Annotated in this window: 234 protein-coding genes, 2 pseudogenes and 2 other annotated features (2 of these 238 running past the window's edge); of the genes and pseudogenes, 43 read left to right on the plus strand and 193 right to left on the minus strand. The window is 46.6% G+C overall.

All coding sequences use genetic code 11. The features are described 5' to 3' along the window. Both BLV66_RS05900 and BLV66_RS05905 read right to left on the minus strand, forming a co-directional pair. A protein-coding gene (locus tag BLV66_RS05900) for a dipeptide epimerase (protein ID WP_218131804.1) crosses the window boundary here: on the minus strand, positions 1-411 show its 5' end (the start). 699 nt of this gene lie to the left of the window's left edge; only the first 411 of its 1110 coding nucleotides appear in the window; its start codon is at positions 409-411; its stop codon lies off the left edge, out of view. 464 nt (positions 412-875) lie between these two features. Beyond that, positions 876-1640 (minus strand): SDR family NAD(P)-dependent oxidoreductase, encoded by a 765-nt coding sequence (locus tag BLV66_RS05905; protein ID WP_086987365.1) that lies wholly within the window; start codon positions 1638-1640, stop codon positions 876-878. A gap of 167 nt (positions 1641-1807) precedes the next feature. Here BLV66_RS05905 and BLV66_RS05910 point away from each other — a divergent pair, with 167 nt between their 5' ends. Further along, positions 1808-2149, plus strand: a complete 342-nt coding sequence (locus BLV66_RS05910; protein WP_086987364.1) for a YjgN family protein — start codon at positions 1808-1810, stop codon at positions 2147-2149. Positions 2150-2249: 100 nt separating this feature from the next. On the opposite strand, the gene srtB is transcribed toward BLV66_RS05910, so the two are convergent. Next, complete coding sequence (srtB, locus tag BLV66_RS05915) at positions 2250-3020, minus strand: class B sortase (protein WP_176974154.1); 771 nt, start codon at positions 3018-3020, stop codon at positions 2250-2252. Positions 3021-3147: 127 nt separating this feature from the next. Here srtB and BLV66_RS05920 point away from each other — a divergent pair, with 127 nt between their 5' ends. Further along, a complete protein-coding gene (locus BLV66_RS05920) occupies positions 3148-3789 on the plus strand; it encodes a fasciclin domain-containing protein (RefSeq protein ID WP_086987362.1) in 642 nt (213 codons plus the stop codon). 146 nt (positions 3790-3935) lie between these two features. Here BLV66_RS05920 and BLV66_RS05925 read toward each other — a convergent pair whose 3' ends face one another. Genes BLV66_RS05925 through BLV66_RS05935 form a run of 3 tightly spaced genes read right to left on the minus strand, consistent with a single transcriptional unit; the run spans position 3936 to position 6949 of the window. After that, positions 3936-4601, minus strand: coding sequence for a DUF6320 domain-containing protein (locus BLV66_RS05925; protein ID WP_086987361.1), 666 nt, complete (start codon positions 4599-4601; stop codon positions 3936-3938). Further along, complete coding sequence (locus BLV66_RS05930; protein WP_245826740.1) at positions 4598-5983, minus strand: phthiocerol/phthiodiolone dimycocerosyl transferase family protein; 1386 nt, start codon at positions 5981-5983, stop codon at positions 4598-4600. The genes BLV66_RS05925 and BLV66_RS05930 overlap by 4 nt, the downstream gene beginning before the upstream one ends. A gap of 45 nt (positions 5984-6028) precedes the next feature. Then, the gene (locus BLV66_RS05935; protein ID WP_086987360.1) at positions 6029-6949 is read right to left on the minus strand and encodes an alpha/beta hydrolase; all 921 of its coding nucleotides are present in this window, start codon (positions 6947-6949) and stop codon (positions 6029-6031) included. A 267-nt stretch (positions 6950-7216) separates the two neighbouring features. On the opposite strand from BLV66_RS05935, the gene BLV66_RS05940 reads away from it, so the two are divergent. From BLV66_RS05940 to BLV66_RS05950, 3 genes are read left to right on the plus strand one after another with little or no spacing between them, the layout of a single operon-like run. Then, positions 7217-7420: a PLDc N-terminal domain-containing protein gene (locus tag BLV66_RS05940; protein WP_086987359.1), complete on the plus strand. Its 204-nt coding sequence runs from the start codon at positions 7217-7219 to the stop codon at positions 7418-7420. Beyond that, the gene (locus tag BLV66_RS05945; protein ID WP_086987358.1) at positions 7420-8337 is read left to right on the plus strand and encodes an ABC transporter ATP-binding protein; all 918 of its coding nucleotides are present in this window, start codon (positions 7420-7422) and stop codon (positions 8335-8337) included. The genes BLV66_RS05940 and BLV66_RS05945 overlap by 1 nt, the downstream gene beginning before the upstream one ends. Then, entirely contained in the window at positions 8334-9098 is a 765-nt protein-coding gene (locus tag BLV66_RS05950; RefSeq protein ID WP_086987357.1) for an ABC transporter permease, read from the plus strand. Before BLV66_RS05945 ends, BLV66_RS05950 begins: the two co-directional genes overlap by 4 nt. 129 nt (positions 9099-9227) lie before the next feature. Here the strand turns inward: BLV66_RS05950 and BLV66_RS05955 are convergent, their stop codons facing one another. Genes BLV66_RS05955 through BLV66_RS05970 form a run of 4 tightly spaced genes read right to left on the minus strand, consistent with a single transcriptional unit; the run spans position 9228 to position 12971 of the window. Next, the gene (locus tag BLV66_RS05955; protein WP_369596126.1) at positions 9228-10175 is read right to left on the minus strand and encodes a FecCD family ABC transporter permease; all 948 of its coding nucleotides are present in this window, start codon (positions 10173-10175) and stop codon (positions 9228-9230) included. Between the two features lie 49 nt (positions 10176-10224). Continuing rightward, a complete protein-coding gene (locus BLV66_RS05960) occupies positions 10225-11229 on the minus strand; it encodes a FecCD family ABC transporter permease (RefSeq protein ID WP_086987355.1) in 1005 nt (334 codons plus the stop codon). A 15-nt stretch (positions 11230-11244) separates the two neighbouring features. Then, the gene (locus BLV66_RS05965) at positions 11245-12174 is read right to left on the minus strand and encodes an iron-hydroxamate ABC transporter substrate-binding protein (RefSeq protein ID WP_218131805.1); all 930 of its coding nucleotides are present in this window, start codon (positions 12172-12174) and stop codon (positions 11245-11247) included. Between the two features lie 2 nt (positions 12175-12176). Next, on the minus strand, positions 12177-12971 hold the full coding sequence (locus BLV66_RS05970; RefSeq protein WP_086987354.1) for an ABC transporter ATP-binding protein: 795 nt from the start codon (positions 12969-12971) through the stop codon (positions 12177-12179). A gap of 167 nt (positions 12972-13138) precedes the next feature. On the opposite strand from BLV66_RS05970, the gene BLV66_RS05975 reads away from it, so the two are divergent. Then, positions 13139-14158: an NAD(P)/FAD-dependent oxidoreductase gene (locus BLV66_RS05975; protein WP_086987353.1), complete on the plus strand. Its 1020-nt coding sequence runs from the start codon at positions 13139-13141 to the stop codon at positions 14156-14158. Between the two features lie 177 nt (positions 14159-14335). On the opposite strand, the gene BLV66_RS05980 is transcribed toward BLV66_RS05975, so the two are convergent. Beyond that, complete coding sequence (locus tag BLV66_RS05980; RefSeq protein ID WP_086626957.1) at positions 14336-14548, minus strand: hypothetical protein; 213 nt, start codon at positions 14546-14548, stop codon at positions 14336-14338. A gap of 273 nt (positions 14549-14821) precedes the next feature. On the opposite strand from BLV66_RS05980, the gene BLV66_RS05985 reads away from it, so the two are divergent. Further along, a complete protein-coding gene (locus BLV66_RS05985; protein ID WP_086987352.1) occupies positions 14822-15709 on the plus strand; it encodes a fructose bisphosphate aldolase in 888 nt (295 codons plus the stop codon). Between the two features lie 61 nt (positions 15710-15770). On the opposite strand, the gene BLV66_RS05990 is transcribed toward BLV66_RS05985, so the two are convergent. From BLV66_RS05990 to BLV66_RS06005, 4 genes are read right to left on the minus strand one after another with little or no spacing between them, the layout of a single operon-like run. Further along, positions 15771-16430, minus strand: coding sequence for an amino acid ABC transporter permease (locus BLV66_RS05990; RefSeq protein WP_086987351.1), 660 nt, complete (start codon positions 16428-16430; stop codon positions 15771-15773). Beyond that, positions 16427-17149 (minus strand): amino acid ABC transporter permease, encoded by a 723-nt coding sequence (locus BLV66_RS05995; protein WP_086987350.1) that lies wholly within the window; start codon positions 17147-17149, stop codon positions 16427-16429. The genes BLV66_RS05990 and BLV66_RS05995 overlap by 4 nt, the downstream gene beginning before the upstream one ends. Continuing rightward, the gene (locus BLV66_RS06000; protein WP_086987349.1) at positions 17149-17982 is read right to left on the minus strand and encodes a transporter substrate-binding domain-containing protein; all 834 of its coding nucleotides are present in this window, start codon (positions 17980-17982) and stop codon (positions 17149-17151) included. Before BLV66_RS06000 ends, BLV66_RS05995 begins: the two co-directional genes overlap by 1 nt. Before the next feature lie 40 nt (positions 17983-18022). Next, the gene (locus BLV66_RS06005; RefSeq protein WP_086987670.1) at positions 18023-18745 is read right to left on the minus strand and encodes an amino acid ABC transporter ATP-binding protein; all 723 of its coding nucleotides are present in this window, start codon (positions 18743-18745) and stop codon (positions 18023-18025) included. A gap of 469 nt (positions 18746-19214) precedes the next feature. Between BLV66_RS06005 and BLV66_RS06010 the strand changes: the two genes are divergently transcribed. After that, positions 19215-20432, plus strand: a complete 1218-nt coding sequence (locus BLV66_RS06010) for an HAD family hydrolase (protein ID WP_086987348.1) — start codon at positions 19215-19217, stop codon at positions 20430-20432. A 249-nt stretch (positions 20433-20681) separates the two neighbouring features. On the opposite strand, the gene BLV66_RS06015 is transcribed toward BLV66_RS06010, so the two are convergent. The 7 genes from BLV66_RS06015 to BLV66_RS06040 all read right to left on the minus strand — a co-directional run bounded on the left by BLV66_RS06015 (position 20682) and on the right by BLV66_RS06040 (position 25715). Beyond that, entirely contained in the window at positions 20682-21092 is a 411-nt protein-coding gene (locus BLV66_RS06015; protein ID WP_086987347.1) for a zinc finger domain-containing protein, read from the minus strand. A gap of 350 nt (positions 21093-21442) precedes the next feature. Then, the gene (locus BLV66_RS06020) at positions 21443-22894 is read right to left on the minus strand and encodes an MFS transporter (protein WP_218131806.1); all 1452 of its coding nucleotides are present in this window, start codon (positions 22892-22894) and stop codon (positions 21443-21445) included. Between the two features lie 300 nt (positions 22895-23194). Continuing rightward, positions 23195-23443: a hypothetical protein gene (locus tag BLV66_RS15755; protein WP_245826739.1), complete on the minus strand. Its 249-nt coding sequence runs from the start codon at positions 23441-23443 to the stop codon at positions 23195-23197. 11 nt (positions 23444-23454) lie between these two features. Continuing rightward, the gene (locus BLV66_RS15760) at positions 23455-23733 is read right to left on the minus strand and encodes a hypothetical protein (RefSeq protein WP_245826738.1); all 279 of its coding nucleotides are present in this window, start codon (positions 23731-23733) and stop codon (positions 23455-23457) included. After that, a complete protein-coding gene (locus BLV66_RS06030; RefSeq protein ID WP_086987346.1) occupies positions 23705-24181 on the minus strand; it encodes a GH32 C-terminal domain-containing protein in 477 nt (158 codons plus the stop codon). Before BLV66_RS06030 ends, BLV66_RS15760 begins: the two co-directional genes overlap by 29 nt. A gap of 363 nt (positions 24182-24544) precedes the next feature. After that, on the minus strand, positions 24545-25390 hold the full coding sequence (locus tag BLV66_RS06035; protein WP_086987345.1) for a DUF1129 domain-containing protein: 846 nt from the start codon (positions 25388-25390) through the stop codon (positions 24545-24547). Continuing rightward, positions 25377-25715, minus strand: coding sequence for a PadR family transcriptional regulator (locus tag BLV66_RS06040; protein WP_086987344.1), 339 nt, complete (start codon positions 25713-25715; stop codon positions 25377-25379). Before BLV66_RS06040 ends, BLV66_RS06035 begins: the two co-directional genes overlap by 14 nt. A 245-nt stretch (positions 25716-25960) precedes the next feature. Here BLV66_RS06040 and BLV66_RS06045 point away from each other — a divergent pair, with 245 nt between their 5' ends. The 4 genes from BLV66_RS06045 to BLV66_RS06060 are packed head-to-tail and all read left to right on the plus strand — an operon-like array spanning position 25961 to position 29690. Next, positions 25961-26839, plus strand: a complete 879-nt coding sequence (locus BLV66_RS06045) for a helix-turn-helix domain-containing protein (protein ID WP_086987343.1) — start codon at positions 25961-25963, stop codon at positions 26837-26839. Between the two features lie 28 nt (positions 26840-26867). Next, the gene (locus tag BLV66_RS06050; RefSeq protein WP_086987342.1) at positions 26868-27812 is read left to right on the plus strand and encodes an FAD:protein FMN transferase; all 945 of its coding nucleotides are present in this window, start codon (positions 26868-26870) and stop codon (positions 27810-27812) included. 54 nt (positions 27813-27866) lie between these two features. Next, positions 27867-28475 (plus strand): NADPH-dependent FMN reductase, encoded by a 609-nt coding sequence (locus tag BLV66_RS06055; protein ID WP_086987341.1) that lies wholly within the window; start codon positions 27867-27869, stop codon positions 28473-28475. 18 nt (positions 28476-28493) lie between these two features. After that, positions 28494-29690, plus strand: a complete 1197-nt coding sequence (locus BLV66_RS06060) for an NAD(P)H-dependent oxidoreductase (RefSeq protein ID WP_086987340.1) — start codon at positions 28494-28496, stop codon at positions 29688-29690. A gap of 231 nt (positions 29691-29921) precedes the next feature. Here BLV66_RS06060 and BLV66_RS06065 read toward each other — a convergent pair whose 3' ends face one another. From BLV66_RS06065 to BLV66_RS06095, 8 genes are all read right to left on the minus strand, one after another. Continuing rightward, positions 29922-30209, minus strand: coding sequence for a putative quinol monooxygenase (locus BLV66_RS06065; protein ID WP_086987339.1), 288 nt, complete (start codon positions 30207-30209; stop codon positions 29922-29924). A gap of 8 nt (positions 30210-30217) precedes the next feature. Next, on the minus strand, positions 30218-30856 hold the full coding sequence (locus BLV66_RS06070; RefSeq protein ID WP_086987338.1) for a nitroreductase family protein: 639 nt from the start codon (positions 30854-30856) through the stop codon (positions 30218-30220). A gap of 19 nt (positions 30857-30875) precedes the next feature. Continuing rightward, the gene (locus BLV66_RS06075) at positions 30876-31289 is read right to left on the minus strand and encodes a MarR family winged helix-turn-helix transcriptional regulator (RefSeq protein ID WP_086987337.1); all 414 of its coding nucleotides are present in this window, start codon (positions 31287-31289) and stop codon (positions 30876-30878) included. Positions 31290-31653: 364 nt separating this feature from the next. Beyond that, the gene (gene bsh / locus BLV66_RS06080; protein WP_086987336.1) at positions 31654-32628 is read right to left on the minus strand and encodes a choloylglycine hydrolase; all 975 of its coding nucleotides are present in this window, start codon (positions 32626-32628) and stop codon (positions 31654-31656) included. A gap of 285 nt (positions 32629-32913) precedes the next feature. Continuing rightward, positions 32914-33042 (minus strand): hypothetical protein, encoded by a 129-nt coding sequence (locus BLV66_RS15765; RefSeq protein WP_256327668.1) that lies wholly within the window; start codon positions 33040-33042, stop codon positions 32914-32916. A gap of 176 nt (positions 33043-33218) precedes the next feature. Then, entirely contained in the window at positions 33219-33611 is a 393-nt protein-coding gene (gene rpsI, locus BLV66_RS06085) for a 30S ribosomal protein S9 (RefSeq protein WP_086626929.1), read from the minus strand. 13 nt (positions 33612-33624) lie between these two features. Beyond that, the gene (gene rplM, locus BLV66_RS06090) at positions 33625-34068 is read right to left on the minus strand and encodes a 50S ribosomal protein L13 (protein ID WP_086627527.1); all 444 of its coding nucleotides are present in this window, start codon (positions 34066-34068) and stop codon (positions 33625-33627) included. A 198-nt stretch (positions 34069-34266) separates the two neighbouring features. Then, a complete protein-coding gene (locus BLV66_RS06095) occupies positions 34267-34620 on the minus strand; it encodes a hypothetical protein (protein ID WP_086987335.1) in 354 nt (117 codons plus the stop codon). Between the two features lie 246 nt (positions 34621-34866). Here BLV66_RS06095 and BLV66_RS06100 point away from each other — a divergent pair, with 246 nt between their 5' ends. Then, positions 34867-35979 carry a PLP-dependent transferase gene (locus BLV66_RS06100; RefSeq protein ID WP_425445317.1) on the plus strand — a complete coding sequence of 371 codons (1113 nt, stop codon included), beginning with the start codon at positions 34867-34869 and terminating at the stop codon, positions 35977-35979. A 316-nt stretch (positions 35980-36295) separates the two neighbouring features. On the opposite strand, the gene BLV66_RS06105 is transcribed toward BLV66_RS06100, so the two are convergent. The 54 genes and pseudogenes from BLV66_RS06105 to pth all read right to left on the minus strand — a co-directional run bounded on the left by BLV66_RS06105 (position 36296) and on the right by pth (position 79356). Then, on the minus strand, positions 36296-36562 hold the full coding sequence (locus BLV66_RS06105) for a chorismate mutase (protein WP_086987333.1): 267 nt from the start codon (positions 36560-36562) through the stop codon (positions 36296-36298). 11 nt (positions 36563-36573) lie between these two features. After that, positions 36574-37347, minus strand: coding sequence for a tRNA pseudouridine(38-40) synthase TruA (gene truA, locus BLV66_RS06110; RefSeq protein WP_086987332.1), 774 nt, complete (start codon positions 37345-37347; stop codon positions 36574-36576). 124 nt (positions 37348-37471) lie between these two features. Next, complete coding sequence (locus tag BLV66_RS06115) at positions 37472-38269, minus strand: energy-coupling factor transporter transmembrane component T family protein (protein WP_086987331.1); 798 nt, start codon at positions 38267-38269, stop codon at positions 37472-37474. Beyond that, entirely contained in the window at positions 38259-39170 is a 912-nt protein-coding gene (locus BLV66_RS06120) for an energy-coupling factor ABC transporter ATP-binding protein (RefSeq protein WP_086987330.1), read from the minus strand. The genes BLV66_RS06115 and BLV66_RS06120 overlap by 11 nt, the downstream gene beginning before the upstream one ends. Continuing rightward, the gene (locus tag BLV66_RS06125; RefSeq protein WP_086987329.1) at positions 39146-39985 is read right to left on the minus strand and encodes an energy-coupling factor ABC transporter ATP-binding protein; all 840 of its coding nucleotides are present in this window, start codon (positions 39983-39985) and stop codon (positions 39146-39148) included. The genes BLV66_RS06120 and BLV66_RS06125 overlap by 25 nt, the downstream gene beginning before the upstream one ends. 394 nt (positions 39986-40379) lie before the next feature. After that, complete coding sequence (gene rplQ, locus BLV66_RS06130) at positions 40380-40760, minus strand: 50S ribosomal protein L17 (RefSeq protein WP_086987328.1); 381 nt, start codon at positions 40758-40760, stop codon at positions 40380-40382. A gap of 26 nt (positions 40761-40786) precedes the next feature. Beyond that, positions 40787-41731: a DNA-directed RNA polymerase subunit alpha gene (locus tag BLV66_RS06135; RefSeq protein ID WP_068558946.1), complete on the minus strand. Its 945-nt coding sequence runs from the start codon at positions 41729-41731 to the stop codon at positions 40787-40789. An 81-nt stretch (positions 41732-41812) separates the two neighbouring features. After that, positions 41813-42199: a 30S ribosomal protein S11 gene (gene rpsK, locus BLV66_RS06140; protein WP_068623076.1), complete on the minus strand. Its 387-nt coding sequence runs from the start codon at positions 42197-42199 to the stop codon at positions 41813-41815. A 27-nt stretch (positions 42200-42226) separates the two neighbouring features. Next, positions 42227-42592, minus strand: coding sequence for a 30S ribosomal protein S13 (rpsM, locus tag BLV66_RS06145; RefSeq protein ID WP_086626920.1), 366 nt, complete (start codon positions 42590-42592; stop codon positions 42227-42229). Positions 42593-42612: 20 nt separating this feature from the next. Continuing rightward, positions 42613-42726, minus strand: a complete 114-nt coding sequence (gene rpmJ, locus BLV66_RS06150) for a 50S ribosomal protein L36 (protein ID WP_062470716.1) — start codon at positions 42724-42726, stop codon at positions 42613-42615. 33 nt (positions 42727-42759) lie between these two features. After that, positions 42760-42978, minus strand: a complete 219-nt coding sequence (gene infA / locus BLV66_RS06155) for a translation initiation factor IF-1 (RefSeq protein ID WP_068558953.1) — start codon at positions 42976-42978, stop codon at positions 42760-42762. Between the two features lie 135 nt (positions 42979-43113). Continuing rightward, positions 43114-43758 carry an adenylate kinase gene (locus BLV66_RS06160; RefSeq protein ID WP_086987668.1) on the minus strand — a complete coding sequence of 215 codons (645 nt, stop codon included), beginning with the start codon at positions 43756-43758 and terminating at the stop codon, positions 43114-43116. Positions 43759-43825: 67 nt separating this feature from the next. Next, positions 43826-45118: a preprotein translocase subunit SecY gene (secY, locus tag BLV66_RS06165; RefSeq protein WP_086987327.1), complete on the minus strand. Its 1293-nt coding sequence runs from the start codon at positions 45116-45118 to the stop codon at positions 43826-43828. Continuing rightward, positions 45118-45558: a 50S ribosomal protein L15 gene (gene rplO / locus BLV66_RS06170; RefSeq protein WP_086626918.1), complete on the minus strand. Its 441-nt coding sequence runs from the start codon at positions 45556-45558 to the stop codon at positions 45118-45120. Before rplO ends, secY begins: the two co-directional genes overlap by 1 nt. A gap of 33 nt (positions 45559-45591) precedes the next feature. Continuing rightward, a complete protein-coding gene (rpmD, locus tag BLV66_RS06175) occupies positions 45592-45774 on the minus strand; it encodes a 50S ribosomal protein L30 (RefSeq protein ID WP_086987326.1) in 183 nt (60 codons plus the stop codon). Between the two features lie 13 nt (positions 45775-45787). Then, on the minus strand, positions 45788-46288 hold the full coding sequence (gene rpsE, locus BLV66_RS06180) for a 30S ribosomal protein S5 (RefSeq protein WP_086987325.1): 501 nt from the start codon (positions 46286-46288) through the stop codon (positions 45788-45790). Between the two features lie 20 nt (positions 46289-46308). Continuing rightward, the gene (gene rplR, locus BLV66_RS06185) at positions 46309-46665 is read right to left on the minus strand and encodes a 50S ribosomal protein L18 (protein WP_086987324.1); all 357 of its coding nucleotides are present in this window, start codon (positions 46663-46665) and stop codon (positions 46309-46311) included. Positions 46666-46729: 64 nt separating this feature from the next. After that, positions 46730-47266, minus strand: coding sequence for a 50S ribosomal protein L6 (gene rplF / locus BLV66_RS06190; protein ID WP_086987323.1), 537 nt, complete (start codon positions 47264-47266; stop codon positions 46730-46732). Between the two features lie 42 nt (positions 47267-47308). Continuing rightward, positions 47309-47707 (minus strand): 30S ribosomal protein S8, encoded by a 399-nt coding sequence (gene rpsH / locus BLV66_RS06195; RefSeq protein WP_086626913.1) that lies wholly within the window; start codon positions 47705-47707, stop codon positions 47309-47311. 34 nt (positions 47708-47741) lie between these two features. Further along, entirely contained in the window at positions 47742-47927 is a 186-nt protein-coding gene (locus BLV66_RS06200) for a type Z 30S ribosomal protein S14 (RefSeq protein ID WP_072763659.1), read from the minus strand. Positions 47928-47947: 20 nt separating this feature from the next. Next, the gene (gene rplE, locus BLV66_RS06205; protein WP_086987322.1) at positions 47948-48487 is read right to left on the minus strand and encodes a 50S ribosomal protein L5; all 540 of its coding nucleotides are present in this window, start codon (positions 48485-48487) and stop codon (positions 47948-47950) included. 26 nt (positions 48488-48513) lie between these two features. Beyond that, positions 48514-48822 carry a 50S ribosomal protein L24 gene (gene rplX / locus BLV66_RS06210; RefSeq protein WP_068558971.1) on the minus strand — a complete coding sequence of 103 codons (309 nt, stop codon included), beginning with the start codon at positions 48820-48822 and terminating at the stop codon, positions 48514-48516. A 34-nt stretch (positions 48823-48856) separates the two neighbouring features. Beyond that, a complete protein-coding gene (gene rplN, locus BLV66_RS06215; protein ID WP_068558973.1) occupies positions 48857-49225 on the minus strand; it encodes a 50S ribosomal protein L14 in 369 nt (122 codons plus the stop codon). Between the two features lie 43 nt (positions 49226-49268). Then, positions 49269-49535, minus strand: coding sequence for a 30S ribosomal protein S17 (rpsQ, locus tag BLV66_RS06220; RefSeq protein WP_086987321.1), 267 nt, complete (start codon positions 49533-49535; stop codon positions 49269-49271). A 27-nt stretch (positions 49536-49562) separates the two neighbouring features. After that, on the minus strand, positions 49563-49757 hold the full coding sequence (rpmC, locus tag BLV66_RS06225; protein WP_068558977.1) for a 50S ribosomal protein L29: 195 nt from the start codon (positions 49755-49757) through the stop codon (positions 49563-49565). Continuing rightward, on the minus strand, positions 49747-50181 hold the full coding sequence (rplP, locus tag BLV66_RS06230; RefSeq protein WP_068558979.1) for a 50S ribosomal protein L16: 435 nt from the start codon (positions 50179-50181) through the stop codon (positions 49747-49749). The genes rpmC and rplP overlap by 11 nt, the downstream gene beginning before the upstream one ends. Before the next feature lie 3 nt (positions 50182-50184). Next, positions 50185-50841: a 30S ribosomal protein S3 gene (gene rpsC / locus BLV66_RS06235; protein WP_086987320.1), complete on the minus strand. Its 657-nt coding sequence runs from the start codon at positions 50839-50841 to the stop codon at positions 50185-50187. Positions 50842-50844: 3 nt separating this feature from the next. Then, positions 50845-51201 (minus strand): 50S ribosomal protein L22, encoded by a 357-nt coding sequence (gene rplV / locus BLV66_RS06240; RefSeq protein ID WP_086987319.1) that lies wholly within the window; start codon positions 51199-51201, stop codon positions 50845-50847. Positions 51202-51221: 20 nt separating this feature from the next. Then, positions 51222-51503: a 30S ribosomal protein S19 gene (gene rpsS / locus BLV66_RS06245; protein WP_068558985.1), complete on the minus strand. Its 282-nt coding sequence runs from the start codon at positions 51501-51503 to the stop codon at positions 51222-51224. A 53-nt stretch (positions 51504-51556) separates the two neighbouring features. Beyond that, on the minus strand, positions 51557-52387 hold the full coding sequence (gene rplB, locus BLV66_RS06250) for a 50S ribosomal protein L2 (RefSeq protein WP_086626907.1): 831 nt from the start codon (positions 52385-52387) through the stop codon (positions 51557-51559). A 34-nt stretch (positions 52388-52421) separates the two neighbouring features. Beyond that, positions 52422-52706 carry a 50S ribosomal protein L23 gene (rplW, locus tag BLV66_RS06255; protein ID WP_068558989.1) on the minus strand — a complete coding sequence of 95 codons (285 nt, stop codon included), beginning with the start codon at positions 52704-52706 and terminating at the stop codon, positions 52422-52424. Further along, entirely contained in the window at positions 52706-53329 is a 624-nt protein-coding gene (gene rplD, locus BLV66_RS06260) for a 50S ribosomal protein L4 (RefSeq protein WP_068558991.1), read from the minus strand. Before rplD ends, rplW begins: the two co-directional genes overlap by 1 nt. Positions 53330-53355: 26 nt before the next feature. Then, a complete protein-coding gene (rplC, locus tag BLV66_RS06265; RefSeq protein ID WP_086626906.1) occupies positions 53356-53994 on the minus strand; it encodes a 50S ribosomal protein L3 in 639 nt (212 codons plus the stop codon). Positions 53995-54032: 38 nt separating this feature from the next. Continuing rightward, a complete protein-coding gene (gene rpsJ, locus BLV66_RS06270; RefSeq protein WP_068558995.1) occupies positions 54033-54341 on the minus strand; it encodes a 30S ribosomal protein S10 in 309 nt (102 codons plus the stop codon). Between the two features lie 404 nt (positions 54342-54745). Continuing rightward, positions 54746-55270, minus strand: a complete 525-nt coding sequence (locus BLV66_RS15770) for a P-II family nitrogen regulator (protein WP_256327835.1) — start codon at positions 55268-55270, stop codon at positions 54746-54748. Positions 55271-55327: 57 nt separating this feature from the next. Continuing rightward, positions 55328-56530 (minus strand): annotated as a pseudogene (locus BLV66_RS06275) (ammonium transporter); the annotation flags it as partial. A 549-nt stretch (positions 56531-57079) separates the two neighbouring features. After that, the gene (gene tuf, locus BLV66_RS06280; protein ID WP_086987318.1) at positions 57080-58267 is read right to left on the minus strand and encodes an elongation factor Tu; all 1188 of its coding nucleotides are present in this window, start codon (positions 58265-58267) and stop codon (positions 57080-57082) included. Positions 58268-58387: 120 nt separating this feature from the next. Beyond that, positions 58388-60478 carry an elongation factor G gene (gene fusA, locus BLV66_RS06285; RefSeq protein ID WP_086987667.1) on the minus strand — a complete coding sequence of 697 codons (2091 nt, stop codon included), beginning with the start codon at positions 60476-60478 and terminating at the stop codon, positions 58388-58390. A 117-nt stretch (positions 60479-60595) separates the two neighbouring features. Beyond that, on the minus strand, positions 60596-61066 hold the full coding sequence (gene rpsG / locus BLV66_RS06290) for a 30S ribosomal protein S7 (protein WP_086626904.1): 471 nt from the start codon (positions 61064-61066) through the stop codon (positions 60596-60598). 45 nt (positions 61067-61111) lie between these two features. Continuing rightward, a complete protein-coding gene (rpsL, locus tag BLV66_RS06295; protein ID WP_086987317.1) occupies positions 61112-61528 on the minus strand; it encodes a 30S ribosomal protein S12 in 417 nt (138 codons plus the stop codon). A 333-nt stretch (positions 61529-61861) separates the two neighbouring features. After that, on the minus strand, positions 61862-63340 hold the full coding sequence (gene lysS, locus BLV66_RS06300) for a lysine--tRNA ligase (RefSeq protein WP_086987666.1): 1479 nt from the start codon (positions 63338-63340) through the stop codon (positions 61862-61864). 107 nt (positions 63341-63447) lie between these two features. Then, positions 63448-64476 carry a tRNA dihydrouridine synthase DusB gene (gene dusB, locus BLV66_RS06305; protein WP_086987316.1) on the minus strand — a complete coding sequence of 343 codons (1029 nt, stop codon included), beginning with the start codon at positions 64474-64476 and terminating at the stop codon, positions 63448-63450. A 187-nt stretch (positions 64477-64663) separates the two neighbouring features. Further along, positions 64664-65590 (minus strand): cysteine synthase A, encoded by a 927-nt coding sequence (gene cysK, locus BLV66_RS06310; RefSeq protein WP_086987315.1) that lies wholly within the window; start codon positions 65588-65590, stop codon positions 64664-64666. A 109-nt stretch (positions 65591-65699) separates the two neighbouring features. Then, complete coding sequence (gene hslO, locus BLV66_RS06315) at positions 65700-66602, minus strand: Hsp33 family molecular chaperone HslO (protein WP_086987314.1); 903 nt, start codon at positions 66600-66602, stop codon at positions 65700-65702. A 160-nt stretch (positions 66603-66762) separates the two neighbouring features. Further along, the gene (ftsH, locus tag BLV66_RS06320; RefSeq protein ID WP_086987313.1) at positions 66763-68898 is read right to left on the minus strand and encodes an ATP-dependent zinc metalloprotease FtsH; all 2136 of its coding nucleotides are present in this window, start codon (positions 68896-68898) and stop codon (positions 66763-66765) included. 122 nt (positions 68899-69020) lie between these two features. Continuing rightward, positions 69021-69560 carry a hypoxanthine phosphoribosyltransferase gene (gene hpt / locus BLV66_RS06325; protein ID WP_086987312.1) on the minus strand — a complete coding sequence of 180 codons (540 nt, stop codon included), beginning with the start codon at positions 69558-69560 and terminating at the stop codon, positions 69021-69023. An 18-nt stretch (positions 69561-69578) separates the two neighbouring features. Then, positions 69579-70976 carry a tRNA lysidine(34) synthetase TilS gene (tilS, locus tag BLV66_RS06330; protein WP_176974155.1) on the minus strand — a complete coding sequence of 466 codons (1398 nt, stop codon included), beginning with the start codon at positions 70974-70976 and terminating at the stop codon, positions 69579-69581. Positions 70977-71065: 89 nt separating this feature from the next. Further along, positions 71066-71545, minus strand: a complete 480-nt coding sequence (locus BLV66_RS06335) for a S1 domain-containing RNA-binding protein (protein WP_086987310.1) — start codon at positions 71543-71545, stop codon at positions 71066-71068. Positions 71546-71632: 87 nt separating this feature from the next. Continuing rightward, positions 71633-72067, minus strand: a complete 435-nt coding sequence (locus BLV66_RS06340) for an FtsB family cell division protein (RefSeq protein ID WP_245826737.1) — start codon at positions 72065-72067, stop codon at positions 71633-71635. Between the two features lie 107 nt (positions 72068-72174). Beyond that, positions 72175-72453, minus strand: a complete 279-nt coding sequence (locus BLV66_RS06345) for an RNA-binding S4 domain-containing protein (protein WP_086987309.1) — start codon at positions 72451-72453, stop codon at positions 72175-72177. Then, positions 72440-73498 (minus strand): MazG nucleotide pyrophosphohydrolase domain-containing protein, encoded by a 1059-nt coding sequence (locus tag BLV66_RS06350; RefSeq protein WP_086987308.1) that lies wholly within the window; start codon positions 73496-73498, stop codon positions 72440-72442. Before BLV66_RS06350 ends, BLV66_RS06345 begins: the two co-directional genes overlap by 14 nt. Positions 73499-73523: 25 nt before the next feature. Then, positions 73524-75146, minus strand: a complete 1623-nt coding sequence (locus BLV66_RS06355) for a putative polysaccharide biosynthesis protein (protein ID WP_086987307.1) — start codon at positions 75144-75146, stop codon at positions 73524-73526. Next, the gene (gene mfd / locus BLV66_RS06360; protein ID WP_086987306.1) at positions 75136-78672 is read right to left on the minus strand and encodes a transcription-repair coupling factor; all 3537 of its coding nucleotides are present in this window, start codon (positions 78670-78672) and stop codon (positions 75136-75138) included. Before mfd ends, BLV66_RS06355 begins: the two co-directional genes overlap by 11 nt. A gap of 114 nt (positions 78673-78786) precedes the next feature. Then, positions 78787-79356 (minus strand): aminoacyl-tRNA hydrolase, encoded by a 570-nt coding sequence (gene pth, locus BLV66_RS06365; RefSeq protein ID WP_086987305.1) that lies wholly within the window; start codon positions 79354-79356, stop codon positions 78787-78789. Positions 79357-79738: 382 nt separating this feature from the next. Between pth and BLV66_RS06370 the strand changes: the two genes are divergently transcribed. Further along, entirely contained in the window at positions 79739-80716 is a 978-nt protein-coding gene (locus BLV66_RS06370) for an L-lactate dehydrogenase (RefSeq protein ID WP_086987304.1), read from the plus strand. Positions 80717-80957: 241 nt separating this feature from the next. Here the strand turns inward: BLV66_RS06370 and BLV66_RS06375 are convergent, their stop codons facing one another. Further along, complete coding sequence (locus tag BLV66_RS06375; RefSeq protein ID WP_086987303.1) at positions 80958-81938, minus strand: ribose-phosphate diphosphokinase; 981 nt, start codon at positions 81936-81938, stop codon at positions 80958-80960. Positions 81939-82034: 96 nt separating this feature from the next. Further along, a complete protein-coding gene (glmU, locus tag BLV66_RS06380) occupies positions 82035-83411 on the minus strand; it encodes a bifunctional UDP-N-acetylglucosamine diphosphorylase/glucosamine-1-phosphate N-acetyltransferase GlmU (protein ID WP_086987302.1) in 1377 nt (458 codons plus the stop codon). Between the two features lie 206 nt (positions 83412-83617). Here glmU and BLV66_RS06385 point away from each other — a divergent pair, with 206 nt between their 5' ends. Further along, positions 83618-84151, plus strand: a complete 534-nt coding sequence (locus BLV66_RS06385) for a cupin domain-containing protein (protein WP_086987301.1) — start codon at positions 83618-83620, stop codon at positions 84149-84151. Between the two features lie 105 nt (positions 84152-84256). On the opposite strand, the gene purR is transcribed toward BLV66_RS06385, so the two are convergent. From purR to BLV66_RS06445, 12 genes are all read right to left on the minus strand, one after another. Further along, the gene (gene purR, locus BLV66_RS06390) at positions 84257-85084 is read right to left on the minus strand and encodes a pur operon repressor (RefSeq protein ID WP_086987300.1); all 828 of its coding nucleotides are present in this window, start codon (positions 85082-85084) and stop codon (positions 84257-84259) included. Positions 85085-85242: 158 nt separating this feature from the next. Then, positions 85243-86052, minus strand: coding sequence for a metal ABC transporter permease (locus tag BLV66_RS06395; protein ID WP_086987299.1), 810 nt, complete (start codon positions 86050-86052; stop codon positions 85243-85245). Beyond that, a complete protein-coding gene (locus BLV66_RS06400) occupies positions 85998-86705 on the minus strand; it encodes a metal ABC transporter ATP-binding protein (RefSeq protein ID WP_086987298.1) in 708 nt (235 codons plus the stop codon). Before BLV66_RS06400 ends, BLV66_RS06395 begins: the two co-directional genes overlap by 55 nt. Before the next feature lie 18 nt (positions 86706-86723). After that, positions 86724-87671: a metal ABC transporter solute-binding protein, Zn/Mn family gene (locus BLV66_RS06405; RefSeq protein WP_086987297.1), complete on the minus strand. Its 948-nt coding sequence runs from the start codon at positions 87669-87671 to the stop codon at positions 86724-86726. A gap of 145 nt (positions 87672-87816) precedes the next feature. Then, a complete protein-coding gene (gene ispE / locus BLV66_RS06410) occupies positions 87817-88677 on the minus strand; it encodes a 4-(cytidine 5'-diphospho)-2-C-methyl-D-erythritol kinase (RefSeq protein ID WP_086987296.1) in 861 nt (286 codons plus the stop codon). Positions 88678-88917: 240 nt separating this feature from the next. After that, positions 88918-89175, minus strand: coding sequence for a Veg family protein (locus BLV66_RS06415; RefSeq protein ID WP_086987295.1), 258 nt, complete (start codon positions 89173-89175; stop codon positions 88918-88920). Positions 89176-89439: 264 nt separating this feature from the next. Further along, positions 89440-90339 (minus strand): 16S rRNA (adenine(1518)-N(6)/adenine(1519)-N(6))-dimethyltransferase RsmA, encoded by a 900-nt coding sequence (gene rsmA, locus BLV66_RS06420; protein WP_086987294.1) that lies wholly within the window; start codon positions 90337-90339, stop codon positions 89440-89442. Beyond that, entirely contained in the window at positions 90336-90935 is a 600-nt protein-coding gene (rnmV, locus tag BLV66_RS06425) for a ribonuclease M5 (RefSeq protein WP_086987293.1), read from the minus strand. The genes rsmA and rnmV overlap by 4 nt, the downstream gene beginning before the upstream one ends. Further along, complete coding sequence (locus BLV66_RS06430) at positions 90932-91714, minus strand: TatD family hydrolase (protein ID WP_086987292.1); 783 nt, start codon at positions 91712-91714, stop codon at positions 90932-90934. Before BLV66_RS06430 ends, rnmV begins: the two co-directional genes overlap by 4 nt. 114 nt (positions 91715-91828) lie before the next feature. Further along, positions 91829-93847: a methionine--tRNA ligase gene (gene metG / locus BLV66_RS06435; RefSeq protein ID WP_086987291.1), complete on the minus strand. Its 2019-nt coding sequence runs from the start codon at positions 93845-93847 to the stop codon at positions 91829-91831. Between the two features lie 188 nt (positions 93848-94035). Then, positions 94036-94803: a MerR family transcriptional regulator gene (locus tag BLV66_RS06440; RefSeq protein ID WP_086987664.1), complete on the minus strand. Its 768-nt coding sequence runs from the start codon at positions 94801-94803 to the stop codon at positions 94036-94038. 111 nt (positions 94804-94914) lie between these two features. Continuing rightward, entirely contained in the window at positions 94915-96240 is a 1326-nt protein-coding gene (locus tag BLV66_RS06445) for a C40 family peptidase (protein ID WP_086987290.1), read from the minus strand. A gap of 319 nt (positions 96241-96559) precedes the next feature. After that, positions 96560-96774 (plus strand) — a binding site (T-box leader). A 70-nt stretch (positions 96775-96844) separates the two neighbouring features. Here BLV66_RS06445 and tyrS point away from each other — a divergent pair. After that, positions 96845-98107 (plus strand): tyrosine--tRNA ligase, encoded by a 1263-nt coding sequence (tyrS, locus tag BLV66_RS06450; protein ID WP_086987289.1) that lies wholly within the window; start codon positions 96845-96847, stop codon positions 98105-98107. Between the two features lies 1 nt (position 98108). Continuing rightward, positions 98109-98648 (plus strand): GNAT family N-acetyltransferase, encoded by a 540-nt coding sequence (locus BLV66_RS06455; protein WP_086987288.1) that lies wholly within the window; start codon positions 98109-98111, stop codon positions 98646-98648. A 60-nt stretch (positions 98649-98708) separates the two neighbouring features. Here the strand turns inward: BLV66_RS06455 and BLV66_RS06460 are convergent, their stop codons facing one another. The 14 genes from BLV66_RS06460 to BLV66_RS06525 form a co-directional block, all read right to left on the minus strand. Then, positions 98709-98891, minus strand: coding sequence for a hypothetical protein (locus BLV66_RS06460; RefSeq protein WP_086987287.1), 183 nt, complete (start codon positions 98889-98891; stop codon positions 98709-98711). A gap of 20 nt (positions 98892-98911) precedes the next feature. Further along, positions 98912-99616 carry an NAD(P)H-dependent oxidoreductase gene (locus BLV66_RS06465; protein WP_086987286.1) on the minus strand — a complete coding sequence of 235 codons (705 nt, stop codon included), beginning with the start codon at positions 99614-99616 and terminating at the stop codon, positions 98912-98914. A 152-nt stretch (positions 99617-99768) separates the two neighbouring features. Continuing rightward, entirely contained in the window at positions 99769-100851 is a 1083-nt protein-coding gene (locus BLV66_RS06470; protein WP_086987285.1) for a Gfo/Idh/MocA family protein, read from the minus strand. Positions 100852-100923: 72 nt separating this feature from the next. Further along, positions 100924-101787 (minus strand): sugar phosphate isomerase/epimerase family protein, encoded by an 864-nt coding sequence (locus tag BLV66_RS06475; RefSeq protein ID WP_086987284.1) that lies wholly within the window; start codon positions 101785-101787, stop codon positions 100924-100926. Beyond that, positions 101774-102793 carry a Gfo/Idh/MocA family protein gene (locus tag BLV66_RS06480; RefSeq protein WP_086987283.1) on the minus strand — a complete coding sequence of 340 codons (1020 nt, stop codon included), beginning with the start codon at positions 102791-102793 and terminating at the stop codon, positions 101774-101776. Before BLV66_RS06480 ends, BLV66_RS06475 begins: the two co-directional genes overlap by 14 nt. Positions 102794-102812: 19 nt before the next feature. Continuing rightward, positions 102813-103988, minus strand: a complete 1176-nt coding sequence (locus BLV66_RS06485; RefSeq protein WP_086987282.1) for a Gfo/Idh/MocA family protein — start codon at positions 103986-103988, stop codon at positions 102813-102815. A 5-nt stretch (positions 103989-103993) separates the two neighbouring features. Beyond that, positions 103994-104857: an AraC family transcriptional regulator gene (locus tag BLV66_RS06490; protein ID WP_086987281.1), complete on the minus strand. Its 864-nt coding sequence runs from the start codon at positions 104855-104857 to the stop codon at positions 103994-103996. Between the two features lie 400 nt (positions 104858-105257). Further along, positions 105258-107000, minus strand: a complete 1743-nt coding sequence (locus tag BLV66_RS06495) for a glycoside hydrolase family 3 protein (RefSeq protein ID WP_086987280.1) — start codon at positions 106998-107000, stop codon at positions 105258-105260. Between the two features lie 52 nt (positions 107001-107052). Continuing rightward, complete coding sequence (locus BLV66_RS06500) at positions 107053-107901, minus strand: HAD family hydrolase (RefSeq protein WP_086987279.1); 849 nt, start codon at positions 107899-107901, stop codon at positions 107053-107055. A gap of 95 nt (positions 107902-107996) precedes the next feature. After that, entirely contained in the window at positions 107997-108842 is an 846-nt protein-coding gene (locus tag BLV66_RS06505) for an SDR family oxidoreductase (RefSeq protein WP_086987278.1), read from the minus strand. An 18-nt stretch (positions 108843-108860) separates the two neighbouring features. Then, positions 108861-109916 (minus strand): mannonate dehydratase, encoded by a 1056-nt coding sequence (uxuA, locus tag BLV66_RS06510; RefSeq protein ID WP_086987277.1) that lies wholly within the window; start codon positions 109914-109916, stop codon positions 108861-108863. 34 nt (positions 109917-109950) lie between these two features. After that, a complete protein-coding gene (gene uxaC, locus BLV66_RS06515) occupies positions 109951-111366 on the minus strand; it encodes a glucuronate isomerase (RefSeq protein WP_086987276.1) in 1416 nt (471 codons plus the stop codon). A 43-nt stretch (positions 111367-111409) separates the two neighbouring features. Further along, on the minus strand, positions 111410-112057 hold the full coding sequence (locus tag BLV66_RS06520) for a bifunctional 2-keto-4-hydroxyglutarate aldolase/2-keto-3-deoxy-6-phosphogluconate aldolase (RefSeq protein ID WP_086987275.1): 648 nt from the start codon (positions 112055-112057) through the stop codon (positions 111410-111412). Positions 112058-112313: 256 nt separating this feature from the next. Continuing rightward, on the minus strand, positions 112314-113087 hold the full coding sequence (locus BLV66_RS06525) for an IclR family transcriptional regulator (protein WP_086987274.1): 774 nt from the start codon (positions 113085-113087) through the stop codon (positions 112314-112316). 457 nt (positions 113088-113544) lie between these two features. Between BLV66_RS06525 and BLV66_RS06530 the strand changes: the two genes are divergently transcribed. Next, positions 113545-114966 carry an MFS transporter gene (locus BLV66_RS06530; protein WP_176974156.1) on the plus strand — a complete coding sequence of 474 codons (1422 nt, stop codon included), beginning with the start codon at positions 113545-113547 and terminating at the stop codon, positions 114964-114966. A gap of 54 nt (positions 114967-115020) precedes the next feature. Here BLV66_RS06530 and ilvD read toward each other — a convergent pair whose 3' ends face one another. Continuing rightward, complete coding sequence (ilvD, locus tag BLV66_RS06535) at positions 115021-116718, minus strand: dihydroxy-acid dehydratase (RefSeq protein WP_086987272.1); 1698 nt, start codon at positions 116716-116718, stop codon at positions 115021-115023. Positions 116719-117030: 312 nt separating this feature from the next. Continuing rightward, entirely contained in the window at positions 117031-117675 is a 645-nt protein-coding gene (locus BLV66_RS06540) for a hypothetical protein (protein ID WP_086987271.1), read from the minus strand. A gap of 298 nt (positions 117676-117973) precedes the next feature. Here BLV66_RS06540 and BLV66_RS06545 point away from each other — a divergent pair, with 298 nt between their 5' ends. Further along, on the plus strand, positions 117974-119143 hold the full coding sequence (locus BLV66_RS06545; protein ID WP_086987270.1) for a pyridoxal phosphate-dependent aminotransferase: 1170 nt from the start codon (positions 117974-117976) through the stop codon (positions 119141-119143). A 40-nt stretch (positions 119144-119183) separates the two neighbouring features. Here BLV66_RS06545 and BLV66_RS06550 read toward each other — a convergent pair whose 3' ends face one another. Both BLV66_RS06550 and BLV66_RS06555 read right to left on the minus strand, forming a co-directional pair. Further along, positions 119184-119729, minus strand: coding sequence for a CDP-alcohol phosphatidyltransferase family protein (locus tag BLV66_RS06550; protein ID WP_086987269.1), 546 nt, complete (start codon positions 119727-119729; stop codon positions 119184-119186). Between the two features lie 144 nt (positions 119730-119873). Then, the gene (locus BLV66_RS06555; protein WP_086987268.1) at positions 119874-120623 is read right to left on the minus strand and encodes a gamma-glutamyl-gamma-aminobutyrate hydrolase family protein; all 750 of its coding nucleotides are present in this window, start codon (positions 120621-120623) and stop codon (positions 119874-119876) included. A gap of 617 nt (positions 120624-121240) precedes the next feature. On the opposite strand from BLV66_RS06555, the gene argH reads away from it, so the two are divergent. Beyond that, entirely contained in the window at positions 121241-122632 is a 1392-nt protein-coding gene (argH, locus tag BLV66_RS06565) for an argininosuccinate lyase (RefSeq protein WP_086987266.1), read from the plus strand. Between the two features lie 162 nt (positions 122633-122794). Here argH and pyk read toward each other — a convergent pair. After that, a pseudogene (pyk, locus tag BLV66_RS06570) lies at positions 122795-124216 on the minus strand (pyruvate kinase); the annotation flags it as partial. A gap of 146 nt (positions 124217-124362) precedes the next feature. Continuing rightward, complete coding sequence (locus BLV66_RS06575) at positions 124363-125292, minus strand: EamA family transporter (protein ID WP_086987264.1); 930 nt, start codon at positions 125290-125292, stop codon at positions 124363-124365. Between the two features lie 144 nt (positions 125293-125436). On the opposite strand from BLV66_RS06575, the gene BLV66_RS06580 reads away from it, so the two are divergent. Continuing rightward, a complete protein-coding gene (locus BLV66_RS06580; RefSeq protein WP_086987263.1) occupies positions 125437-126438 on the plus strand; it encodes a nucleoid-associated protein in 1002 nt (333 codons plus the stop codon). A gap of 48 nt (positions 126439-126486) precedes the next feature. Here BLV66_RS06580 and BLV66_RS06585 read toward each other — a convergent pair whose 3' ends face one another. The 11 genes from BLV66_RS06585 to BLV66_RS06635 all read right to left on the minus strand — a co-directional run bounded on the left by BLV66_RS06585 (position 126487) and on the right by BLV66_RS06635 (position 137210). Beyond that, positions 126487-127341 (minus strand): ABC transporter permease, encoded by an 855-nt coding sequence (locus BLV66_RS06585; protein WP_086987262.1) that lies wholly within the window; start codon positions 127339-127341, stop codon positions 126487-126489. Further along, on the minus strand, positions 127338-128252 hold the full coding sequence (locus BLV66_RS06590; protein WP_086987261.1) for an ABC transporter ATP-binding protein: 915 nt from the start codon (positions 128250-128252) through the stop codon (positions 127338-127340). Before BLV66_RS06590 ends, BLV66_RS06585 begins: the two co-directional genes overlap by 4 nt. 429 nt (positions 128253-128681) lie before the next feature. Beyond that, entirely contained in the window at positions 128682-128945 is a 264-nt protein-coding gene (locus BLV66_RS06595) for a metal-sensitive transcriptional regulator (RefSeq protein WP_086987260.1), read from the minus strand. Then, on the minus strand, positions 128942-129238 hold the full coding sequence (locus BLV66_RS06600; RefSeq protein ID WP_086987259.1) for a rhodanese-like domain-containing protein: 297 nt from the start codon (positions 129236-129238) through the stop codon (positions 128942-128944). Before BLV66_RS06600 ends, BLV66_RS06595 begins: the two co-directional genes overlap by 4 nt. A 1-nt stretch (position 129239) precedes the next feature. Continuing rightward, on the minus strand, positions 129240-130892 hold the full coding sequence (locus tag BLV66_RS06605; RefSeq protein WP_086987662.1) for an FAD-dependent oxidoreductase: 1653 nt from the start codon (positions 130890-130892) through the stop codon (positions 129240-129242). Further along, positions 130892-131206, minus strand: a complete 315-nt coding sequence (locus BLV66_RS06610) for a rhodanese-like domain-containing protein (protein WP_086626845.1) — start codon at positions 131204-131206, stop codon at positions 130892-130894. The genes BLV66_RS06605 and BLV66_RS06610 overlap by 1 nt, the downstream gene beginning before the upstream one ends. A 250-nt stretch (positions 131207-131456) precedes the next feature. Next, positions 131457-132638 (minus strand): aminotransferase class I/II-fold pyridoxal phosphate-dependent enzyme, encoded by a 1182-nt coding sequence (locus BLV66_RS06615; protein WP_086987258.1) that lies wholly within the window; start codon positions 132636-132638, stop codon positions 131457-131459. Beyond that, positions 132635-133129, minus strand: a complete 495-nt coding sequence (locus BLV66_RS06620; protein ID WP_086987257.1) for an Lrp/AsnC family transcriptional regulator — start codon at positions 133127-133129, stop codon at positions 132635-132637. Before BLV66_RS06620 ends, BLV66_RS06615 begins: the two co-directional genes overlap by 4 nt. A gap of 219 nt (positions 133130-133348) precedes the next feature. Beyond that, positions 133349-135112, minus strand: a complete 1764-nt coding sequence (locus BLV66_RS06625) for a glycoside hydrolase family 3 protein (protein WP_086987256.1) — start codon at positions 135110-135112, stop codon at positions 133349-133351. Between the two features lie 371 nt (positions 135113-135483). Next, on the minus strand, positions 135484-135720 hold the full coding sequence (locus tag BLV66_RS06630) for a cytochrome b5 domain-containing protein (protein WP_086987661.1): 237 nt from the start codon (positions 135718-135720) through the stop codon (positions 135484-135486). A gap of 155 nt (positions 135721-135875) precedes the next feature. Next, positions 135876-137210 carry a ferredoxin reductase family protein gene (locus BLV66_RS06635; RefSeq protein WP_176974157.1) on the minus strand — a complete coding sequence of 445 codons (1335 nt, stop codon included), beginning with the start codon at positions 137208-137210 and terminating at the stop codon, positions 135876-135878. 217 nt (positions 137211-137427) lie between these two features. On the opposite strand from BLV66_RS06635, the gene BLV66_RS06640 reads away from it, so the two are divergent. Next, complete coding sequence (locus BLV66_RS06640; protein WP_176974158.1) at positions 137428-137955, plus strand: acyl-CoA thioesterase; 528 nt, start codon at positions 137428-137430, stop codon at positions 137953-137955. A 51-nt stretch (positions 137956-138006) separates the two neighbouring features. Here BLV66_RS06640 and BLV66_RS06645 read toward each other — a convergent pair whose 3' ends face one another. The 11 genes from BLV66_RS06645 to BLV66_RS06695 all read right to left on the minus strand — a co-directional run bounded on the left by BLV66_RS06645 (position 138007) and on the right by BLV66_RS06695 (position 146071). Continuing rightward, entirely contained in the window at positions 138007-138165 is a 159-nt protein-coding gene (locus BLV66_RS06645) for a hypothetical protein (RefSeq protein ID WP_176974159.1), read from the minus strand. 169 nt (positions 138166-138334) lie between these two features. After that, entirely contained in the window at positions 138335-139729 is a 1395-nt protein-coding gene (locus BLV66_RS06650) for an oxaloacetate decarboxylase subunit alpha (protein WP_086626839.1), read from the minus strand. Further along, entirely contained in the window at positions 139722-140279 is a 558-nt protein-coding gene (gene citX / locus BLV66_RS06655; protein ID WP_086987253.1) for a citrate lyase holo-[acyl-carrier protein] synthase, read from the minus strand. The genes BLV66_RS06650 and citX overlap by 8 nt, the downstream gene beginning before the upstream one ends. Continuing rightward, complete coding sequence (citF, locus tag BLV66_RS06660; protein WP_086626837.1) at positions 140272-141804, minus strand: citrate lyase subunit alpha; 1533 nt, start codon at positions 141802-141804, stop codon at positions 140272-140274. The genes citX and citF overlap by 8 nt, the downstream gene beginning before the upstream one ends. Before the next feature lie 2 nt (positions 141805-141806). Continuing rightward, positions 141807-142694 carry a citrate (pro-3S)-lyase subunit beta gene (citE, locus tag BLV66_RS06665; RefSeq protein ID WP_086987252.1) on the minus strand — a complete coding sequence of 296 codons (888 nt, stop codon included), beginning with the start codon at positions 142692-142694 and terminating at the stop codon, positions 141807-141809. Next, positions 142682-142990 (minus strand): citrate lyase acyl carrier protein, encoded by a 309-nt coding sequence (citD, locus tag BLV66_RS06670; protein WP_086987251.1) that lies wholly within the window; start codon positions 142988-142990, stop codon positions 142682-142684. Before citD ends, citE begins: the two co-directional genes overlap by 13 nt. Beyond that, a complete protein-coding gene (gene citC / locus BLV66_RS06675; protein WP_086987250.1) occupies positions 142980-144008 on the minus strand; it encodes a [citrate (pro-3S)-lyase] ligase in 1029 nt (342 codons plus the stop codon). Before citC ends, citD begins: the two co-directional genes overlap by 11 nt. Before the next feature lie 24 nt (positions 144009-144032). Continuing rightward, entirely contained in the window at positions 144033-144161 is a 129-nt protein-coding gene (locus BLV66_RS15775) for an OadG-related small transporter subunit (protein ID WP_086987249.1), read from the minus strand. A 26-nt stretch (positions 144162-144187) separates the two neighbouring features. Continuing rightward, positions 144188-145309, minus strand: a complete 1122-nt coding sequence (locus BLV66_RS06685; RefSeq protein WP_086987248.1) for a sodium ion-translocating decarboxylase subunit beta — start codon at positions 145307-145309, stop codon at positions 144188-144190. Between the two features lie 26 nt (positions 145310-145335). After that, on the minus strand, positions 145336-145728 hold the full coding sequence (locus BLV66_RS06690) for an acetyl-CoA carboxylase biotin carboxyl carrier protein subunit (RefSeq protein WP_086987247.1): 393 nt from the start codon (positions 145726-145728) through the stop codon (positions 145336-145338). Positions 145729-145744: 16 nt separating this feature from the next. Further along, on the minus strand, positions 145745-146071 hold the full coding sequence (locus BLV66_RS06695) for a hypothetical protein (protein WP_086987246.1): 327 nt from the start codon (positions 146069-146071) through the stop codon (positions 145745-145747). 399 nt (positions 146072-146470) lie between these two features. On the opposite strand from BLV66_RS06695, the gene BLV66_RS06700 reads away from it, so the two are divergent. From BLV66_RS06700 to citG, 3 genes are all read left to right on the plus strand, one after another. After that, complete coding sequence (locus tag BLV66_RS06700) at positions 146471-147814, plus strand: CitMHS family transporter (protein WP_086987245.1); 1344 nt, start codon at positions 146471-146473, stop codon at positions 147812-147814. A gap of 129 nt (positions 147815-147943) precedes the next feature. Continuing rightward, positions 147944-148654: a GntR family transcriptional regulator gene (locus tag BLV66_RS06705; protein WP_086987244.1), complete on the plus strand. Its 711-nt coding sequence runs from the start codon at positions 147944-147946 to the stop codon at positions 148652-148654. Beyond that, positions 148632-149504 carry a triphosphoribosyl-dephospho-CoA synthase CitG gene (gene citG, locus BLV66_RS06710; protein ID WP_342746291.1) on the plus strand — a complete coding sequence of 291 codons (873 nt, stop codon included), beginning with the start codon at positions 148632-148634 and terminating at the stop codon, positions 149502-149504. Before BLV66_RS06705 ends, citG begins: the two co-directional genes overlap by 23 nt. Positions 149505-149506: 2 nt before the next feature. Here citG and BLV66_RS06715 read toward each other — a convergent pair whose 3' ends face one another. Continuing rightward, positions 149507-150217 carry a response regulator transcription factor gene (locus BLV66_RS06715; protein WP_086987243.1) on the minus strand — a complete coding sequence of 237 codons (711 nt, stop codon included), beginning with the start codon at positions 150215-150217 and terminating at the stop codon, positions 149507-149509. Positions 150218-150312: 95 nt separating this feature from the next. Here BLV66_RS06715 and BLV66_RS06720 point away from each other — a divergent pair, with 95 nt between their 5' ends. Continuing rightward, positions 150313-152115, plus strand: a complete 1803-nt coding sequence (locus tag BLV66_RS06720) for a sensor histidine kinase (protein WP_086987242.1) — start codon at positions 150313-150315, stop codon at positions 152113-152115. Between the two features lie 87 nt (positions 152116-152202). Here BLV66_RS06720 and BLV66_RS06725 read toward each other — a convergent pair whose 3' ends face one another. Beyond that, the gene (locus BLV66_RS06725; protein WP_086987241.1) at positions 152203-153846 is read right to left on the minus strand and encodes a phosphoenolpyruvate carboxykinase (ATP); all 1644 of its coding nucleotides are present in this window, start codon (positions 153844-153846) and stop codon (positions 152203-152205) included. Between the two features lie 254 nt (positions 153847-154100). On the opposite strand from BLV66_RS06725, the gene BLV66_RS06730 reads away from it, so the two are divergent. Continuing rightward, a complete protein-coding gene (locus tag BLV66_RS06730; RefSeq protein WP_086987240.1) occupies positions 154101-154697 on the plus strand; it encodes a helix-turn-helix domain-containing protein in 597 nt (198 codons plus the stop codon). A 300-nt stretch (positions 154698-154997) separates the two neighbouring features. Here BLV66_RS06730 and BLV66_RS06735 read toward each other — a convergent pair whose 3' ends face one another. The 3 genes from BLV66_RS06735 to BLV66_RS06750 all read right to left on the minus strand — a co-directional run bounded on the left by BLV66_RS06735 (position 154998) and on the right by BLV66_RS06750 (position 160004). Further along, positions 154998-155555, minus strand: a complete 558-nt coding sequence (locus BLV66_RS06735; protein ID WP_143033108.1) for a hypothetical protein — start codon at positions 155553-155555, stop codon at positions 154998-155000. A 218-nt stretch (positions 155556-155773) separates the two neighbouring features. After that, on the minus strand, positions 155774-156937 hold the full coding sequence (locus BLV66_RS06745; protein ID WP_086987237.1) for a M20 family metallopeptidase: 1164 nt from the start codon (positions 156935-156937) through the stop codon (positions 155774-155776). Positions 156938-157142: 205 nt separating this feature from the next. After that, the gene (locus tag BLV66_RS06750) at positions 157143-160004 is read right to left on the minus strand and encodes a DEAD/DEAH box helicase (protein ID WP_086987236.1); all 2862 of its coding nucleotides are present in this window, start codon (positions 160002-160004) and stop codon (positions 157143-157145) included. Between the two features lie 198 nt (positions 160005-160202). On the opposite strand from BLV66_RS06750, the gene BLV66_RS06755 reads away from it, so the two are divergent. After that, positions 160203-161021 (plus strand): aldo/keto reductase, encoded by an 819-nt coding sequence (locus tag BLV66_RS06755; protein ID WP_086987235.1) that lies wholly within the window; start codon positions 160203-160205, stop codon positions 161019-161021. A 360-nt stretch (positions 161022-161381) separates the two neighbouring features. On the opposite strand, the gene BLV66_RS06760 is transcribed toward BLV66_RS06755, so the two are convergent. Further along, entirely contained in the window at positions 161382-162398 is a 1017-nt protein-coding gene (locus tag BLV66_RS06760) for a Gfo/Idh/MocA family oxidoreductase (RefSeq protein WP_086987234.1), read from the minus strand. A gap of 357 nt (positions 162399-162755) precedes the next feature. Here BLV66_RS06760 and BLV66_RS06765 point away from each other — a divergent pair, with 357 nt between their 5' ends. Beyond that, positions 162756-164096, plus strand: a complete 1341-nt coding sequence (locus BLV66_RS06765; protein WP_086987233.1) for a DUF1576 domain-containing protein — start codon at positions 162756-162758, stop codon at positions 164094-164096. A gap of 87 nt (positions 164097-164183) precedes the next feature. Here the strand turns inward: BLV66_RS06765 and BLV66_RS06770 are convergent, their stop codons facing one another. Continuing rightward, complete coding sequence (locus BLV66_RS06770) at positions 164184-164924, minus strand: sulfite exporter TauE/SafE family protein (RefSeq protein WP_086987232.1); 741 nt, start codon at positions 164922-164924, stop codon at positions 164184-164186. Between the two features lie 438 nt (positions 164925-165362). Here BLV66_RS06770 and BLV66_RS06775 point away from each other — a divergent pair, with 438 nt between their 5' ends. Further along, positions 165363-166520 (plus strand): ROK family transcriptional regulator, encoded by a 1158-nt coding sequence (locus tag BLV66_RS06775; RefSeq protein ID WP_086987231.1) that lies wholly within the window; start codon positions 165363-165365, stop codon positions 166518-166520. A 248-nt stretch (positions 166521-166768) separates the two neighbouring features. Beyond that, complete coding sequence (locus BLV66_RS06780) at positions 166769-168007, plus strand: MFS transporter (RefSeq protein ID WP_086987230.1); 1239 nt, start codon at positions 166769-166771, stop codon at positions 168005-168007. 50 nt (positions 168008-168057) lie between these two features. On the opposite strand, the gene BLV66_RS06785 is transcribed toward BLV66_RS06780, so the two are convergent. The 12 genes from BLV66_RS06785 to BLV66_RS06840 all read right to left on the minus strand — a co-directional run bounded on the left by BLV66_RS06785 (position 168058) and on the right by BLV66_RS06840 (position 178559). Then, positions 168058-169248, minus strand: a complete 1191-nt coding sequence (locus BLV66_RS06785; protein WP_086987229.1) for a YcjF family protein — start codon at positions 169246-169248, stop codon at positions 168058-168060. A gap of 49 nt (positions 169249-169297) precedes the next feature. Beyond that, positions 169298-169903 (minus strand): TetR/AcrR family transcriptional regulator, encoded by a 606-nt coding sequence (locus BLV66_RS06790; protein ID WP_086987228.1) that lies wholly within the window; start codon positions 169901-169903, stop codon positions 169298-169300. Between the two features lie 213 nt (positions 169904-170116). Further along, entirely contained in the window at positions 170117-170815 is a 699-nt protein-coding gene (locus BLV66_RS06795; protein ID WP_086987227.1) for a zinc metallopeptidase, read from the minus strand. Positions 170816-171190: 375 nt separating this feature from the next. Continuing rightward, entirely contained in the window at positions 171191-172381 is a 1191-nt protein-coding gene (locus tag BLV66_RS06800; RefSeq protein WP_086987226.1) for a MalY/PatB family protein, read from the minus strand. Positions 172382-172525: 144 nt separating this feature from the next. Continuing rightward, complete coding sequence (locus BLV66_RS06805) at positions 172526-174193, minus strand: FAD-dependent oxidoreductase (protein WP_086987225.1); 1668 nt, start codon at positions 174191-174193, stop codon at positions 172526-172528. Positions 174194-174222: 29 nt separating this feature from the next. Continuing rightward, positions 174223-175308: an ACR3 family arsenite efflux transporter gene (gene arsB / locus BLV66_RS06810; protein ID WP_086987224.1), complete on the minus strand. Its 1086-nt coding sequence runs from the start codon at positions 175306-175308 to the stop codon at positions 174223-174225. A 52-nt stretch (positions 175309-175360) separates the two neighbouring features. Continuing rightward, positions 175361-175705 (minus strand): ArsR/SmtB family transcription factor, encoded by a 345-nt coding sequence (locus BLV66_RS06815; RefSeq protein WP_086987223.1) that lies wholly within the window; start codon positions 175703-175705, stop codon positions 175361-175363. 120 nt (positions 175706-175825) lie between these two features. Beyond that, entirely contained in the window at positions 175826-176335 is a 510-nt protein-coding gene (locus tag BLV66_RS06820; RefSeq protein WP_086987222.1) for an arsenic metallochaperone ArsD family protein, read from the minus strand. 177 nt (positions 176336-176512) lie between these two features. Beyond that, entirely contained in the window at positions 176513-176746 is a 234-nt protein-coding gene (locus BLV66_RS06825) for a thioredoxin family protein (RefSeq protein ID WP_086987221.1), read from the minus strand. A 33-nt stretch (positions 176747-176779) separates the two neighbouring features. After that, on the minus strand, positions 176780-177784 hold the full coding sequence (locus BLV66_RS06830; RefSeq protein WP_086987220.1) for a permease: 1005 nt from the start codon (positions 177782-177784) through the stop codon (positions 176780-176782). Positions 177785-177985: 201 nt separating this feature from the next. Then, positions 177986-178219: a thioredoxin family protein gene (locus tag BLV66_RS06835; RefSeq protein WP_086987219.1), complete on the minus strand. Its 234-nt coding sequence runs from the start codon at positions 178217-178219 to the stop codon at positions 177986-177988. 22 nt (positions 178220-178241) lie between these two features. Further along, positions 178242-178559, minus strand: coding sequence for an ArsR/SmtB family transcription factor (locus tag BLV66_RS06840; RefSeq protein WP_245826736.1), 318 nt, complete (start codon positions 178557-178559; stop codon positions 178242-178244). A 536-nt stretch (positions 178560-179095) separates the two neighbouring features. On the opposite strand from BLV66_RS06840, the gene BLV66_RS06845 reads away from it, so the two are divergent. Beyond that, complete coding sequence (locus BLV66_RS06845) at positions 179096-180214, plus strand: 5-methyltetrahydropteroyltriglutamate--homocysteine S-methyltransferase (RefSeq protein WP_086987659.1); 1119 nt, start codon at positions 179096-179098, stop codon at positions 180212-180214. Between the two features lie 363 nt (positions 180215-180577). Here BLV66_RS06845 and BLV66_RS06850 read toward each other — a convergent pair whose 3' ends face one another. Beyond that, a complete protein-coding gene (locus BLV66_RS06850; protein WP_086987218.1) occupies positions 180578-181600 on the minus strand; it encodes a serine hydrolase domain-containing protein in 1023 nt (340 codons plus the stop codon). Between the two features lie 214 nt (positions 181601-181814). Between BLV66_RS06850 and BLV66_RS06855 the strand changes: the two genes are divergently transcribed. Beyond that, the gene (locus BLV66_RS06855; RefSeq protein WP_176974161.1) at positions 181815-183005 is read left to right on the plus strand and encodes an MFS transporter; all 1191 of its coding nucleotides are present in this window, start codon (positions 181815-181817) and stop codon (positions 183003-183005) included. A 71-nt stretch (positions 183006-183076) separates the two neighbouring features. Here the strand turns inward: BLV66_RS06855 and BLV66_RS06860 are convergent, their stop codons facing one another. From BLV66_RS06860 to BLV66_RS06870, 3 genes are all read right to left on the minus strand, one after another. Next, a complete protein-coding gene (locus tag BLV66_RS06860; RefSeq protein ID WP_086987216.1) occupies positions 183077-185800 on the minus strand; it encodes a cation-translocating P-type ATPase in 2724 nt (907 codons plus the stop codon). A 338-nt stretch (positions 185801-186138) separates the two neighbouring features. After that, positions 186139-187377, minus strand: a complete 1239-nt coding sequence (locus BLV66_RS06865; protein ID WP_086987215.1) for a peptidase U32 family protein — start codon at positions 187375-187377, stop codon at positions 186139-186141. A 36-nt stretch (positions 187378-187413) separates the two neighbouring features. Then, the gene (locus tag BLV66_RS06870) at positions 187414-188334 is read right to left on the minus strand and encodes a peptidase U32 family protein (RefSeq protein WP_086987214.1); all 921 of its coding nucleotides are present in this window, start codon (positions 188332-188334) and stop codon (positions 187414-187416) included. Between the two features lie 249 nt (positions 188335-188583). Here BLV66_RS06870 and BLV66_RS06875 point away from each other — a divergent pair, with 249 nt between their 5' ends. Further along, positions 188584-190131 (plus strand): NAD(P)H-hydrate dehydratase, encoded by a 1548-nt coding sequence (locus BLV66_RS06875; protein WP_176974162.1) that lies wholly within the window; start codon positions 188584-188586, stop codon positions 190129-190131. Between the two features lie 152 nt (positions 190132-190283). On the opposite strand, the gene BLV66_RS06880 is transcribed toward BLV66_RS06875, so the two are convergent. After that, positions 190284-190889 (minus strand): cob(I)yrinic acid a,c-diamide adenosyltransferase, encoded by a 606-nt coding sequence (locus BLV66_RS06880; protein ID WP_086987212.1) that lies wholly within the window; start codon positions 190887-190889, stop codon positions 190284-190286. A gap of 212 nt (positions 190890-191101) precedes the next feature. On the opposite strand from BLV66_RS06880, the gene BLV66_RS06885 reads away from it, so the two are divergent. Beyond that, entirely contained in the window at positions 191102-192382 is a 1281-nt protein-coding gene (locus BLV66_RS06885) for an AI-2E family transporter (protein WP_086987211.1), read from the plus strand. 43 nt (positions 192383-192425) lie between these two features. Here the strand turns inward: BLV66_RS06885 and BLV66_RS06890 are convergent, their stop codons facing one another. The 3 genes from BLV66_RS06890 to BLV66_RS06900 form a co-directional block, all read right to left on the minus strand. Then, positions 192426-192860, minus strand: coding sequence for a sodium:calcium antiporter (locus BLV66_RS06890; RefSeq protein WP_086987210.1), 435 nt, complete (start codon positions 192858-192860; stop codon positions 192426-192428). Positions 192861-192941: 81 nt separating this feature from the next. Continuing rightward, positions 192942-193424, minus strand: coding sequence for a sodium:calcium antiporter (locus tag BLV66_RS06895; RefSeq protein WP_086987209.1), 483 nt, complete (start codon positions 193422-193424; stop codon positions 192942-192944). A 41-nt stretch (positions 193425-193465) separates the two neighbouring features. Then, positions 193466-194188: a hypothetical protein gene (locus BLV66_RS06900; protein WP_086987208.1), complete on the minus strand. Its 723-nt coding sequence runs from the start codon at positions 194186-194188 to the stop codon at positions 193466-193468. A gap of 230 nt (positions 194189-194418) precedes the next feature. On the opposite strand from BLV66_RS06900, the gene BLV66_RS06905 reads away from it, so the two are divergent. Further along, positions 194419-195195 (plus strand): NRDE family protein, encoded by a 777-nt coding sequence (locus tag BLV66_RS06905; RefSeq protein ID WP_086987207.1) that lies wholly within the window; start codon positions 194419-194421, stop codon positions 195193-195195. A 50-nt stretch (positions 195196-195245) separates the two neighbouring features. Here the strand turns inward: BLV66_RS06905 and gpmA are convergent, their stop codons facing one another. From gpmA to trpD, 6 genes are all read right to left on the minus strand, one after another. Continuing rightward, positions 195246-195932, minus strand: a complete 687-nt coding sequence (gene gpmA / locus BLV66_RS06910) for a 2,3-diphosphoglycerate-dependent phosphoglycerate mutase (protein ID WP_086987658.1) — start codon at positions 195930-195932, stop codon at positions 195246-195248. 74 nt (positions 195933-196006) lie between these two features. Beyond that, positions 196007-196783 carry a tryptophan synthase subunit alpha gene (gene trpA, locus BLV66_RS06915; RefSeq protein WP_086987206.1) on the minus strand — a complete coding sequence of 259 codons (777 nt, stop codon included), beginning with the start codon at positions 196781-196783 and terminating at the stop codon, positions 196007-196009. Beyond that, complete coding sequence (gene trpB / locus BLV66_RS06920; RefSeq protein ID WP_086987205.1) at positions 196776-197957, minus strand: tryptophan synthase subunit beta; 1182 nt, start codon at positions 197955-197957, stop codon at positions 196776-196778. The genes trpA and trpB overlap by 8 nt, the downstream gene beginning before the upstream one ends. Then, positions 197954-198565 (minus strand): phosphoribosylanthranilate isomerase, encoded by a 612-nt coding sequence (locus BLV66_RS06925; protein ID WP_176974163.1) that lies wholly within the window; start codon positions 198563-198565, stop codon positions 197954-197956. Before BLV66_RS06925 ends, trpB begins: the two co-directional genes overlap by 4 nt. Next, the gene (trpC, locus tag BLV66_RS06930; RefSeq protein ID WP_086987203.1) at positions 198565-199347 is read right to left on the minus strand and encodes an indole-3-glycerol phosphate synthase TrpC; all 783 of its coding nucleotides are present in this window, start codon (positions 199345-199347) and stop codon (positions 198565-198567) included. Before trpC ends, BLV66_RS06925 begins: the two co-directional genes overlap by 1 nt. Next, positions 199344-200411, minus strand: a complete 1068-nt coding sequence (trpD, locus tag BLV66_RS06935; RefSeq protein ID WP_245826735.1) for an anthranilate phosphoribosyltransferase — start codon at positions 200409-200411, stop codon at positions 199344-199346. Before trpD ends, trpC begins: the two co-directional genes overlap by 4 nt. A gap of 51 nt (positions 200412-200462) precedes the next feature. Then, positions 200463-200705: a binding site (T-box leader), on the minus strand. 198 nt (positions 200706-200903) lie between these two features. Between trpD and BLV66_RS06940 the strand changes: the two genes are divergently transcribed. Next, on the plus strand, positions 200904-201386 hold the full coding sequence (locus BLV66_RS06940) for a DNA-deoxyinosine glycosylase (protein ID WP_086987202.1): 483 nt from the start codon (positions 200904-200906) through the stop codon (positions 201384-201386). A gap of 57 nt (positions 201387-201443) precedes the next feature. On the opposite strand, the gene BLV66_RS06945 is transcribed toward BLV66_RS06940, so the two are convergent. Both BLV66_RS06945 and BLV66_RS06950 read right to left on the minus strand, forming a co-directional pair. After that, on the minus strand, positions 201444-202661 hold the full coding sequence (locus BLV66_RS06945) for an MFS transporter (RefSeq protein WP_086987201.1): 1218 nt from the start codon (positions 202659-202661) through the stop codon (positions 201444-201446). Positions 202662-203229: 568 nt separating this feature from the next. Beyond that, on the minus strand, positions 203230-204510 hold the full coding sequence (locus tag BLV66_RS06950) for an O-acetylhomoserine aminocarboxypropyltransferase/cysteine synthase family protein (protein WP_086987200.1): 1281 nt from the start codon (positions 204508-204510) through the stop codon (positions 203230-203232). A gap of 514 nt (positions 204511-205024) precedes the next feature. Between BLV66_RS06950 and BLV66_RS06955 the strand changes: the two genes are divergently transcribed. Next, positions 205025-205357, plus strand: coding sequence for an iron-sulfur cluster biosynthesis family protein (locus tag BLV66_RS06955; protein ID WP_086987199.1), 333 nt, complete (start codon positions 205025-205027; stop codon positions 205355-205357). A 138-nt stretch (positions 205358-205495) separates the two neighbouring features. Here the strand turns inward: BLV66_RS06955 and BLV66_RS06960 are convergent, their stop codons facing one another. The 6 genes from BLV66_RS06960 to BLV66_RS06985 all read right to left on the minus strand — a co-directional run bounded on the left by BLV66_RS06960 (position 205496) and on the right by BLV66_RS06985 (position 214745). Then, positions 205496-206350: a creatininase family protein gene (locus BLV66_RS06960; RefSeq protein ID WP_086987198.1), complete on the minus strand. Its 855-nt coding sequence runs from the start codon at positions 206348-206350 to the stop codon at positions 205496-205498. 12 nt (positions 206351-206362) lie between these two features. Then, positions 206363-207838, minus strand: coding sequence for an MFS transporter (locus BLV66_RS06965; protein WP_086987197.1), 1476 nt, complete (start codon positions 207836-207838; stop codon positions 206363-206365). A 251-nt stretch (positions 207839-208089) separates the two neighbouring features. Beyond that, entirely contained in the window at positions 208090-209607 is a 1518-nt protein-coding gene (locus BLV66_RS06970; protein WP_086987196.1) for an MFS transporter, read from the minus strand. 554 nt (positions 209608-210161) lie between these two features. After that, complete coding sequence (locus BLV66_RS06975; protein WP_086987195.1) at positions 210162-212027, minus strand: ABC transporter ATP-binding protein; 1866 nt, start codon at positions 212025-212027, stop codon at positions 210162-210164. Then, a complete protein-coding gene (locus tag BLV66_RS06980) occupies positions 212024-214240 on the minus strand; it encodes an ABC transporter ATP-binding protein (RefSeq protein ID WP_218131807.1) in 2217 nt (738 codons plus the stop codon). Before BLV66_RS06980 ends, BLV66_RS06975 begins: the two co-directional genes overlap by 4 nt. A 37-nt stretch (positions 214241-214277) precedes the next feature. Continuing rightward, positions 214278-214745 (minus strand): MarR family winged helix-turn-helix transcriptional regulator, encoded by a 468-nt coding sequence (locus BLV66_RS06985; RefSeq protein ID WP_176974164.1) that lies wholly within the window; start codon positions 214743-214745, stop codon positions 214278-214280. Positions 214746-214900: 155 nt separating this feature from the next. Here BLV66_RS06985 and BLV66_RS06990 point away from each other — a divergent pair, with 155 nt between their 5' ends. Further along, positions 214901-215287 carry an MmcQ/YjbR family DNA-binding protein gene (locus BLV66_RS06990; RefSeq protein ID WP_086987192.1) on the plus strand — a complete coding sequence of 129 codons (387 nt, stop codon included), beginning with the start codon at positions 214901-214903 and terminating at the stop codon, positions 215285-215287. Positions 215288-215323: 36 nt separating this feature from the next. Here the strand turns inward: BLV66_RS06990 and BLV66_RS06995 are convergent, their stop codons facing one another. The 9 genes from BLV66_RS06995 to BLV66_RS07035 all read right to left on the minus strand — a co-directional run bounded on the left by BLV66_RS06995 (position 215324) and on the right by BLV66_RS07035 (position 222295). Next, positions 215324-216043 (minus strand): 16S rRNA pseudouridine(516) synthase, encoded by a 720-nt coding sequence (locus BLV66_RS06995; protein ID WP_086987191.1) that lies wholly within the window; start codon positions 216041-216043, stop codon positions 215324-215326. Positions 216044-216152: 109 nt separating this feature from the next. Further along, on the minus strand, positions 216153-216671 hold the full coding sequence (locus BLV66_RS07000) for a nucleoside-triphosphatase (RefSeq protein ID WP_086987190.1): 519 nt from the start codon (positions 216669-216671) through the stop codon (positions 216153-216155). Positions 216672-216681: 10 nt separating this feature from the next. After that, positions 216682-217296, minus strand: coding sequence for a hypothetical protein (locus tag BLV66_RS07005; RefSeq protein WP_086987189.1), 615 nt, complete (start codon positions 217294-217296; stop codon positions 216682-216684). Continuing rightward, entirely contained in the window at positions 217293-218141 is an 849-nt protein-coding gene (locus tag BLV66_RS07010) for an FAD binding domain-containing protein (RefSeq protein WP_086987188.1), read from the minus strand. Before BLV66_RS07010 ends, BLV66_RS07005 begins: the two co-directional genes overlap by 4 nt. Further along, positions 218135-218611 (minus strand): (2Fe-2S)-binding protein, encoded by a 477-nt coding sequence (locus BLV66_RS07015; protein WP_176974165.1) that lies wholly within the window; start codon positions 218609-218611, stop codon positions 218135-218137. Before BLV66_RS07015 ends, BLV66_RS07010 begins: the two co-directional genes overlap by 7 nt. Continuing rightward, entirely contained in the window at positions 218608-220734 is a 2127-nt protein-coding gene (locus BLV66_RS07020) for a xanthine dehydrogenase family protein molybdopterin-binding subunit (RefSeq protein ID WP_086987187.1), read from the minus strand. Before BLV66_RS07020 ends, BLV66_RS07015 begins: the two co-directional genes overlap by 4 nt. 4 nt (positions 220735-220738) lie before the next feature. After that, positions 220739-221323, minus strand: coding sequence for a nucleotidyltransferase family protein (locus BLV66_RS07025; protein WP_086987186.1), 585 nt, complete (start codon positions 221321-221323; stop codon positions 220739-220741). A gap of 210 nt (positions 221324-221533) precedes the next feature. Then, the gene (locus tag BLV66_RS07030; protein ID WP_086626767.1) at positions 221534-221869 is read right to left on the minus strand and encodes a DUF1622 domain-containing protein; all 336 of its coding nucleotides are present in this window, start codon (positions 221867-221869) and stop codon (positions 221534-221536) included. A gap of 48 nt (positions 221870-221917) precedes the next feature. Further along, on the minus strand, positions 221918-222295 hold the full coding sequence (locus BLV66_RS07035; protein WP_086987185.1) for an iron chaperone: 378 nt from the start codon (positions 222293-222295) through the stop codon (positions 221918-221920). A gap of 240 nt (positions 222296-222535) precedes the next feature. Between BLV66_RS07035 and BLV66_RS07040 the strand changes: the two genes are divergently transcribed. Together BLV66_RS07040 and rlmN are read left to right on the plus strand one after the other, a co-directional pair. Beyond that, positions 222536-223813, plus strand: coding sequence for an NRAMP family divalent metal transporter (locus BLV66_RS07040; protein WP_086987184.1), 1278 nt, complete (start codon positions 222536-222538; stop codon positions 223811-223813). A gap of 204 nt (positions 223814-224017) precedes the next feature. Next, positions 224018-225082: a dual-specificity RNA methyltransferase RlmN gene (rlmN, locus tag BLV66_RS07045; protein ID WP_086987183.1), complete on the plus strand. Its 1065-nt coding sequence runs from the start codon at positions 224018-224020 to the stop codon at positions 225080-225082. Positions 225083-225129: 47 nt separating this feature from the next. On the opposite strand, the gene BLV66_RS07050 is transcribed toward rlmN, so the two are convergent. Then, the gene (locus BLV66_RS07050; protein WP_086987182.1) at positions 225130-225468 is read right to left on the minus strand and encodes a hypothetical protein; all 339 of its coding nucleotides are present in this window, start codon (positions 225466-225468) and stop codon (positions 225130-225132) included. A gap of 135 nt (positions 225469-225603) precedes the next feature. Between BLV66_RS07050 and BLV66_RS07055 the strand changes: the two genes are divergently transcribed. After that, positions 225604-226467 (plus strand): DegV family protein, encoded by an 864-nt coding sequence (locus BLV66_RS07055; RefSeq protein WP_086987181.1) that lies wholly within the window; start codon positions 225604-225606, stop codon positions 226465-226467. A 56-nt stretch (positions 226468-226523) separates the two neighbouring features. Here BLV66_RS07055 and BLV66_RS07060 read toward each other — a convergent pair whose 3' ends face one another. Next, positions 226524-228914 carry an AAA family ATPase gene (locus BLV66_RS07060; protein WP_086987180.1) on the minus strand — a complete coding sequence of 797 codons (2391 nt, stop codon included), beginning with the start codon at positions 228912-228914 and terminating at the stop codon, positions 226524-226526. A 235-nt stretch (positions 228915-229149) separates the two neighbouring features. Between BLV66_RS07060 and pfkB the strand changes: the two genes are divergently transcribed. Then, positions 229150-230064 (plus strand): 1-phosphofructokinase, encoded by a 915-nt coding sequence (gene pfkB / locus BLV66_RS07065; protein ID WP_086987179.1) that lies wholly within the window; start codon positions 229150-229152, stop codon positions 230062-230064. A 106-nt stretch (positions 230065-230170) separates the two neighbouring features. Here the strand turns inward: pfkB and budA are convergent, their stop codons facing one another. Continuing rightward, a protein-coding gene (gene budA / locus BLV66_RS07070) for an acetolactate decarboxylase (protein WP_086987178.1) crosses the window boundary here: on the minus strand, positions 230171-230686 show its 3' portion. Its footprint extends 198 nt past the window's final position; only the last 516 of its 714 coding nucleotides appear in the window; the start codon falls outside the window, past its right edge — the gene reads right to left on this strand; the stop codon is at positions 230171-230173.

Here is a 230686-nt window from a genome sequence, read left to right on the forward strand (position 1 = left end):
GATGATGTGGGCAGTCTCGATTTTTCGTTTCGCCCCGCCCAACACTTTATACAAAGGTTGGCCGAGCTTTTTGGCATATAGGTCGTATAGCGCCATATCAACTGCGGCTTTCGCCGATGTGTTGTTGACGATGCTGGCATGCAGTCTTTGCATGATGGTATCGAGGTCGAAAATTTCCATTCCGATGATGCTCGGAGCGATGTATTGCATGATGGCCTCGCGGATGGAAGCCTTTGTTTCGCCGGTGATCAAGGCTGTCGGTGGCGCCTCACCATATCCGGCGGTCCCGTCATCAGTCACGATGCGGATCAGGATGTTATGCACGGCGTCAACCGTGCGTGATGCTGTTTGGAATGGCATCCGCAGTGGGATGGCCACTTCACCAATTTCTATTCTGTCGATTTTCATCATCAAAACCCCTCTCTTCACCGGCACGCTTTCCATCCGGGATAAGGCAGCGACTTTTTATGCTGTTTTGGTTCCACCACCCATTTGTATCTATTTTACCAAGAAAACGAGTTTGCACCAAATTGGAGAGCGTAGCCTGTCAGCTTCCGGATGCAGCACAATAAAAAACGCACGAGCTGCCAGTAGGATTCTGGTAGTTCGTGCGTTTTTTTCGGATTACAGGGGTCGGTCAGATATTCGGCTTCGATTTTCTGGTCGCGTTCTCCGGCTAAGAGGAGCTTCGCCGGAGCAGAGTGTCGGTTTCGGATGCCTCCTCCGGCCACGATCGCTTCGCAGGAGATCACGTGTTGAGTTGGTCGTCTGCTCCGGCCGCAATACCCTCACCGGAGAAGAACTCGGATTCAACGGATTCGGTTCCAGTTCCTCCGGCCAGCTTCGCTCGCGCTAGCTGGCTCCACCTGCATTCATCAGCCTTGTTTTTTCTTTTGCTGCCGGCTGGTCAAACGAACAACCAAGTTACGCGGTGCTAGCTTCGACGAGAAGAGCGCGCCCTTCAGCAACATCGTCGGAACAATGATTTTCTTGCGCTTGTACATTTTGTCCAATGCATAATTGACGCAGTATTCAGAAGTAATGCCCTTCAGATTGAATTTCACATCCGCCACTTTGTTGAACTCCGTATCTACCGGTCCCGGACATAGCGAACCGACATAAACGTTGCTCTTTTTCTCTTCCAACTCTTCAGCAATCGCGGAAGTAAAGCTCGTTACGTAGGCTTTTGTCGCATAATAGGTCGCCATGTAAGGCCCCGCCGGCATCAGACCAGCAACCGAAGCAACGTTCAGAATGTAGCCTTTATTTCTCGCAAGCATATCCGGCAGAAATTTCTTGGTCAGGATATGGACCGCCTTGATGTTGACGTCAATCATCTCCAGCTCCTTGTCGAGACTGGTCGCCGTGAACGCGCCGAAATCACCGAAACCGGCACAGTTGATCAGCATGGAAACATTTTGGTCCTTCGTTTCTTCATACAAGCGGAAGCATTCCTCTGTCTTCGCCAAATCCGCTGTGATGATTTGGCTTTTGGTTGGCAATTGTTTGCTGATCTCAACAAGCCGATCCTCACGTCTCGCAACCAGAATCAGATCGTATCCTTGTTGGCTGAGCTTTTTGGCGAACTCTTGGCCAATCCCCGCACTCGCGCCTGTGATGAGCGCTATTTTGTTTGTCATTATTTGTCCCTCGCGTTTCCTCAAAATGATTGATGCCTTTAGCGTATCGCATTTGTGCACCCAGGGCAATCTTAAGGCGCATTTCCCAAATGATATCATTATATTTATAGATAAGAAATCAAAAAATGTCGTATTATATTAGTAATCAAAAATAAAGGAGTGATATTTTGCGCCATCATAACGATTCTTATTTCACCGGAACGCTATTGGAATATTTCGGCATTCTTCTTATCTGCGGTCTCGCGGGCTTTTTCACGTTTGGGCTGGCTGCACCTTGGGCTTTCTGTTATCGGGAAAAATGGATCGCCAAGCATACTTACATAGAAGGACACCAGCTGCATTTTGTCGGGAAGGCTATTGATTTATGGCTTTCCTTGCTGAAATGGACTGTCTTTTCAATCCTGACTTTAGGCCTGTATAGTTTTGTAGTGCCTATTCGATTCCAACAGTGGCGCATTAAAAATACTTACTTGTATGGCTATTGGGATGAATATTACGCGACGGAATGAAAAATCTGTCCAAATCAAAAAAGCTCAAATATCTCGGCAATCTGCTGCCGGATATTTGAGCTTTTTCTGATTTTCACAATACGCCGAACAGTAGCTCTTGCTACTCTGTTACTTCCACAGCATGAATAAAGAGCCGGCCGTTTTCTGCGGAATCGTTACACGTCATCAGTGTGAGAATATGATCTTCCTCTGTCACCTCGACTTCTGATGGAAAGACGGAAAGGTCCTTGAGCATGGTCAGAAATTCGGTGTACTCGTTCCCCTCAAAATCAATATCCAGAAAAATAGTATCTGCTGGAGCTACATGGACGGAAAAAATCCTGTAACGTCTTTCCGCATAGGCATCACCGAATGTAAACTCCAAATGCTCCTGCAAGAAATCTTCGTTCAGGAATTTATCCAATTCCCCAAACATCTGGCCATTCTGGGTATAGTGGCCATAAATGATAGTATGCCTGTCTACTCCCATGCCGATATTCCGATAATCCATGAAGATGGCTCCGAAAATATCCGGATCCCGATAGAAATTCTGATTGAGATACGTTTCATTGTCCTGCCCCCGGACGACCGGGTAATCAATAACGGTGCCCTGAACAGAAAGCCAGCCTACATAATCCGGATTAATCTGATAATATTCTGTGGATGGATTTATAAAAAAAGTTAGTTCCTCCAAAGGAACAGTTGCATCCGCTGCAGAGATGGTTTCCGAACGGAAGTCCGTGGAAGAAGCTTTTTCTGGAGGAAATTCGGCCTGTTCCACCTTTACGGGTACCACCACGTCCTTTCTTTGCTCTATTTCTTGAACTCCATAGTGGATAATCTGCAGAAAGAGTACCCTGGAGAGGATCAGCACCCATATATTTTTTCGCATGACTTCATCCTCCCCTCTTTTCCCCACAAGAATCCCCATAATTGACAACGCTTACATTATAGTGCTATTATAAACCCTGTAGTAGAGTTTACAAAAGATTTTCCATTATTGAAAGGAGTAGGGTAAAATGAAAAAATTAATACGCCGCTTACTTTCACTTGCTACATTACTGTTTCTCTCGTTCACTATCGCCCCTCTGGCTTCCGCTGCTACCGGCGAACCTTCCGACGACATTGTAGGCATTGCACTTGGGAATGAGGATTTCAGTATCCTTGTTTCGGCACTCCAAAAAGCAGAACTTGTTGATGATCTCCAAGGGGATGGTCCTTTTACAGTGTTCGCACCTACCAATGCCGCTTTTGAAAAGTTGCTGGCCGAGTTGGACATTACGGCGGAAGAGCTCCTTGCACAGCCGGACTTGGCGAAAGTCCTTACTTACCATGTCGTTTCTGGGAAAGTGTTGGCAGCTGATCTCACGGATGGAATGAAAGCAGACACCCTCAACGGAGAAAATCTTACTTTCGATCTTTCAGATGCACCAATGGTCAATAAATCCAACATTACCACTACTGACATTGAAGCAACCAACGGTGTCATCCATGTCATCGACACAGTCATGGTACCTTCAAACTTCAAGTTGCAAGCAACAGACTTAGAGGCGGACCAAGTGGCTCAGACAGGCGTTGAAGGGAATAACCTTCTCCTTGTTTCCATTCTGGTTACAGGCGCACTGCTCCTTCTCGTGGTCTTCAAGAAGAACGCAGCTTAAGGTTTTGCTTCACATACTTTTAAATGATTAAACAAAAAAAGCTTTGAGAATTCAAATTTCTCAAAGCTTTTTATTTGTGCAGATACAGCAATATCTTGGATTTCTTCTTTTGGTGACTACCCTCAAAATTTTGGAAATATCACTGTTTAAACATGCATTCGTTTCTCCAGTTCGCGCCATATCTCTCCGCCGTGATAGAGCAGGATGATGACCAAGGTGACTGCGCTCATCATGACCGATAAGCTTGAAGGCAATGAGGTCGTGACCCAGCCCAATGTTAGGAACAGCGCCGGCAACAGCCCCAGCAAAGCGGCTGTCAAAAGGTAAAGCACGTAGTCCCTGACGCCCAATTTGACAAGGCGCACTGCGATGTACAAGGATACGATTGCAAAACTGCAGATGATCGGTACGGCATAAGTGGTCGACCACCCGCTCCATCCTGACAGATAATCCAAATAAATGCACAGGAGCGACAGCGAAACGATCAGATAAACGATGCCTTTTGCGATATTTCGTCGTTTCCGGATCAGGATCAAAACGGAAAGCCACATGCTCAATATCCCGAAGAGGGCGAGCTGCACATTCTCCATCCTTCCAATCCAGATCAGTTCGATCAGCAGAAAGGCGATGATCAACACAAAGGAAATCAAGGTCAAGTATTTCGTAACGATCTCCTTGTTGAACCGCAGTGGGATCTTAGGGTAGGGATCCGGCAGCACCGGATTGGTGCCTTCATCCAAGGTCGTTTGGCACAAGGGGCATTGTTCCCACTCTCCCTTGATGGTTGCGTTGCAATGTTGGCAATGTCTCATGATAACTCACCTTCTAAATCTTCGCTCGAAACCTTGTTCGCTGCGACGGTTACGGCCACTCCCGCGTCGGTCAAACTCCTGACAAAATGCTCCTCCACCGTTGATTCTACAAAGGGGGAAGTGAAACTAACCGTCAGATGTTCCCCGTGACTGATGGCGCAAAATTGCGGGCGGACGGCTGAAGTATGGAAATACATTTTCTCGATGTAGCCGTCAATCGGATCTGGAAATGTAACCTTGCCCAAATTGGAGATTGCTATCGTCAAATTCCGGTTGCTGACGTAATTGACCAGCTTCAGAACGAAATCTTTGATCGGCCGGAAAACCATCCGCGTGAAAGGGCTGTATTCGAAGGCGATCAACGTCCGCAACTTTTCCTCCAGACTTTCTGGCGTAATCTGTTGCTGGAACTGCTCTTTCAGCGTACGTCCGATTGCGGCAATGTCATCCTCTTTTCCATTCTCTGCAGTAGTATAGATCAGTCGTGTCGTGCTGAAAAAATTCCTGGCAGAATTGGAAGGAAAAAACTGCCGTAAGTTGACCGGAACAGAAACCGCCATAGCCGATCCTGGTTGAAAATCGGGACTGGCCTTTCGCACCGCCAGCATGTAGACAGCGGTCAGATACAAGGTCAAAGAAGTCTGTTGCTTCCGAGCCAGAGTAAGCACATCCTTGACTGGCATCTCCAATTCGATGACGTGCGGCCGATTGTCCGGCGTCTTTTTACCCCGGAACTGGTGCACGCGGCGTTTGCGCTTTTGTTTATCTTCCTCAGGCAAGGCGCTTTTTTGCGTATGGCTTTTCCCTGTCAATTGACTGACTTTCGCGACGGATCGGATGGCGGATTGCGCCGCATCCGTAAAGTTCTGTTTCTTGTCCTTGCGGAAATAATGCGCGAAACTGTCTTCCAGTTGGTGGTTCAAACGATCGTGCGCGGCGGCATCAAGGCCGTCAAAAGCTTCGGGATGACGTAGCATGATGTAAGCCTTCAGCAGATCCTCGAAAAACCACAACGCACCGGTGCCATCGGACAGAGCGTGGAAGAGTTCCAAGTGAACCCGGTTTTGGTTATAAAAGACCCGGAATAACAGTTCCCTCCGGTCAAAATGATAAATCTGCGCGCAAGGCGGCAACACGTCGGCCGTCACTTTCGGCTTCAGGTCGCTTTCTTCCAGATAATACCAAAAAAATCCGCGCCGCAGCACACTGTGATATAGCACATAATTCTCGTAGACTTCATCAAGCGCTTGCTGCAGCAAGTGCGGATCCACTGCATCCGTCAATTCCGCACTCATGCGGAAGACCTTCGTATCGCTGCTCGTCATAGCTGCCAAAAATATATTGGAGGCATTGTCCAAACGTACCCACTTTTTTCGGTTCACTGCTTTTCCCCCTTTCCGATTATTCTATAGAACAGTCCTTTCGGTTTATGCATTCAGAAACGCATTGATGACTTCGTAGGCTTCGACAACTGATTCAGCTGTCTTCGGATAGGTGATGAAGCCATGGACGATGCCATTCACGCGATGGACTTGTACCTTGTTGCCGGCATTGCGCAATGCTTCCGCGTAGGCTTCGCCTTCATCCCGCAACGGATCGAATTCGGCTGTGATCACCAACGTTTCCGGTTGATTCGACAGATCTTCCGCCATCAGCGGCGCAACGTAGCCATTCTTGCGCAGCTCGGGATCGGGTTGGTACAACGCCATGTATTCTTCCATTTTTTTCGCAGTCAGGCCGTAATCATGACCATTCGTGCGGATCGATTCGAACGGAGATGCTTCCGAATGATCCCAATAAGTTACTGGGTACAGCAAAATCTGTTTGATGGGAATCGCTTGACCTCTGTCGCGGAGCAGTAAAGACACGGCTGCAGCCAAGTTTCCGCCCGCCGAATCGCCGATCAGAATCAAATCTTTTTCATCCGATAAACCGCTCATTTCCAGATGTTTCAGCAATACTTCCGCCACCCGGTAACAATCATAGAGGCCTGCCGGATACGGATGCTCCGGCGCTAAACGATAATCGACGGAATAGACTGTTCTGCCGGTCAGATCCGCCATATTGATGCAGGCATTCGTATAGGTTTCGATGTCACCAATGACCCACCCACCGCCATGGAAAAACAGAAGCGGTTCTTTATACAGACGCTCTTTCGGATAGAAGACGCGCACAGGAATATCATGGGAACGGTCCTCCGAATAGATTTTGTGGTCCATGATGATATAGCCTTTTTTCGGCTTGGGAGCCAGTATGTGCTGCACTTTGCGGACACGGGCGTAGTCTTCCTGCATGTTGATTTTAGGTGACGACATCAACTTAAGCATCAATTTAAAAAATGGATTCATCCAATTGTCCTTCCTCTAACAGCATGGGCTGTTCTGGTATCTTTGCTTCATTATAGCACAGGACAGCACCAGTCCCATATAGCCGTGAACCGTTGCGAGGCCTTCTGGCGTGATAGCTTTCGCCACTCTTCCGACTTGCAAATCCCACCGCTAGTGTTATACTTGTTATATAACGAACAGGAGGGTTGGGATTGTGGAAAATCCTTCCGAGGCATAAAATGGAGATATAAAAAATGAGGCATTCAAACAGAAAGAAGGCAAACTTTTATGATGGCAGAACTGCAGCCCTACTTACCCATCCTGATCCCTTTGGTCGTGATCCAGATCATTTTGTTGATCACGGCTCTGCTCCACCTGAACAAGCATCCCAAAGTAAAAATAGGCAGCAAAAACCTTTGGATCTTCATCATCATATTTCTGAACATCGTCGGTCCGGTCCTATATTTTCTGATTGGAAGGGGCGATGAGTGATGGATATCCTCACAATCGTCGGATTGGAGAAATCCTTTGGGAACCAACGCGTGCTCGATGGCTTATCCTTCTCCGTACCTGAGGGCTCGATCTACGGTTTCATCGGTAAAAATGGATCGGGAAAGACGACGACAATGAAAGTCATTTTGGGTTTGTTACAAGCGGACGCTGGCGAAATCAGCGTCTGCGGCGAAAAAGTGCATTACGGCGACACCCGGACAAACCGCTTCATCGGCTATCTGCCGGATGTCCCCGAGTTCTACGGCTTCATGACCGCAAATGAATATCTCCGGCTGTGTGGTGAAATCACCGGTATGCCGTCAACGCTGATCCAAACCAAATCTGAAGAGCTGCTGGTACTGGTCGGGCTGGCGGATGTGAAAAAACGCATCGGGACGTTTTCCCGCGGCATGAAACAGCGGCTGGGCATCGCTCAGGCTTTGCTGAATGAACCGCGACTGCTGATCTGCGATGAACCGACTTCCGCTTTGGATCCGATCGGGCGCAAGGAAATCCTGGATATCCTTCTGAAAGTGAAGGAACGGACAACCGTGCTCTTTTCGACGCATGTCCTGACCGATGTAGAAGCCATCTGCGATCGGGTGGGCATCCTTGACGGAGGAAAAATCGTCCTGACTGGATCGGTTTCGGAACTGAAAAAAACACATTCCAGACATTCCTGTACGGTCACCTTCCGGACACCGGCAGATGCCGCTGTTTTCCAGACCGATCCGCGGATGAGTACAATGAAGACCTCATTGAGTGCAAAAGACTATTCGATCAGCATCCAAGCCACTGAACCCGAACAGACCATGGCATTGATCATCCGAATTTTGAGTGAAACTGGATTGGTACCGCTCCGATTGGAAACGGCCGAACCCAAACTGGAAGATATCTTCTTGGAGGTGGTCCAATGAGAGCGTATCTTGCCTTCACAAAAAAAGAACTGACCGAATACACCCGCAATTTCAAGTTGTTCCTGGCAATCGCCTTGTTTGCGCTGTTGGGCATCATGAATCCTTTGACGGCAAAATTTTTGCCGGATCTGTTAGGAAATTTCATGCCAAAAGGGATCACGATCCTGATTGCGGAACCGACGAACCTCGATTCCTGGATCCAATTCTTCAAGAACGGCACCCAGACCGGCCTGTTCATCATTGTCATCCTCATGAGCGGCATGATGGCGAAGGAATACGAAAATGGCACACTCATTAACATGGTCACGAAAGGCTTGCCGCGCCGGACCATCCTTTTTTCAAAATTCACAGGCGCTTTGTTTCTCTGGACCGTCAGCTATTGGCTCTGCTTTTTCATCACTTTGGGGTATACGCTTTATTACTTCCCTGAAGGCAGGACCGAAAACTTGGCCCTGTCCGTCAGCAGCCTTTACTTGTTCGGCGTGCTGTTGATTGCTATTCTGCTGCTCGGAGCTGTCTTGTTCAAAAATGCCTATGGGCCATTGTTGTTGACCGGTGGGTTCCTGATGATACTGTTCTTGTGGAATCTGTTCCCGGAAGCGGTCAAATGGAATCCATTGATATTGATTTCGCGCAATATGGATATGCTGCAAGGGACACTGCTGCTGGAGGAACTTCGGAATTCGCTGCTTATGACGGGGCTGATGATCAGTTCCGCTCTTGTTGCAGCGGTTCAATTTTTCAACAAAACTGCATTATGAGCAACAAAAAAACGCGTTATCAGTCCCGAAGGAGTTCTTCTTCGGCTGATGACGCGTTTTTTGAGGTTTTCGGTAATAATAATTTGCGCTGTTTTTCTTCTGCTCCGGCAACCCCAGCAGCACCTGGCTTCAGCGCATCCTCCCCAACAGCAAATACAAGAAATAAGGCGCCCCGATCAGGGACACGACGATACCGGTTGGAAAAGCGGTATCCATCACCGTGCGTCCGATTGCATCGGCGACCAGCAGGATGATGCTGCCGATCAACAACGCGATCCAACTGTAGCGTTCATGCCGTTTGCCGACCAATTTTTTGGCGATGTGCGGCGACATCAGACCGATGAAGCCGATGTTCCCTGTTAACGAGATCGCCGCGGAAGCGATGGCAACCGCGCAAAGCAACAGAATCAATTTTTCATTTCGGAGCTTCAATCCCAATGCAGCAGCGGTCTCCTCCCCTAAAGCGAGAATGTTCAGCGTCGGGGATTTCAGAAAAAGGATTCCCATCGCCAATAGCCAACCGGGCAGGATCGTGAACACGAACGGCCAGGTCGAACCCCAGATATTTCCCGACATCCAAGCCGTGATGAAACTGACGTCGGTCCGGTCGGAGGAGGACATCAGCAGGATGATTATCCCCGAAAAAGCAGAGGAAATCCCCGCTCCGATGACCACCAGCTGCATCGCATGTTGCTTGTGGCTACGGCTGTAACTGAGCAGATAAACCGTGGAGGCAGCCACCAGCGCGCTGAGGAATGCAACAAGCGGCAATGCCGCCGAAAACTGAAGCATCCCTTCGCCCGCCAACAGGTAGAAAATCGTCACGCCGAGACCGGCACCGGAATTGATACCCAGGAGACCCGAATCGGCCAGGTCGTTGTTGCTCAATGTCTGCAGGATGATGCCGGCACCTGCCAAGCAGGCGCCGGCCATCGTCAACACCAAAATCCGGGGCAAGCGGATCTGGTAAAAGATATAGTTTTCTTTAAAAGCCCCGTTCCCGGAGAGCACCTGTAGGATGCGGTCCAACGGAAGTGAGGAATAACCCATGGACAGGGCAGCTATGAAAGCCACCACGAACAAAAGGATGAATAACCACAATTTTTTCCGATAAGTCGAATTCCACTCATTGAACAGCTCGGATTCCCCCTTTTCTGGCGATCGTCACGTAGAAAGGCACACCGATCACGGAAACAATCGCCACTACAGGGATTTCGAAAGGACTGACAATCGTGCGGCCGATGTAATCAGCTAGGATCATGAAAGTCCCCCCGACCGTAATGCACAACGGGATGATTTTACGGTAATCCTGTCCTACCATCTTGCGTACGACATGTGGGATCATCAGACCGATCAGGGCCAGATTGCCGGCGATAGCGACCGCGCTGCCTGCAAGCAACGTAATCAGCAAAATCAGGATGGTCCGGATCAGACTGGTCCGTTGCCCCATGCTGATTGCGGTTTCCTCGCCCAAACTCAGAACAGTCAACTGCCCGCTGAATACCAAACTCAAAAGCAGCGCCAGTCCGATGACCGGCGTGATGCTCAAAATATTCCAGTCCACACTCATCAGGCCGCCGGATGTCCACATCGAAACGTCCTTCGAGATGCGGAACCAGATTGCGATTCCGTCCGCGATGGCCTGGAAAAAGAACGATACGGCCGCCCCAATCAGGATAAGGTTCAAGGGCGACTGTCCGCTTCTTGTCGCGTTGCTGAGGCCGTAAACGAACAGCATCGCCAGACCTGCACCCACGAAACAGGCAATGGAAACGAGTAGGTAAGAACTCTGCGGAGCCAAAGCATAAACCAAAGCCACCGCGATGTTGGCTCCGGAAGTCAGCCCCAACAGACCGGGATCGGCCAGCGGGTTCCGCGTCAACGCCTGCATGATCGCTCCGGCTACAGCCAAAGAACTGCCCACGAAGAAGGCACCCAGTATGCGTGGAAAACGGATGCCCCTAAGGACAAGGTAATAATCTCCCCCTCCTTTCCCGATTAGAGCTCCGATCAGGTCCGACCAATCGGTATCCGCCGCTCCTGTGTAAAGCGCCAGGACCGCTGCCGCGATCAATAGGGTGACCGTCACAGCCAGATAAATTCCGAAGGCGTTTCGTTTCCGTTTAATCACTGCAATCGTCCCCTCTTATTCCGCTAAAAAGGATTCCTCAAAGAAGTCCAGTTGGTAATCCAACGATAGCGAATCATTGAAATAAAATGTCTCAGCATCCGCCACAAACACTTGGTTGTTCTGCACAGCAGGAATGTTCTGGAACCACTCGGCATCCAAGAAGCTCGATTCCGGATCGGTTGCAGCCAAGCTCAGGATCAGGTAGTCGCCGATGTAATCACCGAGCACTTCTTCAGAAATGGCATAATAGCCTGCATCCAGGGCGTTTTCCTTGACCGTTTCAGGCATATTCAGGCCCATTTCCTGGTAAAGGATTTCCGTGCCGCGTGCCCAGTTGTCGCCGAAAATATACATCTGTTTGTCGAAGTTCTCAGCAACCGTGATTGTCGCTTCTTCGCCGATGGCTGCCTTGATTTCTTCTCCGACAGCCTGCGCTTCTGTCTGGAATTCCTCTACCCAGGCGACAGCTTCATCTTCCCTGTTGACTACTTTACCGATTTCCACGATCTGATCGAGATAAGAAAGCTCTCCGTAAGTGAACAATACCGTAGGAGCGATTTCCGACAATTGATCGGCATTTTCGATGTTGTCCAAACCAATGATCAGATCCGGTTCCAATTCGAGTATTTTTTCGACGTCGGCATTCGATACGACTGCGACGCCGCCAAGTGCTTTAGTGAAGTTTGGATTGCCGGCAGACCAAGCATCCACGCCGACGATGTTAACGTCGAAGTTGATGAGGTCCCCTGCGTAGGATGACAGCACCACTACCCGTTCCGGGCTTGCGGGAACCGCAATTTCTTCGCCGTCGACCGTTGTGTAAATCACCGTTTCGGCTGACGCATTTTCACTAGATTCATCGGCTGTATCCGTTGCGGAGCAGGCCCCCAAAATCAATCCGGCACCCAACAGCATTGTCAAAGATAGCTTATTCATTTTTTTCATGTTCATTCTCCTTTTTTTATCAATTCGTACCCGATGATGACGGGTTTTTTTGTCTTTTCGTCCGGCTGGATGGTCGGGCGGATATTGAAGATGGCCGCGATGTTCTCTGCGGTAACCACTTCCTCCGCCGCACCCTGGCAAACGACTTCCCCATCCGAAAGTGCAACGATGTGGTCGGAATAGAGCGAGGCCTGATTGATGTCATGCAGCACCATCACGATTGTATAGCCTTCCTCTTCGTTCAGTTTCTTCAGCAGTTCCAAAATCTCCAGCTGGTAGCTGATGTCCAGATAGGTCGTCGGTTCATCCAAAAAGATGATGTCGGTCTTTTGCGCCAACGCCATCGCCAACCAGACCCGTTGCCGCTGCCCGCCCGACAGTTCATCGATGTAGCGATGGCGCAGCTCATCGATTTGCGTCTTCTTGATGGCCCAATCGATGAGCTCCTTGTCCTCGCTGCCCAGTCCCCTCAAGCCTTTTCGGTGCGGGAACCTTCCGTACGAAACGATTTCTTCAACCGTGATGCCGGAAAGGTTTTCCTGACGCTGCAGCAGGATGGCGATCCGTTTCGCTAAGCGTTTCGTATCCATCGTAAAGATCGAAACACCGTCCAGCAGAATGTCCCCGCTCGAGCAATTCAAGATGCGCGACATCGCCTTCAACAAGGTCGACTTTCCGCATCCGTTCGGCCCGATGATCGTCGTTATTTTCTTCGGTGCGATGGTGACTGAGATGTCTTTCACAATGATCTGCTTGTCGTATTTAATTTGCACCTCCTCAACTTTCAGGCTGCACATGCCTTCATTCCCCTTTCTTTATCCTTGCAGAAGCGATCCAGTTCCGAATCGTTGTTGACATTTTCGAATAAAAATTATTTAATTGATAATGAGAATCATTCTCATTTATAATTTATTCTATTATCATTGATAACATACAATTAGTCAACAGAAAATGAGGTGGTCTTTTGAACGAAGTATTTGACGTAACGATAATCGGTGGCGGGCCTTCGGGTCTGTACAGTGCTTTCTACAGTGGTTTGCGCAATCTCAAGACAAAGGTGATCGAATCCCAGTCCGTCCTCGGCGGCAAAGTCAACCTGTACCCCGATAAAATATTATGGGATGTAGGCGGTCTGACGCCGATCACCGGCAAACAGTTCCTTTCCAATTGCATCACGCAAGGTCTGACTTTCCACCCGACCGTCTGTCTGAATACGGAAGTCAGCCAAATCACCAAAGTCGCAGGCATTTTCGATATCCGCGCCAGCAATGGTGCCCATCATCACACGAAAGCGGTGATTCTTGCATACGGCAGTGGCATCATCACGCCGAACAAGCTGGCGGTCGACGGTGCGGAGCAGTTCGAACGGACCAATCTGCATTACATCCCGAGCAGCCTGCATGCGTTCCGCAATAAACACGTTTTCCTTTCGGGAGGCGGGAACACAGCGATCGAGCAGGCGAACGAATTGCTGGCCATCGCAAATAGCGTGACGCTGGCTTGCCGCAGCAATGAACTGCGCGCACATGAACACAGCGTTGAGACTTTCCGCAACAACGGCGGCACGCTGCTTTTGGAAACGCAGATCCGCTCGTTCCGTTCCAACCACCAAGGCGAAATCGAAGCCATTTCCCTCTCGGTCGGCGGTGAGCATAGGACGGTGGCTGCCGATGCGGTCATCGTCAACCACGGCTTCGCCAGCAAACAGGACATCTCCTTTGGGGCTGCGCTAGGGATTCAATTCAACGACAATCACTTCATCGAAGGCAGTCCAGACAGCACGATCGGACATCCCGGCATCTTTGCGGCAGGCGATGCAATCGCCTATACCGGCAAAGTCAACCTGCTGGTAGGCACCTTCCAAGACGCCGTGAACGCCGTGAACAGCGTCAAACAATACCTGAACCCCACCGCTGAAAAGCACGCGATGGTGTCCTCGCACAACGAAGCATTCGTTGAGAAAAATAAACAATATAGTCTGTAGATTTGTAGATACGCAAAAGCAGCCGAGGGGGCGTCCCGTCGGCTGCTTTTTGCGCTTAGTGTACCTTTCGTGTGCTGTTCGTCATTCGTTCTTCCCACAACAGTCGACGGCAAAAAATAAAAAAGCAGGCCAAGTCTCATCCCAAGATGATCCCTGCCCTACGCAACTGTTTCAACATCAGATTTCGTACTCGACAGCCCGTCTGGCTTCGTCTTCGGTTGCTTCTTTGTACATTTTGCGGGTTTTCTTTTTGCCCACGCCTTCCACCCACCATTGCCAGAAATCGTCGTCCTTGTGATGAGAAATCCCGCCCATCAAGATGCCCCGTTTGTAGACATTTAGTTCCGTGTATTCTGCATTTGTTTTGTCCGATTTTAGCCAAAAAATCATCTGCACGCCTTCTCTCGTTCGATTTTGTTGCTATCCGTATGAATGATTGCATGAAAAATTCCTATACCGCAACTCTACTCCTATTTTAAAAAGGTTTCAACAAAAAAATAATTTCACTATCCATTTTGAAGCTAGCTGGCTCCTAAATCTACAGGGCATTTCACTCAGAAATGCATAGCATAAGTGCTATACTGACCTTAGAAATCCATATTTCACGAATAAGTAAGACCGAATCCGGATTTCGAAAATCTGAAAATCGAAGGGGTTTGAATCATGAACAAAGAGCAATTCGATATCATGAAAAATCGCAAAGGTTTCATTGCGGCGTTGGACCAAAGCGGCGGCAGCACGCCCAAGGCACTGGCATTGTACGGTATTTCGGAAGACAGCTACACCGGCGAAGAAGAAATGTTCACGCTTGTCCATGAGATGCGCTCACGCATCATCACTTCGCCTGCTTTCAGCTCGGAACACATCTTGGGGGCCATCCTGTTTGAGCAGACGATGGACCGCAAAGTCGAGGGCCTCTACACGGCCGACTATCTATGGGAGAAAAAAGGTGTCGTGCCTTTCCTGAAAGTCGATAAAGGGCTCGATGCGGAAGCGGATGGTGTACAGTTGATGAAACCGAATCCGGATTTGGACGCCCTGCTTGCGCGCGCAAACGAGCGCCACATCTTCGGCACCAAGATGCGTTCCGTGATCAAATCAGCCAATCGTGAAGGCATCAAAAAAGTTGTCGCCCAGCAATTCGAAGTCGGCAAGCAGATTATTGCTGCTGGTCTGATTCCGATCATCGAACCGGAAGTCGACATCCATAGTACGGACAAAGCTGAGTCGGAAGCTATTCTCAAAGAAGAATTGTTGTTGGCGCTGGATGCGTTGAACCCGGACCAATTTGTGATGCTGAAACTCTCGATTCCAAGCGTCGATAATTTTTATAAGGAACTGATTGCTCATCCGCAAGTCGTGCGGGTCGTGGCATTATCCGGCGGCTATTCGCGTGAAGAAGCTAACGAAAAATTGACCCACAACCCCGGATTGATCGCTAGCTTCTCTCGGGCGTTGTCCGAAGGTCTGAGCGCCGACATGACGGATGATGAATTTCAAACCACCTTGGCCGATTCAATCCAATCCATCTACGACGCATCCATCATTTGATGGACGCGCAAAAAGCCCCCGCCTACAGCGTTACGCTGTAAGACGGGGGCTTTTCATTTTTTTAGGCATTTTCTGCATTGCGTTTGTGCCAGCTTCTTACGACTGCCGAAAGCGTGAAGCAGATGATGAAATATACCAACGCAAGGAAGGCATAGACCATAAACACTTCTGATGTTTTCGTCACTTTTCCAAGGATGACTTGTCCACTTCTTGTGAATTCCATGATTCCCAGACCGGCCAAGAAAGAAGTATCCTTGATCGTAGTAATCACTTGCGACAACAGCGAAGGGATAATTTTCTTGAAGGCTTGAGGCAAAATGATGTACCACAAAGACTGCATGAATGAAAAACCTTGCGAGTGGGCAGCTTCAAATTGCCCTTTCGGTATAGAATTCAATCCACCACGCACAATTTCCGCTACAACAGCCGATGTATACAGAAATAGGGCGAAAGAACCTTTCAAAGTGATTGTGCTGCCCGGTATCAAGAATGAACACGAAAGCATCCACAATAATAACGGTGTATTCCGGAAGAGCTCGATGTAGGCACCGGCCAACTTTCCGAAAACTTTTTTATCATAATTACGCAACAAGCCTAATATCGTACCGAAGATGATCGAAAGGATGACGACACCAACCGAAATCAGCAATGCCAGTTTCAAACCGTCCATCATGAACGACACATTCGATGGTGTGAAGACTGTTCTGATCGATTCCATCATTCCATCACCTCCGGAATATCTACGCCAATGTTGACAACCACTGAATCATTGTCTTTGAGTTTTTGCTCGTATTTCCGTGCAAATGTTGCAAGCGGGAAGCAAAGCAAGAAGTAAAGCAAACCGGCTACTGCGTAAGCAGGACCGTAGTTCAGACTTGAGGAAGCATAAGAATCGGCTACATACATCAGGTCCGCTCCGGCAATGATCGCCAATACGGAAGTATTCTTGATCAAGTTGACGGCTTGATTGGTCAAAGGCGGCAAAATGATTTTGACCATCTGCGGCAAGATGATGTAACGCATAGTTTGGACATAGTTGAAGCCCTCTGAGTAAGCTGCCTCTTCTTGGCCTTTCGGAACAGCAAGGATACCTGCACGAACGACTTCAGCGATGTAGGCACCGTGATATATCCCTACACCGACCACCCCGATAGTAAACTCACTCAACACCAAGCCTGCCATAGCAAGCCCGTTATACATGAAGAAGATTTGGATGAGCAACGGGATATTCTGAAACATTTCTACGTATATTCTGGCAACAGCACGAGGCAATCGGCCTTTCGCCGTGGACATGGTCCCCACGACAACCCCGATGACCAAAGCCAGCAACAACGCCAACACAGCGACTAGGAGCGTCCGGATAAATCCGGCTCCAAAGTCGCTGCTGTTTTCAAGAAGGCTTTCCCAACGCCAGAGAGCGAATGGATTGGTACTTCTCATTATTCGCCCAATCCCCACTCTGTAGTCAGTGCATCAAGAGTGCCGTCTTCTCCCCATGCAGTGATTAAGTCATTAACAGCCGTTGCCAACTCTGTGTTTGATTTTTTGGTTGCAACACCATAATCTTGTGTAGCGAAACGATCTTTAAGAATTTCAGTAGAGTCATCCAAGTAACCAGCTAAGATAGATCTGTCTACACTGAAAGCATCCACACGGCCAGAATCCAAAGCAGCTTTGATTTCTGGGTAAGTCGCGAATTCTGAATAGCTCAAAGTGATGCCGTATTGTTCAGCTTCAGCAGCAATCGCATCGGCCGTTGTCGAGCTTTGGGCAACCCCTACTGTAGCGCCGTCCATGTCAGCTAATCCTTTGTAACCTTTGTCTTTCTTAACCAAAAGGCCGACTGCATCCACGTAATAAGCATCAGAGAAGTTATACGTTTCTTTACGTTCTTCTGTTACAGTGAAAGTTGCGATGATCATATCCACTTCACCGTTATCCAATAATGGACCACGCGTTTTGGCGGTTACTGGTATCAGTTCGATTGCTTCCGCATCGCCTAAAATTTCTTCAGCCAGTTTCTTAGCGATGTCGATTTCAAAACCTTCAATTTCGTTTGTTTCAGTGTTTCTTAATCCAAAATTCGGTACATCTTCTTTAACGCCGACTTTCAATACGCCAGCTTCCTTGATTGACTCTACAGTCACTTGACCGGAAGCATCTGTTGCAGATCCAGCTGCAGAATCTGCTGTATCCGTAGCATCACTGCCGCATGCACCCAAGAACAATGCAGCTGATAAACATAATGAAACCCATAGATTTTTCTTTTTCATACCAAATTCCTCCTATAATGTTGTATTCCGAAAAGTTCGGTTATCTTAAAATTTTACCCAGGAATGCTTTCGTCCGCTCATGCGTCGGATTATCGAAGAAGTGTTCCGGAGTGCCTTCCTCAACAATCATGCCATCAGCCATAAAGATGACCCGATCGGCAACCTGTCTCGCAAAGCCCATTTCATGCGTCACGACAACCATGGTGATATTCATGCTGGAAAGTTTGATCATGACATCCAATACTTCCTGAACCGTTTCAGGATCCAATGCTGAAGTAGGTTCATCAAAAAGAATGATTTTCCGCTGTGAGCAAAGTGCTCTTGCGATCGCAACCCTTTGTTGTTGCCCGCCTGAAAGCGTTGAAGGATAAACATTCGCCTTTTCGCGCAAGCCAACGATATCCAAATATTCGTAAGCCATTTCTTCCGCTTCTTTTTTGGATTTGCCTTGTAGCTTCATAGGGCCGATTGTGAGGTTCCCTAACACTGTCATATGTGGATACAGATTAAATTGTTGAAAAACCATTGCAGAGGAATGTCGCACGATATCCAACTTGTTTTTAGTTGTGACTTCTGTGCCGTCTATAAAAACTTTTCCGTCTGTAGGTTCCTCAAGAAAATTCATACAACGGACCGTTGTGCTCTTACCTGAACCGGAAGGCCCGATAATAACCACTTTTTCCCCTTCGGCAACTTCCAGGTTGATATCCTTCAACACATGGTTGGTTCCGAAATACTTATTTACGTGCTCTAACTTAATCAATTTTGCCTCAACCCCTTTTGTGCTCGTCATCATACTACTATTTTTTCAAGAGCATGGATTGGGTCCTTGTCTAGAAAGGACCGCTTCTTATTATTATACCATAAAGCAAAATTATAATGAAAACACGATTAAAAATCAATTAAATTGTTCCGCGAAAATGTTAGTTTTTCTAACATGGATTTCCTGTATATTTACTCAATCGTTAAAATCAGCCTATTTTATGCCTGTTTCAAGAGAAATCCTTCCACAGAAATTGTTTTCATAAATATAAATCCGCGTAAATGAACCTTATTGATAAAAAAAACACAATTAACAATATATTGTCTAACGAACAATTTTCTATTAATTCTCATTTCATTTCACAGTTTTGGATCTAGTCAGCAGAAATGGCTACAATTCTGTATATCTTCTCGCCTTTTTTTGTTAAAATGATTCCGTATGAAAATTCCATGATAAAGGGGTACTTACTTTGCCAGAAAAACATAATAAAATTCTTTCTTCCAAAAACTGGGCACCGCATACGCACCAAGCGCTGAATGCTGTCATCGCAGCATTCGGGAACCAAAACAGCTCATTCGACCCAGCTGACCCTCCTTATGTTGTATTTGATTTCGACAATACTTCCGCCATCATGGATATCGAAGATACCTTGATGCTCTACATGTTGTTGCATTTGGATTATCGTTTGACACCCGATCAGGTCCACGCGATTTTGACAGATGGCCTCGAGAATGTCGGCGCAACAGAGGACACGCTCCTTGATAAGACTAACCCGCTTGCTACGATCGGCAACATCGCTGACGATATCAAAGTAGCTTACGCTTGGCTATATGATCACTATGAGGGCTTTATGCAAGGCGGTACTCTTTCCCTTGAGGAAGCTAAAAAAGCTTCTTATTATGAAGAATTCGCTGCAAAAATCCGTCTGTTCTACACGGTCATCAATGGCGACTTCAAAAGAAAAGCCGGCTATCCTTGGATGACTTATCTTTTCGCACAACGCACCAGCGAAGAGTTGCGCCAACTAGCTTACCAATCCATCTCTTATTGGTTGCAGTACGGCAAATTTGAACGGGTGACCTTGACTAGCCCGGCTGAATTGCCTAGCAAAGCTGGTGTCATCGTGTCGCATTACGATACCGGCTTGGCGTTCCCAAACGAATTGAAGGAACTCTATCACGTCTTGAAAGCGAACGGCATCGTCGTCTACGTTATTTCGGCTTCACCTGTGGATGTCGTCCAGGTCGCCGCAACGCATCCGGACTTCGGTTACGGGTTGGACAACGAGCACGTCATCGGCATGTATTACAAGAAGGATGAAAACGGTCTGATCCAGCCTTGCATGCAGCCAGGCAAAAACATCACCAAAGGACCCGGCAAAACTGCCGTCATCACGGAGCAATTGATGCCAAAGCACAACGAAAAACAGCCGCTGATGCTCTTCGGGGACAGCACCGGCGACTACGATATGATGATGGAACTGCAGGACGCCAAACTCTGCGTCCTCTTCAACCGCTACATGAATGACGACACCCAAAAATTGGCGCGCGAAGCCTTCCGCACAATCGAGGACGTGAACCCGCGCATCGTTCTGCAGGGTCGCGACGAAAACAAAGGCAGGCTGCGCCCTTCCGAAAAGACGATCCTTTTGGGAACCCAAGAAGAAGTACTCATCCACGAAGCGTAGGAAAAGCAGAACGGGTTTGTTCAGCTCTGAATGAGCATCGCTGAGCGCAATTGCTGTTCGACTAACCTGCGTCAGTAGGTTAGTCAAACAGTATGTCTTGGCTCGTAGAGGCAAGAGGTTCCTTCATCCGTTTTCCGAAGGGCTAACCCGTGAAGCTAGCAAACGTTTTTGGATACAGAAAACACTTTACATATGTTAACCAAAAGAAGCCTCCGCTCAATGTAATTTGTGCGGAGGCTTCTTTTTTATTTATAAAATGATGCGCGATTCGAATTTTTGGTGACAAGTAGGACATTTCACTGTCTTCTTACCGCGTTTGACGGGCAAACGCAAAGTCGTCCTGCAGTTGGGGCACTTACGGAAACGGGCCACTTTGATTTCCTTGAACCTTCTGAAAAACAACTTCAGCTTTTTCTGGTTTGGCTGCCACCACTTCAGGAATTTGCGATTTTCCTCAGCGCGTTTATAGATTTTTTTCGAGTAGACGCGGAACAGCGCCCAGAAAATCAAAAGTTGCGCCACGAAGACCACCACACCAAAGTCTGTCAGCGAACCCAAAAAGTACAGAACCATTCCCGAAATGATCAACGCATTGTAAAGCTGATCCGCGCCGTATCTTCCGCGCATAAAATTCATTATTTTTCTTTTCAATTTTTCCAATTGGCTATCCCCTTATCGCTCCGCTGGAAAGTTCCTGATGTTAACACACAAGTTACAGAACTTCCATGCACTGTTCCTTCATTATAGCACAGAGAACAATAGGGAAATGTTAAGAATAATTGAAAATAGTGATTATCTATAGAATCTTTAATGTGCGACAGTCAGGCAGTCAGAATCAGCAGAAGTGCTTCGGGGTCGTCAGCTCCGGTGAGGCTTGCTTCACCGGAGCTCGGATACAATATCAACCGTGCTATTCCCGCCGTACGCGGACATTCAGAAAAACAGTACACAAAAAGAGGCTCCATCCTGATCAACAGGATAGCGCCTCTTTTACGAGTTAATTTAATTTTTTATTTTGCTGCTTGTTTACGGCGTTCTGATAAGATTGCCACGTTTTCTGCAACTTTTTCTTTAGTCAACGGATAGATGAACCATAGACATAACGCAACGCCTGTGTACCCGATAGCTGGTACGAGCGTAGCCACATCGTAAATGCTGTCAAGAACGGCTGCTTCTTGTGTTGCTGCTGCTGATGCGTAACCGATAGCAGCCAGAGCGAAACCGCCCAATCCGCCAGCCAAAGCTTGACCAAGTTTTCTAGAGAAGGAGTAGACTGCGTATACTGTACCACTGTCTGCAGTTCCGGTTTTGACTTCTTGGTAGTCAATGATGTCCGTGATGAAAGCCCAAATGACTACGTTGAAGTAGTTCATTCCCAGACTTGCAAGAAACGCCATCGGAAGGAAGACCATTACATTGTCTGTATGGATGAAGTACAGGATTGCGTATACAATTGCAGAGAAGAACAACGCTACTGTCGCTGATTCTTTTTTACCAAAACGGGAAGCTATTTTTTGTGCGAAAGGTGCAAGCATCAATGTTCCGACAGTTCCGAGGATACCGGCTACAGCCAATGTTTTGGAGCTCTTGAAATAATCAGCATACAGATAGGCGTTCATTGTGTTCACCAACAGCATGGACAACAACAGGAAGATTGCAGCTGCGATGATCCCACCCAGTGCGCGGTTTGTTGATAAGCCTTTGACTAGAACGGACATCTCTTTACCAAAAGATTGTTTTTCAGTTTCCGGTTTTTGCGGAATCTGTACACGTTCGATTGTGAAGTGGTAGCAGAATTGATACAGTGCGAAAGCAAGAACAGCAAAAACACCGGCAAGGAGCGTGAAGCGCTCAGGAATTACGATCTGTGCACCGTTTGCATCAGTCGTGTAGACGAACAATGGAACAAAGAATGAGATGAAGATGCTGGCAAGACTGGCTCCCATGCTGCGGAATACAGATAGGGAAGCGCGATCTTCAGGTTTCTCGCTGATGACGGATGCCATCGATCCATAAGGGATGTTGATCGCTGTGTAGCAGATGCTGCCCCAGAACAGGTATGTCACGAAGATATAGATGATTTTTGCAGTCATGGACCAGTTTTGAACGACTGACAAGAACATCAGGAAGCCGGCGATAACAGCGAATGGCGCTACGCGTTTGATCCAAACTCGGAAGCGGCCGTCTTTTGAAGGTTTCAGCGTATCAACCAGACGTCCCATCCCCATATCCGTAAATGCATCGACAATTCTAGCTGACAAGAACAACGTACCTACAACTGCTCCGCTGATCCCCAACACTTTGGTATAGAACAACATCAAGAAAGAACTTGAGAAGATGAAGAACAGGTCATTTGCGATGTCCCCCGCCATATAGGCTAATTTATCGATCAGACCGAATTCCCTTACATTCTTCTTGTCATCGGTTACATTTTGTACTTTATTTGCGCTTGCGTGTTGCATTTCATGACCCCTTTTCTTATATTGATAAATCGACGCCGACCCAGTTGATAAAACGGACAAAAAACAATATCACTATGCGATACTCAGTTGCGATTAAAAAACGATAAACGTTTTCAAATGAAACGACGTAACATTTACACACAAAATATACCACGCATTTTTTGCGCATACAACGGATTTATTATTAACAATTTGTGAACGTTTTTCACGATATCTGTCCTGTTCTTGATCCAGCAATTATGTAAACGATACCAAAAAGACCAGCTATCCATATGTTACTGTGGATAGTTGGTCTGAAAATTAATGCTGTATTTTGACCTTCGTCACAATTGTTTCATTCCCCATCACCAGCACGTTCGTCAAAACAAAGACCAGGATGAAGGTAACGATGCCGATCACAACATACATCGTCAATTGGTACGGATCGTAAATATACACCAGCGGCGACAACAACACCGCCAATCCGTAACTGTTCGCCTGGATCCCTAGTAGCGAAAGGGCCATGCCTCCCAGAGCGGAACTCGCCAACATCACGCCGATCGCTTTCATACCGGTGCCTATCAAGACCCCGAACCGGCACTGTTTGTCCGCAAAGCAATCGCCAGACACACGGCAGCGTTCGCAAAGCTGTACATTGCGCAAACTGTGATCAGCGGGTTTAATAAGGTGGAAGCGATCAGCGACGTTTCAATCATGATGAACATGTGGTGCATCCCGGTCATGACCGCTATCGGATTCCGGAATCCGATGATCAGGACGCCGATTCCGGAATCCCTGTCTTTCTTGCTTATACGTTCAAAATAGTGAGAACTAAATAGATTTTCGCATTTTGATTGCATCCAAATAATACAATTCACCTTCTGTACCAATTAAGTCTACGTTTTTAAAATCTTCGGAAAAAAATCTTCCTGTAAAGACAGTCCAACTATGGTCACAAAAAATTTCAATCGCTGAGTGGTCAACATAAATTCTCACATCACTATCTCTTCTGACACGTTTAGCATAACGTTGGTGACCATACTTATCCTTAAAAGGAAACGTTGTTTTCCCCCTATCCAAACAATATTCTTCTTCATTTGCACTAAAAAGGAGATATTGCCCTTGAGCATTTCCAATCTTCAGTTCAAAGTGCTCAGAGGATTTTAGGTTAATTTCAAAAGCATATGATTCTAATGGTGTTTTTTCTTCCAAATGAACTTTTTTCTGTCTTAATTTTTCTAACTCTGGAATCGGTCTTTGAATAAGACATTCCCCATCCAGAACAATTTCTCTAGGAATTATCAACATATGCGCCCACTGATTTTTATCAGATGGATACACACATTTCGATAATCGTACTTGCTCTCATTTTTCATTCCTTGGAGAGAAAAGATTCATAACCCGTTCCCTTCCAACTCGACATAGTTCGGACATTCATACATGTACGCTTCTGGTGATTCGGCAATTTTCAATAACCCTTTATATTTGATAGCCTGTCACATCAATAGAAAAGGCACCAAATAAATTGAATTTGAGTGGCTCACTTCCCCCAAATACGACTTCCCATTTATTGGGAGTATTGGAGATACTAACATTAAACCTAAAACAATTCCTAAAAATAAAAAACTCTATCCCTTTTGATGTGGATAGAGCATGTAATACGCCAGTTTTTTAAAAATTGGACTTATTTTTTATGATCCTTCTGTTCCAAATCAGGTAGAGGACGAATGCAGCCAAGACAATGACAATCGGCAAAACCATAAATAGCGGTGTGCTTTCTTGCTGATGGGCTACAGCATACCGCTGGATACCGCCGTTCAGCGCAAAAGTAAAGAGAACGAAAAGCGCCGGATAAAACTCAGTCATTTTATGGAACAAAATCAATCCTCCGGCAAAAACACAGATCAACAGGGTGATTGCCAGATCAAATGGATAGGATATGACGATCGGCCACAAATCCGGAATAAGAAAACTCCCTGATACGCTTCCCGTCACAAAGATGATGAACACGGTAATCATCAGAATAATCTGGGAATTTTTTTTGCTGATCCAAGCGTTGCCAGCATAGACGCTTTTTTGCGCTATCAGAAAAATCAGGGTCAACGCGATACCCGCCAGCAAGACATCGAACAGATAGCTCAGCGGATTGATCATTACCGTTCCTGTTCTTCCAAAGTCGCTGATCAACTTGATCCCCCAAAGGATGCCGAAAGCTATAAGGACCAGTTGGCCTCTTTCTTTCCAAGTACTTTTTGGCATATTGCTGATGAGTTCATCCGCCATTTGTTTCGGCTCGTTCCCGAAAAATTCGACGGCAGTGATTCTATCCGCTTGTGCAGCCAATAAATCATTAGCCAGTACATAAATCTGTTCATTGATTTCACCTTCGTCATACAGCAGACTTGAAAATATCATGTAAGAGCGCAGATCATCAAAATACTGCCGATTCTCCGGCAACAATTGCCCCTCCAGCTGATTCATCTTTTCGCGGTAATATTTTGCCCTATTCTCTTTCATTTTCAACAATCCCCTCCATCAGGATACTCACTTTTTTTACTAGATTTTGCCATTGTGACTGAAAACTGTCCAAGTACTCTTTGCCATCCGCTGTGATGGTAAAGTATTTTCGATCCGGCCCCTCTGTAGATTTTTTCATAGTGCCTTTGATCAGTTTTTGTTTTTCAAGCTTTTGCAAAAGCGGATAGACCGTTCCCCCGACAATCGTCGTGAAGCCGGCATCCTTCAATCTTTGCACCAGTTCATACCCGTATATTTCCCGTTCGGAAATGATTGCCAGCACGCATCCATCTAATACGCCTTTCAACAGTTGCGTTTCCTTCATCCCACGGCCTCCTCTTTCTAGTTTGTATAACATACTAGATGCCTTGTTTTTAGTATATAGCATTGCAACTAGTTTGTAAAACAAAGTAGCGTTTTCAATAATATATATAATTTTTTATATATTTTCTTGACCTATATATTCGGCAGGAGTATAATCGCTTACATAAGGTATGTGAATATATAAACAAACGGTCAAGCTGGCTATCATTTGCCAGCATCCCACAAAATACTGAGTGGAGGGAAAAAATGAACATCGAAAGATTTATTGAAGCTCGCAAAGCGTTGAACCTCACGCAGATGGAACTGGCAGAAGGTATCTGCACCCAAGCTACTTTAAGCCGCTTCGAAAATAATGGTCAAGTTCCGAATTTGAAGATCTTGATCAAGCTGTGCAATCGACTGAATTTACCTCTGGGAGAATTGTTCCCCAAGGTAGGCGTCAAATATACAGAAACAACAGAAAAGATGAACCAAGCGGAATTTTTTCTGATCACAAGCGAATACGGGCAGGCTACTGCCTTGCTGCAGAGCATCTCCGTCAGCACAATCGAAGAAACTCCTTTGGCACTGCGCTTCCATTACTTGAACGGCTTCATCATGATTGCGCAGCAGGTTCCGGTGACGGATGTATTATTCACCTTCGATCAAATCTTGCTGTCTGATGATGAGGACAACGTGGAAATCTATCGCCTGCTGGCTTATACCGGTATTGGCATGGTATACAGCCGTGAAAAAAAACTGGAAAAGGCAGAGTTTTATTTCAGTAAGGTCCTGGAAAAAATTTACGCTTATCCCATCAACACTATGGAGGATGTCTGGCGTGTACTGAATATTGTTTTCCAAAGCGGTACCTTCTATTCCCTCATCAATGAGGTCGAATTGAGCAATGCACTGCTTTCCTATGCTGTCTCCATTTGTTCAGACAATCACGTGACCTACTATCTGGCCCGTGCAGCCATCCAGTTGGCCAAAAATGCCATCATCCAGGAGAAGCCGCAGCAAGAAGTGCTGGAATTGATCTACGATGCCAGAGCCTATTCGAAAATCAACAAAAACACGATCGCGCTGAAAGAATTGGCGCAGTTAGAGAGCGAGATCCTTTCCGGGAATCCCGCAAAAGAATGACACGTTTATCCTGAAGGTGGTGGAATAAATGGAACAAAGAAAGGCAACGGTACGTCTTATGGGAACGATCATCGATCTGCTTGTGACACACATGCACCCTGATGCTATTTTGGAGGAGGCGATCCGACGCCTGCGAATATACGAACAGCGGTTCAGCGCCAATGATCCAACGTCGGAGCTGATGCAGATCAATCACTTGGCAGGTAAAGCCCCTCTTGCCGTCCATCCTGATTTGTTCCACTTGATCAAGGTGGGGAAATACCACAGCTTAGCTCCCGGCAGTCATCTGAATATCGCGATCGGACCGTTGGTACAGACTTGGCGGATCGGTTTCGGTGATGCCAAAGTCCCGAATGCCGAAGAGATTCAACGGCTTCTCGCAATCACAGATCCCAGCAAAATCCTCTTGTCCGAGAAGGACCAGACCGTTTGCCTTCAGCAAGAAGGCATGTCCATCGACTTGGGGGCCGTGGCAAAAGGCTATATCGCTGATCTGCTGACGGCATACTTCAAGGAAGCCGGCGTAGCTTCCGCTCTCATCAATTTAGGCGGAAATGTGGTCGTGTTCGGACCATCCCAGAATCATGAAGATCCCTATTGGCGCATTGGCATCCAAAACCCACTACTCCCACGCGCGCACTATAGCGCGGTATTGAAGATCCAGAACCAATCAGCGGTTACCTCCGGTGTATATGAAAGACAACTGGAAGCCCAAGGCAAGCACTATCACCACATTCTGGACCCCAAAACCGGCTATCCGGCTGAAACGGATGTCATCAGCCTGACCGTGGTTGCCGATGACTCTGTCGATGGGGAAATCTGGACGACCCGCTTGTTCGGCCAACCTGCCGACGTGATCCTTGCCACATTGGACCAATTGGAAGCAATCGACGGCATCCTGATCATAAAAGACGGCAGCCTCATCTGCTCCAAAGGTTTGGAAAACCGGCTGAAACGTAAACAGCCCGCCTAATCACGTGTTTAAATGAATCATAAAAAAAACTAATATTTGGAAGGAAGTATTCACATGAATAAATTAATCGGCCTCGTCGGCACAAACTCGGACCACTCCACTAACCGTATGCTGCTGCAATACATCCAAAAGCATTTTGCGGATAAGGCAGACATCGAAATCGTCGAAATCAAGGATCTGCCTATCTTCGACAAACCGGCGGATATGCAGATCCCGGCTGAGGCGAAAGCCTTGGCGGAAAAGATCGAAGCAGCTGACGGCGTCATCATCAGCACACCAGAATACGATCACGCAGTCCCCGCTTCCCTGATGAGCGCCTTGAGTTGGTTGTCCTACGGCATCTATCCCTTCGTCGACAAGCCCGTCATGATAACAGGGGCTTCCTATGGCGTACTAGGTTCCTCACGGGCGCAAGCGCATTTGCGTCAAATCTTGGATGCGCCGGAATTGAAAGCCCGCATCATGCCAAGTTCTGAGTTCCTGCTCAGCCATTCTTTGCAAGCTTTCGATGCAGACAACAACCTGAAGAATCCGGATCAGGTCCAAGAGCTGGACGGCTTGTTCGAGGACTTCCTAATGTTTATCAACATCATGAAACAACTATCGCACACCCACGCCGCACACGTAAAAGCAGCTGAAAACTTTTCTTGGGAAAATAACTAGAGATCGGAGACAAACATTATGAAATTAGTCGGTATTGTAGGTTCCAACGCGGAAGTATCATATAACCGCATCTTGTTGAAATACATCAAAAAGCAATTCAGCCACTTGTTCGACCTGGAGATTTTAGAAATCAAGGATATCCCTTTGTTCAATCAGAGTGATGACCAAACGAACAGCGCTGCTGTGCAAAAGTTGAGCCAAAAAATCTTGCAGGCGGATGGCATCATCATTGCCACTCCTGAACATAACCATACAATCCCTGCAAGCTTGAAGAGTGTGCTGGAGTGGTTGTCCTTCAAAATCCATCCATTGGAAAACAAACCGGTCATGATCGTGGGTGCTTCCTACTATGACCAAGGCTCATCCCGTGCCCAACTGCACTTGCGCCAGATTCTCGATGCGCCGGGCGTCAATGCCATCGTCCTTCCAGGCAATGAATTTTTGCTGGGCAAGGTCAAAGAAGCCTTCGATGAACAGGAAAATCTGAAAGACAAACGCACCGTCGATTTTCTGGGCAGCTGTCTGGAAAAATTCACCCAGTTCATCACGTTGGTCTCTGCTGTTGAAGGACCGAAAAAACCGGTGCTCGAACCGGAAGACCTGTACGCTACCGGAAAGATCGCAACAACGATTGAAGGCGTCGATAAGGAAGCCGACGACTGGTTGGAACAAGCCTCTGAGCTTGTAGGCGCTGTGGAAGGCAATACCTACGTCAAACTGGAACGCGGCTTGTTGACCGTTGATCAGCTGAATTACTTCCTGGCTTCGATGCCGATGGAATTGACGTATGCCGACAGCAACAACCAATTCCTCTACTATAACCATACGAAACCGGCAGAAGAAATGCTCGCTGCGCGCGTGCCCGGCCAAGTCGGCAACCCGCTCTCCAAATGCCACCCGGAAAAAGTACACAAAGGCGTGGAATGGGTGCTTCAACAATTGCGTTCCGGCACAATGGACGCCTTCCGTGTCAACGTTCCGACGCATGGACCGGACAAATATGTCGTGCATAATTATCAAGCCCTACATGACAAAGATGGCAACTATGCCGGCGTCAACGAATACATCCTGGACTTCAAACCGATCATCGACTGGTATCTGGCCCAGACCGGCCAAAAACTGATTGGCGATGTCGATGCCGTTTCAAGTGCTTCCGTCAAAGACCACCACAGCGATGAATTGGATGCCGGAACGAGTGCGTCAGTCAAAGCATAAGCACACTGTACAGAGACCGTTTCAAATAATATTCGCATAATAAGTTTGAAATAATGAAAAGCAACTTCCCAAGGATGCTTTTCATCTCCAAAGGCAAAATCTATATATCAAAAAGACCTCACGCTTTTTCAGGCAATGAGGTCTTTTTGGACTAAAACTAATTATCCTTATTTTAAAGGAATACAATTTTATCAAGCATCTTGTGCAATTTGGTTATTGAGAAGATTTTAATTACTCTTTTACAAGACTAACCGTAATTTTAGGAGCGTTACGACTATAATTAGGAACTTTCTCAGCGAAATTTTGTAAGTGAGGCATTTTATTATGTAACTCAATCGCTTGTGGATTTCCCCATTTTTCAACCATTACAAAATTATTTTCATCTGTAACAGCTTGGTAAAGTTGATAAGATAAGCAGCCTTCTTCTTTCTTAGATTCCTTAATTAATTCTGAAATTTCATTTAAAAATTGTTGTTTTTGCTCGGGTTTAATATAAAATTCTGCATTGATTACTATCATTTCTCCACCTACTTAAAATTAGTAATTTTCTCTGGCGCAAACCGCACGGATTCGTAGCCTTCTTCCATTGCCTTGCCGATGGACAGGATCATTACCGGCACGTATCTTTCTTTGTCCAAATCGACTGCCTCCGCCAACTGATCCGCTTCAAAGCCGCCTATAGGATTTGTGTCATAGCCATGGGCACGGGCAACCAGCATGAATTGCATCGCCGCCAAACTTGAATCTATTTTTACGACATCATTCATCTGTTCTTTTGAAAAGTTCTTGTAGTAAGGAATGATGGCGGCTAATTGTTGGTCTCGGACTTCGGCGGACATTTTGCCTTGTTCGACAGCTGCATCGTAGATTTCTTCCCCATACTCGTAGCATTGCATGTCGCCGAATATCAGAACCATCGCTGACGAAGTATCATTTTGTCTTGTGTTGAAACGGATCAGCGGTTTTAATTTGGCTTTTGCTTCCTCGCTCTCAACAACCACAAAACGCCAAGGTTGCATATTTACGGATGAAGGCGTCGTCGTGGCTTCCTGGATCATTTTCAGCATTTCTTCTTGGCTGATTTTAAAATTTTCATCATAAAGACGAATCGATTTTCTTCCGAATGCGATATCCGAAAAATCGTTGTTGATAAGTTTGTTTGTCATGTTCATAGCCTCTTTCTTTTTATCTTTTCAAATATAGTTTGTTCAGTAAATCGGATAATTGCTCTGCTTCTCTATCGCTTAATGACAGCGATAGGGAAGATTTCCCCTGGTCATGTTCTTTTCCGCAGGCGGCCAAATCTTGGATTGCCTTGTCTGATAATTGAACAAAGATTTCCCTGTTGTTCTCTGCGTTCCGATTGCGGATGACATAGCCTTTTTGTTCCAGAATTTTCAGATGGCGCGTGATTGCCGCACTGTCTATCTTCAGTTCTGTCTGGATCTGATTTTGGGAACATGTCCCTTTTTCTTTCAGGAACATCAACATCTCATACCGCGTCAAACTAAAGCCCGTTTCTTTTTCGAATAGCGTATTGATTTCCTGATTTGTGAGTTTGATCTGATAAAGCAATCTGCTGATCTCTCTCAAATTCATAAGTGTTCACCTCGATTATGCTGATTTTCCTAGCTGACCGAACAATTGACTGGTCAACTGTTGATTAATCAATCATAATACAAGAGCTGCCTTTTGTAAAGTAAGTTGCTTGATAAAGCTACCTGCATTTAAGGATGCTAGTGATCCCAACAAACGAGTGGCAGTTTCCAATACAAGATGATACTACTTCAAAAAAATCTTGATATAATACACCCTTTATTTAAATAAAGTCGAACACCTTCTAAATTGATAGGACTCAAATCTTTCACGCAACACAAAAAGAGGCCTCGTCTATCGGATGAGGCCTTGAGCTAAGAATAAATGGACTAAGCACACAGGTTTAAAAGATTATCCGATACCTCTGTTAATTGATTTCTCGAATTTGCTGAGAAGTAATCAGTTCATAAGTTTTAAGAATACTTCCATCCAGATTCGCGCGTTTCAAATAGACTGCGTTGAGTTGATTGTTCGCGTAGGTTTTGTAATAATAAATACCTTTTTGCGTATTCATACATGCCGAATAGATCGTTAGTTCTTCTTTGCCAGCTTCGTTGATGGCGCAACCTTTTGTAAAGGCCACAGAATCCAAAATGTGGAAAAATTGAGCAACCTCTAAACCTTCATCTGTTTCTTCCGTTGCATTCGCTTTCGTGAAAGCAGCACGCACAAATCGCGATGGAGAAGAAAGATCGCCTGGTAATCCGATACTTCCCATACCGATGCTGGATGCGGACAAATTCATTTTCCCGGAGAATCGATTGATTGGAGGGGATGAAGTAAGATTCAGAAAATTATTCAGATTCGTCAAATGATAATCAAATGTTGGATTATTCGTCAGCACACCCACTGGATTATCAAATACCTTTAACCCAAGTGGCATAGGTTCAACAACAATAGAGTGCTTCTGATCTGAGATGATCCAATGTAGCGGCGCCAGAGGCAGAAAATCATTGAATGTTTCGTTAATCAGAATCGTGCTTTTCAGTACATCCACGGCTTCTTCCACACTGCTGCAGCTGCCGAGAATAAAGGGAATGAATTCGAAAGGCGTAATATTTTTCATTCCTTCTTTTCTGGATAAATAACAGGCATTCCCAGGAAAATTTAGTCCCGCCATGCATAACCCTTTTTCATTCATTGCATCATAATACAGAGGATAATCATCGATTACCGCAGCCATCCCGATCATCGCCCAGTGAGACTTGATTACTTCTCCATTCCTGAACCGGAATTCAAATTGCCGCGGAGTGATCGTTACCTGCTCGTTGAATGAAACATCTAAGTCCAGATTCCTGCCAAAATAAAAATCTACCCCTTCATAAGTTACTGCCGTACACATGAGAAAATTCCCCCAGTCATTTGCAGAATACATGCTATTATTTTGTATCGTTTTCCTTACTATAAGCTTACAGTTGGTAAGGTGCAAACATAAAGTATCAGAAACAGTTTAAGATTTTCAAATAACCTTACACAGAATTCTGCCTCCAAACAAAAAGACCACACTCTTTCGAATGGGATCTCGAGATTTGGGATATGCAAGCAATCAGAACTTGTTCATTCATACAACGAAAGTTGCTTATATAGGAGCTTAAATTATCTTTACCCCAAAGCCTTGCAAGCCAACTTACTTATTATAAATCTTTGGGCCTTTGCGCATATTTTTGATATCATTTTTCGGCGTGTCGATTTGTTTAGACCTTCCACCGCCTTGTTTATTCTTGATTATTTCTAACATTTTTTCTTTTGGATTCATTGTTTACACCGCCTTTGTTGATGGAAAACTCCATATTTTCATTCTATTGAATTGATGCCATAAAAAAAGCATCAGCAAAATGCCGATGCTTTAAGGCTGTTAATTGATTTGTCAAATTGGTCTTTTGAACCAAATTGAAGCAAAAAACTTTTTTGAAAACGTTGATACAATAAATATTAACGTTTTGAGAATTGTGATGCTTTACGAGCTTTTTTCAAACCTGGTTTCTTACGTTCAACCATACGTGGGTCACGTGTTAACAGACCAGCTGCTTTCAATGGTCCGCGGAAGTCAGGATCTACTTCTAATAATGCACGAGAGATACCGTGACGAGCTGCTCCAGCTTGTCCAGTGAATCCGCCGCCGTTTACGTTAACGAAGATATCGTAGCTACCTAAAGTACCTGTAAGGTTTAAAGGTTGTTTGATTACTTCATATAAGTAAGCGAATGGGATGTATTCTTCCATGTCTTTTTTGTTGAAGATGATTTTACCTGTGCCAGGTAATAAACGTACGCGTGCAGTCGAATTCTTACGACGACCAGTTGCGATATATTGTGCTTGTGCCAATGAAATTCCCTCCTTAAATTAGGTTAGTGATATCTAAAACTTCTGGTAGTTGAGCTTCGTGTGGGTGAACTGCTTCACCGTATACGTGTAACTTAGTGAATTGTTTAGCACCTAAAGAGTTCTTAGGCAGCATGCCTTTAACAGACAATTCAACTAATTTTCTTGAATTCTTAGCACGTAATTCACCAGCTGAAATTTGTTTTAGCCCACCTGGATAACCTGAATGACGGGAATAAATTTTGTCAGATGCTTTTTTACCTGTTAATGTAACTTTGTCTGCATTGATAACAATCACATAATCACCAGTGTCTACGTGTGGTGTGAAAGTTGGTTTGTTTTTACCGCGTAAAATAGTTGCAACTTGTGTTGATAAACGTCCCAATGGGATGTCAGTCGCGTCGATTACGAACCATTTGCGGTCGATCTCGTTTGCTTTAGCCATGTATGTTGTACGCACGTTTGTTTCCTCCATATTCTTCTCTGTCTGTTTGATCCAATTGAGTTTCCGGGGCTCATCGTGGGGCAAACAATACCGTCTTATATGATACGACATCCCAAAGGAATTGTCAAACGATTCAAAAGAAATAATTTATCATTTACTTCGCAAAAAAGTCTCCACACACCACATGAACTGCGATTGTGAAGGCTTCTCAGATTATTTTTTTAAATATAAATATAATTGCTCAATGAGCTCGGCTGGCACAAATGGATAAGCACCTTTACCAGATGTCTTGTAGGGTTTGAATGCTTCGACAATTCCGGGATCCTTCACGATGTCTTCCACCGCAACGAACTCGCCTTTTTTTGTGATCGTCAATTCAAAAGCTTCGTATTCTTCGGCTGCGACATTCTTTTTCGGTGTCGAGTAATGCGCCATACTGGCTTGCACGGAAAGGACCACATCATTCGGGCATCCGATTGCTTCATAAAACTGGGGCATTGCGGCAGACACAAAATCCGGCACGTCGCCGCGTGGGATGCGCTTGAGTTCTTTGATGAACGTTACCATTCTTCCACTCTCCTTCATTCATTCTTATACTTCCATTATACGCGAGTTTCGGTTTTTTAAACAGTATTCCAGACAAATAACCGTTCAAGCGTGATCGGTTATTTCTCGCAACGTCACTGACTTTAAATACATAAACATATTGACCACTTTAATCCCTCGTGCTACCATTGCACTAACATTAATTTTAAATGATAAATAAATGATAATGCACTTATGTATATCATTTCGTATAAAGGAGAATCGATGATGGACAATATCAGCATTCAAAGTTATCTTGCGCAATTGGGAAACAGAAAAGATCCGAAAACCGGCGCTGTCAGTGCACCGATTTATTTGTCCACAGCTTATGGACATCCTGGCTTGGGCCAATCGACCGGCTATGACTACACCCGCACTGCCAATCCGACTAGGGATATTCTTCAGGAAGGCTTGGCTGTGCTTGAAAACGGCATCCAAGGGTTCGCCACAAGCTCCGGCATGAGCGCCATCCAGCTGGCGTTCAGCATTTTCCCGGTTAATAGCCATTTCGTCGCATCCAGAGACCTTTACGGCGGCAGCTTCCGTTATTTTCAGGATATGGAGAGAAAAGGCTTCTACTCTTTCACTTATGTCGATGATCCGATCGACATCGCGTCTGCCATCCAGCACAATACGGCAGCTGTCTACATCGAAACGCCGACGAACCCGTTGATGAAGGAAACAGATATCTCGGCTGTTGCTGAAATCGCAAAAAAACACGGCTTACTGGTGATTGTGGATAATACCTTCTACACCCCTCTTTTGCAGCGTCCTTTGGATCTGGGCGCCGATATCGTCGTCCACAGCGCCACTAAGTACCTAGGTGGCCATAACGATTTGTTGGCGGGGGCGGTCGTGACGAACGATAAGGCGCTCGGCGAACAACTGGCGTTCCAACTAAATACGGCTGGCGGCACTTTGGACGCCTTCGACTGTTGGCTCTTGGTCCGTGGACTGAAGACGTTGCCGTTGCGCATGAAGCAGCATCAGGCGAATGCACAGGCAGTCGTTGCTTATCTCGAATCGGAAAATCTGATCAAATCGGTGTATTATCCCGGCAAAGGCGGCATGCTGAGCTTCACGCTGCATGATAAAGCATACATCCCTGCCGTATTGGATGCCCTGAATATCTTCACTTTCGCTGAAAGCTTGGGCGGCGTGGAGAGTCTGATCACTTATCCGACTACCCAGACCCATGCCGATATTCCGGTTGAAGTCCGCGAATCCTACGGTTTGACGGACGATCTGCTGCGCATCTCGACAGGTATTGAGGATGCAGATGATCTGATTGCCGATCTGCGTCAGGCTTTTGCGAAGGCTGCGCTTGTTGTCAAAGTCTGATAAAGTAGCTTGCAAATAAAATCTATGTTGAAAACCTCCGACGGGCGTACAGCGCTTGACGGGGGTTTTTGCTTCTGGTGCTGTCCGGTCGTTTCCTCCGGTAACGGAGTCCTCGCCGGAGTTTAGACATTTTGCGGGAGCTTCAGCTCCTGTGGGAGTTGCTTCGTCGTAACTGGCGGAGATTGCAGAAGCTGTCCTCCGGTGGCGGCTGCTTCACCGGAGCTGGCGCCGCTCGCCATTGCTCAAGCAAGCAAAAAAGCGGCTGTGGAAAAGATCTCGTCTTTTCCACAGCCGCTTTTTCAGCATTCTTTTTGCTTTATCCTTCGTTCTGTTTGGTTTCGAATGCTTTCGTTATCGTCATCAGGGAACGGAAGAGGTCTTCCACGCTGTCTTCGTAGGCTTTGTTCTCGGTCAGCCCGCGCACTTTATCCAGCACCTTGTCTTCCCTGGATTGGTCCAGGATCGGCAGCTGGTGCTCTTTCTTGATCCGCGCAATCTCCGTCACGGCATCCATCCGGCGTTCGAACAGCTTCACCAACTCCTGGTCGATGGCGTCGATTTCCGTTCTTTCCTTTTTAAACATCCCTGTTCCCCCTATCCATTCTTTAATTTTTCTTCATCATAATACACTTCCACGAGATACAATCCTTGAGACGGGGCTGTCGGCCCAGCTTGGCGTCTGTCCTTCACTTCCAAAAGTCGGTCGATTTCTTCGACTTTTTTCAGTCCGTCAGCAATCTGCAGCAGTGTCCCCACGAAAATGCGGATCATATTGTAGAGGAATCCATTGCCCCTGAAGGTGAAGACTAGCTCATTGTTTTCCTCATCCTTCCTGACGCTCGCTTCATAGACAGTCCGCACAAGATCGGTCTTGTCGGTTTTTGTCGAACAGAAGCTGGTGAAGTCATGCTCGCCTTCCAGTTTTTTGATGGCCTGCTCCAGATTCGTCATATTAAAGCGGTAAGGATGGTGCGTTGTATACAGTCGTTTGAAGGGCTTTGGGAAGCGATCGAGATCGACCCGGTAAATGTATTTTTTCCCCATCGCATGATAACGCGAATGGAATTCCTCTGGAGCAAACTCCACGGATGTGATCAAAATGTCATCGGGAAGCAGGCTATTCAACGCCCGCAACAGATGATCCGGCTTAATCGCAGCCGGGTAATCAAAATGGATGACTTGTCCGAGCGCATGGACACCCGAATCGGTCCGGCCGGATGCATGGATCGGAATGATCTGTCCATTCGACATTTTCTTCAGCGCCTTTTCGATTTCCGTCTGGACACTGTTGCCGTTGGGTTGAACCTGATAACCCACATAACCCGTTCCGTCGTATTGCACGATGCATTTGAATCGTTGTGTACTCATTGGTGGCATATGCCCCTTTCTTATCTTTCTGATGTATGGTTATTTTTTTCTATTTTAAAAGGGACCGGAAATACTACCCGGTCCCCAGACTCGTTCTATAGCGGCAGATTGCCTCTGTATGCGCTCAAGATCGGAAGAACAGCAACAGCCCGGTCAGCACGACAAACGCCAGCATACTCAGCGTATCCAACCTCTGCCAATCGAGGATGCGGTATTTCGTACGCCCTTCCCCACCTTGATATCCACGTGCTTCCATGGCATTCGCCAATTCATCGGCACGATTGAACGAGCTGACGAACAGCGGCACCAAGATCGGAGTGACTGCCTTCATCTGCTTCACGATATTGCCTTCACCGAACTCGACGCCGCGAGCCCGTTGCGCGTTCATAATCTTGGAAGCTTCATCCATCAATGTTGGCACGAAACGCAACGCGATGGAAAGCATCAGCGCGATTTCGTGGACAGGAACCTTAAAGCGTTTCAAAGGCCCAAGCAGTTTTTCGATTGCATCAGTCAACGACAATGGCATCGTTGTGAGCGTCAGCAACGTCGAAATAAAGATGATCAGGACAAAGCGCATGAAGATGAATGCGCCGTTGATCACCCCGAACGAAGTGATGCTGATTGGGCCTAATTCTAGGTAAGTTTCTCCACCCCGTGTGAAGAGGATCTGCAGCAACACCGTGAACATGATCAACCAAATCAGCGGCTTCACGCCGTTCAGAAAGACCGACAGTTTGATGTCGGATAGGATGACGCATAGAAAAGTAAACAACGTCATGATCAAATAAGTCTGCCAGTTATTGGCCAGGAAGATGACGATGATGAAATAGAAAGCACCAATCAGCTTCGCGCGCGGATCCAGTCTATGGACCAGCGAGTCGCCTTGGATGTAGCGCCCGAAAAGTAATTTATCCAACATCTATGCCACCCACTTCCTTAGCGACATTTTTGTTGCCTTGGTTCTCTTTAATTTTGGCAATCAGCACAGCAGCCAGTTGTTCTGTACGCAGCGGTCTTTCGCTTCCGAAATCGATACCTGTCTTTTTGCTCAACGTATCGAGGAATGCCAGTGCGGAAGGCAAGCCCAATTGTTTCTTCTGAAGCCAGTCGGCATCCTGAAAAATTTCTGCAGGCGGGCCCATCCGGACAACTGTCCCCTTCTCAAGGATGACCACATGATCCGCATAGGTTGCGACATCATTCATCTGATGCGTGACCAATACAATGGTCAGTCCGTTGTCTATATGGAGTTGATTGAACATATTCATGATTTCCCGTCTGCCTGCAGGATCCAATCCAGCGGTCGGTTCATCCAGGACAAGCACTTCCGGCTCCATCGCCAAAACTCCGGCAATCGCTACACGTCTCATCTGACCCCCTGAGAGGTCGAAGGGCGAGCGTTCCATGAAGGACTCATCCAAACCTACCAAAGGCAACACGCGCCTCACGATCGCCATTGCGTCTGCTTCACTGACGCCGAAGTTCATAGGACCGAAGGCGATATCCTTCGCGATCGTCTCTTCGAACAGCTGCGACTCTGGAAACTGGAACACAATTCCCACTTTTTTGCGCAGTCCTTTAAGATTTTTGTTGTTCGATTTGTTCGTTATGATGCGGTCTCCGATCGTAACGCTGCCTTCCGTTGGCTTCAATAAAGCGTTCAGATGCTGCGTGACCGTCGATTTCCCGCTGCCGGTATGTCCTATCAAGGCCGTGTAACTGCCGTCCGGGATATTCAGGTTCACGTCGTAGAGTGCTCGGCTTTCGAAAGGCGTACCGGCAGAGTAGGAATAGCCTACTTTTTCGAAAGTAATGTCCATAGCCAGCTCACCATCCCTTCCTCAGTCAAATATTCTTCGGGAACTTCCAGGCCCTGTCTTTTCAATTGGTATTTCAGCTTTTCAGGGAATGGGATATCCAACCCGATATCGATGATTTCCTTGCCCAAGCTGAATATCTCTTCCGGTGTGCCGATCCGTTTCAATTGCCCGGCTTCCATCACAAAGATACGGTTCGCTTTCGCGGCTTCATCGATGTCATGGGTGATCGAAATCACTGTCAAATTTTCTTTTCCCTTGATTTCTTGGATGGTCTCGATGACTTCGTGACGGCCTTCGGGATCCAACATGGTCGTCGCCTCATCAAGAATGATGATGTCAGGGGACAAAGCCACGATTCCAGCGATCGCCACCCGTTGCTTCTGCCCGCCCGAAAGACGTGCTGGTTCCTTGTCCATGAAGTCGGCCATATTCACAGCCGCTACTGCATCAACAACGCGCTTCACCATTTCTTCGCGGGGAATGCCGACATTCTCCAAACCAAACGCAACATCGTCCTGCACGGTCGAACCGACGAACTGATTGTCCGGATTTTGGAAAACCATCCCGATTTTTTTGCGGACGTCCCAAACCGTTTCTGCATTCAAGGGTATCCCTTCTATGATAACTTCTCCGGAGTTCGCTTCTATCAAGCCGTTGATTGTTTTGGCCAGGGTCGACTTACCTGATCCGTTGGGACCGATGATGGCAATCCATTCACCCTGCCGGATTGTTAAGGAAACGTTGTTCAATGCCGGTCTTGCATCTTCCTCTGAATAGGAAAAAGTCACATTGCGCAACTCGATAATTTCATTCATGTTTTCAGTCCTACTTTCTCTATAGTTGAATCTTACTGACCGTATCCGTTCATCTGCCCCACAGACAAGCAGGTATAAAAAAAAATGAAAAATACGGAAAAGGAATGTCTACTTTGTAAGTATAAACTACTCCTCCCTATTTTTCATCCACTGTCTTGACACGGCGCGGAAATAAAACGCTTTTATTTATATATCAAAAGAAACTAGAAAATATATTAGCATTTTCTAGTTTCTTTTGATAAAAAAAGCACTTTTTTTGATGAAAAAATGCCCTCCCGAAGATCATGCAATCTTCGGAAGAACCTTGAGCTAGACTAGGGAAGCCATAAGCAATCCCATCATCATAACACTCTATTTCATCTAAAAGTGAACGTTTCATCTTTATGCGATTGAATTATACTAATTCAATGATAACCATTGGTGCAGCATCGCCACGACGAGGTTCTGTCTTCAAGATACGTGTGTATCCGCCTTGACGTTCTGCATAGCGAGGTGCGATATCACTGAACAATTTTTGCAAAGCTGATTGAACAACGATTTTGTCATCTTCCTCACGTACAGCTGCTACTTCGTTACGAACGTATGCTGCAGCTAAACGACGAGCAGATAAATCTCCACGTTTGCCTAAAGTAATCATCTTTTCAGTAGTTGAACGAATTTCTTTAGCACGAGCTTCAGTTGTAACGATGCGTTCGTTGATTAGTAAGTCAGTAGTCAAATCGCGAAGCATTGCTTTTCTTTGAGCGCTTGTGCGTCCTAATTTACGGTAAGCCATCCTAGGTTTTCCTCCTTTGTACAGTACTAGTCGTCTTGACGCAAGCCTAGATTAAGATCATTCAGCTTGTTTTTCACTTCTTCAAGTGATTTGCGTCCCAGATTACGTACTTTGATCATCTCTGCTTCAGACTTGTCTGTCAATTCTTGGACTGTGTTGATGCCTGCGCGTTTCAAACAGTTATAAGAACGTACGGATAGATCCAATTCTTCGATAGTCATTTCCAGCATTTTCTCTTTATGTGTTTCTTCTTTTTCAACCATTATCTCGGCCTTGCGGGCTTCATCGGTCAGATTAACAAAAATATTCAGATGTTCCGTTAAAATTTTGGCAGCCAAGCTGACTGCTTCTTCCGGGCTGATGGAACCATCTGTCCAGACATCCAACGTTAATTTATCATAAATATTCTTTTGTCCGATACGAGTGTTTTCAACTTGATAATTCACTTTGCTGATTGGAGTATAGATGGAGTCGACTGGCAAAACACCGATCGGCATATCTTCCGTTTTGTTATATTCGGAACGAACATAACCACGGCCATTTTTTACATCCAAGCGAACATGAAAATGTGCTCCCTCTGAAACTGTACATATATATAAATCAGGGTTTAAGATTTCCACATCGCTGTCATGGGTAATATCCGCTGCAGTCACGACTGCTGGACCTTTTACGTCAATCTCGATTGTTTTGTCTTCGTCCGTATACAATTTCAAAGCTAATTTTTTGATGTTCAGAATGATTTGGGTAACATCCTCGACAACACCATCAATCGTTGAAAATTCGTGTAGAACACCATCGATTTGGATAGTTGTTACAGCTGTACCAGGAAGTGAAGATAATAGAATTCGACGTAATGAGTTCCCAAGTGTTGTTCCATAACCGCGTTCTAGTGGTTCTACAACGAATTTACCAAATTTGGCATCTTCGCTGATCTCAATCGTTTCAATTCTTGGTTTTTCAATTTCGATCATTTATCAATTTACCCCTTTCAAAACGTGAAGTTCATGTTAGTGAGTCCATTGCGTTTCGTTACATACAAGTACAATTCTCAATTAAACACGACGACGTTTTGGTGGACGGCATCCATTATGAGGAATAGGCGTTACGTCGCGGATTGCGGTAACTTCCAAACCTGCTGCTTGCAATGAACGAATGGCAGCTTCACGTCCAGAACCAGGACCTTTAACAGCTACTTCAACTGTTTTCATGCCATGTTCCATAGAAACTTTAGCTGCTGCTTCTGCAGCCATTTGTGCAGCATAAGGAGTAGATTTACGAGAACCTCTGAATCCTAATGAACCTGCTGATGACCATGAAATAGCATTTCCATGAACATCTGTAATCATAACAATAGTATTATTAAAAGTTGAGCGGATATGTGCTACACCAGCTTCAACATTCTTTTTTACGCGGCGTTTGCGAGCTACTTTTTTAGCCATGAAGTTTTGACCTCCTTCACTTAATTATTATTTTTTCTTACCAGTGACTGCTTTAGATGGGCCTTTACGAGTGCGTGCGTTGTTCTTAGTGTTTTGTCCGCGAACAGGCAAACCACGACGGTGACGCATTCCTCTGTAAGAACCAATTTCAATCAATCGTTTAATATTTAGGTTAACTTCACGACGAAGATCGCCTTCAACCTTTAATTTATCCACTTCAATACGGATACGGTCTAATTCATCATTCGTTAAATCACGAACGCGAGTATCTTCTGAAACCTCAGCTGCTGCTAAAACTTTTTGAGCTGTGTTCAATCCGATACCAAAAATATAAGTTAATGAAATAACTACACGTTTGTCACGCGGAACATCTACTCCTGCGATACGAGCCATTTATAGGCACCTCCTTGTTATTATCCTTGGCGTTGTTTGTGTTTGGGATTTTCGCAAATCACCATAACACGACCATTGCGGCGAATGACTTTGCATTTTTCGCAAATGGGTTTTACTGATGCTCTAACTTTCATTTAAATTCCCTCCTATTTAGTGATGGAGTGCAATTATTTAAAGCGGTAAGTAATGCGTCCACGAGTAAGATCGTACGGTGACAATTCTACCGTAACTTTATCGCCTGGCAAAATGCGGATGTAATGCATTCTAATTTTACCAGATACGTGAGCTAATACTATGTGACCATTTTCAAGTTCGACTTTAAACATTGCATTGGGCAAAGTTTCAACGACAACTCCTTCGATCTCAATTACATCGTCTTTCGCCACGCCTGCTAACCTCCTAACATTCTGTTGAGCTGATTAATCTTATGTCTTGGCAATTTTTACTCTAACTGCTAGATTATACCATAGCAAGTATCGATTGAAAAGAAATTTTCGATTAATTTCAAATGACAGTTACAACTATTCTATAATCTTTTGGATTTCGGTAAACAAGTTGTCGATGCCGATTTCGCCATCCACATTATGTACCAATCCTTTTTCGCTGTAAAATGCAATGATTGGTTTAGACTGTTCTAGATTAATCTGAATGCGATTTTCTACGGTTTCAGGCTTGTCATCTTCACGTTGATAGAATTCGTGTCCGCCACAGCGATCGCATGTTCCTTCTGTTTTAGGAGGATTGTTTTCTTTGTGGTAAGTCGCTCCGCAAGAGCGGCAAATGATTCTACCTGTGAGACGTTGCATCAAAACTTCAGGGTTCACATCAATGTTAATAACAGCATCGATTTTTTTGTCGAGTTCATTCATGATAGCTTCAAGTGCTTTTGCTTGTACGAGGGTTCTTGGAAAACCATCCAATAAAAAGCCTTTTTCAGTATCAGATTCTGCTAATCTCTCTTTAACGATTCCGTTTGTAACTTCATCTGGAACAAGTTCGCCTTTATCCATATATGATTTTGCTTCCAGGCCCAACGCTGTCTCATTTTTCATGGCAGCTCGGAACATGTCTCCTGTAGAGATATGCGGAATATTGTATTTCGCGATGATCTTTTCAGCCTGTGTTCCTTTTCCAGCACCGGGAAGACCCATAATAATTAGGTTCATCATTTTACTGCCTCCTAAAGATGTAAGAATATGTGACGAGGAAATCACTTCCCCCCCCACAAACTTACTATTGAATAAATCCTTGGTAATTACGTTTAACCATTCGACCTTCAATTTGTCTTGCCGTTTCCAATGCAGTACCAACTACAATCAGAAGACTTGTACCGCCAAGGGCGAGCGAGTCCGGCAAATCCCACAAACCTGAGGCAATGATTGGCAATAACGCAATAAGTCCAAGAAATAGCGCGCCGACCGTACTTAATCGCATAATCATGCCGGAAATGTAATCTTCTGTCCCTTTACCCGGACGTACACTTGGAATATAGCCGCCTTGCTTTTGCAAGTTCTCTGCCATCTTTTCAGGATTGATCTGAATGAAGGCATAGAAGTAAGTAAAGACAACGATCAATACCGTATAGATTGTTGCGCCGATGGGTTCACGGTAATTAAAGATGGTTGACAAAATTTGATACCAGCTAGCTTCACTTTGACTTGCCGCGAAAAATCCAAGGATTGTTTGCGGGGTCATCATGAAAGAACTGGCAAAGATTACTGGAATGACTCCAGCAGAATTGATTTTTAAAGGCAAATGCGCGGATTGATTTGATCCGGAAGCACGCTTGGAATATTGAATGGGGATTTTACGTTCAGCTTGTTGAACGTACACAACGAGTATGACCACCAATAATATTGCTATCAAAAGCGCAACCGAGAACAAAATGTTGTTCATTAAATCGGATCCTGCATCCACAAAACGATCATTGTAATAAGTGTAAAGATCTGTAGGGATTCTTGCGATGATACCTGAGAAGATGATCAATGACGTTCCGTTTCCGATACCGTGCATTGAAATCGATTCTCCGATAAAAACAACAAGCATCGAACCTGCTGTCATCACTAACGCGATGATCATATAAGTTGTCATACCCGGATCGTTGACCAATCCCAAGTTTGAGAGTTGGTTGAAACCGATCGAAACACCGACAGATTGAACAAATGCTAAAATGACTGTCAAATATCTTGTAACTTGATTTAACTTTCTTCTACCTACTTCACCCTGTTTGGACCATTCCACAAATTTCGGAACAATGTCCATTTGTAACAATTGAACGACAATAGAAGAAGTGATGTATGGCGAAACACCCATAGCGAAAATGGAATACTGACTAAGTGCTCCACCTCCGAATGTGTTCAACAGACTGAACAAGCCTGTTGATGCCAAGTTTGTGATGGCACCCGCATCAACACCCGGTACAGTAATATGTGTTCCGAGACGGAACACAATCAACATACCTAGAGTAAAAAAGATTCTATTTCTAATGTCCTTCGCCTGAAATGCATTTTTCAGAAGAGCAAACATTAGATCACCTCAACAGTCCCACCTGCAGCTTCGATAGCTTTTTGTGCTGCTTCGGAGAATTTATTAGCTTTAACTGTCAGTTTTTTCTCAACGCTTCCGTTGCCTAAAACTTTGATGCCTGATTTTTCATCTTTGACAATACCAGTTTCAACTAATAAAGCTGGAGTAACTTCTGTACCATCTTCGAAACGGTTTAAGATTTCTAAGTTGATGACAGCATATTCCTTACGGTTGATGTTCGTGAATCCACGTTTTGGAAGACGACGGAACAATGGAGTTTGTCCACCCTCGAATCCAAGTCTCACACCGCCGCCTGAACGGGCTTTTTGACCTTTATGTCCACGACCGGATGTTTTACCATTACCGGATGAAGATCCGCGACCGACACGGTTACGTTCTTTACGTGAACCTACAGCAGGTTTTAATTCATGAAGTTTCATAGTAACTTGGCACCTCCTTTAATCTGATGTTTATTATTTAACTTCTTCTGATATAACTAAGTGGCTTACTGTGTTGACCATGCCCAAGATAGCTGGGTTAGCTGGTTTAACAACAGATTTGCCGATTTTGGACAATCCCAAAGCTTTGCAAGTATCTTTTTGGTTTTGAGGACGTCCAATCAAGCTGCGTTTTAAAGTGATCTTTACTTCTGCCATTTTGTAGTCCTCCTTATCCTAGTAATTCTTCAACTGTTTTGCCGCGTAATTTCGCAACGTCTTCAGCATTTTTCAACTGTTTCAAGCCATCGATTGTAGCACGTACCATGTTGATAGGTGTGTTAGAACCAAGGGATTTGCTTGTGATATCAGCGATACCAGCTAATTCGACAACGGCACGGACTGCTCCGCCTGCAGAAACTCCGGAACCGGATTTAGCAGGTTTCAACATTACGTTACCGCCACAGAAAGTTCCGATAACTTTGTGAGGGATTGTTGATTCAGACATTGGAACTTCAATAAGGCTCTTTTTAGCAGATTCGATAGCTTTACGAATAGCTTCAGGAACCTCAGCTGCTTTACCAGTACCGAATCCTACATGTCCGTTTCTGTCTCCTACAACAACTAAAGCAGCAAAACGTAGACGACGTCCACCTTTAACAACTTTTGTTACACGATTGATCGCAACAACGCGGTCTTCTAATTCAATATGATTTGGGTCAACATAAACCATGTGTGGTTATCCTCCTTTTCTTAGAAATCTAGTCCATTTTCGCGAGCAGCTTCAGCTAAAGCCTGTACACGGCCATGGTACAGATAGCCACCACGGTCAAAGACTACTTTTTTGATACCTTTAGCAACAGAACGTTCAGCAATCAGTTTTCCAACTGCAGTAGCAGCTTCAGTTTTAGTACCGGTTGCGATTTCTGTTTCTTTTGTAGAGGCACTTGCTAGCGTCACACCCGCTACGTCATCAATTAATTGAGCGTAGATGTTTTTGTTGGAACGGAAAACGTTCAAGCGTGGGCACTCTGCAGTACCAGAGATTTTTCTTCTTACGCGTGCGTGTCTAGCTTGGCGCACTTTGTTTTTATCTGGTTTAGTAATCACAATTGTCACCTCTTTAAATTTATTTTGTTGGGTCGTTCAGGAAGCAAGTAAAAATAGCGGACTATTATTTACCTGTCTTACCTTCTTTACGACGGATGATTTCGTTAACGTATTTGATACCTTTACCTTTGTAAGGCTCTGGTGGGCGTACGCCGCGGATGTTGGCTGCCAAAGCGCCAACTTTAGCTTTATCGTAACCTTTAACGATGATTTTAGTGTTAGTTGGTACTTCCACTTCGATACCGTCTTCAGGTGTGAATTCAACTGGATGAGAATAGCCGACGTTCAATACAAGTTTTTTGCCTTGCAATTGAGCACGGTACCCAACCCCTACTAAGTCCAATTCTTTCATAAATCCTTCAGATACACCTACAACCATGTTGTTTACCAACGCGCGTGTAGTACCATGAATTGATTTAGTGAATTTCTCTTCGTTAGGACGAGTGAAAGTAACAGTGTTTCCATCGATCTTGATGCCGATCATTTCATTAAATGTGCTAGTTAATTCGCCTTTCGGGCCTTTAACTGTAACAGTGTTACCTTGTTGAGTAACGGTTACGCCAGCTGGGATTTCGATTGCTTTATTTCCAATACGACTCACAGGGCTGCACCTCCTTTATCTTCTATTTTTTTTTTTTGAAAATTACCAAATGTAAGCTAATACTTCGCCGCCGATGTTTTTCGCTCTTGCTTCTTTGTCGGTGATAACACCTTCAGAAGTAGACACGATTGCGATTCCTAAACCATTCAATACTTTAGGGATGTCGCCAGTTTTAGCGTATACACGCAAACCTGGTTTTGAAATACGTTTCAAACCAGTGATGACGCGTTCGTTGTTTGGACCATATTTTAAGAATACACGGATAACACCTTGTTTGTCGTCTGAAGTGTAATCAAAGTTTTTGATGAAACCTTCAGCCTTAAGAATGTTAGCGATCTCTAATTTTGTCTTTGATGCAGGCACTTCTAAAGATTCGTGACGTACCATGTTGGCATTACGAATACGAGTTAAGAAATCTGCGATTGGATCTGTCATGACCATTTACATTATACCTCCTTTTGCGAGTATGGTTAAATTACCAGCTAGCCTTTTTCACGCCGGGAATTTGTCCTTTATAGGCAAGTTCACGGAAGCAAATACGGCAAAGTTTGAATTTGCGATAAACTGAATGTGGACGTCCGCAACGTTCACAACGAGAGTAAGCTTGAGTAGAATGTTTTGCGGGACGTTTGTTTTTAGCAATCATGGATTTTTTAGCCAATTATTATTCGCCTCCTTAGCTTATTTTTGGAATGGCATTCCAAGTTGTGTCAATAATTCTCTTGATTCTTCGTCAGTGTTAGCAGTAGTTACGATAACGATATCCATACCACGTACTTTGTCGACTCTATCATAGTCAACTTCTGGGAAAATCAATTGTTCTTTGATACCTAAAGTATAGTTTCCACGACCATCAAAAGATTTTTTGCTGATCCCACGGAAGTCACGTACACGTGGTAATGAAACAGTTACTAGTTTATCCAAGAAGTCGTACATTCTTTCGCCACGTAAAGTAACTTTAGTGCCGATAGGCATACCTTCACGTAAACGGAATGCAGCGATTGATTTTTTAGCTAAAGTGATAACTGGTTTTTGACCAGCGATCAAAGTTAGTTCTTCAACTGCTTTATCTAGGTTTTTTGTGTTTGAAACTGCATCACCCACACCCATGTTGATGACAATTTTGTCAATTTTAGGTGCTTGCATGATTGAGCTGTATTCAAATTTTTCCATCAACGATGGAACGATTTCTTTTGTGTATCTTTCTTTTAAACGGTTCATTTAGAATATCCTCCTTCCTCTAATAATTAATCAATGATTTCGCCGGTTTTTTTGGAAACGCGGACTTTTTTGCCATCTACGACTTTAGATCCTACGCGAGTAGGTTCGCCAGTTTTAGCATCAATTAACATAATGTTAGAAACATGGATAGGTGCTGCCTCTTCAAGAATTCCACCTGTTGGGTTTGTTTGAGAAGCTTTGCGATGTTTCTTGACAATATTAATGCCTTCGACAATAACACGATCTTTTTTAGGGAAAGTTTTAAGGATGACTCCTTCTTTACCTTTATCTTTTCCAGTAATGACTTTAACTTTATCACCAGTTTTTACGTGCATGCTTTGTTGCACCTCCTTCATTTATGACAGTTGATTACAATACTTCTGGAGCAAGGGAAACGATCTTCATGTAGTTATTGTCACGCAATTCACGTGCAACTGGTCCAAAGATACGTGTTCCACGAGGGCTCTTGTCGTCACGAATGATTACACAAGCATTTTCGTCAAATTTGATGTAAGAACCATCTTTACGGTGTGCGCCATGTTTCGTACGAACGATAACAGCTTTAACTACATCACCCTTTTTGACAACACCACCGGGTGTAGCTTGTTTTACTGTGCAGACGATTGTATCACCAATTCCTGCGAATTTGCGGTTTGATCCACCTAACACTTTGATAGTTAACACTTCTTTAGCGCCTGAATTATCGGCAACTCTTAAGCGGGATTCTGTTTGTATCACGTCAGTATCCTCCTTCCGGATATAAAAATATTTATTTGTCTGATTAGATGATTACTGATTCTTCAACAACTTCAAGCAAACGGAAGTTTTTAGTAGCAGATAGAGGACGAGTCTCCATAATTCTAACTACATCACCCATTTTAGCTTGGTTGTTTTCATCATGTGCCTTGTACTTTTTAGAGTACTTAACGCGTTTACCGTAAGTAGGATGTGTTTTTGTTGTAGATACTTCTACAACGATTGTTTTATCCATCTTGTCAGAAACAACAACACCTTGGTAGACTTTACGTTGGTTACGTTCTTCAGTCATTTCGTTGTGACCTCCTTTGCTGATCTACTATTTTTGCAATTCTTGTTGTCGCAATACAGTTTTAATACGTGCAATTGATTTGCGTACTTCTTTCAAGCGGGCAGTATTTTCTAACTGTCCGGTTGCAAGTTGGAATCGTAGATTGAATAATTCATCTTTGAATTGTTTTTCTTTTTCAATCATTTCAGCAGTGGATAACTCTTTAAGTTCATTAGCCTTCATTCGATTCACCACCAATTTCTTTACGTTTTACAATTTTTGTTTTAACTGGCAATTTGTGAGATGCAAGACGTAGAGCTTCGCGTGCCACTTCTTCAGGGACGCCTGCTACTTCGAACATGATCTTGCCGCGTTTAACTGGAGATACCCAACCTTCAGGTGCCCCTTTACCAGAACCCATACGGACTCCGATAGCTTTGGATGTATATGATTTGTGAGGGAATATTTTGATCCAAACTTTCCCGCCACGTTTCATGTAACGAGTCATAGCGATACGAGCAGCTTCGATCTGACGGTTTGTGATCCAATGAGAGTCAACAGCTTGCAAACCATATTCGCCGAAAACTACTTCTTTTCCGCCTTTAGCTTCTCCGCGCATTTTCCCACGGAACTCACGACGGTGTTTTACACGTTTAGGTACTAACATTGGTTATTTCCCTCCTTTCTCAGTTGTTTTTTTTGCTGGTAAAACTTCACCACGGTAAATCCAAACTTTAACGCCTAATTTACCATAAGTTGTATCTGCTTCTTCCCAAGCGTAGTCGATGTCCGCACGCAATGTATGCAATGGAACAGTTCCTTCAGCATGAGTTTCAGCACGAGCGATATCTGCACCATTCAAACGACCAGAAACTTGCGTTTTGATCCCTTTAGCGCCAGATCTCATTGTACGTTGGATTGCTTGTTTTTGCGCACGACGGAAAGCTACACGGTTTTCCAACTGTTTAGCGATACCTTCAGCGACCAATTTAGCATCCAAGTCTGGTCTTTTGATTTCCACGATGTTGATGTGTACTTTTTTACCAGTAAGTTCATTTAACTCTTTACGAGTTTTTTCAACTTCAGAACCGCCTTTACCGATTACCATACCAGGTTTGGCAGTATGGATAGAAACGTTCACGCGGTTAGCTGCACGTTCGATTTCAATTTTAGAAACAGAAGCTTCGCTTAAGTTCTTTGCGATGTATTTACGGATACGTAAATCTTCATGTAAGAAAGCTGCGTAATCTTTTTCAGCGTACCATTTAGCATCCCAGTCACGAATGATGCCGACACGTAATCCTAATGGATGAATTTTTTGACCCACAGATTATCCCTCCTTCTTTTCTGATACCACGATTGTAATGTGGCTAGTACGTTTCATGATTGGTGAAGCTGATCCTTTTGCACGTGGACGGAAACGTTTCATCGTTGGTCCTTCGTTAACATAAGCCTCGCTTACTACCAAGTTTTCGATATCTAAGTCATAATTATGTTCTGCATTAGCAATTGCTGACATCAACACTTTTTCTACAACGGGCGAAGCGCCACGCGGTGTGAATTTCAGAATGGAGATTGCGTCTCCGATGCTTTTGCCTCTGATAAGATCCACTACTAAACGAACCTTACGAGCGGCAATGCGAACAGTTTGTGCAGATGCTTTTGCAGCTGTGATTTGTTCTGGCATGTTATTTCCTCCCCTCGTAATTAACGGCGACCTGTTTTCTTGTCGTCTGCGGCATGGCCACGGTATGTTCTTGTTGGAGCGAATTCTCCTAATTTGTGTCCTACCATGTCTTCTTGAATGTAAACTGGAACGTGTTTTCTTCCATCATAAACTGCAATCGTTTGTCCGATGAATTGTGGGAAAATTGTTGAGCGGCGAGACCAAGTTTTAATTACTTGTTTCTTTTCGCTAGCTAGAGCAGCTTCAACTTTCTTAATTAAATGTTCATCGACAAAAGGTCCTTTTTTCAAACTACGACCCATGGTGAAGCCTCCTTTCGATTATGTGTTGCTTCAGTTACTTATTGTTGTAATAATTATTTTTTACGTCCGCGAACGATTAGCTTGCTAGATTTAGCTTTCTTGCTACGAGTTTTGTAACCAAGAGCAGGTTTACCCCAAGGAGTAACTGGCGCTTTGCGTCCGATTGGAGATTTACCTTCACCACCACCGTGTGGGTGATCGTTCGGGTTCATTACAGAACCACGGACAGTAGGGCGTTTACCCAACCAACGGTTACGTCCAGCTTTACCGATGTTGATCAATTCGTGTTGTTCGTTACCTACTGAACCGATTGTTGCACGGCAAGTTGAAAGGATTAAACGTACTTCGCTTGAGTTCAAACGAACTAGTGTATATTTACCTTCTTGTCCAAGTACTTGAGCACTTGTACCAGCTGAACGGATCAATTGACCGCCTTTGCCTGGTTTTGTTTCGATGTTGTGGATAACAGTACCGACTGGGATAGTTGACAATGGCATTGCGTTTCCGATTTTGATATCAGATCCTACTCCAGATTCGATTTGTTGGCCTACTTCGATGCCTTTAGGGGCAATAATGTAAGTCTTGATTCCATCAACATATTGGATCAATGCGATATTTGCAGTGCGGTTTGGATCGTACTCGACAGCTTTGACGATACCAACGACTCCATCTTTATTACGTTTGAAGTCGATCACACGGTAAGCACGTTTGTGTCCACCAGCTTGATGACGAACGGTAATTTTACCTTGGTTGTTGCGACCGGCTTTTCTTTTGATTGGTTCGACCAAAGATTTCTCAGGTGTTGTTTTTGTAATTTCTGCGAAATCAGAACCAGTCATATTACGACGGCCGTTTGTGGTAGGTTTGTATTTCTTAATCGCCACGTTTTTTCCCCTCCTATTTGATTATTTAAGTAAATTAATTTTCGAATAATTCGATTGTTTTAGAATTTTCAGTCAAAGTGATAATTGCTTTACGGCGTTTTTTTGTATAGCCTTTGTATTTACCCATACGTTTAAGTTTGCCGCGTACATTCATGATGTTTACGTTTTTAACATCTACACCGAACAATGATTCGATAGATTGTTTAACCAATGTTTTGTTAGCACGTACATCCACTTCAAAGGTATATTTCTTTTCATCCATTGCAAGCATAGAAGCTTCCGTGATGATTGGGCGTTTGATAACGTCTGTTGCTTCCATTATATAAGAGCCTCCTCTACCTTAGAAAGAGCAGCTTGTGTCAAGACTAATTTGTTGTTTGAAACAACATCCAATACGTTGATTCCTGTTTCGTTAACAACTGTTACGCCAGGAAGGTTACGTGCAGATAATGCTGCAAAATCGTTGTCGTTTTCTACAACAACCAATACTTTCGTATCAACGTTAAGGTTTTTCAACACATTTGCAAATTCTTTTGTTTTTGGTGCATCGAAGTTCAATGTTTCAACTACGATCAAGTCTCCTTCAGCAACTTTCGTTGAAAGAACAGATTTGATAGCTAAGCGACGAACTTTTTTGTTTAATTTATAGCTGTAAGAACGAGGTGTTGGTCCAAAGACAACTCCACCGCCAACCCATTGTGGTGAACGGATTGAACCTTGGCGTGCACGGCCTGTTCCTTTTTGTTTCCATGGTTTACGACCACCACCGCTGACAGCGCTGCGGTTTTTTACTGCGTGAGTTCCTTGTCTTAAAGAAGCGCGTTGCATGATGATTGCATCGTAAACAACGTTTTCGTTAGGCTCGATCCCAAAGATTTCTTCATTCAAAGTTACTTCACCGTTTTGTGTTCCATCTTGTTTAAATAAGGCTACGTTTGGCATTTTTCTCGTTCCTCCTCTCTTTTATATTATTTGTTTGCAGCTTTGCGGGCTACTTTGATTTCGATTAACGATTTTTTAGAACCAGGTACGTTACCTTTGATCAGGATTACGTTTTTCTCAACGTCAACCATAACGACTTCAAGGTTTTGGATAGTAACGCGATCGTTACCCATACGTCCTGCTAATTTTTTGCCTTTGAATACGCGGGATGGGAATGAAGCAGCACCCATTGAACCCGGACGACGATGGTAACGAGATCCGTGGGCCATAGGTCCGCGGCTTTGTCCGTGACGTTTGATTACGCCTTGGAAACCATGTCCTTTAGTGGTACCAGTGACATCAACAATGTCGCCGGCTTCAAAGATATCAACTTTGATTTCTTTTCCTACTTCGTATTCTCCTAGCTCAACATTGTTAAATTCACGAATGAAGCGCTTAGGAGCAGTTTTTGCTTTTGCTGCATGACCCTTAGCAGGTTTGTTTGACAATACTTCACGCATTTCTTGGTAGCCTAGTTGTACCGCTTCGTAGCCGTCTGTTTCGTTGGTTTTAACTTGTAAAACAACGTTTGGAGTAGCTTCGATAACTGTAACTGGTACTAACTCACCGTTTGCAGTAAAGAATTGAGTCATTCCTACTTTTTTGCCTAAGATTCCTTTGGTCATGGTAACACCTCCGTTTGTTTTTTATATGATAGGTTTGATTATAATTTGATTTCGATGTCTACGCCGCTTGGTAAGTCAAGCTTCATCAAAGCGTCAACAGTTTTTGTTGTTGGGTTGATGATGTCGATTAGACGTTTGTGTGTAAGCATTTCGAACTGCTCACGAGAATCTTTGTACTTGTGAGTAGCACGGATCACTGTGTATAGTGATCTTTCAGTCGGCAATGGAATCGGACCAGAAACGGTAGCTCCCGTTCTTTTTGCTGTTTCCACGATTTTATCCGCTGATTGATCAAGAGCACGGTGTTCATATGCTTTTAAACGAATACGTATTTTTTGTTTTGCCATGTTGTTCCCTCCTTCGTCAGATGTAATTCATAAGACTAGCTCCACGAAAATTCCCCGGCACACCCGCCGTGACAAAGCGACCGGGTGTGTCGCAACCTCTCGTCTCTTAGCTGCAGTTCCCGAATGAACGGTCCCCAATACATTATTCATAACCATGAATGCCGTACCAATATATTATACATAATCGCATTAGTTAAAGCAAGTCTTTTCTGAAAATAATATTCAGTTTATGCTATTATCCAAATGACCAGTATTGCCTGAGCACTATGAAGCATTTTGTCCCTTTACTATTATACTGATCCACAAGAAGAATGCAAGTCCAATGACAACGTTGAATAGCCAGACTCAAGAAATGCAAAAAAATTAAATAAGGGGCCGTCTCGTATGAGACAACCCCTTACAGCTTATTCGTTCGGATATTCCAAAGCTTTCTTACCTTCATCCCCTGTGCTGATACGGATGACGTTTTCTACATTATAGATGAATATTTTTCCGTCCCCGATATTGCCTGAGTACAAAGCTTTTCTGGCAGCATCCACGACTGCTTGGACAGGAACCGTGCTGACGACAACTTCGACACGGATCTTCGGCAGCAAGTCGGCTTCTGTCTCAACGCCACGGTAATAAGTAGAGTGGCCTTTTTGCATGCCGTAGCCGAATACATCGAAAACGGTCATGCCTGTGATGCCGATACCGTTCAGTGCTTTTTTCAGACCCTCAAATTTACTTTCGTTCGTGATGATTTCAATTTTGGTGATTTTTGTTTGTGGTTCTTGACCGCCAGTTGTTACCCCAGAGGCTTGGTATTCCACAACCACTGACTTGTCCAAATCTTCAAGAGATGCATTCGCGAAGGCCAATTCCTGATCGTTGCCCCCGAAAGTGCGCTCCTGGAATTTTTGGAAAGCCGTTCTCAATTCACCCGGCACAACCGATGTAGCTGTATTTGAATAATTGGTTTCACTAAAAGCTACAGCGAGACTGCCGTATGCCGTTTCGCCATGGAGAGCATAATCCAATCCAATTTCTTCTTCTTCTTGAGAGACTCGCACTGGCATAAATTTACTAATCAATTTCAACAGTAGATAGGACATGATACCGGCGTATGCAAGTACAGCCAGAATGCTGACAATTTCCGCAATCAAAAGTGATGTACTACCATCTACCAAACCACCTTCGATTGCAGGGTTGATACTGCTTGTTGCAAAGATACCTGTTGCGATTCCGCCCCAGATACCACCGATACCATGGCATCCGAATGCATCAAGCGCATCATCATAATCAAATTTCTTCTTCAGGACGGATACGCCATAGAAGCAGACAATCCCGCCAATGAAACCGATGGCTAAAGCTGAAATCGGGCTGACGAATCCGGCACCAGGCGTGATGGAGACTAGACCGGCAACGATCCCGCTGACGAATCCAAGAGCAGTCGGTTTCTTGTGGATTATCCATTCGCAGATCATCCAGCTTATGCCGGCAGTAGCAGCAGCAGTGTTTGTAGTGATGAATGCATCTAGTGCAATATCATTGATTGCCAGAGCGCTTCCAGCGTTGAAGCCGAACCAGCCGAACAACAGAAGGCCGGCACCGATCATTGTCATCGGAATATTATGCGGTTTGACGGAATCGTGGTTTTTCCTTTTGCCGAGATAAATGGCTGCTACCAGAGCCGAAATACCGGAACTGATATGGATGACACTCCCACCTGCGAAGTCGAGTGCACCTAGTTCGCGGATCCAACCGCCATTCCCCCAAATCCAGTGAGCAATCGGATCATAGACGAAAGTAGTCCATAAAAGGATGAAGGCAAGGAACGCTGGAAACTTCATGCGTTCCGCAATGCTTCCTGAAATCAAGGCTGGAGTGATGATTGCGAAAGCCATCTGGAACATCATGAATAGTTGATGCGGAATAGTCGGTGCATAGTCAATCGGCGTGAAGCCTACACCGTTGAGTAATGTGAAAGACAAATCGCCGAAAAATTTCGAGTCGCCTCCGAATACAAAAGAATATCCGAATAATAGCCATTGGATAGAAACAATTGCGATGGCAGCGTAACTGTGCATCGTCGTGCTGAGAACATTTTTCTTCCGGACCATCCCTCCGTAGAATAGGGATAAAGCGGGCGTCATCATCATGACTAAAATCGTTGCAAGGAAGACGAAAGTTGTATCTGCATAATTAATGTTCTCCATATAGATTCTCCTTCTGTTGATAAATTTTTTGGTGTATTACTGCTTTGTGATGTTTCATACTTTACACCCAAAAAAAAGAAAATCATTAAAATTATGACGACACGTGTGATGATATATGACATGAACAAGGCGTTTCGGAGGAATAAGACTGCAAGAGTTGCCCTAACAGCAAATAAAAGGCTATTCCGCCCTTGATAAGTGCTGTAACAGTGTCATGAAAACGGTTCAATCACTAAATTTGCGTTATATAACCTGACATGAAACGACGTCGCAACAAAAAAAGTTAAAAATTGGGCAATATATCTGTAAAATAGCTGCGTTCAATGGATGGATCACCCCAGCAAGCCCAGTCGATATTCCTGTTTCTTCTATATAATGGGAACACCAACAAAGATAGAATTGAAATGGTAAAAATTTTGGGCTCTCCCCCCTGCACAAAAAGACGCTCTATTAAAGAGCGCCTTCCAGGATCGAAATTTTCCGAAAAAAAAAAAACGGAAGCCGAGGCTCCCGTTTTCCGAATTTTATTTTGAAATAAAATTATTTAGTGATTGAAGCTACAACGCCAGCGCCTACTGTACGTCCACCTTCACGAATAGAGAACTTAGTTCCGTCTTCGATAGCGATTGGGTGGATCAATTCGATAGTCATAGTAACGTTGTCGCCAGGCATTACCATTTCAACGCCTTCTGGTAAGTTACATACGCCTGTAACGTCAGTTGTACGGAAATAGAATTGTGGACGGTAGTTTGTGAAGAATGGAGTGTGACGTCCGCCTTCTTCTTTTGAAAGTACATAAACTTCAGCAGTGAAAGTTGTATGTGGAGTGATTGAACCTGGTTTAGCCAATACTTGACCACGTTGGATTTGCTCACGTGTAACACCACGTAACAAAGCTCCTACGTTATCGCCAGCTTCAGCGTAATCCAATAATTTACGGAACATTTCAACACCGGTAACAACTGTTTTCTTAGTTTCTTCAGCAATACCGACGATTTCAACTTCGTCACCAACGCGGACTTGTCCACGCTCAACACGGCCTGTAGCAACAGTACCACGTCCAGTGATTGAGAATACGTCCTCGATAGGCATCATGAAAGGCTTGTCAGTTTGACGAACTGGAGTTGGGATATATTCGTCAACAGCAGCCATCAATTCTAAGATTTTTTCTTCGTAAGCTGGGTCGCCTTCAAGAGCTCTCAAAGCTGAACCAGCGATTACAGGAACATCGTCGCCAGGGAAATCGTAGTCTGTTAACAGGTCACGAACTTCCATTTCAACTAATTCCAATAATTCTTCATCGTCAACCATGTCGACTTTGTTCAAGAATACTACGATGTAAGGAACACCAACTTGACGAGACAACAAGATGTGCTCGCGAGTTTGTGGCATTGGGCCATCAGCAGCAGAAACTACCAAGATAGCGCCGTCCATTTGTGCAGCACCAGTGATCATGTTTTTAACATAGTCAGCATGGCCTGGGCAGTCTACGTGAGCGTAGTGACGAGTTTCAGTTGAGTATTCAACGTGAGAAGTGTTGATCGTGATACCACGTTCTCTTTCTTCTGGAGCGTTGTCGATTGCAGCATAGTTAGATGCCTCAGCGAACCCTTTTTTAGCTAAAACTGTTGTGATAGCTGCAGTTAATGTTGTTTTACCATGGTCAACGTGTCCGATTGTACCAACGTTAACATGGGGCTTTGAACGGTCGAATTTTACTTTTGCCATTTTAAATCATTTCCTCCTCATATTGAGTGCTTATAATTTGTCTAGACTTTAATCGTCTATCGTATAAAGTATACCGATTTGTGCTCGAAAAAGCAATATACAAGCTAAGCAACGGCGAGATTACTCTTCGCTATTTTTTCCGCTTTTCTTGATGATTTCTTCTTGAACAGATTTAGGAACAGCTTCGTAATGATCGAATGTCATTGAGAACGTTCCGCGGCCTTGTGTAGAAGAACGTAAAGTTGTAGCATATCCAAACATTTCTGATAATGGAATGCTACTCTTAACGATTTGTGCGTTACCGCGTGCTTCAGTACCTTCGATACGTCCACGACGAGAACTTACATGACCCATTACATCTCCCAAATAGTCATCAGGAACTGTAATTTCTACAGCCATCATTGGTTCAAGGATTGCAGGGTCAGCTTTTTTAGCTGCGTTACGCAAAGCAAGTGAAGCAGCAACTTTAAATGCTGTTTCAGATGAATCGACATCATGGTAAGAACCATCATACAATTTAGCTTTAACGTCAACTAAAGGATAACCAGCCAACACACCGTTTTCCATAGCGTCTCTCAAACCCGCTTCAACTGCAGGGATGTATTCACGAGGAACAACCCCACCGACGATAGCATTTTCAAACTCAAAGCCTTTTCCTTCTTCATTAGGAGTAAACTCAACCCATACGTGACCGAATTGACCTTTACCACCTGATTGACGAACGAATTTACCTTCAGATTGAACTGATTGACGGAATGTTTCACGGTAAGATACTTGAGGAGCACCTACTGTAGCTTCAACTTTGAACTCACGTCTCATACGGTCAACGATGATGTCCAAGTGCAACTCACCCATACCAGCGATGATTGTTTGACCAGTCTCTGGGTTAGTGGAAGCACGGAAAGTAGGATCTTCTTCAGAAAGTTTCTGTAGCGCGATACCCATTTTATCTTGGTCAGCTTTTGATTTAGGTTCAATAGCAACTTCGATAACTGGTTCTGGGAAATTCATGGATTCAAGGATTACTTGTTTCTTTTCATCACACAAAGTGTCTCCTGTAGTCGTATCTTTCAAACCAACTGCAGCAGCGATATCTCCAGCAAATACTTCTGGGATTTCGTTACGGTGGTTAGCATGCATCTGTAGGATACGGCCTACACGTTCGCGTTTGCCTTTAGTGGCATTCTGAACGTAAGAACCACTTTGAAGAGTACCAGCATATACGCGGAAGAATGTCAGACGGCCTACAAACGGGTCAGTCATAACTTTAAATGCTAAGGCTGCAAATGGCGCTTCGTCGCTTGCAGGAACAGCAACTTGTTCTTCAGTGTCTACGTCAGTACCTGTGATGGCAGCAACATCCAATGGTGATGGAAGGTAGTCAATAACTGCATCAAGCAACAATTGAACGCCTTTATTTTTGAAAGCAGAACCGCAAAGCATCGGGAAAAATTCTACATTACATGTAGCAGTACGAATACCTTGTTTCAATTCTTCTTTCGTAATTTCTTCACCATCAAGATATTTTTCCATCAAAGCTTCATCAGTTTCAGCAACAGCTTCAACTAATTTAGTATGCCATTCTTCAGCTGCTTCAAGATATTCCGCTGGGATATCTTCTTCATGGTATTCAGTACCTTCGTCGTTGTCATAGATTTCAGCCTTCATTTCGACTAAATCAATGATACCTTTGAAGGTATCTTCAGAACCAATCGGCAATTGAATCGGATGCGCATTAGCATTCAGACGGTCATGGAGAGTGTCTAAAGAGTATAAGAAATCTGCACCCATTTTGTCCATTTTGTTAGCGAATATAATACGAGGAACACCATAAGTTGTAGCTTGACGCCAAACTGTTTCAGTTTGAGGTTCTACGCCTGATTGTGCATCAAGTAAAGCGACAGCGCCATCCAATACACGTAGGGAACGTTCAACTTCAATAGTGAAGTCCACGTGTCCAGGAGTATCGATGATGTTTACGCGATACCCTTTCCATTGTGCAGTAGTAGCAGCTGAAGTGATGGTAATACCACGTTCTTGTTCTTGTTCCATCCAGTCCATTTGTGAAGCACCCTCATGGGTTTCACCGATCTTATGGATTTTACCGGTATAGTACAAAATACGTTCAGTTGCCGTTGTTTTACCAGCGTCAATATGAGCCATGATACCGATATTTCTCGTATTATGTAGAGAAAATTCTCTTTGTGCCATCTTCTTCAAACACCTCTCTCTTGTAAAAGTAATTGCAAGTCCATTTTATTGAAAAAATGGTGACTTATACAACCATAAAGCAAATTTCTTGCAAGAAAAAATTCTTGCAAGAAAATTTTACCAACGGTAATGAGCGAAAGCTTTGTTAGCTTCTGCCATTTTATGTGTATCTTCACGTTTCTTAACTGAAGCACCAGAGTTGTTAGCAGCATCCATAATTTCTTTAGCAAGACGTTCTTCCATAGTATCTTCACCGCGTAGACGAGAGTAGCTTACCAACCAACGTAATCCTAAAGCCATACGACGATCTGGACGTACTTCGATAGGAACTTGATAGTTAGAACCCCCTACACGACGTGCTTTTACTTCTAAAACAGGCATGATGTTTTTCATAGCTTGTTCGAAAACTTCCAACGGGTCGTTTCCTGTAGATTCTTTGATCATTTCAAATGCGTTATATAAGATTGTAGCAGCTTTACCACGTTTCCCATCAACCATGATACGGTTGATTAAACGAGTCACCAATTTTGAATTGTAAATCGGATCTGGCATTACTTCACGTTTTGTAACTGGACCTTTACGAGGCATTCAAATTCCTCCTTCCTTAACTTTTGTTTTTCATTTATTGTTTAATTATTTTTTCTTAGGTCTCTTAGCTCCGTATTTAGAACGGCTTTGCATACGGTTGGCTACACCAGCTGTATCAAGAGCGCCACGAACGACATGATAACGTACCCCTGGCAAGTCTTTTACTCGTCCGCCACGGATTAGCACCACGCTATGTTCTTGTAGGTTATGTCCGATACCAGGAATGTAAGCTGTAACTTCTAACAAGTTAGACAAACGTACACGAGCGTACTTACGTAACGCTGAGTTAGGTTTTTTCGGAGTCATTGTACCCACACGAGTACAAACACCACGTTTTTGAGGTGAGTTTGTATTTGTTTGAGATTTTTTGAAGCTATTGTAACCTTTTCCTAAAGCAGGAGCAGTTGATTTTACAATAGCAGATTTGCGAGGTTTACGCACTAATTGATTGATTGTAGGCATTGATTTTCCTCCTTCCTCGATGGGATAGCTAGGTCCACACATCCAGGTGGTTCCTTTTTAGTTAAAAAAATAAATAAATCGAATACTTCGACTTACTATTCTTTCTGTGACAATCATACACCAGTCAGCACGACTGAAAGATATTGTTCAGGAATCTGTGTATAAAATCACCTTATGAATCATAACACGTATATTTCTGTCCGTCAACCGTTTGTCTTGTATTATTTGTAATTTTTTTGTTTTTTTTCATTCGATTCCGGGCGCACCCGCAGCGCGCTATTCTTTAAACATACAAAGGGCTACCGCAATTTGCGGCAGCCCCTCACATCTAAGTTAAATCTCTAGATTTCTCATCGTCGGGAACAACAGGACGTCCCTGATTGATTGACTGTCGGTCAACATCATCACGAATCTGTCGATGCCGATGCCCAATCCACCTGTCGGAGGCATACCGTATTCCAATGCTTCGATGAAGTCTTCATCCACGCCATGCGCTTCGTCATTGCCTTGCTCTTTTTCAGTAGCTTGCGCTTCGAATCGTTCTCTTTGATCGATTGGATCCGTAAGTTCGGTAAAGGCATTTCCGTATTCCTTGCCCATGATGAAGATTTCAAAACGGTCCGTAAAGCGCGGATCTTCTTCATTTTTACGTGCCAATGGCGAGATCGCCAGCGGATGACCGTAGATGAAAGTCGGCTGAACCAACGTGTCTTCCACAAATGCCTCGAAAAATTCATTGATGATGTGTCCTACCGTCATGTTCTTCGTGAACGGCACATTGTGTTTTTCCGCCAACGCTTGTGCTTCTGCGTCAGTCATCAGTGCCCAGAAATCGACGCCTGTAACGGCTTTGACTGCGTCAACCATGTGGATGCGCGGGTATGGGCCGGCCAAGTTGATTTCGGTACCGTCATAGACCACTGTTGAAGAGCCTTTGACTTTTGCTGTAACCGTCTCAAATATGCCTTCAACCACTTCCATCACATCGTGGAAGTCCGTATAAGCTGTATACATTTCCAACATCGTGAATTCCGGATTGTGGGTTGTATCGATTCCTTCGTTACGGAATACGCGACCGATTTCATAAACCTTTTCCATGCCGCCGATCACAAGACGTTTCAGGTGCAATTCTAATGCGATGCGCATGTATAATTCCATATCCAATGCATTGTGGTGCGTGATGAATGGTCTTGCGGTAGCCCCGCCTGCCATGTTGTGCAAAGTCGGTGTTTCGACTTCCAAATAGCCAAGGCCGTTCAGGTAAGTTCTGATTTCGCTGATGATTTGACTGCGTTGCACGAACTTATTGAAGCTCTCTTTGTTGCTGATCAAGTCAAGGTAGCGCTGACGATACTTCTGTTCAACGTTCGTCAACCCATGATATTTATCAGGCAACGGGCGCAATGCTTTCGTCAAATGTACAAGCTGCGTCGGTTTGATGGTGACTTCACCGGCATCGGTCTTCATGATTGGGCCAGTTACGCCAATGATGTCGCCGAGATCGGCCTGCTTAAAGATAGCATAATTTTCTTCCCCGACAGCGTCTTTGCGCACGTAAATCTGAATTTGGCCTTTGCTGTCCTGCAAATGCGCAAAGCCAACTTTTCCTTTGCCGCGTTTTGTCATGATTCTGCCAGCTACGGAAACGATAGTCTCATCCTTTGCTTCGATTTCCTCTTTCGTAAAAGAATCGAAATCTTGATGGATAGTTGCGGATAAATGTGTTCTTACAAAACCATTTTGAAAGGGTTCAATTCCTTCTTCGCGTAAAGTCTGCATTTTTTCACGGCGAATCAGTAATTGGTCATTCATTTCTTCTGAATGTTTTTCTTGACTCAATGAGGTCACTCCGTTCTTAAATCTACTTGTTTCATAATCTTCTTAATATTGCCAATAAAAGAGTGAAAAATCAAGCCGTCTTAGCTATTTATTTCGATTATTTCGGATGTAGGCGCTTCTTTTGAAAGTTCGCGTTCTTCTATTTCGTAAATGAACCGATCCAGCAGGTCGACAACTTCTTGTTGTTTGGATGCAGAAGTGACTGCAGCTTTTGTTTTTGAAGCACGCGGAATACCTTTCAGGTAATAACCCGCGATGCTGCGGAACTCTTTGACAGCGACTGTTTCACCCTTAAGATCGGTCAATCGGTCCAAGTGCAGTTTTGCGATTTCTAATTTTTCACGCGGAGTCGACTGCGGCAACATCTCTCCGGTTTCCAGATAGTGGACTGTCTGTTTGATCATCCAAGGGTTGCTCAAGGCAGCCCGGCCAATCATGACACCATCCACGCCTGTTTCGTCCATCATTCGCTTCGCATCTTCAGGCGTCTTGACATCCCCGTTCCCCAATAATGGAATACGCGTCAAAGCTTGCTTAACTTCCTTGAAGATGTTCCAGTCAGCTTTGCCATCATACATCTGTACGCGTGTGCGGCCGTGCATCGCAACGGCGGCTGCGCCAGCGCGTTCTGCAGCCAAGGCATTCTCCACTGCAAAAAGATGATCGGAATCCCAACCGGTCCGCATTTTCACGGTTACAGGCTTATCCACGGCATCCACGACTGCGGAAACCATTTCATAGACTTTGCCCGGATCCAACAACCATTTGGCTCCTGCCTCCGCCTTGATGACTTTGCTGACGGGGCAGCCCATATTGATGTCGATGATGGCTGCTTCTGTGTTTTCCGCCACATATTTTGCCGCTTCAACCAGCGTATCCTTGTTGCCGCCCATGATCTGGACGCTCAACGGATACTCATTCGGCTCAATGTGCAGCATCCGCAAAGTCTTCTCATTGCGGAATTGGATGCCCTTATCACTGATCATTTCGCAGACGACCAATCCTGCGCCCATCTCTTTGACGGTGACTCGGAAGGCAGCGTTGCTGATTCCTGCCATCGGTGCGACGGCGACCGGATTGTTGATTTCAATATTGCCAATTTTATACATTTTTTACTTCCTTTATTATTTATTTATGTTGATCCCATCCGTTTTTGGATGCTCGAAAAACTCTTGGACCATTCTATCATCTTACAATCAGTAAGAAAAGGAAAATATCTTGCCTGATTGCAGATGACGCCTCACAAATAAGAAGAAGGACAAGCCATCCAATCGGCCTGTCCTTCATATCCATTTATTATTGTACGCTAAACAAAGGCGTGGAAAGGTAGCGTTCGCCGTTATCCGGTGCCACAGTCACGACTGACTTGCCTTTGCCTAAACGGATGGCCACTTCGACCGCACCAGCGATGGCAGCCCCGCCTGAAATGCCCACCAGAATGCCTTCTTCCCTTGCGACACGGCGAGCCATTTCGAAGGCTTGTTCATTGGAAACTTGAACGATACCGTTGTAGAGTGTCGTGTCCAAGACTGACGGGATAAAGCCCGCCCCGATACCCTGGATTTTGTGCGGGCCTTTCGGCTTTCCGCTCAACACAGCCGAATCGGTAGGCTCCAATGCATAAATCTCCACATTAGGATTGACTTTGCGCAAAGCCTTGCCTACACCCGTAACAGTTCCGCCCGTTCCGACTCCGGCAATAAAGGCGTCAGGTGTTTTGCCTTCAAATGCCTCGATGATTTCCGGGCCGGTAATGGCTTCATGTATAGCAGGATTAGCAGGATTATCGAATTGCATCGGCATAAAGTGATCCGGTTGGGCTGCGATTTCCCTTGCCTTCGCAATCGAACCATTCATTCCTTCAGCGCCCGGAGTCAAAACCAGTTCAGCGCCATAAGCTGCCAACAATAAGCGTCTTTCCATACTCATCGTGTCCGGCATCACAAAAATGGCTTTGTAGCCTTTTGCAGCAGCCAACATAGCTAAGCCGACTCCTGTATTCCCGCTGGTCGGTTCAACGATTGTGTACCCGGGTTTTAGTAGGCCTTCTTCTTCCGCCACTTCGATCATATTCAAAGCGATACGGTCTTTCACACTTCCACCCGCATTGAACGATTCAAGCTTGACGTAAACATCAGCCACACCCTCGGGTACCACTTTATTCAGTTTGATTATCGGTGTGTCTCCGATCAAACTCGCAATTGAAGAAACTATTTTTACCATGTTGATTCCTCCAGCTCAGATAGATTTTACTGATCAGTTCCGTCAAACGGATAGATTACTTCCATTTTAGTTTACGTGAAACCGCATTACAAGCGAAACGCCGGCGACATCAGATGTTGGCAGCGCGCTTTTCATCAATGGCCATTACCAGTTCCTGAAGATCCGCTTCCGAATAGTGGTATTTTTCGCCACAGAAATGGCAGACAACCTCAGCGCCATGATCTTCTTCAATCATTTCCTGCAACTCGGTCTTGCCGATTGAACTCAATCCTTCGCTGAAACGATCTCTGGAACAATCGCAGTGGAAACGCACAGGCATCTTCTCCAACACTTCCACATTTTCTTCGCCCAATATGCGCTTCAAAATCTGTTCAGGCGTTTCTCCGTTTTCCATCAATCTGGAAACCAACGGAATGGCTGCGATATTCTTTTCCACTTTTGTGATTGCTTCATCACTGGCGTCGGGCATCACCTGGATCATGAATCCGCCAGCAGCTTTGATCGAATCATCTGTATCCACTAGCACGCTCAAACCGATGGCTGAAGGTACTTGCTCAGAATTTGCCATGTAGTAGGTGAAATCCTCGCCCAACTCACCGCTGACAAGCGAAACTTGTCCCGTAAACGGTTCTTTCATTCCTAAGTCTTTGATGACCGTCAAGGTGCCTTCCGTCCCCACAACTGCACGCACATCCAGTTTGCCATGGTCGTTCAATGAAAGATTAACATTTGGGTTTGCAATATAGGCTTTGATGTCGCCCTTGCCATTCGCATCTGCGAGTATGCGGCCTCCCAAGCCATCACCATTCACGATAACAGTCATTTTTTCCTCATTCTTCAAGCCGGCAGCAGCCAACAATAACGTTCCTACCATCGTGCGGCCTAATGCCGCAGAAGAAGCGCTCCATGTATCATGCCTTCTTTGGGCCTCCGCAACCGCCTCTGTTGCGTCGATTGCATACGCACGGAATTGTCCTTCATAAGCTAATGCTTTAATTAAATAGTCACTCATGTATAATCCTCCATCACATTCTTAAATTGTTTCTCTATCATTCTACTATAGGTCGGAACGAAAGCAACCATACTTTGCTTGCTTACTTTTATAAAGCTTTCCATTCATGACAAAAAGTCTGAGATTTTCATCCCAGACTTTTTGTTGAACGCTATTTGTTTTATTTTTCTTCTGTATCAGTGGCTTCATTTTCCGATTCTTTTTCTGAATTTTTGTTCGCTTCACTATCTGCAGTAGGCAATGAAACTTCAGATGAATCTTCGGATTCGTCAGCAGCAAGCGCCAACTCTTCTTGACGAATTTTTTCAGCCTCTTTCTTTTCAAGAGCGCGTTTGGCTTCTTCAAAAGACTGCGCTTTTTCGCTTGGAAATTCTTCAGTATTCGAGTCCGAAGGCATTTGGCCGGTTTCGAACAAGCTGCGGATTGTTTTCTCATCGAGTGTTTCCAATTCCAACAATTTTGCAGCGATCAGATTCAGTTGTTCGCGGTGCTCTTCGATGATCTGACGCGCTCTGACATGTGCTTCGCTCATCATACGACGGACTTCCGAGTCAATTTGGTATGCAATGTCTTCGGAGTAAGCTTTGGTTTGACCATAGTCCCGTCCGACGAATACTTGATGATTCCCTTCATACTGCACAGTACCCAACTTCTCACTCATACCGTACTCGGTAACCATACTTCTGATCAAGCCAGTCGCTTGTTCGAAGTCGTTGCTGGCGCCTGTAGTTTGGACGTTGAAGACAACTTCCTCCGCAACACGTCCACCAAGCAAGCCAACCACTTGTTCCAACAATTCATCCTTCGTCATAAGGAATCGATCCTCTTTCGGAAGCATGATTGCGTATCCTCCAGCGCGACCGCGTGGAACGATCGTAACTTTGTGGACAACGCGGGCATCGCTCAGCACCATTCCGACTATTGTATGACCGGCTTCATGGAAAGCAACCATTTCACGTTCCCGCTTGCTGATGACACGATCTCTCTTGGCCGGACCGGCAATAACACGGTCATGCGCTTCGTCAACATCAAGTGCATCTATTTTTGTTTTATTCCGTCTTGCCGCGACCAAGGCTGCTTCGTTCAAAAGGTTTTCCAGATCTGCTCCAGAGAAGCCAGGTGTCTGTTGCGCGACAACTTTCAGATCGACGTTGCTTGCCAAAGGTTTATTGCGGGAATGAACTTTCAGTATTGCTTCACGACCTTTTACATCCGGTCTTCCCACCAAAATCTGGCGGTCAAAACGGCCTGGACGAAGCAAAGCCGGATCGAGTACGTCTGAACGGTTGGTAGCAGCAATTACGATGATGCCTTCATTGCCGGAAAAACCATCCATCTCAACCAACAATTGGTTCAGTGTCTGTTCGCGTTCATCATGTCCGCCACCCATACCGGCGCCACGTTGACGTCCGACAGCATCGATTTCATCGATGAAGATGATTGCAGGAGCGGCTTTTTTGGCTTGCTCGAACAAATCACGCACACGGCTAGCACCTACACCGACGAACATTTCTACGAATTCCGAACCGGAAATCGAGAAGAAAGGCACACCAGCCTCACCAGCAACTGCTTTAGCCAATAAGGTCTTACCTATCCCTGGAGGTCCTTCCAGCAAAACACCCGCCGGAATTCTTGCTCCAAGTGCCGTGAAACGACGTGGATCCTTCAGGAATTCCACTACTTCAACAAGCTCTTGTTTTTCTTCCTCTGCGCCAGCGACGTCAGAAAAACGTACTTTCATCGGTTTCTTGGTGGCATCCTCTGACTTCGTTTTGCCGAAGTTCATGACATTGCGGTTACCGCCTTGCCCTCCTCCAGCTTGTCCCATCATCATGTACATGAAGAAGATGAAGATAACGATCGGCAATACGCTGAACAGGATACTGATCCATGCGCCGGACTGATCTTCTTCCAACGGCACCATCTGTGTATCCGTCGTTTCAGCGATGTCTGTAATCTGTTTCAGAGTCTCATCATTCGGTAAGACTTTGGTTGTGAAATTCTTCGTTGTAGTGCTAGTTGTGTCATCAAACAACAGTAGATCGCTGGATGAATCCGCCACTTCCAGTTCTTGTTCGGTGCGGTATTCACCGCTGATCTCATAAACGCCTGCACCCGGTTGGATTGTGAAACTATCCACCTCTTCCGAGTTCAAGGCATCCATAAATTCGCTTGCTGAAATTTCTTGGCTCGTCTCTGTGTCCATACCGCCTGTAATCATCGAAACCACTGCAATGATCGCAAGGAAGATCAGCACATAAAAGCCGCTGCTTTTAAGAAAATTAGTTTTTTTCATTAGAACCTCCTCGTCAGATATCGTTCTTCGCAGACTTTATCTTACGTCTCATCTTTTTTGTTTGTACAATATACTGGTATCTCACTAATCATATCATATCTGACCAATTTTAACGAATGATTTTACTCATAAACTTCGGTTTTTAAAACCCCGATATAAGGGAGGTTGCGGTACTTTTCATTGAAGTCCAATCCGTATCCGACGACAAACTCATTTGGAACGTTGATACCAATGTAATCCGCTTCCAAATCCACGACGCGGCGTTCTTTTTTGTCCATCAAAGTAACCACTTTTATGGATTTGGCTTTACGGTATTTGAATATTTCAATCAGGTAACTTAACGTCCGCCCGGTGTCGATGATGTCCTCCACGATCAACAGGTCGCGGCCGTCCACGGTCGTATCCAGATCTTTCAGGATCTTCACATCTCCACTCGATTCCATTCCGGCTCCGTAACTGGAAACGTCCATGAAATCCAATTCCAGATCGCAGGCCATCGCGCGCGACAAGTCGGTCATGAACATGACGGCACCTTTAAGTACACCGATCACTAACGGATTTTTCCCTTCATATTCTTCCGTCAATTGTGCGCCCAAGTCTTTGACTACTGCGCTGATTTCTTCTTCACTGTATAATACTTCCTTGATATCAGGATGCAACATTTCTTTCACCTCAAAAATTTATTTAATGTAAATCAATCTGTAACGCGTTTGTTCACTGTCATTCTCGGACAACCAGACGGACTGGGCATAGCCCGGCACCCATAAAATACGTCCCTCGTCATCAGTGACGATACAGGCTTTTCGTCTTTCTTCATCCGGAATTTTTTTATCCACAAATAGCCGGCTCACTTTTTTTGTGAAGGGCTGATTTTTGTTTAAAACTATCTTGTCGCCCGAATGCCGGGAACGCACCCTAAAAGGCAGCAGCGCCGATTCTTCAGTGATTCCAACGCTCAGAGCCTCCAACAACAGTTCTTTTGAAACCGCATTATCGTTATGAAATAATCCTATTCTACCATGAGAAGGCAAGGTTACCCATTTATTTAGCTCCAATACCTCACAAAAATCAGAAAAATCGATCCTGACTGAATCAGGGGATAAGAAAGTAAGTTTATCATACCTTTTTCTGGCCTGCCACCCTCCCGCCAAAGATATTTGCTTTTGGGGAGACTGGTTTTCGATAAGATGCATGATGGCAGTCAGCTGGCTCCTGCGGAAGTCTTGGCCTGCCGGTATCAGTTGCTCCGTCACAAAATGACTGAGCACGAGTCGTTGCAAGGAACCGTCACACATTTGCCATGCGACCAGATCCAATACCCAGTCCGCTTCAACCTTTGTGAACAGTGAACGAAACGACTGGACTACAAGAGGTTGAACGACAGTTAATACATCCTGCAGATCTTCCGAAAAATCGCTGAAATGCTTGGATGCTTGGTTGTTTTCTGCCTTCAGAAGCGGAATGATGCTGTTCCGGTATCTGTTGCGCGTAAAAGTCAGCTCTGAATTGGTGCTATCTTCTCGATAAGGAATTCCAGCAATTCCGCAAATTTGATAGAGTTCGTCTTTTTGAAACGCCAGTAGTGGGCGGACGAGTTGCCCTGAGCCAAACGTGCGCGTCATTGAGATTCCGGAGATACCTTTCAGCGTACTCCCCCTCACCAGACGCATCAAAATCGTCTCCAACTGATCATCGGCATGGTGAGCTGTCGCCAAGTGCGTCGCTGACCATTTTTCCATCATATCCGCAAAGAAGGCATAGCGAAATTCTCTTGCTGCCATTTCCAAGCTCGACCTCGGGTGGCTTTCTTCGGACCAGTGTTCCGAAAAAAATGGTATCCCTTTATTTTGACAGTAGTCTTGGACCATCCGGAATTCCTCATCTGACTCTTCCCTGAGATGATGGTGGACATGCACCACCGCGAACTGCGGTTGCCATTCCGACGGCAGCTGCTGGACTAGCCCCAGCAAAGCCATGGAATCCGCGCCGCCTGATACCGCTAAAAGCAAACGGCTTTCCTTATTCCAAAGTTGCTGGCGTTCCAACTCTTTGCATAGACGCAGAATATATTCCTGCATAACATCCCTGCTCTCTTTCCTAAGTAAAGCAAAAAAGAGGGTGCGACAATCGGTTTCCCTTTTGCCCATCCTCTAGAAATCACTATTTTCTATCCACGTCTGCCGCCACGGCCGCCACGTTTGCCTTCCGTATTGCGCTTGATGGAAGTCAGACGGTCTTCGCTATCCTTCAAGAAGCTGCTCATCAACGAGTCGAAGTCGTTTTTAAGACCTTTATCCTGATGGGCTGAGAAATCTTTTCTGCCTTTGGAAAAAGAACCTTCTGGACGAGGAGTTGTACTTTTTTGATAAGGTCTACTTTCTCGTTGGGGTCTGGTAACTTCCCCTGCTGGCTTGTCCACAGCTTTACGGATGGATAGGCCAATCTTCCCATCATCGGCAATGGACATAACCTTTACGATCACTTCATCGCCAACCTTCAAAACATCCTTTATTTCCTTTACAAAAGTATCAGAAATTTCACTAATATGAACTAATCCTGTCTTACCGCTACCTAAATCAATGAATGCACCAAAATTTGTAATCCCTGTAACTTTTCCTGATACTTTATTCCCAACTTCAATTGACATAAAAAAAAAGTTCCTCCTTCATTTTTGCTCAGCTAATTATAACACGGATTTTGCAGAAAAAAATAGAATCTTTATTCATCAATAGATTCATGAATCCGAATCTGCCGCATTCTCTTGTTTCTCGGCCATTTTTGTCTGATTATCTTCAGGCAAACTGAAGATGATTTCACCATCTTTACTCAAGTAATATTTACCGCGCGCCAATTTGGCGATGTATTCATCATCCTGCAACAATTTTACTTCATAAGTCAATTGCGTATTTTCGTCCTTAGCCTGCTTTTTCTCTGTTTGGGCCAAAGCAATGGCAGCATCGAGATTACGGATTTCCAGCCAGTTCCCGACTGTTTTCCACAGGCAAGGCAAAATCAGGGCAGCGCCGAAGAAAAAAATCAGGGACAATCTTCTCATATGGGCTTTCTTTTCCCTCTGAAATATACGTTTCTGACTGTGTTGCGCCTTAGTAAAATCATTTTGCATCACGGTAACGTTGTCAGCTGTCGTTTTCTTCGTCTTTTCCTTCACCCCGATCGCCTCCTTGAAAACTTCCACATCCACATTATCTCCGAATAGTTTTACTCATGTAAAAGTATAGAAGAAACAGCGCGGATTGTCCATGGCCTTTCGCATCATCAGAAGCGATTTTCTTCAGGTCTGGGTGCAACCGTTTCGCTGATGAGGGTATACATTTCCTGCGCTTCATCCTTTTTGGTCGTTTCCACGATTTTGTCGACGCGCACGACGACGGTTTTGTTCCCGAATTGCAGCGTCATTTCATCTCCCTCTTTGACAGTCGAACTCGACTTAGCTTGCTTGCCGTTGATCAGGATGCGCCCCTTGTCCGCCACTTCTTTAGCCACTGATCTGCGTTTGATCAAGCGGGATACTTTTAAAAATTTATCTAGTCTCATCGGAATTCCCCTTTTCTTTTGCTTTTATTGCTTGCCACATCATATCGATATCTTCGATCGTATCAGCCTTCACCCCGTCAAAAACATGCGGATGGCGTCTGCGCAATTTTTTGTTCAATGTTTCCAGGATATCTTCCATCGTAAAAAAGCCTTCTCGTTCGCCAAAAGAGGCGTGATAGAAAACTTGGAGCAGAATATCGCCCAACTCTTCGATCAGATTATCAATATCATCGTTCTGGATTGCTTCCGCCACTTCTTCGCATTCTTCCTTCAGATAGGGCAACAGACTTTCGTGGGTCTGAGATTGTACCCAAACATCTTTTTCTACGATGGCATCCATGTAAGCCTGGGTCAACTCAAAGCTTTTCGTGCGTTCATCTGTATCAAGCGGCGGAACATACAAAGAAAGCAGGTTATGCACACCCTCAAGTCTGTCCATCTCGTACAGCGGGCACCAAGTCACTTTCTGCATCTTGGTCCCTGCCGCATCGACCAAAGCTACTTGATGCTCATCCGGATATTTCTCCATCAGCTTCAATTTCACATCGCTTGCGACGAATTCATTGAAAACTTGCATGATGATCAGGTGACTACCTAAGCTCAGCTGGTCCTGGTGGAAGGACAAACCATCCAACAACTGGAAGCCCTCGATCGGATCGATGGCCACAGCCTGAAAGAAGTCATCGATGAAACTCTTCCCACCGACGATTTCCACTTCGATCCCCGCCTCGTTCTGCAGCAAATGCTTAACGGAATCCTCCGCAACCAATGGATGTCCCGGAACAGCATAAATCAGATTTTGCACCTTTGCTTTTTCCAATAAATAATCTGCTATCTGACGGTATACATCATCAAAATTATCCTTCGATTCATATATGTGATCAAAACTTTCAAACTGCACGCCTGCAGCCTTCAGATTCTCAACCACCGGATGCTCTTTGGTCCGCAGATGGACGAATTCAGCTGCCAGCAAGCGACTGTATACGCCATAAGGCAGTTGTTCCAAATCGCCAGCCCCAAGCCCCATTATTTGAATTTTACCCATACATTTCTCCTTCTGTAACTTTTTTCTATTTTAAGTCGCTCGTTTTATCCGGCAATTTACGCAGCAGTTTTTTCCCGAACGGAATGCTTATCCACTCTCGTAAAGTAAAGAGCCTCACTTTTAGAATATACCATAAGAACACCGCTACACCAGCACAAACCGTCACAGATGCTATCACGGAATCCGTAAGCCGACCTCCGTCCGTAAAGACATACCCTTCCAAACCGATCCGCAACGCATCTACCGTGATAAAAAGGACCACACAGCCGGCCATAAGTTTGAGGAAAAACCGATCCGTAAACCAGACTTCCCGCAGGGCACGTTCACTGTTCAGCGAAAGCACTAGCAGCATGGCGCCCAGACCGGCTATCAAAGCGATGCTTGCTCCCATTGTCCCCAACGATTCCACCAACAGCAGATTACCGAAGAACTTGACCCCAAGACCAGCTGCCAAGGCAACCAAGGAAATCTTGTATTGACCCAGACTTTGCAAAATGGAATGATAGGCGGTCATGATTGAAGCCGCAAAAATAGCCAAAATATATACGGACAAAACTGCGATGCCTTCACGGTCTCCGAAAAGCATATTGTTGACGTTCGGCAAAATAGCCAGCAGTCCCGTCACCGCGGCAGCCGAAAAAACACTTGTCATCCGCAGCAACGAGACGGCGGATCGGGTGAATTCGCCCTGGCGTCCTTGCGCATGCGCTTGGCTCATCATTGGAATGAAGCTGGCCGAAAATCCGGTTCCCACAACCATGCCCAACTGCACTAGCGGTTGGCCCCGGTCATAGATACCCTTGACATTTTTTGCCAGTTCGCTGGCTATGCCGCCATCTAGCAAGCCGTTATAGAGCGTAAATGAATCGATGAGTTGGAACAGCACCAGAATCGCGCTGAGCAGGCAAATCGTCGCCCCTTCAGTCGCATAGCGTCGGACTAGGCTTCGCCATTGTATGGCGGGCGCCTCTTGTTTTGACTGTCGATCATTAAGTGGTGTCGAATCATGATTTCGTCTTTCTTTGTAATAGGCAACCAACAGAATCAGGCTAGCCAGCACTGCACCAACAGTCGCGCCGCTCATGGCATTTGCGCCCATCGCATAAAGGTCACCTTGTGTTTTCGTGTACAGATAAGCAGCGAAAAGGATCGCCCCGACCCGCACCAGTTGCTCCGCCACCTGCGAAATCGCAGTCGGCTCCATGCGGTAACTGCCTTGGAAGTACCCCCGCAACGTCGCCAGTATGGGCATCCACAAAAACATCCAGGATACCGATTGCAAAATCGGCTTCAAGTCCGGATCCCCCATCAGTAGCGCCAGTCGCCCGGAAAAGCCATAAATACCCATGAACAGGATAAACCCGAAGACGCCAAGTATGACCAGGCTGCGCTTCAACATCATTTTGCGGGTCCCGCTATCTGGCGTTTCCGCAATCATCTTCGAAAGAAATACCGGAAAGCCCGATAAAGCGAACGTCATACCGATACCATAGATAGGATAAACTTGCTGATAAACGTAAAAGCCTGTGTTTCCCACCATATTCTGGAACGGCACCCGATAGACTGCACTGAGTATCTTGCTGATGAAAGCAGCTAAAGAAAGCAACAGCGCACCCTTCATCATCTGCTTCAAGCGATTATTTTCCATCTGTTTCTCCCGCTGTTTCGTTTGTTTCGGCGACGCAGGCTTTGACGAATGCATTGAGATGATTCAGCCATTGGCGGTTCGGTAATTTCCCGATGACCAGACTGACAACCAATTTGGCATTATTCAAATTGACCTGGGCCTTCAACGGGATTTTGCTGAGCGCTTCAAACACAGCCGGTCCCTGCAGGCGAACGGTCGCTTCCTGTGAGAAGGTGATGACGATCGTCTCTCCTTGGCGTTTGATCGTTTCGATCTGGCTCTTCTCGGCGTAATTTTTGATCAGACCGACCTCCAACAAATCGGATACCTCTTGCGGATAATCACCGAAGCGATCGATCAAATCCGTTTCGATTTCATCATGATCTTCAACGCCATCGATTCGTTGGATTCGTTTGTAGAAGTCGATTTTTTGGCGCTCATCCTCTATATAATCGGCAGGTATGTACGCGTCGATGCTCAAGTCGATTTCAACGATGGAACGCTTCGTTTTCGCTTTCAGGCCTCGTTTGGCCGCAACTGCCTCTCCCAACATCTCGGAGTACAGATCGAACCCGACCGAGTCTATGAAGCCGTGTTGTTGCGCACCCAAAAGGTTCCCGGCTCCACGGATTGACAAGTCACGCATGGCAATTTTAAAACCTGCGCCCAATTCCGTGAATTCCTTGATGGACTGCAATCTTTTCTCACTGACTTCCGTCAGCATTTTGTTCGGCTGATACATTAAGTAGGCATAGGCAATTCGATTCGTTCTGCCGACACGTCCGCGTAGCTGGTAAAGCTGCGACAATCCCATCCGATCGGCATTTTCTATGAAGAGTGTGTTGACATTCGGGATATCCACACCCGTTTCTATGATGGTTGTGGTTACAAGCACATCGTAGCGGCCTTCAATAAAATCCATGATGACATTTTCGAGCTGAACTTCGGTCATCTGGCCATGCGCCACAGCGACACGAACATCAGGAACGAGCTCGCGGATCTCTTCGGCTTTCTTCTCGATTGTTTCCACCCGATTGTAGAGATAGAATGCTTGACCTCCGCGGGCCATTTCCCTTTCGATTGCATCCCGGACGGCTCCGTTGTTCTGTTCCATAACATATGTCTGAACCGGATAGCGGTTGGCAGGCGGTGTTTCGATGACAGAGAGATCCCTGACCCCCAGCATCGACATATGGAGGGTCCGCGGTATTGGCGTTGCGGTCAACGTCAAAACGTCCACAGAGGCTTTCATCTGTTTTAAACGTTCTTTGTGCTTCACACCGAAACGTTGCTCTTCGTCGACCACCAGCAATCCTAAGTCAGCGAACACGACGTCCTTCGATAAAATCCGGTGCGTACCGATGACGATATCGACCGTGCCTTTCCGGATCCCCGCCAATGTTTCCTCTTGCTGTTTTTTTGTGCGGAAACGGCTCAGCAAACCGATCTCAAATGGGTACTCTTCAAATCGTTGCGTCAACGATTCATAGTGCTGTTGCGCCAAGATGGTCGTAGGAACAAGGAATGCAGCTTGCTTTCCTTCCTGCACCGCCTTGAAGATGGCACGCATCGCCACTTCCGTTTTTCCGTATCCGACATCACCGACCAGCAAGCGATCCATCGGTTTGATGTTCTCCATGTCCGCCTTGATTTCAGCGGTACTTCGCAGTTGATCGTCGGTTTCGGTATAAGGGAAGGCATTTTCGAATTCAAGCTGCTCCGGCGTATCCGGTTGATAGACGTAGCCCTTTTCAGATTCCCTGTTGGCGTATAGTTCGATCAATTCATCGGCGATATCTTCGATTTTCGAGGCGACTTTCTTTTTCGTTTTCGCCCATTCAGTTCCGCCCAGCTTATGCATTTTGGGCGTTTTGGCATCGGAAGACACATATTTTTGAATCAAATGGATTTGTGTTACAGGAATGAATAATTTAGCGCCTTCCTGGTATGCGATCGACATATAATCTTGGTGGACACCGCCGACTTCGATGGTTTCCATGCCTGTGTAGAGACCTATTCCGTGATTCACGTGGACAACATAATCACCAGGATTCAGTTCTGTATAACTCTTCAACCTCTCCGCATTTGTCATTTTCTGGCGGCGCGGTTGCTTCTTCGTGACTTTGTTGAAGAGTTCCTTTTCAGTGACGAACACGACTTTTTCCTGCGGTAATTCAAATCCGTTCGCCATTCCGCCAATCAGGATATTCACTTTTTCGGGAATAAACGGATCGCTTCCTCTGATGTAGCTATGGATGCCGAAATCCGCAAATATCCGTTGCACCTTTTCAGCACGTTCCAGGGAAGGGACCATGACAAATACCGTCATATGCTGCTTGAGCCAACGCTCCATTTCCAACTTGACTTGCGGCATCTGACTGAAGAAATTGTTCAATGTGCGGTATTGGAAAGGATAGACTCCATGGAACCGCATATTGCCGAATCCTCTGTGAAACAGAGCGTAATAAATCCGATGCTGTTTGGATTTTTTGATTACGTCGCGGATATCGGCACTGAAATCCTGTGAAGGCAGGCACACGCCTTCCGACACTTTGGCCAACTTCCATTCCGAGGACTCACTTTCGATTGTCCTTTCGACTTCAAGGATGCGGCTGTAATCATCCACAATCAGCAGTGCATCTTCAGCAATGTAGTCCAAAACCGTAGGCTGTTCTGGATAGACCAAACTTGTATACAATTGCGCATCCCTCGATAGTTCACCACGCTTCATATTATCTGTCAGCTCGGAGAATACACGCGTCATGCTTTCTTTGACCTCTTGATTTTTGATGCCTTTGATGGCTTTTTCAGCCTTTTTCTCTACAGCGCTTGCTTGCTTCGCTATCTCTTCTTTCGTGAAAATTGTGTCATGCGCCGGCAAGATTCGGACAGTTTCGATAGATTCGCTGGATTTTTGCGTGTAGGCATCAAAATAGCGCAATGTATCGATTTCAGTATCGAAGAGTTCCAATCGCAAGGGGTTCTCCTCGTTCAAGGCATAGATGTCGATGATGCCTCCGCGTATGCTGAACTCACCCGGGCTGGCAACCATCCGTTCACGGGTATAGCCCATTGCAACCAATTTTTCAGGCAGGGTGTCCAGATCCAACTCCATGCCAATGGAAAAGTCAAGGCAATGCGTTTCCCAGATTGAAGCCGGAGAGAGGATTTTTTTGAATCCGGCAGCTGGAATCACTACAATCCCCTTTTTGCCGCTCTTCAGAAAATCCAATGTTTCGACCCGTTGGCTGCGGTATTCAGGTGATGAAAACGCCAATTCCGCAGCGACCGATTCCTCAACAGGAAAGATTTGGATGGGAACGTCCGGTGCCAGTTGGCTGATGTCCTCATACACTTGGGTTGCTTGGAGCAAATTGGGGGTCAAGACGATGACCGGCTTCTGCAATTCTTCGAACAGGATACTCGTCAACAGATTGCGGCCTGATCCTGAAAGCCCAGCTACCAATTGCGGCAACTCTGCATTGATTTCCGACAAAACTGTTTGTATATTTTTTGTTCTTTTTAAATATTTTTCTATTTCTTTCATGAATATTCTCCTCGTTCATTGTATGTTCTGCAGAAAAAAGGTTATCGCTTTCATCTTGATTCACCCTATGCAGGTTGTGCGGCAGACACAAAAGAGGTCCAGCTGAAGCTGAACCTAACCTTTTTTATTGAATTGATTCATTGTCTCCAAAAAATTGTTCCCTTTGATGAAATGGTCGATTGCATCCACACTTTCTTTTACTGAGTGCAACATTTCGGCATGTTCATTTTTCGGAAACGGGCTCAGCACGTGCTGAATGACCGTCATATTATGTTGAGGTCTTCCGACCCCTATGCGGATCCGGTTGAAATCCTGTGTCCCTAAGTGCTGTATCAAACTTTTGATGCCGTTATGTCCGCCAGCACCACCCTTTTGGCGAAGTCTTATTTTGCCTACCGGCATATCCATATCATCATAGACGACAACCAAATCTTCGATCGGGATGCTGTAGTAATCCATCAGCGGCCTTACCGCTCTTCCCGAATCATTCATGAAAGTCAGCGGTTTGACGAATAAAACTTTTTCACCGTTTACGGTCGTTTCTATATATAACGCTTCAAATTTATTTTTATTATATTTCTCTTTATTCTGAAAAGCCCATTCATCCAAAGCCATAAAGCCGACATTGTGCTTCGTATCGGTATACTTAGGACCTGGGTTTCCTAATCCAACAATCATTTTCATTTATTTTCCCCTATTGTTTCCAGTCGTAGTTACGTTCGCAAGAGAACAAGCGCATGCTTCCCTTTTACGCCAAAAAAGGCCGCACGGATGTAATCCGCACAGTTTGCTTTTGAACAGTATACCACAATCATCGGATATTCGTAAGAAATCGAATTGGGACCCGCAAAAAATATTGTGAACAAAATCGCAATTACCCATTGAAAACAACAACGTTTTATTTTATAATATTTTTATATAATATTTCACGGGTTGTTCACTGTCTATCACTTTCGCGCAATCATCGCTGGTTCTGAAAATCTTTGCCGAGTGGGATAGGCCCAAAGAGTAATCACCTTTGTTTAGTGTTATAATAGAATCAGCAAATAGCGAGAGGAGCATTATAATGGCAGAATTGAGTGGAAATACAGGACAAAAAATTATTTTAGTCGGTGACGGCGCTGTGGGATCAAGTTATGCGTTTGCATTGGTTACACAAAATATTGGTCATGAGTTGGGTATCATTGATATCAACAAAGCGAAAACAGAGGGAGACGCCATCGATCTTTCCCATGCTCTAGCTTATACCTCACCTAAGAAAATCTATGCAGCATCATACGCAGATTGCCACGACGCTGATATCGTTGTATTGACTGCAGGAGCTGCTCAAAAACCTGGTGAAACACGTCTCGATTTAGTAAGCAAGAACTTACGTATCTTCAAGTCAATCATCGGAGAAATCATGGCTAGCGGTTTCGACGGCATTTTCTTGGTAGCATCCAATCCAGTGGATGTCCTCACTTATGCAACTTGGAAATTCTCAGGACTTCCTGCTAACCGCGTCATCGGTTCCGGTACTTCTCTGGACAGTGCTCGCTTCCGCCAAAGCATCGCTGCGCTTGTAGGTGTCGATACCCGTAATGTTCATGCCTATATCTTAGGGGAACACGGCGACACGGAATTCCCTGTCTGGTCCCATGCTAACGTTGGTGGCCTACAGATTTATGAATGGGTGAAACAAACTTCTGCTGTCGATGAAAAAGCTTTAGTCGACGTCTTCTTCAAAGTGCGCGACGCTGCATATGAAATCATCGAGAAAAAAGGAGCGACTTTCTACGGTATCGCTGTAGCATTAGCCCGTATCACAAAAGCGATCCTGAATGATGAAAATGCGATCATGCCTTTATCCGTCTATTTGGATGGAGAATATGAACACAAAGATATCTTTATCGGCGTTCCGGCAGTCATCAACCGTTCCGGTATCCGCAACATCATCGAAATTCCTTTATCTGATGCAGAACAGGAAAAAATGGATCTATCCGCTAACACATTGAAAAAAGTGTTGGAAGAAGGATTCGCCAGCCTGGAAGCAGACGCAAAATAATCGTATTCAACCTCAAACACCCGTCAGTCCCTTTTAGGGCGACAGGTGTTTTTTGTTTTGTTGCGGGTTTCGGTGATGTGGGGTTTGAGGGTCGGGGGGCTCGAAAACATGAATTCTTTCGAGTTATTCATCTTTTCCGGCCTGATTCGGCCACTTCCGATCTACCCATGACACCCCGCCACCCCAGCAGCCCAAAACAAAAAAGCCCTCCAATGGAGGACTTTTTTGAATCATCAGATTCTTATTCGATGATTACAAATTTTTCTTGGAACAACGGGCTTACTGAGCGGTTTTCGTGGATACGTTTGATTGCTTCAGCGATCAATTGTGACACGGATACCATTACAATCTTGTCGCTGACTTTGTCAGCAGGAATATTGATCGAATCAGTAACGATCAATTCTTTGATTACGGAGTTATTGATGCGGTCCATGGCTGGACCTGACAGTACAGCATGTGTGCAGCAAGCATAGACATCCAATGCGCCGGCATCTTGCAATGCTTGTGCAGCCAATGTGATTGTGCCGGCAGTATCGATCATGTCGTCAATCAAGATACATTTTTTGCCTTCGACATTACCGATGATGTTCATGACTTCGGCAACGTTCGCTTTCGGTCTTCTCTTGTCGATGATGGCGATCGGCGCTTTGATGAATTCAGCCAGTTTGCGGGCTCTTGTCACGCCGCCGTGATCAGGTGAAACAACGACCACGTCATCACGCAAAACTTCATGATCCAGGAAGTAACTTGCCAATAACGGAGCACCCAACAAATGATCAACTGGGATATCGAAGAAACCTTGGATTTGAGGAGCATGCATATCAAGTGTCAACAATCTGTCAGCACCGGCATTTGTGATCATATTCGCCACCAATTTTGCTGTGATTGGTTCACGTGATTGGGCTTTGCGATCTTGGCGTGCATAACCATAATAAGGCAACACGATGTTGATTGTCTTGGCACTTGCGCGCTTCAAAGCATCGATCATGATCAAAAGTTCCATCAAGTGGTCGTTTACCGGAGAACTTGTCGATTGGATGACGTAAACGTGGCAACCGCGGATACTTTCGTCGATGTTGATCTTGATTTCACCGTCGCTGAATTGAGATGAAGAAAGGGTCCCTAACTCCACACCAACGTCAGCCGCAATTTTCTCAGCCAAAGGGCGATTTGAACTTAAGGAAAAAATCTTAAGTTTTGGATCTTTGTAATGTTCTGTCATGATAATCCTCCGTTAATCTTTTGTTTTTACCAAATTAAACACATACTGATATTATATTTTCAACATCATTCTACCATACATGTATAAGGTTTTGCTTTATTTTTTGGCTGGCGGTAATTTTTCCCAATAGCCGGGTTTGTTCTCCTGGCGGCTGCGGGCGATGCCCATCGCACCTTCAGGCACATCTTTTGTGATGGTCGAACCAGCAGCCAGGAATGTATTAGCCTCGACGTTGACAGGTGCCACAATGTTCACGTTGCAGCCGATGAACGTGTTGTCACCAATGCTGGAACGGTGTTTGTGTTTGCCGTCATAATTCACGAATACAGTACCACAACCGACGTTGATGTTTTTACCGAGATCCGCATCTCCCACATACGTCAAGTGTCCGACTTTTGTGTCCTCATTCAATATCGCATTCTTCACTTCCACAAAATTTCCGATATGGACGCGTTTTCCGATATGGCTGTTCGGTCTCAAGTGGCTGAACGGGCCGATGTTGCTGTCCGATTCCATCACGGAGTCCTCCAGATTTGAACTTCTGATCTGGACACGGTCACCAATTGTTGTATGGCTCAGTTCTGAGCCTGATCCGATGAAACAATCTTCACCGATGATCGTTTTCCCTTTCAGGAAAACGTTTGGTTCAATTACTGTATCGCTTCCGATAATCACATCAGATTCGATGTAAGTACTATCCGGGTCGATCAAGGTAACGCCATTGCGCATATGTTTTTCATTGATGCGTCTCTTCATGTATACGGAAGCTTCCGCCAAAGCCACACGATCATTCACACCCAAAGCTTCTCCCATGTCGCTCATCTGATAAGCCGTCACGATTTCGCCTTGGTTCTTCAGGATTTCGATGACATCCGGCAAGTAGTACTCGCCTTGCGCATTGTTGTTGCCTACTGATTGCAGCGCGGCAAACAAAAACTTGTTATCGAAAGCATACGTACCGGTATTGATTTCCTGCACAAGCACTTCTTCCGGAGAAGCGTCTTTTTGTTCCACAATTTTTTCTACATTATCTGACGCATTTCTGATGATGCGGCCATAGCCTGTTGGATCAGCAGCATGCGCTGTCAGGATAGTTGCTTTCGCTTTTTTCTCTTCATGGTATTGCAGCAAGGATTCCAACGTGTCTGCAGTCAGGAGCGGTGTATCTCCACAGATGACCAAAGTAGTGCCCTCTTCGTTCTCCAGCACAGCTTGCGCTTGCAGGACAGCGTGGCCTGTTCCCAATTGTTGCGCCTGCAATACATATTCCGAACGATTACCCAAGCATCCTTTAACAGTATCCGCACCGTGCCCTACAATTGTCACTACCTTCTCAATTCCAGCAGCCTCTACTTGATCCACGACATGCTCTACCATTGGTTTTCCGCAAACTGCATGCAGTACTTTATAAAGCTTACTTTTCATGCGCGTTCCTTGACCAGCGGCCAGTATGATTGCAAAACGATTAGCCATAAGCAACTCCTATCTTTTCATTTTATTCCTTCAACTAAATTATCTTAGCCTAAAAACGTGCTTTTTTCAATATGATGTCGTGCATAAATACCGACTTCTTTTCATTTTCTAATGGAAATACGAAGAATACGGATACATTGTTTCTTATTGACCGGTATTTTGGATATACTTGTAGACAGAAAGACACATCGAAAGGATTGATTTTAATGATAAAACCGACTGCGTCATTTTGGATACACGAACTGTTACTTCAGCCACATGCGGAAGGCGGCTATTTTCGTGAAACCGGACATTCGCCCGAACTGATCGTCACCGAAGATCAGCGAGAACGTTATCTCTACAGCAATATTCTTTTTTTGTTGACTGCAGATAACCCATCGCATTTTCACCGTTTAAAATCCGATGAGGCATGGTATTTCCATGAAGGCAGCACCTTGACGATCCATTTATTGCATCCCGACGGCCGGTATGAGGCGGTTAAACTGGGACGACATCCCGAAAAAAGCGAACTTTTCCAATTTACGGTTCCGAAAGGGGTCATCTTCGGAAGCAGCATCGAAGGACCACCAGGAGACTACGCGCTCGTAAGTTGCATGGTTTCCCCAGGGTTCGATTACCGGGATTTTGAGTTGCTGCCTTATGATGCATTACTCAAAGTCTACCCTGATTCAGGGGAAATTCTGGAAAAACTGGCCTACAAAAAACTGCCAGCGGATTCTTTCAGGACTGAACATGTGTAAATTACTACTGGTTCCACTGGTAGAAGTGCGCGTATTTCTTTTCCACGCCAAAGAGCCAGGCCTTAAACTTGCGTTAAGGGTCTAGCTCTTTTTTCATGCTTATGATCAATCGGTGCTTGGATCGAAATAATTACCCAAGCCCACGCTGATAGAATGATCTTTCAGGTCGATATTGTTTACGCGGATCAGTGACGTATAATCGAACACTTCACGTTTGGAATTGTAGCCAGCTTCAGCGAATACCGTCACGCCGACTGTCTCCGATTCGAATTCGGAAATCATGCTGCGCATACCGTTGATGGTGCCGCCGCCTTTCAGGAAGTCATCGACGATGAGAACTTTTGAACCGCGCGGCAAACTGCGCTTGGATAGTTCCATTTTTTCAACACGATCGGATGAACCTGAAACGTAATTGATGCTCACTGTGGATCCTTCGGTAATTTTTGAATCACGACGCACGATGACGAACGGCACATTCAGATAAGTGGCGACCGCTTGCGCGATAGGAACCCCTTTAGTGGCGACAGTCATGACTGCATCCACTTTTTTATCGACGTATTGAGCCGCGATGACACGGCCAATTTTCTGCAGGATTTCCGGATTGCCGAGCATGTCGGAAAGATAAACATATCCACCTGGCAGAAGGCGATCTTTGCTGTTCATGATTTCGCACATTTCTTCTATAATTTCGCGGGCATTTTCTTTGGTGATTGTTGGAATATATTTGACGCCACCTGCTGCACCCGGCAGCGTTTCAACAATCCCTGTTCCCCGATCTTCAAATGTTTTCTTGATGATGGATAAGTCTTCACTGATGGATGATTTCGCTGATTCATAACGTTTAGCGAAATAGGTTAATGAAATCAACCGATGTGGTCTTTCTAGTAAGTAACGGGTCATATCGACCAACCGTTCACTGCGCTTTATTTTCAATCTAAATCTCTCCTCATATTGCGTTCTTTTCCCTATTATATAGTTGATTTCTGAAAAATGGAAGCTTTTAATTGTCGATTGTTCGTTTTTAATCGAATTTTAGCAAAAAAAACAAGAGCAACGTTCTGCTCTTGTCCATATATCTTATTGTTAAGATTCTACTTCTTTTCAGCGATAACCTTATAAATGCTCGTCAAAATGAACATGGCCACGAAAACCAAAGTGATGGTGGCTCCGGGAGGCGTCCCGTATTGGTAGGATGCGAACAGTCCACCGTACATTCCCGTCAAACCGATGCCTATCCCAAGCAGGATGACACCGTTAAAGGTATGCACCAGTCTCATCGAGATGGCTGCCGGCAGAATCATGATTGAAGAAACCAACAGTGACCCAGTAATCGGCATCACCACGCTGATAGCAACCCCTGTGATCACAGAAACCATCAGCGACATCATACGGACGGGCAGCCCCGCTGTATGGGCCGTGTCTTCATCAAAGGTCAAAACATATAACGGTTTACGGAAAACCAGATACAACAGCACGACAATGATTGCCAAAGCCAACAAAATAAGGATTTGCTCGTCATTTATGGTGATGATTGATCCGAACAGATACTGTTCGACACTGGCGTTCTGCTTCCCCGATACGAAGCTCATCAGCACCAATGCCACTGCCATTCCCGTAGCCATCAGAATCGCGATGGATATTTCCGAATAGCCTTTGAAGATGACGCGTAAATATTCGATTCCGATTGCTGCCAAAATGACGATTGCTAATGTGGTGAGCGTCGGATTAATGTTAAGAAGCATCCCTAAAGCAACTCCGGCCAAGGAAACATGCGACAGCGTGTCCGCCATCAATGATTGCCGGCGCAAAATCAGCAGCAGGCCTAAAATGGGTGCCATGATTGCGATCAATGTTGATGCTTGGAAGGCTCTTTGCATAAATCCATAGAGAAACATCTCCACGGCGAATCCTCCTTTCTGACCAACTGAATATGGGTATCCATGAACTCTTTGATATCTTCGTGCTCATGCGTAACCATGATGATTGCTTTTTTGTGGACTTGTGAATTGTGTTTCAGCAAGCGATAGAATCGCTCGCGTGATTCCTTATCCATTCCGGTTGTAGGCTCATCGAGCACAAACAAGTCCGGATCTGTTGCAAAAATACGGGCCAAGGCAATGCGTTGTTTTTGTCCACCGGAAAGTTCACCAATCTTTTTGTTGCGCATTTCCCACATGCCCACGGATTCCAAAGCTTTTTTTACATGGATATGATCTTCTTCATCCAATTTTTTGAACCATTTGCCTTTTTGGTATCTGCCAGACTCCACAAACTCAAGCACCCTACTAGGAAAGCCGATATTGAACGACGAAATCTGCTGTGGTGCATAACCGATTGTCAGCTTTTCCCCACGATAGTTCACCTTCGAAATTGTCGCGCTACCCTCCCGGGGACTCAAAAGCCCCAGTATACTTTTCAATAAGGTCGATTTCGCCGCGCCGTTTTCGCCCGTAAGGATGACGAATTCTCCTTCGTGCACCTGGAATGTGATATCCTGCAGGACAGGTTCATCATCGTAATAGAACGACAGATGCTGTACATCGATATATTCCACTTGAATCCCTCTCTTCTGTTACTGAATCACTTTTTTCAAAGCTGTCAAATTTTCTTCCATCACACTCAGGTAATCTTTACCCGCTTCCTGGTCTTCATCAGTTATCCCTTCAAGCGGACTAAGCACTTCCAGAGAGGCACCTGTTGCTTCAGCCAAAGTTTGCGCTGTTTTTGACGAGGCGCTGTCCGAATAATATACGGTAGTAATCTGATTATCGATCATAAATTGCTGCAGTTCAGCCAGTTTGGCAGGATTCGGTTCCGCATCGGATGACACGTCGGAGACCGCCACTTCAGTCAGTTCGTAACGGCGGGCGATATAGCCAAAAGCAGCGTGCTGGACGACGAATGTGCGGTTTTCGGCAGTCTCAAAGGCAGCCTGATAAGCCGCATCCAGTTCCGACAATTTTTCAGTAAAGGCAGCTGCATTTGCTTCATAACTCTCTTTATTGGCTTCATCCGCCTCAAGGACTCCGGCCAAAATGGCGGTGACTTCCTCTTTCGCATACACCGGATCCAACCAGACATGTGGATCGAGGCTGTGGGCATCTTCGCCTTCATCATCACTATGCTCTTCTTCGGCAGCCTCTTCCAATTCAAAAAGTGTGATATTCTCGGCTGCTTCGACGACGATCACATCGCTCGATTCAATGGATTCCAGCACGCTGGGTACCCACGTTTCCATTTCATCGCTGTTGTAGACGAACACATCCGCGTCAGCGATCGCCGCGATATCCTGCGGTGTCGGCTCGTAGCCATGCGATTCTTGTCCGGCATCCAGCAAAACGGAAACTTCGCCATTGTCGCCTACCACGTTTGTCGCAAAATCGTACATCGGATAGAAGGTTGTAACAACCTTTATCCCATCCTCAGAAACGGCTGCTTCATCGCTTCCGCTCGCCCCACAACCAACCAGAACAAGGGCTGTTGCAGACAAAATGCCTGTTAATTTCAATCTATTTAGCATAATATATTATTCCTCCAAAACGTAATGATTACTGTTTAAGTCCCGATAGACACTTTATCACAATTGGATGCAACGAGTCAACCATTCCGCTTCCATTTCACAAGCAAAAACCGCAAACCCTTCAGAGGGGTTCACGGTTTTCTAATCATTCTTCATTCAGCAGTCGGACCATATAAACTTCTTCACAGAATCCTCGCAAACTGTTGTAGGCTCTTTTGATGCGCGACGTGTTTCTGCTGAATCCGATAATGGTCGGGCCGCTACCGCTCATCGTCACGCCGTCAAGGCCGTACTTCTCCATCCTGTCCTTCAATTGTCGCAGTTCCGGATGCTTATTGAAGGTCACTTGTTCCAATGCATTGCCAACGTTCTGGCACATCCGCTCGTAGTCGCCCTCCTCGATGGCTTGCGCGACGATGCGGGAAGTCGGTTTGTGCTGCAATTGCTCGACAGCCAACAGCCGAAAAATCGTCTTCGTTGAGACGCTCAGACGCGGTTTCGCCAAAATCACCCAACAGGATGGCATCGGCCGCAATTTGCGGACGATTTCCCCTCGACCTGATACGAAGGCTGTGCCCCCCACTATGCTGTAGGGAACATCAGAGCCTACTTGGTTGCCAATCGCAATCAGCTCTTCCACAGAAAGCTTCAGGTCCCAGATCTTGTTCAGCGCACGCAAAGCTGCAGCGGCATCCGTGCTGCCGCCACCCAATCCGGCAGCAACAGGGATTTTCTTGTCGATTTCGATTTTGATCCCCTTCTTTATCCCGCAACGGTCTTTGAGAAGCTTCACTGCTTGATAGACATGATTTCGCGTATCCACCGGCAAAAATACTTTATTCGTGTAGATTCTGATTTCATCTTTTTCGAGAGGAGTAAACGTAAGATGGTCCGCGAGGTCGACTGAAGCCATCACCATTTCGAGTTCATGATAAAGGTCATCCCGCTTATACAATACATCTAATGCCAAATTTATTTTTGCCGGTGCACGTTCAATCCATTCCATCGCTCCACGCTCCTCTCCACTGTTCTTATACTTACAATACTAGCTTAAGCGTGCCGTTTTTAAAAGAAATATATGTCAATAGACAAGAATTACTTTCTGAAGTGTCATTATTGTCTGAATTGATTCCCAGAACCGTTTTTTCCCGCAATCTGTTCGACCTGTCGCAAACGATTTTTTCCATAAAAAAAAACAGACATTTCGGTGTCTGTTTGATTTATTTGGAATAAGTTCTTACATAATTTAAGCGTACAAGCATTTTTCTTCATCGTAAAATAAAATCTCTACAGCTTCGGTTAAAACATCTGCATAACTGTATGATACACGTTCAAATGCATTTTCGTTTTGGTCTAGATCAACCACAAATACAGCATGATACGTTTCCCGTAAAATACCTTTTCGTTCTGTCTTGCGTTTGCGTCCTGCTTGCGCAGTCAGCATAACTTTCTGCCCTAAGTGACATTCCAGTTGTTCTTTAATCTGACTCAAATTATCCGGCATTCTGTTTCACCTCACTGATTCACAGTATAACACAGATAAATTTAATTTACAAGCATATCACAGAGGACGTATGCGCGCAACTATGAAACGAATAAATTTTCAAAGAAATCTTATCAACTTTTTTTACTTTTTTTTAGTAAAACTGCTGGTCGGAAAATTACACCCCGGATGCTTCCTCTTCCCTTCGCAATGGGATTCGGAAAGTGATGTATCCGTATCGATGGTGCTTCAGTACGCGAAAATATCAGGGCATCTTTTGATAGATTATTGAACGTCCAAATATTTGACCAAGGCATTCGCCAAGTCCGCAAATTGTTCGATACTCAGGGCTTCTCCTCGTTTTGAAGGCTCAATGCCGGCTTCTTCAAGTCCAGCTGTCAAAGCCGCCTTGATCTCTTCCGTTTTGCCGTAGCGGGATTGCAGATTGTTCCAGAGCGTTTTTCTGCGTTGATTGAAACCGGCGCGCACCAAATCAAAGAAGAACGCCTCATCGGTAACCTTGACTTTAGGCTCTGCTCTGCGCTGCAGTTTCAGGATTGCCGAATCGACATTCGGTTGCGGCACAAAAACAGTTTTCGGAACGATGAAAGCAATCTCGGCTTCGGTATAGTAGTCGATCGCAATCGTCAATGAACCGAATGCTTTCGTTCCAGGCTTGGCTGTCATACGCTGCGCGACTTCTTTTTGCATCATCATCACAAACGTATCGATCGGTAAATCAGTCTCTATGAAATTCATGATGATTGGCGTCGTGATATAGTAAGGAAGATTCGCTGCTACCACCAAGCGGTCAGCCGGTTCAAAATGCTCTTCGATGACTTGCGGAACATTTGCCTCCAGAATATCCTGAAAAATAATTTCGATATTATCGTATTCCGCAAGTTCCGTCTTCAGAATCGGCGCCAAACGTCTGTCCACTTCAAACGCCACTACTTTTTTGGCTTCTCTGGCAAGTCGTTCCGTCAAGGCTCCGATACCGGGTCCAATCTCGATGACATTAGTGTTTTCATCTATACCGGCTGCAGCAACCATCTTCGTCAATATATTTGGATCCACCAAAAAGTTTTGGCCTAGGCTCTTCTTCATTGTCAAATGGTATTTTTTTAAGATGGCGTTCGTTCTGCTTGGTGTTGCTATATCCTTATGGTATTCTAATCCACTCATTTATTTTCCTCCCCCTGCCGCAAAGCGGTCAGGCTATCCTTTTCAGCCAGTTCTTTCAAAATGGCAGTCATTGCTGTGTTAACAGCTTCTTTTTCTAATTGAAACATGCGTAGGCGTTTCAACAACTGTTTCCCGTTCGTATGGCCGATACCGAGCGAATCGCCCAGCAACTCCCGGTAACGGCCTGAGTCAGCATGTCCGACTAAGTGCCATTCATCCAGAAATTCCCTGTCGATATCGCTCGTTTCCGCATGCCTTTGCGTGTAGATATTCTTCAGCGCTTCCCTGATGACTTCCGGCGAAGCATGCTCAATTCCGAGGCTTCCACCTTTCGGGGATTGCGCGTCATCCTTACGCAAAAACGCATGCTTGACACCAGGGACCCGTTCCACAATCGTTGCCCGGATCTTCCCGCCCGGATAATCCGGATCGGTGAAGACGATCACGCCCCGGGTCGCTTGCGCATGGGCAATCAGCTGCAGCGTCTCTTCATTGATTGCCGATCCGTTCGTTTCGATCGTATCAGCCTCCACCGCCAACTTGATCCGTCTGGTATCATCTTTCCCCTCGACCACGATGATCTCTTCTATTTTCATCTGTCATCCAACCCGAATAATGTATTTGCGTTATTGGTTGTCTGCAGCGCGATCTGTTCGAATGTCTGGCCGCGTAGTTCTGCGATCTTTTCGGCTACATAGCGAACATAGGCCGGCTCATTTCGCTTTCCGCGGAAAGGAACGGGCGCCAGATACGGCGCATCAGTTTCGACCAAAAGCCTCTCTATCGGCACAGCTTTGGCCACTTCATGGACTTCAGTCGCCTTTTTGAAGGTGACGACGCCGCTGATTGAAATGTGCATGCCCAAATCCAAAAACTTCTTCATGTAGTCCACGTCACCGCTGAAACTATGCATGATGCCGCCGATGTCGCGCACATCCTCTTCCTTCAGAATGCGGTACGTATCCTCGATGGCATCACGCATATGGATACTGATCGGCAGTTCCAATTCTTTTGCGATTGCGATTTGTCTTCTGAACACTTTCGCTTGAACGTCACGCGGTGCTGTGTCCCAGTGATAGTCCAGTCCCATCTCTCCCATAGCAACAACTTTTTTTTCTTCAAGCAGTGCCATCAAACTGTCTTCCACTGCCGCAGTATAGGTCGCTGCTTCGGTAGGGTGCCAGCCGATGATGCTGTAGATTTCAGGATATTTTGCGCTCAACTCGAGCGATTTTTTTATTGTGTCCGCATCGAATCCCACTACAGCGAATCTTCCGACACCGGCTTCATGGGCCCTTTCGATGGCCGCATCCGCATCCTCCGCAAAAGCGTCCACATTCAGATGCGTGTGTGTATCAAATAATAGTTTATTCATAGATTCCTTTCCGGTTCCTGCGGGAAGACCTTTGCCTGCCCTGATTCTTCTGCATCTAAAATGGACAAAGGAGTCCAGGACAACTGTCCCAGGCTCCTTGAATCACAAAAACCTTTATGCCACTGTCGAACCATTTGCTGCCGATTCAGGTGCAAGTATGACTTGAAGCACGCCATCTTTTTCAGCAGAAAGGATCATTCCCTGGCTGATTTCACCCTTCATTTTACGTGCTTTTAGGTTAGCGACGATGATGACTTTTTTGCCGATGAAATACGCAGGATCCGGATACCATTGTGCAATGCCCGACAGGATTTGGCGATGACCTTCGTCACCCGCATCCAAACGGAATTTCAGCAACTTGTCCGCGCCTTCGACCTTCTGGCAATCGATGACTTCAGCAACCTTCAGCTCGACTTTATCAAAGTCTTCATATTTGATCTGTTTTTCTTTTTCGGAAGTCAGTACGGTAGTAGTCGGATTCCACTCTGCCGCAACTATTTCCTCTTCCACTGGAGACGTTCCTCCCATTTGTTCCTTGATGTAGGCGACTTCTTCTTCCGTAACGAGACGCGGGAAGATCGGTGTGCCTTTTTCGACTACCTTCACGTCCGCCGGGAACGTTCCAAAGGATACATTTTCCCACGCACCTTGTTTTTCGAAGTCTAAGCCAAGTTGTTCAAACATTTTGAACGGCGCTTGCGTCATGAACGGGGACAGGAGGATGCCGACGACGCGCAAAGTTTCGGCCAAATGCGCCATGACGCTCCCCAACTCTGATTGCTTGGACTCGTCCTTTGCTAAGACCCATGGAGCTGTCTCGTCGATGTATTTGTTCGCGCGTGAAATGAGGCGCCATGTTTCGGACAATGCAGAACTGAACTGCATGTTGTCCATTTCCTTCTGGTAATTCTCGGTTACTTCCGCTGCCATCGCTTTGAGTTCCGCATCGAAAGCTGTTTCTGCTGCGAGCGCCGCAGGGATGTTTCCTCCGAAATATTTATTGATCATGGCGATTGTTCTGTTCAATAAGTTGCCCAGGTCGTTCGCCAAATCATAGTTAATCCGGTTCACGTAGTCTTCCGGCGTGAAGATGCCGTCGCTGCCGAAGGTCACTTCGCGCATCAGGTAGTAGCGTAAAGCATCCAAACCGAAGCGGTCCACCAACATATCCGGATATACAACGTTGCCTTTGGATTTGGACATTTTACCTTCTTTCATCAGTAACCAACCGTGTCCGAAAATTTTCTTCGGAAGCGGTAGATCCAGCGCCATCAGCATAATCGGCCAATAAATGGTGTGGAAACGTACGATTTCTTTTCCGACCATATGCACATCAGCCGGCCAATATTTTTGGTAAAGGGAATCATCAGCCGAACCATATCCTAACGCAGTGATGTAGTTCGCCAACGCATCAATCCAGACGTAGACTACGTGCTTCGGGTTACTTTTAACGGGAATCCCCCAGGTAAAGGTCGTACGTGATACAGCCAGGTCCTCAAGGCCTGGTTTGATAAAATTGTTGACCATTTCGTTTTTGCGCGATTCCGGTTGGATGAAATCAGGATGCGCATCGTAATAAGCCAACAGACGATCCGCGTATTTGCTCATGCGGAAGAAGTAAGACTCCTCTTTCACCAACTCTACTTCATGCCCACTTGGAGCAACCCCGCCGATGATTTTTCCGTCGGTATCGCGGTACACTTCAGCCAATTGTGTCTCAGTGAAGAACTCTTCGTCGGAAACGGAATACCAGCCTTCGTATTCGCCAAGATAGATGTCGCCTTGTGCCAATAATTGTTCGAAGATCTGCTGAACAGCCTGCACATGATCATCATCAGTCGTACGGATGAACTTGTTGTTGGAAATGTCCAGACGTTTCCATAGCTCCTGCATATCCTGAGCCATGCCATCCACATATTCTTTCGGTGTGATGCCTAATTCTGCAGCTTTGTTCTCGATTTTTTGTCCATGCTCATCTGAACCGGTCAGGTAGAACACATCGAATCCCATCAGTTTTTTATAGCGCGCCATTACATCGCATGCGATTGTAGAATACGCATTTCCGATGTGGAGCTTACCGCTCGGATAATAGATTGGAGTAGTGATATAAAATGTATTTTTGTCTTTAGCCACGAATGAGTGCCTCCCTGAATTCTAAGTTGTTTGCGAATGTACGCAACTTACCGTACCATTCTACCACAAAAGTCAAGGGTTTGGGGGTGAAATTCGAAACAAGCGGTAACCTCCTCCCATCGCCTACACCTCCGGATTAACGCACAAAAAAAGCCGAAAGCAACGTTTCGCTCCCGACCTTTCCAATATCATTCAGCTTTTTCAGTATAGTTGTGGATCGCGTCCCGCAAAAAAACAGCTGCGCCTTTACCGGATGCTTTGTCGTAGTATGCCATGAATCTTTCGTCGTCGACATACATCTGGGCCAGCCCGCGATGCGCTTCCGGAGAGTAGCTCGGCCAAGTATAGCTCAACCACTGTTTATGCAACGCAGCAACAGCCAGCGCTGATTCTCCGCCGGCGTCCCCAGTAGCCATCGCTTCCGTCAACAGCTCCTGCAAATGTGCAGCCATTTCCTGCATCGCATCAAAATCCGCTTCGCACATTCCTACGAACTTCTTGTTCGATGCCTGAATGGTCTTTTCACCGTATTTCCCCCGGATTTCCTGCCCGTAACGGCTTTCGTTCTGGGCGAGCACTTCTTTTTTCATTCCTTCAAATTTCTCTTTGTCGCTCATTTTTCTGCCTCCTCTTTTTTCGTCCAGCGTAGCATCCACCGTTCTGATCAGCAATTCGATTTCTGCCTTTTTCTCCAACAACGCTTGTTTATGCGCGACCAATGATCGTTCCGCGTCATAGGCCGGATCGTCCATCGCTGCTTTGATCTCATCAAGCGAAAAGGACAGTTGCTTGAAGAACAGAATCTGCTGCAACCTGTCCACCTCCGCTTCTCCGTAGATGCGGTAACCAGAGGAACTGGTGCGTTTGGGCTTCAGCAGGCCGATTTCATCATAGAAGCGTACCGTCCTCGTGCTGATGCCAGCCAACCGGCTCAATTTTTGGATCGTATATTCCATTGTATCCCCTCCGATGATTTCATCATACACCTTGACGTTGCGTCAAGGTCAACAAATTTCCTCCGTGTATACAAAAAAAGACAGCCCCGGAGGACTGTCGTGAATTTCGGATTATCTTGCAACACGTACGGCAAATGATGCGCCGGAAAGGTTGTAAGAAGAATAAGTAACCGTTTGGCCAGGTGCTGGAGCGTGGATGTATTGTCCGCCGCCTACATAGATAGCTACGTGATAAGTCGCGCCTCTTGAACCCCAGAAAATCAAATCTCCTGCTTGTGCGGCTGATACAGCAATCTGCGTACCTGAGTTTTCTTGAGGAACTGTGTAACCACCGATTTCGATTCCGTATGCTTGTCTGAAAACATAAGAAGTGAAGCCTGAGCAGTCAAATCCAGATGGTGTTTTTCCGCCCCATACATAAGGAACCCCGATGTATTGTGCAGCAATGGAAACAACATCGCCTGTTGGTGCAGATAATGCAGGTGCAGTTACGACTGGCGCGGCCACAACGGGTGCGCTGACGACTGGTGCAGCTGCTACTGGAGCAGATACAACTGGTGCACTTTCAATTACAGGTGTGCTGACTGCTGTTTGAGCAGGAGCAGAGCTAGCAGTTGGTGCTGACTCGGAACTTGCAACTGCACTTGAAGCAATGTCAACGGACGAAGATTCTTCTGAACTTGCTTGTGCGACTGCTGCAGCTACAGTAGCTGCGGCAGCTTCAGCGGCAGCAATGGAAGCAGCCTCTGCAGCAGCGCGTTGGTCAGCTTCTTCTTTTTGAGCTAAGAACATTTCACGGTCGGACTCAGCTGTTGCTTTTTCAGCAGCCAAAGCAGCAACTGCGCTTTCTTGTTCGATTCTCTTCACTTGCAAATCGCCTTTAAGTTGTTCCAACTCCATGGCCATTGCATTGATTTCGTTTAGGTTATCTTCAGTTTTATTTTTTTTGTCTTCAACAGCTTTTTGATCCGCAACTTGCTTCTCTACCAATTCTTTATTGGCGGAAACCATTTTTGATACAACATCGATGCGAGATACTAAATCTGTGAAAGATTCGGATGCTACGATGAAGTTCAAGTAGTTTTCGTTTGAACCGTTCACTTGAACAGATCTCGCTTGCTCATCCAGTTGCTCTTCGCGTTGCGCGATAACAACTTGCAATTCGGCAATATCTTCCTGTAAAACAACAATCTCATCTTGTGTCTTTACGCGGTTTGCCAATAATGTCTCTGCTCTTTTTTCAGCTGCATCAACTTCTGCAGTGATTGCAGATAAATTTTCTGTTGCTGTGCTTTGTTTGCTGTCCAATTCAGAAATTTTAGTTTCTTGTTGTTGGATTTTTGTTAAGATTTCATCTGCTTGTGCTGTAAAAGGCGTTACTATACTTGTTGCAAGGATCGTACCTGCTAATGCGATAGCCACTAATTTCTTCTTCAAGTCTAATTCCTCCACTTACATTCGATTGTCGTTAGTTATAATTCTTATATATCTTTTAAATTTTTATAGTTTTCCTTAAGATTCATCAACATAATGAATCATAACATAGTTTTTTTTCCTTTAGCCCGGTTTCGTCAAGTTGTATCCTAACTGTAACAATTCTGTAAAACGATTCCCCTAATGTGTCCAAATCAGCGTTATCAGTAATATTTCGTGCAGTTCCTCCTTTTGTAACATTTCTGCAACATTACTTTTTTTATGGTCACTGTTGACATTTAAAGTTTTACTGCGCTATACTTACGGCAATTAACCAATACAATAAAAAGCGATGAAAAAGACAGTAGAATCGGGATTTTGTCCTATAGAGAGTCAGCGGTTGGTGTAAGCTGATGCAAGCCTGGATTCGAATTACACTTTGGAGCTTTCTTATGCACATAAGCGGTCGGCATACGATACATGTCAGAGTGGCAAAATCTTTCCTATTCGGGATGATTCTGCAAGCTGGGTGGTAACACGGTAACTATCGTCCCTGTTCAAACAAGTATTTTCTTGTCTGGACAGGGATTTTTTTGCATATAAAATTACAAGAAAAGGAATGAAGCACATGAATATCATCGACGAATTAGAATGGCGCGGCGCCATTAACCAACAAACGGATGCAGCAGGTTTACGCAAATTAACGGAGGATGATCAGATCGGCCTTTATTGCGGCGTTGACCCCACCGGTGACAGCCTGCATATCGGACATCTGATTCCCTTTATTGTATTGAAGAGATTCCAACTGGCCGGGCACAGACCCGTTATCCTGATCGGGGGCGCGACCGGATCAATCGGCGATCCAAGCGGAAAGAGCGAAGAGCGTGTTCTGCAATCGATGGATCAAGTCGTCGCGAACGCAAATGCTTTGACCTCTCAAATGAAGAAACTGTTCCTTTCCGACAGTTCGGCTGACATCCGTCTCGTCAACAACTATGACTGGACCAAAGATTTGACACTACTGGATTTCCTGCGCGACTTCGGCAAGAACTTCAATATCAACACGATGTTGGCCAAAGATATCGTAGCGAGCCGTCTGGACACCGGCATTTCTTTCACCGAATTCACTTACCAAATCCTGCAATCCATGGACTTCCTGCACCTTTTCCAGAATGAAGGCGTCAACCTTCAGATCGGCGGCCAGGATCAATGGGGCAACATCACTGCCGGTTTGGATCTGATCCGTAAAAAAGAAGGCACGGAAGCAAAAGCTTTCGGTTTAACGATTCCGCTGATGCTGAAGGCGGACGGCACGAAATTCGGTAAGACTGCCGGCGGTGCTGTCTGGTTGGACCCTAAGAAAACAACGCCTTACGAGTTCTACCAATTCTGGGTGAACCAGGACGATCGTGATGTCATCAAATACCTGAAATATTTCACTTTCCTTTCGAAGGAAGAAATCGATACGCTGACTGAAAAAGTAGAAACAGAACCGCACAAACGCGAAGCCCAAAAAGTGTTGGCATCCGAAATGACGCGCTTCGTCCACAGCGAACAGGCCTTGGCGGACGCATTGAAGATCACCGAAGCCTTGTTCACCGGCGAAGTAAAGGAATTGACTGCCAGCGAAATCGCTGAAGGTTTCAAAAATATGCCGACATTTGAATCCGACCTGAAAGAACAGGATTTGGTCACTTGGCTAGTCGATCTCGGCATCGAACCGTCACGCCGTCAATCACGCGAAGACATCCAAAACGGTGCCATCTCTATCAATGGTGATAAAGTTACAGATCTGGAATTCGTCATCACTGCCGAAAATTCTTTCGAAGGCCGCTTCATCTTAGTACGCCGCGGCAAAAAGAAATATTTCCTGGTTAAATTGGTGGCTTGATATGACAACCCCACAACTCTTTTCACGTGACGCCGCACTCCGGTTGGAACCGGTCGAGAGCATGGAACAAATCAATGAACTGTCGCGCTTGGCCGACATCATCTGGCATGAATACTATCTGCCGATCCTGGGACCAGCACAGGTAACCTATATGTTGGAAAACATCCAATCCAGAGCGAATCTTGAAGAGGATATCGAAACAGGCAAATTGGATTATTTTCTCATCAAAAGTGGGGGCCAATCCGCCGGTTACTTGGCTATCCAATTGCTGGACGACAAACTGTTCATCAGCAAGCTCTACCTGCTGCAGGAAGCCCGCGGACAAGGCTATGCCTATCAGATCATGCAGAAAATGGTCGATTTGGCCACCAGGGAACGGAAAAAAGTCCTGGAGCTTACCGTCAACAAATACAACGAAGGTTCCATCGCATTCTATGAAAAATACGGTTTTGTGCGCACAGAATCAATTGTCTCCCCCATCGGAGGCGGCTTCGTGATGGACGACTACGTCTACCAATATCCGCTCGCACCAAAACGATAGACAACAGAAATAGAGGACAGCTGAACATTTGCTCAGCTGTCCTCTATTTTTTTACGCTTCCTAATTCGACCACTCTTTCGGGCTCCATATCCGCCCATCAAGTTCGCCCTCCATCTGTTCCATCCGTTGATGCTGTTCTTGGAAGAGTTTTTTCGTTTCCTGGAAAAGTGCTTTTTGCCGATAATCCTTGCTCGCTTCCACTAAATGATCCAGCTGTTCTTGCACCCAATGTTCAGTCTCCATTATCGTCCTCCACTTTACCTTTATCCAAGCTGATTGCCTTCCATCTGTGCCAACGTCCACGCCAGATCATCCAAATGCTCACGGTTGTCCTCCAAAACGGCAAGCAGATGCTCCACCAGTTGCTGATCCGCTTCGGAAAGCCCCGCTTTCCCGAGCGACTGTAGCTGGAGTTTGAACCAATTTTCCGATGCCGTCAGACTGGCATCGTTCTCTTTGGACAAATATTGCTGATAGCTGATCAGCAATTCTTTCTTCTTGCTGTCACTTAGATAATCGAATTTCGAAACGACGAGCGTCGGCAAGTACACCATGCTGCACTTACTTGCCATCGCTTGAAACGGCCGGGTCAGTTCCGAAATCGTGAAGCCTTCCCTGCCCCCCGCTTGGTATTCGCGTTCATTCACACCCAGGGCCAGAACGAGACCGAATTCTTTCCCCGCCAGCCTGCTGCCTTCAGATCCATAAGCGAAACCTTCAGTCAGCACGACATCCTGCCATTGCTTCAACAAAGCAGGCGAACTGTACCAATAGAACGGGAATTGGAAGATGATGCGGTCATACTGGAGCAATTGCTGTTGTTCGGCCTCTCGATCGATCTGGCCATCCGGATAAACCGATTCGAGATGGTGCCAAGTCACCCCTTCAGCCGGAAGACTTTCCCACAGAAACCTTTGCGTATTCGAATCAGCCAGCGTCGGGTGGCTGACTATGATCAATGTTTGCATCCTTTCACCTCATTTACTCAATAGTTCTTCATCCGCATCATAACAAGCTGCCGGCCAGAGTTCAAGTTGCACGCTCACTCAGCACGAAACCAACAAAAATCCCTCCCTTCGCCAGCCGGTTAATCCGGAAGCAAAGAAAGGGACAGCTTTTGTTACAGGTTTTCGGTGATGTTCAGTGCCTGTTCCTGCGCCTTCAGGCATAGTTCCTGCGCCTTGAAGATATGTTCCTGCGTCATCGCATTTTCGGTGCGGTTGATGCAGTCTAAAATCATTTCGCCGAAGAACGGGAATCCGACTTCGCCCGCCAATGAGTAATGCTCCTCGCCATCCTTCGTCACCAGGAAAAGGTGATCGCCAGTCTGTTCAGTCGCAACGTTGATGTATTTGCGGATTTCGATCGTCCCTTCCGTTCCGGTGATGAACGTGCGACCATCCCCCCATGTTCCAAGTCCGGCCGGCGTGAACCAATCGACTTTGAAGATGAAGGTTGCGCCATTATCGCCTATGAGCGTAGCATCACCGTAGTCCTCCAATTCAGGTGTAGTCGGATTATTATAGTTCCCGACCTTGCTGTGAAGCACTTTCGCGTCAGTATTTCCCGTATAATAAAGGAACTGCTCGATCTGGTGGCTGCCGATGTCGGCCAAAATACCGCCGTACTGTTCTTTTTTAAAGAACCAATCCGGACGTTTCTCTTTGTCAAGACGGTGCGGTCCAAATCCTGTCACTTGGATGACGCGGCCGATCCTGCCCTCTTCGATCAGTTGGCCGGCAAATACGGCGCCTTCCACATGCAGCCTTTCGCTGAAATAGACCCAATATCTTTTCCCGGTCTCGGCAACGACCTTTTTGGTCTCTTCCAGTTGTTCAAGTGTCGTGAAGCCGGTCTTGTCCGTGAAGTAGTCTTTCCCTGCCCGCATAACGCGGTTGCCCAATGCGCTACGTAAATTAGGCACTGCCGCAGCTGCGACCAGTTGGATCTCCGGATCTTCCAGAATCTGTTCCAACGACTCGGCGACCGCCACATCTGGGAAAGATTCCAAGTAATTTGCTACCTTTTCCGCATCTGGATCATACACATATTTGATTGTGGCACCGGCTTCGATCAAGCCGTTCGTCATGCCGTTGATGTGCCCGTGATCCAGTGCTGTTATGCCGACATTGAATGCTCCCGGTTCTACTACCCGATTGATTTTCCCTTTCGGAGCATAATTCATTCCATCTTTACTTCCCACTCTTGCAGCCTCCTTCATTATTATAGGAAGAAGTTCGAAGAGAATTTCCTCCGAACTTCTTCATCCGATTGATCAGAATAGGTTTCCGTAACCCAATTCCAACAGATAGTCACGGGATATTTTCAGACTTTCGAACGGATCCACACCGTAAGTGTCATCCTGTTCAACCAATAGATAGCGCACGCCTGAAGCGATGCTCTCTTCGATGATGTCCTTCAAAGGCAGGCTGCCTGTCCCCAATTCAGCGAATTGGATGACATCCGTGAAAGCAGCCATGAATTTCGCATGTTCGCCTTTGTAAAGCGCGTCAAAGGCTTCATCAGGAATAGCGGCAATACGATAATCCTTCAAGTGGATCAATTCCACTTTGCCTTTATAGTCCTTGATGACTTCAAGCGGATTTGCTCCGCCGCGCTGCACCCAATGGACATCCAATTCAAATCCCAATAACGGCGCTTTTTCGCGGATGATGTCCAATAGGAATTTGCCGTCATATTTGCGGAATTCGATGTGATGATTATGGTAGTACAAAGTGATACCGTCTTCTTTCAGCTTGTGGGTCACTTCGTTCGCGTCCTGACAGAATTCCAGTACTTTATCCAAGCTGGCCATGGCATCGAAAGGCAAGATGCCTATGCGCAACAGATCCGTTCCGACTGCTTTGCAGTCAGCCACAATTTTGTCGTAGTCGGTCGTCAAAGATTCACCGCCCGGCATCTGCGGCTTCAAGGCAGCGGTCATAGATGCGATTTCCATCCCAAAATCGGCTGTCGCTCTTTGGATTTGGGCGATATTCTCAGGTGTTGTCGCCACTTGCGAGATTTCGATCGAGTTGTAGCCGATTTCGTGCAATTTCTTCAACGTTTCGTAAGGCCCTATTTCTTCAAAACTTTTTTTGATTGTTGACGCTTGTACACCTATCTTAACTTTCGACATTTATGATTTCCTCCATTTCGATTGTACGCTTTTCTTTCGACGATAATTTCATCGCATCAATCATCAGCATGGCTGGTAAGGCATCCCGGACTGTCACATAATCATCCGTATCCGCTTCGATCGCTTTGTAGAAGCGCTGGATCAAGGCAGAATGGCTCGGACCGTAATAAAATTTCGTCCCTTGCAGCGGCGTGTCCTGCAAGTGCAGTTCTTTTTCTCCGGAACTGTTAGAGCGGTAAAGACAGTTGTCTTTGATTGTGAATTTTGCCTTTTCGGTGATGACCTGCAATTCTACGCTGGAATTCTCGACATAAGCATTGGTCGACATGTAAAAGCCGCGCGCACCGTTCTTGAATGTGAAATTCGCGACGGCAGTGTCCTCGACTTCGATGTCATAATCTGTGATGTTCGACAGACTGGCTTTGCAGCGGTCGATTTCCCCACCCAAGAGCTGCATCAGATCAAGCGTATGGATGGCTTGGTTGATGATAGATCCTCCGCCGGCAAATTCCATCTGCCCGCGCCATGGTTTGGTTGTGTAATAGCTTTCAGGCCGGTGCCAAGCAACCAGACCTTTCACTCCTGTCACTGCCCCGACATTCTCCTCCTCGAGCAATCTTTTGAGTTCCAAAAAAGTTTCGTTGTAGCGATTTTGAAAACACACGCCTATCTTCTTGCTGCCTTCCTCTGCCAAGGCGAGAGTCTTCAAGCCTTCTTCATAATCCAAAGCTAAGGGCTTTTCCTGGAAAACATGCACACCTTTTTCGATGCAGCGTTTCGTGATCGGATAATGCAGATAGTGCGGCAAGCAGATATGTACCACATCCAATTCCTCTTTTTCCAACATCGTTTCTACGTTTGTGTAAAAAGGCACATCAGGATATTTGGTCTTCAAGGCTTCATTTATGTCGCAGACCGCAACCAATTCACCGTTGTCGCTGGCGTCGATAGCATATTTGTGGACAGGCGATACATCTCCTAATCCGATTATTGCCGCTCTTAACATCTCTGATCACGTCACTTTCTTATTTTCTTTGTTCAAACTTACCCTCTTCAGCGATGCGTTTGTTCAGCTCTGCCAAGTACAGATCACCGTCCACATTGTAGTCCACTTCTTTATCCAACCAAGAGGACAAGTGCATTGCATTCGCCAATGTCACACCATTGATGCCTTCTTCGCCGTTTGCCAATAAAGGCTCGCCGTTTACGATATGATCGGCAAAATTATTCAACACAGAAATGTGCTGCAGACCTTGCGGTGTAACGAACTCTTCTTCTGTGACCTTAACGTAATCTTCCATATTGATCTGTCCCATGAAGAGTCTCATGACATCCTGCATATCCATGTTTTCGGATAGTTCAGCTTCAGGAGCAGTCAATTGTTTCACAATCAGTTTTTTCGAATCTTCGACGATGATTTTTCCTTTCGTCCCAAATATTTCGAAGCGGTCCGTCCCGACAATGTCGTTTGTGCAAGTGATGAATGAACCGGTAGCACCGTTGCCGAAGTCTAAGAGTGCGTTCACTTCATTTTCAACGACAATCTTACGGCCTGCCCCATATTGCAGTTTCGCGTATACTTTTTCAGGTTTTCCACAGATCCATTGCAGCAGATCCAATTGGTGAGGAGCTTGGTTCACAAGCACGCCGCCGCCTTCTCCGCCCCAAGTTGCACGCCATGCGCTCTGATTGTAGTAGCCTTGCGGTCTCCACCAAGTTGTGATGATCCACGTAGCGCGCTGCAAATCGCCGATTGCTTTTTCATCCATCAATTGTTTTACTCTGCGGTAAAGCGGGTTTGTGCGTTGGTTGAAGAAGATCGCAAAAGTCGTTTCTGGGTATTTCTTCGATGTTTCGATCAAGCGTTCCACATCTTTCGTATAAACACCTGCCGGCTTTTCGCCCAACAAGTGGATGCCGCGTTCAAGGGCCGCGATCCCCATCACGCAGTGGTCATAGTGCGGGACAGTCGTTACGATTGCGTTTACAATACCGGATTCCAAAAGATCCAGGTAATTATCGAAGAAAGGCAGTCCAGGAAAATCTTCAGCGATTTTAGCTTTTTTAGCCGGATCGTTATCGCAGATTGCTGCCAACTCGATGTTGTCGTTCAGACGCTCATCGTTGTTCTTGAAGAACCCTGCGTACATGCCGCCTTCTGCACCATAACCAATAATTCCTAATTTCACTTTTTCTGTCATTCTCATCATTCTCCTTTTTGTATGCTGATTCTATTGTTTTTTCTGTAATTACTTGGTGTACTGCCCATGTTCTGTTTGAAATATCTGCTGAAATGGGCATCGCTTTCAAAACCGCATTCGCCGGAAATCATTTTGATGGATTTGGATGGCTCCATCAATAATGCCGTGCATGCTTGTGATAGCCGATATCCCATCGCATAAGCCATAATGGTATTTCCTGTGATTTCTTTGAAAGCATGGGACAAATAAGATTTGCTCAAGTTAAGGGCTTGGGCGATATCATCGATATTGAACGAGTCACGGTAATGCCTGAAAATGTATTCCGAAACCTTTTCTGCTATCTGCGTTTTTTCATCGACATAGGCCTGTCCTTTTTCTACGATCTTATCCGTTGAAGAATCTATCATCAGAAGCAGCTGGACTAAAGCCAGTTTGCGTTTCGCTTCATTTGCATAAGATTGGTCCAATTGCTGCAAATGATTCATTTCCCGGATAGCATTTTCCAACAGGAGTTCATCCTTCTTGCGGAAAGTTCGAATGAGCCCATTGCGATTTTCAGTAAAGAATCGCAAGAGATAATCAATGTTCAGGTCATTCAGTAAAGGTGCGATCCAGTCAGCATCGAAATGGACGATACTGCGTTCATAGGCATCCTTGTCCCCAATTACATAGGCACGGTGAACCGTCATCCCATCCATCATCAGCAAGTCGCCGGGCTGAAGATAATAAATTTTATTACCGACCAGGAACCGACAATTTCCGCCGTGGAACAGGAATATTTCATATTGCGGATGTGTATGGAAATCAAGGGCATAGGCTTGTCCTTTGACGTGATATCCGATCAATAATTTTTCAATGATACGTGTCACCTCCCTCTCTTTGACACTTTAGAGTATAAAATAACAGCGGTTACAATTCAATGTCCTGAAATGCTTACATTTTCAAAATAATTGACCGAGAGTGCTTATTGTTGTTCGAAAAAACAAAGTCGAGAAAAAATTCCCTCGACTTTACTTGTTGCAGCAGTGTTTTTGGTGATTTGTGAACGAAATGGTACATTAGTTGGATAGTCGTATCCTAGTAGTTGAGTTCTGATTCGCAGAAACCTGTGCCTAACACTGAGCTCAGGATTCATCACACACTGATTATAGTTGAACTCTGAATTGCAGAGGGTTCCGCCTAAGTTGACATTACGTCACGGCCAAAAAGCGGCCGTTCTCGTAATGTCCTCTTAGTGCTCACCCTCTAAACGCAATTCATCGTATCCTCCTATAATTTAGCTTGCCATTTTTCTGTCCAAACTAGGTCGTTGTGGGCGCCTTTGAATTCGGATTTGCCTTCTAGTTTGTCGATGACTTGTTTGATTGTTTCTTGGTTGTTGTGGTAAGCATTGATGAATGTTTTCACCATGGTCGCATCATGCAAATGTGTCGTGAAGTTCAATGACACGAATGCATGCGGAACTTCCCAAACGAACCATGGAACTTCGTTTGCCATGGCAGTACTCCATTGGATGCGGTAATTGTTTTGTGCGCCGTAGCCAACGATATCAGAAACTTCTAGAGCGAAGTCCACTTCATCACGGTATTTCAAAGTAGCGCCTTTAACGCGTGAACCACGTTCGTTGACAGTCACTTCGTAGCCGCGGCTTGTCAATTCATCAATGAACAGTTGTTGTGTTGCTGAACCGGCATCATTGATTCCGCCTTTTTCGCCTTCCAAAATGTACAAGCGGATGCGTTTGTGATCGACTGGGTTAATCGGCAAGTTATTTTGGGTATCTTTGATCAAAGAAATACCTTTATCAGCAGCTTCCGCTCTCCATTGCAGATGTTCTTCACAGCCGATTACGTTCAAGTCTTCTCGCGTACGCAACAATGTGCCGTTTACTTGTTTTTCAGGCAAATGCAATTTAGCTTTCAACCCCAAGATACGACGCAAAGCATCAGTCAAACGTTCTTCCGTGATGACGCCGTTTTGGTAGCCTTTCAACATGAATCCGAAGTCTTCTTCGATGTTGTTGAAGAAAAGGAACATATCACAACCAGCAGCGATCGCTTTTGGAACATAATCTTCGCGACGCATAGCGGATGTCATGCCCAGCATGTGCGTTGCATCGGTGATGACAAGGCCATTGAAGTTCAATTCGCCCTTCAATTCATCTTGGATCAATTCTTCTGCTAATGTTGCCGGCATAATGTCTTTGTCTTCCAAAGCAGGGTTCAATTCTTTTTGCAAAGCAGGGACTGCAATGTGTCCTGCCATAATCATTTCAACACCGCGATCGATGTGGTTTTGGTAAACTTTACCGAATGAAGCGCGCCATTCTTCAGGGCTCAATTCATTGATTCCCAACACCAAATGTTGGTCGCGTTCTTCCGTTCCGTCTCCCGGGAAGTGCTTGATGCATTGGATAACGCCATCTTCCATGTTTTCACCGTTTTCAGCAGTCAATCCATCCAAATAAGCATTTGTATATTTGATGACTGTTTCTGCATCCGTACCATAAGCACGCGTGTTCACGATTGTGTTTCTCCAGTTGTAAAGGATGTCCACACATGGGTCGAAGTTGACGTTGACGCCTAAAGCTTTTTCTTCACGAGCAGAAACCAGACCTGCATGATAAGAAACTTCCGGATCCCCTGCAGCTTCACACTGTGCACCAGAAGCGATGTACGTACCCTCGCCGCATGCGCCGTTTCCGCCTGCATCGCAGTTAGCAGCTACCAATAGAGGGATTTTGGACATGGATTGCAAATCGTTCAACAAATCTTGGATATCTTCTTTTGAATTGCCGTGGTAACGTGCGCCACCGATATGGAATTTTTCGATGATTTCTTTGTTTGTGAAGTCGTTCCCTGAGAAAGCATCGTTACCGAAGAAGAAAAGGTTCGTGAACAATTGTCCTACTTTTTCTTCATCTGTCATACCAACGATCGTATCGTTTACCCAAGCGACCTGTTTGTCGTTCAGATTGTACGGTTTTGCTTTTAAATCAACTAATTTTGGCACTTTTGTTCCTCCTGTTAACGTAATATTACTATTTTGAAATCATGAAATGATATTAATCGAATTGTGCCAATAAAGCATGGAATTCCCCAAGCACTTTTTCTTGGTAAGCTCCTGCATACTCTTTGTTCAGGAATTTTTCAATCGCTTCATTGCTCAGACGTTCCCAAGAGAATTCTTCTTTTCCAAAGAGAATCGGATAATAGAATACGCCATTTACCGCTGCCGCTTGTTCATCTCCAGGTGCGTCGCCGACCATCAAAATTTCGTCCGCTGCATAGCCTTTCGTCAAAAGATCAGCAATAGCGTCCGCTTTGCTGCCGACTTCTTGTCCGTAGATTACGTCAACTTGCGGCATCAGATTATGTCTGTTCCATTCGCTGTTCAAAGCTTCGCTGTTGGCTGAGCTTACGATTGCGACATCCGTCAGGCCATGGATTTTTGTCAATCCTTCCAGAACGCCAGGGAAAGGTTTATCTTCTCCCGCCAATTCCGTTTCGATGCCTTCATTGACTTTTTTGCTCCATACCAGAGCTTTTTCCAGATCTTCGGAAGACGCTTTTGCGATTTCTGCTTCCAGTGATGCATTCGATAACGATGGCGCATTGTTTGCCCAAGCGGTCAGTGCCGTAATATCGCCGATGTCTTCGCCTTTTTCCTGCGCTTCGATCAACGTCAGGACCAATGCTTTGAAGCGATTGATGCCGCGTGTGCTTGAGAACAAGTTGATGCGGTTCCAGTCAGCCAAAAAAGTTTCGCGATCTTTGATGCCATACTCATCCGCTGCTAAAGGACCGAAGAAACGCTCGTGTTTCACGTTCATCGTATCCATTGCGCAGCCGTCGGAATCGACACATACTAAGAATTGTTTTTGTTTCGTGAATTGTGTTGGGTGTGTAGACATATTTTTTCTCTCCTAACTTGATATCAAAAAAAGGGCAGATAGAGAAGAACTGTGCAACACATTTCGTTCTATCTGCCCTATTCAATTACCTAAACTTATACGCCTGAATATGCGTTGAAGCCGCCATCGATCGGCAATACAACGCCGTTCACAAAGCTTGCAGCTTTCTCGTCAGCCAAGAACAACAAGCCGCCGATCAATTCATGCGGTTCGCCGAAACGGCCCATTGGTGTGCCGTTCAGGATTTTGCCTGTACGAGGAGTCGGTGTGCCATCTTCATTGAACAATAGCGCTTGGTTTTGCTTTGAAACCAAGAAACCAGGAGCGATCGCATTGACCCGGATGCCTACGTGCGAGAAGTGTACAGCCAACCATTCAGTCAAGTTGGAGATAGCAGCTTTTGCGCCTGAGTAAGCAACGATTTTTGTCAATGGTGTGAAACCGTTCATGCTTGAGATGTTGATGATGTTAGCGCCCGGACGGCCAACCATGTCTTTAGCAAAAACTTGTGTAGGCAATACTGTACCCAAGAAGTTCAAGTTGAAGACGAATTCGATGCCGCTTTGTTCCAAGTCGAAGAACGTTTTTGTTCCTTCAGGCAAATCAGTTTCATGGTACTCGTTGTCAGTCGTTGCGCGCGGGTTGTTGCCGCCTGCTCCGTTGACCAAGATATCCACTTCGCCTAATTCGGCTACGACAGCTTCTTTGGCTGCTTGCAGACTTGGCAATTCCAATACGTTGGCTTTGAATGCTTTAGCGATGCCACCTTCAGCTACGATTTCGTCAGCGTATGCTTGTGCGTTATCCAAGTTTAAGTCCAAAAGGGCTACTTTAGCGCCTGCTCTGGCGAATTCTTTCGCGAAATAAGAGCATAGAACGCCGCCTGCACCTGTTACTACTACTACTTTATCGGTAAAATCATGTACGAATGGGCTTGTCATGGTGATTTTCCTTCTTTCTTATTGTTGTTTTTGAGCTTTCAAGTTTTTCTTCACTGCTTCTTCCAAACCATTCAGGTAGGTTGCACCTAGCGCACGGTCATACAAACCATAACCTGGTTTACCTGTTTCTCCCCAGATCATACGGCCATGGTCTGGACGGATGGCACCTTCAAAGCCGCCTTCCACACATGCTTTTACTACTTCATACATATCAATGGATCCCATTTCAGACAAGTGAGCAGATTCTTGGAATGAACGTCCGCCGACCAATTTCACGTTACGTGCATGCACGAAGTTCACACGTTTTTTAGCAAGCATATCTTTCAAGATAGCCACTGCATCGTTTTTAGGATCTGATGCGAATGAACCTACGCATAGCGTAACACCGTTATATTCGCTGTCGTACAATTTGATGAAACGGTTCAATGCTTCTCCGCCAGTGATGATACGCGGTAATCCGAAGATGCTGTATGGAGGATCATCAGGGTGAATAGCCATTTTCACGCCGGCTGCCTCAGCTGTAGGCATAATAGCTTTGATGAAGTATTCTAGGTTTTCCCATAGTTTTTCTTCGTCAACTTCTTTGTATTCATCCATTAAAGCGTTCAATTCTTCAGAAGTGTAGCTTTCGTCCCAACCCGGAAGAGAAAGCGTACGTGGATCCATTTTGTTTACTTCTTCTTCATCGAAGATCAATGCATTTGAACCATCTGGTAATTCGTATGCCAAGTTGGAACGAGTCCAGTCAAAGATTGGCATAAAGTTGTAACATACAACCGGAATTCCTGCTTTGCCTAAGTTACGTAAGGTTTCTTTGTATGCATCGATGTATTGATCACGGTCTGGGCGACCCAATTTGATGGATTCGTGAACCGGAACAGATTCAATAACAGAGATGTATAAGCCTTCAGCTTCAACGTCCGCTTTCAATTTTTCGATTCTTTCCAGTGGCCACGGTTGACCAACCGGGATATCGTAAACTGCTGTAACGATTCCTTTCATACCAGGGATTTGACGGATATTTTTCAGTGTAACTGGGTCCTCATGACCGTACCATCTGAATGACATTTCCATTGCAATACACTTCCTCTTCTTTTTTTATATTTTTTTATTTTTTAAAATCAAAGTATGCTACAGCGTTGTTGTAGCTAATGTTCGTGATCAGCTTTTCCAGTAACTTGGCATCATTCGGGATTTCTCCACGTTCTACGAGATCACCGATGAAATCACACAGGATGCGGCGGAAATACTCATGACGCGTATAGGAGATGAAGCTTCTTGAATCTGTCAGCATGCCGACAAAATTCATCAACAAGCCTGCTTCGGATAAAGATTTCAATTGTTTCAGCATGCCGTACTTGGTATCGTTGAACCACCAACCTGAACCCATCTGGACTTTGCTCTTGATGCCTTTATCGTTCACTTGGAAATTTGTGATTGCTGTTCCCACTAAATCGAAATAAGTAGGGTCAAGGTTATAGGCGATGAATTTAGGCAACTCATTCGTCAGGTCCATTGCACCAAGGAGATTGTTCAAAGCATAGGATACGTTCGGTTGATCTTGGATGGAATCGAAACCGGCATCTGCGCCTAATTTAGCAAACATGCGCTTGTTGTTGTTGCGGATGGCGCCGAAGTGCAATTGCATCACGAAGTCTTTGGCTGCGTAGATTTTGCCCAGTTCCACTAACAAGCGTGTTTGATATTTTGCATATTCCGTTTCAGAAACGCTGTCCCCTACGATCGCTTTAGCGTAGATGGCTTCAATCTCTTCATCCGTGGCTTCAGCATAGTAGATTTGTGATAAACCGTGGTCGGAAACGTTTGAACCGTGATCCGCAAAATATTGGATCCGCTCTTCCATCCCTTCCAGCAACTCAGCGAATGACGCCATTTGCTTGCCTGTCGCTTCTCTCATTTTTCCGATGAACCCAGTAAATTTAGCTGCGTCTTGGATAGCGAAAGCTTCATCCGGACGGAAACCAGGAACGACGGCCACATCAAATGTCTCGTCTTCAGCGATTGCTTTGTGCCATTCCAACGTATCCGTAGGGTTGTCTGTCGTGCAAATGAAGGTTACGTTGGAATTTTTGATTAACGTACGCGCTGTGAGCTTTTCCTCTTTCAGCACGCGGTTGCATTCTGCATAGATTTCCTTCCAGTTGGCACTGGTGAGCGTTTCTTCTATATGGAAATACTTTTTCAATTCCAAGGCTGTCCAGTGGAACAACGGATTCCCTACTGCATTTTCAGCAGTGTAGGCCCAAGCTTCAAATTTTTCTTCAGGAGAAGCATTGCCGGTGATTTTTTCTTCCGGAATTCCCATAGCACGCATCGCGCGCCATTTGTAATGATCTCCGCCCAACCATAATTCCGTAATATTTTCGAACTCATAGTCTTCAGCAATCTGTTGTGGGACCAAATGGCAGTGGTAATCGAAGATAGGCATGCTTTCCGCATATTCGTGGTAAAGTTTTTTTGCCGTTTCGGACTGTAACATAAAGTCGTCATGAATAAATGACATGTGAAGAAATCCCCTTCCGATCTTTATTTTGAAATACTACTTATTATTGTGCTTTGATTTCTGCCAATCGATCGGCAAATTCTTTAGCTGCAGCCGCTACACTCGCGTAGCCGCCTTCTTTAAGGTTGCGTGTCAAGGCACTGCCAACACCGACCGACCAAGCTCCGTTAGCGATCCATTTGTCCATATTATCAATGCTTACGCCACCTGATGGCATCACGTCAACCCAAGGAATAGGACCATGAACGTCTTTGATGAATCCAGGACCCAACAAACCACCCGGGAAAAGCTTGACTACTTCGCAGCCAGTTTCCAAAGCCATTTGAATTTCTGTTACAGAACCGCATCCAGGCAAATATGGAACAGTGTATAAGTTGCACATTCTTGAAATTTTCTCATTAAAGGAAGGGCTTACGATAAATTTCGCTCCGTTCATGATCGAAATTCTCGCTGCGACTTCATCCAATACCGTACCTGCACCTACGACCATATCCGTACCTGCGAATTCATCAGACAACTTGCGCATAACATTTTCAGCACCCGGTGTCGAAAATGTCACCTCGATGTTCTTGATGCCTCCTTGATAAGATGCTTTTGAAATTTCATAACCTGCCTCTTCGGAAGCTCCGCGCACTACTGCAAACAGGTAATTCTCTTGTAATTGAGCCAGGGTATCTCTCTTGACGCTCATTTGTCATCCTCCATCCATTGTTTCGCATTGTGGAACTCAGTATCATAACTCGAGTTCATTATAGAATTTACCATCTTTTATGTCAACGAAATTCCATCAGAAATATAAAAATGACCGCGCAATTGTGAAATTTTTGTGGCGTACTCCTGAACATCCCTAGAAAAAACAAAATAATTTGCAAAAAAACTCCCCACAAACGCATGTATCATGCGGTTCGTGGGGAGTTTTCACCGTGTCGGCCTCATATCTAAAAGGATCAAAAGTGACCGAGCAGCTGTGAAATCTTTGTGGAGTACTCCAAAATTTTTCCTGTATAGAAGTCTTTATCAACCATGTCAGACAATGGCAAGGAGATGCTGATCGCACCTGCGGCAACTTCCCTTGCACTCGAAAACGCTGCAGCAATACAGACGATGCCCTCTTCAAACTCCTCATCATCAAGGGCGTACCCATTTCTTCTTATTTCATCCAGTTCATTGACGAGTTCTTCATAAGTGGTGATTGTGCGTCCGGTCTTCTGTTCCGGCACGATACTGTCCCAATATTCACGAACGGCAGCATTTTGGCGGGTGCTCAGAAGCGCTTTCCCGACCGCAGTGCAATAAAGCGGCGCTTTCGTACCAATCTTTGATTGCATCCGCACGCCGCGGGACTCGCCATACTTATCGATGTAGAGCACTTCATCATTGTCTTCCACAACCAGATGCACGGTCTGTTTCGTATCATCCGACAACTGACGGATCATGCTTTTGGCCACATTCAAGAAGTCGATGTTGTGGACGCGTTTGTTCCCGAGATGGAACATCTTCAAGGAAATACGATATTGCTTTGTGTCTGGATTGCGGTCGATATAGCCATTTTCCATCAAAGAGTTCACCAAACGATGAGTCGTTGCTTTATGCAGATGGACTTTTTCGCTCAACTCCATCAGGCTGAGGCTAGGATAGTCCGCCAATGTTTCCAGGATCGATAAGGCCCGATCTATCGATTGCACTTTCGGGCTTGTGTTTGTTTCTTCTTTTTGCACCATTTTTCTGATCATCCTTTTTTCGAATATAGTCTCAAACCTTATAAAATCTTTGTATATCATTCCATTTTCCATGCTTGTCTAATCAAAAATAAGCGTTTGGATTCACTAAACGGGAAACCGTTTCATATTGTGATATTATAACAAACAAAATAAACCATGATAAGCCCCCTGAGTGACATTTCCATAAATATTTACATACAGGTACAGATACACACCTTCACGATGGACAGCTTTTGTGTCTTCTTATGGAAGCAACTGCTGAGGATTATGTCAGAAATTTGACAAGCCTGTCTTAATCTTTGATCATTTCCCCTGATCCCCTTTGACTTGAATGCGTTTTCTCACTATACTGATATCAGATTAAGAAAACCGGTTTCATATTGTGATATAATATTCCCGCTATTATTATTTTCGCTCTTCTTATCAAAAATAATCTTTTATGGGAGGAAGTTTTAAAATGGCTCAAAATCAATTAACAGGCGCTACAAAACGGCCATTCGGATTCCGTGACCTACTCGGATATTTCATGGGCGACTTCGGCTGCAATATGAGTTTCACGCTAATTTCCAGCTATATGTTCATCTTCTATACACAATACATCGGGATTTCCTTGGCCCACTATTCCATTGTCATTCTGATCACAAAAATCCTCGATGGCATCAATGATCCGATCATCGGCGCGATCGTCGACCGCATGGGTGCAAACAAAAAAGGCGAAAAATTCAAACAATGGATTCTCCGCGGAGCTCCTTTCTTGGCATTGGCAGCGACCGTCATGTTCATCGACGCAGCCGACTGGAGCTATCCTGCTAAACTTGGCTTGTGTATCGGTGGCTACATCTTATGGGATATCACTTATACAGTCGTTAACGTACCTTACGGCGCCTTAAGCTCTGTTATGACTTCCAAACCTTCACAACGCGCTGCTCTATCCAATGCACGTTCTTGGGGATACATCATCGCCGGTGTTCCTCTAGGCATTCTGATTCCGATGTTCGCTTACGAACAGGTCACAAAAAACGGCCAAACAGCCAGTATTTTCCGCGGCGAAAGAATGTTCCCTATTGCTGTCATTTTGGGTGTCGTTTCCATCGTCGCCTTTGCCCTTCTCTATCTGAATACGGAAGAACGCATCCAACACATAGAGATTGAAGGCGAAGAAGTGAAATTCAACTATTTCAAGACATTAAGAGACTTCTTCCGCAACCGCGCAATTCTGGGTATTGCTCTTGCCTCCATCGCGCAGATACTGTTCATCATGGGCGGGAACCAATTGCACCAATTGACTTACCAGATGTACTTTGGGGACGGAACTTTGAGTTCTTACTCCATCCTGACACAAATTATCCCATTGTTCGTGGGTACTGCTATCGGTGGTGCCTTGGTCGGAAAATTGGGGAAAAAGGAATTATCCACTTGGCCTTTGATCGGCTCCATCGCAGTCTATGCTTTCCTTTACTTGGTCGAAATCACAAACCCGATTCTTTGGATCGCGATGCAGATCATCGCAAACAGCTTCGCCTTCGGTTTGACGATCTACACCTGGGGTATGGTTGCTGACGCGATCGATTTTCAAGAGTGGAAGACCGGCATCCGGAATGAAGGTTCGGTCTACGCTACTTACTCTATGCTGCGTAAAGTCGCACAAGGCTTCGGCCAATCCTTCATCCCTGCAGCTATAGCTATCCTGATTCCAACATTGGATGTCAAGAATCCTGTAACTTGGACCGCCGAAAACTCACTGGCCATCAGGGATATGGCTGCCCTGTTCCCACTGATTGGCTATGTCCTGATCTTCATCTGCTTCAAGTTCATCTTCAACTTGGACAGAAAAACAGTTGCTGAGATGCAATCCGCTTTAGGCCGTGACGAAGAATAACCCATCCACAAAAAAAAAACCCAACTGGATTACTTCCGGTTGGGATTTTTTGTATTATTCGTGTTCTGCAAAGAACTCTTCTGGCGTCTTCAGAACGCCTCCGGTATTGGCTGATGTAACCAAAGCGGCGTAACGTGCCAACCAACCTGTCTTCACTTTCGACACAAAGCGTGTTTGTTTTTTCTTTCTTTCTTCCAGCACTTCATCAGCAACGCTTACGTTGATCGTACGGTGCTCCAGATCGATGACGATTTCATCGCCGTCTTCAATTAAGCCGATTGGGCCGCCTGAAGCTGCTTCCGGAGAGATGTGTCCGATTGCGATACCGCGAGTGGCACCGGAGAAACGGCCGTCCGTGATCAGGGCAACGTCACGGCCTAAGCCGCGTCCCACGATGGAAGATGTTGGCGCCAGCATTTCGGGCATTCCGGGTCCGCCTTTAGGGCCTTCATAGCGGATGACGACAACATGGCCTTTTTTGACTGTGCGGTTATCGATTGCTTCCGCCGCTTCATCATGGCTGCTGAAGCAGATCGCTTTTCCAACGAATTTTTTGATGTCTGCATCCACGCCGCCTACTTTGATGACGCCGCCGAAAGGAGCGATATTCCCGTTCAGGATGGACAAGCCGCCGACCGGAGAATAGGCATTTTCGTATTTATGGATGACTGCTTCATTCTTTATTTCGTGATCCGCGACATTTTCACGGATCGTCTTGCTGGTGACAGTGATACGGTCCGGATGCAGGTTGCCGTGTTTGATCAATTCATTCATGATCGCCGGCACACCGCCCGCCTCATGAACGTCATGCATGGAGTATACAGATGATGGTGCTATTTTTGAGAGGTACGGAGTTGTTTCCGCAATCTCGTTGATGCGGTTCATGTCGTAGTCGATTCCGGCTTCTTTCGCCAAAGCCAGTGTATGCAACACCGTATTTGTCGAACCGCCCATCGCCATATCCAAGGCGAAGGCATCATCGATGGCATCAGCAGTGATGATGTCAAGCGGTTTGATGTCTTTTTTGACCAAGTCCATCAATTTGAAGGCCGCTTCGCGGATCAGTTCTCTTCTCTCGTCGCTGACTGCCAAAGCAGTACCGTTGTAAGGCAATGCCAATCCCAATACTTCCATCAAACAGTTCATCGAGTTGGCGGTGAACATCCCCGCACAAGAACCGCATGTTGGGCAAGCATTGGCTTCCATATCGAAGAATTCTTCCTGGGTCATGTTACCTTCTTTGAAAGTGCCGACCGCTTCAAACATGGATGACAATGTCAGAGCCTGTCCGGTAGCGGAAAGTCCCGCCTTCATCGGGCCGCCCGAGCAGAAAATCGCCGGAACATTGGTGCGGACAGCAGCCAACAGCATACCCGGTGTAATTTTATCGCAGTTCGGGATATAGAAGACACCGTCGAACCAGTGTGCGTTGATGACCGTTTCAGCGGCATCAGCAATGATTTCGCGTGATGGCAATGAGTAACGCATGCCGATGTGTCCCATCGCAATCCCGTCATCGACACCGATAGTGTTGAACTCAAAAGGAATCCCGCCGGCTTCACGGATCGCTTCTTTGGCGATATCGCCTAATTCTCTCAAATGCACGTGACCAGGCACGATATCTGTATAGGAATTGCAGACAGCTATGAACGGTTTGTCCATGTCCCCTTCTTCCCTGATTTGTCCGGTCGCTCGCAATAAGGAACGATGTGGCGCTTTATCTATTCCCTTTTTGATTTTATCACTACGCATTGCTGTCTCCCCTTTTTTCCTTATATTTATAAAAAAGAAGCCCTCATGTGATATAGGGCTTCAGCTTACGTCGAGCCCTGATTCACTAAGAATAGGACTCAACTAATTGAATAGTTTGAATCCTAGGGCATAATAATGACTAATAAAGTGTTTACAGCATGGTAAGTCGTCGTACTGCGTGCGTTCATTCTTCTCATCATACTGCAACTCCTTTCATTATCTTTCTTTAAATATTAAATCTAAATTAGAAATAAGTCAATGCTTTTATTTTTCTATCATATTCCATTCGGCTGTCTCCATGAACCCTTACAACTAAAGGACAGGAACAGGCGAAAAGTTTTCCGGAAAGCAGAGATCCGCATTATCCAAATCGATAGAATCGATGATCATTTCCGTTTCGTATGCCAAACCATGCTCGCCCTCACTCAAGGTCAGCTCATTGAAATGACAAAGGATTCCTTCATACAGGGGCACAAACGGCAATGCTTCCAAAACATCTGTTGGCCTCATTAGTGCCACGGGCTTGTTGGCTTGCAGCACGTCCCCCTCCACTAATACAGTAGAAATAAAATGAGAACAAAAATAATAATTTTTCCTATTCCATTCCTTATTGAATAGAGCCGGCAATAGTCCTAGCAGATTATAATGGTATTTTTCTTTGTCCTTCTCGAATGAAGAAACATAGGCTCTCATGACAACCGCCTGTTCCTCTGACACAGTCAACGCATAAACCGCACATTTTGCCCGGCTGTAGAAAGCGGATGTCACATCTTCTTGTATGAACCCACCTATAAAAGGGTTATTGGCTTTTTTGCGGCCGAAACTGAAGGTATCCGCTAGTTCTGCATCAAACGCCAAGGATACGTGGTTATATTTTTTTCTCGTGAACAATTTGATGATCCGCGTCAATATCGATCCTGTATCCGTCAATAATAAATAAATCTTCTGATCTGACATCCTGATGCTCCTAATTTGTTATTACAAAATCCGGCTTCCAAACCTATTATTCAGGTTGCTGATAAGATTGGCCATCCCGTTGCAGCAAATGAAAAGTCGTTCTGTTTTTGTACCCATCCTTTCATTATACCAAAAACATTTAGGCTGGATGCAACTTTTCAGAAAATTATCTTTATCTTCTTTTTTGTTTCATTCGTCTCTCCGCTACCGATACTAGGATAGTCGAAGAATATCTGATAAGATAGTAGAAAAATAGAAGAAACACAGAAGAAAAGATGATTAAAAGGAGCACACATACATGTACCATTGGTCTAAACTATCCAAAAACTATCCGGCATCCAGCATCCGAAAGATGGCGAAGTTGGCGGCCCAATTTGATGACACACTGATGCTGACGATGGGCGAACCGAATTTCGAAACGCCGGAAAGCATCAAAAAAACCGCGCAGGATGCGATCGCCGCAAATCATACGCACTACGGTCCCAATGTCGGCGAACTCGCTTTCCAACAAGCCGTTGCCAAAAAATATACGGACCAGATCGGTATCCCCTTCGATCCGAATGAAGTCATGGCAACTTTCGGCGGAACGGAAGCCATCCTGCACGTGATGATGGCGATTCTCAATCCAGGCGACGAGGTGGTCATCGCCGACCCGAGCTATCCAAATTATCTTGGTCAGATCATGCTTTTGGGAGCTAAAGTCGTCCCGGTGCCCGTCTACGAAGCAAATTCATTCAAGATGCAGGCTTCCGACATCGCGCAAGTTCTGACCGACAAAACACGCCTGATCATCCTGAACACGCCAAATAATCCGATGGGTTCGATCCTTGATCAGTGCGATATGGAAGCCATCGTGGCTTTGGCCGATCGCCATCAGATTGCGATTCTGTCTGATGAAGTCTATGAAAGCCTCATTTATGATGGAAAGAAACATTTCAGTCTGTTCCAGATACCCGGGGCTAAGGAAAATCATTTCGTCGTGAACAGCTTATCCAAAACCTATGCGATGACGGGCTGGCGGATCGGTTATGTCGTCGGCAATACGGAGGCCATTGATCGCATGGCTGAGTTCAGGGAAGGTATCGGCTTCTGTGTCCCTCCCTTCATCCAGGAAGCCGCAATCACTGCAATCACAGGACCGCAGGATGATGTCCGTTATTTTCTGGAACAATATGACCGTCGCCGCCACATCATCGTTGATGGCTTAAACCAGATTCCAGGCTTCCATTGCCTGAGTACGGAAGGCGCCTTCTATGCCTTCCCGAACATCAAGGCATTCGGCAAGTCCTCCTATGATTTTGCGATGGAAATCTTGACGGAAACCCACGTGGCGCTGACACCGGGCTCCGCTTTCGGGAAAATGGGCGAAGGCTACTTGAGGATTCCGTTCGCTGAATCGGAAGAAGTCCTGCAGGAAGCCGTTGACCGCATCAAAGCTTATATCATAAAAGCTTATCCGCATTTATAGAACAAAAAAACGACGAGTCTCCTCGTCGCTTTTTTTATCATTAGTTATCTGTTTTGGCTGACTTGTTTTTTCCCCATGCTTGCCAGACATGGTAGGCATACTGGGAGAAGGTGATGACAGCCAATCCCCCGACGAACAGCTGCAGGTAGATCAACCCAGGCAGACGGAACAAGGAAAGCAGGATCGTGGTAAAAATCAGGACAGTTGTGGCTTTTCCGAATATATTCGCCGGCACGATGATTTTCGGCTCGACATTCAACAAAGCCACGCCCAGCAGTATCTGTAGGCCGTCTTTTATCAATACGATCAGGAAAAACCAGTTTTCAATATACCCGATGTCCATCAAGGTGTACAGAACAGAAATCTGCATCACTTTATCCGCAAACGGGTCAGCCACCTGCCCGAATTTGGTGATGGCATCATATTTCCTGGCAATGTAGCCATCGATGATGTCGGTAAGGCTAGCGACCAGAAAAATGATCATCGCCCAACGTACCGGATGCGCCACATCGGAATAGAAGACCATCAAATAAAAAGGGATCAAAAACAGGCGTATCAGCGTCAGGATGTTCGGTACACGTTTCATAAATTTGGCCTCCCAGCTACCATTGGCGTACTTCTTACATATATTTTAATCTATAGTGCGTTCTTTAGCTATTTTTAGCAGAGTCGAATGCAAAAAAAATTCAGAAACCAAGCAGCCGGATGGCAGCAGATTTCTGAACGATCTTCAATAATGCATGACGTTGTCTTGATAATGGATGCCCGTCCCCGCTAGGAAGACGATTTCATCGAAGAAATATTGCATTTTCTGGGAAGAGGCCAGCATGAATTCTGGATGCCACTGCACCGCGAAGATGTTTTGGCTTCTTTCTTTTGCTTGGAAGGCTTCGATCAACCCATCTGAGCTCCAGGCAATGGCTTCAAAAGGCTCCGCCAATTCCTTGACGCCTTGGTGATGGAAAGAGTTGACGAGATGTTTCTCACCTAAAAAGGAACGTAAGAAATTATTCGGCGCAATCGCAATCGAATGGGAAGCATATTGGATGTTCGTTTTTTGGTCATGTTGGACATCATACTCTTCCAGCTGGCTAATATCCTGATGCAGGCTTCCGCCAAAAGCGACATTGATCAGCTGCATCCCGCGGCATACCGCAAAAATCGGTTTGCATTGGTTGTAGGCCTCTCTAGCCAAAGCAATCTCGAAAGCGTCCCTCGCTGGATGCGTGACACCCAATCGGTGCGTTGGTTCCTCATCATAAAGAATGGGGGATACGTCCTGCCCGCCCGCCAAAATTAATCCGTCCACAGCATTGATGTAATGTTCTGCATCCATGGGATCGCTGATGGGAATCACGAGCGGAATCCCCCCTGCTACTTGTACACCATCGATAAACCCTTGCGGTGTGTAGGTTTTTTCCATCTGATTACCGAGTTCAGCGCTCAAATGGTTGCCTCCAATTCCTATAATCGGTTTCATCCCTTATTCCTCCCGTCACATTTTTTTTTAATGAAGTGCGGTCATGATCTGCAGACACTTCCCAAAAAGGCTGTCAAATGAGCGCACGATGTACAAGCTTAACTTTACCGCAACACATATACATGTCCATGCAGCTGTCCATCATTCTCATTCCGCCGCCCTATTATTGCGATTCAATAAATTTTTTCACCAAATTCACATTTAAAAATAAATTAATGCTATTGTAACGTGCTGTCATGCCTCTGTCAATGACGAGTTGTGGTGTTTTTCATTGCAACATCTCATTTTTATTCTCCATTTTTCATGAATATCCTTGATTTTTCTTGCTTTTTGGACGCTTTTGCTCTAGGATTCAATATAGAAAATAAAATTAAAAAAGAATGAGAATACTTGTACCGGTATATTTTTTTTGGGGACAGAGTAGCATTAAAAACGGATAGATTATACGCAATTGCAAAAAGAGATTGAACTCGCATTCGAAACAATTGTACAATTGACAGAGGCAAAAGAAAAAAGCAGCAATCAATATTGAAGCGTATTAAAATACTATCGTAAAGAGTCAGGGCGTCGAGTGTGGTCATCCACATCAAGACGAACACCCTGCCGAGGAGGAAATTATGGCAATTTGGTCAAATAATTATCACGGTTCCATGAATGAAAAGGCATTTGAATTCAATTCATCGATCGATGCGGATGCCCGACTGGTCTATGCGGACATCGCCGGAAGTATCGCTCACGCAAAAATGTTGGGGAAAACCGAAATCATTCCCCGCGAAGAAGCGGATGCACTCGTCAATGAACTGGGCAAAATGAATGATGAGCTGCAAGATGGCGATCTCACTATCGATTTCTCGGAAGAAGATATCCACAGCTTCTTGGAAGCGGAATTAACGCGTCGTCTTGGCGCTATCGGCAAAAAGGTCCACACCGGCAGAAGCCGTAATGATCAAGTAGCGACTGCTTTGAAGTTGTATTCTGTTTCTGCGTTGGAGCATTTGTCCAGCCTCGCTGCCAACGTTGCCCTGGCATTGAGCGAAAAAGCCGAACAGCATCTGGAAACGATCATGCCTGGTTATACCCATCTGCAACGTGCACAACCCATCACTTTTGCCCATCACCTAATGGCTTACACTGAGATGTTCCTGAGGGACAAATCCCGTCTGGATGATGCAAAAGAAAGGGTACTGCATTATTTACCGCTTGGCAGCGCAGCGCTTGCGACTACAACTCTTCCGTTGGACCGCGCATTCACTGCTGAAGCACTCGGCTTCAAGGATTTTTCCCGGAACAGCCTGGATGGCGTATCCGATCGCGACCATTCCATGGAAATGTTGGCGGATATGTCGATCATCATGGTCCATATTTCCCGTCTGGCTGAAGAAGTCATCCTCTGGTCATCGCAGGAATTCGGCTTTGTGAAAATCCGCGATACATTCTCTTCCGGATCCAGCATCATGCCGCAGAAGAAAAATCCGGACATCGCGGAATTGCTGCGCGGCAAATCCGGCCGTGTCTTCGGCGATTTGATTGGCGTACTGACTTTGATGAAAGGTTTGCCGCTCGCATACAACAAAGACATGCAGGAAGAGAAGGAATTGCTCTTTGAAGCAATCGACACGGTCACTTTCTGTCTGGAAATCCTGCCAGCAATGTTGAACGACATGGACGTGATTGAAGCAGCCATGCTGAAGGCTTCGCAAAAAGGCTATCTGAATGCGACCGATTGCGCCGACTTCCTGGTCGAAAAAGGCATCCCTTTCCGTGACGCTTACCAAATAACAGGAAATATCCTGAAAGAGTGCGAGGAACAGAACCTGACACTGGAAAACTTCCCGTTGGAGATGTACAAAAAACACTCGGACGCTTTTGATGAAACCATCTACAAGAAGGTTGACCTGAAGGAATGCGTCATCCGCAGAAACGTAGCCGGCGGGCCGGCACCGGAACGCGTGAAAGAGCACATCGAGTCAGTCAAAACAAAATTAGAAGACTACCAGATCATTTCGTAATCAATCATTAACAGAAAGAGGCAGCCTCAAAAATGAGGCTGCCTCTTTCTGTGGTTTGGCGGTGGAATTCCCCGCCAAAGTGGTTTTGAAGGGGGAATCTCTGAGTATACATTCAATCCCTATACAAAAGACCTTTCTACCAACGTGCTACGTTCACTCAGGTATCCGTTCAATCTTCATCAAATTGGTTGTGCCGCTTTCTTTTATAGGCGTCCCAGCAGTGATGACGATGGCGTCTCCAGGTTGCGCAAAGCCCTTTTCTTTCGCCAATGCGGTTACCTTGCTCAGCATATCGTCGACATTTTCAGGTTCTTCGATGACGAAAGCCTGGACACCCCAGACAAGCGTCAATCCTCTCTGGACCCTCTCGCTGTAGGTTGCGGCCAAAATATTCGCTTTCGGCCGGTATTTGGAGATCATGCGGGCCGTGTGCCCGGAACTGGTTGCCGCTACGATGGTCTTGATGCCCAGATTCATGACTGTGCGCGCTGCAGCCTGGCTGATGGCTTCGGTAACGGATGCCTTATCGAACAAAGACATGGTGGACAGGTTGCCGCCATTTGCCTCCAAAGCTTCTTCCGTCCGTTCCGCGATCCGCGCCATCATCGCGACGGTTTCGACGGGATACTGACCGACAGCCGACTCGCCGGAAAGCATGACTGCGTCTGTTCCGTCAAATATGGCATTCGCGACGTCGCTCGCTTCTGCCCTTGTCGGCCGCGGATTCCATTGCATGGAGTCTAACATCTGAGTGGCGGTGATGACTTGTTTTCCGACCAGATTGCATTTCCGGATCAGATCTTTTTGGACGATTGGCACATCGCCCCCGTTGATTTCGACACCCAAATCGCCGCGCGCCACCATCAAGCCGCTGCACACTTTGAGTATCTCTTCGGCGTTTTGCACGCCTTCCTGGTTTTCTATTTTGGCGATGATCTGCGTGTGCGTCGCATCCATTTCTTCAAGTATCTCGATAATTTCCAGTATATCACTGGCCCTGCGGACAAAGCTAGCGGCGATGAAGTCCACTCCCTGCTGGACACCAAAGCGGATATCCGCAGCATCCTTTTCCGTCAGCCCGGGCATACTGAACTTGGCTTCAGGCACATTGATGCCTTTTGAATTCTTAAGGATGCCGTCCACTTGGACTATGGCTATGATTTCTTTCGCTTCATAATTGATATCCGTAACTTCCAGAACCAATAATCCGTCATCGATCAAAATATGCATACCGATCGTCACATCATTGATCAGCTCAGGATAGGTGACAGAGAATTTTTCTTTTGTTCCTAGTACGGGTTCCATACTGATGATTACCGACTCCCCGGAAACCAACGTAACTGCGTCATCGGTCATTTTGTTTGTCCGGATTTTTTGGCCTTGGATATCCATCATGATACCTATGTTTTTATTCGCCAACCGTGCAGCTTCCCTGACATTATTCAGACTGACCATATGCGTATCATGTGCGCCGTGCGAAAAATTCAGCCGCGCCACATTCATGCCACTGTTCATCATCCTTACCAACACATCGACGGAATCGCTGGCTGGTCCAATTGTGCAAACTATCTTCGTTTTTTTCACTATTAGCCCCTCATTTCTGAATTGACCATCCTCTTAACCTGACATTTACCTGTCTTCATTATAGAACAAATGCTCCTATTAAGAAATTATGACGCTACGGAAAGCAAAAAACGTGCTGCTTTTCGGCACCACGTTTTTATAAAAATTCAGATATTCGGTTCGGTTTGGATAGCTTCACTTGATTTCAATGGTTTTGATTTCAGCGTCAACAAGAACACGGTTGACAGGATCAAGGCGATACCGAGCAGATCCGTCCAGTGAAGACTGGTCCCGAGCCAAAAAACGGAAAGGAACGTTGCAGAAAGTGGTTCGGCCGACGAAAGTAGGCTTCCTACCGTTGCGCCGATGCGATGCACCCCTTCGAGATAGAGGCTGAAGGAAATGACCGTCCCAAACAGGATGATGACCAGCAAGGAAGCAACTGCTGCGAGGTCCCAAGTGCCGATGATCCGCCAAGGCTGGTACACGATCGACAGCAGAACGCCGCCTATCAGCATCCCCCACCCCAATGAGAGCAGCGTCCCATAAGTTTTGATCAGACGGGCTGGCTGCAGGTTGTAGATGACGACAGAAACAGCCGACAAGAGCCCGTACATCAATGCCTCTTGCGAGATGGCCAGACTGTCAAATTGGCCATGTGTGGCCAACAGGAAAATACCGGCTACCGCGAAGACGATGGCTGCCATTTCAGCTGGCCGCGGTAATTTACTGTTCTTGACGGAAAGGTAAACCATGATCAGGACCGGCGCCAAAAATTGCAGGACTGTAGCCGTTCCCGCATTCGAATGGCTGATCGTCGCAAAATAGGTGTACTGGCAAAAGGACAGGCCCAAAGCCGCAAACAGGAACAAATCCCTGCAGTCCCGTTTTTCTTTCCAGACCCGAAAGATAGTGCCCTTTTCTTTTTTGTAGCATAAAGCCAACAAAATCAAGCCGGCCATCAGCATCCGGACGGCGACCAGCCAGCCGGAGGTCAACCCGCGCTGCTGCAGCAGAAACTGCCCGCTGGTTCCTGAAATCCCCCACAACAAAGCCCCTACAACGGTAAACAGCACGCCGGATTTATATTGAGACATTCCATCCCTCCATTCCTTTACATTTTTCAAATAACATCATTATATGCGATGGCTGGACAAATAGAAAGCTGATATTTTTGCTTTGTCCGATGAGCGATTTTGTGGGATACTGATAAGCGTGAACGAAAACGGAGGTTGAAAAAATTGATACGCATTAAAGAAGCCATTTTACACATTTTGGACATCAACACGAATGAACCGATTTTTTCCTATGCGGGACTGGATACGTCAGAACGCATGATGATCGAATACATCGAAGCGATGGTCGCAAAGGTCGAAGATTCCGATAGCATGAAGGACGGGATTCTGGAAGAGGACAATCAGATGACTGCCCTGTTCAGGAACTGCCAAAGCGATTTCGTCGAAGGCACGAAAGCCTTGTCGGAAAAATTCTTCAATGTGACCAAATTGAATCCCGAAATCCCGCCCGCGGATCTGCTGATCGCGCATTTTGAATTGGATGAAGTGCCGTGCCTTGGGGTGTTCAAGCTGAATTACTCAGACAGCTATACGCACTTTGTTTCGTATGAAGGGGACGTTTTGACCAACCAGATCATCTTGAACCGTGCCATCCTGCCTTCGCAAAGACAAGCCATCCAGGAAGGCCTTGTTGTGAATCTGGAGCAGATGGTATACCATGTCATCGAGAAAAAACACATGATTGCTGAGTTGGGCGAAAAGGTGAATTACTTCACGGAAATGTTCCTTGAAGACACGCCGAAGCCGAGCCTGAAGGAGAACATCTCGATCATCAAAAAGGCCGTCCAAAAGACGAGCAAAGCCTTCAACGATGAAGAATTCCAGGTATTGGCCGAAACGAAGGAAGCCATCGTCACGAGCATGCAGGAAGACAACCTCATCGATAACGAAAAAATCGCTGAAGCCTTGTTCGGCGATAATTTCGCCAAAAAACAGAAATATTTCGAGCAGGTCGAAGAATTGGGCTATGTGGATCGTGCCCCTGCGGAAGCGGCAATCGCCGGACCGAAATATTCCAAACAAAAATTCAGGCTCGATAACGGCATCGAAATCAGCATTCCGCTGGAGCTTTACAAAGACCCTGACGTTGTGGAATTCATCAATAACCCCGACGGCACAACATCCGTCATCATCAAAAACATCGAGAAGATCAAAAACCTGTTTTAACCACAAAAAAACCGATGGCGCTCAATGCGAGGCTATCGGTTTTTTTGCTTATTTCGCTTTTCTGGAGATGTTCAGGATGGACATGCCGTAGAGCAACAGCGCGGTGCCGATCAGGATCAGGATGCTGGTGAAGGGAGTCACTGTGGTTTCCCCGAAGCGGATGGTATGCCCCATCATCAGTTTGAAGGCATCCAACCCTTCAACCGGAACCCCTTCGAACGAGATTTTTAAAGGTTCCTCCATCATTACTTGCCTCATCAAGGAAGCCGAATAGGTCATCGGGAACAGTTTGATGACCGTCTGCACACTGTCCGAGAACTGCCCGATCGGCACATAGACCCCGGCAAGGAAGCCGATGATGGTGCCGAGGATTGTGCTGGCTGTCGCGAAAGCGTTCTGGCTTTGGAAGAAGGAAGTCAGGAAATAGACCATCGCACTGCTCGTCAACACAGTGAGCAGGATTAGACTGATCATCTTCAGCATAGCCACCGGAGCCAGCAACTCCCCCCCGTTGAGGAAGATGTACGCTTCGGCCAACACGAACGTAACGAGGCTCATGATGAACCCCACAACAACCGAACTCAGGATATAACCTGCCGCCAATCTGCTCGAGCGGATCGGCGAGACCGTAAAGTCCTTCAATATTTTATTGGCCCGGTCATCGATCATGACAGCAAAGGCCCCCATCGTCGTCGTCACTCCGGAAACCGAGATGACACCGGACATGATCCAGCTGTCCATGACATACTGCGCGCCCATCGAGTCCCCCAGAGCGCTCGTCAAATTTTTACCCAAGAAAAAGACGTAGAGGCCGATGATGATCAGCACTGCCAACAAGGAGAAGAAAACATTCGCCTTATCCCTGAAAAATATTTTTATGTTGCGGCCAATGATCGGTATCATTCCTGCACCTGCTTTCCTGTGATCGCAATAAAGGCATCGTCCATGGAACCCGCCACCACCTCAAAGTATGTCAGATATGGTTTGCATTGCTCCAGAATGGGCAGTGCATCCATCGTTTTGGCTAATTTGATACGGAAGAGGTCTTGCTGAAGCTCATACTGCGCCTGATGAGCATCCAAAATGCGGCTCACTTCGGAAACTGTTCCGGTCCGCATCTTCAATACGTCAGAGCTGTACCTTTCCCGCAGCGCATCCGGAGTCCCTTCGGCGATGATTTCGCCTTCATCGATGATGACGACATAATCTGCGCTGGCCGCCTCCTCCATGTAATGCGTCGTCAGAAAAATCGTCATCCCGTGCTCGGCCTGCAGTTTCCGGATCGTGTCCCAAACATTCTTGCGGGTTTGGGGATCCAATCCGGTCGTCGGCTCATCCAAAAAGAGTATCTTTGGCGTGTTGATCAAAGCCCTCGCGATATCGGCTCGCCGCTTCTGCCCGCCGGATAATTTTCCGTACGGCCTGTCCAAGAATTCCGTTACCCCGGCGGCCTCGTTCGCTCTGAGGAATGCCGGTTCCCATTCCGATTTGGACAATCCATAAAAACTCCCTCTCACCTCAAGATTTTCCTTTACGGTCAACAGCTTGTCCAACAAGTTTGTTTGGAAGACGACGCCTATATTGGAGCGAATCGCAAAGTCATCTTTCCCTATAGTGAATCCATTTATCGTGACTTCGCCGCTGTCCGCCTGCAGCAGCGTGCAGATGATATCGATCGTCGTCGACTTGCCCGCTCCGTTCGGCCCCAAAAATGCAAAAAGCTGGCCGGCATTCACATGGAAATCGATGTCTTTGACCGCTTGCACATCTCCGAAACGCTTTGATAAGCCTTTTACTTCTATGATTTTTCCCAACTGAAAACACCCTCTCTGATAACAAACGCTGTCCATTCAGAATATAACTAATTTCTCCATGTTCAGTGTATCAGAATGGAGAATGGAGACAAAATAATTGTGTGCCGGATTTTGGCATTCATTGTTTTTTGCATGTGTGCTCCGGTTGACCACAATTCTCCGCTCTGCTCCGGCGAGCGGAGGCTTCGCCGGATGTCGGCCAACATTCTGATTCCCTCCTCCGATAAGAAACGCTTGGCAGGAGGTGGGGCTGAAGGTTACCGGCATACTCCGGCAGGCGGATCCCCACCGGAGCTGGCGATCGCTCCATCTGCTTTCCTCCGGCCAACGGCAGCTGCCCACATATTGATGGTGGACAACAAAAAAGCAGCGGCCATCTCATCTCGAGACAGCCCCTGCTTACATTTGTTACGCTCTATCAAACGCGTTCTACCTGCTCTTAACCAACAGATTGATTGCTTGTTGGACGCTTTCTTCTTTCGAAATGTTGTCTTTTTCCTGATCATTCACACAGGCAACCAGATTTTCGGCAACGATGATGCCCATTGCTCGGTCGATGCTGGATCGGACTGCGGACAATTGCGTCACGACGTCGGAACAATCCTTTCCGTCTTCCATCATGGCAAGGATACCACGCATTTGTCCTTCCGCACGCTTAATGCGGTTGATTATATTTTTGTTGTATTGATTCACACAACCTCACCCCTCCAGGCCGAAATGCCTCCCATTACGTTCGTTACTTTGTAGCCCTTTGAAGCAAGATATTGGCAAGCTGCAGTTGAGCGAGCACCGCTCAGGCACATAACATAGTAATTTTCATCCTTATCCAGTTGATCCGCAGTGTCTTCTAAGCCGCTTAAAGGCATAGAGATGGCACCGTCTACGTGCGCATGTGCAAATTCGTCTGCTTCACGTACGTCCAAGAGTTTGACAGGAGTTTTTTTCCATAATTGTTCGAATTCCGGCATTGTAATTGATTGATACATTTTATTTTACCACCTTTTCTGGTCTGACGGTTGCATATAAGCTGAATGCACCATCTAAATTTTTGACTGTAAATCCATTTTGTTTCAAGATACGTTCAGCGATGTAACTGCGTAAACCGCTTTGGCAGCTGACGATGATCGGTGTTTCTTTTGATAATTCTCCGATGCATGCACGCAAATCGTCGACTGGGATGTTGATGGCACCCTTCAAGGCACCTAGTCTTGCGATTTCGCCCTCACCGCGGACGTCCAACAGTTGATAGCCAGCTTCCTGCATCTTTTCCAATTCATACCATTGGATGGATTCAGAAACGCCTTCAATGATGTTCATGGCTGCGTATCCAGCCATGTTGACTGGATCTTTGGCTGAACCGAACGGAGGTGCGTATGTGAATTCCAATTCTGGCAAATCATGGACCGTCAGATTTCCTTTGATTGCTGTAGCGATGATGTCGATGCGTTTGTCTACGCCATCCGCACCGATAGCTTGCGCTCCGTAAATTTCACCGGTTTTCGGATGGAAAACCAATTTCAGGACAATCGCTGACGCATTCGGATAGTAGCCGGCATGGTTCTTTCCTTGGATATGCACGACTGCATAATCTTTTCCTGACAGCTGCAATTGGCGTTCGTTCAGACCTGTGGAAGCGCCGGCCAAACCGAACACACGCACGATTGCGGTGCCGATGCTGCCTTTATTTTTTCTGTTCAAGCCGCTGATGACATCGGCTACTTGACGTCCTTGACGGTTCGCTGGTGAAGCCAAAGCGATCATGGTGTCTTCACCGGTGATTTGCTGCTTCACGATGATTGCGTCACCGACTGCGTAGATGTCTTTTTTGCTTGTTTCATAGTTTTCATCGACGAGGATACCGCCGCGCATGCCTGTTTCGATACCCGCAGCGATTGCCAGGCTGTTTTCAGGTTGGACACCGACTGACATGATGGTCAAATCGCTATCCAATGTCACGCCGTTTTCAAGGACGATTGTTTTGCCTTCATTTTGGAAAGCTGTAGCCGCAACGCCTGTATACAGCGTCACGCCGTTCGCTTTCAATTCATCCGCTAAGTAAGCAGCCATTTCTTCATCGAATGGAGGCAAGACATGCGGTGCTTTTTCGACGATTGTCACAGCTAAACCGCGGTGCGCTAAGCTTTCAGCCATTTCAAGACCGATGAAACCTGCTCCGATGACGACTGCTTTTTTTGGTTCATGCTCAAGGATGAAACCTGTGACAGCATCCACATCCGGTACATTGCGCATTGTGAAGATATTTTTGGCTTCGGACAGACCTTCTGCTGGCGGTACGAATGGTTTTGCTCCTGGGGATAAAATGACTTTATCGTAAGCCAGTTGGTATTCGCCATCTTTCGAACGGACTGTCACTTCTTTTTTATCCGCATCGATTGCAATCGCTTCGCTGAAAGGACGGACATCCAAGTCAAAACGAGCGCGCAATTGCTCAGGGGTTTGAACCAAGAGATCGCTGCGTTCTTGAATATCGCCTGAAACATAGTAAGGCAAGCCACAGTTCGCAAAGGAAACGAAAGGTCCTTTTTCCAATACGATGATTTCTGCATCTTCATTCAATCTTCTCAAACGTGTTGCAGCGGACATACCGCCTGCCACTCCACCGATAATAACAATTTTCATCATAGTTTTCCTCCTCTTGTCGGGCCTGACCATGCGGACATGCCGCCTTTGACATTGACTACATCGTAGCCTTTGGATTTTAAGATAGTTGCTGCACGTTTGCTGCGTCCGCCTGATTGGCAGATCACATACACTTTACCCTTTGGGGTATATGTTTCCGCTTTTCTCAACGGAACATTTTTTGCGCCTGGAATATGTCCGGCGATGAATTCGTTCGGTTCACGGACATCGATTATTTGTGGTTTTTCAGTTAATTTTGCTTCCAGTTCCTTAGTGGATACGGAAGGCATACTGTTGAATAAATTAAATAACATACGTGGCTCCTTTTTCGTAAGTAGTATCAATCGCTTATGGACTCATAATACCCCATAGGGTATATTTTGTAAACCATTTTTATTCAAAAATTTTTAAAATGTTAAAAAAGACTGATACATAGCCCTTCTTCCGATACTGAATAAAATAAACACACAAACAACTCTCCCGGCTTATATGCTCCTCTCCCGCATAACATAGAGAAAAAAGACCGCAAAAGTTGCGTAGGAACGCAATTCTGCAGTCTTCTCCTTATTGATTGCTTTTATTCTCTGCACGGAGGCGTCCGATAAAGCTTTTTATGTGTTCGAATGCTTCTTTCAGCTCTTCGATTGAGTAAGCGTAGGAAATACGGATAAAGCCCTCTCCGCTCTCTCCGAAGGCTGTTCCCGGCACAACGGCCACTTTTTCCTCCATAACCAAACGGGTAGCGAACTCTTCCGAAGTCAAACCAAATTCGGTTATGTTCGGGAAGATATAAAAGGCTCCATAAGGTACAAAACAAGGCAATTCCAAATCTTTTAGGACTTTCATTAGATAACGGCGGCGTTGATTGTAGCTTTCACGCATCTCGGCAACGTTGTCATCGCAGTTCCGCAACGCAACGATACCGGCGTACTGACTCGTCGTCGGTGCGGCCATGATGGCGAATTGATGGATTTTGATCATCTGCTCCATAATGATCGGCGGAGCAGTTGCATAGCCCAGACGCCAACCGGTCATCGCATACCCTTTTGAGAATCCGTTGATGTAAACGGTCCGTTCCTTCATTCCCGGCAAAGCGGCAATGCTGAAGTGATTTCCATTGTAGGAAAGTTCACTATAAATTTCATCAGTGATGACGAATAGATCGTTGGCGATGATGACTTCAGCGATCGCTTCCAGGTCCTCTTTGGACATAACAGCCCCAGTAGGGTTGTTGGGATAGGAAAGAATCAGCACTTTTGTTTTCGGAGTGATCGCCGCTTCCAGCTCTTCTTTCGTCAAACGGAATTGATTCTTCTCCTGCAATGGGATAGCTACGGGAACCCCGTCAGCCAATACGATGCAGGGAAGATAGGAAACATAGCATGGCTCCGCGTAGACGACCTCATCGCCCGGGTCCAGCATGGCCCGCAATGCCAAATCGATGGCTTCACTTCCGCCTACCGTAACGACAGTTTCATCTTCGGGGGAATAGTGCAGATTGTAGCGACGTTCCAAGTACAAGCAGATTTCCTGACGCAGTTCCGCCAAACCGGCATTAGCTGTGTAGAAGGTGCGTCCTTTTTGGAGGGTATACATGCCTTCGTCACGCACAATCCAAGGGGTGTCAAAGTCGGGCTCGCCTACCCCCAACGAGATTACCCCGGGTATCTCATTCGCAATATCAAAAAATCTCCGGATGCCGGAAGGTTTGATTTCGCGCACCTTAGCATTTATCGGATTTCTCATGGAGTCAGCACCATCCGTTTGTCGTCACCCTCATCCACGAACAACGTGCCGTGGTCTTTATAACGTTTCAATACGAAATGAGTAGTGGTTGATTGTACTTCGTCGATCACAGAAAGGCGTTTCGCAACAAACAGAGCAATCTCTTTCATCGGCGCTTTCTTCAGTTGCACCATAAAATCAAAACCGCCGGACATCAGGAAAACGGTCTCCACTTCCGGGAATTGGTATACTTTTTCTGCGATACGGTCGAACCCTGACCCCCTTTGCGGATTTACGCGTAGCTCGATGATGGCAGAAACTTCGTCATCGCCGGTCTTGTCCCAGTTGATCAAGGTATGGTAGCCGCAGATGATTTTGTCCGCTTCCAGTTCTTTCACCGCAATCGCCACTTCTTCTGTGGCAACTCCCAACATGACTGCGACTTCTTCATCAGTCAGTTTGTTGTTCTTTTCAATAATTTTCAGGATTTTTTCCTTCAATTCGTTTTTCATCGTTTTGCCTCCTCTGGCTGTACGCATTCGGGCCATTTTCAGACTCTATTATTCATTTTTTGATAAATGAAATTTCTTTCATTTTATCACCCCTGACAAGCACTTGCAAATATGTTTTCGGGAATTGCGGCTGGCAGGATGGCGCATCAACACTGAATAAACCACAAAAAAACTCCACAGGTTTGCGGAGCGCAGACTTGTGAAGTTTTTTCTTATCAATTAATAACGGGTATCCAGGAATCCGCAGAATGCATCTACTGGAGAAATGCCAGTGAATTCGGAACGGCCTACCATTTTGTTGACGAGGGCTTGCAAAGTGAAATCCTTACTGTCGTATGTGTTGATATATGTTTGTACTTGCGGCACGTCAGCCAAGTGGTTAGGTGCTTGGACAGATACAAAGATTGTAGGGATTTCATGGACATAAAAAGGAATGTCCGGTGTTCCTTTTGAAGCTGGCCATTGGATGCGTTGATCGGTATTCGGTTGTACCGAAGCTACGTTGATGATTAGATCGTAGGCTGCGATCAATTCTTTGATCGGACGTTTTTGAGCGTATACGTTCGCAACGGCAGCGGCCCTTTCTTCTTCTGGCAATTTATTGATCCGCTCTTCCGTGGATTCCCAGATGGAAACTTCAAAACCTTCAGCTTCCAGGATCCCTTTCAGCGTATCGACAGGGCGAACCGCTTCGCCGCCGATCATTGCACCGAAGCCACCTTTGTGGCCTTCAACATTGACCAACAGGACACGTTTTGTCTTTTCTGGTGAAATCGGGAAGATATTTTGGTTGTTTTTGACCAAAGTGATCGCTTTGTCGGCAACCTCAACTGCGATTGCTTTGTTTTCCGCCAAGCCGATTTTAGCCATTGCTTCTTCTTTGGACGGCAATATTTCTGTTTTAGCTTTTTTGTGCAGTCCTAAAGCAGCTTTTGTACCCAAGATACGCGTCAGAGCTTCTTCCAAACGCTCATCCGTGATGATGCCGTTGTTGTAGCCATCCAACATCCATTGGAAATCTTCGTCCGGATCGTTGAAGAACAAGAACAAGTCAGATCCTGCAGCGATTGCTGTCGGAAGCATATCTTGACGTTTCATAGCCGAAGTCATCGCAACCATGTGGCTAGCGTCTGTTACTACTAACCCATTGAATCCCATCTTGTCGCGCAATAAGTCCGTCAGGATGTATTTGTTCAAAGTAGCTGGCAAGATTTGATCTTGAACAGTTGCTTCAGGATTGAAATGTTTCACGTATTCAGGTAAGGAGATGTGTCCTGCCATGATGGAAGGCAAGCCTGCATCGAACAAAGTACCGTACACTTTACCAAAAGTAGCGTCCCATTCTTCTGTCGAATAGGGGTTTACGCTGAACGATAAATGTTGGTCGCGCTCATCGATTCCGTCCCCAGGGAAGTGTTTTGCCGCTGGCGCAATGCCGCTCTCTTGGATACCCTTCATGTATGCCAACGATAATGCAATAGTCTTATCCACATCGCCGCTCCATGTACGTGTTGCAATAATCGGGTTACGCCAGTTGCGATTGATATCCACGATAGGGGCGAAACTCCAGTTGCAGCCGATAGCAGCAGCTTCCACGCCGGAAACGCGGCCCATTTCGTATGCGTATTTCGTATCGTTTGTAGCTGCGATTTTCACTTCAACACCGACATACGTGCCGTCTTTACATGCGCCATTGCCGCCTGCTTCCGTGTTGGCTGCGATCAATAAAGGAATTTTGCTGTTTTCCTGCAGAATTTTATTTTGCTCATATACTTCTTCTGCCATTCCAGGATTGTAACGGACTCCTCCGATGTGATAGTTATTCAGTACGCCCGTCAAATATTCCTCCGTGCGCTCTGATCCCATGTTAATAAACAGTTGACCGATTTTTTCTTCGATCGTCATGTCTGCGATTGTATCTTTGACCCATTTGATTCCCTCGGTATCCAAGTTATAAGGTTTTGCTGTTAATTCGACTCTCATGATTTGACCCCTCTCAAAATAGTTCTGGAACAGACCTATGCTACAACGGGTTAGCGTTAGCACCGTCTTTCCTACAAGAACAAGTATAGGCACTTTATCCAAATAATTGAAGGCACTTACACCCCGTTTTTGAAAGGTTCGGATTCTGTTCAAAATTGAAGGCTTGGATAAAAACGGTGAATACCAAGCCCTATCTTATATTAAAAACCGCTTTATGAAGCCTTTTTAATCGATCAAAACCGAATTTAAAAAATCCCAACCAGCAAAAACAAATCCTGATTCGTTTGTCATTTTTTTGTCACAGTATCTCGCAAACAAAAAAATGGAGCACTCCCAAGGAAGGCTCCATTTTCAATTTTTATCATTACAACTCATTCGACAAGTTCGCCGACGATTGGCAGCCCCTCAAGGACCTTTATGCCGTGAGGCGACTGATTGGTGATTTCTTCCGTCAGTTCATTGCCAGCCGTCAAACCTAATTTGTGTTCTCCATCTTTCCATGCTTCCACGTTTGTGACGTCATAGACTATCCCATCGACAGCAACATACGCCGGCTGGCCATCCTTGCCATTGTATTGGCTGAGTTCTTCCAGCGTGAAGGTCCGCATTTCTTCAGCTGAACTGCTGACCGAGACAACTTCGGAACTCGTTGTTGCGCTATCTTCGACCGTGGCAGGCGCACATGCGACCAATAACAGGCCGGCTACCCCTGCTTGCAGCATCATGCTCAATTTTATTTTCGACATCTTCGGTTCCTCCTTCATCATAAACCAAATGTTTCATAATGGATGCGGTCTTTGGAAACACCTTTTTTAAGCAAAACTGCTTCGACGGCGTTCATGAATGGCGGTGGACCGCACAACAGATACTCAGCAGCCTCGTATCGGATTTCATTATCCTGGAGAATCGTATCGATTTTCCCTTCATCGAGAAAGCCGCTCTCATTGGCATAGAATGGCACCAAACGGAAATCAGGGAGCCTGTCCTTCAATGATTGAAGCTTATCGACAAAAGCAAATTCCTCCCGGTTTTTCAGGCTCCAGACCAGTACCGTCCTGTTCGGAAATTGTAGGCGTGCGCTGTTTTCCAATATGCCCAGCATTGGTGTGATACCGATGCCTCCCGCAAACATGACCATGCTCACCGTTTTATCATGCATGCCTTCCTGAACATGCCACATACCGCCATGAGGGCCTTCAAGTGACGCTTTGACTCCTGGCTGCAACGTTTGGAACCGGTGCGTGTAATCTCCGGAATCCTTGATGGCCAGTGCGACTTCATCCCGATCCTGCGGGGCACTGATCAGCGAGAACGGATGCTCTTCAGATGAATACTGTGGGTCATAGAGGCGCAGGAAGACAAACTGCCCAGCTTGGTAAGGGAATACTTCGCCATCGTCCGGCTTCAGATGGACTTCCAGGACATTGCCGTTTTCCGGTTTTGTTGCGGTGACGGTATACAGATTTTTTTTGAGTCTGACCGGCTTGAGGAATTTGTGGTTGATGTACAAGCCAAGCGCCAAAGCGAAATAGCCTCCGAGAATGGCTGCGGCAATGTAGTCTCCCTGCACAATCACGGTCATGGTCAAGACATGGATAGCCAAAAAAGTGGCGGCGAGTATGTTGAAATTATGGACAACTTTCATCTTCTCGTAGTTGGCGATAGGATATTTTTTGAGGGTTGTTTTGGCTGTTTTGACGATTTTTTTTCGTCCGAACCAGTTTGTCATGATGAGGGCAGAAAGGACGGCGATGGTCAAAAAAAAGATGATGGCCAAGTCCCCGAAAATGGTCGAATAACGGTATACCCAGCCCCAGAGAACCGTTACCCATAATTTATGGGTAACTCCGATCGACAAGGCAACGACGGCCATGATGGCATGGAATCGATTCAGCTTGTCCAAGCTGAAGTATTGTTCGATGAACCTCGGCCGGGATGCGATGATGACTCCAGTCAAAAGCCAAGTATAGGACACAATTCCCAGAAAAGGCGGGCCAGCTGAAAGGAAGCTCCTGTTCCTGAGTGCGACTGCGGCGATAAGTACAGGGAGAAGGATATAAGCGGCAACAATCAGCATGCGCATCAGTTTTCTGTTCATTACTGAGACCTCTTTTCTTCTGCTGGTTTCGGATGACAGATGCAAGCAGCGTTTCCTTTGTGAACGGAACGCATCTCTTGTGTCCATTTTATAACGTTATGCAAACGGATACAAACCAGAAGCCTCGAGCGACAAAATGCAAAAGCAATCGGAAGACACTTCTGAAGCCAAAAGCTGTGATACAATGAAAAAAATAATCCAAACAAGGAATGATGATATGGACCATACAAAAAAAGAACTGACATGCAACCAGACGCGGAACGTACGCACTGCTTTCGTATCCTATAGCGAATTGAACGATAAAGATACCCTCTTCGGCGGCGAAATCATGTCGCACTTCGACTCAGCCTGTGGCAGGGCCGTGTTCAACTTCGTCAAGCGGCCTTCCTTCACCGCTACTGTCGATTTGGTCGCCTTCATCCAGCCCGTCCGGAAAAATGAGGCCATCTATGTGGAAGCGTATGTCTCCGGCTGCGGGAACACTTCCGTGGAGGCCTTCGCAAAACTGACCGCCACAGACGTCCGCACCGGGGAAAGCCGCATCTCTGCCTACGCCTTCCTGACTTTCGTCATCACCGACAGCTCGGATCCGGACTTTGTTATGCCGCTGATTTTACCCGAGTCGGAGGAAGAAAAGATGATCTGTTCCGGTTACGAGGAGCGCAGAATCAACAACCTGATCAAACGCAACCAGAACAGCCGCCTGCTTTCCGGCCTTTCCACCAAACAGATTTGGGATGCCTGACAAAAGAAGAGCCAAAATGCCAGCAGGCATTTCGGCTCTTCCTTTGTCTTTCTACAATTCGTGGGAAATTGGCTGCATCCCTGCAAAGGTGCAATACTGTTCATATCCCAATGCTTTCAATTCCACCTTTGTATCTTCAATATAAGCCCCTAAGTGATGCTTTTCATGGCTGTCGCTGCCGATGCCGCCCAAGTCATTGTAAAGCCTCAAAATGGCTCTTGATGGCGCAGATCCTTCAGGCCATATCTGTGCGAGGACGTGTTCACTTCGATCACTTTGCCGGCCTGGAAGTCATCGATGGTATGGGTTTGCATCCAGCGCACAAAAAAACTTCAAGCAAACCGATAAAGGTTGCTTGAAGTTTTTGATCACTCTAGGATTATTGTACGTCGATGGAAACATCGATTGTTTGTACTGGAACATCGTAGAATCTATCTTCTCTGCGTCCAAGGAAGTCTTTTGCTTGTTGCGGGAACAAAGCGTACATCAAGACATCTTCTGTGGATTTAGCGTATTGGCTGATTTCTTTTTCAAATTTAGGCATTTGCGGCAAGATCAGATCGGCAGGTCTCACAGTTGTGATGCCTTCGTTACCGATGATTTTTTTCGTAATTTCTGCAGAAATCGCTACTGGCGGTTTGCCGTATTGACCTCTTACATATTCCTTGATTTCGTTAGGCACAAGTTTATAGCGCTCGCCTGAGATGACGTTCATCAAGGCTTGCGTACCGACCATTTGCGATAACGGTGTAACCAATGGAGGATAGCCTAAGTCCGCACGCACTTTCGGAACTTCTGCCAATACATCGTCGTATTTGTCCTGCAGGCCTTGTTCAGTCAATTGGCTCAACAAGTTGGAAAGCATGCCGCCCGGTACTTGGTACAGCAATGTTTTCGGCTCGACGTCCTTCACTTTAGGGTTCAGGATGCCGTCGTTACGGAAACGATCCCGGATCGGAGCAAAATGATCGGCGATTTCTGCAAGTTTGTTCATATCAAGCCCAGTGTTGTAGCCCAATCCTTCCAACGCGATTGCAACGGATTCCGTAGCCGGTTGGCTTGTGCCGCCAGCAAACGGAGAGATGGCTGTGTCGATGATATCAGCACCAGCTTCAACAGCCTTCAGGTACGTCATTTCAGCAATGCCGCTTGTCGCATGTGTGTGGACTTCTAAAGGCAAATCAACGGCAGCTTTGATTTTGCTAACCAATTCAAAAGCGACGGCTGGCGTCAACACGCCGGCCATATCCTTGATACAGATGGAATCTGCGCCCATTTTAGCCATTTCCTTGGTCAAGCCTACGAAATAGTCGACTGTGTGGAATTCGCTGGTTGTATAAGAGATTGCAGTCTGGCAATGGCCGCCAGCTTTTTTAGTGATATCGATGGCTGTCTTCAGGTTGCGCAAATCATTCAATGCATCGAAGACACGCACAACATCGATTCCGTTTTCGATCGACTTTTCGACAAATGCGCTGACGACATCATCGGAATAGTGTTTATAACCCAATAAATTCTGTCCACGCAAAAGCATCTGCAATTTTGCATTTTTGACTTCTTTACGAATCGTGCGCAGACGTTCCCAAGGATCCTCGTTCAAATAACGGATACAAGAATCAAAGGTGGCGCCTCCCCACATTTCGATGGAGTGGTAGCCGGCTTCATCCATGGTTTTGATGATCGGCAACATATCTGATAGTGGCATACGTGTTGCAATCAAACTTTGTTGACCATCACGCAAGACCGTTTCCATAAAACGGATTTCTTTAGTCATGTAATTGGTCACTTCCTTCTTGTATTATTTTAGAAATGGCATCTTGCATTTCTTCAATGGTGTGGCGACGGCTGCGTCCGCAATCTTTTGCATCACGATTGCAGATGAAACAACGTCTCGTGTTCAGTCCTAATTCGGTCCGGCTGATGCTCTTCAGATCATTGCCTTCCATCCAAAGGACGTCCAAGTCAAACAATCGGCCGAAAGGATGCGTTTCTTCTATCATCACCATTTTTTCTTTCAGTTGTGCAGGAGTCAATGGCGAAAGGAAAAAGTATTCCGCCCCAGTCTTCAGGTTCCGGTAGAGAGAAGCTTGCGGCAGATCATTGCCCAACACTTCTTCTATGCGTTCCAGAACTTCAGTAAAGACAGCTTCCAACTGTTGATTGTTTTTTATCGGACCCGGAATATTCATGAGTGCCATCAAGAGGCTGTCCTCTTTCTGGCTGCTCAATAATTCCCGTTGGATGGCGACACGTTTTTCACGCACCGCCAACATTTCTGCTAAAGTAACGCGTTCTCCTTCAGTAAAAAGGGTTGTACTAGACATTTTTTACCACATCGATTATCGTGCCATCACGGTATTCGATTAAAGCAACTACTTTGTTTCCGTATTCAATAGGTTCTGGTGCTCCTACTACAGAATATGCAATGTCTTTTAATTGTTCAATTGTAAATTGAGGAACATCAAGATTACTGAAGTGTTCAATTAAATCTTTACGTTCAGGATTGATAGCAATACCAACTTCGGTAACAACTACATCTACACTAGCACCTGGTGTAACGACAGTATTTACTGTATCAACAATTGTTGGGATACGTCCACGAATAAGTGGTGAAATAACCAAACTCATTTTACATGCTGCACTTGTATCTGAGTGTCCGCCTGAAGCGCCACGAATAACACCATCAGAACCTGTTATAACATTCACGTTAAAGTCGGTATCGATTTCTAGCGCAGATAAAATAGCTGTATCCAATTGATTGATGACAGCGCCTTTGCTTAATGGAGAAGCATACATGTTTGCATCAATTTCATAATGGTTCACATTATTTCCTAAAGAAACAGCAGACGGATGGTCAAAATCTTGCACGTCGATGATTTTTCCAACAAGTCCTTCTTCAAGCAATTCTACCATTGCGTTAGTAATACCACCTAAAGCAAAGCTAGCTTTGATACCATCTTCAATCATAGAATCTTTCAAGAAGCGCGTTACAGCAAGAGATGCTCCACCGGTACCTGTTTGGAAAGAGAAACCTTGTTTATAATAAGGAGAATTAATGATTACTTTAGAAGCATATTCTGCAATCAATAGTTCTTTAGGGTTTTTAGTGAACCGTGTTGCCCCTTTAGCAATTCCTTCAGGATCGCCAATTGCATCAACGACAACAACATAATCAACATCTGTTTGAGGAATACTGATTGGTGTGTTTGGATAAGGCATCAATGAGTCAGTAATAGCGACAACTTTATCAGCATACTTTGCATCTACCATAGCGTAGCCTAAAGATCCGCATGTTGTTTTTCCTGATGTTCCATTCACATTACCATATTCATCAGAACTTGGAGCGCCTAAGAAAGCAACATCGATATGGATATCTCCACGGACGATTGCTCTGGCACGTCCACCATGAGAGCGAATCACAACAGGGTTTTCCATGATACCTTGGGAAATAGCTGCCCCAACTTTATCACGTAATCCGCTTGATGTAATGTTTGTCACAACACCTGATTTAATATGTCCAATTAATGGTTCATGAACATTTGCAATGGAGCTTGGTGCGATAGAAATGTTTTTGAAACCCATTTTAGCAATTTGATCCATAACCATGTTCATTACGAAGTCGCCTTCGCGGAAATGATGGTGAAAAGAAATTGTCATGCCGTCTTTAAGTCCTGTTTTTTCAATCGCTTCACGAATGCTACCTAACATCTTTTTGTCGTTAGGCTTTACAGGATGAAGTTTACGAGTAGACTCTTCGTAATCAGCTATGTTTGCTAATTCCCCGTCATAAACACCGTATTGTTGAGCAAATACTTCAGGAATATCTTTTCCAACTTTATTGATGGCCATTATTAAATTTCCTCCTCGTTAATCAGTTTAGCCGCTTTGGCCAATGCAATAACGCGTTGTGCACGTTCAACAATTGGTTTGTCAACCATCTTACCCTTCAATGAGATAACGCCTGAACCTTTTTCTTCTGCTTCTCTGATTGCCCAGATAACTTCTTTTGCATTTTGAATTTCTTTTTCTGTTGGTGCGTAAATCTTGTTCACGATTGGGATTTGACGAGGATTAATAACAGATTTACCATCAAAACCAAGTTGTTTAACAAGTTCAACTTCTCTGGAGAAGCCCTGTACATTGTCAACGTCAGAGTAAACTGTATCAATAGCAGCAATTCCAGCTGCACGAGCAGCATGAAGAATGTAGCTTCTTGCGAAGAACAATTCTTGTCCGTCAGGGTAGCGTTTTGTTTTCATGTTTGTTACGTAGTCTTCTGCGCCTAATGCAATCCCGATTAAACGAGTAGATGCTTTTGCGATTTCACGAGCATTCAATGTACCTTCAGCAGATTCGATGGCTGCCATCATTTTAGTTGTTCCGATTTCGATACCATATTTTGTTTCGACTGCCGTGATTACTTCATCTACATCAATGATATCTTGAGCAGTTTCTGTTTTTGGGAGTCTGATAACATTTACGCCAGCCAAAACTACAGCTTCAATGTCTAGTTTTCCAACAGTGTCTAAACTATTGATACGTACAACTGTTTCTGATTTGCTGTAATCAAATGTTTTCAATGCAAAATGCACCAATGTGCGGGCTGAATCTTTTTCTTTCAGAGAAACAGCGTCCTCCAAGTCAAACATGATTGAATCAGCACCATACAGGGGTGCGTCCCTAAGCATTGCAGCATTTGCGCCAGGGACAAACATCATAGTTCTTCTTAAACGTTCCATGTGTCCATCTCCTTCCAGTTGTAGTCGTCGTTTTCAGCAGCACGATGAATGGCTGTTACTGTACGCGCTTCGATCGTGCAATCCAATGCACCTTTGTCAACAGCGGATACTTTCGCGCTTGTGATGCCCAGATTTTTAAGTGTTGCGATGATGACTTCCTCGATACGATCGCCATATTGTTTTTCCACGCTTGAATCCAGTGTCACTGCAACTTCATTGTTATCGCTAGGTTCAACGACGATCATGATGTCACTTGATTCAGTCGTTCCAGCTACTGCATATTTTTTAATTTCCACTTTTTTCACCCCTAAATTTGTCTTTTCCATAATTTTCTGCCAAATAAATATAAGTTGTTGGTGGTACAAGTTTTTTAATTGTTTGAAAATCATCTTCTTTCAATGCTTTTCGTACACGTGTAGCACTGATGACCTGTCCATCCAGTTCGATCCGGGGAACGACTGTCAGGGCAAGCGTATCAGAAAAAATCTCACGCATACTCTCGTTATATACCTCTGTAACGGGGGATAATGGTTCTTCCCCTACAAAGCGCGTTTTGATCTGGAGAGCAGGCGCGATCCTCTCCTTGAACAAGGTTGCATCCAGCGTTGCCTGTACGCGGGCTATGCTTTCTACCGCTTGATCCTTCAGAAAGTAGGATGGGAAAGTAGCGGATGACACTTGATAATCCCTTGTCGGGAGAATGACCACATTCGGAAGGTGCTGTGTGCCCGCCTTGACAAGCTTTGATCGCTCTTCCGTCGAAAATTCGGAGCGATCATCGGACAGGACAAAAAGATAGAGAACATCAACTTGAGCAGCAGCCGTTTCGACTAAGTACAAATGACCTTTAGTGAACGGATTCGCATTCATTACGATGGCTCCCGCATGATCGGCATCCCTCTTATGGCTCTCAAGCAAGGCCAAGTAGTCCGAAAAATCGGGAGAGCCTTGCTCCATAAAGAGAATATCATTTGTGCGGATGACCTCTTTAAAGCCAAGCGATGCAAAGGAAATCGCCACGCAGGGTTTCGTGTACAAAAAGAAGTGGATAATGCCCTCATCGTGAAGCTTGGAAGATAAAGCCATCACGATTTTTGTCAATAAATTTTCGCTTTGGTACTCAGGATCGACAGCGACTAGTTTAATGATGTTTTGATAAGTCGATCCGGTAGCGACTAATTTGTTTCGGTCATAGAGGCCTACTGTATAGTCGACTTGCTCGTCCGGGACAAGTCCGCCTAAGAACAATAAATCCTCCCAAGCTTTTTTGTCCGCTGGAACACGCGTTATCCAGATTCTTTTCAGTTCATACATAGGTGAGCCTTCTTTGTTTTATTTTTAGGCTGGAAAACGTTTGATCAGTACAATCGATACAACATACAGTAAGAATAGCACCAAGAAGATGCCGCCCATACCGAAAATCATCAGTTCAAATGCAATTTTTAAAGATTCTGGATTATATACCATAATAATTCTCCTTTCAATGAACCTTCTTAACTAAAGAAGGCAAGTACTAAACCACCAGCGATAACAGATGCAATTTGTCCAGATACGTTCGCACCGACAGCATACATCAAGATAAAGTTTTGAGGATCTTCGTCAGTAGCCATTTTTTGGATAACACGGCTTGACATCGGGAAGGCGGAAATACCAGCTCCACCGATCATTGGATTAATTTTTTCAGTTCTGAACAAGTTCAGAAGTTTTGCGAACAATACGCCGCCGATTGTATCCATGATGAAGGCAACCAAACCGAAAGCGATGATCATCAATGTTTGGAAATTCAAGAACAATTCAGCCTGCATTTTGACGGAAATCGTAAGACCCAACAGGATACTGATGATGTTTACCAATTCGTTTTGGGCAGTCAATGAAAGTCTGTCCAAGACACCACATTCGCGCAACAAGTTACCGAACATCAGGAAACCTACCAACGGAAGGGAAATTGGTGCGATAAAACCGGCAACGATCGTAATGATGATTGGGAAAAGAATTTTAGTCATTTTGGATACGCCTTCCGCTTTGTAAGTCATGCGGATGCGACGTTCTGCTTTGGTAGTGACAGCTTTGATCGCGATCGGTTGGATGATCGGAACAAGCGCCATATAGGAATAAGCGGCAACCGTGATCGGTCCCAGTAGATTAGGCGCCAATTGGTTGGATACGAAGATGGCTGTCGGGCCATCAGCTGCACCGATGATACCGATTGAAGCAGCTTCTCTGATATCGAATCCGAAGAAGATAGCGACTACGATTGTAAAGAAGATACCGAATTGAGCGGCAGCACCGAATAATAACATGAATGGGTTTTGCAACAGCGGACCGAAATCGATCATGGCACCGATACCGATGAAAATCAGCAACGGGAACAACTCTGTGCTGATACCTGCTTCGAAGAGAACATCCAAAACGCCCTCTGATTCAGATCCGTTGACCATTTGGGTCAGAACGCCCGTACCGGGGAAGTTGACCAAGATGGTACCAAGTCCCATAGGCACCAGTAATGTAGGTTCGTACTCTTTTTTGATTCCTAAATATATCAGGACAGCCCCGATAAGCATCATCACGATTTGTCCCATCGCAATGGATGTAATTCCTGCTAATAATGTCTCCATTTATTCACTTCCTCCTAATAAAATAATTATGCGATGGTGATTAATGCATCGCCGGCATTTACGACTTGACCTTGGTTCACATGGATGCCAGCTACTTTACCAGCATGGTTTGCGACAACTTCATTTTCCATCTTCATTGCTTCAAGGATCATCAATGGTTGGTTTTCTTTTACTTCATCGCCGATGTTCACTAACAGTCTAAGGATCGTTCCTGGCATTGGGGAAGTCATTGCGTCTCCTGAAGCTGCTGAGACAGGCGCTGCAGTTGGTGCCGGTGCTGCTTGTTCTGCTGGTGCCGCTACTGGAGCTGCCGGTGCTGCTGCAACTGGTGCTTGAACTGGTTGTTGCACGCCGCCGATTTCTTCCATTTCCACTAAGTATTCCTTACCATCGATTGCAATCTTGAATTTTCTTAACATTTATAATTCCTCCTTATTATTTAACCTGACTTATTTTTTTTACGACAAATTTACTTTCAGGCATGGTGCCTGCCGCAATACTTGCGGAAATCAGCGAAACAAGATGAGCCTCGGGATTACGCTTCATAATATTTTTTACCACAAACTGCGATTTAGGATAATCTCCTGCAGCGATTGCTGTCGCGATGACACTGACTAATTCATATTCATTCGGATCAGTGGGTATAAAAGCTGGAATTTCAATCAGGTCATTCACGGGTACACTTGCTGAAACAGTTGCTGGCGGTACTGGCTTAGGCGCTATTGTGTCCTTTTTCCCAAAGAAACCTTTGAAAAAAATCATTTTCTCACGTCCTTTCTATGGATTTAATCCCATTATAGAAATTTCTCTCATTAAAAACAGGTCATTACGCCTGTTTTATTGTTTTTTTTATGTTCTCAAAAACGACCAAACACTAAAAACGTTGCTATATCAACGTTTTTAAGCATTTAAGACTTTTTTAATATTTGGTTAAGCCGCATTTAAGAAAGCGTTTCAATCCGAGTGTGTTTTTCGTGTTTTTTTAAAGTAACGGCTTTCAATTGACTTGCAAAGTAACTATTATTGCTCTTAGAGAGACAGCCCAAACAACTTCGGGTTTTTTAAATTAGAATAAATGTGAATCGATTCACTTACTTATTTAAATACAGAAGTGGTCAGGCACTCTCAAAAAACTTTTTTATAGTCGGAAGGAGAAAAAAAATGTTACTTACAGTATTGTCTTATGGAATGATCGCGATCTTCATGTATGTGATCATGAAAAAGAAATTATCACCGTTCACCGCATTAGTAATCATCCCACTTGTTTTTACGCTTATCGCTTTGGCAACGGGTGTTACCTCTGGAAACATCGGGGAATTTGTTTTGGAAGGGGTAACCACAACTTCTAAAACTGGTATCATGTTATTGTTCGCTATTCTTTACTTCTCTATTATGTTGGATACTGGTCTATTCGACCCTATCACTAAAAAAATGATTCACTTCGCTAAAGGCGATCCGATGAAAGTGTTGATGGCAACTGCTGTTGTTGCTGCCACTGTTTCCTTGAATGGTGACGGTACTACAACAACTTTGATCTGTTGTTCAGCTTTTATTCCTATCTATAAGAAGTTAAACATGAACTTGATGAACCTTGCTGTCTTGGTTATCCTGCAAAACACAATCATGAACTTGCTTCCATGGGGCGGTCCTACTGCTCGTGCGATGGCTGTTCTGGAAGTTGATGCAAGCATCCTTTCTTACCTTGCTCCTGGTATGATATTGGCTTTGCTTTATGTTACTTTCTGGGTTGCTCCACACATGGGCCGCAAAGAACGCGCTCGTCTAGGCGTTAAAGTCCTGACTGATGAAGAAATCGATGAAATGACAACTGTTACTGATCCTGAAACACAAGAAATCCGTCGTCCACAAAACTTCGCATTCAATGGTATCCTTACAATCGGCTTGATCGGTTGGTTGGTTGCTGGATCATTTATCGAAGCTATCTCAATGCCACCTTTGATGTTGTTCTTGGTTGGTACGTGTATCGCTTTGATGGTCAACTACCCTGCTCTTAAAGATCAATCTTCTCGTATCGGCGCAAACGGCGGCGACGCTGTTCAAGTAGTTATCTTAGTATTCGCAGCTGGCGTATTCATGGGCTTATTCCAAGGTTCCGGAATGGCTACTGCTTTGGCAGAAAGCTTCGCAACAATCATTCCTAAACAATTAGCAGGTTTCTGGGGAATTATCATCGCCCTTATCTCTGCACCAGGTACTTTCTTCATCTCCAATGATGGCTTCTACTTCGGTGTATTGCCTGTATTGGCTGAAGCTGGTCGCTCTTACGGATTCACAAACATGCAAATGGCTTTGGCTTCCCTGATGGGTCAAGCGTTCCACTTACTTAGCCCATTGGTAGCATTCATCTACTTGTTGCTTCGTTTGACTGGCTTGGACATGGGAGCTTGGCAGAAAGAATCTGCGAAATATGCGCTTGGAATTTTCGTTATCTTCCTAGTGACAATCGTATTGTTCGGCCAAATGCCGCTTTACATCCCACAATAAAGAAACGTATAATCCTTATAAGGACTGGAAAGCCGGGCGACTCTGCTCGGCTTTTTAGTATAAAGGAATCGCTCTCATAAAGAACTAACCAACAATTAACCAAAAAATAATAGGATGAAGGGGAAAAAGATGAGCACTATAATCAAAGCAGTCAGCAAAAACTTAGACCTTAGCCAAAACAAGCCACTAAAAGACCTGATTTACGAGGCTTTCCGCAAGACCGTCATTTTAGGCGAAATCCCAGCCGGAGAACGCATCAACGAAAAAGAGTTCTCCGAGAACATGAACATCAGCCGCACACCCATCCGCTACGCTCTGAAAAAGTTGACCGAAGAAGATTTAGTGAAACACGTCCCTGGAGTCGGCGTTGTCGTGAAAGGCATCAGCATAAAAGATGCGTACGAAATTTATGATATCCGCAAAGCGCTGGATACCCTCGCTACAACAACAGCCATGAAGCTGATGACAGCAGAGGATTTCAAAGTGATGCGCTTACATTTGGAGTATTGCGAAATGCTGAATCAGGAAGATAAAGTTGAAGAATTGCAGCAGAAATTCTTGGAATTCAATGATTTCATATACGAAAAAAGCCAGATGCAACGCCTGAAGTCCATCGTTTTGAAGCTTTCGGAATACTTGATGTACTTCAGGGACATCTCGATCAGTTCGAAGGAAAGACGCGATTTTGCGTTGGCGGAACACTGGTTAATCTACCGCGGGATGAAGACGCAAGATGCGCTCCAGATCCAACTCATCACCCACGAACATTTGGATCGTTCGCTGAATTTTATCGTCAAAGAAATGGAGAAACGTAAAATTGACTTTGAAACCAATGAATGAGCTGCTCGTCGAAATTGCCGGACAAGCCGAGAAAGCTCTCCTTTATGAAGTAGCCTTGACGCCAAAACCGGGTCTGGTGGACCGCAACAACAGCGGCGCCCACTCCGACATGGACTTCTTTACTTTTTTGGACAGCATAGTCAGCCTGAGCCCTTACCTGTACCAATATGTAAAATTAGGGATCGAACATGAAGGAACCGCAAAAGAGTTGTTCCATAAAGTCCGCTCCATGGGCGTTCATGCCGAAAACGCGATGCTGGCTGCCACCAAAAACATCAATACGCACAAAGGCGCCAACTTCTCTTTCGCTGTACTGTTGGGGGCGACCGGCGCTTGCATCGGTCGGGGTCTGCAGCCTCCTTTCACACAAAATGATACGCAAGAAGTACTCTCCTATGCCCAAGAAATGAGTCATGGATTGGTAACGGATGATTTTGCCGATCTCGCTGCCAAAACCTCCTTGACGTATGGAGAAAAATTATACCTTGGCTATGGTATCACCGGTATCCGCGGTGAAGCCGAAGCCGGCTACCCTGCCTTGAGCGAACTGCTTTTGCCGTTTTTTAGAGCAAATCAAAGTCAGCCCATTGAAACGCTATTATTAAAAGCGCTGCTCCTGTTGATGAGCCAAGTTGAAGATGGCAACATCATCCACCGCGGAGGCATCGACGCTTGGCAGACAGTCAAAACGGAAGCAAAACAACTCCTGCAAGATTCACATGAAGAAAACCTGAAAGAGTTGCTGTACAGCTATGACCTGGTCTTGATAGAAAGACACTTGAGCCCAGGCGGAGCTGCCGATCTTTTATCCTTAGGTATCTTTTTTGCAAAATTGGAAAATCTTTTCTGATTTTATTCGCCGTCCGGATTGAACGTATAGCCAATACCCCAGACAGTCTTCAAATAACGCGGTTTTTTCGAGTCATCCTCAATCTTGTTGCGCAGGTAGCTGATGTAAACCATAATCAGGTTATTGTCCATTTCCCCATCATTCCATACATTCGCATAGATTTGTTCCTTTGAAAAAACTTGATTCGGATTTTCCAGGAAAAACAGCATCAATTGGATTTCTTTCGATGAAAGAGCGATATCCTGCCCCCGCTTCTGCAGTTGGTACAGGTTTTTATCGAAAGTAAAATCGCCCACTTTCAATACACGGCTGTTGGGATTTGTTTTTTGCGACTGGATGGTCTTCATTCTTTGCAACGTACTCAAAATTTGAGCACGCAAAAGGTTAGGCGAAAAAGGTTTCGTAATATAATAGTCCGCCCCTGTTTCGAGACCGTTGATGATATCGGTCTCGCTTTTTTTGCCGCTTATAAATATAATAGGGGTTAACGGGTAGTCAGCGCGGATCAGCTGCGCCAAATGATAGCCGTCATTCTCATATTCCAGGCTGATATCCAGCAAGAAAAGATCAAAAGTCACACGGGTCATGATATCCAGTGTTTTTTCGATGGAATCACTTTGGTAAATAAGCACGCCCGTTGACTGTAGCGACTTCCAAATAAGCCGCCGGATTGCGATATCGTCATCAACGACGAGAATTTTCTGGTTGTTCATATTTTTCCTCCTCAATGTTCTCTAGTTTCGCAAGCAGAACATCGTTTTGTCAACTGATTATTATAATACTAGGCATTTTTTAAGAAAGGGCTATTATGATGGAAAACAAACCAACGACACGCATCATCAACATTATCATGACAGGGTTATTCATCATCATCGCGATTACCTTGGTCACGATCACGGGTAGCTTCTACTCAGTGGAGGAGAATGCCAAGAAAAGCGGTCAGGAACAACTGATGCGCACTTTGAATTATGTAACGAATAATCTGAAGCTTGTCATCGAGAACCGTTCCTTATCGCTTCAGCAATTTTCCAATGAGCTGAATTCCGAAGAGACCATCTCCGCTTATCTCGGCTCCCACGAAGATCAAACAAATCTGTTGATCCAACTTGATGCTGAAGGTATTTTTTTGGAGGCTTGGCAGTTCAACGATGGGTCTCTTCAGGAACTTTCCGAAGATCGAGTCAAAACTTATCTGATTGCAGACCCGAGTCTGGAATCGTTGATCGCAAGTGGCTCGCTCGTCCAAAACAGCAGCGATTATTTTCTGGAAAACCAATCTTTCGTGAACCTTTATTCCCCCATCGTTGCAGCAGATGACCAGATCACGGGTTATTTTGTCGCACCGTTGAACCTTGAAAACATGTTCAAGGCGGAAATATTCAGCGACACGAGTGCTTACAGCGGTTACCCGTTGGTGAAGAATGCCGATATGGAAGTCGTCATCCATCCGGTCGAGAGCCAAGTCGGACTGGATATCATCTCCGATCGTCAAGAGCAGTTCCCGGATCTGGATCTTTCCGATCTGAAGCGATTGGAGGAAGCCCAGCTCACCCAAGACCAAGGGACGCTCAGTTATTATTCCTATTGGTGGAACGAAGAAAACCCGACCAAAGTCCTGAAGTTGGGTGCCTTTGATTGGATTGATATCGGTGCAGCCCACTGGGTAGTCGCCCTGAACTCGGATTTCTATGAGCACAACCGCGTACCTATACAAAACAATTATATCCTATTAAGTCTGTTATTGCTTATTTCTGCTATAATTCTCATCTTCATTCTTTTGATCAGGGGCTACAACAAAAAGAATCAAGCCTATGAAGAAAGCCAACGCCTCATTGAAAAACAAAAATTTGAGAATGAGCGCCATCAACTGGAAAAACGGATCCTGAAAGAAAGCAAACTGGAAGCAATCGGACTTTTGACCACGACCATCGTTCACGACATGAATAATTTCCTGACCCCAATTTTGGGTAATGCCCAACTGTTGATGGATGACTACGCCGAGAACGAGGAGTTGGTCAGCGAACTGAAGGAAATCTACCTTGCTGCGGAAAAAGGCAAGGATCTTTCCACCAATGTGTTGCGTTTTTCCAAGGTGAGCGAAGGTCAGCAAGATACCGTGCATGACCTTTCGCAAGTGCTCAAGGATACCATTTCCGAAATCACGATCCTTACTCCCAAAAGCATCAACGTCAAGAGTGATATCGCTCCTGGTATTTTGGTTGAAGGCTTTGATAAGCAAGACTTGCAGGTGGTACTTTATAACCTTCTGACAAACGCCTTCCAAGCGATCGACACGCGTCCCGGCAATGTCATGATCAGGCTGAAAAAAGCTGATGCCGAATGCAACGCCGAATTGCAGAAGCGTTCAATCGTCACTAAAGACAAAGAATTCGCGGTCTTGTCCATCACAGACGATGGACCCGGAATCGCGGAAGGATTGGAGAGCAATGACCTGTTCGATCCTTTCTTCACCACTAAAGGCAGCAATGGGTCAGGATTGGGATTGTTTGTGGTTTCTTCCATCGCTGACAAATATGATTGGCAAATCAGACTGGATAGAACCCAAAAAGGCTTGACGGTCTGCATCAATATTCCACTACAAAAAAGCTGATAAGACAACAAATGAAAACCAACAGCATTATTCCTGACTTACGGAGACAATGCTGTTGGTTTTTTTTCATTTCAAATCAGCTAGCAGTTACAAGGACTGGACAATCTGGTCAAATGCATGGATGGCTTCGTCCGGAAGTGGACAGTCCGGATGTTCTTGGTTGAACGTCTGCAGGAACTCCGTGCGCATCGTCATCCGTTCTTTGACCAGCTTTTTGTAGCTCTCGTCTTGAAACGGTGGTTCATAGCCCGGCACGTCCAGGTAAGCCAATCCGGTCCCGTCTCCGAAAGGTTTGAATGTGGCCGTCTCTTCGACGATGCTTTCGATCACGCCGAGGGTGACGTCTTTGGTGATGTCCTTATTCAGGAAAGCGCCGGTGTTGATGATGTAGCAATCCACTGCTTCTTTGCTCAGCAAAGCTTTAAAATCTTCGTAATCTTCGATCAAAGGATAGACGCGGAATGGATTGGCATACGGCTCGATTACCAATCTATCTCTATCTTCGCCCTTTCTTGCGGTTTCCGCAGTCGATCTTTTCGTTGCTAGCGTGGCTCCGAAAGTGGCGGCAAGGATCGGGTTCTCGATTTTGACGAGCGGCGGCAAGGCGTCATCTTTCATGATCCAGTAGATGCCTTCGATCGCCGAATGGAATTTGTCCACTCGATCAGGCGTCACGTAACGGGACTTGACGGTGCGGCCGTTGCCATTGCGGATATCTTCCGTCACCAAGACGCGTTTTCCGTCCACGTCCTTCGTCACGCCTACGTTCTGTGCCGTCAGGAAATATTCCTGTTCCGGATGGTCGGCCGGATAATCCTGGGTCTTGTCGAAGTAAGCCGGTTCCAATGCAATTGATGAGCCGTCGAGCAGATCGATGATGAAGGCATCATCGTGCAATACCTTCACTTTGTATTTTCCGTTGTGCTTCGAATGCGTCAGCGTCGATTTGCCCGAACCGGATAAGCCGAAGAATGCAAAGACGCGTTTCTTATCTTCCAACACAAATTTCTTCAAGCCGCCATGGCAGGACGCATACCCATTGCGGTGCGCGGTGCCCCATGCCAAGGATAGCGTGCCTTTCTTGAATTCCCCAAAATACTGCATGCCCAAAATGCACGCTACGTTATGATCGGGTTCAAAGTAAGCCAAGCCCAGCGGATAATCGGGATGGCTCCAGTCGGGATCCGCATAGATGTAGATATCCCCTTCATCATACTTCTTTGAATGCGCGTACAATTCGTTGTACATGTCATTGGCCCATTGGAAGTTCAACAACCAAGAATAAAGATTATTTTCGTTCCCTTCCGGAAATGCGATATGCGCTTTAATGATGAACGCTTCATCCAATCCGACATAGCCGGTTGCATGGTGGTACTTCTTGGTACGGTTCTGGTAGATGACATCACGGACGATTGCGATCAATTGCTCGTCCTCTGCTTTGTCCTCGCCTACGATCCTTCTTGCTTTAGCGGTACGTCCGACTATCTTTCCGCCATTTTCGACCAGAACTTTGGCATCTTCAGGCAGTCCCAATTTTTCCGTCTCTTTGATTGGAAGGTCGGTTACGATGACCCCTGGAGATGCTTTAGCCAACTCATAAGCTTCGGCTAGTGTCGTCACTTCATGCATATTGCTGCCGTAGAAAGCAGTTTCGACTGTTGTGCGTAATTTAGTTAACAGTGGATTGGTTTTCTTCAATGCAGATCTTTGGTACGTTTCAATTGTTGCCATACTCGACCTCCGTAGTTTTAATGACTTCATTATAGTATGCTTTTCTGTATTTGTACCGATATTGAGGTGTACTTATGATGTGCTTGATATTTTGAACAGCAAAAAAACACTTTCTTGATGTATTAGACTTTTTCATATCCGTGAAGTGTTTTTTCACTGTACTATGTTTAGGAGTACACAAAAGAAACACCACATCCCGAAAACTTAATGCTACTATAGAATCAACTAAACAAGTAATAACGGAGGAATGAATAGTGCTTACCGTAGCCGAAGCAGTCAAAATACTCAGCAAAAAAAATATAACCCATTCAGAAGAAATGGTTCGCAGATGGATCCGCAAAGGGAAAATCAAGGACGCCGTGAAATTCAGCAACAAAGAGGGTTGGTTGATCCCTGAAGATTCATTGGATGAAGTCATCGCAGCCAAAACCTATATGAACAGCGGCATCAAATCCACTAAGGAATACCGCAAAGGATACCAGGATGCCTTGGCTTACATAAAGGAACGGGATTACGAGCTCATAAAACAATCCCCTCCTGTATATGAGAAAGAATTCACGATTTATCGGGATGATGCCTTGGACTTGGCGGAGAACATGCTGCCGGAAGAACAGTTGGCCAATCCTTTCAAAAAATTTGTGGATGATACATTGTTCAGGTGCAGCCATGCAGAACCGCTGTCCTCCATCGTCGTGAAGGTACTGAACAATTGGGTGCTTGTGGAAGATACAAACGACATCTACAATATCGCAAAGCTGCCGAACCTGAACGTGACATTTGAAGACCACCTGACGCGCGCCCTTTTGCGCGACCAATTCAATACATTCAAGAGAACAAGCTTGGCGATCTGATTTTAATTCCATAAGAAATTGTCGGATAACCCGCCAAAAGCGGTTTGGCGGGGGAAAATAGTTTAAATCACGGTCAGGTTCCCCGCCAAAACCACCTTGGCGGGGAAAAACGTCCGCGGACAACACGAGATTCCCCTTCAAAACCATTTTGGCGGGGAATTCCGCCACGAGCTTGAACCCCAGACCAGACAATCATAGCACCAAATAAAAGAAAAACATGAAGCTCCCTCGAAAACGAGGCAGCTCCATGGTTTTTCTTTTTCTATTCTGTATCGCGATTCCGCGGAATTGATTGATTGTCTACATTTCCGACAATCTGTCCTTCACGCTTTCGTATTCTTCCTGCGTGATGAGGCCTTCCGCCAATATTTCTTTTAAGCAGCTGATTTCCGCATCCAGATAATCCGGTAAAACGGGTTGCGGACTCTCTATGGAGGTTTCTTTTTCGTCCGGACGCAAGCCTTGGATTTTGTCCAAAATGACATGGAAATGAGGATCTTTCTTCATGGCGCTGTTGGTGGACATTTCCACAAACCAGCCATCAAATTTCATCCTTAATTCTTCTTTTCGCATTTGCGTGTACTGGATGCTGAAAACATCCTCTTTATGCTTGTCCTCAGCCATCGCTTTGGATTTGATCAGGTATATTTTTTCGTCTGTCACCAACACATATTTTTTCGGATTCTCTTTCATCCCGAAATGAAGGTACTCGCCTTCAGAACAATATTGCTCAGCTAATTGCAGAATAACATCTTGGCACGTTACGGAAACAACTGTCTTCTCACCAATCTTCACCATGTTACCACCCCTTCTGCTTAATCCCCCGGAATCATCCAATCCAATCACTAATTTGCTCAATCTGTAGTCTCCACAAATCGGGATTTACGGCTGAAATGCTATACCCTTATTATCGCATCCGGAACGGCAAAAGTGCTGTTCTTCCGGTGTGCTTCGGCAAGTATTTTCACCGCGGAACACTGCACTTTCCATCAAAAAAAACAGCAGCGCAGAGACCCGGAAAAGGACCTTCGCGCTGCTGTTCAATTTATAGTTTTTCATGCCTGCATCGTTGGGGTTCACGATATGGAAAGGCGATCTGCGCTTTCGCAGAACATCTTCCGCCGGCTCATTTCCGCTATGACCGCCGTCAAAAGATCCAAGCGCTGCAGAATGGAATCCAACTCCACATATTCGTGGTCGGTATGGAAAGCGCCGCCGATTAGACCGATGCTGCAGACCGTCGGAACCCCGACGCTGGTCGTGAAGTTGGCGTCGGATACGCCTCCCGATTTCTTGAACGAAACGACCATGTCCATTTGCTTGCCGACATCCTCGAAGACGCTCCGTAATTCTTTTGCACCCGGCACGTCGACCATAGGCGGCCGCTTGCCGATGACTTCGATGTCGATGCCGATTTCCATTGCGGTTGCATGAGCCTGCAGTTCCTCCAGCATATCAAAGAAAGCCGCGACGTCCGCAGGATTTGAGTAACGGTAGTCCAATTCCATCTGGGCATGCTCGGGAACGACATTCGGCACGCTGCCGCCCTGAATGGTACCCGCATTGACCGACACACCCGCAGCATAATCGATCAAGGTATTCATGCGAACGATCCAATGAGCCAGTTCGTTGATGGCGCTGCGCCCTTCCTGAGGAGCGTCGCCGGCGTGGGAAGGCCGACCCTTGAAATGGATCTTCAGTTTTTCAATGCCTTTCCTTTCCTTGATCATCGAACCGTCCGCTGAACTCGGCTCCATGACGAAGGCGAACTTGGCCGTTTTCGCTTTCTCGATGATCACTTCGCGGGAATAAAAGGAACTGATTTCCTCATCCGGATTATGGATCACACAAATGTTGAGGTCTTGCTTCAGTTCTTCGGGCAAGTTTTCCAGCAAATAGGCCGTCAACAGGCTGCAGCCTTTCATGTCATAGACGCCCGGCCCGTAAAGCCGCTCTCCCTCTATCGTGAAAGGCCGTCTGCTCGCTTCGCCATCCAGGAACACAGTATCAGTGTGGCCGATGAAGAGCAGATCAATGGGTTCGTCCGGGGCATTCGTCGCCACCAGTACCGGCCCCACCTCCGGACCGACCGAAACAAGCTCGGTCAGAAAACCTTGCTGCCTATATTTCTCTTCCAAAAACGCCGCCACTTCTCGTGTACCCGCAGGATTTCTGCTACCACTGTCGATATTGACGATCGTCTCCAATTCACGTAAATACTGATTCCTATCGAAGTCCATTGCAATTCCCCCTTGGCGAAATTATAGCATCCACCCTAGCTTAAAATATACTGTTTTATTCAAGCGCTATCAAATTATCCCTGACATTGCGTGTATCCTTATTTGACGAATCCCTACCAATTAACTTGTTTGCAAACAAATACCGGAAACTCTTGCCCGCCTATAATCGCAGCTGAAGCTCCCGGTAGTCTTTCAATAACAGGATTTACTTGATGGAAAGTTCCGGTTCAAACTCCTGATACAATTCCCAAGGCACTTCCTTTTCCAGCTTGTACTGGATTTCGATCGGTTTTTCATTCCGATGGGACATCGGTGTGATTTCACCGAGATAGATGAACTTGGAGGTGACATTATCTATCTGTTTGAATTTGCGGGCAAACAGATGCAAGGTGACGCCTCGGTTTTCGGGATTGACGAAGTCTTGCCCGCGATCCGTAGCAACCTTTGTGCTATTTGGCGACTCCCACTGAAATTGTTTGGTGCTGATAAATTTATCCTTATAGTTTACCCGTTCCTCTACGTCTTCGCCCTTATGAAGGTCGACAAAAAAGAAATAATCATTGATCTCATCATTCTTCAGGACGCCTTGTCCCCTGAAAGAAGAATGGGTCTTTTTATAGTTGGACACCAACGCGATATCTCGCATAGTGTATTCCTCGTAGAGTTTCAGATGCGGAATTCCATAATTCAGGGTACCGAAAGCCTTCAAGTAGCGCATCCGTCCGTAATGCAGGATATCTGTGATGAAGAAACGAAAGGTCTCATCGTCAAGGATTTTCGTAAACTCTGTTGTCCGGTGCAGTTTCAGGTCGTGATCCAAGGAAACAATAGGTCTCGTTTTATCCTTTTCTCCTTTATCCGCAAATTCCATTGCCAAGGTGCGGAAGGCATGCAACACAGTGGCATCATCCACTGAATCGACATATTCCAACAAATCGCTTTTCGCTTCCGCCAACGTACAAGTCTCTTGCGCTAACAAATGTTCCAAAATGATCCATTCATGTGGACGGATCAAAGGCAGCCATTGCGAAAGCGTCGACAGTATATTCATGAATAAAGGATCTGAAATCAAGGTTTGCAAATATTCATTGTTCTCTTCCACCCTGTTGATAAACTCGAGATAATTTCTCGAGGATACCGTTCCTGCTCTGTGAAAATAAGTGACTGGATCGGGAGCAGCGTCTACTTTCAAATAGTCCTGCAATGACCAAGGGATTTTCCCGTTATTCAGGTTCTTAAACTCCAGATAACTGTTTTTCAAGTATGCCAGACTCGAAAACTTCTCCTTTTCGAGCTGTTCCAGAATCTGTTGTTTGCTGATTTCGTCCAACTGGATATGGGTCGCTCCCGGCAAATCCGAGAAATTGCGCTTCACTGACGTTTTGACGCTGTCCTTGTCGTAAAAGCGGCGCCCGTTCAGTGCAATCGCGATCAGGAAACTTTTGCTGTAGTTGCCGATGAAATCCAAAACCGTCAGGAATTCCTTGTTGTCTTTTTTGCGCAAGCCACGTCCCAATTGTTGTGTGAACACAATGGAAGATTGGGTCGGCCGCAGCATCATGACCAGATTGACGCCGGGAATGTCGATGCCTTCATTGAAAATATCCACGGTGAAGATCACTTCCAGATCAGAATCTTCCGCTTCCAGTAGTTTCGTGTAGGCCTCTCTTCTGGTTACTTTATCGCCACCGGATAAGGCGATGCTTGGGATACCTCGTTTATTGAATTCCACCGCCATAAATTCTGCATGCGCAATTGTCATACAGAAGCCTAAAGCTTTGCGTTTCAAGCCATCATGCCCATAGTAATTCATTTTTTCGATGATGAAGTCTACCCGCCGATGAACGCTGAGGCGATCTGCAATTTGATCAGGTCTCAGATTTTCCGCATCCTTTAAGTCAACACCCGATTCATCGGTTATGCCAAAATAGTGAAACGGCACCAGTAAATCGTATTCCAAAGCCTCGCGCAACCGAATTTCAACCGGCACATTGTTATCGAACAAGTCAAAGATGTTGCCGCCATCCGTCCGCTCCGGAGTTGCAGTCATCCCTAAAAGAAACTTGGGATTAAAATGCTCGAGAACCTCCAAATATCTCGGACTAGTCGCATGATGCGCCTCATCCACGATGATATAGTCGAAATGTCCCGGCTCATATTCTGCATAAATATTCTTCATGCTCTGGATCGTCGCAAACAAATAATCAGCCTGCTGCTCTTTGGATGTCCCGGATAAAATGCCGGTCGATTTATCTTTCAGATTGATGATTTTTTTAAAAGATGACATTGCATTATGCAAAATATCTTCACGATGGACCAAGAATAATAGCCGTTCTGGTTTTGTTTGTTTCACGTCAAAAGCCGCCATATAGGTCTTCCCGCTGCCCGTCGCAGCGATCACTAACGCCTTCTCTTGGTGCTTTTCGCGCAGCCGCATCAGTTTTTCCATCGCCAGTTCCTGCATCATGTTTGGTTTGATCGAAGGTCCGCGTGTGAACTGAAAAACCATGGGATATGACTCTTGGACAATGAGGTCTTTTTTGCGGTCCCTCAAGAAGCTTGTGTAATCGTCGATGAAGGCGTCGTCCAATATTTCACTGCTCTCCCAAATCAGGCTGTAGGCTTCCATGATTTCCGAGATGAATTCCTCGTCCTCATCGCCGTCCTTGGTGATGATCTGAAGATTCCATTCGATGTTGCTTTTCAAGGCGCTTTGGGTAATATTGGAAGAACCCACGATGACTTTGTAATAATCTGTATATTCAAAAATATAGGCCTTAGGATGGAAGCCGGTTTGATGAGTAGCGACAAAGATGCGAGTATCAATATGCTGGAATGCCTTTAATCGGGTCAATGCATAGGGTTCTGTAAAATTGAGGTAAGTCCCGGTAAGTATTTTTCCTGACGCACCATTCTCAGCCGCTTTTTGGATCGGATCCAGCAATAATTGCAGGCCGGAAAAGTTGATGAAGGCCACGTTTAAATAAAAGCGTTGGCATGTTTCCAACGATTGGACCAATTCATCCAATAAAGTCCCTTTTTTGCTGTTGGTAATCAACGAATACATGGCTTCACCTCGCTTGTTTCTTTACTCACCAGTTTATCATACCGATAATATTTTACTAGATCATATCGGAATACTTATTCTATATACGCATATCGTATTTGTATCTCTTTTGACCTTTCGAGGTTTATTCTTTTACATCTGCCACCAACTGTTCTAAACTTAAGAATAGTAAACGTTATCATATCAGGAGGTTATTTAATGACAACTAAAGATGTATTCACTTTTTACAACGGTGTAACGATTCCCTCAATCGGTTTCGGGACATGGCAAATCCCCAACGAAGAAGCCTATGAAGCAGTGACGATGGCTTTAAAAAATGGTTATACGCACATCGATACGGCTCATGCTTATCACAACGAAGAAAATGTCGGAAAAGCGATCCGCGATTTCGGCATTGCCCGCGAAGAAGTGTTCGTGACTAGCAAGTTGCCTGCGCAAATCAAGGATTTCGACGGTGCCTTGCAGCACTTCGAGGAAACCATGAACAATCTCGGCCTGGATTACTTGGACCTTTACTTGATCCATGCGCCATGGCCATGGGATGAGATCGGCAAGGACTGCACCGAAGGCAACATCCAAGTCTGGAAAGCCATGGAACAGCTCTATGACGAAGGTCGGATCCGCGCAATCGGGGTTTCGAACTTCTCCATCAAAGACCTGCAAGCGATCCTGGACAACTGCGACATCGTCCCGATGGCGAACCAGATCCCTTTCTACATTGGCCGCGACCAAAAAGACCTGCTGACTTTCTGCAAAACGCACAAAATCGTTGTCGAAGCCTATTCGCCTTTGGCTACCGGTGCTATTTTGGATAGCCCGGAAATCAAGCAGATGGCTGAAAAATATGGTGTAACGCCGGCGCAATTATCCATCCGTTACTGCTTGGAGAAGGATACCTTGCCTTTGCCGAAGTCCACACATGAAGCGCGCATCATCGAGAATGCGCAACTGGATTTCACCATTTCGCCGGAAGATGTGGCCATTCTGGATGCCATGAAGGATGTCCGCGCAAATTAAATAACCAACAAAAAAATCCTTAAAATGGGTATAAACGCCCATTTTAAGGATTTTTCTATTTTTATAGATGATAATTTTTACGAAAAACAGCAATCAACGCGAGTGCGCAGCTCCGGTGAGGTGCACGCTCCCCGGAGTACTTCGGTAACTTTCTGCCGCAACTCCGGCGAGGCTGCGCTCGTCGGAGGACGCAAACGGAATGTTGGCCGAACTCCTGTGAACAGTGCCTTCGCAGGAGCTGGGGCCCCCGCTGGCCTCAAAACCTTCGCAAAGACAATTACCGGACAATCGAAAAAAACAAAGAACCGAGCGTCTGCCTCCCTATGAGGCCGACACTCGGTTCTTTCACTATCATACTCTTTAAACCATACCCGCTATCCCTGTTTCGATGATTTCCATCTGCAGCAAAGTCTGCTCGTCCTTGGTGACTTTTTCTGCACCGTTCACGATTGCGTTGTACAGATCATCATAGACTCTGGCGTAATCGCCTTTCTCGGAGACAACCTTTTCTTCATGGTATACGCCTTCATCATCCATGTACGTCAGAACCCCGTAATGTTCAGGAAGGTCGACACCGAAATCGGAATTGTTCGGCATGTGGAAAAGTTTCAGATGTTCTTCTTGACGGTCTCGGGTCTGTTTCACGAACATGCCCTTCTTCCCGTATGCGACAAAACTCGGACGCTCTTTCAGTCTGAAGAAGCTAGATTTGATGGAAACCTTCAGATTCTGATAGTGGAAATCCAAATCGAAATAATCGTTCATCCGGCCTGGCCCCAACAATTGCCGCACATCATAATGGATTTTGTCAGGTTTGCCGAAATAGGAAAGGACCTGATCGATGGTATGGCTGCCGATTCCGTACAGGTAGCTGGTATCCTTGGTGAAGCTGTCGATAGACAAGGGAATTTCCGGGCGATAGTAATCGATTGCTATCTCGACTTCCAACAGATCGCCTATTTTGCCGCTTTCGATGACTTTCTGCGTCGTCAGGAAGTCCGAATCATAGCGTCTGTTCTGATAGCATTGGACCAGCAATCCTTTTTCTTTCGCGTATGCAAAAATGGCAGCCGCTTCTTCGGAAGTTGCCATGAAGGGTTTTTCGACCAACACATTTTTGCCGTGGTCCAAAGCTTGTTTGGCGAACTCGTAGTGGGAATTCGTATGAGTGCAGATCACCACCAACTGGATGTCATCATCCTCCAGCACATCCGCAATATCCCCAGTGTAGTGGATGCCCTCGATTTTTTCCCAATCGCTCTTCTCCGGATTCCGGCTATAGATAGTTTTGACCTTGATGTTGCTTCTTGATAAAGAAAATGGCAGATGATAACGGTTCGTGCTCTTTCCGTTTCCGATGTATCCGATTGTCAGCATACTTCTTCCCCCTAAATGATTGTATCTTCTCTCTATATTGTAGCGGTATATATCTGAATGTAAACTAATCCGGGCTGAATTGGTACAAAAGTGCGCCCTTTTTTTGATTGAGCGCTGCCTTTTGGACCAAATGTTCAGCGCAGATTGTTCCGTTTGTGTATTTCCTGTTGCAATATTAGTGGATTTTAGTAAAGTTGAAAATAAATATTGTGAGAGTCGCTCCCGCCCTGTATAATTAAATGTAAGTTACCGTTTACATGAGTTTGTCAGATTGGGTTCTTTCCGTAGCGACAAACAGCAATTTCCATACTCTATTTTCATTCACCAGTTTCAACACTATAAGATTGGGGGACACTAATGATACAGAAAAGACAGCCTACTATGAGTGGCGCAGAGGAACTCTACGAGCGATTAAAATTTGGGTTATTGGCCGGCTTCGCCTTATTGATGGGCGGTGTGGCTTTCCTGTTCAACAGCCCTCACGAAATTTATGAAGGCAACCTCACCATCCTGGCCTCTCCTGCTAACCTGTTTACGGATTACATGGCTTTGACGAACGTTGGAGCAGCCTTGTTTAACGTTGCCTTGATGACTTTGCAGGCTCTTTGGATTGTCCGGATGGCGGATGCCAAGATTAACGGTCCGGTCATAGCCGGCATTTTGACGATTGCGGGATTCGCTTTTTTTGGAAAGAACTTATTCAATTCCATGCCGATCAGCATTGGTGCCTTCGCATATGCAAGAGTCACAAAAGTACCGATGCACAAATCGTTGCTGGCTGCCCTTTTCGGAACAGCATTGGCACCATTGGTCAGTGAACTCTCCTTCAGCCTCGGCATTGGTCAACCCTATGGTGTGCTTCTGGGGCTGGGCGCCGGTTTCATTTCCGGCTTCCTGATCCCGCCCTTGGCGCATCATTTCGTTACCTTCACAAGAGGATTCAGCCTCTATAACGTCGGCTTCACCTGCGGCATCATCGGAACGGTCTTCATCTCTTTGATGCGCAACTTCGGCTTCGAGATCAAAACAGCAAATATCCTTGCCAGCGGCTACAATGGTCCATTTTCAGTGATGCTCTTTACATTGTTCAGCGGTATGTTCCTGCTTGGTTTATGGCTTAACGGGTGGAGCTTCAAGGGTTTGAGGCGGATCATGCGCCATTCGGGCCAATTGTCCACTGATTACCTGGAACTGGGCGGTTTAGGTGCAACGCTCATCAACATGTCTTTTCTTGGATTCCTGTCTACGACTTACATTCTGCTGATGGGTGGAGAAATCAACGGTCCCGTTTTGGGCGGAATCTTCACAGTCATCGGTTTTGGAGCCTTCGGAAAAAACGTCAAGAATGTCCTGCCAATTCTGATTGGGGTCACTCTGATGGGTCGGCTCAACTATCAGGACAATCAGTCCACTATCGTGCTGATATCGGCACTTTTCGGTACAACCTTGGCGCCGCTGGCTGGTCGCTATGGGAACATAGCGGGCATCATCGCCGGAGCTATGCATCTGACGTTGGTCATGAATATCGGCTATCTCCATGGCGGCGTCAACCTCTACAATAATGGTTTTTCGGGCGGACTCGTCGCGTCGATATTGGTTCCGATCCTGGAAGCATTCCACCTTCACCGGGCCAACCAACGCGCTTTGCGTGGGCCAGTCGATCCGGCTGATGAAGTAGAGGTTGAACACACCAAGTAACAGAAATAATTAGCCTGGTTTTCCAGAAAACAAAAACGATGCCTTATGAACGGAGTAAACTCGTTCATAAGGCATCGTTTTTTACTTTTAGATGAACAAACGGATTGCCGCAATCGCGGTCATGCTCATGATGATGCGTTTGTACCACACTTCGTTTATCTTCCTGACGAAAGTAATTCCCACCCAACTGCCGAATGCGATGAACGGAATCACCAGCAGCATGTACCGGAGCGTTCCCCAAGTGACGGTGCCCCACATGAAGATATGGAAAGGCAATTTCACAATGTTCATCAGCAGGAAGAACCAGGCTGTTGTTCCGATCATCTTATTCTTGGAGATGTCTTGCGACAGCAAATAGACGTTGAAAATTGGCCCCGCCGCATTCCCGACCATCGAAGAAAAGCCACTGACAGCCCCGACCATCCAGTGGAAGATTGGATTTTTCGGAAGCGGTAAAACCCTTTTGGCCACCTCTCTGTAGACCAACAGCCCCAAGCAAATCAACACGACGATACCCAATAAAGCTTTAAACTGTTTGTCATCGAGATAATTGCCTGTGATGGCTCCTATGGCGATGCCAATTACGGCTGCGGGCAACAATTTCAGGACGTCACTGAATTTACCTTGTTTTCCGTACTGAAAGATGGCGATCAGATCCCCCAGCATCAGCATAGGTAACATAATGCCGGCTGACGCCTTACCGCCGAACAGAACGGCAACGAGTGCCACTGCCGGTATTGTCGCACCTTGTATGCCTGTTTTCGAAAAACCGATTATGATTGCGGCAATAATCAACATTACCCATTCAATCCCGTTCAAACCCATCATTCTGGTATATGCCTCCTCCTGTGATTCCTTTCATTTTACCGATTATCACAAAAAATGACAATGACTCAGGGACCACAATCCAGAAAACGCTTAATCCCTTTACCCAATTGAAAAAAAGTGCTCGTTAATTGGGTTTGGCGGGCATCCAAACCTCGCAATTACCCTCAAAAAGTGTTAAAATGTAACCAAAGACGAATGCCCGCAGTGACTGTTTCCCCCACCCATCGCTCTTCAACGAGCCCACTTTTGTCTTCACCACCTATGTAATCGCCTTCAAATCTAGACTTCTGACTACTATACAAGGTATTTCCACCTCCAAGAGACTTTCTGGAACACGTTCGACTGTGCATCAAGATGGCCTTTCTTTGTATATTTTTCAGATCCATCACCTTTCTTGCGCCCAAAACTCAAAAAAATTTGTAAAGGGTGTGACACACCATGATCGTCAACCGTAACACAATCAGGGAACAAAACGAGACCATCGTTTTGACAGCAATCATCAATCATCCCAATACTTCACGAGCGGCCATCTCTCATGATTCCGGACTCAATAAGGCAACCGTATCCGAAATTGTCAAAAAACTGCTTAAGGAAAAACTTGTCGTCGAACTCGGTACAGGTCAAAGTTCCGTCGTTGGCGGGAGAAAACCGGTGTTGTTAAAGGTGAATGCGAATGGCGGATACGCGATGAGTTTGACCATTACACAAACAAAGATTTCTTCTCTTGTCTGCAATCTTCAAGGCAGGATCGTCGCACAGTATGATTTGGTCAGAAAAGTGGAGGCCAGCAATATTATCGACAGCATCGAGGAAGTGGTCATCTACCACAGGAAGAACCTCAATAAGACCCCATTTCGCTTCGTGGGGATTGTTGTCTCCATCGACGGCTTTGTGCACGAAGATGAGATAGTAGCATCAACTAACAAAATGTTAGAGCATCTGACCGCCAAACATCTGGAGAGCGAGGCAATCGACTGCCCGATTTACCTAGAGAACCAGAATAATCTAGCGGTGATAGCCGAAGCTGTATTCGCTCATTCCCCGGGGAACATCATCAGTATCGATCTGGATGAAGGCATTGGTTCCGGGATTTTGCTACAGAACCGGTTGTTCCGAAGCAAAAACAGTTTGGCGGGCAATCTGGGGCACACGATCCTCTATCCATTCGGGAAAGACTGCGACTGCGGCAAACAAGGCTGCCTGAACCAATATTGTTCAACGAGTGCTTTGGTTGCAGAAATCAGGGAGCTGAAGAAGGATTCCGCACTTAAGCTGGCTGATCTGATTACCTTGTATAAAACAGGCGATGCAGATGCCAAAAACGTATTGGACCATCTCGTGCTGCATATGAGCATTGCGATCAGCAATGTCGTCAGTCTGTTCGATCCGGAAAAAGTCTATCTGAATGGTGACCTCTTCCGTGCATTGCCGGAATGTGTGACAGCAATCCAAACGGAATTGAACCGGAAGTCCGGGCAAAAAGTTCCGGTTAGTTTGTCTACACTGGGGGAAAAAGGCGCACTTTTGGGCGGTATCGCATTGGCACTCCAGCATTTCTTCCAGGTTCCGCAATTGCAGCTCCATTTTGAAGATTGAAATTTGGGATGCCTGGAGCCTAATCCCAACAAATTGAACAGCTCTTTCTGTCGTCACATCCTCACGGGTGTGACGTTTTTTTTGACACTCTCTTGCTTTTTGTTGATTATTAATATAAGATTTTATATAAATAAACATGTATCCGGTTTCGTGAAACTACATTCCATATTGCGGAATGTCTTTTTGTTATACGGAAAGCCTGACATGAATCACATTTTACTTATCACGATGTAGAGAGGAACTATTATATGACCTTACGCCACTATCTATCTTTTTTATCTGCAGCCTTTTTGATCATGGCCATGTACATTGCCGGGAATGCGGTTGGTTTCTTCGTTGAGCCGATTACCATGGAATTAGGCTTCACTCGCAGTGCTTTTTCGCTTTACATCAGCCTGTCGACTCTGACCGGCGTCTTCGTGCTTCCCCTAATCGGACAATTTCTACCTAAATTTGGTGCAAAGCGCTTACTGATCGGAGGAGGACTCTGGGTTTCGCTTGGATTTGTTTGGCTGGCATTCGCCACTCGTTTATGGCAATTTTATCTGGGAGGCATCTTCCTCGGTTTGTTCATGATGCCGATCACCATGTTTTTGGCGATCTTGTTGATCAACAATTGGTTCACCGCCAAAAAAGGATTGATGATGGGCTTGTTGAATGCCTCTGGGGGACTTGCGGGAGCCATTGTTTCGATGATTATGCCGACATTTCTGGATAACTTTGGTTGGCGCATGGGTTACTTTCTGATTGCAGGGCTTTTTGCGCTCCTGACTGTACCGAACGCCCTCTTTATGTTGGTTGAAAATCCTGGCACTATCGGCCTGAACGCTTATGGAGACGAACTGGCCGCTCGAAACCAAAACAATCAACCTATACATGATCTGTCCATCACTTATGAAGATGCCAAAAAGATGAAACCGTTTTACATTTTGTTCATAGGCATTTTCCTTTCCGCTTTCGGAGGTGGGATGATGCAACATTTGCCAGCGCACTTCAGCGGGATGTCCTTCACATCCGGACAGGTCGGCACATTGTTTTCGCTCATCATGGCCGGCATGATTATCGCCAACATTTCGGTTGGGGCCATCAATGACAAAATCGATTCGACCATCACCCTTACAGTTGTTGTTGTCTGCATGGTGATCGCTTTGTTCTTCCTTGCGAACACCCGCTCTTTCCTGGCCTTGTCGATCGTCATGTTCATCCTCGCGTTCGGACTAGGCGGACCAGCGGTGTTGACCCCGTTGATAGTGAGCGAAGTCTTCGGTATCGGGGATTACCCGCGCATCTGGTCGATTCTCGGCATGGCGCCTTCCATCGGGATGTCCATCTCCGGCCCGCTATGGGGAGCGGTTTATGATGTGACCGGCTCATATGCAATCGGCATGTATGCAATGATGGGCTTGGCCATCATCTACGGCATCTGTTACCTTTTCGCACTGAAAAGAGGACCGTTAAAACGTCCGCTGAACGTAACCGGCTTCTAATTTTGTATAATGAAAACACGCACAGTCGGCTGACTGTGCGTGTTTGTGTTCTATTTTTTTAGCCATTTTTTCAATGGACTGCTCTTCTTCAGGTTGTCCAAGACCTCTTTGACGTCCTGATCCTTGGTTCCCATTTTCAGGCGTTCCTGCATTTTTTCGCGCATCAGCGTCTCGATGTTGCTTAGGTCCGGATACTTGCCGTCCTTTTCACCTTTTGCCACAACGGTCAGCACCTCGATGTAGCTCATCGCCAGCGCGGTCGTTAGCACGGCAGCCGTGGCGCCGCTGATGACCCCTCCGACGATCGTCCCCGCACCGGGGATCAGCTTTAGCAGGTTGGACACGATGTACCGCCCTAAATAAGTGGCTCCCCCTGTTCCGCCGACAGCACCAATCACACTGGTGATGGTAGCTTTATCCATTGAGATGCCGAAAATGGCAGTGATGTGGGCCAGCATGCCGATCTGCATCGGCACAAGGACAGTCGCATCGGAAAAAGGAATCGGTGTGAATCCGATGCCGAATGTGGTCACAATGTATTTGGTCGCCCAACTTCGGGATGCTTTCGCTTTACGCGCGATGTCCACCTGTTGGGCGTTGTTAAAAGCCTCTTTCGTCTCCTCCGGCAGCAAAGCAAACGTCCGCTCGATCAATTCCTTCAATCCGCTCTGCGGAAGCGCGAGCTCATCCGTGACGGCGTAAGGTTCCGCCATCACGTTCAGCACCCCGGCAATCGGCAAGTTCAGGTTTTCAATGTATTTCTTCAACTCGTTCGCAGGCTGACCGATCGATTGCGTCAGGACGACCAACACCGGTAATAATCCGGAAAGTTCTTCCATAAAGGCGATCTCGGATTCCTCGATGCGGGAGGAATGCGCGTTGATGCAATAGTAGACCAAATGGATCGCCTTATCGGACCCTTCCTTTTGGCTCTTCTTGATGGCCTCGATGATTTCCTGCTTGACTTCGGTTTGGATCGGATGGCCCAATTCCAGCCCGCGCGTATCATACAGCACGATTGGCATGCCTTCCTTCGCGATCCGGCGCAAATGTTTCGTGACAGGTTTCCCGATGCCGGTCTCAGCCATCCGTTCCCGGAAGACATTGTTGATCAGCGTGCTTTTCCCGACGCCCGTCTTCCCCGCCAGCAGGATATTGACGGGATGCATGTTTTCCACTTCTTCTTTTGTCTTGTTCAGTATCTCCTGGACCACATTCAAATCAAGGTTTCCTCTTCCCATGACGCTTCCTCCTGTCGCTCAAACACAAACATGCTAATTTACGGAACGATCATGTTCCTCTGGTTATTTCCACCACGCTTTGGGAAATGAAATAATACCCATACTCTCCCATCCGTTCCGGTGAGTCTTTCATGCCGTTCGTCACCCAGGAGTAGATCATCCCTTGGTAGGCGAAGGAAACGGCGGTGATCCAGTGTTCATAGGGTATGACGGTTTTTTTCGACCGGAGCTGTTCCTCCAATCGTCCCCTCAGATAGGTGTTGAATTTGAGCGGAAAGGAGTAGCTGCTTCGCCCGTTGAAAAGAACACTGAAGAAGCGCTCATTTTCTTTGATGTAACTGAAGATATCCGTGAACGCTTCAACCGTTATTTGCCTGAATTCTATTTCTGCTGCATCGGATAAAACCGTTGTCGTGATGGCTTTTCCTCGGTTCTGGAGTTCCAGGATCAGCGCATCGATATTTTTCTCCAACAGATCATGTTTATCTACGTAATGCAGGTAAAAAGTTCCCCGATTCACTTTTGCCCGTCCGGTAAGTTCCCTCACCGTCACTTCTTCGATGGATTTTTCTTCCAGCAGGGTTATCAACGCATGCAACAGGTTTTTCTTTGTGGCTATAACGCGCTTGTCTTGCGATTGTTTATTAGGATTCATGATTAGCTCCTGCTTCCAGAGTCTTATTTGGAATTATTTTCTGATATAGACTCCCAAAATGCTAACATGATTATAGTATAGCCACCCCGAGATAACAAGTTTAACGGCCGCGGTTCAGATGGTCTGGCACGACAAAAAAACTGCCCCAGTCCATTAAAGTGGACCGAAGCAGTTTTTTTCGGAAGTGATACAGGTTTACGCCGTTTCCATCAATTAATCATCGTTGCTTCCGCCGCCGAAAAGCATCAGCAGACGGAGCAGTTGCAGGAAGCTCATGAAGGCCGCCGCGACATATGTCATGGCTGCTGCGACAAGAACTTTGCGGGCTTTCGGTACTTCTTGAGCATTCAGGATGCCGCCGTTCGACAGGATCTTCAGAGCTCGGCCGGATGCATTGAATTCGACAGGCAAAGTGACCACCTGGAATAGGAAGCTGAACGAGAAAAAGAGGATCCCCAAATTGAGGAACGTCTGGTTCATGCCTGCGAACACACCGATCATGATCATCGGCATGGAAAGCGTCTGACCTAAATTGGCGGCCGGGACCAAACCGGCACGCATGCGCAACGGAATGTAATTTTTTTGATCCTGGATCGCGTGACCGACTTCATGGGCAGCGACGCCGATAGCCGCAACCGAAGTCGAGTTGGCTGTCGTGTCGGAAAGACGCAATACTTTGGCGCGCGAGTCGTAGTGGTCGGTCAGATCTCCGCGGACGCGCTCGATCTGCACATCATGGATGCCTGATTGCTCAAGGATGAAGCGTGCTGCATCCGTAGCAGTGTAACCGTTTTGGCTTTTCACTTTGTTATAGGTATTGAAGGTACGTTTGACGAATCCCGAAGCAATCATGGAAACCACGATACCGAGGATGATCAATATATAGGTGCTATCGAAGAATGGATACAACATGTCTCATCAACCTTTCTTTTAGTTACTCTACAGTATAGCATCCGATTATGAAGAAAAGGTGAAGAATGCTTACGGTTGTGTAATTTTATCAAATTCTTTAGATATTCGTTATATGCATAACCAGACTCCGGTTGGCCGGAGGAAAACAGTTCAAGGTGGCCCCTGCTCCGGCGAGGCTCCGCCCACCGGAGGACGTCAGTGACCTCTGGGCGCAGCTCCAGGGAAGTTGGCCTCATAGGAGAACACAAAAAAATGTTGGCTGAACTCCGGCCAAGCCTCCATTCACAGGAGCAGCACAAGTTGCTGCTGCAATCTACGTTTACTCCAAATCAAGGGCTGCCTCGAATGAGACAGCCCCCAGTTGCTCTATTGATTTTATTTCCGGTATTTTTTCATGACTGTGACTAGGCGTTCCATCGCTTCCATCAGCGTTTTCGTTGGAGCTCCTAGGCTGATTCTCTCATATCCGCGGCCCTCGTCCCCGAATATGTAGCCTTCATCCAGGAACACTTGCGCTTCCTGCTCTGTGATGGTTTCTAAATGCTTGTGCGACAAACCGAAGGCACTGAAGTCCATCCATTGCAGATAAGTTCCTTCCAGATCGAAGACGGTCACTTCCGGCAGTTCCTTCGCCAAGAAATCCTTTAACGTCTCGTGGTTGTGCCAGATCAAAGCTTTGAACTCTTCCAGCCAGTCCTCGGCTGCCGTATAAGCGATCTCTGTCGCCTTCAAGCCGATGACGTTTGTTCCTCCGCCGATGCCGGTCATTTCCATATCCATCTTGAATGCCTTGTGGAGCTCCGGATTCGAAATGATGACGTTGGAATTGCGCAGGCCCGCGATATTGAAGGACTTGCTGGCGGCGGTTGCTGTGATACAGATGTCCGCTGCTGCTTCGGATATGGCTGCCATCGGTGTGAATATATGGCCGGGCATGATCAGATCGTGGTGGATTTCATCCGCCAAAATCACGACATCATTGGCGGCACAGATATCGACCACTTTCGCCAGTTCCGCTTTGGTCCAGACGCGGCCGACCGGATTATGCGGGTTACTAAACAGCATCAGTTTTATGTTCGGATCTTTGGCTTTTTCAGCTAAACCTTCAAAATCGATTTCGTAACGATCTCCGTTGCGGACCAACGAATTGTTGATCAACGTCCGTTTCGTGTTTTTGATCGACTTCATGAATGGGTAATAGACCGGTCCCATGTAAAGGACGCCGTCACCCGGTTCGGTGTATGCCCGAATAGCAGAATAGAACGCCGCGATGATGCCCGGTGTGCAGATGATCCATTCCTTCTTGATTTCCCAAGAATGGCGGTTGCCCATCCAGTTGATGATTGCGCGGTAATAGTCTTCGGTCGGCAGATCATAGCCCATCACGGCTGTTTCGATATATTCCTGCAGCCCTTTGACGATCTGCGGTGCTGTCTTTATGTCCAAATCCGCTACGGAAAAAGGAAAAACATCCTTTCCCACATTCGGATTGCTTCTGTACATGGCTGCCCATTTTTCGGAACCGGTGTTGCTCCGGTTGACGGGCGTTTCAAAATCATAATTCATGAATGCATCCTCCCAACATTTGACTTACTTTTCATTCTAACATTCGTTTTGACAATTGCCACCCCTAATCAGATTTTAATGCAAAGAAAATGGAGAATCCATTTCGGATACTCCATTTTTCCCATACATTCAGCGCCTCACCTATCAGCTTTTTCTCTTCAGCATTTTGAGGTAACTTTGATAATTTTTGTTGCCGCCGGAAAGGTTGTAGACTTCCTGGAAGCCTAAATTGATCAAGACATTCTGAGCGGCATTTCCGGTTACTCCCTTATTGCAGTAGGTAACTGTCGGAATCTCTTTGGAAAGCTCACCGGCGCGTGCACGCAGTTCCCCTAACGGGATGTGGATTGCATCTTGGACGTGCCCCTTCTCGAAGTCCTTGGCGGAACGCGTGTCGACCACTTGGATGGTTTCGCCTTTATGTTGCGTTTCGACCAATTGGGCCGGCGTCATCAAAGGATTTCCGTGCAAGGCGTTATCCAACGCCATGCCTGTATAATGGATAGGATCTTTTGTCGTTGCGAACGGCGGGGCATAAGCCAGGTCCAAATGGAACAGATCTTCCGCTTTCGCCTTGAAGGTGATGGCTGTGGCAAGGACATCGATCCGTTTGTCCACACCTTGAGTTCCTACAATTTGAGCACCCAAAACGCGTCCGGAAGCTTTATCCGCCAAGGCCTTGATGATCAGTTCCTTGCCGCCAAGGTATTCAGCGTGGTCAGGCTTGATGTTATAAAGGATTTCCACGGAATAACCGGCTGCCTTCGCTTCCCTTTCGGTCATGCCAGTCTGGCCGACATGCAGATTGAATACCCGGAAAATACCGGTACCCAGCACCCCACGATGTTCCAGATTTCCACCTGTAATCACATCACCGGCAATCCGTCCCATCTTGTTGGCCGTAGAGCCCAATGGACGGTAAATCGGTTTGCCTGTGATGACGGAGAAGCTTTCAGCCACATCGCCGACCGCATAAACATCCGGAAGATTCGTCTGCATTTTGCTGTTGACAGCAACCGCACCCGTAGCTCCGATTGTGACGCCGATTTCCTTCGGCAGTTGGATATTCGGACGCACGCCGGCAGCCAGGATGACAATATCCGTTTCAATGGTGGCGCCTTTTGTCGTCACCACTTTTTTGACGGCCCCCTTACCTTCGATGGTCTTGACCGTATCCCCGAGGTGCAAATGCACTCCATTGGCCATCAACACTTCTTCCACCCGGAAAGCCATATCCGCATCCATCGGTGGCATCACTTGATTTTCCAACTGAACGATGGTGACGTCCCAGCCTTTATGCACAAGCTGTTCGGCCATTTCCAGACCGATGAAACCGGCACCGATGATCAGTGCTTTTTTTGGTTGTTTCGCTTCCGAATAACTTTCAATGTCACGAAGGTCCTGGATGTTGCGGACATGGAAGACATTATCGTAAGCACCCTGATCGAACGGGGGAGGCGTAAGTGGCGCCGCACCTGTCGCGAAAACCAACACATCGTAAGCGTCCTCTTTGATTTCGCCGCTCTTCAGATCCTTAACTTGAATCTTTTTGGCTTCATGATCCACTTTCGTCACTTTGTGTTCCGTAAAGATGGAGACATCATATCTCTTTTTGAACCATTTTGCATCCCGCGGCGTCAGGCGATCCACTGAATCGACTTCCCCACCGATTTTGTAGGGGATACCGCAGACGGAATAGGAGATGTCTTTCCCTTGGTCATAGACGACTATTTCTGCTTCCTCAGTGTTTCTGCGCGCTTTCGCTGCAACGGAGGTGCCCGCAGCTACTGAACCGATTACGATGATTTTCATAATAATTTCTCCTTTTCAGTTAAGGTGGCTTATTTTACCGTTTTTACAGGATTCGCAATACTTTTTTCTTCTTCGGGAAACCAGTGTCTTGTAGAATTGGCGATTTTCACCAAAATCAACATTACAGGCACTTCAGTCAGGACGCCTACTACCGTAGCCAATGCTGCCGGAGAATCCATTCCGAACAATGCGATGGCAACCGCGACAGATAATTCAAAAAAGTTCGATGCACCGATCATCCCGGCAGGTGCAGCAATATTATACGGAAGCTTCAATGCTTTGCTTGCCAAATAGGCAATGAAGAAAATCAGGAATGTCTGCAGGATCAAGGGTACCGCGATCATCAAAATATGCAACGGATTTTCCAGGATGACCTCTCCTTGGAAAGAGAACAGCAAGACCAGCATCAATAAAAGCCCTGCAGTAGTTGCGCCATCAAATTTCGAAAGAAAATCTTTTTCGAAATAAGCGACGCCTTTTTTCTTTGTGACGAAGATCCGCGTCAAAACGCCACCGACCAACGGAATCACAACGAACAACACTACGGACAGGATCAAGGTGTCCCAAGGAACTGTAACATTGCTGACGCCCAATAAAAATTTGACGATCGGAATGAAAGCAACCAGGATGATCAGATCATTGGTCGCAACCTGAACGACTGTATACGCCGGATTGCCTTTTGTCAATTGGCTCCATACAAACACCATTGCGGTACAAGGGGCAGCTCCCAGCAGAATCGCACCGGCCAAATACTCCGTCGCCAACTCGGGCGTAATGAAATTTTGGAAAACTACAAAGAAGAAAAAAGCGGAAATAGCATACATGGTAAACGGTTTGATCAGCCAGTTCACTGCCCAAGTGACATAAAGTCCTTTCGGATTTTTCCCGACATCCCGGACGCTTTGGAAATCCACCTTCATCATCATCGGATAGATCATGACCCAGATCAATACGGCCGTCGGAATGGAGACGTTCGCGTATTCGAATTTCCCGAAGAATTCAGGTATGGCCGGCAGATATTTGCCGATTAAAACCCCCACCACCATACAGATTGCTACCCAGACACTCAGATATTTATTGAAGAATGAAATGCTTGATTGCTCTTTTCCACTCATTTTATTATACCCCCATTTATTGTTTTCCGCTCTTTACAGCACTATTTTATCGTCACTTGATCAGTTCTTTTTCTTCCGTTCCGCACACAACTTTTGACCGTACCGGTTCGCAGATACATGCCGGTGTATTGGCCATCAGTTCCGCTGTATCCGTCTTGAATTTTTCGAAGGCGTCTTTATTCAGGTCGTAATAATGCCACGTGCCAGATTTTTCCGTCGTCACCAATCCCGCCTTCACCAACAGATTGATGTGATGGGACAAAGTAGGCTGGGTAAAATCGAAATGTTCCAGTATGTCGCAGGCACACATGGCCCCGCAGGAAAGCATATCAACAATTTTGACGCGTTTCGAGTCGGCCAAAGCCTTTGCGATTTTTGCATAATTTTCATAATCCATGATCGCTGATTCTCCTTAAATATAGAAGTTTATCTATGTATCGTGGAAAAAGAAACTCGAGGCATGTATAAGCCACGACTCGAGTGCTTCTTCAGATGATGCGAGGGATGGCAATCAGTCTTAATGACCGTGGTTACATCCGCAACCGCCATGTGCTGCTCCCGCATGCTCATGGTTGTGGTGATGGCCCTGTCCACCGCAGCCACAGCCGCCTTTTTCGCTGTTGCCGCAACCGCAACCTGATTCTTCTTTTTCTACCTTTTCTGTTTCGGCAAATTCCTCCGAACCGCCACAACCACAGCCTCCGCGACCACAAGAGCCTTCCGATTCTTCAATGAAGCGGACGCCGATATAGCTTGTGATTTCATCGTTGGTCGGATAGCCACCGCTCTTGACGATTTCTCCGTCCACGACTGTGATCGGCAACACGCTATTGCCTTCTGCCTCGATTTTTTCGTTAACGGCCTTGTTGAGCGCGAACTGATCCGCATCATCCGTCAAATTAAAAAGCAATGCCTCGTAATTTTCCAATCCTTCCAAGGCCTCCATTACCGCTGCAATGCGCAAGGCATCCTGGCTGCTGAACAAGCTGCTGCTTGTTTCCGGTTCAAAAATAGTGATGTTTGTCATTTTTCGTGTCTCCTTATTCTCTTTCTATTTAAAGGTGAATCTTGTATTGATTTCAATTAAATATTGGTACTCTTATAATATAGATTTTCTTCTATCTACAGTCAATGCTGAATTCAACAAGAAACAAAAAAAGTGCGGGGATAAATGTTTCTCTTCCCCACACTTTTGATAACTTGCTTATTTTTTCAACATTTCTGCGATTTCTTCCGTACTGGCGACTTTACCGTAGGATACGACTTTCTCGTCGATGACCAATCCCGGTGTGCGCATGATGCCATATTTGGCGATGTCCTTCATGTCGGTCACTTTTGTGATGGTCGCTTCCATCCCCAATTCCTTCAATGCCTCTTCCGTGTTTTTGGCCAGATTCACGCAATTTTTGCAGCCTATACCCAAAATTTTGATTTCCATGATGATTCCTCCAGCTTATTATTTTTGATTTGCTTACATAAAAATAGGTCCCAAGAAATTGAATACATAGCCGATGATGACAATGCCGACTGCCACAATCCCAAAGAAAAGCCCCAACAATTTCGGTTTGACGACCTGCTTCAGCATGACCATCGACGGCAAGGACAACGCCGTCACGCCCATCATGAAGGACAATACGGTTCCTAATCCGACACCTTTTGCGACAAGCGCTTCGGAGATGGGCAGCGTCCCGAAAATATCTGCGTACATCGGAATGCCGACGAATGTTGCCACCAATACCGAATACCATTTATCCTGGCCCAGTAGAGCTGTGATGACAGATTCGGGGATCCAGTTGTGGATGGCAGCCCCGATGCCGACCCCAAGAAGCACGTAAATCCATACTTTCTGGACGACTTCCTTCACCTGATCGACCGCATAATCGACACGGTCTTTCCTTGTCAACTCGGCTTCCTCCAGTTCAATTGTCGGGCTGCCGAACACAAAGGATTCGACCTGGTCCTCCAGGTGCGCTTTCCCGATGAAGGTTCCGCCGACAACCGCAAGGATCAATCCCACAACGACATAGGCGATGGCAATCTTCCAGTTGAAGATGCTGGCCAAGAGGATGATCGATGCCAAATCGACAAGCGGTGAAGAGATCAGGAACGAAAACGTCACACCCAACGGCAATCCTGATCCGGTGAACCCGATGAAAAGCGGAATTGAAGAACAGGAACAGAACGGTGTAATCGTCCCCAATAATGCCGCCAGAATATTGGCGGTGATTCCATCAAAGCGTCCCAATATTTTCTTCGTCCGCTCAGGTGGAAAGAAGCTTTGCACGTATGAAATGGAAAAAATCAGCACCGACAACAGAATGAAAATTTTGATGACGTCGTAGATGAAGAAATGGATACTGGCGCCTACCCTACTGGCGAGGTCCAAACCGAAGACATCCCGGACAAGCACACCAACCAAATCGCTAAGCCACTGCATTTTTAATAACTGATCATTTAACCATTGAAAAATTCCCATGATGAACTGCACCTTCTAATTTATATTTTTCAATCTATCACATAGATGTTTATCTATGTGATAGTATATGCCGACACATAGATAAATGTCAATGTGTCGTTTTCGGGTAGTTGATGGCTTCAAAAAAGCTGCGATCATGCCGGAGCCAAACCCCGATTTTCGCAGTTTTTCCATCCAAAGATAGGTGTATTTCTCTGTTCGTCACTTTTGCAGCAGTTCTGCAATGTGCTTGGGCGTCAAGATCCGCCCATAGGAGACGACCTTTTCATTGATGACCAGCCCCGGTGTCTGCATGATGCCGTATTTTGCGATTTCTTTCGGTTCTTCCACTTTGGTGATGGTGGCTTCCATGCCGATTGTCTTCAGTGCCTCGGTTGCATTTGCCTGTAGTTTCTCGCAGTTGCGGCATCCTGGTCCCAGTATTTTGATTTCCATTTCCATCCCCTGCTCTCTCGTACTATACAGTTGTGCTTTGCTTGGCCATTGTCTGGAAAAAGTCCTTCAGTTCATCCAACTTTTCATGATTCACGGAATATTTGACCCAAATACCATCTTTTCTGCTGTCCACAAGGCCGCAATCTTTCATCATCTTCATGTGATAAGACAAGGTTGGTTGTGTGATTGAAAATTGATCCAATAATGCACAGGCGCACATTTCGCCTTCCGACAATAAATCCATGATTTCCAATCTGGTTTCGTCCGATAATACTTTCAGACATTTCACATAGGTTTTGTATTCGATTGCCATATTTATTTCCTCTTTTCCTGCTGTCATTTAAGGCACTTCAGCTCGCTCTGTCGCTCTTGGCGGCCTGCACATAGACATCTATCTATGTGAAGTATATACCCTCACAGCATGAATTACAATTCCCTTCTTGGACAGAAAAAAAGCATGTTAAAATGACTCGAGATGAAAAATTGATGAAAAAAGGTTTGACTGATTCTTATCCGCTTGTTATTATGTATTTAAATTTCAAAATAAATTCACATTGAAAAGATAAGTACGGATGGACGAAATGCACAGAGAACCTCGGCAGTTGAGAAGAGGACAGGGATGCTATCCGGAAAATGGTCTTCGAGTGAGTGGCCGGCGAACGCTCTTTTAGAACCTTAGCCCTCCACGGGAATGCCCGTTACAGCATCACAGTATCCCAGAACAGCGATTTGCTGCGGCGTACTGGTTAAGGGAAAAATCGAGAGGTTTTTCTGAAACAAGGTGGTAACACGATGAATCTTTCATACGTCCTTGCGCAGCACAATGCGCAAGGACGTATTTTTTTACAAAAAAACAAACGAAAGAAGGAAAATATCATGACAACCCAAACAACTTTAAGCAGAACGAAAGCGCCCTTCCGCGCAGACCACGTAGGAAGCTTCCTGCGTCCCGAAAGCATCAAAAAAGCCCGAAAAGAGCTAGCTGAAGGCTCAATCACGAAGGAAGCCTTGCGCGAAATCGAAAATGTTGAGATCACGCGCATCGTCGACAAACAGATTGCACTTGGCTACAAAGGCATCACGGACGGCGAGTTCAGACGCTCTTATTGGCATTTCGATTTTCTTGAGAATCTCTTGGGCTTTGAGGGTTATCTTGCTGCGCAAGGCAAACAATTCCACAACGTTGTGACCAGCGCCCACAGCGTGCGTAATATCGGCAAGATCGCCTTTAATCCGGAACACCCCTTCTTTGCGGACTATGCTTTCTTGGCTGAAGCAGTCGGCGACAGAGCCGTTGCGAAAGTATCGATTCCGAGCCCGAACCAATTGATCCGCCTCGGTTTCCGCAACGAAGAATTTTATCCTACTTTGGAGGAGTACGCTGCCGACCTGCAGCAGGCATACCGCGACACGATCCTGCACTTCTATTCGCTGGGCAACCGTTACATCCAGATCGATGACACTTTCTGGGGCGACCTTTGTTCGGACAAAGCGCTGGAAATTTTCGGTTCTCAGGAAACTTATGATGAATTGAAGCGCGTCGCTACTGAAAACGTTAAAAACATCCAGATTGGTTTGCCTGAAGATCTAGTCGTCACGACGCATATTTGCCGCGGTAACTTCCGTTCATCCTATTCGCAGGAAGGCGCTTATGAGCCTGTTGCGAAAGAGCTGTTCGGCGAAACCGGCTTTGATGGTTTCTTCCTTGAATATGATACTGACCGTGCTGGTGGGTTCGAACCATTGCGCTACTACAAAGGCGATGGCCAAATCATCCTGGGCCTGATCACTTCAAAGACGCCGGAACTGGAGGATATCGCCGAAGTCAAAGCGCGGATTGCTGAAGCAACCAAATATGTGCCTTTGGAGCAATTATGCCTGAGTCCGCAATGCGGCTTCGCTTCAACTGAAGAAGGAAACAATCTGACAGAAGAACAACAATGGGCTAAATTGGCATTGGTCAAACAAATCGCTGACGAAGTCTGGGGAGACTGACAATTTGTTGAATTGTTGGGTCGGAGCACTCAACAATCCCGACAACAAAAAACGCATCCCCACTCATTTTCTGAGTGGTGATGCGTTTTTTTGGCTTGACAGCGAGCAGGCGTTGGCTGTACCCACGGGTCCGGTCGTTAGTTTTCATGTGAATATTCTCATTTGCTACTATTCAAAATGTTAATGAGCTGTCATACTATATTCAGAGTATCACTGTATACTCTGAAGTTACTGAGAGAATTTACTCTTTTTCTTTAGACCTCCGAACCGAATGGTGAAGCTGCAACTTTGCCGTCCACTTTCTAAAGGATATGGTCCATCAAAGGACAGCGAAAAACGCCACCCGAAAAGTGGCGTTTTTTGTTATTCTTCTTTTTCTGCGTTGGCTTCCTTTAAATAGATAGCGATCAGCTCATCGCGGACCGCTATCCATTCCGGCCTGCGGTCTTCGAGATGGACCCGGTTCGAAAGCAACAGAAATGCTTTTTGCCGGTTTGGATCCAGTATCATGAAGGTGCCGGTGTAGCCGGTATGCCACAAGACAAAGTCTTCCTTATCCTGAAAAAGGTTCCAACCCAACGAGCGCGGCTGGCTCAGAACGCCTCCCCAATCCTGCAGCAAGGCTTGGACACTCTCTTTCCACAAAATCCGCTGGCCCTCCCACTCTCCGAAATGCAGCAGCATTTGGCTGAATCGGATCAGATCCTGCATCGGCGCAAACAACCCGGCGCTCCCGCAATGCCTATCCAAGACAAGCGCTTTGGGATCGTGCACAACACCCCGGATAACGCCCCTGGTCGGATGGTTTTGCGTCGGAACGCAACGCATCGCATCGATCGGTTTGTAGGTGCTGCCCATCATGGCTAGCGGCTGCTTGATGCGTTGCTCAAAGTTTTCCTCAACCGATTTCCCTGTCAGCTTCTCGATGATGAAGCCTGCCAAGATCAATCCGGTGTCGGTATAGACCACTTTTTCCCCGAGGTTTTCTCCCGGCTCAAGGGCTATCAAGGCGGCAGCGAGCTCCTCGCCTGACAGAGTATCGCGATTTTTGATATAGCCTTTCAAGTCTGACGTATGCGTCAGCAGGTGCCGGATCGTTACCGCAGTGGAAGGAAATGCCGACAGATACGCCCGCACCGGATCTTCGAAGTCGATTTCCCTTTCCTCGTGCAGTTGAAGCAGCAGCGTCGTCGTGACAATCACCTTCGTCAAAGAAGCCACATCATAGAGCATGCCCTCCCGCAAAGCTTCCCACTCTGGCAGGATCGCCGCTGACCCAATTAGGTGAGTTTCCGTTTCGTCCTTGTCGATGAATGTATAGGTCGCCCCAGGGAAAACACTCCCTTCCAACATTTCGGCGATTTTCTCTTGGGTTTCTGGATACATCAGTAGGCGCCTCCTTTCCATCATTATAGTTGTCTATCATTATAACGCATCCGAAGCCTGATGCGCGGCACCTTTCGAATGCTTTTTACAATTTTGGGGAAGAATGGCGCGAGATTTGCGAAGCACTTTTCAATTTAAGAAAGAAACAGCCTTATCAGCGGATCATGTGTTAGAATATTGTATACTAGTGAACTTATTGGGGGAATGTAATTCGATGGGGTATTTTAAGGAGCGTCTGTATCAGCAATACGTGATATTATTCATCTTCTACTTTATGTCCATGGCGGCTTTATCATCATTGATCACCGTCTACATGCGCGACTTGGGAAAAAGCGGGTCGGAAATTTCATTCATCCTTATCCTTTCAAACATAATCGCACTCATCATCCAAGGACTTATCGGGTATTCAAATGAAAAATGGGGAACCCGCAAAACGGTCACCATCTATGTGTTGATTTCAGCTTTCATCAGCTGTGGACTCTTTTTCTTCACAGGCAACTGGCTCTTCGGGCTCGTTTATGGTTTGGCGAACGCCATCACCTTAGGGCTCGCACCGCTGTTCGATGTGCTTGCGGCCAACAGCCCTTACAGGTTCGGCCAAATTCGCCTCTGGGGAACAATCGGCTATGCTGCCGGGCAACAGATTTCTGGGATCATTTACGATTTTGTGTCTCCGAAATCGATTTTTGTGCTCTATCTCGCCTGTTATTGTGCAAGCATTGTGTTCCTTTATCTCTTGCCTAAACCGGAGCAACCGACTTCCGCTCCCGTGCATTCATCCGAGAAGCAGGAGGATACTCCCGGAGGCAATACACTCAAGAACATCTTCCAGAACAAACTTTTCATCACTTATCTGCTTTTGGCGTTCATCATTTTCGGCACGAACACGGTCAACACCAGTTATCTGCCGTTGCTTTTGACCGATACGGGTGCTCCAGTCGCACTTGTCAGCACTACCCTAACAGTGGCCCTGTTTGCGGAAGTCATCGCGATGGCGTTGTCGCACCGCTTCATGGACCATTTCACTAACAAACAGCTCCTTCTAGCCATTTTGTTCCTGTCGGGGATAGAGTATCTGATCAATTTCCTTTCGAGCGACTTTCTGGTGCTTTCCATTGCGACCGTCCTGACCAAGTTTTTCGCTTCCGGCACTTTCATCATGCTGAACCTCAAGATGGTCTCCACCTTATTGAACCGGAAACTGATCGCCACTGGAACAGCCGTCGTCGCTATGCTCTCCAGGAACATCGGCACCATCTTCTTCCAATTGATGGCCGGCCCCATCATCGACACAATCGGGCTGAATTACCTTTACCTGCTCCTTTTCGTCTTCACGGTCATCGCTGCGGTGATCGCCTTACTGTTCAAAGTACCGGCACAACCGAAAGAACGCCTTTTTTCTTGATGACAACTTTAATAACAAAAACGGCCAGGGAATCCAATTTCCCTGGCCGTTTTTTTATTTTGATACAGCTATCAGTTCCTGACTCGTCTGATGATCAGCTTCGTCGCTTCCATCAATGCGACCGCGGCCAAAGCCAATCCTGCCGCCATCCCGAAATGCACCAAACCGAAGTCGGCAGGTATCGAGAAGATGCCGCGTCCCGTCGGCAACAAAGTCGCTGCGTACAGTGTGCTGCAGAATGCTACGGCATAGAGGACATATTTGTTCGTAAAGAAGCCTGCTCCGATGGCCGTCTGAGAATTTGAACGGGCCGGGAATATCTGCAAGGTGCGCGCGATGATCAAGGTAGAGAATGCCATGGCTACACTCATTTCAGCCGAGTAGCCGCGTCCGATGTATTGCGAAAGGATGACGGCTGCGCCGATCAGCACCCCGCGGTAGATGACCGAAACAAGCGTATCGCCCGAGAAGATGCCCTCGTTTGGATTCCTTGGTTTGCGGGACATCACGTCAGGCTCGCCCTTCTCCATCCCCAAAGCAATCGCGGGAATGGAATCATTGACCAAGTTGATGAACAGCAGCTGCAGGGCAGTGAACGGATTCACCCAGTCCATCAGGAGAGCCGCGATAATGGCGATGATCGCCCCCAGATTTCCAGAGAATAGATAGGCAATGGCTTTCTTGATGTTGTCATAGACGTTCCGGCCGACTCCGACCGCGCTGACGATGGAAACAAAATTATCGTCGGTCAGCACCATCGCTGCCGCCTCTTTCGCTACATCCGTTCCGCTGCCCATGGCGATGCCGATATCAGCCTGCTTCAAAGCCGGCGCATCATTCACCCCGTCACCCGTCATTGCGGTGACATGGCCTTTGTTCTGCCAGGCGCGGACAATCCGGATTTTGTTTTCTGGAGATACCCGAGCATAGACGGATACCCGCTCCAAAATACCATCCAATTCCCGATCGCTGAGGTTGTCCAGCTCCTGTCCAGTCAAAGCGAGGTCTTCCTCATCCGCAATGCCGATGTCGCGGGCAATTGCGCGCGCCGTTGTTTTGTGGTCGCCGGTGATCATCACGGTCTTGATGCCGGCCTTCTTCGCTTCCTCAACCGCGGCATATACCGCTTCTCGTGGCGGATCGATCATCGCCATGAGTCCGACCAGGATCAGATCGTGCTCCACGTTGAAATCGCGCGCCTCTTTTTCCTCCAGCGGCCTGTATGCGAAAGCCAGCACACGCAGGGCGCGTCTTGAGAAATGTTCGTTCTGTTCCTTGACTTCCCTCATCAGCTCCTTCGTCAACGGCAACACCTCACCGTTGATCAATATTTTGGTGCTGCGCCCAAATACGACATCAGGACCTCCTTTAGTCAGGAGCACGCGTTCGCCATCGATTGTGTGGACCGTTGACATCAGCTTTCGTTCCGAATCGAAAGGCAACTCTGCTTCGCGGGGATAGGTTTCCCGCAGCTCGCCAAACGGCTGGTTCATTTTGTTGCTGAAGACGACCATCGCAACTTCCGTGGGATCCCCCAATTTCTGCCCTTCCGTGTTGATGCTGGCATCGTTTGCCAAGACAGCGATTTGCATCAATCTCTGCTCATCAAATGACCACGTCCGCGGCTGATCGTTGAAGATGCCGGATTGGCCGTTCGCCAAATAATGATCGACGATCGTCATCTTGTTCTGTGTCAAGGTTCCAGTCTTGTCGGTGGCGATGATGCTTGTCGACCCCAACGTTTCCACTGCGGGCAACTTGCGGATGATTGCGTTTTGCTTGGCCATCTTTTTCGTGCCTATCGAAAGTACAATCGTCACAATCGACTGCAGGGCTTCCGGGATGGCGGCAACAGCCACGGCTACAGCGAACATGAAGGCGCTCAATATTCCTGCGCCCATGTCTGTTGTGCCTCCCCCCAGCATGCGGATGAACTGGATACCGAAAATGAGGCCGGAAAGCATCAGAATGCCCACTCCCAATTTTTTGCTGAAGTGCTCCAGATTCTTTTGCAGCGGCGTTTGCTTGGCCAGCGCATTTTCCAATAGGTTCGCCACTTTACCAATTTCCGTGTCATTGGCAATGCCCGTGACGACGAACTCGCCGCGGCCGTATACCGCCAGCGTCCCACTGTGCACCATATTGGAGCGATCGCCTATCGTGACAGCGCCGTTGATATCCTTAACCGCTTTGTCCGCAGGAATGGACTCCCCGGTCAGCATCCCTTCATCCACCTTCAGCGACCCAGCTTCAATCAGGCGACCGTCCGCCGGGACATAATCGCCGGCGTTGAGGCTGACGATGTCGCCGACAACCAATTCCCTTGCCGGAATGGTCAGCCTTGCGCCAGCCCTTCTTACCTTAGCCATCGGAGCGGACAGGCTCTTCAAGGCATCCAGCGAACCTTCCGCTTTACGGGTCTGGATGACGCTGACGATCGCATTGATTATCAGCACAGCAAAAATAATCAAGGATTCTGCCGCATGTCCCATGACCATCTGAATCGTGGCGACAGCCAGCAATACGATGACTATCGCATCCTTGAAGGTCTCTACAAACAACTTCAGAACCGAATCCCGTTCCTTCGTCGCTAGTTCATTGAATCCACATTCTGCCTGTCTAGTTCCGACGACCTGCTCATCGAGCCCTTCCTTAGTGCTGCCAGTTTCCGTAAAGATTGTCTCCAGACTTTTCTGGTATGCCGCCAAGGAAGTTCCCCCCGGCTTGTTCTTGTGTGGATGGCCCGCATTCCGTTTTGCTTCCAGCGTTTTTGTGCCTATTTTTTCATTTTCCATTCGTTATCCCCCTGTTTTAGTCATCTGTTCTCATCTATTTTCATGGTTCACCGTTGTATCGTTTTCCCTATCCTTGCATCACGTTTCTGCCGCTTTCACCCCATTTTTTCCCGCAATTGAGAAATAAAAAAGAGACTTACGCGCTACCGTTTCTCTCAAGAAACGGTAGGCGTAAGTCTCACTATTTAAGGCAATGCCAGAAGGTCCTCTCGGATCTACTTATTGTTGGCATTGCCGCAGCTCGGCTGCTAGTTACTCCCCTACGGAAAACTTCTATTTAATTCTTTTTTACTATAAACGACAGGTCAGCAGAAAGCAAATTTGAAGCCTTCGCTTTTTCATTTCTTTTTGCGGATCATATCGAAACGCTCGACCACGAAAGGAACTTTCATCATCACGGTCATCATAGCGTTAGGCGCACGGTCGATTGCTTCATCGTGTTCGTTCCAGATAGCATCCACTGTCAGCACGTTGTGGCGCAATCCCGGCCCGTAGAATTCGATTTCGTCTCCGACACCGAAATTGTTCCGTTGCTGGATCGTAGCCATCTGCGTTTCCGGATCGTAGGCCATCACTTGGCCGACGAAACCGTAGCGCGGAATTTTGCGGCGTTGGCCGAAGAGTTGTTCATCCTCGGTCGGATCCTTGTAGAAGAAACCGGTAGCCAATTCGCGCTGCGCGACTTTCCACAACTCATCCACCCATTCCTGCTTCAGTTCATAATGATCGGGATCGGCGCAATAAGCATCCACGGCTTTGCGATAGACATTGACTACAGTCGACACGTAGTGGATCGATTTCATGCGCCCTTCGATTTTCAGGCTGTCGACGCCGCTCTCGATCAGATCGGGCAGGTGCTCCAGCATCGAAAGATCGACGGCACTCATGGAAAATTTTTCTTCGATGCCTTCTTCGCCTGCACCTACAGGGTTCTGTTGCCCCAACAACGGCATATCGAACAGGCCATATTTCCAACGGCAAGACTGCGCGCAGCCTCCGCGGTTGGCATCACGGTTCGACATGTGGTTGGAGAGGACACAACGGCCCGAGTAGGAGATGCACATCGCCCCATGGACGAAGGCTTCGATTTCGACATCGGTCTTCTCGTTCATTTCCTGAATTTCTGCCATCGATACTTCACGAGCCAAAACGACGCGCTCCAAGCCTTCGCTCGCCCAGAAGTTAAGCGTCTGGTAGTTGGTCGCGGAAGCCTGGGTCGACAAATGGATCGGCAATCCTGGCGCGTCGGTCACGGCGATCTCCATCAGCGCGGGATCCGAAATCAGAACCGCGTCGATGCCGATATCGCGGATTGTGCGGAAGAATTCGCCTGCGCCTTCCTCGTTGCCTTCATGGGTGACCATATTAGCGGCGACATAGATCTTGGAACCATGGCTATGCGCAAAAGCGACTGCTTCCGCCATTTCCTCATAGTCGAAATTGCCTGCGCGGCTGCGCAAACCGTACGCTTCTCCACCGATATAAACGGCGTCAGCTCCGTAATGGATGGCTGTCTTCAATTTTTCCAATGTTCCGCCCGGGGCCAAGACCTCGGGCTTCTTTGTTATTGTTCGCATGTGTGTATACACTCTCTTTCTTTCAGTATCAAAGTATCAGACAACTTCGTTCGGATCCTTGGAATAGAACCCGGAATCCAGCTCACGGTTGGCGGGATGCAAAGCACGCAGTTCGGCATCCAAGCGTTCCGCCAATGCTTCCGTCCAAGTTCCTTCCGCTAGTGCTTCCCGCGCCTCAACGAAAAGTTTCGCTACAGCCACAAAATTTTCTCCTGGGGTGAACAAACCATCCAGCATCCATTGCGAGACGCCGATAGCCGTCAGTTCGCCCAGATGAGGCATAAGATCAAGGTCGTTGTTGGCGAATATGTGCGTCCCGTTACGGTCCTGATAGATGGAATAATGGGAATCCACTTTTTTCGGCTCGGAAATGAACAACCCGCGCTCTTTGTTCACTGCCTCCTCTTTCTCGATGAAATTGAAGTAATTTTCAAGCAAGTTACGTTTCGATTGGTGGATGCAAGTGGCACCGTACACCAATACTTCAACCGGCACCAAAGCGCCCGGGATCAATTTCTTCATTTCCTCGAAAGGCACTTCACGGGCCAGCACGGAACCGATTGCTCCCCTTTTCGCCCAGAAATTGATCTGTCCGCTTGAAGTCACCATGACTTGCGCATCATAACGGTAAGGGATGAACAAATCCTGTTCCCGCATCACTTGCACTACGCCAGGGTCGCCCAACGTGATGCTGTCGACTTCCGCTTCACGCAGGAAATTCAGATATTCGGCTACCTGATTGATTCGATCGTTATGGAAGATCGCGTTCACCGCGGCACTGACTTGCGCGCCTTTCTCGTGCGCATAGGCTATGACCTCGCGCTGTTCCTCTCTGGTGAAGGAATACGGCAAACGAAGACCGTACTCATCCTCTCCTATATATAGTATATCTACACCGCAATCCACCAATTCCTTGGCTTGCGCTACTGACTCGGCTGTTGCAATCAGCTCGATCATCATACATTCCTCCCTTATTCGAGTTCCTTGATAAGATTATCACATTACTTATAAAAAGTGAATGACTGTTTTCCCTAAGTTTTCAGAAAATTGTTGTGCAGAATAGTCCCGGCTTGTTAAAGCAATCATTTGGTTTCCGACTGGCATAGAGCTATATCAGGCTCCCCGTATTCTTTCCCGCATCAAGAATGGTATAATAGCAAATGTGAAAATGGAATGACATCCACCAACCATCAGGAGGAATATTCAATGAAAAAACTTGTCAACAGCCAACAGATGAAAAAAATCGATGCTTTTACGATCAATGAAATCGGCATCCCAGCCCTGGTGCTGATGGAAAATGCGGCGAATCAGGTCGTCTCAGCCATGGAAGAACGCATTTCAAGAGAGGACATCATCCTCGTGGTCTGCGGTTCAGGCAACAACGGTGGTGACGGAATGGCAGTAGCCCGCATTTTATTGAACCACGGCTTCCAGGTGGATGTATTCTTGATCGGCGAACACGACAAATTATCCGCTGAATCCAAAAAACAACTCGACATCATCGAAAACTTGGACATGGTCATCTGGGATGAAGTCAGCGAAATCAATTTCAAAGGCTACACCGTCTTGGTCGATGCAATTTTCGGCATCGGATTGGACAGGCCGGCAGAAGGGAAATACGCGGAGACGATCCAACTCATGAACGCGTTCCAAGGATATGTATTTGCCGTCGACATCCCATCCGGCATCTCCGCCGACAACGGACAAGTGCTGGGGACCGCTGTCCGGGCGGATGTGACCATCACTTTCGGGATCGAAAAAATCGGTCAGCTGCTCTACCCCGGTTCCTTGCATACCGGAAAACTGATTGTCAGCGATATCGGTTTCCCACCGAGCGCCATGGACGTCATTTCTTCAAATGTGCTGTTCTATGACGAGAGCGATCTTTTTTCGCTGCCAAGACGCGCGGCCTATTCGAACAAAGGCACTTATGGCCGGGTCGTGATCATCGCCGGATCCGCAAACATGAGCGGGGCAGCTTTCCTTTCGGCAAAAGCTGCCTACCGTACTGGCGCTGGACTGGTCCAGATCGTCACGCCGGAGGAGAACCGTGCCATACTTCAGATGCAGCTGCCTGAAGCCATCCTGACGACTTACCAAACGGACGGATTGAGTAAGGAGAGTGAACGCCTGAAAATCATCGCCGCGGTTTCCTGCGCAGATGCGATTGTTGTGGGACCAGGAATCGGGAAGTCCGATGCAGCCCGCACGGTAGTCGATTTGGTTCTCGCAAACAGTCAGATACCTCTGATCATCGATGCGGATGCCCTGAATATCCTTTCCGATCGTTTCAACGACACGGCTTTGCCGGGGAACGATTCCCGTGCCCGCATCAGCGAAGTGGCGCAGACCATTCCGAAAGGGAGCATCCTTACCCCTCATTTGAAGGAACTGGCGCGGCTTTTGGATAAGGACTTGGCGGAAATAAAAGCAGACCTCTTAGGGACTGCTGCATTTTGCACGGCTAATTCGGATTTGACCTTTGTCATGAAGGATGCCCGGACTGTCGTGGCCCATCAGGATGAGCACTACATCAACGCGACCGGCAACAACGGCATGGCGACAGGCGGTTCGGGCGATGCCCTGACCGGCATCATTGCCGGCTTGTTGGCCCAAGGCTTGGCCCCTTCCGAGGCGGCCAAACTGGGCGTCTACATCCACGGTTTGGCGGGCGACATCGCTGCCCAAGAAAAATCAGAGTACAGCTTGATGGCTTCGGATCTTATCGAAGCTTTGCCAGCGGTATTGCGCTGATTCTTTACTGTTAAAATGAGCGGAACGCACAAGGAACCCGGCAGCGGTCTGCCGGGTTCCTTGTGCGTTTTTGATTGGATGAATGAATGGAATAAGGGAGCAGCGTGGGGGGGCTCTTCACCGTAGGAAAAACCGATTTATAACCTCCCCTTTTATTCCGATTTTGCCTTGGAACTGTCCTTATCTCCGGAAATTCGGAATACTTTTTCGCTGCGCTTGTACGGCACATCAGGAACGCCTTTGCGGGCATTGGCGACCCGGGCCACGACAAACAGATAGTCCGAAAGGCGGTTGATGAACTTCAGCACGAACGGATTCACTTCGTCCGGCTCTTGCTCCATGAAAGTGACAATCCGGCGCTCCGCGTCACGGGTCGTCGTCCGCAAAATGTGGAACCAGCTTGCCAGTTCCGTTCCACCCGGTATGATGAAGTACTGGGTCTCCTCTGGTTCTTCGCTGTAGCTATCGATTTTCATCTCCAACCAGTCGATGTGATCCTGGGCGAGCTTGTACTCCCTGTATCCTTTCGGGATCGACAGATCTGAGGAACAATCGAACAGGAACTGTTGGATGTGCGCCATGTCCTCCTGGATGTCCTCTCCGCAATCATTTTTCGTACTGACTAGCCCGAACCATGAGTTCAGACCATCCAGCGCGCCGAAAGCTTCGATTCTCTCGGCATTTTTTGGAAGCGCTTTGCCGCCTCCGATGCGGGTGTTGCCTTTATCGCCGGTGCGTGTATAGATGCTGTATTTCATTTGTTGACGTCCTCCTCTGATGCTGTTTCTTGTTCTGTCATTTTAACACATTTCATTCCTGCATCCCCAAACCAGCATTCGGACGACAGAATTTTCCGGAAATAGGACCTTTGCAGTATGGCATTCAACCGTAACTCTGTTAAACTAAAAATAGAAAACCGCTATGCCGCTATACGGGCCAAAGCCGGCTACGGCGTAAGAAAGGACAGCATATGCAAAAGAAAGAAACGAAAATAACAGTACCCGAAGACACACGCCTCATCTCCTTTTTGGGAGGCAAGACGATCATCTATATCCTGTCCACCCTAATTCTGATTGGTGTGCTCATCTTCACGATGGATACCATTTCATTCATTTTCAAACCGCTACAGGTCATTTTTTCGACCATCGTGGCACCCGTTATTCTAGCAATCGTCTTCTATTATATATTCAATCCGATGGTGACCTTCCTTGAAAGAAGGAAAATTAACCGAGGAATGGCGACATCACTCGTCTTTGTGCTCTTCATTTTGATGTTGGTCTATGGGGTTGGCCTATTGGTTCCGATTTTGTCCACCCAGCTCACCAATTTGGTCAATGAATTTCCTACCTACATCGAACAGATGAACACTTATTTCGACAGACTGCTCGCGAATACTACTTTCAAGGACTATTATGAACAAGCGCAAAATTGGTTGGACAGCACAGTGGGCAGTATCCCTGACATGATTCTGGCCTGGATCGGCAACTCGAGCGAAAAAATCATGAACATCTTTTCCACCATTTCCAGCGTAGTGGTCGTGACAGTCACTTTCCCTGTCATCCTTTTCTTCATGCTGAAGGACCAAGGAAAGTTCCAACCTTTTGTCATGAAGAATATACCGCCTGTTTTCCGCGCTGATATCGAAAAGATATCCAGACAGATGTCGCTTCAGGTCGGTTCCTATGTCCAAGGCCAGCTGCTCGTTGCCTTGAGTCTGGGTGCCTTGCTGATTACTGGTTACTTGATCATCGGTTTGGATTACGCATTCGTCCTTGCCTTGATCGCTACCTTGACGGCGGTCATCCCTTTCATCGGTGCTACCATCGGGGTGATACCAGCCTTGTTCGTCGCTGCCTTCACATCTCCAGCCATGCTCCTGAAAATGGCCGTTGTCTGGGCTTTGGCGCAGTTCATCCAAGGAAACATCATCGAACCGAGCATCATGGGCCGCAATTTGAAGATGCACCCGCTGACGATCATCATCGTTTTGCTGATCATGGGCAATCTCCTTGGCTTTATCGGGATGATCTTAGGTGTGCCGCTATTCGCGATGCTGAAGATTCTGCTTGAACATGTACTCGAAAAATTCAAACTGCGGTACAATCGCTATTTTGGCGAAGTGGCCGGTCCATTCGAGCTGGACGAGGAAGAGCCTGTCTTGGTGAACGGATCCACCCCCGTTAAAGATTTCGCAACTGTTGATGTGGAACGGGATGTTCCGGACCCTGTTAACGATACCGAAGAAGAATAATAAAAAAAAGGTTCATGGCCCTTTATGGGGATCACGAACCTTTTTATATTAAGTAATTCCAAATCAAATAGGCTAGATAAAAAAACACTAAAATGCGCCCTTCTTTTCTGCTGATGATTTCCCGTTTATTATTGTAGGAAAAATAACCCAGAACCGCCAATAGAATAGCCAACGCCGGAAAATGGATCTGATAGAAATCCGGACTGACGACAATTCCTCCCGGGGTCATGCTGATCGCCGTTCCGAGGATAAGCAGCGTGTTCAAAAGGTTCGAGCCCATGATGTTCCCCATCGCTAATGCGCCATAGCCTTTTTTTACGGAAACGATGGTCGTGCTGATTTCCGGCAACCCGGTTCCGAATGCAACAACTGTAGAAGCGATTATCGAATCAGGGATGCCGATTCGGGCAGCTCCAATTTCAACAGTTGTCACCATAACCGAGGCGCTCGCAATCACAAAGCCCGCGCTGACAAACAATTTTAAGAGTTTGATCAGAATCGGCTTGCCTTCCTCCTTATCGGATGTGACGTCAGTGATTTCTTGAGGTTGTTGCTTCCCTTACCTCAGCATCCACACAAAATACAAAGGGCTCAGCAGCAACAGCAGAAAGCCGATCCACTGCGGTATCTTGCCCTGCCCGTCGGAATAGAAAACTGGCAATGCGGACAGAATCAAAAACAAGGAGAGCCCGGACAACAGCGCATGCTTATTTGCCGTCTTCCGATTGACGGGAATGCTGCCGTAAATGGCACCGATTCCGAGGATAAAGCTGGTGTTCACGATAGTCGAACCGATGACATTTCCCAGAGCCACTATGCTGTTTCCCTGTAAAGCGGACAAAATGGACACGGCCAACTCCGGCAAGGAGGTCCCTAAGGAAACAATCGTGGCACCAATCACCAACTCGGATATTCCCCAGTCCAACGAGAGCGATATCGCTTCGTCCACCAAAATATCCGTCGCCTTGGACAACATCCAGATGCAGAGGATCAGCACTGCCACCAGTATATAACTGTCCGCTTGATCCAATATAGCAGTCACATACCTCCACTTCCTTTCCTACGGAGAGCTAGTTGCTGCAATCAGTAAGTCACTTGCTGATAATCTGCTGGTATTTCAAAAGCGTCCTCCGACACGTTATCGGACAATTCCAGTATTTCCATGACCGATTCAAATGATTCATCAATCGTCTTGATTTTCTTCAGATCGGAGCCATCAAAATAGTAGAAGATTTGCGTACCGCTCTCTGTTCTATATTCCTCGTAAACCAAACCATCTTCCTCACCGCTGCCGATATATTCAATGTCATCCACTTCTACCGGCTCACTTGATTCCGGAATTTCCGGTAGGGTTTCTTCCCCTTCCATCATTGTTTCAGGCATAACCATTACTGTTTTGTTGACATGGTCGATCAAATACGTATTGCCGTCCATCGTCACCATTGCTGTTTCGGTGTCTGCGGATTTTGATTGCATCGCGGTTCTGTCGCCAGAAACGGTCATCATCGTCTCGGATTCCATCATTTCGCCTTCAAATGTTGTTGTGGAACGGAAAGCCATATAGTAATTGCCGCTGCCCATAATGTCGATATAGCTTTTCGATAGTTTACCGAGACGATCACCTACTTCAGTGGATTCAACCGAGGCTGCTTCTGTTTCACTGCTCGCTGTATTGGCTGCCGAACTGCTCTGCGCTGTCGCTTGAGAGGAACTTTCTTCTTCAGTTGTTTCCTGTGTTTGGTTGCAACTTGCCAGAAAAAGGCTGACCAGCAAGACTGTCCAATATTTTTTTCTATCCTTTAACATCCTAAACAACTCCTTCGAATAGTGTTGATCCTGTCGTTGCGTTTCCGATTGGCGTGGCGGTGTTACTGTCATCCTTATTATAGCTCATATCCAGCGGGTTTTGAAATTTGGTATAAATAAGAAAAGTGGCTTCTGCATGGTATCCGACAACTGCGATGCCCTCACTTCAGCCTCGTTACAGGTGCGTGTTATACTAATAGAAATAAGATCATTTTATTGGGGGAATAGCTATGTGTCTGATTTCGATACAACTCAGCCAAAACGCTTCGTACAAGTTGATGCTCGTGGCTAATCGGGACGAGCAATATGACCGGCCATCCTTGCCTGCGCACTTCTGGCCGGATCATCCCGATTTGTTGGCCGGGAAAGACTTGAGCGCTCGCGGCACTTGGCTCGGGATCACCAAACAAGGCAAAATCGCCGCCGTGACCAACAGTTATTTGATGACCACCCAGGAATCCGACCAAAAATTGTCCCGCGGTAACTTGGTGATGGATTACTTGACCGGCACTACTGGACCCGAGGACTACCTGAATCAGGTCAGACAACAGCGGACCGATTACAACGGCTTCAATCTGATCATCGGTTCGAGCGACAGCCTCCATCATTACAACAATATTTTGGACGAAATCAACGTCCTTCAAATAGGCAACCATACCATCAGCAACGCCACGCTCGATACGCCATGGCCGAAAGTCACCCGAACAAAAGCGGCAATGGCCGAACTGGCTTATTCATCCCCGCTGGACGAAGAGGCCATCTTCCGCATCATGGCGGATCGGACGCCCCCGCCGGATGACCACCTGCCGGATTTGCCGCTGGATTTGCCGATTTTGCGCGCTGTCTCCGCCAATTTCATCCAGACGGAACGCTACGGCACCCGTTCCACGTCACTGATCCTCATCGACCATTCCGATCGGGTGACTTTTGTGGAAAGATCCTATCTGCCGGACGGAACCAGCAGTGACGTCCGTTTCAACTTTCAATTGATGGCCGAAGAAAAATGACGCACCAAAAGATGCGACCGGGAATCGAAATCCCAGCCGCATCTTTTTTATTATAGATAGTATTTCCTGATGATCGTCAAGTCATCATTCAACTCATATACCAAAGGTTGTCCGGTAGGTATTTCCAAGGCCATGATTTCATCATCGGGTATTTCTTCGAGGTATTTGATCAGCGCCCGCAAGGAGTTTCCATGGGCTGCCACCAGAACCGTTTTCCGATCCAATATTGCCGGTGCAATCTGATCTTCCCAGAATGGGATGACGCGTTCCAAGGTTGTCTCGAGGTTCTCTCCCATCGGAATGACCCGTTTCTGGAGATTGGCATAGCGGCGGTCATTTGCAGGTGACAAGGGGTTATTCGGATCCATTAATGGCGGCAATGTATTATAGGACCGACGCCATTTAAGGACCTGTTCTTCCCCATATTTTTCTGCTGTCTGCTGTTTATTCAGGCCTTGCAGATCACCGTAATGGCGTTCATTGAGGCGCCAACTTTTGACTTCGGGTATCCATAATTGGTCGGTTTCCTCCAGAATGATATGACACGTTCTGATCGCCCGTTTTAAAACCGACGTGAAGGCCATATCAAGTTCAATGCCGGCTTCCTTGAGTTTTCGGCCAGCTTCTTTTGCTTCCAGGACGCCTTTTTCGCTCAGATCGACATCAACCCAACCGGTAAACAAGTTCAACAGATTCCATTCGCTCACACCATGACGCACAAGAATAATTCTCCGCATCATCGTCACCACTTTCCGCCTGTTATTTTCTTTCATTATACTGCTACAGGCAGTCCAATTCACGTGTGAAGACTTTAGCTCCCGCTGCGGATGGCTCCCACCATCTCAGCAACGAAGGCTCCGACCGGTTTGGGCGAATCTTTCCCGTATTTTTCCATGATGTTGATGATCGCGGAACCGATGATGACGCCGTCCCCGATTTCGCTCATCGCTTTGGCTTGCTGGGCGTTGGAAATACCGAAGCCGATGGCGCAAGGGATGTCGCTGATTTTGCGGATTTCATCGAGGATGCTGCCGATATCGGTCGTGATGTCGCTGCGGACGCCGGTCACCCCTAGGGAAGAAACGACATACAGGAAACCCTCCGCTTCTTTAGCGATCATGGCAATCCGTTCAGCAGAGGAAGGTGCCACCATGGAAATGTAGGTGATGCCATGTTCCCGGCAGGCTTTCTGGATGAAGCCCTTCTCCTCGAACGGAACGTCCGGGATGATGATGCCATCGACGCCTGTCTCTTTGCAGCGCGCCATGAATTTATCGATGCCGTAGACGAAAACAGGGTTGATGTAGGTCATGAAGACGAAAGGCGTATCAATTTCGGTGCGCAACTCGGCGACCATCTGGAAAATGTCATCCGTATTGATGCCGTTCGCTAAAGCCCGCTCATCCGCTTTTTGGATGGCCGGACCTTCCGCCACCGGATCGGAGAATGGGATGCCGATTTCAACGATATCGGCTCCGTTCGCTACGATTTCCCTGATCAGTTCCTTCGTGGTTTCCAAGTCTGGATCCCCCGCTGTCACGAAAGGTATGAATGCCTTGTGCTTGAAGGCAGCTGTGATTTTATTCATGGATGTCCACTCCCTTGTATCTTGCGATTGCGGCAACGTCCTTATCGCCGCGGCCCGACAGACAGATGACGATGATTTTTTCCGGATCCAACGTCGGCGCCAAAACCATGGCGTGCGCGATCGCATGCGAACTTTCAATTGCCGGGATGATCCCTTCCATCCGCGCCAGGTATTCAAAGGCAGCAACCGCTTCGTCATCGGTCACTGAAACGTAATCGGCGCGGCCGCGGTCATAGAGATCCGCATGTTCGGGCCCGATGCCCGGGTAGTCCAAACCTGCCGATATCGAATAAACGGGCGCGATCTGGCCGTATTCGTCCTGGCAGAAATAGGATTTCATGCCGTGGAAAATGCCCGGTGTCCCGGTCGCGATTGTCGCAGCCGTATCCTGTGTGTGGATTCCTCTGCCGGCAGCTTCGCAGCCGATCAGGCGTACACTTTCGTCGCCGATGAAGTCATAGAAAGTCCCGATCGCATTCGAGCCGCCGCCGACGCAGGCCATCACGACATCCGGCAGCTTGCCTTCCGCCTCGGCCAACTGGGCTTTGGTCTCTTCCCCGATGATTTTCTGGAAATCGCGGACCATTGTCGGGAATGGATGCGGCCCCATGACTGATCCGATGCAGTAATGCGACTCTTCAAACGTGGAAGCCCAATCTTTCATCGCTTCGTTGACCGCGTCTTTGAGGGTGGCGGTGCCGCTCGTCACGGGAATCACTTTCGTGCCCAATAATTCCATCCGGAACACATTCAAAGCTTGGCGTTGGGTGTCCTCCTCGCCCATGTAGACGACGCACTCCATGTCCAAAAGTGCAGCTGCTGTGGCGGTCGCCACGCCGTGCTGGCCAGCGCCGGTTTCCGCGATGATCCGTTTCTTGCCCATCTTTTTGGCCAACAATACTTGGCCGAGCGCATTGTTGATCTTATGCGAACCCGTGTGGTTCAGGTCTTCGCGTTTCAGGTAGATTTTCGCTCCGCCGAGGTTCTTCGTCATCTTTTCAGCGAAATAGAGACGGGATGGCCTGCCTGCGTAGTTGTCCAACAGATCGTTCAATTCTTTTTTGAATTCCGGATCCTCTTTGAATCGGAAAAAAGCTTCCGACAGTTCCAAGCAAGCGTTCATCAACGTTTCGGGAATGAACTGTCCCCCGTGTGCTCCGAAATAACTTGTCATTTTTTTGACCTCCCAATGATTTTCATTACTGCTCTGATTTTTTCAAAATCCTTCACGCCGTCCGTTTCAACGCCGCTCGAGATGTCCACTGCGTAGGGCTGCACCTTTTGGATGGCCGCTTCGAGGTTCCCCGCATGCAGGCCGCCCGCCAGGAAGAATGGGCGCGTTGCTTCTTTCAGCAAATCCCAGTTGAATGTCTTACCGGTCCCGCCTGCCACGCCGCTCTGGTACGTGTCATAGAGGAGGATATCGGCAACGTATTCCTTCTTGACGTCAGCAGTGTCCTTGACCGCAACCGCTTTGATGATCGGAAGTGTGATCCGCTTGCCCAACTCTTCTATATAAGTGTTATCCTCATCGCCGTGGAGCTGCACAATCTGGATCGCCCGGCTTTCCACGATGGCGACGATGTTTTCGATCGGTTCGTTGACGAAGACGCCGACTGCCGGAATGGCATCATCTAGGGCTGCCCTGATTTCCAGCGCCTGCTCCAACGAAATCTGCCGCTTGCTGGGAGCGAATATGAAGCCTGCAAAATCCGGGCGCAGCTCGTTCAGCATTTCGGCATCCTCGACTCGTTTCAGGCCGCAGATTTTCACCTTGACCATCAGCCAATCCCCCGCAGGCGGTCCAGCATGCCTTTTTTGTCAGGTGAAACCATCATCGTTTCACCGATCAGGATGGCATCGACGTTGCCCTTCTCCAATTCGATGACTTGCTGCCTTTCCGAAATGCCGCTTTCAGCCACGAAAAGGATGTCATCCGGCACCAGGGCGCGCAGCCTGATGGACTGCTGGATATCCACTTTGAAAGTCTTCAGATCGCGGTTGTTGACGCCGATGATCTTCGGGTTCGTCCGCAGCGCTTTAAGGAGTTCTTCTTCGGTATGGGCCTCCACTAAGGCCGAAAGCCCCAGTTCGCGGGCCAATCGTTGGAAAGCATCCAACTCTTCCTCGTTCAGGATGGTGGCGATCAGCAGCACGGCATCCGCTCCGATCACCTTCGCCTCATAGATTTGGTAGGCATCGATGATGAAATCTTTCCGGATGACCGGCAGCGAGACTGCCTGTTTTATTTCCGTCAAGAAGCGGTTTTCGCCTTTGAAAAAATCGGGCTCCGTCAATACCGAAAGCGCGGATGCGCCGGCTTCCTCGTAGGCTTTGGCGATTTCGAGGTAAGGGAAATCCTCCACGATCACGCCTTTCGAAGGGGATGCCTTCTTGCATTCGCAGATGAAATGCATCCCTTCACCGGTCAGCGCCTTTTCGAAAGGGAAATCCTGATTGGTAGGCAGGACCAAGGCGGCTTGTTTCATTTCTTCCAGCGGGATGGCCTGCTTGGCTTTTTCCACGCGTATCTTTGTCGCTGCTATGATGTCGTCCAATATCATTTTGTCGCCTCCTGTGATGCCTGAATGAATTGTTGCAGTTTTTTCAAAGCCGCTCCGTTGTCGATCAATTCGGCGGCGCGTTTGATGCCATCAGCGATCGTATAGTCGTCGTTGGCCAAGTAGATGGCCATGCCAGCGTTCAGCAGCACGGTGTCGCGCTTCGGCCCTTTTTCGCCGCTCAAGATAGCCAAGGCGATTGCGGCATTTTCAGTTGGTTCTCCGCCTACAAGATCTTCGCTCGTGCAGTACTCGAAACCATAGTCTTTCGGATCGAACGTGAAGTGGGTGACCTTGCCGTCGCGGAGCTCCGCGACTTCCGATGTTGTGGTCAATGTGATTTCATCCAGACCGTCATTTCCACCGAATACCAATGCACGTTCCATATGCAATTGGTTCAGCACTTCAGCCATCGTGTCCACCAGTGCGACATCATACACGCCGAGCAATTGCATATTCGCATTTGCCGGGTTTGCCAATGGCCCTAGGACGTTGAATATCGTCCGGACGCCCATTTCTTTCCTGACGGGTGCTGCATGCTTCATCGATGGATGGTATTTTTGGGCGTACATGAAGCACATCCCGATTTCTTCCAGCATCGCTTCGCTGTGTTTCGCGCTGGCTTCGATGTTCACACCTAGTTCTTCCAGCACATCCGCGCTGCCGCATTTGCTTGAGGAGCTACGGTTGCCGTGTTTTGCCACCGGGATCCCTGCGGCTGCGATGACAAAGGAAGAGACTGTTGAGATGTTAAAGGTGAATGCTTGATCGCCGCCGGTTCCGACGATGTCCAATGCATTCTTCTTAGTCTGTACTTTATTGGAAAAATCCCGCATCACTTCAGCGGAAGCACTGATTTCTCCGGCCGTCTCGCCTTTCATACGCATAGCAGTCAAGTAAGATGCAATTTGGACCGGACTGGCTTGACCGCTCATGATTTGATGCATGATAGTCTTCGTCAATTGTGGAGAAAGTTCTTCTTTTTTCACTAGTTTATCGATAGCGGCTTTCATGCTGTCTTGCGGGAGAATTTCTTCGGTCTGTTTCGTCTCTTTTATCTCTAGCATTTCATTCACCTCATCATTTTTTGTGTACAAAAAAAGCCCTTGTCCCCCCTTTAAAGGGACAAGAGCTTGTATTCTCCTGCGATACCACCCAAATTGACGAAATTAATCGCCCACTCGTTCACATACCAACATATGTGCCTGTCTGTTAACGGATCAGGTTCCCCGTTTGCCCCTACTCTTTTCAAGGCAACCCTCTCAAGTCCATTCGGCATCCCCTTTGCTATCGCACTCTCACTGGCGGCGACTCTCTGGAAACAAGGTATGATGCGTACTTCTCTTGATTATCGGTTTAATTAGATGGAAATGATTTTTCTAACGATTTCTTAATGTTGGGATTATTTTAACGCATCGCTATCCTTCCGTCAACTGTTTTATTCAAAAAAAAACGGCAAGCGTGACTATTTCCCGCTCCGGCGCGGTTTTGGTAAAATGGAGACAAATCAACTTTGAAAGGATGGGTTCAGACTGAAACAATCCGACAAACTTTACTCAATGGCACCTGTCATCGATTCCCAAGCCAAAGTCCTGATTCTGGGATCGATGCCCGGCGCGAAGTCGCTGGAGGCGCAGCATTACTACGGGAACCCGAGGAATCATTTCTGGGAAATCATTTTCTCCCTGCTCGGGGAAGAGGATCCGGTGACCTATGAGGACCGCCTTACGCTCCTGAAAAAGCATCATATCGCCCTCTGGGATGTTATCCATTCCTGTTACCGCGAAGGCAGCCTCGATTCAGCCATCAAAGAGGAACAGCCGAACGACTTGAAGACTCTTCTGCGCGAACATCCCCAGATCAGGGCCATCGCCTTCAACGGCGGAAAAGCTTTCCGCAGCTACAAAAAGCACTTTGGTCTGGATGAGGACTCCGGGTTGGTTTACCTCCCGCTCCCTTCCACCAGCCCCATGCGCGGCAAGCATGTCAAAACGCTGCCCGAGAAACTGGAAGCTTGGTCGGTGTTGGCGGAATATCTTTGATCAAGAAGAGTCGGGCGCCGCTTCGAGGCGCCCGACTCTTTCAATTAATTTGTCATCTCATTTTCGGTGAAATTGTTTTTTTGCGACCACAGCGAAAGTTCCACCTACAACCATAATCGATAACCCCATCGTCAGGTAGGCAATCCGAAAATCCAACAGATCGATGACGCCTCCGATCACCGGAAAAAGAATGATCATGCAGAGGCTATAGGCCATGCTGTTCGCACTCAAAAGCGTCGCCCGTTCTTCGGAAGGGATCAGTTGGTTAATATAGGCGCTCGCGATCGTCGGTGACACCGCGGAAAAAATGATCGAAAGTACAAATCCAACAAAAATCAGCAGCTGATTCCCCAAAGCGGAGAGCAGCAACGACAACGAAACAACTACGGGAAAAACATAGGGAATACGGTTTTTGCGGAGTTTTTGCTCGATGGATGGAGAGAATTTTGCTCCTAATATGCCGAACAAGGCGGCCGCAAACAAATAGAAACTCGTTGCCTTGCCATTGAAGCCCAGCACTGACAGGTAGTTCTGGAAATAGAAATAATAAGTCGCTGCAAAGCTGTCCAGCAAGGCAAAAAACAGTATCCAGCCCCGAAGCTCTTTATGCCGCTTCAGCAACTGCCAAGCATTCCCCAGTATCCGGGTGTATGATTGCCCCACTTTTTTGGATAATCCGACTGTTTCATCCGATTGTAAATCTGGTCCCTTTACTGGCTCGACCATGCGGTAAATCAAGAACATATTCAGTAAGCAGAGCACGATATTAACCATATATACAGTTGGAAAATAAGTATCGGCCAGAATCCCGGCAAGGATCACACCGCTTTGGGCACTGATTTCGATCAGGAAATTGATGTGAGCCAGCTTATCCAGATATCCGCTCTCCTCGTTCAACCCCTTCATGCTTTCGAAAACCAGCGCTTCATAGGTCCCTGAGTTGAAATTGTAGGAAAGCGCTGAGAACGCGAACGCAATCGCAAAATGTGAGAAACTCTGACCATAGATCATTCCTATCGAGCTGATGATGGCCATCACTTTCCCGAACAGCAGGATTTTTTTGTAGCCGAAACGGTCCGCCAACGCACCTGAAGGCACTTCGAACACAAAACTCGTTATATGGAAGATAGCCTCCAGAAAACCTATTTGCACCAATGTCATACCTTTGAATGAACTCAGATAGAGGAGCCATAACGAGGTGATGCCAAAATATTGGATGAAGGCATATTTTTTCGCCAGAGAGATATTTTTATGTAATGATTTATGATTGTCCATTTGATAGTCCCTTCTTTTCTTGCAAAAAAAATAGCTATGGGAGGCCCCATAGCAGGACTTATCGCTTTAATCAGGATAAGCAGCAAGAAGCGTATTGTTTGAATTTTTTTGATTTTTGGGCAGACTTCGCCCCTTGAACTACCACATTGGAAAAAATACCATGCATCAATGTCAAAAAAATTCTCAATTTCGCTCTCATGACCGCTCTCCTCTCTTAGTAATCATAACTAGGAATAGTATAACATTCCATCTTTTTAGCCGCAATCAATAGGCAAAAAGCCCGAAACCGTCTCAATTGCGGACAGTTCCGGGCTTTTCGCATGTATGCTCTGATATGTGGATGGTACCTGAACTCTGGCTGGCAACTGCGGTCAGGATGAAAGCCCCGGTATAAGACCGTTCCTCCGGTGTGGCTGCCGCTAATCGGAAGACACCGGATAATTTCGGCTTCAACTCCGACTAAAGTGCGCTCATCGGAGAACACAACTCGAAATGATGCCCGAACTCCGGCGAATCCTCCGTTCACCGGAGGAGCCGTGCGGTGCCTATTTTGCCGGAAATATCTGTGTTAGATCTGTCCGAAAGCCTGGTCCAGATCGGCGATGATGTCATCGGCATTTTCGATTCCGATGGAAAGACGGATCATGTCCCCGGAAACGCCTGCAGCAATGAGGTCTTCGTCGCTCAGTTGCGCGTGTGTCGTGCTGGCCGGATGGATAACCAAGGATTTCGCATCGGCAACGTTCGCAAGCAACGAGAATAACTCTAACTTGTCAATCCACTCGATACCGGCTTGTTTGCCGCCTTGGATGCCGAAAGTAAAGATCGATCCGGTGCCTTTAGGGAAGTATTTGTCGGCAAGCGTCTTGTATTTGCTTTCCGGCAGTTCTGGATAATTCACCCAAGACACTTTCGGGTGATTCGCCAGATAAGCGACAACCTTGCGGGTGTTTTCCACATGGCGTTCAACGCGCAATGACAACGTTTCTATCCCTTGCAGCAACAGGAAGGAATCAATTGGTCCGATGCAGGCTCCGGTGTCGCGCAGCAATTGCACGCGGATTTTGGTCGTGAAAGCTCCAGGTCCCAAATCCGTATAGACCAACCCGTTGTAATGCGCATCCGGCGTCGTGAAGCCAGGGTATCTTCCGCTGGCGGCGAAATCGAATTTACCTGATTCGACGATGACCCCGCCCATAGTTGTGCCATGCCCGCCCAGGAATTTAGTGGCGGAATGGACCACAACATCGGCGCCGAATTCGAACGGACGGATCAGGTACGGCGTGCCGAAAGTGTTGTCCACGATCAAAATGATACCGTGGTTATGCGCGATTTCAGCAACTTTTTCGATATCGATCAGGTTGGTGCTCGGGTTTCCGATTGATTCGATGAAGATGGCTTTCGTCTTTTCCGTGATGGCAGCTTCGAAGTTAGCTGTATCTTCCGGATCAATGAAAGTTGTTTTGATGCCCAAATTAGGCAAAGTCGCGCTGAAAAGATTATAGGTTCCGCCATAAAGCGTGCTGGCAGCGACGATTTCATCGCCCGCATTCGCCACATTCAGGATGGCGTAAGTGATTGCAGCTGAACCTGAAGCGACTGTAACTGCGGATGTGCCTCCTTCAAGCGCCGCAACCCGCGCATCCACGACTGCGGTTGTAGGGTTAGTCAAACGGGTGTAGACATTCCCGGCATCCGTCAAAGCGAAGCGGCCGGCAGCCTGTTCCGCGCTGTCGAACACGAAAGCGGTAGTCTGATAAATCGGTACCGCACGGGCTCCGGTAACGGGGTCCGGCACTTGGCCTGCGTGTACTTGCAACGTTTCAAAACTGTAATTTTTCTCTGTCATTTGTCATCTTTCCCTTCTTATTTTCGATATATTCTTTCATAGCAGTTGCTCTTTGGGTCATTGCCGATTAGCCGAGGTTGCTTCTGTTCATTTTCTGATTTTGCATAAAGCAAAAAAGCCCTCGTCCCTATATTCCAACTGATTGAAATACAGGGACGAAAGCTCTTCGTGTTACCACCCATGTTCGTAGGGACCTCGCGATCCATACCTTAAAAAGTACGCAAGCTTCCGCTTGTTATACTTCTGTGCGCTATCGTGCACAAATCGAAGCAACACTATCCGCATTGCTTTGCTCCGAGACCATCTTCTCTTTTTTTCATCATACCCCTTTTCACCTACTGGGGCTCTCTGGAATGACGATCGAAAGGTACTCTTCTCTTCATCGCTCTTCTATTAAAATTTAATTAAATATAACATCTGTTTCTCACCTTGTCAAACATTTTTATCGGGATGAGCATATTCGATTTGTTTCGTGAGAACATGCTCTATAATTAAAGACAAGAGGTGAGAGAAAATGAAATTGACATTCACAGAAAATGCCATGCAACGACTGGGAAAATTGGGGATGACCGAGGAACTCTCTTTGTACATGAGCACCATCTACGGCTGCGGAGGACCGGACAGCAGTATGTTCACGATTCGAGCGTACGATACTAAAAATACATACTACGACACCGTTTTGGACACCAACTTCGGCGCGGTCAAAGTCACCAGGGACAGCCTGCAGCAACTGGATGAAGACAACATCATCGACTTCAACGACAACAGCTTTTCTTTCGTCCTGAAAAGCAATCGCGGCCTGCTGAACCCCAATATGAACTATGAAAACATGAAGTTGAAAGATTGAGAAAAGCGGCAATAGATTAAGTGTTCCCTTCTTATGACAGAATTTCCCGGCGAAGCGTGATTTCGCCGGGAATTTTTTTGAATAAATTAAATCCAAAAAAACTGCCCCCATATTACGGGGAGCAGTCGGTGAACTTGTTTAAATGTTTTTGTGTCGATTGTAGGCAGCTGGCACGTGTGGGTAACGCTCGTAAACCTCTTCAAGATAATCTTCTTGGATCGCCATTTCCTTGAGTAAAGTTGGAAAATCAATTGTATCCACCATCTTATCGAGTAGTACCAGTCCCTCTTCTGCCATGCGGTCTCGCGTTTCAATATCAGGTATGGCAGAAGTTGCCATATGGTCTGAATGTTCCTTGAAATAATAACCTGTTGCTCCAGATTGAAAGGCTTGGGCACTCAGGTTACCGAAAACCGATGGTGTCTGGGTAACCGGCTCTGCATATTCAGAAGTCAACAATATATCATCCAAACGATTACGCAACTTGTAAGCTCCAAGAATCATCTTATCCAAATTAAGCATCATCTCTTTCGGATTTGAAAAGACGCCGGATTTCTGTGCTGTTATCATGCCATCAATATAGAGAATAGCTACCCCTGTCTCATCAAAGAAATCACGTACAACCGGATTGATTGAGATATGGGCTGGGCCGTGCAGGCTGATATAGATCTGCTTTTTGAAGCCTGATCGCAATAAGGACTGTGCAAGACCATGCAGCATATCGGCACTTTCCCTGACGGTCAATTGGATGGTTCCCTTTCCTGAGGCGGTTGCCCCTGAATAAATATAAGGCACATGCGGAAGGACAAGGGAGTTTGTCCTTTCTGCCATCAATAAGGCCATCCCCTCAGCCAAGATGGTTTCGCAATCCAAGGGCAGCCCCCCGTGGAGTTCGGTTGGACCAAAAGGCACGATGATGACATCGTTCTCCTTTAAGTAAGCCTCCACTTCATCATTGATTAAAACATTTAATAAGTGACTTCTTAATCTCATGAGCGTACCTCTCTATTGTACTTCTGGTTCATCATGTTTCTTAGCAAATTCATCAAGTCTTGCTTGACGAGCTGTTGTCATTTCCATACGTGTTTCATCGGTAATATTCCAAATAAATTTGAATGAAGCCCATGATAATAACGCACAAATTGCTGGGCCAATAAGATTCAATAGTACTAGCCCTTCAACCGTTTCAGCTGATTGTGCTTGTCCAGTTTGAGCGGCCTGTTGGCTATAACCAATCCAGCCAATCATCAAGACAACAAGTGATTGAGCTAGCATTTGCCCGACACGTCTTGTCAGTGAGAAGTTACCATAGATTGAACCTTCTGAACGTTTTCCTGTGATGTATTCGTTGTAGTCAATAGATTCTGAAACAAGACCCCATTGAAGTTGAACGGACATCATCATAAAGGCAATCCCTAAGCTGGCAAAAATCATGTAGAAGAAAGGTGGTAAGTCACCCACTAATTTCCAAACGTATAGACCCACAAAGATAACGGTACTCAGCAATAAATAAGTACGGATTACCTTAACAGTTGACCCAATTAACGTTACCAATTTCGGAGCGATAAGCAACAGCACTACTGGTAAACCCATACCGATTGCAGAAGCGGATGCCATCAAGCCCAGATCACCAAATACATCACCGTAAATGTAAGGAAGCGTTGCATTGAATAGGTTTTGACCAAATACAATTACAATTGAGTGCAGACAAAGCGACAAGAAAGCTTTATTTTTGGCTAATGTAATAAAAATATCTGTGACTTTCGTCGGTTCTGTTTGTTCCTCTGCGGCAAGTTTTGCTGCAACATTCCGTTCCTCAGTTCCCCAATAGTGGAAGAAGATAAGTAACCCACCTAATACAGCTGCGAAGATACCTGCAACCATATAACCTGTTGTATTTTCACCTAAACGCGCAAGAATCACCGGTATAGCCATTGAACCGATCAGACCACCGAGCGTTGATCCCATACCACGAGCTGAAGATAAAGTAGTTCTCTCTTTATCATTTAAGGCCATAACCCCAAGAACTGATCCCATGGCAATATTCATCATAGTGTAACCTAACTCGTAAATAATTTTTAATAGAAAAATAGCTACCAAACGCATGGTTCCTTCAAACATTGATGGTACAGAGAAGAATGCAATAAGACCAACAACAATTAAAGGTATAGAGCGTAACATCCAAGGACGGAACTTATCTTTTTTGCCATGTGCCTTAGAGAAAGACTTATCCATAAAAGTACCCATCATTGGGTCGTTGACCATATCCCAAATATTCCAAACGAGCAACAGTACAGATAGCGTCGCAAATGATACTCCCAATATATTTGTAATATATCGGTTCATAAACGTTCCGATTAACACAAGGGTAACAACCCCACCAGCATCTCCGGCACCATAACCTAATCTATGCTTCAGGCTTAACTTACTTTTCATATCGTTTGCTGAATTTTGCTGCTTGACAACTTTTTCTTCTGCCATAAGATTTTCCTCTTTTCTCTATAATAATTGGTGAACTATTTTATATTTAGCTGAATTTAGATTTTTCAAATCAGCTAATTCTCCCACCAGAATTATGGTATTAAAAAAGAGAAGATGACCCCGATAGTTTATCGTCATCATCTTCTCGGGCTACATGATAGAGTTATTTTTGGTATTTAGTTTAGGCTGACTATCTACGAAATCGCTAACATTATTATTTTCACTCTGCTCAAAAATGAAAAGTCGTAGCTTTAGTCATTCATTGCAGGGATTGTATTAGGGATCGCTTGAGGCATTTCTGCATCATCATCACTTGGGTCAGATTGTTTCATTACTGCAATTTTAATTTGAATGCTTTCCATTGTTTCTTTATTCAATGGGTAGAATTTCATAAACGCTAGCGCAATCAGTGTACCGGCTAAAGGTAAAGCTGCAAGCAATACAATACCCGCCATACGCAATTGTGGCGAAAGTGGCGTGTCAGCCGTTGGAAATACTTTTGCAAAACCTACAGCAGCTAAGACCCAACCAATCGACATTGGCGCGAACGATGATGCGACTGAGTCGGTCAATGAGAACATGGTGCTCAACATTCCGGAAACATAACGTCCGGAAACACTTGTTTCGTAGTCGGAGACATCCGCTGCCATCGTCAAGGCTAAGCCTGTTGGTGTGGATGTAAATCCTTTCGCGCAAGCAAAAATGATTACGAAGGCAACTGTCCATAAGGATGGGTTAGAGAAGCTCAAATCACCTGGGTTCGCAAAGAAAAGCAAGCCGCCTAATAGGATTAATGAAATAACGCCACCTTGCAAATAACGAACATAAGAGTACCGCAAGCCTCTTTTTTGAGCAATGGTTGCTGCAAAAGTAGTGAACATAAGGTTAGGCAAAATCAGTACTAAAGAGATCGTTCCGGATAGACCGAAGTTACCAAAGATGATACCGAACAGGATCATCAATACAATTTGGTCACCGAACATTGCTGAATTGAACTTCACAAAAGCTGCTGCCATGGTTAACATTTGCAAAGGTTTGTTACCTTTGACAATTTCCCAATAATCTTTAAATGATGTTTTAGTCGTTTTTTCACCAATACCAAAGTATTGTTTGTTGTCTTTTTCCGCAATACCGATAACTGCCAAAATTCCGAGGATAGCTGAGATGACCATAACTCCTGGGATAAACACTTTGAAGAATTCCGGAGTAAAACCGCCATATTTTGGCACCAAGAAGTTTGCTACAACAATTTGACCACCAGTAAACAATAAAGTCGTTACCCAACCATCAACAATATTGAAGATGGGACGTTGTTTTGGATCGCTTGTCAATGCTGCTTGACCGGCTTTTGTAACCGTCGCTTGCAAGGAATAACCGATTTTATGCACGACTAACGAAAGTAAGAAAATTGGAATTTTCATTCCATCACCTAGGCCATGAATATTAAATAATATCAAGAATGAAAGTACAGTAATAATGTTACCTAGAACCATGATGGGACGATATTTGCCGAATTTAGTGTCTGTCTTATCGATCAAAACCCCGATAGCAGGGTCAATGACCCCATCAAAGATACGGATATACCCCATAATTTGGCTTACGAATAGTGCAGCTAAACCAACAAGGCCCGTCGAATAATAGGTGACAAAACCAAAAGCAAACATATAAATATTTGTTGATGAGTTATTCAAAGTGAATAACACGATCTGCCATAGTTTGGCGCGATTGAGTTTCGTTTCCCCTTGAACCATTGAATCATTTTTTGACATAAAAATCCCCTCCATATCATGAAATTCAGCGCTTACAATTCAACAATCTTTATCACATTATGAAACTATGTTGCGTTTAAAAGTGTCCGAAACGTGATTGATAAAACTGAGTTGTAATAACTAAGGAAATAATACCATCGCTGGTAACCGGTTACAACTTTTTTATTGTTAATAATTTGTGAACGCTATCATCCTCACTTAGATAAGTGTGCTACGATGGCATCCTCTAAAGGTTTAGGTCCTTCTTGGGGAGGATCTGATTTCCAAACGGGAACTCTTCGATGAGTTTTTTTATAATCGGTATTGACAAATCAGTTTTCACGACTATTTTTGGGGAAATGGGCAAAAAAATAAAGAAGATGATCCCGATTGCGTATCGGGATCATCTTCTTTAGGCTGCATGATGCAGTTTTATTCTAATACTAAGAAAACTTTTTTGGAATCAAAAGTGTATCACCGTAGGTGTTTCATAGGATTTCAAAATTTTTCATGCATCCAATAATGATGGCTAGCTTTACGGGTAAGCCCTGAAAGAACCCGTTACGCTTTTCTTGTTATTCTTCGCCTTCGTCGAATTGGCTGTTGTAGAGGTCGGCGTAGAAGCCGCCTTTCGCCAGCAGTTCTTCGTGGGTTCCTTGTTCGACGATGTCACCATTGTTCATGCAAAGGATCAGGTCGGCATTTTTGATGGTCGACAAGCGATGCGCGATAATGAAGCTTGTTCTGCCTTGCATCAGCGTATCCATCGCTTTCTGGATCAGCACTTCCGTCCGCGTATCGACCGAGCTTGTCGCCTCATCCAGGATCATGATTTGCGGATCGGCCAGAATGGCGCGCGCGATCGTCAGCAATTGTTTCTCTCCTTGAGAAACGTTGTTGGCTTCCTCGTTCAGGACCATATCATAACCATCCGGCAACGTCCGGACAAAATGATCCACCTGCGCAGCTTTTGCGGCGGCGATGACTTCTTCATCCGTCGCATCCAGTTTCCCGTAGCGGATGTTCTCCATGATGGTGCCGTTGTACAGCCACGTATCCTGCAGCACCATCCCGAATTCCGTGCGCAGATCGCTGCGCGTGAAATCGGTAAGTTTGTGGTTGTCGATGTAAATGGCTCCACCCGTCAAATCGTAGAAACGCATCAACAATTTCACCATCGTCGTCTTGCCGGCGCCGGTAGGACCAACTAACGCGACTTTTTGTCCTTCTTTTATATCCGCGGAGAAGTCCTTGATGACCAGATGATCCGGTTCATAACCGAACTTAACATGCTCAAAACGGACATTTCCTTTGACATCAGCGGTCGCCATTTCGATTTTCGCTGCAGTAACTGTCTCTTCTTCCTCTTCTAGGAATTCGAAAATACGTTCAGAGGCAGCCACCATCCGTTGCAATTGGCTTCCCACTTGAGCAACTTGCGTCAAAGGCTGCGTGAAGTTGCGCACGTATTGTAGGAAGGCTTGGATATCCCCGATTGTCATGTTTCCGGCAGCCGCCATCGCGCCACCCATGATGCAGACTACGACATAACCAAGATTTCCGATCAGACTCAACAAGGGCATCATCAATCCGGAAAGGAATTCGGCCTTGAACCCTGCTTCGATCAATTGATCGTTCTCTTTGTCGAAATCGGCAACGGATTTTTCTTCCCCGTTGAAGGCTTTCATGACCACATGTCCGCCGTACATCTCTTCGACATGGCCATTGACCGCACCCAAGTATTTCTGCTGGTTGGCAAAGTGCTTCTGAGACTTCGACATGATCAGCATCAGGAGCATCATGGAAACGACCAACACAGCAAGAATGACGAGCGTCAGCGGCCAACTGATCGTCAGCATCATGATGAAGACACCCACCAAAGTCGTGATCGACGTAATGATCTGGGTTAGGCTTTGGTTCAGGCTGGTATTCAAGGTGTCCACGTCATTCGTGATCCTGGAAAGCACATCCCCTTGACTGTTTTTGTGGAAATAGGCCAGCGGCAATTTGTTGATTTTCTCCATGATGTCTTTGCGCAATTTATAGGAAACTTTTGCGGAGACACCCGACATCAGAAATCCTTGCAGATAGGAGAAAGCGGCACTCAGCACGTACAAGCCCAAGAGTCCCAACAGGACTGTTCCGATATAATCGAAATCGATTTCGCCAGTTCCGCCTGTGAATTTCAGCATGACCCCGGCAACCAATTTGTCGATGGCCAAAGCCATGATTTTTGGTCCTACGATCCCAAAAAGGGAAGAAGCGATCGCCAATATGAAGACGACTGCCATCAGCCATTTGAAGGGCGACAGATAAGCGGCCAATTTTTTAAATCCGCCTTTGAAGTCCTTAGCTTTAACGACCGGCGCGCTCATTCCTGCCATCGGACCGTGCCCTCCGCCAGGACCGCCTTGCGGCCTTCTTTGTTTCATTTCGCTCATGCTAATTCCTCCTCTGAAAGCTGAGATTTAGCAATTTCTTGGTAAGTCTCACAGTTTTTCATCAATGCATCGTGAGTCCCTATCCCGACGATTTTGCCTTTATCGAGGACGATGATTTGCTCCGCATCCATGATGGTGCTGATCCGTTGCGCCACAATCAGAACGGTTGCGTTATCCGTGTAGGCGTGCAACGCCGAGCGCAATGCCGCATCCGTTTTGAAATCCAACGCCGAAAAGCTGTCGTCAAAAATATAGATTGGCGCCTTTTTAACCAACGCGCGGGCAATGGCCAAGCGCTGTTTCTGGCCTCCGCTGACGTTACCGCCGCCTTGTGCGATAGCTGTTTCGATGCCTTCTTCCATCTCCGATACGAAGTTCTTCGCTTGGGCGACTTCAATGGCTTTCATGATGTCCTCCATCGAAGCGTCGTCTTTTCCGTACAGAACGTTCGAGGCGATGTCCCCTGAGAAGAGCATCCCCTTTTGCGGAACGTAGCCGATGTTGCGGCGCAGATCGGCTTGCGTCATTTTCCGGATGTCGATGCCGTCGATTTCGATGGCGCCGTCCGTCACATCATAAAAGCGCGGAATCAGATTGATCAACGTCGATTTTCCGGAACCGGTCGAGCCGATGATTGCCGTCGTTTCGCCTGGTCGAGCGGTAAAGGAGATATGGGACAATACATTCTCACTCGCCTTCGGATAATGATAAGAAACATCTTTGAAAGTGATGAGGCCTTCATTCTTTAAGTTCGGTTGCGCATCGATTGGGTCTGTGATGCTCAGATCGGTATCCAATACTTCCCCAATCCGGGTTGCCGATACAGAAGCACGCGGAAGGAAGATGAACATCATCGAAATCATCAAGAAGGCCATGATGATCTGCATCACATATTGGATATAGGCCATCATATCACCGATTTGCAGAGAGGAATCAGCGACCTGCTGACTACCGAACCAGATGATCAGCAACGAAACACCATTCATGACCAGCATCATCGCCGGCATCAACAGGGACATCAACCGCTGCACAAAGCGGTTCGTAAAGGTATAGTCTTCATTGGCGTCGTTGAAGCGGTTCTCTTCAAACGGTTCATTGCCGAAAGCGCGGATGACCATCATGCCGGAAAGGTTTTCGCGGCTGACCAGATTCAATCGGTCAGTCAAGCTCTGCAGCACTTTGAACTTCGGCATCGCAATCGATAGAATCGTCATCATGATGCCGACAAGGGCAATGACCGCAACAGCGATCGTCCACGCGAGCGAGACGCTTTTATCGATTGCCATGATCAAGCCACCAGTAGCCAAAATCGGTGCATAGCAAAGCATGCGTATACCGATCGTGATCAATTGCTGAATCTGCTGCACGTCATTGGTTGTGCGTGTGATCAAGGATGCGGTCGAAAAGTTATCGAACTCGGTGTTGGAAAAACTTTCGACTTTGGCGAAAACATCCCTTCTCATCCGGCCGGACACTTTCGCGGCAATCCACGAAGAGAAATATGCGACCGCTACGGAAGCAACGGAGACAGCAACTGCGATGGCGAGCATCTGTACGCCTTTTGTCATAATATATTGGTTTTGGAGCGCATCCATATCCGCTCCCAGATCTTCATAGAAGAGTTTCGTGAACAGAATTCCGATTTGGCTGTAGAGCATCGGCTCTGCAGCAGCGGCAACGTCCATGGACGCCGTGAAGGCTTGCTGAGGTAGCTGCTGCAATTGCGGCAAGAGCGCGTATAGTTGGTTCATATCGACATCTTCGAAGCCACTTTCGGCATCGACTGACGCGGCATTGCCTTGCTGAGCAGACATTTCCTTCATGAATGTTACGAAGCTATAGCTTGCTTTGCTGAAGATGCTCTCCAACGAAGTCAGTTGTTCCGCATCGGTTTCATTCAGCACGTAGAAATCAGATTCCTGGCTTTCAGGAAATTCTGCGCTGTAGGCGTCGGCTTCCGCCGACCCTCCCTCGATCAGCTGATAGCTGTTCTGGAACGTTTCCTTGTCTTCCTCAGCCATGAACAGCGTCATGAGCGCAAACCCTTCAGACGGGAGTGCTTCAGGCGCTTCCTGTTCGACGCCTCCGTTCTGGATGCCGGTATTGACGATGTCGCTCATCAGATTCGGCAGGCTCAATTCCCCGATCGCCTGCCCGAACAAAATCAGCAGGCTGATCAGAATCGTGCCGGCAAAAGGTTTTAAGTATTTCATTATCACTTTCATTTGCTATCCCTATTCTTTCCTAAATTTAGTTATTTTCTTTTTTATGCATATGCCCATGGCCGCAGCCGCCTTCCAGATTGTGCAGCATTCTTTTGAAGCATTCTTCCAATACATCCAGTTCCTCCTCGGTGAAGCCTTCGAAAACTTTTTTGTTGGCTTCTTGCAAAGCCCGCTTCATCTCCTCAGATGCGGCGATGCTTTTTTCGGTCAGATGGATGCTCTTGGATCGGGCATCCTTCGAACTGACTGTCCGCTCGACGAACCCCTTTGCTTCCAATCGTTTGATGATTCCTGTCACTGTCGGATTGGAAAGGTTGAACTTCTCTTCGATGTCTTTTTGGATCACTTCCTCATCGCCACGGTTCCTCAGATAAAAAAGGACATGGATCTGGGACGTGGTCAGATCGATTTTGCCCACCAAACGGTTCAATTGCTCCTTGAATTGGTTATGGAGCATCGGGATATAGGCTCCCATCATCTCTCTTGATATCAAGTCATTTCCTCCTTTCCGGAAAGTTATACATAGCACGCTATCTATTATCGCATTATCCATTTATATGTCAATAGATTCGACACGAGACAAGCCATTTTCAGGAAAATTTAATATAATACAGATATGGTAAAATGAACAGGAAAGAAGGAACGTCTATGGAACCCCAAATCGCTGTCCGGAATCGGTTGATCGCCCTTTGCCAAGAGCACGCACACGTCATCGAAGATTACCCATTCGGCGACTCAGAATGGACCGTCATGCGCCACGAAGGCAACCGGAAAACCTTCGCCTACATCTATAAACGGAACGGTGAGATTTGGCTGAACGTCAAGAATACCCCCGAGCGGAACGACTATCTGCGCGAGACGATTCCGGAAATCATGCCCGCCTACCATATGAACAAGACCCATTGGATCACCCTGAGGCTCGTCTCCGAAGAGCTTTATACGATTGCGGACCGGATCATCACGGAAAGCTATCGATTGACGCAGACAAAACCGAGGAAAAAAGCCATGGTACGCCAAAAAGAGGAAGAGCTGTGATCAGCTCCTCCTCTTTTTGGTTGATTTGCCTTCTTCCTAGCGGAAATACGGCTTCAGTTGTTCCAATTCCGCTTCGTTGAGCGGCCGATAGCTCCCCGGAGGAATCGACTCGTCCAATTCGATTGGTCCCATCGTCAGGCGTTTCAGGTAGGTGACTTTCTTGCCGACCGAAAGGAACATCTTCTTCACCTGATGGAATTTTCCTTCGCTGATGTCCAACAGCACCCGGCTTTCGTCGTCTCCGTGTCTGAGGATGGTCAAACGGGCCGGCTTGCATTTTGTTCCGCCGTGGAAGACGATACCTTCGGCGAAAGCTTCCTGATCAGCTGCGGTCACGCGCTCATTCACAACGACTTCATAGCGCTTCGTCACTTTTTTGTGCGGCAGCAACAGCTGATAACCCAACTGCCCGTTGTCCGTGATCAGCAGCAACCCCTCCGTATCCTTGTCCAGCCGTCCCACAGGATAGAGGCCCGGTCTGCGGTCGGACGGGTCGATCAGATCGATGACGGTCCGATTGCCTTCATCGGATACCGCCGTAACGACGCCAGCCGGTTTGTACAGCATATAGTAGACATTGGTGCGATGCGTCAGCGTTTTCCCCGAGACGATGACCGCCTGGATCTGCGGATCAACATTGTGATTTTCCGTTAGCACGATTTCCCCGTCGATGCTGACCTGTTTGCTTCTGATCAATTTTTTCACTTGGCCTCGCGAACCGTAGCCGCATTCGCTGAGCAGTTTGTCCAATCGCATCCATCCTCTTCCTTTCTGTTCCGTTATTTTGCAGTTCTTCCATTCTAAGCGGAAAACGGACTGGACGCAAGCCTCATCATTTGATCAGAAAAAAATACCCTCGTTTGCATCAGTGCGAAGGGAATGTTTGATTTTCAACTTCAATCAGGTGATATGCCCCGATTTCGAATTTTTTTACCACCAGATCCAAGGTCTTTCGGTTGATGCAAAGGTACAGATCCTTATCGCTCTCCAGCAGAACCTTCAATGCTTTACAGAAGCCATTCCCTTGCAATTCGATCGGACCGATTTCATCCAGCAGGACGGTCCGGATCAACGGATCGGAAAGGATATCTTGGATGTCCTGCTCGGCAGCCTCGATGGGCTCCCGCAAGAAAGTGAAGCGGTCGAATACGAAGCTTTCCTTTTGAAGCGGCGCTTCACCAGGCTTGTTCAATCTGATGAAAGGAAATGACACTCCGGTCGCCAATCTTTTCAAATCATAGCCTTCAAACGCGCCTTGCTCCGAAAAAGCTTTGATGCTGGCGAAACCGTCGGCCGTACCGACAGGCAACCCATGGTAGAGTCTGATCAGCTCCGCCGTCTTTCCTGCATCCATTTCACCTGTGATGATGTTCACTCGTCCCATGCCGTCCCTCCTAAAACGCAAGCGTCAGGATGATGGCTGTCGCCAGCGCCGCATAGGCAACCATCGGGGGCACGGATACAACGCGTGCTGTTTTTTCGATTTTCAGATAAGCAACCATCAGGATAGCATTCACAAAGCTTTCCAAAAGAAGGAAGCGCAGACTGACCTGCAGTCCGTCCGTCACAAGCGCGGCCGGCAGATCGATGAGCGAAATCAGGAATAGATAACTGAGAAAGACCGCTCGCCAAAGGACGCCCATCGAAAAAACCGATGCGAAGCCGACATCAGTTTTCCTTCTTTCTGCATAGGCGAATACGAGCGCCACCGCCAGCCCTTCCAATAGGATCGAAAGCGCCGGATTGAGTATCCTGATCGGGATGTTCCCCGTAATCAGGAAATCGCAGCACTTGATCAACGCCGCGACCAGTGCCACCTGAAAGACCGCATCGGCCTTCCCGCTCGCCAAGTAGCTTTTCCTCATGAAATAAAAGGCGACAGGGAACATCACGAATCCCGGAACTCCGGGGAGTTGGATCGCGGCCATGTGCAACACATAACCCAGTGTCGCCTCGGCTATCCCCCAAAGCGAACCCCAGTAGACAATCTGAATGGCTTTCTTGTTCATTTCGCCAGCCCCTTTCCGATGAAATCCTCCAGCAGCTGCAAAGATACGTGCCGCCGATAATCCGCAGTGGAACGGGTGTCGTCCAACGGTGAAAGCAGTTCCACGTATCGCGTGCGCAACGTTTCTATTTTTGCATCCAGTTCCGTTTCCGCTGTCCCTATCAAAATCTCTTCACAGACTCTGTCCCTGACGGCAGTCGGCGCTACAGAACCGAATGCGATCCGCACGTCTTCGACGACACCGTCTTTTTTAATCGCCACCGCATAGAAACTTGCCTTGGAGATGGCGTTGACTTTCCTTCCGCCGATTTTCCGGTAATAGGCTACCGTATAATCAGCAATCGGTATCATGATCTCTGTAACCAGTTCATCAGGCTGCAACAGCGTCTGTTTGGCAAAGGTGATGAATTGCCGAATGGGGAGCTTGCGCGTCCCATGAACGGATGCCAAAGTCACCTCCGCGTCGAGCGCATAAAGCATCGGCAGGCTGTCACCGGATGAGGAGGCGTTGCAGAGGTTTCCCGCCAGCGTCCCCATATTCCGGATGGCGGGGGAAGCCATCTCGCGGATCGGCAAATTGATATAGTCCGGCACAAACGGATGTTCCATCAGTTCGGAAAGCGTTACGGTTGCGCCAATCATGATTTTGTCCTTTGCGATTTCGATGCGTTTAAGCTCCGCAAGATTTCCGATATGGAGCACATCCAGCGGAAAGTCCGGCGGCATGCCGTTCCAGCGCCTGTATTTCACCATCACATCGGTTCCGCCGTTGATGACCAGCGTATCGTGCTGCCCCCTGATCCGCAATGCATCCGCCAAAGTATCCGGAACGAATACGTTCACCATAATACTTCCCCCTCACTGGATGCGGACAGGATGGCATCGACGATCATCGTGTAGCCCGTGCAGCGGCACAAGTTGCCAGAAATGCCTTCCCGCACTTCTGCTTCTGTCGGATTGGGATTTTTCGACAACAATGCTTCGGCCGCCATGATGATGCCCGGCGTGCAGAAACCGCATTGGATGCTGCCGTGCTCCGACAATTTGTTCTTCAGCAGTTGGAACCGTTCCGTCTCCCGGTAGCCCTCGATGGTCCAGATGTTTTTCCCTGCCGCCATCGCTGCCGTAACCAGGCAGGAATTGACTAAACGGCCATCCAACAGTACGGCGCAGGCGCCGCACTCGCCTTCCCCGCAGCCTTCCTTGGTCCCTTTGCAATCAAAATCCTCCCTTATGACATCGAGCAGCCTTCTGGCAGGATCCATCTTCAATGTGATCTCCTGCCCGTTCAGTTTGAAAGAAATGTCATCCATCATGTCATCAACTCCCTGATGTATTCCGGGGTCACCGGGATACGGTCGATTTTTTTGCCGATTGCCTGTTCCACAGCGGCCGCAAATGCCGGAGCGGCCCCGATCATCGGCAACTCACCCAATCCTTTGGCTCCGAAAGGCCCTCCAGCATAAGGGTTTTCGATCAATTCAAGGGCAATCCGCGGAAAATCGATGGCTGAAGGGATCAGATACTCGGAAAGACTGTCCTGCAACAGTTTGCCTCCGATTGCCTGCAATTTTTCCATGGCTGCGTACCCCAAGCCCTGCATGATGCCGCCTTCGATCTGCCCTTGCACGATCTTTTCATCAATCGGCGTTCCGATATCATATACCGCCCAAATGCCTGTGATTTCGACTTCATACGTCAGCGGGTCGACTGCCACTTCGACCACATTGGCTCCCCATGAATATTCCGGATAAGCATTCCCTGCCAACTTTTCGCTGTCCCAGGACAAATGTTCCGGATTAACATAATCCTTCATCACTTCAAACGTTTCCTCCACCCAGCGCAGCTTAACTTCCTTGGCGCATTCCTGCAGCAGACGTCCGACGATCATGGCCGTCCGGGATGCGACAGTGGGACCGGAATCGGGGCAATCCGCGGTGTCCGGATAAGTCATTTTGACTTGTCCAATCGGAATGTCCAGCGTTTGGGCGACGATTTTGCGCAAAGTGGTCAATGCACCTTGACCGATTTCGGTGCTCGATACAAAAATACCCACCGTTCCGTCCGCATACTTCTTCAGCTTCACCCGCGATTTCAACAATTCCGCCTCGCCGGCCCCTGTGAAACCGCAGCCATGGAAGAAGAATGAGCAGCCGATTCCCTGCAAGGATTCCTTATCGGAGCCGAATACGCTATGCTTCTCCTGATAATCGGACAGTCTGTTCACGGCATCGGCGATTTCAGCCAATTTGATGTCGGAATGCAAGACGCCGCCGGTCGAGGAGGTATCCCCTTTCTTCAGGAAGTACCTCCTCCGCCATTCCAACGGATCGACGCCCAATTCGGTAGCGATATGCGCCATGTGCATTTCGATGGCGAAGAATGCCTGCGGTCCACCGAAACCCCGGAACGCTCCGGTCACGATGTTGTTGGTCGCATAGGCCCTCCCCGTCACTTTCAGGTTCGGGATGTCATAGACGCCGCATACCGAAAAAATCGACCGCTGCAGCACGACGCTGGAGAGGCCCGCATAGGCTCCGGCATCCAATTTGACATCAACTTCCCGGGCGATGATGCGGTCCTCCGCATCCAAATGGCTCTTGATTTTGATGATGCTGGGGTGGCGTTTGGTCGTGGAGCGGATATCTTCCGGCCTGTCAAACACCAATTGGACCGGTTTACCCGTCTTGATGGCCGCCAAAGCCACATGGACTCCCGGGATTGAAGGATACTCCTCCTTGCCGCCGAAACCTCCGCCCGTCGGCAGTTGGACGACACGGACCCGCTCATCCCCCCAGCCGAGCGCCTGCTTCAAGCCACTGTGGATGTAATACGGACATTGCATCGATCCGTAAACAGAGACGCGCTCACCATCGTAGATTCCCAACATCGCTTGCGGCTCCAGGTAGACGTGCTCCTGGTAGCCGGTGCGGATTTCATCCTCGATCACCCGGACCGCCCGGGCGATGGCCGCATCCGGATCGCCTTTTGCGTATTCGTAGGCGACAAAATAAGGCTTGTCGCCGAAAATGAAAGAATCCGTTTGTCCCATGGCAGCCTCGATTGACAGAATCGGCTGCAGCAATTCGTAGTCCACTTCTATTTTTCCGATGATATCGAGGACGATTTCCTTGTCCGCGCCTATGACCAATAGGATCGGTTGGCCTATGTAATTGACTTCATCCACGGCAAAAAAAGGCTGATCCTCATAGACGATTGGCACGATGTTCTTGCCTGGGATATCATGGTGATCGACGATTGTGTACCCTTCCGGCAATTCCGGCAAACGGATCGCGCGTATTTTCGCGCGCGGCACCTCGGAGCGCAACGTCCTTGCGTACAAAATGCCCTCCGGATGCAGATCGGCGCAGTATTCCGCTCTCCCTTCCACCTTGTCGGAGAAATCGAAACGCTTGATGGATTTGCTGATGGTTTCCATCTCTTCACCTCGCTTCTTTCGTTTGAAAATAGTCCACTGCTTTGGCGTAATCCTCCGGCGTGTCGATGTCCCATAGAATCTCCGGACAGTCCACCGCGATGATTTCCGCCTTGTTTGCACAAATGTATTCCTGCAGGCTTTGGCAGTGCTCATCCGCCAACAGCCCTTCGATTGCCTGGTGGCTCAACAGGACTGGATGACCGCGCTTCCCGTGATAGGCAGGCAAAATGATATTCCCTTTACCCTGCAGCAGTTTTTCACAGACTTCATGGGTGATGAAAGGACAGTCGCCGGGTAGTATAAGGACACGTTCCGCTTCAGTATGCCGCAAGCCCATCCTCAGGGAGGAGAACATGCCTTTTTCGCAGTCTGGATTGTAAACGAAGATGACTTCCGGGCAGCGTCCGGCTGAAACCATCACAGCTTCAACGTGTAACCCTGTCACGACGATGATGCGGTTACAGAACGGACGCAAGCTGTCGATACTTCTTCGAATTACAGTCCTGCCGTTCAGATCCATCGTCATTTTCGATTCACCAGACATCCGGGATGATTTTCCGGCGGCCAAGATGACGCCTTGCGTCCCCATCAAATCACCCCCTCAATAATAGTAGCGCTTACATATATAAACTGGTTTGTTATACCCCCTGTCTCCATTATACACCCGATCGTTCTGCTTCCCAATGGACCGGTTGAGAACTGGAAGGAAAATTATCAGGGAAACATTCTGCCTTTTGAGTTTTTCCGTACAAAACAAGCCACGCACAAGTTGATTCTGCGCGTGGCTTGTTTGCGGAAGTCACTCCCCTACTTCTGAATTGGTGCTTTTGATTTCCCAATGGATGACGACTGTCAGCACAACCCGCAGGATGACGATGGCAGACAGGACAATGAATTCATCGATCGTCTGGATGATGACTGTCTTCAATATTTCCGCGGCCAGTTTGAACTCCAGGCTGAACGCCAGCGCTTTGGCCAATTCGAGTTTCGGTTGGTTGTTACTCAGATTCAACTTGTCTTTAAAAAACAAATACAATGATTTGATGCATCCATAAAGGATGATCAGGACGCCGATGCCCTCGATTAAGCTCGCAAGTGTTGGGATGACTTCGGTTAAGACTGCATGCAGATTCATGAACGTCCCTCCTTTTTCCATATTCAAATTTGGTAACGAATCCGTTCTTTATTTGCTCTGTTTCTTATTTTGCTTCGCTTCTTCGACCCGGAAGCGGACGATCCGACGCACAAGCTCATATGGGATAGGCTTCGTCAGCGGAAATTGGATGGCGCCTTTTGAGGTCTTGTATTCCGTCAATTCTTCCTTGAAAGCCGCAACGCCGCTCGGTGCCGGGTAAAAACCGATATGATTTTTCTGCACAGCAAAATGCACTAGGTTCCCGTTCAGGTAGAAGGTCGGCATCTGATAGCTGATTTTCTCGGTCGCATCAGGCGCTTCTTCCTTTATCACCCGGCGGAACTCCTGCAGGATTGCCTGAATATCCCCATCATAGCGGCTGATATATGCATCGATCGTTTCAATTTTTACAGTTGGTTCTTCCATTTTTATCCACCTCAACAGTCTGGATTTTTCATTATTAGCGTTCTTGTCAATAGTATATCATATGGCAATGCAAGTGCTTGCAAGCTTAACGAATAGTAGGTATGATTATGGCAAAGAAGATAAAATAACTGGACAAAACCGCTCCCTTATACCACTGCTTACCGACAGTGATGATGGCCAACATAACTATTTTTAGGAAGTCAGATTGCAGATGCACAACCCAATAAGGGAGTGAGCAAGATGCGCAAAATTCTAAAGAAGACAAAAAAATTCCTCAAAAAATTTGGACCTGGTGTCATCACCGGAGCCTCTGATGATGATCCATCCGGCATCGTCACCTACTCGCAGACCGGAGCCATGTTCGGCCTTCATCTGTTGTGGCTTTCTCCGATTTCGTGCATCTTTGCGATTGCTATCCAGGAGATGTGCGGACGGATCGGGATGGTATCCGGCAAAGGGCTGACAGGGATCATGAAACAATCCTACCCCAAGTGGGTAAGCTATCCGGCAATCTCCCTCCTGTTCATCGCCAATACGATCAACATCGGTGCCGATCTGGGCGCGATGGCTGCGGTAGCTCAGATGGTGCTCGGTTTGCCGTTCATTTTTTGGATCCTGATCATGACGGCCCTGACCTTGGTACTGGAAATTTTTATGGACTACAAGAATTATTCAAAATTCCTGATGCTTTTGACGCTTTCCCTGTTCGCTTATTTCTTCACGGCATTCACGGTCCGCCAGGATTGGGGCGTTGTTCTTCAGCATACCCTTATCCCAACCTTTTACCCTTCCCGGGAATTTACACTTAATGTGGTGGCATTTTTAGGGACGACGATTTCCCCTTACCTGTTTTTTTGGCAAGCCGACGAAGAAGTGGAAAAAGAAATCGTCGAGCATAAAATCAAAGGGATCGGCATCGGAAAACCCCGTATCTTTGTCAAGGATATAAAGGATATGAAGATTGATACGATTGTCGGGATGTTTTTTACGACAGTCACTGCTTTCATGATTGTGCTGACGACGGCCGGAACCCTTCATCTTAGCGGAATAACCACTATCAATTCCGCGGCGGAGGCCGCTCAAGCGCTTCGTCCATTGGTGGGAGACTTCGCCTATTGGCTGTTCGCTTTGGGCATCATCGGAACAGGTCTGCTTGGTGTGCCTGTTTTGGCTGGCTCCTCGTCCTACGCCATTTCCGAATTTTTCGGTTGGGAGACGGGTTTGGGTAAGAAACTGAAAGAGGCGCATGGTTTCTACGGCGTCATCACTATCGCCACAATCATCGGACTGACGATCAATTTTGTCGGGATCGATCCGATGAGAGCCTTGTACTATTCCGCAGCCATCAATGGCTTGATGGCTCCGCCTCTGATGCTGCTGATCCTCTTCATCGGCAACAATAAAAAAGTGATGGGCAGCCATACGAATCACCGTTTGGGAAATGTAGTCGGCGGCATCGCGACATTAGTTATGTTCGGCATCGGCTTTCTTTTCATGAAGGATTTCTTAGGACTCTAGCAGACTGCTTTTATCGAAAAAAATTTATACAAAGAATAGGCCCCGGATAACAGTTATCCGGGGCCACTTTTTTGACGCATACATCAGAGCGAACCGGTTTCCGTTTTTGCACCTTTTCACTTATTTTAAGGATGTAATTCCATTTTCATAAAAATGTGTTATGATATGGAATGAAAATTTGAACGGTAAAGAAAGGAAAGTAAAATGAATACACCTTCTATTTATGGATTGACTTTGGATCAGCTGGAAGCTTGGTTGTTGGAGCAAGGCCAGAAAAAATTTCGCGCCCAACAGATCTGGGACTGGCTATATATCAAACGCGTTCTGGATTTTTCGGAAATGACGAACTTGTCAAAAGATTTGGTTGCCCTTCTCTCCGACACCTTCTTGCTGCAGCCCCTGAATCAAGTGGTCGTTCAAGAATCAGCGGACGGCACAACTAAATACCTCTTCCAGCTGGAAGACAAACTTATGATTGAAACCGTCCTGATGCGTCAGGAATATGGCTTGTCCGTCTGTGTTACGACGCAAGTTGGCTGCGATATCGGCTGCACGTTCTGCGCAAGTGGACTGAAACGGAAACAACGCGATCTGACTGCCGGCGAAATAGTGGCACAAATTATGCAGATCCAGCACTACTTGGATCAAAAAGGCAATGGCGAACGTGTCAGTCACATCGTTGTGATGGGCATCGGCGAACCGTTCGACAACTACGATAATGTCATCGCCTTTCTGAACATCGTCAACCATGCCAAGGGTTTGGCAATCGGTGCTCGTCACATCACCGTTTCCGCCAGTGGATTGGCTCCGAAGATCCGGGAATTCGCGGAAAACGGACTGCAAGTCAACTTGGCTTTGTCCCTGCACGCGCCGAACGATGAAATCCGTAGCCGCATGATGCGCATCAACCGCAAACATCCACTGAAGGAAGTCATGGCTGCCATCGACGAGTATCTGGAAAAGACAAACCGCCGCATCACTTTCGAATACATCATGATCTCTGGCGTGAACGACAGACCTGAGCAGGCGCACGAATTGGTCGCCTTATTGAAGGATAAGCGTCACCTTTCCTACGTGAACCTGATCCCTTACAATCCGGTTGCCGAGCACATCAAATATGAACGCAGCACCAAAAAGGATATTTTGGCATTCTATGATATCCTCAAAAAGAACAACATCAACTGCGTTATCCGCAAAGAGCACGGCACCGACATCGATGCCGCCTGTGGCCAACTACGCAGCAAGCATCTGGAAAAAGCAACTAAATAATTGACTTTTCACTAAGCAACCTCGGTAAAATGAGGTTGCTTTTTTAATTATTTTTCATCAGGAGCGGTCTCCTGCATCCAACCTTTGAATCCGCAATGTGGGCAAGTCACTCGTTTGCCTTGCTTGCCTCCGTTCAAAGACAGCAGATCCGTCAGGAAGCTGATTTTGAATTTACGCCTGCATTTTGGGCAGACGTAAGCATTCACGCGTGAATGGTAGTAGACGATCGCGAATAGCGTGGCGATTCCCGCCAAAATCATCAGCGCCGGATAAAAGCCGCCTGCTCTCTCAGCCGCGGGAAATCCAACTACCAAAAACAGCACATACCCCGCAACCGCAAGCATCGTGACGCTATCCGATTTCCTTTTTTTTCCACTTTTGGCCATACATCATTTTTCCTTTCCTGTTTCTGATTCAATGATAACACTTGTAGGTCGAGCTTTGAAAGTGTGGTATATTGGAACCAACAAATTAAGTCCATTGGCAATAATATATTTGACCATTGGAGACGGAGGAATAGTATGAGCAGAGTAATCCTTACGACTGAAAGCGGCGCGGATATCCCCACTGATTTGGCAAAGAAACACAATATCCAGATTGTATCGATGCACGTCATCATGGATGATATCGATCATCTTGATGGTTCTTTTCCGGTCACGGATCTGTATGATTATTACGAGCGAACCAAAAAAACGCCTTCCACGACCGCAACCAATCCGAATGAATATACCGCTTTTTTCGAAAAGATCCGCTCTGAGCAGCCCGACAGCATCATCGTGCACATCGGTTACACCTCCAAGGCCTCTTCCTCATTCCAGAGTTCCGTTTTGGCGGCGGAAGATTTCGAGAACATCCACCTCATTGATGCCCTGAACGTATCCGGCGGCTTGGCCGCGATCGTGCTTTATGCTGCCGATTTGCTTGAAAAGGAGCCGGATATCGCAGTGGAAAAACTGATTGCCGCAATCGAAGCAGCAGTGCCGCGCACACACTTTTCCTTCATGCCATCCGGTCTCGAGTTCCTACGGGCAGGCGGCCGCGTCTCCAACGCAGCCTATTTGGGGGCATCGCTCCTGAAAATAAAACCGACAATTGAATTGATTGACGGCAAATTGGTTTCCACAAAAAAATACCGCGGCAAGATGAGCCGCGTCGTTGTCGATTTTTTTGATGATTACCTAAAGGCTTACGCTATCGACGACAAAAAACTGTACCTCATCCATTCACTCGGTTTGGAAGAAGAAATCATGACCCAAATGGAAAATTACGCGAAAGAAAAAGGTTTCCTTGATGTCGCTTGGGTCCAGACCGGCGGCGTCATCACTTCCCATGGCGGCCCTGGCGCTTTTGGGATTGCTGGGATCGAAAAAAAAGAAAACGACTAATAAACAAAAAAACTTCTGCATTACGGAATTCCGAGTGCAGAAGTTTTTTTGTTTGTCTAACTATTCTCTTCGATATCCTCCGGGAGGATCGTGAACAGATCCGCGGCCTCATCTTCGGCCAAGCGGTTGCTTTGATGCAACTTTGCCTTCTCAAAGAGGCTCCTGGCCGTGCGGGCATTTCCGAAATGGCTGTCGCGCGTCGTATAGGACTGCACAAACAGGTTCTTGACTTTCCCCTGGGCTTCCTCCGTCAGCACAAAACCTTGCTGGGTAGCGGCCATGTGGAAGATTTCCGTCAGTTCTTCGCTGTCGTAATCCGGGAAATCGACCGTGTAGGCAATCCGGCTGCGGATGCCGGAGTTCATGCTGAGCATCTGCTCCATCTCGCTCGGATAGCCGGCCATGATGACGACCAGTTTGTCGCGGTTGTCCTCCATCTCCTTGATCAGCGTACTGATGGCTTCATAACCGAAGTCGTTTTCGGAGGCAGAATAAAGGGAATAGGCTTCATCGATGAATAAGACACCGCCATAGGCTTCCTTGATTTTCTCTAGTGTCTTCGGTCCGGTCTGGCCAACGTACTGCCCGACCAGATCTTCCCTAGTGACTTCAATCATGTGTCCGCGCTTCAGCACACCGATGGATTTCAGTATTTGGCTGATCAATCGCGCAATGGTTGTCTTGCCTGTGCCGGGGTTCCCCGTGAAGACCATGTGCAAGGACAAATCGTTCATCGGCTGTCCCATCTTTTCGCGGCGTTTCTCGGCGCGCACGTAATTCATGATCGAGCTGACTTGTTTTTTGACATCCTTCAACCCGACCAGGTTGCGCAGCTGAGCCATCAAGTCTTCGATATTATCTCCGAACAGTTGGTTGGGGTCGATACCGAAGTCGAGCGGCTCGAGAATGACCAGATCATCCTTCGTCACGGATTTTTCGCTCAGGCGGAAGGCCCGTTCGCGCATCGCTTCTTCCATAATGTTTCGGACGGCCCGGGCATTGGCGAACAGCGGAACCACTTTTTCCTGATTGATTTTGACCCTGAATGCCTGCTCCGCTTCCTCAGTCAACGTATAATGATTATCCTTGGCTTGCGCCTTGGCGATTTCCAACAGTTCCTGATCGGAAAAATCTTCGAAATCGATCTGCATGTTAATCCGGCTCGATAGACCAGGATTCGATTTCAGCAACTGCTTCATGCCGGTGTCATACCCCGCTAGGATCACGATGAAATCATTGCGGTGATCTTCCATTGATTTGATTAAAGTATCGATGGCTTCGGAACCGTAATCGAGCGAATCGCTGTCCGAGGACGCCAAGGAATAGGCTTCATCGATGAACAGCACGCCGCCCATGGCCGATTCGATCACGGCTTTCGTCTTCTGGGCAGTCTGGCCGACGTAGCCGCCGACCAGATCTGAGCGATCCACTTCCACCAATTGGCCCGATTCGAGGATGCCTAGAGAATAGAAGATGTCCCCCAGAATTCTGGCGACTGTCGTCTTGCCTGTGCCCGGATTGCCGGAAAAGGCGAAATGATAGGAAGGCTGTTCATTTTTTTCGATCGACAGCATGTAGGCCCGTTTCTTGTCGTATTCGACCAGTTTCACGATCCGGTTGATGGTCTCCTTCACTTCCGTCAGACCGATCAGCTCATTCAATTCGGCCAAGGACTCTTCCAAAGAGACTTTGACTTTCCGGTTGGAATGGGTCGCATCCATATGAAAGTAATCCGTTTGTGGCCCCCGTCTTGCCAACCTGCTCGATTGCATGGTCGCAATCAGTTTGCCGACTTTTTCAGTGCTGTGCGAAAGCGGCCGTGTCCGTTCCAGTTCCTTGTGGATGCGACGGCATTCGTCGAAACGGCCATGGATATAGTAGGCATAAACACGATCGTACTCAATGGCATCGTCATAGCCGTATTTCTCGGACTCCTCGATGGATGCCAAAATCGTTTCCAGTTCCTCTTCCTGTTGCAGGTAGATCTTCGATTTCAAGCGCAAAGCCGCAAAGGATTTCGGACTGTGCTTCAGCACTTGATCGACGAGTTCCAGCGCCCGGGGTAGGTCGTTTTTTTCGAAGGTCATCTTCGCCAGGACGAGCGCCGCTTCCCAATTGGCTGGGTTGCGGGCGAAGGCAGCTTGCGCGTAGCTCTCCGCTGCCTTGTCATCGCCGTCTTCCGCATACAGCTTCGCCAGCAGCGTCAAATAGGCATCGCCAGTGCTATCCAATTCTACTGCCCGCAACGCATAAAGCATAGCTTTTTCGAGATTGCGGTTCTTGTAGTGGCTGAGCCCCAGCAGGTAATTCACATGCGGATGATCCGGATGCGTCCGGATGGCTTCCATCAAGACCGGAACGCTGCTCAAGGACATGTTTTTCCTGATATTGTTCTCGATCCCTTTCAGCCTCTCGTCTATGTTTTCAATTAAGTTCTCGTCTGTCATCCGAAGCTTCTTCCTTCCCGTTCGTATACTCTATTTATCTAATGTGGCCCTTTTCATGATGCCCTTTATTTTAGCACAATTCCGACCTTTTTCATGCGTTTATGCTCGTGGCTTTTCCCGATCCTACTGAGGCTTCAGCAAAAAAAGGCTATTTTTTGAGTTTGTTTGCCAACAAGGTTATACTTTGTTTGAAAGCAAAAAGAACTGCGTGTCATCCAGACTGGAGGAGTTATTTATGATTTATACGATCACACTGAACCCGACCATCGATTATATCGTCACTGTCCCCCAATTAGCTTTGGGCCATTCCCATCACATGCAGGATGAACTGATCACTCCGGGCGGGAAAGGCATCATGGTTTCGCGCGTACTGAAAGCACTTGGAATCCCTTCGATCGCACTGGGCTTCCGCGGCGGCTTCACCGGTGACTTTGTGCGCGACTATATGGAGGAACTGAATATTCTCAACCAATTCACCGTGATTAAGGAGCGCACCCGCATCAATCTCGTCCTGAAGTCGGACCAGGATACCGAAATCAGCGACTACGGTCCCAGCGCAACCGATGAGGAAGTCGCTCGTTTCATGAAAGGTTTCGAGGACATCTCAACACAGGATTTTGTAGTGATGTCGGGCAGCAAGCTCCCTTCTATGCCGAAGGATTTTTACGAACAGCTGATTCGTTCGCTCCATGAGGAGGGCGTGCCGTTTGCCTGCGACATCACGAAGGATGAATTGCGCAACAGCCTACAGTATCATCCCTTGGTCGTGAAACCCAACCAGAAGGAAGTCGGCGAATTTTTTGGCCGGACTTTCACCACTTGGCAGGAGGTTGTCCCTTACGGCAAGCAATTGGTTGAATTGGGGGCCCAGCATGCCATTGTTTCCCTCGGCGGCGATGGTGCACTACTCTTCACACCGAATGAAGTCATCTATGCACCGCCATTATCCGGAAAAGTTGCCAATCCGGTCGGAGCCGGAGATTCCATGGTAGCCGGTTTTGTAGGGACTTTTATCCGGACGGGCGACGCTTCGGAAGCTTTCCGGGTAGCCGTAGCAGCAGGAACCGCGACAGCCTTCTCACCAGATATCGCAACTACTGAAGAAATCGAGGCGCAATTGGGCCGCGTTGTTCTGGAAATAATTGAATAGAATACAAAGTTTAAAAGCGTAGAATAGCCTCTGGAAACCGGGGCTGTCCTACGCTTTTTATTTATTTAAAATGATGGCTAGAGCGGGCTTGGACCGCTTTTCTTCCTTAGCCTTCTGCTTCGGCCATTTCTTCCGCCAGGTTGTGGTATCCGATTTCTTTGTCCATGAAATCATCCGATTGGACGGCGAAATGTTGCGTGATGCTTTCAATGGTTTGGATTTCGCATTTCGCTTCGTCAACGATGTAATCGAGGATGTGTCCACCGAATTTGCGGTCATCGCTGATGAAATGGCAATGGAAGCCCCCTTTGGCTACCCCATCAAACAATTCCGGCGTATAAATGCCGATTGCCGTCCCTTGCATATTGTAGGACTCGAATTCCGGCTGTACACGCGTCGCTTCGATCAAGCGCGGATACGGTTTTTGCTGCTTCGGCACCGCCCTTGTATGCATATATTCGAAATGTCCGGTTATTTTGACGACTGAGAAAACATTCCGGCTGCGGACGCGCTTGACGATATCCGATCGGACTTTCCTCAGCGTCATCGGCCGATCGATGTCGTATTCACGGTCCGGTTGAAAAAAAGTCACCGCAGCATGCGGTGTTGTTTGGGATGGATC

Origin of the sequence: Trichococcus collinsii (assembly GCF_900107505.1) — a bacterium.
GTDB lineage: Bacteria > Bacillota > Bacilli > Lactobacillales > Aerococcaceae > Trichococcus > Trichococcus collinsii.

Coding starts and splice junctions, on each gene's coding strand:
- BLV66_RS05905 (WP_086987365.1), bottom strand. CDS start 1,640: ATGACAAACAAAATAGCGCTCATCACAGGCGCGAGTGCGGGGATTGGC.
- srtB (WP_176974154.1), bottom strand. CDS start 3,020: ATGCGAAAAAATATATGGGTGCTGATCCTCTCCAGGGTACTCTTTCTG.
- BLV66_RS05920 (WP_086987362.1), top strand. CDS start 3,148: ATGAAAAAATTAATACGCCGCTTACTTTCACTTGCTACATTACTGTTT.
- BLV66_RS05925 (WP_086987361.1), bottom strand. CDS start 4,601: ATGAGACATTGCCAACATTGCAACGCAACCATCAAGGGAGAGTGGGAA.
- BLV66_RS05935 (WP_086987360.1), bottom strand. CDS start 6,949: ATGAATCCATTTTTTAAATTGATGCTTAAGTTGATGTCGTCACCTAAA.
- BLV66_RS05940 (WP_086987359.1), top strand. CDS start 7,217: ATGATGGCAGAACTGCAGCCCTACTTACCCATCCTGATCCCTTTGGTC.
- BLV66_RS05945 (WP_086987358.1), top strand. CDS start 7,420: ATGGATATCCTCACAATCGTCGGATTGGAGAAATCCTTTGGGAACCAA.
- BLV66_RS05950 (WP_086987357.1), top strand. CDS start 8,334: ATGAGAGCGTATCTTGCCTTCACAAAAAAAGAACTGACCGAATACACC.
- BLV66_RS05965 (WP_218131805.1), bottom strand. CDS start 12,174: ATGAAAAAAATGAATAAGCTATCTTTGACAATGCTGTTGGGTGCCGGA.
- BLV66_RS05970 (WP_086987354.1), bottom strand. CDS start 12,971: ATGTGCAGCCTGAAAGTTGAGGAGGTGCAAATTAAATACGACAAGCAG.
- BLV66_RS05980 (WP_086626957.1), bottom strand. CDS start 14,548: ATGATTTTTTGGCTAAAATCGGACAAAACAAATGCAGAATACACGGAA.
- BLV66_RS05985 (WP_086987352.1), top strand. CDS start 14,822: ATGAACAAAGAGCAATTCGATATCATGAAAAATCGCAAAGGTTTCATT.
- BLV66_RS05990 (WP_086987351.1), bottom strand. CDS start 16,430: ATGATGGAATCGATCAGAACAGTCTTCACACCATCGAATGTGTCGTTC.
- BLV66_RS05995 (WP_086987350.1), bottom strand. CDS start 17,149: ATGAGAAGTACCAATCCATTCGCTCTCTGGCGTTGGGAAAGCCTTCTT.
- BLV66_RS06000 (WP_086987349.1), bottom strand. CDS start 17,982: ATGAAAAAGAAAAATCTATGGGTTTCATTATGTTTATCAGCTGCATTG.
- BLV66_RS06020 (WP_218131806.1), bottom strand. CDS start 22,894: ATGCAACACGCAAGCGCAAATAAAGTACAAAATGTAACCGATGACAAG.
- BLV66_RS15755 (WP_245826739.1), bottom strand. CDS start 23,443: ATGAAAGCGATCGGCGTGATGTTGGCGAGTTCCGCTCTGGGAGGCATG.
- BLV66_RS15760 (WP_245826738.1), bottom strand. CDS start 23,733: ATGCAATCAAAATGCGAAAATCTATTTAGTTCTCACTATTTTGAACGT.
- BLV66_RS06030 (WP_086987346.1), bottom strand. CDS start 24,181: ATGTTGATAATTCCTAGAGAAATTGTTCTGGATGGGGAATGTCTTATT.
- BLV66_RS06035 (WP_086987345.1), bottom strand. CDS start 25,390: ATGAAAGAGAATAGGGCAAAATATTACCGCGAAAAGATGAATCAGCTG.
- BLV66_RS06040 (WP_086987344.1), bottom strand. CDS start 25,715: ATGAAGGAAACGCAACTGTTGAAAGGCGTATTAGATGGATGCGTGCTG.
- BLV66_RS06045 (WP_086987343.1), top strand. CDS start 25,961: ATGAACATCGAAAGATTTATTGAAGCTCGCAAAGCGTTGAACCTCACG.
- BLV66_RS06050 (WP_086987342.1), top strand. CDS start 26,868: ATGGAACAAAGAAAGGCAACGGTACGTCTTATGGGAACGATCATCGAT.
- BLV66_RS06055 (WP_086987341.1), top strand. CDS start 27,867: ATGAATAAATTAATCGGCCTCGTCGGCACAAACTCGGACCACTCCACT.
- BLV66_RS06060 (WP_086987340.1), top strand. CDS start 28,494: ATGAAATTAGTCGGTATTGTAGGTTCCAACGCGGAAGTATCATATAAC.
- BLV66_RS06065 (WP_086987339.1), bottom strand. CDS start 30,209: ATGATAGTAATCAATGCAGAATTTTATATTAAACCCGAGCAAAAACAA.
- BLV66_RS06070 (WP_086987338.1), bottom strand. CDS start 30,856: ATGACAAACAAACTTATCAACAACGATTTTTCGGATATCGCATTCGGA.
- BLV66_RS06075 (WP_086987337.1), bottom strand. CDS start 31,289: ATGAATTTGAGAGAGATCAGCAGATTGCTTTATCAGATCAAACTCACA.
- bsh (WP_086987336.1), bottom strand. CDS start 32,628: ATGTGTACGGCAGTAACTTATGAAGGGGTAGATTTTTATTTTGGCAGG.
- BLV66_RS15765 (WP_256327668.1), bottom strand. CDS start 33,042: ATGAATCCAAAAGAAAAAATGTTAGAAATAATCAAGAATAAACAAGGC.
- BLV66_RS06095 (WP_086987335.1), bottom strand. CDS start 34,620: ATGGTAACGTTCATCAAAGAACTCAAGCGCATCCCACGCGGCGACGTG.
- BLV66_RS06100 (WP_425445317.1), top strand. CDS start 34,867: ATGGACAATATCAGCATTCAAAGTTATCTTGCGCAATTGGGAAACAGA.
- BLV66_RS06105 (WP_086987333.1), bottom strand. CDS start 36,562: ATGTTTAAAAAGGAAAGAACGGAAATCGACGCCATCGACCAGGAGTTG.
- truA (WP_086987332.1), bottom strand. CDS start 37,347: ATGAGTACACAACGATTCAAATGCATCGTGCAATACGACGGAACGGGT.
- BLV66_RS06115 (WP_086987331.1), bottom strand. CDS start 38,269: ATGTTGGATAAATTACTTTTCGGGCGCTACATCCAAGGCGACTCGCTG.
- BLV66_RS06120 (WP_086987330.1), bottom strand. CDS start 39,170: ATGGACATTACTTTCGAAAAAGTAGGCTATTCCTACTCTGCCGGTACG.
- BLV66_RS06125 (WP_086987329.1), bottom strand. CDS start 39,985: ATGAATGAAATTATCGAGTTGCGCAATGTGACTTTTTCCTATTCAGAG.
- rplQ (WP_086987328.1), bottom strand. CDS start 40,760: ATGGCTTACCGTAAATTAGGACGCACAAGCGCTCAAAGAAAAGCAATG.
- BLV66_RS06135 (WP_068558946.1), bottom strand. CDS start 41,731: ATGATCGAAATTGAAAAACCAAGAATTGAAACGATTGAGATCAGCGAA.
- rpsK (WP_068623076.1), bottom strand. CDS start 42,199: ATGGCTAAAAAAGTAGCTCGCAAACGCCGCGTAAAAAAGAATGTTGAA.
- rpsM (WP_086626920.1), bottom strand. CDS start 42,592: ATGGCTCGTATCGCAGGAGTAGATGTTCCGCGTGACAAACGTGTAGTT.
- rpmJ (WP_062470716.1), bottom strand. CDS start 42,726: ATGAAAGTTAGAGCATCAGTAAAACCCATTTGCGAAAAATGCAAAGTC.
- BLV66_RS06160 (WP_086987668.1), bottom strand. CDS start 43,758: ATGAACCTAATTATTATGGGTCTTCCCGGTGCTGGAAAAGGAACACAG.
- secY (WP_086987327.1), bottom strand. CDS start 45,118: ATGTTTGCTCTTCTGAAAAATGCATTTCAGGCGAAGGACATTAGAAAT.
- rplO (WP_086626918.1), bottom strand. CDS start 45,558: ATGAAACTTCATGAATTAAAACCTGCTGTAGGTTCACGTAAAGAACGT.
- rpmD (WP_086987326.1), bottom strand. CDS start 45,774: ATGGCAGAAGTAAAGATCACTTTAAAACGCAGCTTGATTGGACGTCCT.
- rpsE (WP_086987325.1), bottom strand. CDS start 46,288: ATGGTTTATGTTGACCCAAATCATATTGAATTAGAAGACCGCGTTGTT.
- rpsH (WP_086626913.1), bottom strand. CDS start 47,707: ATGGTCATGACAGATCCAATCGCAGATTTCTTAACTCGTATTCGTAAT.
- rplE (WP_086987322.1), bottom strand. CDS start 48,487: ATGAACCGTTTAAAAGAAAGATACACAAAAGAAATCGTTCCATCGTTG.
- rplX (WP_068558971.1), bottom strand. CDS start 48,822: ATGCACGTAAAAACTGGTGATAAAGTTAAAGTCATTACTGGAAAAGAT.
- rpsQ (WP_086987321.1), bottom strand. CDS start 49,535: ATGACTGAAGAACGTAACCAACGTAAAGTCTACCAAGGTGTTGTTGTT.
- rpmC (WP_068558977.1), bottom strand. CDS start 49,757: ATGAAGGCTAATGAACTTAAAGAGTTATCCACTGCTGAAATGATTGAA.
- rplP (WP_068558979.1), bottom strand. CDS start 50,181: ATGTTAGTACCTAAACGTGTAAAACACCGTCGTGAGTTCCGTGGGAAA.
- rplV (WP_086987319.1), bottom strand. CDS start 51,201: ATGCCAGAACAAATCACAGCTGCAAAAGCATCTGCACAAACTGTTCGC.
- rpsS (WP_068558985.1), bottom strand. CDS start 51,503: ATGGGTCGTAGTTTGAAAAAAGGACCTTTTGTCGATGAACATTTAATT.
- rplW (WP_068558989.1), bottom strand. CDS start 52,706: ATGGAAGCAACAGACGTTATCAAACGCCCAATCATCACGGAAGCTTCT.
- rplD (WP_068558991.1), bottom strand. CDS start 53,329: ATGCCAAACGTAGCCTTATTTAAACAAGATGGAACACAAAACGGTGAA.
- rplC (WP_086626906.1), bottom strand. CDS start 53,994: ATGACCAAAGGAATCTTAGGCAAAAAAGTAGGAATGACTCAATTCTTT.
- rpsJ (WP_068558995.1), bottom strand. CDS start 54,341: ATGGCAAAACAAAAAATACGTATTCGTTTAAAAGCATATGAACACCGT.
- tuf (WP_086987318.1), bottom strand. CDS start 58,267: ATGGCAAAAGTAAAATTCGACCGTTCAAAGCCCCATGTTAACGTTGGT.
- fusA (WP_086987667.1), bottom strand. CDS start 60,478: ATGGCACAAAGAGAATTTTCTCTACATAATACGAGAAATATCGGTATC.
- rpsG (WP_086626904.1), bottom strand. CDS start 61,066: ATGCCTCGTAAAGGTCCAGTTACAAAACGTGAAGTAATGCCAGATCCG.
- rpsL (WP_086987317.1), bottom strand. CDS start 61,528: ATGCCTACAATCAATCAATTAGTGCGTAAACCTCGCAAATCTGCTATT.
- lysS (WP_086987666.1), bottom strand. CDS start 63,340: ATGAATGACCAATTACTGATTCGCCGTGAAAAAATGCAGACTTTACGC.
- dusB (WP_086987316.1), bottom strand. CDS start 64,476: ATGTATAAAATTGGCAATATTGAAATCAACAATCCGGTCGCCGTCGCA.
- cysK (WP_086987315.1), bottom strand. CDS start 65,590: ATGGTAAAAATAGTTTCTTCAATTGCGAGTTTGATCGGAGACACACCG.
- hslO (WP_086987314.1), bottom strand. CDS start 66,602: ATGAGTGACTATTTAATTAAAGCATTAGCTTATGAAGGACAATTCCGT.
- ftsH (WP_086987313.1), bottom strand. CDS start 68,898: ATGAAAAAAACTAATTTTCTTAAAAGCAGCGGCTTTTATGTGCTGATC.
- hpt (WP_086987312.1), bottom strand. CDS start 69,560: ATGTTGCATCCTGATATCAAGGAAGTATTATACAGTGAAGAAGAAATC.
- tilS (WP_176974155.1), bottom strand. CDS start 70,976: ATGCAGGAATATATTCTGCGTCTATGCAAAGAGTTGGAACGCCAGCAA.
- BLV66_RS06335 (WP_086987310.1), bottom strand. CDS start 71,545: ATGTCAATTGAAGTTGGGAATAAAGTATCAGGAAAAGTTACAGGGATT.
- BLV66_RS06345 (WP_086987309.1), bottom strand. CDS start 72,453: ATGAGACTAGATAAATTTTTAAAAGTATCCCGCTTGATCAAACGCAGA.
- BLV66_RS06350 (WP_086987308.1), bottom strand. CDS start 73,498: ATGGGTAAAATTCAAATAATGGGGCTTGGGGCTGGCGATTTGGAACAA.
- BLV66_RS06355 (WP_086987307.1), bottom strand. CDS start 75,146: ATGGAAAATAATCGCTTGAAGCAGATGATGAAGGGTGCGCTGTTGCTT.
- mfd (WP_086987306.1), bottom strand. CDS start 78,672: ATGAAAGAAATAGAAAAATATTTAAAAAGAACAAAAAATATACAAACA.
- pth (WP_086987305.1), bottom strand. CDS start 79,356: ATGAAAATGATTGTTGGATTAGGAAACCCAGGTCCTAAGTATACCGAT.
- BLV66_RS06370 (WP_086987304.1), top strand. CDS start 79,739: ATGGCAGAATTGAGTGGAAATACAGGACAAAAAATTATTTTAGTCGGT.
- BLV66_RS06375 (WP_086987303.1), bottom strand. CDS start 81,938: ATGACAGAACATTACAAAGATCCAAAACTTAAGATTTTTTCCTTAAGT.
- glmU (WP_086987302.1), bottom strand. CDS start 83,411: ATGGCTAATCGTTTTGCAATCATACTGGCCGCTGGTCAAGGAACGCGC.
- BLV66_RS06385 (WP_086987301.1), top strand. CDS start 83,618: ATGATAAAACCGACTGCGTCATTTTGGATACACGAACTGTTACTTCAG.
- BLV66_RS06405 (WP_086987297.1), bottom strand. CDS start 87,671: ATGCTAAATAGATTGAAATTAACAGGCATTTTGTCTGCAACAGCCCTT.
- ispE (WP_086987296.1), bottom strand. CDS start 88,677: ATGGAATGGATTGAACGTGCACCGGCAAAAATAAATTTGGCATTAGAT.
- BLV66_RS06415 (WP_086987295.1), bottom strand. CDS start 89,175: ATGCCGGATAATTTGAGTCAGATTAAAGAACAACTGGAATGTCACTTA.
- rsmA (WP_086987294.1), bottom strand. CDS start 90,339: ATGAGTGGATTAGAATACCATAAGGATATAGCAACACCAAGCAGAACG.
- rnmV (WP_086987293.1), bottom strand. CDS start 90,935: ATGAAAATAGAAGAGATCATCGTGGTCGAGGGGAAAGATGATACCAGA.
- BLV66_RS06430 (WP_086987292.1), bottom strand. CDS start 91,714: ATGAATAAACTATTATTTGATACACACACGCATCTGAATGTGGACGCT.
- BLV66_RS06440 (WP_086987664.1), bottom strand. CDS start 94,803: ATGGAATATACGATCCAAAAATTGAGCCGGTTGGCTGGCATCAGCACG.
- tyrS (WP_086987289.1), top strand. CDS start 96,845: ATGAATATCATCGACGAATTAGAATGGCGCGGCGCCATTAACCAACAA.
- BLV66_RS06455 (WP_086987288.1), top strand. CDS start 98,109: ATGACAACCCCACAACTCTTTTCACGTGACGCCGCACTCCGGTTGGAA.
- BLV66_RS06460 (WP_086987287.1), bottom strand. CDS start 98,891: ATGGAGACTGAACATTGGGTGCAAGAACAGCTGGATCATTTAGTGGAA.
- BLV66_RS06465 (WP_086987286.1), bottom strand. CDS start 99,616: ATGCAAACATTGATCATAGTCAGCCACCCGACGCTGGCTGATTCGAAT.
- BLV66_RS06475 (WP_086987284.1), bottom strand. CDS start 101,787: ATGTCGAAAGTTAAGATAGGTGTACAAGCGTCAACAATCAAAAAAAGT.
- BLV66_RS06480 (WP_086987283.1), bottom strand. CDS start 102,793: ATGTTAAGAGCGGCAATAATCGGATTAGGAGATGTATCGCCTGTCCAC.
- BLV66_RS06485 (WP_086987282.1), bottom strand. CDS start 103,988: ATGACAGAAAAAGTGAAATTAGGAATTATTGGTTATGGTGCAGAAGGC.
- BLV66_RS06500 (WP_086987279.1), bottom strand. CDS start 107,901: ATGTCTACACACCCAACACAATTCACGAAACAAAAACAATTCTTAGTA.
- BLV66_RS06505 (WP_086987278.1), bottom strand. CDS start 108,842: ATGACAAGCCCATTCGTACATGATTTTACCGATAAAGTAGTAGTAGTA.
- uxuA (WP_086987277.1), bottom strand. CDS start 109,916: ATGGAAATGTCATTCAGATGGTACGGTCATGAGGACCCAGTTACACTG.
- uxaC (WP_086987276.1), bottom strand. CDS start 111,366: ATGTCATTTATTCATGACGACTTTATGTTACAGTCCGAAACGGCAAAA.
- BLV66_RS06520 (WP_086987275.1), bottom strand. CDS start 112,057: ATGAGCGTCAAGAGAGATACCCTGGCTCAATTACAAGAGAATTACCTG.
- BLV66_RS06525 (WP_086987274.1), bottom strand. CDS start 113,087: ATGGTGCAAAAAGAAGAAACAAACACAAGCCCGAAAGTGCAATCGATA.
- BLV66_RS06530 (WP_176974156.1), top strand. CDS start 113,545: ATGGCTCAAAATCAATTAACAGGCGCTACAAAACGGCCATTCGGATTC.
- ilvD (WP_086987272.1), bottom strand. CDS start 116,718: ATGCGTAGTGATAAAATCAAAAAGGGAATAGATAAAGCGCCACATCGT.
- BLV66_RS06540 (WP_086987271.1), bottom strand. CDS start 117,675: ATGTCAGATCAGAAGATTTATTTATTATTGACGGATACAGGATCGATA.
- BLV66_RS06545 (WP_086987270.1), top strand. CDS start 117,974: ATGTACCATTGGTCTAAACTATCCAAAAACTATCCGGCATCCAGCATC.
- BLV66_RS06550 (WP_086987269.1), bottom strand. CDS start 119,729: ATGAAACGTGTACCGAACATCCTGACGCTGATACGCCTGTTTTTGATC.
- BLV66_RS06555 (WP_086987268.1), bottom strand. CDS start 120,623: ATGAAACCGATTATAGGAATTGGAGGCAACCATTTGAGCGCTGAACTC.
- argH (WP_086987266.1), top strand. CDS start 121,241: ATGGCAATTTGGTCAAATAATTATCACGGTTCCATGAATGAAAAGGCA.
- BLV66_RS06575 (WP_086987264.1), bottom strand. CDS start 125,292: ATGTCTCAATATAAATCCGGCGTGCTGTTTACCGTTGTAGGGGCTTTG.
- BLV66_RS06585 (WP_086987262.1), bottom strand. CDS start 127,341: ATGATACCGATCATTGGCCGCAACATAAAAATATTTTTCAGGGATAAG.
- BLV66_RS06600 (WP_086987259.1), bottom strand. CDS start 129,238: ATGTATCAATCAATTACAATGCCGGAATTCGAACAATTATGGAAAAAA.
- BLV66_RS06605 (WP_086987662.1), bottom strand. CDS start 130,892: ATGAAAATTGTTATTATCGGTGGAGTGGCAGGCGGTATGTCCGCTGCA.
- BLV66_RS06610 (WP_086626845.1), bottom strand. CDS start 131,206: ATGTTATTTAATTTATTCAACAGTATGCCTTCCGTATCCACTAAGGAA.
- BLV66_RS06615 (WP_086987258.1), bottom strand. CDS start 132,638: ATGAGAAATCCGATAAATGCTAAGGTGCGCGAAATCAAACCTTCCGGC.
- BLV66_RS06620 (WP_086987257.1), bottom strand. CDS start 133,129: ATGAAAAACGAATTGAAGGAAAAAATCCTGAAAATTATTGAAAAGAAC.
- BLV66_RS06625 (WP_086987256.1), bottom strand. CDS start 135,112: ATGAGAGTCGAATTAACAGCAAAACCTTATAACTTGGATACCGAGGGA.
- BLV66_RS06630 (WP_086987661.1), bottom strand. CDS start 135,720: ATGCGGACCTTCACGCTGGAAGAACTCAGCCAATACAATGGCAAGGAT.
- BLV66_RS06635 (WP_176974157.1), bottom strand. CDS start 137,210: ATGAACAGAAAACTGATGCGCATGCTGATTGTTGCCGCTTATATCCTT.
- BLV66_RS06640 (WP_176974158.1), top strand. CDS start 137,428: ATGGACCATACAAAAAAAGAACTGACATGCAACCAGACGCGGAACGTA.
- BLV66_RS06650 (WP_086626839.1), bottom strand. CDS start 139,729: ATGACTAAAGAAATCCGTTTTATGGAAACGGTCTTGCGTGATGGTCAA.
- citX (WP_086987253.1), bottom strand. CDS start 140,279: ATGTCTAGTACAACCCTTTTTACTGAAGGAGAACGCGTTACTTTAGCA.
- citF (WP_086626837.1), bottom strand. CDS start 141,804: ATGGCCATCAATAAAGTTGGAAAAGATATTCCTGAAGTATTTGCTCAA.
- citE (WP_086987252.1), bottom strand. CDS start 142,694: ATGGAACGTTTAAGAAGAACTATGATGTTTGTCCCTGGCGCAAATGCT.
- citC (WP_086987250.1), bottom strand. CDS start 144,008: ATGTATGAACTGAAAAGAATCTGGATAACGCGTGTTCCAGCGGACAAA.
- BLV66_RS15775 (WP_086987249.1), bottom strand. CDS start 144,161: ATGGTATATAATCCAGAATCTTTAAAAATTGCATTTGAACTGATGATT.
- BLV66_RS06685 (WP_086987248.1), bottom strand. CDS start 145,309: ATGGAGACATTATTAGCAGGAATTACATCCATTGCGATGGGACAAATC.
- BLV66_RS06690 (WP_086987247.1), bottom strand. CDS start 145,728: ATGTTAAGAAAATTCAAGATTGCAATCGATGGTAAGGAATACTTAGTG.
- BLV66_RS06695 (WP_086987246.1), bottom strand. CDS start 146,071: ATGATTTTTTTCAAAGGTTTCTTTGGGAAAAAGGACACAATAGCGCCT.
- BLV66_RS06700 (WP_086987245.1), top strand. CDS start 146,471: ATGTTACTTACAGTATTGTCTTATGGAATGATCGCGATCTTCATGTAT.
- BLV66_RS06705 (WP_086987244.1), top strand. CDS start 147,944: ATGAGCACTATAATCAAAGCAGTCAGCAAAAACTTAGACCTTAGCCAA.
- BLV66_RS06715 (WP_086987243.1), bottom strand. CDS start 150,217: ATGAACAACCAGAAAATTCTCGTCGTTGATGACGATATCGCAATCCGG.
- BLV66_RS06720 (WP_086987242.1), top strand. CDS start 150,313: ATGATGGAAAACAAACCAACGACACGCATCATCAACATTATCATGACA.
- BLV66_RS06725 (WP_086987241.1), bottom strand. CDS start 153,846: ATGGCAACAATTGAAACGTACCAAAGATCTGCATTGAAGAAAACCAAT.
- BLV66_RS06745 (WP_086987237.1), bottom strand. CDS start 156,937: ATGGACTTCGATAGGAATCAGTATTTACGTGAATTGGAGACGATCGTC.
- BLV66_RS06750 (WP_086987236.1), bottom strand. CDS start 160,004: ATGTATTCGTTGATTACCAACAGCAAAAAAGGGACTTTATTGGATGAA.
- BLV66_RS06755 (WP_086987235.1), top strand. CDS start 160,203: ATGACAACTAAAGATGTATTCACTTTTTACAACGGTGTAACGATTCCC.
- BLV66_RS06760 (WP_086987234.1), bottom strand. CDS start 162,398: ATGCTGACAATCGGATACATCGGAAACGGAAAGAGCACGAACCGTTAT.
- BLV66_RS06765 (WP_086987233.1), top strand. CDS start 162,756: ATGATACAGAAAAGACAGCCTACTATGAGTGGCGCAGAGGAACTCTAC.
- BLV66_RS06770 (WP_086987232.1), bottom strand. CDS start 164,924: ATGATGGGTTTGAACGGGATTGAATGGGTAATGTTGATTATTGCCGCA.
- BLV66_RS06775 (WP_086987231.1), top strand. CDS start 165,363: ATGATCGTCAACCGTAACACAATCAGGGAACAAAACGAGACCATCGTT.
- BLV66_RS06780 (WP_086987230.1), top strand. CDS start 166,769: ATGACCTTACGCCACTATCTATCTTTTTTATCTGCAGCCTTTTTGATC.
- BLV66_RS06785 (WP_086987229.1), bottom strand. CDS start 169,248: ATGGGAAGAGGAAACCTTGATTTGAATGTGGTCCAGGAGATACTGAAC.
- BLV66_RS06790 (WP_086987228.1), bottom strand. CDS start 169,903: ATGAATCCTAATAAACAATCGCAAGACAAGCGCGTTATAGCCACAAAG.
- BLV66_RS06795 (WP_086987227.1), bottom strand. CDS start 170,815: ATGTTGTATCCATTCTTCGATAGCACCTATATATTGATCATCCTCGGT.
- BLV66_RS06800 (WP_086987226.1), bottom strand. CDS start 172,381: ATGAATTATGATTTTGAAACGCCCGTCAACCGGAGCAACACCGGTTCC.
- BLV66_RS06805 (WP_086987225.1), bottom strand. CDS start 174,193: ATGAAAATCATCGTAATCGGTTCAGTAGCTGCGGGCACCTCCGTTGCA.
- arsB (WP_086987224.1), bottom strand. CDS start 175,308: ATGAGTGGAAAAGAGCAATCAAGCATTTCATTCTTCAATAAATATCTG.
- BLV66_RS06815 (WP_086987223.1), bottom strand. CDS start 175,705: ATGGATTATGAAAATTATGCAAAAATCGCAAAGGCTTTGGCCGACTCG.
- BLV66_RS06820 (WP_086987222.1), bottom strand. CDS start 176,335: ATGACAAACATCACTATTTTTGAACCGGAAACAAGCAGCAGCTTGTTC.
- BLV66_RS06825 (WP_086987221.1), bottom strand. CDS start 176,746: ATGGAAATCAAAATTTTGGGTATAGGCTGCAAAAATTGCGTGAATCTG.
- BLV66_RS06830 (WP_086987220.1), bottom strand. CDS start 177,784: ATGGGAATTTTTCAATGGTTAAATGATCAGTTATTAAAAATGCAGTGG.
- BLV66_RS06835 (WP_086987219.1), bottom strand. CDS start 178,219: ATGGAAATCAAAATACTGGGACCAGGATGCCGCAACTGCGAGAAACTA.
- BLV66_RS06840 (WP_245826736.1), bottom strand. CDS start 178,559: ATGACAGCAGGAAAAGAGGAAATAAATATGGCAATCGAATACAAAACC.
- BLV66_RS06845 (WP_086987659.1), top strand. CDS start 179,096: ATGACAACCCAAACAACTTTAAGCAGAACGAAAGCGCCCTTCCGCGCA.
- BLV66_RS06850 (WP_086987218.1), bottom strand. CDS start 181,600: ATGTATCCAGAAACCCAAGAGAAAATCGCCGAAATGTTGGAAGGGAGT.
- BLV66_RS06855 (WP_176974161.1), top strand. CDS start 181,815: ATGGGGTATTTTAAGGAGCGTCTGTATCAGCAATACGTGATATTATTC.
- BLV66_RS06860 (WP_086987216.1), bottom strand. CDS start 185,800: ATGGAAAATGAAAAAATAGGCACAAAAACGCTGGAAGCAAAACGGAAT.
- BLV66_RS06865 (WP_086987215.1), bottom strand. CDS start 187,377: ATGCGAACAATAACAAAGAAGCCCGAGGTCTTGGCCCCGGGCGGAACA.
- BLV66_RS06870 (WP_086987214.1), bottom strand. CDS start 188,334: ATGATCGAGCTGATTGCAACAGCCGAGTCAGTAGCGCAAGCCAAGGAA.
- BLV66_RS06875 (WP_176974162.1), top strand. CDS start 188,584: ATGAAAAAACTTGTCAACAGCCAACAGATGAAAAAAATCGATGCTTTT.
- BLV66_RS06880 (WP_086987212.1), bottom strand. CDS start 190,889: ATGAAATACAGCATCTATACACGCACCGGCGATAAAGGCAACACCCGC.
- BLV66_RS06885 (WP_086987211.1), top strand. CDS start 191,102: ATGCAAAAGAAAGAAACGAAAATAACAGTACCCGAAGACACACGCCTC.
- BLV66_RS06900 (WP_086987208.1), bottom strand. CDS start 194,188: ATGTTAAAGGATAGAAAAAAATATTGGACAGTCTTGCTGGTCAGCCTT.
- BLV66_RS06905 (WP_086987207.1), top strand. CDS start 194,419: ATGTGTCTGATTTCGATACAACTCAGCCAAAACGCTTCGTACAAGTTG.
- gpmA (WP_086987658.1), bottom strand. CDS start 195,932: ATGCGGAGAATTATTCTTGTGCGTCATGGTGTGAGCGAATGGAATCTG.
- trpA (WP_086987206.1), bottom strand. CDS start 196,783: ATGAATAAAATCACAGCTGCCTTCAAGCACAAGGCATTCATACCTTTC.
- trpB (WP_086987205.1), bottom strand. CDS start 197,957: ATGACAAGTTATTTCGGAGCACACGGGGGACAGTTCATTCCCGAAACG.
- BLV66_RS06925 (WP_176974163.1), bottom strand. CDS start 198,565: ATGGTCAAGGTGAAAATCTGCGGCCTGAAACGAGTCGAGGATGCCGAA.
- trpC (WP_086987203.1), bottom strand. CDS start 199,347: ATGATATTGGACGACATCATAGCAGCGACAAAGATACGCGTGGAAAAA.
- trpD (WP_245826735.1), bottom strand. CDS start 200,411: ATGCTAGAGATAAAAGAGACGAAACAGACCGAAGAAATTCTCCCGCAA.
- BLV66_RS06940 (WP_086987202.1), top strand. CDS start 200,904: ATGGCACCTGTCATCGATTCCCAAGCCAAAGTCCTGATTCTGGGATCG.
- BLV66_RS06945 (WP_086987201.1), bottom strand. CDS start 202,661: ATGGACAATCATAAATCATTACATAAAAATATCTCTCTGGCGAAAAAA.
- BLV66_RS06950 (WP_086987200.1), bottom strand. CDS start 204,510: ATGACAGAGAAAAATTACAGTTTTGAAACGTTGCAAGTACACGCAGGC.
- BLV66_RS06955 (WP_086987199.1), top strand. CDS start 205,025: ATGAAATTGACATTCACAGAAAATGCCATGCAACGACTGGGAAAATTG.
- BLV66_RS06960 (WP_086987198.1), bottom strand. CDS start 206,350: ATGAGATTAAGAAGTCACTTATTAAATGTTTTAATCAATGATGAAGTG.
- BLV66_RS06965 (WP_086987197.1), bottom strand. CDS start 207,838: ATGGCAGAAGAAAAAGTTGTCAAGCAGCAAAATTCAGCAAACGATATG.
- BLV66_RS06970 (WP_086987196.1), bottom strand. CDS start 209,607: ATGTCAAAAAATGATTCAATGGTTCAAGGGGAAACGAAACTCAATCGC.
- BLV66_RS06975 (WP_086987195.1), bottom strand. CDS start 212,027: ATGAGCGAAATGAAACAAAGAAGGCCGCAAGGCGGTCCTGGCGGAGGG.
- BLV66_RS06980 (WP_218131807.1), bottom strand. CDS start 214,240: ATGAAATACTTAAAACCTTTTGCCGGCACGATTCTGATCAGCCTGCTG.
- BLV66_RS06990 (WP_086987192.1), top strand. CDS start 214,901: ATGGAACCCCAAATCGCTGTCCGGAATCGGTTGATCGCCCTTTGCCAA.
- BLV66_RS06995 (WP_086987191.1), bottom strand. CDS start 216,043: ATGCGATTGGACAAACTGCTCAGCGAATGCGGCTACGGTTCGCGAGGC.
- BLV66_RS07000 (WP_086987190.1), bottom strand. CDS start 216,671: ATGGGACGAGTGAACATCATCACAGGTGAAATGGATGCAGGAAAGACG.
- BLV66_RS07005 (WP_086987189.1), bottom strand. CDS start 217,296: ATGAACAAGAAAGCCATTCAGATTGTCTACTGGGGTTCGCTTTGGGGG.
- BLV66_RS07010 (WP_086987188.1), bottom strand. CDS start 218,141: ATGGTGAACGTATTCGTTCCGGATACTTTGGCGGATGCATTGCGGATC.
- BLV66_RS07015 (WP_176974165.1), bottom strand. CDS start 218,611: ATGATGGATGACATTTCTTTCAAACTGAACGGGCAGGAGATCACATTG.
- BLV66_RS07020 (WP_086987187.1), bottom strand. CDS start 220,734: ATGGAAACCATCAGCAAATCCATCAAGCGTTTCGATTTCTCCGACAAG.
- BLV66_RS07025 (WP_086987186.1), bottom strand. CDS start 221,323: ATGGGGACGCAAGGCGTCATCTTGGCCGCCGGAAAATCATCCCGGATG.
- BLV66_RS07030 (WP_086626767.1), bottom strand. CDS start 221,869: ATGAATCTGCATGCAGTCTTAACCGAAGTCATCCCAACACTTGCGAGC.
- BLV66_RS07035 (WP_086987185.1), bottom strand. CDS start 222,295: ATGGAAGAACCAACTGTAAAAATTGAAACGATCGATGCATATATCAGC.
- BLV66_RS07040 (WP_086987184.1), top strand. CDS start 222,536: ATGCGCAAAATTCTAAAGAAGACAAAAAAATTCCTCAAAAAATTTGGA.
- rlmN (WP_086987183.1), top strand. CDS start 224,018: ATGAATACACCTTCTATTTATGGATTGACTTTGGATCAGCTGGAAGCT.
- BLV66_RS07050 (WP_086987182.1), bottom strand. CDS start 225,468: ATGGCCAAAAGTGGAAAAAAAAGGAAATCGGATAGCGTCACGATGCTT.
- BLV66_RS07055 (WP_086987181.1), top strand. CDS start 225,604: ATGAGCAGAGTAATCCTTACGACTGAAAGCGGCGCGGATATCCCCACT.
- BLV66_RS07060 (WP_086987180.1), bottom strand. CDS start 228,914: ATGACAGACGAGAACTTAATTGAAAACATAGACGAGAGGCTGAAAGGG.
- pfkB (WP_086987179.1), top strand. CDS start 229,150: ATGATTTATACGATCACACTGAACCCGACCATCGATTATATCGTCACT.